This is a genomic window from Burkholderia metallica, from assembly GCF_902832845.1.
In the GTDB taxonomy this organism is placed as follows: domain Bacteria; phylum Pseudomonadota; class Gammaproteobacteria; order Burkholderiales; family Burkholderiaceae; genus Burkholderia; species Burkholderia metallica.
This window is the reverse complement of record NZ_CADFDB010000004.1, coordinates 341703-560347: the sequence shown is the minus strand read 5'-3', so window position 1 is coordinate 560347 and position 218645 is coordinate 341703. Positions and strand designations below refer to the sequence as shown.

Genomic DNA, 218645 nt, shown 5'->3' with positions numbered 1-218645 from the left:
CCGACTGAGTTACTCGCTCGGCACGTCAGGCAACAAACCGATTGACGTTCACAATGTGGAATGACGGAATTTTCTGGGGTTCCGGCGTAGAACCCCATAGTACTGGTCGTAATCGCGCCGGGTCAGCCCGACCGTCGCATAGGTGACGTTACCGTCGCGCTGGATCGCGGGCTCGGCGTCCTGCGCGCCGACGATCTCGCCGTTCCAGCCGAACCAGACGCCGCCCGTCTCCTTCAGCGCGTCCATCACGCCGACGGCCAGGCCGCCCGCGCTCGGGCGCGTGTCCTCGCCGGCGGCGACACGGTTCGATACCACGATCAATCTGCTCATGCGGCGTTTCCTCCTCGATTCGATTGGCTGGCGCGCGGCGCGCGCCAAGGCGGGCACGGCTGCCCGAAGGCGGCCGTGCGGCGATTCAGACGTGAGCGATGCAGGTGTGAAAGGCAGCGGCGCAATACGGCGGCAACGGCATCAGGCGTCCTGCTCCTGGCCGAGATCCCGCTGATAGTCGAGCCCTTCCGGGCGGGCGCCGCCCTGGTTGTGATCGCCGTCGGACGGTGTTTCGCCGGGCGCATCGGCGAGCGGGGATGCGGGCGCGTCGGGCTGCGGACGCGTGCGGTCGGCCCCGGCGTCAGCCGGGCGAGGCGAAATCCGTTTCGAACGGCGCATGGCAGGGTGTCTCATGTGCGGCGCGGCCCGGGGCCGTCGTAGAAACATTCCATAGCTAAGGAGTCTAGGTCGCTTCCTTGCACGCCGAGGTAACAATTACCTTCAATTTGTAACGTTTCGACCCTTCTCCGTTCATCTATTCGACAATAACGCCGCGCGCACGCGCGGCATCCCGTCCGGCGATTTGTCAAAGCTTTGCATTTTTCCCCTGACAATTGCGAAACAATGACGCGACATGACGGCGTGCATGCGACGCCGCTCACCCAGACAGGACTTGCACTCAGGGATGAACATTCGTTTCGAATCGCCGCGCCGGGCCACGCCGGTGCGCATCGTGCTGGCCGTGATCGCCACGACCGCACTGCTGTCGGGCTGTAACTCGCTGTACAGCGAAGGCGCGACGGCCGGCGCCGGTATCGCGGGCGCTGCGATCGCCTCCAAGGTCACTAACAACGCCGCCGTCGCGACGGGCATCGGCCTCGGCGCCGTCGCCGGCGCGCGGGCAGGCGTCCAATACACGCAGCGCGTCGCCCACCGCTACACGCAGGAACAGATCGCGAAAGCCGCCGGCCCGCTCGACGTGGGCGGCGTCGCCCCGTGGTCGACGCACCACTCGTTCCCGATCGAGGACGACGAGCAGGGCCGCGTGACGGTCAGCCGGATGATCAGCGTCGGCCCGCTCGACTGCAAGGAAATCGTGTTCGCGGTCGATACGCCCGCGAAAAACGACAAGGCCGCGCAATCGGCGTTCTACGTCGCCACGATCTGCCGCGACGGCCCCGTGTGGAAATGGGCATCGGCCGAACCGGCGACCGAACGCTGGGGCGCGCTGCAATGAGCGTCGTGATCCGTATCGCGGCCGTCGGCGCGCTCTGCGCGGCGGCTGCGACGCTGTCGGGCTGCGGATCGGTCGGCGCGGCGAGCGGCGCCCTCGCCGGTGCGGCGACGGGCCTCGTCACCGCGAATCCGGCGGTCGGCGTCGGCGTCGGCATTGCCGTCCAGGCGGCGACCGACGAAGCCGTCAACCGCACGATGAAGCAGCTTCACCAGAACCAGCAGGACGCGATCGCGAAGACGGCCGGCAGCCTCGCCGTCGGCGAAGTGAAGCCGTGGAAGGTGAAGAACACGCTGCCGCTGGAAAACGGCGAAGGCGAAGTGCGCGTCACGCGCGCGTATTCGTCGGCGCTCGCGCTGTGCAAGGAATTCGCGTTCTCGGTGAAAGACGGCGACAAGGCCGACTGGTTTTTCGCGAATGCGTGCCAGCAAGGCACGCACTGGAAGTGGGCATCGGCGGAACCGGCGGTCGACCGGTGGGGGAATCTGCAGTAAGGGGGCGGTAGGCATCACGTTGCCCCGGACTTTTTTGCGTTCGCTTCGCCGACGCACCCGGCACCCGTTGCCGACGCCACGGATGCGCCGCGATCACATCGACTAGATGCGGTCGCATGAAACCGCGGATCGGACATTCGGGCCTTCCGCGCCCGAATGCCCTGCCGGCATCAGGACTCGACGTCCTCGAGACTGAAAATCTCGGTCTGGTCGTTGTACGAGAAGATCTCGCCGTAACGGCCCCAGTCGATCACCGCGTCGAGCGTCTCCTCGGCGGCACCGTCCGACAGGAAATCCTCCAGCTCCTGCTCGAAGCGCACGCGCGGCGCGCGATGGCCCGGCCGCTCGTTCAGCACCTTCTTGATCCGCGCGGCAAGCGGCACGTGCTTCAGCAGGTGATCCGCGAACATCAGCTTGCGCTCCTGCGTGCCGAATTCCGCGAATACGCGCCCCGGCGGCGTGAGGAACACGTCCCCTTCCCGCACGTCCGCGAACCCGAGGTACTGCAGCACTTCGGCGATCGGGAACAGATCGTCGACCTCCAGATGCAGCGTACGCGCGATTTCCGGCATGTCGGCGCGGCCGTGATACGGCGCCATCGCGAGCGTCTCGATCAGGCCGGCCATCAGGTTGGTCGACACCTGCGGCAGCCAGCTGCCGAGTTCGAGCCCCTTCTTCGTCGCCTCGTTGGTCTGGCGCGCGGTCATCTTCGCGTAGATGTCGTCGACGAGCTTGCGAAACGCCGGGTCGAGCCGGTTGCGCGGATGCTTGAACGGCACCTTGATCTCGGCGATCACGCGGCCCGGATTCGACGACAGCACGAGAATCCGGTCGCACATGAAAACCGCTTCCTCGATGTTGTGCGTGACGATCAGCACCGACTTGATCGGCATCCGGCCCTGCGTCCACAGATCGAGCAAGTCGGTACGCAGCGTCTCGGCCGTCAGCACGTCGAGCGCGGAGAACGGCTCGTCCATCAGCAGGATCGTCGGGTCGACGACGAGCGCGCGCGCAAAGCCCACGCGCTGGCGCATCCCGCCCGACAGCTCGCGCGGGTACGCGTTCTCGAAGCCGTCGAGACCGATCAGGTCGATCGCGGCCAGCGCGCGCTCGCGCCGCTCGCGCGCGCCGACGCCGAGCGCCTCGAGGCCGGCTTCCACGTTCTGCAGCACGGTGAGCCACGGGAACAGCGCGAAGGTCTGGAACACCATCGCGACGCCTTCGGCCGGGCCGCGCAGCGGCTTGCCGAGGTAAGTCACTTCGCCGCCGGTCGGCTCGATCAGCCCGGCGATGATCCGCAGCAGCGTCGATTTGCCCGAGCCGGACCGGCCGAGCAGCCCGACGATCTCGCCTTCGCGCAGCGACAGGTTCGCATCGTCGAGCACGAGCAGTTCGCCCTGCGTCTTGTTGAAGCCGCGACAGACGTGATCGACGCGCAGGATTTCTTCACCGAGGCGCGGCGGCTGGTTCGTCTGAACGGGGGCGTTTACAGCATTCGGATTGTGCATCGCGTTTCGCTCTCAATCAGTCTCAGTCGAGTCGCAGCTTCGCTTCGGCGAAGGCGTACAGCGGGCGCCACAACAGGCGGTTGAACAGGGTGACGAACAGGGACATCACGGCGATGCCCAGGATGATCTTCGGAAAATCGCCGGCGGCGGTGGTCTGCGCGATATACGCGCCGAGGCCGTGCGCCTCGATCCGCGTATTGCCCCACTGCACCGCTTCCGACACGATGCTCGCGTTCCACGCGCCGCCCGACGCGGTGATCGCGCCGGTCACGTAGTACGGGAAGATGCCCGGCAGGATCGCCTGGCGCCACCACTGCCAGCCGCGGATGCGGAAATTCGTCGCCGCTTCGCGATAGTCGTTCGGGTAGGACGTCGCGCCGGCGATCACGTTGAACAGGATATACCACTGCGTGCCGAGCACGATCAGCGGCGACAGCCAGATGTCCGGGTTCAGGTGGAAGCGCGCGATCACGATCACGAACACCGGGAACAGCAGGTTCGCAGGGAACGCGGCGAGGAACTGCGCGAGCGGCTGCAGTTTCTCGGCGAGCTTCGGGCGCAGCCCGACCCACACGCCGATCGGCACCCAGATCACCGATGCGATCGTGATCAGCACGACCACGCGCAGCAGCGTGATGAGCCCGAGCACGAGCACGTGGCCGACCTCGGCCATCGTCACGCCGGTCGCGACGAAGCTGACGACACGCCACACGATATAGGCCGTGCCGAGCAGCACGAGCACCGCCCATGTGATGTCGACCGTGCGCGACGCCTTCTTCTCGACCTTCGGCAGCGTGAAGCGCATCGCGCCCGACAGCGGCAGGCGCAGCGGAATCCGCGCGGCCTTCGCGAAAAACCATCCGGCCGGCACGAGCAACTGATGAATCAGGCGCGTGCGGCGCACGAGGTCGAGCAGCCACGATTGCGGCGCGTCGCCCGACGCGGTGTTTTCCATCCGGAACTTGTCGGCCCACGCGATGAGCGGGCGGAACAGGAACTGGTCATATGCGAGGATCACGACGGTCATCGTGAGGATCACCCAGCCGATCGCACCGAAGTTCTGGTCCGAGATCGCCTGCGCGAGATACGCGCCGATGCCCGGCAGCGTGATGGTGTGGTTGCCGACGGTAATGGCTTCCGACGCGACGACGAAGAACCAGCCGCCCGACATCGACATCATCATGTTCCAGATCAGCCCCGGCATCGAGAACGGCACCTCGAGCTTCCAGAAGCGCTGCCACGACGTCAGGTGGAAGCCGCGCGACACTTCGTCCAGATCGCGCGGCACCGTGCGCAGCGACTGGTAGAAGCTGAATGTCATATTCCACGCCTGGCTCGTGAAGATCGCGAAGATCGCCGCGAGCTCGGCGCCGAGCACGCGGCTCGGGAACAGCGCGAGGAAGAACGTGACGGTGAACGAAATGAAGCCGAGCACCGGCACCGACTGCAGGATGTCGAGGATCGGGATCAGCACCATGCCCGCGCGGCGGCTTTTCGCGGCGAGCGTGCCGTAGATCAGCGTGAACGCAAGCGACGCGACCATCGCGGCGAGCATCCGCAGCGTGGTGCGCAGCGCGTATTCGGGCAGGTTCGACGGATCGAGCGAGATCTTCTGCGTCTGCAGCGTGCCGATCGGCGCCATCGTTTCGTGGAAACCGACGACCGCCATCGCGATCAGGCAGATGATCAGCGGAAACGCGATGAAATCCCACCGATTCGGCAGGACGCGCCACGCGGACGCGTTGGCGGTCCGGTTCGGATTGAAGAATCCGACGTCCATCAGGCGCCCTCCCCGGTAAGGCCGAACGAAGCCGGCAGTCGATGTTGATTCATGGCAAAGCGCACGGGTGCGGTAATTCGATTGACTGACGATCGCGCGCGAGCGCGATGCGCCGTGCGTGCATGCGCTGCCGCGCCCCGGACGAGCCGGCCTGCGACGGCACGACACTACACCAACCTGTATTTCAGGTACAACCGTCCGGGACCGGCGCCGGCGGCGCACGGATCGTGCCTGGCGCGCAAGCGGGCGTCGGAGGCGTGGGTCGAGCAACCCGGCCGCGGTCCTTCGGCCGGCAGCAGGCCCGAATTATGCCGTGATCCGGCCCGGCCGGGAACCCGCCAGCCGCAAGCGCGCGCAAACCCTGTCGGACGTCACCAGCCGGATACGACTAAGCGGGTATGATCAGGGCTGGCCCCTGGGGCCTGTTGCGCGCGTTCCGATGGCAACGGGCCCTCGGGATCGATCGACGAGCGGGAGGAAAGGGAATGGCAGGAAACTTGGTGATCGTCTGCCGCGATCAGGATGCCGACGCGTTCTACGAATTGATGCAGGAGTACGGGTCGTTCCAGACGCGGCTGTCGTCGACGGCATGGTACCTGAATATGAACGTCGTGCCGGAATCGCTGCAGGAGGAAATCCTGGAGCGCCTCGGCCGGTATACGACCGTCTACATCTTCGAGGCCACCACCGTGACCTACAACACCATCGACAGCAACGCGGCCGAGACGCTCGGCACGCTGTTCGGCGAATGATGCCGTGCGGCGCCGGCCCGGCCGGGCCGGCGCCGCATCCGCTCATGCAGCCTGGGCGTGGGGCTCGTCCTTCGGCACGACCTCGAACGGGAACGTCATCGCGACGCGCAGGCCGCCTTCGGGACGGTTGCCGATGTCGCACGTACCGCCCAGCCTGAGGACGAGCCGTTCGACGATCGCGAGCCCGAGCCCGCTGTGGCCGTTGCCGCCGCGCGCGGGATCGAGCCGCACGAACGGCCGCGTCGCAGCCGCGAGGTCGCGCGGCGCAATCCCGCCGCCGCTGTCGCTGACCGACAGCACGTAGCCGGTCGGCGTACGCGACGTCTCGACGAGCACGGGCGGCGCACCGTACGCATGCGCGTTGTCCAGCAGGTTCGACAGGATCCGGTCGAGCGTGGCCGTCGGCAGGCGGAAGCCCGGATCGGCGTCGAGCCGGGTCTGGACGGTCGGCGCATTCGGCGCGACCGCGCGATAGCTGCGGGCGATCCGCTCGCATGCCTGGTCGACCGGCACCGGCTCGCTGCGGTCGGACCCGCCGTGCGCAAACGCCAGAAACTGGTCGACGATGTGCGACATCGAATCGACGTCGCGCACGACGCCGTCGCGCAACCGGACGTCGTCCATCATTTCCGCCCGCAGCCGCATCCGCGCAAGCGGCGTGCGCAGGTCGTGCGCGACGCCCGCCAGCATCACCGCCCGGTCGCTCTCGGCCTGCGATACCTGCTCGACCATCTGGTTGAAGCCGTGCGTGAGCTGGCGCAGCTCGCGCGGGCCGCGCTCGCGCAGCGGCGGCACCGGCTGGCCGCGGCCGAAGCGCGCAACCGCGCGCGCGAGCGAACGCAGCGGCTGCTGCAGCTGCCAGGCCGCGAACAACGCGGCGATCACGCCGGCCGAGAAGATCGTGCCGAGCCACAGCAGCATCCGGTCGAGCGAGCGCGGCGGCCGCAGCGGCTGCACGGGCACCACGATCCAGTTGCGATCGGTCGGCTCCTTCACCCACAGCACCGGCGGCCGGCCGGGCGCGCCGATCTCGACGCGCGTGCCGGGCGGCATCCGCTCGCTCACGTCGTCGCGGAACCGCTTGAGCGGCGCCGGCAGGTTCGACGGATCGCCGTTCGGCACGTCGGCGCTGTCCGGCGCCACGAGCCTCACCCGCGACGGCAGCGGCTGGTCGGGCGTGCGCTCGACGTGCTGGCGCACCGCGTCGACCAGGAACGCGGCCTCTTCGACCGCGTAGCGCGTCTGCATCTGGCTGCGCTCGAGCCGCATCGCGAAGAACCACGCGAAGTGCGACAGGAGCAGGACACCGATGACGAGCAGCGCGAGCCGCCCGAACAGTGAATCAATGGGTTTGCGCATGGGCCTCGCCGTCGGGCACGAACACGTAGCCGCGCCCGCGGACCGTCTGGATGAAGCGCGGCGTCGACGGATCCGTTTCGAGAATGCGGCGCAGGCGCCACACCTGGACGTCGATGCCGCGATCGGTGCCGTCGTACTCGGGGCCGTGCAGCAGCTCGAGCAGCCGCTCGCGCGTGAGCGTGCGCAGCGCATGGTTCACGAAGATCTTCAGCAGCGCGAACTCGCTGCTCGACAGCGTGGCCGGCTTGCCGTCGACGGACAGCGTACGCGCCTGGAAGTCGAGCACGAAGCGGCCGAACGCGAACGGCTCGCGCTGTTCGGGCGCCGCCGCCGACGGCGTCGCCCGACGCCGGCGCAGCACGGCCTGCACGCGCGCGAGCAGTTCGCGCGGGTTGAACGGCTTGCCGAGGTAATCGTCCGCGCCGAGTTCGAGGCCGACGATGCGGTCGACGTCGTCCGCGCGCGCGGTCAGCATGATCACGGGGATGTCGTCGCCGGCCGCGCGCAACTGACGCAGCGCGGTGAGGCCGTCGACGCCCGGCATCATCAGGTCCAGCACGATCAGGTCGGGCCGCTCGCGCTCGAGGCGCTTCTCGAGCGTCGCCGCGTCGTGCAGCACGGACACTTCCATCCCCTGGCGCACGAGATAGTCGCGCAGCAGGTCTCGGAGTTCTTGGTCGTCGTCGACGATGAGGATCTGGGTAGTCATGGCTCGAAGTTTACCGCGCGAGGGCGGAGTCGAAGAACGCAACAAAGGGACGAAAGGGTTACTGCGGGTTACCGCGCAAGGGAACTGTAATGCACGGTAACCCAGCCACCGCCCCGCGTAACACCGGCCGGAGCCTGCATCGCTAACCTGCGTCTTACCGGATGCGGTACACGGCTTTCCCGGCACCGCATCGCCGGACCCTTTGGATACAAGGAGTTTCTGAAATGTATAAGAAGACTTCCCGCGTGGCCATCGCGGCCGCCACTGTGCTCGCTCTCGCATTCGGCACCGCGCATGCCGCGCAGCCCAACGACATGCCGCCGCCGGGCGGCCCCGGCATGCACGAGATGCACGGGCACGATGGCGGCCCGTTCGGCGCGATCATGAAACTGCACGACCAGCTGAAGCTCAACGCGTCGCAGGAACAGCAATGGCAGACGGCCGTCAACACGATGAAGCAGAACCGTGATGCGATGCGCAAGAACCACGAGCAGATGCGCGACCAGCTCAAGGCGCAGCAGAACCAGCCGATCCTCGACCTGAACGCGCTGCACTCGGCCCGCCAGCAGGCCGAAGCGCAGAACGCGCAGCTGCGCGAGCAGACGTCCGCCGCATGGCTCACGTTCTACAACGGGCTGAACGACCAGCAGAAGACCACGGTCAGCACGGCGCTCAAGCAGCAGTTCGCGAAGATGGAGCAGCGCCACGAGAAGATGAAGGCGCGCTGGGAGCAGCACCGCGCGGCCGCCAAGGGCGCGTCGGCACCGGCGCAGTAAGCCGGCAGGCCGCTCCCGGAGCGGCGTCGAAGGGGACGCGGGCATCGGCTCGCGTCCCCTTTTTCGTGTCAGGCGACGTCGAGCAGCAGCACCTCGGCCGCCCGGCCGCGCGCGAACGCCACCGCGTCCACGCCGCCGATCCGTACGCCGTCGCCCGCGGCCAGCGCGCGGCCGTTCACCTCGACGTCGCCGCGTACCACGTGCACGTACGCGCGGCGCCCGGCCGGCAGGTCGAACGCCGTCGCTTCGTCGCCGTCGATCAGCCCCGCGAAGATGCGTGCGTCCGCACGCACCGGCAATGCACCGTCGCCGCCGTCCGGCGCCGCGACGAGCCGCAGCCGCCCGCGCTTCTCGTGGTCGGCGAAGCGCGTCTGCGCGTAGCCGGGCCGGCCGCCCGCCCCGGCCGGCGCGAGCCAGATCCGCAGCAGGCGCAACGGCGCGTCATGCGACGCGTTGGTTTCGCTCAGCATGACGCCGGTGCCCGCGCTCATGCGCTGCACGCCGCCCGCGCGGACGATCGCGCCGTTGCCGAGGCTGTCGCGATGTCCCAGCGCACCGTCGAGCACGTAGGTGACGATTTCCGCGTCGCGGTACGGCCGCATCCCGTAGCCGCGGGTCGGCGCGATGCATTCCTCGTTCAGTTCGCGCAACGCGCCGAACGCCGACGGCCCGCTCCGGCCGGACCCCAAGGGAAAGCTGTGAAGGAATTCGTGCCAGCCGTGGCTGCGCTGGTCGCGATCGGCGGCGCGGCGGATCTGGAACATGGGACGGACACTCCGTGACGTGCGTTGTTCTGGTCTGCCGTCACTGTATGGGTGTGCCAATCGCGCCACAATCCGCCGTCTGCGCACCGCATCGTTGCACGTGTGCATGCAATCCATGCAATGTCCATTGCGAATACACCGATTATCGCAACGGCCGGGTCAATACGTCGAAGAATCCATCGGTCGGCCCGGATTGCCGGTTTCCGGGTATCGCGTTCGGGTAAAATACCGCCCTTTTGGCGTTCGCCGTTCCGGCGGCCGCCATCGCCAGAGCGCCGTTCGGCGATTTTTGGCCGTCTAGAATACGCCGCGGCGCCCGGTCCGACCGGCCGCGAGCGCTCCCGGAAAGTCAGCAACAGAAGGATGGAAATGAAGAAGGCCGCCCTGTGCGCCGCCCTCGCCCTCGTGGCGGGCAGCGCCTTCGCGAAGGAGTGGAAGACCGTGCGGATCGGCGTCGACGCCAGCTACCCGCCGTTCGAGTCGACCGCGCCGAGCGGCGAGATCGTCGGTTTCGACGTCGATCTCACGAAGGAAATCTGCAAGCGGATCAACGTGAAATGCGTATGGGTCGCGCAGGATCTCGACGGCATCATCCCGGCGCTGAAGGCGAAGAAGTACGACATCATCGTGTCGTCGCTGACCGTCACCGACAAGCGCCGCGAGCAGATCGACTTCTCCGACAAGGTCTACGACGCACCGGCACGGATGATCGCAAAGGCCGGCTCGCCGCTGCTGCCGACGGTCGCGTCGCTGAAGGGCAAGCGCGTGGGCGTCGAGCAGGGCTCGACGCAGGAAACCTACGCGAAGGCGTACTGGGAGCCGCAGGGCGTGACGGTCATTCCTTACCAGAACCAGGACCAGGTCTATACCGATCTCGGCTCGGGCCGCCTCGACGCGACGCTGCAGGACGAACTGCAGGCCGACTACGGCTTCCTGCGCACGCCGCGCGGCAAGGGCTTCGCGTTCGCCGGGCCGGAAGTGAAGGATCCGAAGACGATCGGCGACGGCACCGCGATCGGGCTGCGCAAGGACGATACGGACCTGAAGCTCAAGATCAACAAGGCACTGGCCGACATGCACAAGGACGGCACGTACGACCGGCTGTCGCACAAGTACTTCTCGTTCAGCGTCTATTCGGCTTCGGCCCGGTAAGCGCCGAAACGAAGCAGCAACGGACGCGGGGGCGGCCCCGTGTCCGCGCAGTACAGGCAGTCGACCACGCGCCGCCCGCCTCCTTGCCCGCCGTTCGCGCGGCGGGCTCGCCCGGCACCGATGCCGGGGCGGACGGTCATGATACGCACGGGGCGTTCCGCGCAGCTTGGCGGGCGCGACTTTCGCGGCGCACCGCGTGCGCCCCAAGGGACCACACCAGGGACCACATATGTTTCTACAAGGCTACGGCCCGCTGATCCTCGCTGGCACCTGGCAAACCGTCAAACTGGCGGTGCTTTCGCTTGCGCTGTCGTTCCTGCTGGGCCTGCTCGGTGCGGGCGCGAAGCTGTCGCGCAACCGCTTCACGAACGGCGTCGGCACCGTCTATACGACGCTGATCCGCGGCGTGCCCGATCTCGTGCTGATGCTGCTGCTGTTCTACAGCCTGCAGATCTGGCTGAACATGGCGACCGACGCGCTCGGCTGGGACCAGATCGACATCGACCCGTTCCTCGCCGGCGTGCTCGTGCTCGGCTTCATCTACGGCGCATACTTCACCGAGACGTTCCGCGGCGCGTTCCTGTCGGTGCCGCGCGGCCAGCTCGAGGCCGGCAGCGCGTACGGGATGACGAACTGGCAGGTGTTCACGCGGATCATGTTCCCGCAGATGATGCGCTTCGCGCTGCCCGGCATCGGCAACAACTGGCAGGTGCTCGTGAAGTCGACCGCGCTCGTGTCGATCATCGGCCTCGCCGACGTCGTGAAGGCATCGCAGGACGCCGGCAAGGGCACGCTGCGGTTCTTCTTCTTCACGCTGATCGCGGGCGCCGTCTACCTCGCGATCACGACGATCTCGAACTTCGTGCTGATGTGGCTCGAAAAGCGCTACTCGACCGGCGTCCGCAAGGCTGACCTATGATCGAACTCATCCAAGAATACTGGCGCAACTATCTGTACACCGACGGCTATCGCATCACCGGCGTGGCGATCACGCTGTGGCTGCTGGTGGTGTCGATCGGCCTCGGCTTCTGCCTGTCGGTGCCGCTTGCGGTCGCGCGCGTGTCGAAGAAGAAGTGGCTGTCGGGCGCCGTGTGGCTCTACACGTACGTGTTTCGCGGCACGCCGCTCTACGTGCAGTTGCTGCTCTGCTACACGGGCCTCTACAGCCTGCAGGCCGTGCGCGGCACGCCGATGCTCGACGCGTTCTTCCGCGACGGGATGCACTGCACGCTGCTCGCGTTCACGCTGAACACCTGCGCGTACACCACCGAGATCTTCGCGGGCGCGATCAAGGCGACGTCATACGGCGAGATCGAAGCCGCGCGCGCGTACGGGATGTCCACGTTCACGATGTATCGCCGCGTGATCCTGCCGTCGGCGCTGCGCCGCGCGCTGCCGCTGTACAGCAACGAAGTGATCCTGATGCTGCACGCGACCACCGTCGCGTTCACCGCGACCGTGCCGGACATCCTGAAGATCGCCCGCGACGTGAACTCGGCAACCTACATGTCGTTCCATGCGTTCGGCATCGCCGCCCTGCTCTATCTGGTGATCTCGTTCACGCTCGTGTGGCTGTTCCGCCAGGCCGAGCGCCGCTGGCTCGCGTATCTGCGCCCGCAAGGCAAGTAAGTTTTCGCAGGACTATTGATGAATTCCCAGACTCAGAAGCTTTTCGTCGACGATCTGCACAAGCGGTACGGCGACAACGAGGTGCTCAAGGGCGTATCGCTGAAGGCGAACTCGGGCGACGTGATCAGCGTGATCGGCTCGTCCGGCTCCGGCAAGAGCACGATGCTCCGCTGCATCAACTTCCTCGAGCAGCCGAATGCGGGCCGCATCTTCGTCGACCGCGAGGAAGTGCGCACCGCGCTCGACAAGACCGGCGCGCTGCGCGCGGCCGATACGAAGCAGCTGCAGCGCGTACGCACCAAGCTGTCGATGGTGTTCCAGCACTTCAATCTCTGGTCGCACATGAACGTGATCGAGAACGTGATGGAAGCGCCCGTGAACGTGCTCGGCATTCCGAAGAAGGAAGCCGAGGAGCGCGCGCGCCAATACCTGGAGAAAGTCGGCCTCGCGCCGCGCGTCGAGAAGCAGTATCCGTCGCACCTGTCGGGCGGCCAGCAGCAGCGCGTGGCGATTGCGCGCGCGCTGGCGATGCACCCGGACGTGATGCTGTTCGACGAGCCGACGTCGGCGCTCGACCCGGAGCTGGTGGGCGAAGTGCTGAAGGTGATGCAGAAGCTGGCCGAGGAAGGCCGCACGATGATCGTCGTCACGCACGAGATGGGTTTCGCGCGCAACGTGTCGAACCACGTGATGTTCCTGCACCAGGGCCGCGTCGAGGAAGAAGGCGTGCCGTCCGAGGTGTTCGCCCATCCGAAGAGCGAACGCCTGCGCGGGTTCCTGTCGGGCAGCCTCAAGTAACGCACGCCGCACGGACGGGCGCCCGCGGTTCGCCGCGCGGCGCCCGTCTTGCGTTTACGCGGCGCTCACCGGCGCGCTGTCGGCGAACGCGCGCAACTCGTCGCCCGCGAGCCGGTAACGCACCCATTCGCTCTGCAGCGCCGCGCCAACGCGCTCGTAGAAACTGATCGCCGGCTCGTTCCAGTCGAGCACGCTCCACTCGAAACGCCCGCAGCCCGACTCGACCGCGATCCGCGCGAGCGACTTCAACAGCCGCAGCCCGGCGCCCGCGCCCCGAAAGCGCGGCGACACGTACAGATCCTCGAGATACAGCCCCTGCCGGGCGAGCCACGTCGAATACGAGAAGAAATACACGGCGAAGCCGGCCGGCTCGCCGTCGACCTCGCACATCAGCGCGCGCGCCGGCGAGCCGTCGCCGAACAGGCTGCGCTCGAGCGACGCGGGCGTCGCAATCACTTCGTGTTCCGCCTTCTCGTAGATGGCCAGCTCGGTAATGAAACGCAGGATCTGCGGCACGTCGGCGACGGTGGCGGAACGAATGTCGATTTGCACGGTGTGAGCCCTCCTCCGGCCCGGACTTGAAACGGAACACGGCGCCGCGCGGTCGTGCTGGCGCCCATCAGATCGTCATGCTACGTTCATGCCGCACCTGCAGGAAGTGCAGTTTCTTCATCCGGACCTGAACATGATGCATCCCGATCTGCGCCGACTCGACCTGAACCTGCTGCTCGTGTTCGACGCGCTGTACCGCCACCGGTCCGTCGCCGCGGCCGCGCACGAGCTCGCACTGAGCCCGTCCGCGCTGAGCCACGCGCTCGCGCGGCTGCGCGACGCGATCGGCGACGCGCTGTTCGTGCGCCTCGGCAACGAGATGCAGCCGACCGTGCGCGCCGACGACATCGCCACCTGGGCGGGCGACGCGCTCGATGCGATGTCGAAGGGGCTCGCCCGCGCGCGCCGCTTCGATCCCGCGCAAAGCGACCGCACGTTCGTCTTCGCGGCGACCGACTACACGGCATTCGCGGTGCTGCCGGCGTTTCTCGCGCGCATCCAGCACGTCGCGCCGCAATTGCGGATTCGCGTCGTGCATTCCGACCGGAAGATCTCCGTCGACGAACTCGCGGCCGGCCGCATCGATTTCGCGCTCGGCTACCACGAGGAATCGGCGGCCGACACGCCCGGCATCGAAGACTTCGACTGGTTCTCCGACGACTACGTCGTGATCGCGAGCACCGCGCATCCGGACATCCGCCGGCAACTGACGCTCGACCGGTACCTGGCGGCACGCCACGTGGTCGTCACGCCGTGGAACGAGTCGCGCGGCGTGGTCGACCACGTGCTCGACCGCCTCGGCCTCGCGCGGCAGGTCGCCGTGCAGTTGCCGAGCGTGCTGGCCGCGCCGTTCGTGATCGCGGAATCCGCGCTGCTGATGACCGTGCCGAACCGCGCCGCGCAGGTGCTGCGGCACGCGGCGCCGATCCGCATCTTTCCCGCGCCGTTCGAGATTCCGCGCTATACCGTGAAGGTCTACTCGCACGCGAAGCATGCGCGCACCGATGCGCATCGCTGGATTCGCGCGCAGTTGCTCGACGCGAGGCCCCGGCCAGCCTGACCGACGGCCGCCCGCGCGCCGCATCGCGTGCGTCGGCGGCAGGCGCGACAGGCCCCGGCGCACACCCGCCGGCAACCGCTAAATCATTACGAATTACTTACCAATTTCACCCGTCTCGCGCTTACGCCGGCGCCCCGGCAACGTCAATAGTGGCAATCCTTGACCCCCGTTTGAGAAATTCGTGTCTTCCTTGCGGGACAAGGGTTTTCCGTTAATTGCAAACCCTCGGCGCACCGGTTGTGCACCGTGTTGCATGGCAATTTGGCGACAGGTGTTAGTCAAACAACGATTTCCATCGCCACAAAATTGTATTTTTGCTAAATTAGTAACCAAAGTAGCAAAACGAAGTTCGTGAAATGTAGTTTAGCTTCACGACACTACAAGGAGACCCCGCAGGCCGACCCGGCTGCGCGGGACCGCTCAACGGTTTTCCGTCCGCTTGCCCGCGTGCTGCGCTTACCGGCCCTGCACGAGGTCTCCCTGGTTATCCCGCTTTTGCCCGGCGCTCGCGCTCCGGGCATCTCGTGCAGTCTGGGTTGACTTTTTGACAGGGTATGGAGGAGATGATGAAGAAAGCTTTGGTCGCGGCCGCGCTGATGGCTGCTGGGGTGGTGACGGCGCACGCGCAGAGCAGCGTCACGCTGTATGGCCGCCTGGATGCCGGCATCGAGTACATGAACGGCCTGCAAAACGGCCACCAAGTGCGCGCGGAAAGCGGCGACTGGGGCACGAGCCTCTGGGGCTTGAAAGGCACCGAGGACATCGGCGGCGGCAACAAGATCCTGTTCCACCTCGAAGGCGCGTTCAACACGATGACGGGCGGCTTCAGCGGCTCGATCTGGGATCGTTACGCGACCGTCGGTATCTCGAACGATCGCTACGGTACGCTGCTGCTGGGTCGTGAACTCGCGATCGCCAACGGCGTGTGGGACTTCGACCCGTTCGGCCAGTCGGCCTGGTCGACGGCCTCGCTCGTGCGCGGCCGCAACTGGAACAAGACCAGCAACAACGTGTCGTACCAGTCGCCGCAGTTCTACGGCCTCGACTTCTACGGCCAGTTCTCGTTCTCGAACTCGACCAGCTTCAACGGCAACACGACGGCCGGCCAACCGGGCCGTGCAGCCGGCGCACAGATCACCTATACGAATTCGCTGTTCCAGTTGCGCGGCATCTACGACGAAACGCGCGACAGCAACGGCCGCTTCTCGGACGTGTTCAACTACTCGCGTGAATATTTCGCGGGCGTGAACGTGTTCCTCGGCCAGTTCAAGGTTCAGGCGGCCTATCAGGCATCGCGTGCGGACGGCAGCGGCGGCCCGGCAGTCAACGCCGGCGTCACGGGCACGCAGCAGGTCTGGGGCGGCGTGACGTGGCAAGCGACGCCGGCAGCGGCGCTGATCGCAGCCGCGTATCACGTGAACGCGAACCACGGCGGCGGCAACGCGAACATCTACACGGTCGGCGGCTCGTACAACATCTCGAAGCGCACGCTGTTCGACCTGCAGGTCGCGACGGTGCGCAACAGCAAGACCGCGAACTTCGGCCTGAACGCGAACGGTGCCGGCACGGCCGTGTCGACGGGCAACCCGAATCCGGGCGGCAGCCAGACCGGCGTCTACGCCGGCATCCAGCACCTGTTCTGATCAGGCGCTCCGTCCAAAGAACGATTCGACAACACTTTCCACGCTGCTGCGAGAGGCGCGTATCGGTGCGGTACCCAACCGGGTATCCGCACCGTTTTTTCTTGGCGGGCCGGCTTTGCGCGACCCGTTGGCGAATGCGGCGCTCAGACGGCCGCTTCGTTCTCTTCGCCGGTGCGGATACGGATCACGCGCTCGACGTCCGACACGAAGATCTTGCCGTCGCCGATCTTGCCGGTGCGCGCCGCGCCGATCACCGCGTCGATCACCTGGTCGACCTGCGCTTCCGCGACGACCACCTCGATCTTCATCTTCGGCAGGAAGTCGACGACATATTCGGCGCCGCGATACAGCTCGGTATGCCCCTTCTGGCGGCCGAAGCCCTTCACTTCCGTCACGGTCAGGCCCGTGAGACCCACTTCGGCGAGCGCTTCGCGGACTTCGTCCAGCTTGAACGGCTTGATGATGGCGGTGATGCGTTTCATGGTGGTTGTCCCCCAATGCTCGTTTGGATGAAAAATCGCGACCCCGATTGTAAGCCTGCGCGCCGCATGCGGCCCAGCACCGCTCAATCGAGCCGTTCGGTGAAACGTGACGTGATCGGGTAGCGCCAGTCGCGCCCGAATGCGCGATGCGTGACGCGGATGCCGATCGGCGCCTGGCGGCGCTTGTATTCGTTGATCTTGATGAGCCGCGTCACGCGTTCGACGTCGGCGCCCGCATAGCCGGCCGCGACGATCTCGGCGAGCGGCCGGTCTTCTTCCATGTACATCCGCATGATCGCGTCGAGCACGTCGTACGGCGGCAGGCTGTCCTGGTCGGTCTGATTCTCGCGCAGCTCGGCCGACGGCGCGCGGGTGAGGATCCGCTCGGGGATCACGTCGCGCAGCCCGTAGTCGGCCGTTTCGTTGCGATAGCGGCAGAGCCGGTACACGAGCGTCTTCGCGATGTCCTTGATCACCGCGAACCCGCCGGCCATGTCCCCGTACAGCGTGCAGTAGCCGACCGCCATCTCGCTCTTGTTGCCGGTCGTCAGCACGATCGAGCCGAACTTGTTCGACAGCGCCATCAGCAGCGTGCCGCGAATGCGCGCCTGGATGTTCTCCTCCGTCGCGTCTTCCGCGCGGCCCGCGAACTCGTCGGCAAGCGACGCGCGGAACGCGTCGAACATCGGCGCGATCGCGATCTCGTCGTAGCGTACGCCGACGCGTCGCGCCATTTCCGCCGCGTCGGTGGTCGAGATGTCGGCCGTGAAACGCGACGGCATCATCACCGCGCGCACGCGCGCGGGCCCGAGCGCATCGCACGCGACGGCCAGCACCAGCGCCGAATCGACGCCGCCCGACAGCCCGATCAGCGCGCCCGGAAAGCCGTTCTTGCCGATGTAGTCGCGCACGCCGGTCACGAGCGCGCGGTACACCTGCGCCTCCGTCGACAGCTCGGGCGCGATCGCGCCCGGCAGCGGCCGCGCGCCGTCGAATTCGACGATCGCGTGCCCTTCGTCGAACTGCGGCATCTTCGCGACGAGCGCGCCCTGCGCGTCGAGCACGAACGACCCACCGTCGAACACGAGTTCGTCCTGGCCGCCGACGAGGTTCACGTACACCATCGGCAGCCCGGTTTCACGAATGCGTGCACGCAGGATGTCGATGCGCACCGCTTCCTTGTTCATGTGGTACGGCGAACCGTTCGGAATCAGCAGCACCTGCGCGCCGGCCGCCTTCGCGATCTGCGCGGCCGACGCATGCCACGCGTCCTCGCAGACGATCACGCCGTATTTGACGCCGTTCAGCTCGAACACGAGCGGCTCGGCATCCGTCGCGAAGTAGCGCTTCTCGTCGAACACCTCGGCGTTCGGCAGGTCCTGCTTGCGGTAGGTGCCGACGATCTCGCCGCCGACGATCAGCGACACCGCGTTGTAGGTATCGGTGGGCGGCACGCCGCGCTCGATCGGGCGGTTTGCATTACCATCGACGGCTGGCGCGTGCGCGCCCGCGCCGCGTAGCGGATGGCCGACCAGCACCGCGAGCCCGTCGAACGCCTTCAATGCCTCGGCGAGCGTGTCGAGTGCGGCGGCGGCCGCGGCGTAGAACGCGGGCCGCAGCAGCAGGTCTTCCGGCGGATAGCCGGACAGCGCGAGTTCGGGCGCGACCATCAGCTGCGCACCATCGTTGTGCGCGGCGCGGGCGGCCGCGACGATCCGCGCGACGTTACCGGCGAAGTCGCCGACGGTGACGTTGATCTGGGCAAGAGCGAGTCGGGTCTTCATGGCGGGATCGGCGCAGCCCGGCGGCGCGCCCTGAACGGCTGACGAAATCGTCCCGGTGCGGCCGCGCAGGCTCGCGCATCCGGCGACACAGAACGGTACGGATTCACGCTTGAAACACGAACGCATCGATTATCGCACGGGCATCCTGTCGTCCCCCGCGGAAGTGCCGGCCGACGAATGGAACGCGCTGCTGGCGCGCGACGCGCAGCCGACGCCGTTCCTGCGCCACGAATTCCTCGACGCGCTGCACGTCGCGCGCTGCGCGGTCGACGATACCGGCTGGTCGCCGCACTTCGTCACGCTGACCGACCCGCGCACCGGCCGCCTCGCGGCCGCCGCGCCCGTCTATGCGAAGCAGCATTCGTACGGCGAATACGTGTTCGACTGGGCGTGGGCCGACGCGTACCAGCGCAACGACCTGCCGTACTACCCGAAGCTGCTGTGCGCGGTGCCGTTCACGCCCGTGCAGGGCACGCGCCTGCTCGCGGCCGACGACGACGCGCGCCGGCGGCTCGCGGCCACGCTGCTCGCGTTCGCCGAGCAAAGCGACGTGTCGTCGCTGCACGTGCTGTTCCCGACCGGCGACGAGGCGCGGCTGCTCGAATCGATGGGGATGATGCTGCGCGAAGGCGTGCAGTTCCATTGGATCAACGACGGCTACCGCCACTTCGACGACTTCCTCGGCACGCTCGAGCAGAAGAAGCGCAAGAACATCCGCGCGGAGCGGCGCAAGGTGCACGACGCGGGCGTGACGTTCCGGCGGCTGACCGGCGACCGGATTACCGACGCCGACTGGCGCTTCTTCTCGCGCTGCTACCGGCAGACCTATCGCGAACACTTTTCGAGCCCGTACCTAAACCTCGACTTCTTCCGCGCGATCGGCGCGACGATGCCCGAGAACCTGCTGCTCGTGATCGCGGAAGCGAACGGCCAGCCGATCGCGAGCGCGCTCGCCGTCTACCGGCGCGGCGAGCACGGCGGCGGCACGCTGTACGGCCGCTACTGGGGCGCGCTCGAGCACGTGCCCTGCCTGCATTTCGAAACGGCCTACTACCAGTTGCTCGAATTCTGCATCGAGGCCGGGCTCGACACGTTCGAAGGCGGCGCGCAGGGCGAACACAAGCTCGCGCGCGGTTTCCTGCCGACCGTCACGCACTCCGCGCACTGGCTCGCGCATCCGGCATTTTCCGATGCGGTCGCGCGCTTCCTCGAACGCGAGACCGAGCACATCCACGCGTACGTCGACGAATTGCGCGAACACGATCCGTTCCGGCGCGGCACCGAATAACGACGCCGGAACGGCGAAGTTTTCGTTGATCCTCCCGAATCGATCTGTTGTACTTGTTACCCTCCAGCGTCCCAGTCCAAAAATCGACCGGTCACCACGCCTGACCGGCAGAAGCAACACTTGACCTCTCGCAGCGGGTGCAAACCCGAAGGTCATGGAGACAGACATGGAGTTACGACAGAAATCGGTATCCGTCCGGATCTACCGGCAGGTACTCGACGACATGCGCCGCAACGGCGTCGACGTCGCGCCGCTGTATGCGACGCTCGGCATCGGCGCGGCCGATCTCGCCGACGACGCGCGCCGCATCCCCGGCGACCGGCACGTCGCCGCGATGCGGCTGGCGAGCCATTGGCCGATGTCCTGGCACCGGCCGCCGCCGCAGGTCGCGTCGTGGCTCGCGCCGTTCCCGGAGCTCGCCGGCATCACCTGCAACGCCGCGACGCTGCGCGACGCGCTGCAAGGCTACCTGCGCTACCGCGAGCTGATCGGCAACGTCGACTGGGTGTTCGCGCAGGAAACCGGCGACGCGATCGCGCTCGAGTACGTGAACGAGGGCGACGGCCGGCCCGCCAGCAGCGCGTTCGCGAATTTCGCGATCCTCGCCGCGCTCGCGCGCCTGTACGATCCACACGTGCAGGTCGACGAAGCCGCGTTCGCCGGCCGCGCGTTCGCACCGAGCGCCGCACTGCGCGACCTCCTCGGCGTGGCAGTATCGTTCGATGCCGCACACAACCGCATCGTGCTGCGCTCCACGCGCCTCGACACGCCGTTCGAGCGCTACAACGCGCCGCTCGCGGACATCCAGCGCCATGCGGCCGACGCCGCGCGCGAGCGCGTGCGCGCCCGCTCGTCGTTCGGTTCGTCGGTCGAGCAATGCGTGCGCGACTGGCTGCGCCACGCCGACGACGCCGACGTGCCGTCCGACACGCTGATGGAGCACGTGTGCACGCACTTCGCGATGTCGCGCTGGACGCTGCGCCGGCGGCTGCATCGCGAGGCGGTCGGGTTTCATGCGCTCGTCGCCCAGGCACGGCTCGGCGAAGCGCGCGACCTGCTGCTGAACACGCAGTTGCCGATCGGCGAGATCGGCGTGCGGGTCGGCTTCCGTTCGACGAGCGCGTTTACGCGCTTCTTCACGCGCGAACTCGGCGCGGCGCCGAGCCGCTTTCGCGACGGGCACGGCGAGCGGTGGCGTTGACGGGCGCTTTTTCTGAGACACTGGCGGCTTCGCATCCCGCCGCCCTGCCATGTCCTGGTTTCTGTATCTGATCGAATGCGCCGACGACAGCGTCTACACGGGCATCACGACCGACGTTGCCGCGCGCTTCGACGAGCACGCATCCGGCAAGGGCGCGCGCTACACGCGCTCGCGCAAGCCGCGTGCGGTGCTCGCGTCGTTTCCGCTGCCCGACCGGTCGAGCGCATCGCGCGCCGAATACTGGGTGAAACGGCTCACGCCTGCACAAAAGCGTGAACTGGCGGCCGGGTTGCGCACGCTCGAATCGGTGCTGCCGGTGGTGCCGATCGTCGTCGAGAGCGAAGATGCGGTCGAACCGAAGGCCGGTGCGCGCGGGCGGAAGAACGCGAAAAACGACAATGTCGACGGCGCGGTGAAAGCCGTTGAGACCCGCAAACGCACGCAGAAGGCCGGGCAAGCCGAGAAGGTCGGCAAGTCCGCAAAGGGCGCCACGCCGCCCGGCGCGACAAAAGCGGCGCCGGCCGCGAAGCGCACAAAGGCCGTCGGCGATGCGGCCGCAACCCCAACTTCTTCGCGCGATACGCCGGCAAGGAAGACCAAGCCGGCCGCACCCGCTTCGTCGAAAAGAAAAGCGCCGGTAGCCGGCGGCAAACCCGTCCCGAACAAACGCGAAGCCGCGGCGCCCGCAACCCGCCGACGCCCGCCTGCCGCTCGAGCCGCCGACGCCACCGCGCCCGCCGTCGCCCCGCCGCGTCGCGCGAAGCGCTCGAAGGACGCGCCGCATACCGCCGCACCGCCCGCATCGGTATCGGCACCGGTGCCCGCGCGCGCCGCCGCGCGTAAACAAACGCCGCGCACAAAACAAAACCGCGCGGCCTCCTGACGAGACACGCGCGGTTTGCGTTTCGCACGAACCGGCCGTCGGCCGGCGTGGCGCTTACTTCTTGTAGTTCGCTGCGCCGTCGGCGATTTCCTTGTGCGCGGCTTCGATGCCGGCCCAGCCTTCGACCTTCACCCACTTGCCCTTCTCGAGCGCCTTGTATTGCTCGAAGAAGTGCTTGATCTGGTCCTTCAGGTACTCGGGCACGTCGTCGATCGACTTCAGGTTCGCCGTCATCGGGCAGACCTTGTCGTGCGGCACCGCAACCAGCTTCGCGTCGACGCCCGACTCGTCGGTCATCTGCAGCATGCCGAGCACGCGCGAACGCACGATCGAGCCGGCCAGCAGCGGGAACGGCGTGATCACCAGCACGTCGACCGGATCGCCGTCGCCCGACAGCGTCTGCGGGATGTAGCCGTAGTTCACCGGATAGCGCATGCCCGTGCCGATGAAGCGGTCGACGACGAGAAGGCCCAGTTCCTTGTCCGCCTCGTACTTCACCGGATCGCTTTGCGCGGGAATCTCGATGATCACGTTGAAATCTTGCGGCAGGTCCTTGCCGGCCGGAACATGATTGAAGCTCATGAGCACTCTCTGTAGGTCGATGGGAATTCGGGACAGGGCGCCGCGGCCGATACATCGCCGCACGCATCCCCCAAAGGAATGCGCCATTATAGCCAATCGACCGGTGGCGTCCGGATGACGATCGGCGCGATAATCGTTCCGGATGTCCGGCCACCGAACACGACGCAGCGTTCCCCCGCATCGGCGCGCCAGCGCGATGCCGCGTGACGCGAAGACAGGAGCAGGCATGGAAGAGGCGAAGCACTTCATCGCGGGCGAATGGACGTTGCCCGCGCAACTGGAAACCATCGCGGTCGTCGATCCATCCGACGGCCAGCCGTTCGCGTCGATCGCCCGCGGCACGGCGCCCGACATCGAGCGCGCGGTCGCCGCGGCCCGCGACGCCTTCGCGGGCCCGTGGGGCGCCGCGAGCGCCGCCGAGCGCGGCCGCGTGCTGATGCGGCTGTCGGCGCGCGTGGCCGACTCGATCGACGCCCTCGCCGAGATCGAGGCGCGCGACACCGGCAAGCCGCTGAAGCAGGCACGCGCCGACGCCGCCGCGCTCGCGCGCTACTTCGAGTTCTACGCGGGCGCCGCCGACAAACTTCACGGCGAAACCCTCCCCTATCAGGCCGGCTACACGGTGCTGACGGTGCGCGAGCCGCACGGCGTCACCGGCCACATCGTGCCGTGGAACTACCCGATGCAGATCTTCGGGCGCAGCGTGGGCGCCGCGCTCGCGGCCGGCAACGCATGCGTCGTCAAGCCGGCCGAGGATGCGTGCCTGTCGCTGCTGCGCGTCGCCGAGCTGGCCGCGCAGGCCGGGCTGCCGGCCGGCGCGCTCAACATCGTCACCGGCTACGGCCATGAAGCCGGGGCCGCGCTCGCACGCCATCCCGGCATCGACCACATCTCGTTTACCGGTTCGCCGGCCACCGGCAAGCTGGTCACGCAGATGGCGGCCGAGAACCACGTGCCCGTCACGCTCGAACTCGGCGGCAAGTCGCCGCAGATCGTGTTCGCCGACGCCGATCTCGACGCGGCGCTGCCCGTGCTCGTCGCGGCGATCGTGCAGAACGGCGGCCAGACCTGCTCGGCCGGCAGCCGCGTGCTGATCGAGCGCGCGGTGTACGAGCCGCTCGTCGAGCGGCTCGCCACCGCGTTCAACGGGCTGCGGGTCGGCCCGAGCCGCGCCGATCTCGACTGCGGCCCGCTGATCAACGCGAAGCAGCAGCAGCGCGTGTGGGATTTCCTGTCGGACGCGCAGCACGACGGCATTCCGATGGCCGCGCACGGGCAGGTCGTCGCCGACGCGCCCGAAAGCGGCTTCTACCAGGCGCCCGCGCTGCTGCGCGACGTGCCGCCGTCGCACCGGCTCGCGCAGGAGGAAGTGTTCGGCCCCGTGCTCGCCGCGATGCGCTTCGTCGACGAGGACGAAGCGGTTGCGCTGGCCAACGGCACGCCGTACGGCCTCGTCGCGGGCATCTGGACGCGCGACGGCGCCCGCCAGATGCGTGTCGCACGGCGCCTGCGGGCCGGCCAGGTATTCATCAACAACTATGGCGCGGGCGGCGGCGTCGAGCTGCCGTTCGGCGGCGTCGGCCACTCGGGGCATGGCCGCGAGAAAGGCTTCGAGGCACTGTACGGCTTCACCGCGCTGAAGACAATCGCGATCCGGCACGGCTGACCGCGCGGCCGGCAACACGCGGCCGGCAGCGCCCGGCCGTGTATGCCGAACCACGACGACATTCCTATCCAGTCCAGCACAGGAGACACACCATGCGGTTGAGCGGCAAGACGGCGATCGTCACGGGCGGCGGCTCGGGGTTCGGCGAAGGCATCGCGAAGACGTATGCGCGCGAAGGCGCGAACGTCGTCGTCAACGACCTGAACGGCGCGGCAGCCGAGCGGGTCGCGAGCGAGATCGCGCTCGCGGGCGGCAAGGCGATCGCGGTGGCCGGCGACGTGTCGAAAGAGCACGACTGGCATGCGCTGCTGCAGGCCGCGCTCGACGATTTCCACGCGGTGCAGATCGTCGTGAACAACGCGGGCACCACGCACCGCAACAAGCCGGTGCTCGACGTGACGGAGGCCGAATTCGACCGTGTGTACGCGGTCAACATGAAGAGCCTGTTCTGGTGCGTGCAGACCTTCGTGCCGTACTTCCGCGCGCAGGGCGGCGGCGTGTTCGTGAACGTCGCGTCGACGGCTGGCGTGCGCCCGCGCCCGGGCCTCGTCTGGTACAACAGCACGAAGGGCGCGATGATCACCGCGAGCAAGTCGCTCGCGGCCGAGCTCGGCGCCGACCGCATCCGCGTGAACTGCATCAACCCCGTGCTCGGCGAAACGGCGTTGATGACCGAATTCATGGGCTGCGAGGATACCCCCGAGAACCGCCGCCGCTTCCTGGCGACGATCCCGCTCGGCCGTTTCTCCACACCACAGGACATCGCGAACGCGGCGCTTTACCTCGCGTCCGACGAGGCCGAATTCATCACCGGCGTGTGTCTCGAAGTCGACGGCGGGCGCTGCATCTAGTCGCATCGGGCAGGCACGACCACCACGCATTGCTTCGCACGAAACCGGACCGGGGGGCCGCTGCCTCCGGTCCGGCCTACAACAAGGTCAGCGGCGCACGAGATCCAGGTAACCGCTAACGCGCCCACTTCGATCGACAGGAGACAACATGGCAACATCGACGCAGTCGCTGCCGGGCTCGTCCGGCGCATTCGAGGAAGCAACCTACCGCAAGGTGTCGTGGCGGCTCGTGCCGCTCCTGCTGCTGTGCTACGTGGTCGCGTATCTCGACCGCGTCAACGTCGGATTCGCGAAGCTGCAGATGGCGAGCGACCTGAACCTCAGCGACACCGTCTACGGGCTCGGCGCCGGGATCTTCTTCTTCGGCTATTTTCTCTTCGAAGTGCCGAGCAACATCATCCTGCACAAAGTCGGCGCGCGCGTGTGGATCGCGCGCATCATGGCCACCTGGGGCGTGATCTCGATCCTGACGATGTTCGTCACGACGCCCGCGATGTTCTACGTGATGCGCTTTCTGCTCGGCGTCGCCGAAGCGGGCTTCTTCCCCGGCGTGATCCTCTACCTCACCTACTGGTATCCCGCCCACCGGCGCGGCCGGATGACGACGTTCTTCATGACGGCCGTCGCGCTGTCCGGCGTGATCGGCGGGCCGATCTCGGGCTTCATCCTGAAGGCGTTCGACGGCGTGAGCGGCTGGCACGGCTGGCAATGGCTGTTCCTGCTCGAAGGCATCCCGTCGGTGCTGGTCGGGGTGGTCGTGTTCCTCAAGCTGGACGAGCGGATCGCGAAGGCGAACTGGCTGACCGACGACGAAAAGGCGCTGCTCTCGCGCAACGTCGAGGCCGAGGAAGCAACGAAGGAAGACCCGCCGCTCGGCGCCGTGATGGCGAGCCCGCGCGTGTGGCTGATGGCGCTGATCTACTTCTCGTTCGTGATGGGGCTCTACGGCGTCGGCTTCTGGCTGCCGACGATCATCAAGGCAACGGGCGTGACCGACACGTTCACGATCGGCCTGCTGTCGGCGATTCCGTATGCGGCCGCGGTGGTCGCGATGATCCTGATCGCACGCAGCGCGGACAAGCACCGCGAACGCCGCTGGCACGTCGCGATTCCGGCCGCGATCGGCGCGATCGGGCTCGTGCTGTCGGTGATCTGGGCGCACCAGACCGCGCTCGCGATGCTCGGCCTCACGCTCGCGACGATCGGCATCCTGACCACCCTGCCGCTGTTCTGGAGCCTGCCGACCGCGTTCCTCGGCGGCACCGCGGCCGCGGCCGGCATCGCGATGATCAACTCGATCGGCAACCTCGCCGGCTTCCTGAGCCCGTACATGATGGGCTGGCTCAAGCAAGCGACGGGCGCCAACGATTCGGGCATGTACATGCTCGCCGGGTTCCTCCTGCTCGGCGGGCTGCTCGCACTGTCGGTGCCGAAGCGGCTGGTCGACAAGTAAGGCGGGGCGCATAGCGCCCCCGTCGACGCCGACCGCGCGCGACGCCTTCGCGTGAATGCGCGCCGTGGATCGCGGGGTTCGGCCGCACGTCGAAGCGATTCCCGTGTTCGACGACGGCATGCCGCACAAGCTCGGCACGCAGCGCACCGTGCGGTGCGGCGGCTCGCAGCGAACAAAAAAATGCCCCGAAGGCCGATTGGCGTTCGGGGCAGCTTGCGCGGCGCCGCGGCGGACGCCGCTACCGGCGGCGTCGAACCGCGTCAGACCACCGTAATCGCGAGCGCGCTTTCGCGGTAATGCTTCGCAGCCTTGTCGGTTTCGCCGAGATGCTCGAACAGGCGCGCAAGCGCGCGATGCGCACGCACCTTCAGCGCGTCGTTGTCGGCCAGCTTCAGTGCCGATTCGAGGAACGACTGCGCCTTGCCCCACAGCTGCTGCTGCTGGCACAGGCGGCCGAGCGCGAACAGCAGGTCGGCATCCTCCGGGTGATCCTTCTTCCACCCTTCGGCCTTCTGGATCAGCGGCAGCGCATCGGCGCCGGCCGTATCCGGGTAACGGCGCAGCAGGCGCGCATCCCAGTTGTGCGCGAGCGCGTCCTCGACGATGCGGCGCGCTTCGTTGCGGCGCTCGAGCGGCACGAGCAGCTCGGCCGCGAGATCGGCGAGACGCGGCGACTGACGCTCGACCGGCGACAGCGACTGCCACACCTCGAGCAGCGCGTCCGGGTCGTGCCGGCGTTCGCGCAGCAGGTTTTCCGCCGCCTGCTGGCGCAGCCGCACGGCCGCCGCCGGATGCAGCGCCTCGCGCTTTTCGAGCGCCTTCGCGAGCTTCAGCACCTCGGCCCAGTTCTTCAGCTGCTGCTGCGCACGCAGCGCGACCTGCTGCGCATGGATGCGCTTGCCGCCCGCCTGCAGGTCGGCCAGCGCGGCGAGCGCGCCGTCGGCGTCGCGCGCGTCCGCGCGCATGTCGGCCGCGGCGAGCAGCCGTGCATCCTGCCATTCGGGCGCATCGACCTTCGACAGCCAGTCGTCGCGACGCGTGTACTCGTGCATCCGGTGCGCGGCGGTGGCCGCGACGAGGCTCGCCGCGCCCTGGTTCGCATCGACCGCCAGCGCTTCACGCGCAGCCTTCTCCGCACGCGAGAAGCGGCCCGCGTACAGGTTCGCGATCGCGTCGCGCAGCGACGCCTGCGCCTTCTCGTTGCGCGAACGCGCCCGGTACGCGGCGACCCGCTGCGGCATGCGCCAGATGTTGCGCACGATGCGCAGCAGCGCATACAGGACGATGAACAGCACGACGATGGCGATCACGAACAGGTTCAGCGACACGTCGACCCGGTACGGCGGATAGACGAGCAACACCTGCCCCGCGTCGAAGCGGCCGACGGTGGCGAGCGCAGCGGCGATCGCGAACAGGACCGCGAGCCAGATGATTCCTCGAAGCGTCATCGTTACCCCCGGCTCTTGAACTGCTGAACCGCGTTCAGGCTCGTGTTCAGGTTCGGCACCGCGACCGTCAGCGATGCACCGTCAACCTGCTTGAGCAGATCCTCGACGGTCTGCGTGTCCTTCGAAGCCTGGTCGAAATACTTGCCGAGCGACGCCTGCGCGGCGTGCAGGTCGGCCTTCATCGCGCCGTCGTTGCGCGCGAGCAGCGACAGGCGTGCGCTCAGCAGGCGCAGCTTCACGTTCTCGCGCACGAAGTAGCCCTGGTCGGGCGACGCGAGCATCGCATCCGCGTTGTCGATCCGGCGCACCTGCACGAGCCCCTTCAACTGCTGGCCGAGGCCGGCCGAGAAGTCGTGCCACCACACCTTCCAGCGCGGCTCGCCGCCCACGGCCGACGACGCGGCATCGGCCGGCGCGGCCTTCGGCGCCGCGTGCGGAACGATCGCCTCGCCGGACAGCGGCAGCGCGTCGATCTTGCCGATCGCGTCGTCGAGCTTGATCGCAAGCCCCGTGAGGTCGGCCGCCGGCGCGGCCTTCAGCTTCTCGATGTCCTGCGCGAGCGCCTTGCGCACCGTGACGGCCTGCGCGCTCTGCGACGTCGCGAGGCGTGCGTCCGCGTTCTGCAGCGCGATCAGCGCGAGCTGCGTGTTGCCGGTCAGTTGAAGCTGCTGGCTCGCGCTCGACAGCATCTGGTCGACTTCCTCGAGCATCCACGCATCGCGGTTGCGCGACAGGTCCTGGTATTGCTGCTGCAGCGCCTGCTGCGCGCTCTGCGCGTCGGCGAGCTTGCCGTCGAGCTGCGCGAGCTGCGTGTCGACCTGATGCGTGCTTGCGAGCGCCTGCTCGGTCTTCATGCGCGTTTCGGCCGTTTGCGCATCGAGCGCCTTCTGGCGCGCGACGAACGTGCCGTCGAGCCGGTCGATCTTGCGGTTCAGCGCATAGCCGCCGACGCCCGCCGCGCAGCCGAGCACGACGACGACGAACCACAGCACCGCGCTGCCGCCGCGGCGCGCGGGCGGTTCGGCGCCCATGTAGGCGGGACGGGACGGCGGCGCGGATGCAGCGGCCGGCTGGGAAGCGACGCTTTTGGAATCGTTGGTATCTGTCATGCGTTTAGTCACCGGTGCGGCTGTCGCCGGTTGGACGGCCTCGTCGGCCATCGTTCGAAACGCGCGGACGATGCGCTCATCGCCCGCGCCGGTCAGCGTAATCCTATCAAAACCCAATGCACGCGCGGTCTGCTCGATCCGCGGATGCGGTGTGACGAGCCGCGCGTGCTTCAACGCGTCGATCTCGATATCGTTCAGGTGGGTCCGCGCGAGCTCGTGCAGGTTGCGCACGCCCTCCGAGCTCGTGACGAGCCATGCGTGCGGCGCGCCGGCGAGCAGCGCATGGACGCGCTCCCATGCGCCGACGCGCGGCTCCGGCACGACGCGCCGGTACGCGGCCACGAGCGTGACCTCCGCGCCGGCTTCGCGCAGCCGCTCCGCGAGCCATTCACGGCCGCCGTCGCCGCGCACGATCAGCACGCGCTTGCCCGCGAGCGCCTGCGCGCCGCCGAACGCGGCCTCGATGCACGCGAGGAGGCTTTCCGAATCGTAATGGGGGACGCCGCCGTCGGCCGGCGCCTGCGGCGCGATCACGCGATGCGCGGGCGCCGCGATACCGTGACGCGCGAGCGCCGCGACGCTGCCGGGCCCGACCACGCCGACCGGCAGCGCATTCGGCCAGATCGCGCCGTACTGCGCGAGCGCGCGGTCGATCGCGTTCGGCGACACGAAAATCACCAGCGCGTAGTCGGCGAGCGCCGCGAACGCCGCATCGAGCGGCGCCGGATCGTCGACCGGCGCAATGTCGATCAGCGGGAATTCGAGCACGTCGCAGCCGGCCTGGGCCAGTTGCGACGCGAGTGCGCCGGACTGGCCGTCCGGGCGCGTCAGGACAGCGGTGAACGCGCGCGCGCCGCCCGCCATCAGGCGTCGCCCTTGCCGGCGGCCGACGAGCCGGCGAGCAGCGCGTGGACGATGTCGAGCGCGCCTTGCGCTTCGAGCTCGTCGGACACCGCGCGGCCGAGCGCGAGCGCATCGGCGACGGTCATGACGGCTGCGCACGCTTCGGCCGTCAGCACGCGCTTGCCGTCGGTCGTCGACACGCGGCCCGTCAGGTACAGTTCGCCCGCACGCCACACCGCATGCGCGGCGAGCGGCACCTCGCAGCTGCCGCCGAGCGCGCGCGACACCATCCGCTCGGCCTCGACCGCGAGCGCGGTCTGCGAATCGTGCAACGGCGCGAGCCACGCGGCGACGTCGCTGCGGTGCGATGCGACCTCGATGCCGAGCGCGCCCTGCCCCGCCGCAGGCGGGCTCGCCTCGACGTCGAGCAGCGCGCGGATGCGCGTTTCGAGGCCGAGGCGCTTCAGGCCGGCGGCCGCGAGGATGATCGCCGCGTAGTCGCCGCGATCGAGCTTCGACAGGCGCGTATCGAGGTTGCCGCGCAGCGGCAATACTTCCAGATGCGGATAGCGCGAGCGCAGCATCGCTTCACGGCGCAGGCTCGACGTGCCGACCACGGCGCCGGCCGGCAGCGCGTCGAGCGACGCGTAGTCGTTCGACACGAAGGCATCGCGCGGGTCCTCGCGCTCCATGATCGCGGCGAGCGAGAAGCCGTCGGGCAGCGCCATCGGCACGTCCTTCAGCGAATGCACGGCGAGATCGGCGCGGCCGTCGGCCAGCGCGGCCTCCAGTTCCTTCACGAACAGGCCCTTGCCGCCGACCTTCGACAGCGTGCGATCGAGAATCTGGTCGCCGCGCGTCGTCATCCCGAGGATTTTCACGTCACAAGCTGGATATAATTTGCGCAGCGCATCACGCACATGTTCGGCTTGCCACATCGCCAGGCGGCTCTCGCGCGAAGCAATCGTCAACGTCGCGGGCAGCCGTGCCTGTTGCGGCCCGGCCGCAGGGGTCTCGGAATTCATTGCTGGAACATCGAAGGACGGGATTGAAGATCGAACAATGGTAGCACGCACGCCCCTGCCCGCCCGGGCCCGGAGCCTGCGCCCGGCCTGCCGCCGAGCGGGTCGCGGCGCCGATGTGCGGATGTGCCGCACGTAGCTGGTTGCTTGACCGCAGTTTCGCAGTTTCCGCAGTTCCTTTTGACTCGAGCTTTCCCAAGGAAACCCATCGTGAAGTCTTCCGGATCGGCGCGTACGGCGCGCCGCAATGCTGCCCTGTCCTCCTCCGACGCCTCGACGGACACCGTCGCCACCGCCGCGAACGGCCGTGCGAAAACGGCAACGAAACCGAAAGACCCGATACGTCAGACAAAACGCGCGACGAAAACCGCCGGCCCGGCAGCCCGCACCGCGAAGCCCGGCACGCGCACGCGTGAAGACAAGGACGGCCCGCTGTTCGAGGACATCCGCTTCCTCGGCCGCCTGCTCGGCGACGTCGTGCGCGAGCAGGAAGGCGATACGGTATTCGACGTCGTCGAGACGATCCGCCAGACCGCGGTCAAGTTCCGCCGCGAAGACGACAACGAAGCCGCGCAGACGCTCGAGAAGAAGCTGCGCAAGCTGACGCCCGAACAGACGGTGAGCGTCGTGCGCGCGTTCAGCTATTTCTCGCATCTCGCGAACATCGCGGAAGACCGCCATCACAACCGCCGCCGCCGCATCCACGCGCTGGCCGGCTCCGCGTCGCAGCCCGGCACGGTCGCGTACGCGCTCGAACAGTTGAAGACGACCGGAAACGCGTCCAAGCGCCTGCTGCAACGCTTCTTCGACGATGCGCTGATCGTGCCGGTGCTGACCGCGCACCCGACCGAAGTGCAGCGCAAGAGCATTCTCGACGCGCAGCACGACATCGCGCGCCTGCTCGCCGAGCGCGACCAGGAGCTGACGAGCCGCGAGCGCCAGTACAACGAAGCGATGCTGCGCGCGCGCGTGACCGCGCTGTGGCAGACGCGCATGCTGCGCGACGCGCGCCTGACGGTCGGCGACGAGATCGAGAACGCGCTGTCGTACTACCGCGCGACGTTCCTCGACGAGCTGCCCGCGCTGTACGGCGACATCGAGGCCGCGCTTGCCGAGCACGGCCTGTCCGCACGCGTACCCGCGTTCTTCCAGATGGGCAGCTGGATCGGCGGCGACCGCGACGGCAACCCGAACGTGACCGCGACGACGCTCGACGAGGCGATCAACCGCCAGGCCGCGGTGATCCTCGAGCACTATCTGGAACAGGTGCACAAGCTCGGCGCCGAGCTGTCGGTGTCGAACCTGCTCGTCGGCGCGAGCGATGCCGTGAAGGCGCTCGCGGCAGCGTCCCCCGACCAGTCGCCGCACCGCGTCGACGAGCCGTATCGCCGCGCGCTGATCGGCATCTACACGCGGCTCGCCGCCAGCGCGCGCGTGCGTCTCGGCGAAGGCACGGTGCCGGTGCGCAGCGCGGGCCGCGGCGCGCCGCCCGTGCGCGCGGTCCCGTATGCGGATTCCGAAGCGTTCGTCGCCGATCTGAAAGTGCTGACCGCGTCGCTCGACGAGCACCACGGCACGTCGCTCGCCGCGCCGCGCCTCGCGCCGCTTGTGCGCGCGGCCGAAGTGTTCGGCTTCCATCTCGCGAGCATCGACCTGCGCCAGAGCTCCGACATCCACGAAGCGGTGGTCGCCGAGCTGTTCTCGCGCGCGGGTGTCGAAGCCGACTACGCGGCGCTCGCCGAGGAAGACAAGCTGCGCGTGCTGCTCGCCGCGCTCGCCGACCCGCGCCCGCTGCGCTCGCCGTACATCGAATACTCGGCGCTCGCGCAGAGCGAGCTCGGCGTGTTCGAGAAGGCACGTGAAGTGCGCGCGCAATTCGGCGCACGCGCGGTACGCAACTACATCATTTCGCATACGGAAACCGTCAGCGACCTCGTCGAAGTGCTGCTGCTGCAGAAGGAGACGGGCCTGCTCGAAGGCGCGCTCGGCGTGCCGGGCGGCGATGCGAAGAACAGCCTGATGGTGATCCCGCTGTTCGAGACGATTCCCGACCTGCGCGACGCCGCGCGCATCATGCGCGAATACTTCGCACTGCCGGGCATCGACGCGCTGATCGCGCACCAGGGCGCCGAGCAGGAAGTGATGCTCGGCTACTCGGACAGCAACAAGGACGGCGGCTTCCTCACGTCGAACTGGGAGCTGTATCGCGCGGAGCTCGCACTGGTCGACCTGTTCCGCGACCGCAAGATCACGCTGCGGCTGTTCCATGGCCGCGGCGGCACGGTCGGCCGCGGCGGCGGCCCGACCTACCAGGCGATCCTGTCGCAGCCGCCGGGCACCGTGAACGGCCAGATCCGCCTGACCGAACAGGGCGAGGTGATCGCGAGCAAGTTCGCGAACCCGGAAATCGGCCGCCGCAACCTCGAGACGGTCGTCGCCGCGACGCTCGAGGCGACGCTGCTGCCGCAGAACAACGCACCCGCGCAGCTGCCGGCGTTCGAGGCCGCGATGCAGACGCTGTCCGATTCGGCGATGGCCGCGTACCGCGCGCTCGTCTATGAAACCCCGGGCTTCACCGACTACTTCTTCTCGTCGACGCCGATCACCGAGATCGCCGAGCTGAACATCGGCAGCCGCCCCGCGTCGCGCAAGCTGCAGGACCCGAAGCAACGCAGGATCGAAGACCTGCGCGCGATTCCGTGGGGCTTCTCGTGGGGGCAGTGCCGGCTGCTGCTCACGGGCTGGTACGGCTTCGGCAGCGCGGTGAGTGCGTATCTCGACGGCGCGCAGGACGACGCCGAACGCACGAAGCGCGTCGCGCTGCTGAGGAAGATGAACAAGACCTGGCCGTTCTTCTCGAACCTGATGTCGAACATGGACATGGTGCTCGCGAAGACCGATCTCGCGGTCGCGTCGCGCTATGCGCAGCTCGTGTCCGACCGCAAGCTGCGCAAGCACGTGTTCGAGCGGATCGTCGCGGAATGGGAGCGCACGTCGCAGGCGCTCGCGGAAATCACCGGGCACGAAGGCCGCCTCGCGACCAACCCGCTGCTCGCGCGCTCGATCAAGAACCGCTTCCCGTATCTCGATCCGCTGAACCACCTGCAGGTCGAGCTGATCAAGCGCCACCGCGCGGGCGACACGAACGCGCGGCTGCGCCGCGGGATTCACCTGACGATCAACGGGATCGCGGCCGGCCTGCGCAACACGGGCTGATCCGCGGGCGGCGCGGTGCGATACCGCGTCCCGCCGCATCGTGAAAGCCGCGATACGCCACCGTTCCCATGGTGTGTATCGCGGCTTTTTTCATGCGCGGGCGACACCGTGCCCGCGCATTGCGCACTCAGTGCGCGTCGATCAGCAACGCGTCGTGTTCGAACGAACCGTCGGGCTGCACCGCGTAGTAGCCGCGCACCTCGTCGGGCGCATGCGCCCACAGCGCGCGAATGCCGGTCACGCTGTCGGCCGGCGTGCGGATGCGCGCGACCCACGTGTCGAAATCGATCGGCAGGCGCCAGCGGCTGTGCACGTGCGCGTCGAAACCGGCTGCGCGGAACATCGCGAGCCATTCGTCCGCGCGGTAGTCGCGCACGTGCGATGCGTCGCGCAGCACTTCGGCGGCCTGCAGGTAGGTATCGAGGAGCGGATGGTCGTTCCCGGCGATGTCGATCATCAGCACGCGGCCGCCCGGTTTCAGCACGCGGCGCACCTCGGCGAGCGCCGCGCGCATGTCGTGCCAGTGGTGCGCGCTCATCCGGCTCACGACCCAGTCGAAGGTCGCCGTGTCGAACGGCAGATGCTCGGCCGGGCCTTGCTGCGTACGGATGTTGGCGAGCCCGCGCTCGCGCGCGGCGGCGTCGACGGTCGCGAGCATCTGCCCGGCGAGATCGTAGGCGACCACGTCGCGCACGTGCGGCGCGACCGCGAAGCTCGCATGGCCGGCGCCGCAGCCGAGATCCAGCACCGCGGCATCGGGCGTCGCGCGCACCGCGTCGGCGAGCGTCTGCAGATCGGCGCCCGTCGCGTGGACCGTGCTCGTCAGATAGGCGGCGGCCGTCGTGCCGAATGCGTCGGCGACCTGGTCGTGGTGTTTCATCGTTCGCTCCTTTCGTGGCTGCAGCGGGCCGAAGTGGGCCGGTGTGGGCACCTCGGCGCGCGTTCCGGCCCGCTGCAACGCGTTTTGTGGGACGCCCGCTGCCCCTGCCAGCGCGCGAGACGCTACAATAGGCCCGCACCTGTACCAGTACAAGTTAAGCAGTTATTCTGGTATTCGATACACCTGTCTGACCGTTGCCGCGTCCCCGCTTCCCTTTCGCCGTTTCCGCATGAACCAGCCGTCCTCCGCCCCCGTCCCGCCGCTCGACGCCACGCCCGCCCGGGCGCTCGGCGACTTCATCCGCGCCCACCGCGAGCGGCTGTCGCCGCAGGCCGTCGGCCTGCCGCCCGGCCCGCGCCGCCGCACGCCGGGGCTGCGGCGCGAGGAAGTCGCGCAACTGTGCGGCGTCAGCCCGACCTGGTACACGTGGATCGAACAGGGCCGCCCCGTGTCGGCATCCGCCGACGCGCTCGCGCGGATCGCCGTCGCGCTGCAACTGTCGAAGGCCGAGCGCGCGTACCTGTTCGAGCTGGCCGCGCAGCGCGACCCGGCCGAACCCGACGTCGCGGGCGGCGACCTACCGCCGACGCTCGCCGCGACCGTCGCGGCCATCGCGACGCCGGCCTACGTGCTCGACCGGCAATGGAACGCGCTCGCATGGAACGCACCGGCCGCCGCACTCTTTTCCGGCTGGCTCGACGGCGAGCACGACCGCAACCTGCTGCGCTTCACGTTCATGTCGCCAGCCGCGCGCACGCTGATCGTCGACTGGGAAACCCGCGCGCGGCGGCTCGCGGCCGAATTTCGCGCCGATTCGATCCGCCACCTGGGCGATGCGCCCACGCGTGCGCTGATCGACGCGCTGAGCGCCGGCAGCGACGCGTTCGCGCAGTACTGGGCGTCGCAGGACGTGTTCGAGCGCGAAGGCGGCCTGCGCGAATTCGACCATCCGGCCGACGGCCGCCTCGTGTACCAGCAGATCACGCTGAAGCCCGCGCACCGCGAAGACCTGAAGCTGGTCGTGCTCGTACGCGACTGAGCGGGCCGGCGGGCCGCCGCGAACGGCCGCGCGCCGCGGCGGGCAGGCCCGCGAATGTTAGAATCGCGGGATTCCCTCGGCGGCGCACGCCGCCCAACATCCCCCTTCGAAGAATCGCCATGACGTCCCAACTGCACAAAAAGGGCGAGGCCTGGTCGGCCCGCTTCTCGGAACCGATGTCGGAGCTGGTCAAGCGCTACACGTCGTCGGTGTTTTTCGACAAGCGTCTCGCGCTCGTCGACATCGCCGGCTCGCTCGCGCACGCGAACATGCTCGCTGCGCAGAAGATCATCAGCGCCGACGACCTGGCCGCGATCGAACGCGGGATGGCGCAGATCAAGGGTGAAATCGAGCGCGGCGAATTCGAATGGCAGCTCGACCTCGAAGACGTCCACCTGAACATCGAGGCGCGCCTGACCGCGCTGATCGGCGACGCCGGCAAGCGCCTGCACACGGGCCGCTCGCGCAACGACCAGGTCGCGACCGACATCCGCCTGTGGCTGCGCGGCGAGATCGACCGCATCGGCGGTCTGCTGAACGACCTGCGCGGCGCACTACTCGACCTCGCGGAGCAGAACGCCGACACGATCATGCCGGGCTTCACGCACCTGCAGGTCGCGCAACCCGTCACGTTCGGCCACCACCTGCTCGCGTACGTCGAGATGTTCTCGCGCGACGCCGAGCGCATGCGCGACTGCCGCACCCGCGTGAACCGCCTGCCGCTCGGCGCGGCCGCGCTCGCGGGCACGAGCTACCCGATCGACCGTCACGCGGTCGCGAAGACGCTCGGCTTCGACGGCATCTGCGCGAACTCGCTCGATGCGGTGTCGGATCGCGACTTCGCGATCGAATTCACCGCGGCGTCCGCGCTCGTGATGACGCACGTGTCGCGCTTCTCCGAAGAACTCGTGCTGTGGATGAGCCCGCGCGTCGGCTTCATCGACATCGCCGACCGCTTCTGCACCGGCAGCTCGATCATGCCGCAGAAGAAGAACCCCGACGTGCCCGAGCTCGCGCGCGGCAAGACGGGCCGCGTGAACGGCCACCTGATGGCGTTGCTGACGCTGATGAAGGGCCAGCCGCTCGCGTACAACAAGGACAACCAGGAAGACAAGGAACCGCTGTTCGACACGGTCGACACCGTCGCCGACACGCTGCGGATCTTCGCCGAGATGGTTGCCGGCATCACCGTGAAGCCGGTCGCGATGCGCGCGGCCGCACTGCAGGGCTTCTCGACCGCCACCGACCTCGCCGACTACCTGGTGAAGCGCGGGCTGCCGTTCCGCGATGCGCACGAAGCCGTCGCGCACGCCGTGAAGATCTGCGACGACCGCGGCATCGATCTGGCCGACCTGACGCTCGACGAAATGAAGCAGGAGCTGCCGAACGTCGCGCACCTGATCGGCGAAGACGTGTTCGGCTACCTGACGCTCGAGGGTTCGGTCGCAAGCCGCAACCATCCGGGCGGCACCGCGCCCGACCAGGTGCGTGCGGCCGTCAACGCGGCCCGCGCCGCGCTCGGCCAGTAAGCCCGCTGTCCCGGACGGACGCCTTCGGCGTCCGTTTTTCATTCGGGCGGCCATCGTGCCGCCCGTCGCCTGCCCCGCTTCCCGCATGCCGCCGATGACCTTTTCCGCCGCGCTCTTCGACATGGACGGCCTGCTCGTCGATTCCGAGCGGACCATCATGAACACGTGGATCGACGTGTCGAACGCGCACGGCATCACGCTGACCGTCGCCGACTACCTGCAGATCGTCGGGCGCTCGTTCGCCGAAGGCCAGGTCATCCTGGCGCGGCTGATCGGCCACCCCGACACGTTCGACGCGGTGCGCACCCGCGTGCGCGAGCAACTCGCGTCGCCCGAACCGCATCCGAAGTTTCCGCTGAAGCCCGGCGCGTTCGCGCTGCTCGACGCGCTCGCGCAGGCCGGGATTCCGTGCGCGGTCGCCTCGTCGTCCGCGTGCGACGTGATTCGCGCACGGCTCGACGCGGTCGGCGTGCTGCCGTTCTTCCGCGCGATCGCGGGCGGCGACGAAGTCGCGCGCGGCAAGCCCGATCCGGCCGTCTACCGGCTCGCGGCCGAACGCCTCGGCGTGCCGGCCCGCGCATGCGTCGCGTTCGAAGATAGCGACTTCGGCGCGCTGTCGGCCGCGGGGGCCGGCGCATCGGTCGTCACCGTGCCCGACCTGAAGGCGCCGACGCCCGAAATCGTCGCGCTGAGCCTGCACGTGCTCGCGTCGCTCGACGATGCGGTTGCGCTCGTGCCGTCGTGGTTCGGCCGCCTCGATACGCAGCAGCCCGCGTAAGCGCGTCGCGCCGCTCCCGAATGCAAACGGGCACCCGACAGGGTGCCCGTTTTGCGTGACGCCGTGATCGCGACCGTCGCGGCCCGGCGCTTACTTGTTGCCGGCCGTCTCCGACAGCCGTTTCATCGTCGCGATGCGCGCGCCGATCAGGTCGACGCGGCCGTCCTCGCCGACGAGCGGCGCCGTCGCATCGCGGAACCCGATCCACGCACGCTGCGCGCGCACGAGCGTCGCAGCCGAATGCGCCGGCATCTTGCGGCGCAGCTTCTGGTAATAGCGGTTCAGGTCGAACAGCGCGTGCTCGCACGCGGCGTCCTGTTCGCACGGCCGCACGCGATGCACGGCCGGATCGCGCGGCGCCGGCTTGCCGGTCGGCAGGGTCGCGCCCCGGGCCGCGCCCGGGCCGCCCTGCGCGCCGCTCGTGGCCGCGACCGGCACGGCGGCAGGCGGCGGCGCATAGCGATCCGCTGCACTGCGCAGCGCCAGCGCGCGATCGCGCACCGGCTGCAACTGCAGATCGGCACTCGACATCGCGTACGCGGTGCCGCGCGTCGTGTCGTACACCGCCTTCAGCAACTGCACTTCGTCCTTGCGCCACGTCAGCCAGCGGCGCTGGCTGTCCTGCCAGCCGCGCTTCGCGTCGGCCGGCGCATCTTTCAGCAGGCGCTGGTACGCGCCGTCCATCACGGCCTGCCACTGCTGCTGCGCTTCGCCCATGCACTGGATCTGGCCGGCCGGCGACGACCGGTCGCGCCGCGCGAGGCATTGCCGCATCGCGACGTCGATCGGGTCGGCCGCGGCGACTTCCGCGTGCGCGGCCCCTGCGCCCGCCAGCCCCGCCGCCCCTGCCGCCCAGACGACGAGCGCGGCCAGCGCCGCGCGCATCGCCCGGATTCGTCCATGCGCCGCCATCAGTCGCGCACGCAGTCGACGAAGTACTCGACGCGGCCGTTCACGTCTTCCGCGACGAGGCCGTGGATGTCGGTGTGGAAGCCCGGGAAGCGTTCGTTGAAGTCGCGCGCGAACCGCAGGTAGTTCACGATCGTCTTGTTGAAGCGCTCGCCCGGAATCAGCAGCGGAATGCCCGGCGGGTACGGCGTGAGCAGGATGCTCGTCACGCGGCCTTCGAGCTCGTCGAGCGGCACGCGGTCGATCTTGCGGTGCGCGAGCTTCGCGAACGCGTCCGACGGCTTCATCGCCGGCTCCATGTCCGACAGGTACATCTCCGTCGTCAGGCGCGCGATGTCGTTCGCGCGGTACACGTCGTGGATCTGCGTGCACAGGTCGCGCAGGCCGACGCGCTCGTAGCGCGGATGCTGCGCGACGAATTCCGGCAGCACGCGCCACAGCGGCTGGTTGTTGTCGTAGTCGTCCTTGAACTGCTGCAGCTCGGTCACCATCGAGTTCCAGCGGCCCTTCGTGATGCCGATCGTGAACATGATGAAGAACGAGTACAGGCCGGTCTTCTCGACGATGATCCCGTGCTCGGCCAGGTACTTCGTGACGATCGCGGCCGGAATGCCGGTCTCGCCGAATTCGCCGTCGACGTCGAGCCCCGGCGTGATGATCGTCGCCTTGATCGGGTCGAGCATGTTGAAGCCTTCCGCCAGCGGGCCGAAGCCGTGCCAGTGGTCGTTCGGCTTCAGCATCCAGTCCTCGCGCGAGCCGATGCCTTCCGCGGACAGGTTGTCCGGGCCCCACACGCTGAAGAACCAGTCGTCGCCGTACTCGGCGTCGACCTTGCGCATCGCGCGGCGGAAATCGATCGCCTCGGCGATCGATTCCTCGACGAGCGCGGTGCCGCCCGGCGGCTCCATCATCGCGGCCGCGACGTCGCACGACGCGATGATCGCGTACTGCGGGCTCGTCGACGTGTGCATCAGGTACGCCTCGTTGAAGCGGTGCTTGTCGAACGTGCGGTTCTCCGAATCCTGCACGACGATCTGCGACGCCTGCGAGATGCCCGCGAGCAGCTTGTGCGTCGAGTGCGTCGCGAACACGAGCGCCCCCGTGCGCGGCCGGCCGTCGCCGATCGCGTGCATGTCGCGGTAGAACGGGTGGAACGTCGCGTGCGGCAGCCACGCTTCGTCGAAGTGCAGCGTGTCGAGCAGGTCGCCGAGCAGGTCCTTGATCATCTCGACGTTGTAGACGACACCGTCGTACGTGCTCTGCGTGATCGTCAGGATGCGCGGCTTCATGTCCGGGTTCGCGCGCAGCGCCTCGCGCGCGAACGGGTTCGCCTCGATCTTCCTGCGGATGTTCTCCGGCTTGAATTCGTCGCGCGGGATCGGCCCGATGATGCCGAAGTGATTGCGCGTCGGCGTGAGGAACACGGGGATCGCGCCCGTCATCGTGATCGCGTGCAGGATCGACTTGTGGCAGTTGCGGTCGACCAGCACGATGTCGCCCGGTGCGACCGTCGCATGCCAGACGATCTTGTTCGACGTCGACGTGCCGTTGGTCACGAAGAACAGGTGGTCCGCGCTGAAGATGCGCGCCGCGTTGCGCTCGGACGCCGCGACCGGGCCCGTGTGGTCGAGCAGCTGGCCGAGTTCGTCCACCGCGTTGCAGACGTCCGCGCGCAGCATGTTCTCGCCGAAGAACTGGTGGAACATCTGGCCGAGCGGGTTCTTCAGGAACGCGACGCCGCCCGAGTGGCCCGGGCAGTGCCACGAGTACGAGCCTTCGTCCGCGTACTTCACGAGTTCCTTGAAGAACGGCGGCGCGAGCGAGTCGAGATAGACCTTCGCTTCGCGGATGATGTGGCGCGCGACGAACTCCGGCGTGTCCTCGAACATGTGGATGAAGCCGTGCAGTTCGCGCAGGATGTCGTTCGGCAAATGGCGCGACGTGCGCGTCTCGCCGTACAGGAAGATCGGGATGTCCGCGTTGCGGCGGCGCACTTCGGTGACGAACGCGCGCAGCTCGATGATCGCGGTCGCGAGCTCGGGCAGTTCGCCGTCCGGGCCGGTTTCGCCGAGCATGAGTTCGTCGTCGTCGATCGACAGGATGAAGCACGACGCGCGGCTCGACTGCTGCGCGAACGACGTCAGATCGCCGTAGCTCGTGAGGCCGAGGACTTCGACGCCCTCCTTCTCGATCGCTTCGGCCAACGCCCGGATGCCGGAGCCCGAGATGTTCTCGGAGCGGAAATCTTCGTCGATGATGACGACGGGGAAACGAAACTTCATGGGCGATTCTCCAAAAAGAACGACCGCGGCGCGTCACGCGCAGCGGTCACCCGGAAACTGGTGAGACGTTATGCAACCAGATCAGGTTTTCGGCAGCGTGACACCGCGCTGCCCCTGATACTTGCCGCCGCGATCCGCGTACGACACGTCGCACACTTCGTCGCTTTCGAAGAAGAGCACCTGCGCGACGCCTTCGTTCGCATAGATCTTCGCGGGCAGCGGCGTGGTGTTCGAGAATTCCAGCGTGACGTAGCCTTCCCACTCGGGTTCGAACGGCGTCACGTTGACGATGATCCCGCAGCGCGCATAGGTCGACTTGCCGAGGCAGACGGTCAGCACGGTGCGCGGGATGCGGAAATATTCGACGGTGCGGGCCAGCGCGAACGAGTTCGGCGGGATGATGCACACGTCGCCCTTGAAATCGACAAACGAACCCTCGTCGAAGTTCTTCGGATCGACGATCGTCGAGTTGATGTTCGTGAAGATCTTGAATTCGTCCGCGCAGCGGATATCGTAGCCGTAGCTCGACGTGCCGTAGCTGACGATCCGGCGGCCGTCCTCGGACGCGCGAACCTGATCGGGCACGAACGGCTCGATCATCTTGTGTTCTTCGGCCATGCGCCGAATCCATTTGTCGGACTTGATGCTCATGCGAGCCTCCGCCGGGCCGTCCCAAGGAAGCTGGCCGTCCCTTCGGGGGACAGCGAACGAAGTGAGCGTTGGGGTCGTTGCATATTCGGGGCGCCAGGAAACGCTGCGTGACAGTCGGGAAGGGCCGCTCGCGCGAGGCAGCGGCCGGGAAAGGCGCACATTTTACGCGATCATCGGGCTCCGCACGCGGCGGCCGTCAACGGATCACGCCGCAGGCCAGCGCCGGCCCCGCGCCGTGCTGCGCAAACGCGGGGTCGCTCGCGTCGCGGTGCACCAGCACCGCGCGGTTCATCGCCGAGCGCACGCCATCGAGGGCCAGATCGGGCGCGACGATGAAGCCGGCCGCGACGCCGTTCGCGTCCGCATGGATGTTGCCGAGATCGCCGGCGACGCGCGCACCGGCGCGCAGCCGGTCGGCGGCCGGCGCGAACACCTGGCCGGCGCTCGAGCCGTCGCCCGCGTTGCAGTCGCCGCGTTCGTGCACCTGCAACGCGTGATCGGTGTTCGGCGGCAGGCCGGCCAGGTTGTAGGTGACCTGCACGCCGTCCGGACGCTCGACGAACGTGACCGCGCCGCGCGCCTGCGAGCCGACCGTCGGCTGCAGTTGCGCGTCGGCCCGTTTTTCGTGCGACGAGGAAAAGGAGGTGCAGCCGGCCAGCAGGCCCAGCGCGGCGGCGGCCAGCAGCGCGTACCGCACGCGGCCGGCGCGCACGCCGTGATGTCGTTGTTTCATTCGATCCTCATGCCGGCTGACGGCCGTTTGACACGGCGGCCGCGCCGGGCAGGTAAAGGGACCCGGGAAAAGTCGCCATGATACCGCGCCTCGCGGCGCCGTAAACAGCGTTGAGGCCCCGCCCCGCAAGGGTTTTACGTATTTTGAACAACGATCGACGGGAACTTCGACGTCATGTCGCGCGCGCGCTCGGCAATCGCGAGCGCCACGCCGCGCGCGATGTCGCGGTAGCGGCGCGCCAGCGCGCCCCCGGCATCGGCCACGACCGTCGGCGTGCCGCTGTCGGCGCGCTCGCGGATCGCGATGTCGAGCGGCAGGCTGCCGAGCACGTTCACGCCGTAGTCCTTCGCCATCCGCTCGGCCCCGCCGGCGCCGAAGATGTGCTCCTCGTGGCCGCAGTTCGAGCAGACGTGGATGCTCATGTTCTCGACGATGCCGAGGATCGGAATCCCGACCTTCTCGAACATCTTCAGGCCCTTTTTCGCATCGAGCAGCGCGATGTCCTGCGGCGTCGTGACGATCACCGCGCCGGTGACGGGCACGCGCTGCGCGAGCGTGAGCTGGATGTCGCCGGTGCCGGGCGGCATGTCGACGATCAGGTAGTCGAGCTCGCGCCAGTTGGTCTGACGCAGCAGCTGCTCGAGCGCGGAGGTCGCCATCGGGCCGCGCCACACCATCGGATTGTCTTCGTCGATCAGGAAGCCGATCGAGTTCGCCTGCAGCCCGTGTCCGACGAGCGGGTTCATCGACTGGTTGTCGGGCGACTCCGGCCGCTGGCCGTGGATGCCGAGCATCGTCGGCAGCGACGGGCCGTAGATGTCGGCATCGAGAATGCCGACCGACGCGCCTTCCGCGGCCAGCGCCAGCGCGAGGTTGACGGCGGTCGTGCTCTTGCCGACACCGCCCTTGCCCGATGCGACCGCCACGATGTTCTTCACGTTCGGCAGCAGTTTCACGCCCCGCTGCACCGTATGCGCGACGATCTCCTGCGACACGGCGACACGCGCGTCGCGCACGCCGGCCACGGCCTGCAGCGCGGCGGTGACGCGTGCGCGCACGTCGTCGTGCTGGCTGCGCGCGGGATAGCCGAGCACCACGTCGAGCGTGACGACGTCGCCGTCGATCGCGACGTTGCGCACGCCCTTGTTCGCCGCATACGGACGGCCCGTATTAGGGTCGACGACAGCCGCCAATGCGGCGTCGACTTGTGCCCGGTCAATGCTCATCGAAACTCCGTGAAAACGTTTTTCTCCCACGCAAACGTCAAAAAATATCAAATTACGCTGCGAAAATCGGGAAAAGTGAAAGAATCTGTTGCACGCCATTGCGCGAACGCGCGACCCGGCGCACTCTTCGCGTGCGGCATGCTATGGGGCCAAATCGGCCGCTAACCGCCTATATTGTAGAGGCTGACGCGTCGCACTGTCCCAACAGCCACGCTGACGGACAGGACATGCGGCCGCCTCGGCGGCTGCCGCGCATGCGGGCCCACCCTCCTTTTTCGGGTGGCCCGCGCCGGAAGCCGTAACTGTTGTTGTCGTCGTTGTCGACTCGTTCAACCAAGAGAGGAATCCAAGATGAACATGAAAATCGCGACTCGCCTTTCCGTCTTTGCACTGGCCGGCGCCCTGCTGGCAGGTTGCGCCACGCAGCAAGGCTCGAACACGGCCGTCGGTACCGGCACGGGCGCGGCGCTGGGCGCAGGCATCGGCGCACTGGCGGGCGGCGGCAAGGGCGCGGCGATCGGCGCAGGCGTCGGCGCGCTGGTCGGCGGCGTGACGGGTTACAACTGGCAGGCGATCAAGAACAAGCTCGCGCCGTCGGCAGCGCAGACGGGTACGCAAGTGACCGAGCAGCCGGACGGCTCGCTGAAGCTGAACGTCCCGAGCTCGGTGACGTTCGCGACGAACCAGTACGCGATCACGCCGGCCTTCACGCCGCTGCTGAACGACCTGGCGACGACGCTGAACCAGAACCCGCAGGTGACGGCATCGATCGTCGGCTACACGGACAGCACGGGCTCGGCGCAGCTGAACCAGACGCTGTCGCAGAACCGCGCGCAAAGCGTCGTGAACGCACTCGCGCAGCGCGGCGTGAACGGCGCCCGCCTGTCGGCGCAAGGCATGGGTGCATCGAATCCGATCGCGGACAACGCGACCGAAGCCGGCCGCGCACAGAACCGCCGCGTCGAAATCTACCTGCGCGCCGCGCAGGCGCAGTAAGCGCACGACGAGGGGAAGGCGCGGGTCTCGTGCCCGCGCAGCCCCGCCGGGCAAGGCTTTCGGCGGGGCCGGTAACAAATCGAAAAAATTTTCGAACTTCTGTCGCAGGCCGTGGTCAGTATTTACGGTACGCGGCTGGTGTTGCCGGCGCGTCACCATTCTCCTCTTGTCGTTGTTGCTCCGGGGCCGTATCCGCCCCGGTTTTTTTTGCCCGCAATTCTCGTGCTGCATCGCAGCACATCGCCGCCGGGCATGCCCTCCGTGCGGCCCCGTCCCTTCCGGCGTCCGGTCCGCGGCGCCCGCCCGCCGCGCCGGCACGCGCCCCTGCTAGAATCGCAGTTTCCCGTCGTTTTTCCGCCGTTCCTCTACAGACCCTATGTCCGCATCCGACTTCACTTCCGTGCAGGCTGCGGCGCCGCAAGGCGGCCGCCAGATCCTCGTTACGTCCGCACTGCCCTATGCCAACGGGCAGATCCACATCGGCCACCTGGTCGAGTACATCCAGACCGACATCTGGGTGCGGACGCTGCGAATGCACGGCCACGAGGTCTATTACATCGGCGCCGACGATACGCACGGCACGCCGATCATGCTGCGCGCGGAGAAGGAAGGCCTGACCCCGAAGCAGCTGATCGAGCGCGTGTGGACCGAACACAAGCGCGACTTCGACAGCTTCGGCGTGTCGTTCGACAACTTCTACTCGACCGATTCGGACGAGAACCGCGTGCTGAGCGAGAAGATCTACGTCGCGCTGCGGGAAGCCGGCTTCATCGCCGAACGCGAGATCGAGCAGGCGTACGATCCCGTCAAGGAAATGTTCCTGCCGGACCGCTTCATCAAGGGCGAGTGCCCGAAGTGCCACGCGAAGGATCAATACGGCGACAACTGCGAAGTGTGCGGCTCGACCTACCTGCCGACCGAACTGCTGAATCCGTATTCGGTCGTGTCGGGCGCGACGCCGGTGCGCAAGACGTCGAAGCACTACTTCTTCCGCCTGTCCGATCCGCGCTGCGAAGCGTTCCTGCGCGAATGGGTGAGCGGCCTCGCGCAGCCCGAAGCGACCAACAAGATGCGCGAATGGCTCGGCGACGCCGGCGAAGCCAAGCTCGCCGACTGGGACATCTCGCGTGACGCGCCGTACTTCGGCTTCGAGATCCCGGGCGCGCCCGGCAAGTATTTCTACGTGTGGCTCGACGCGCCGGTCGGCTACTACGCGAGCTTCAAGAACCTGTGCGACCGCAACGGCATCGATTTCGACGCGTGGGTCCGCCCGGGTTCGAACACCGAGCAGTATCACTTCATCGGCAAGGACATCCTGTACTTCCACACGCTGTTCTGGCCCGCGATGCTCGAGTTCTCGGGCCACCGCACGCCGACCAACGTGTTCGCGCACGGCTTTCTGACCGTCGACGGCGCGAAGATGTCGAAGTCGCGCGGGACATTCATCACCGCGCAGAGCTACATCGACACGGGCCTGAACCCGGAATGGCTGCGCTACTACTTCGCCGCGAAGCTGAACGCGACGATGGAAGACATCGACCTGAACCTCGACGACTTCCAGGCACGCGTGAACAGCGATCTCGTCGGCAAGTACGTGAACATCGCGAGCCGCGCGGCGGGCTTCCTGATCAAGCGCTTCGACGGCCGCGTACAAGATAGCGCGATGAACCATCCGCTCGTCGCGAAGCTGCGCGATGCGATTCCGCAGATCGCCGCGCACTACGAAGCGCGCGAGTACGGCCGCGCGCTGCGCCATACGATGGAGCTCGCGGACGAAGTGAACGCGTACGTCGACGGCGCGAAGCCGTGGGATCTCGCGAAGGATCCGGCCAACGCGGTCGCGCTGCACGAAACCTGCAGCGTGAGCCTCGAGTCGTTCCGCCTGCTGTCGCTCGCGCTGAAGCCGGTGATGCCGCGCGTGGCCGAAGCGGTCGAGGCGTTCTTCGGGATCGCGCCGCTCGCGTGGGCCGATGCCGCGAAGCCGCTGTCGTCGGCGCAGCCGATCAAGGCGTACCAGCACCTGATGACCCGCGTCGATGCGAAGCAGATCGACGCGCTGCTCGCCGCGAACCGCGATTCGCTGCAGGCCGAGGCCACCGGTGCGGCCGCCGCGAGCGCGAATGCCGCGAAGGATGCGAAGAACAAAGCCAAGGCGAACGCGAAGCCGGCCGCCGTGAACGGCGCCGACGACGCCCCCATCTCGATCGACGATTTCGCGAAGATCGACCTGCGCATCGCGAAGATCGTCGCGTGCCAGGCGGTCGAAGGGTCGGACAAGCTGCTGCAGCTCACGCTCGACGTCGGCGAGGAAAAGACCCGCAACGTGTTCTCGGGCATCAAGTCCGCGTACCAGCCCGAGCAGCTCGTCGGCAAGCTGACCGTGATGGTCGCGAACCTCGCGCCGCGCAAGATGAAGTTCGGCCTGTCCGAAGGGATGGTGCTGGCCGCGTCGGCTACCGACGAGAAGGCCGAGCCGGGCCTCTACATCCTCGAGCCGCACAGCGGCGCGAAGCCCGGGATGCGCGTGAAGTAAGCCGAACGCGCGACCGCCTGCACGAAAAAAATCCCCGCACGTTTCGTGCGGGGATTTTTTATGGCTGCTCGGCGCGCCGCCCGCGCGCGCCGTCGCTGCCGAACCAGCGATCGAAGCGCCGCGTGTAGTTCAGATCGACGCCCTGGAACGTGCCGCCGTATGCGGACACCGACCAGAAACGCGTGAGGTTGATCGTCGCCTTGAACGCGTTGCTCGCCGACTGCAGGCCCTGCTCGAAGCCGAGCACGAACCGCTCGTTGATCGCCTTCGACACGAGCACGACCTGCGGATCGGTCAGGCCGACTTCGCTGCGGCCGACCGACACCTCGTCGAGACCGAACGTCTGCGCGACGCGCTTGCCGGTCACGCTGCCGAGCAGCCCGAGCGCGGCCGTCATCGCCCCCTGCTGGCCGACGTTGTTGCCCTGGTCGGTGCCGTGCCCGAACAGCAGCCACGACAGCTTTTCGTTGTCCGTGACGTTCGGCTCCGACACGAGCTTGACCGTCAGCGACTGGATCGTGCCCGTCACCTGCACGCCAGCCTCGACCTCCTGGTTGCGCCGCATCGCGAGAATGTTGACGCCCGGGTTCGACACGGGGCCGTTGAACGTGAAGAAGCCGTTCTCGATCGCGAGCTTGCGGCCGAACGACGTGTACGTCGAGCCTTCGGTCACGCGCACGTTGCCGACCGCGCGCAGCGGCACGCCCGGCGCGCTCATCACGGTGATCGTGCCGCGCAGCCCGAGATCCGCGCCGTGGCCCTTGAAGCGGAAGTTGTTGCCGAGGCCGATGTCGATGTTCGCGCGCGGCGCGAGCGACGAAGCCGGCTTGTCCGCGACCGGCTTCGGCTTCGCGGCCGCGGTGCCGGTCGGCGTGTCGCCGCGCACCGTGCCGCCCGGCTGCATGATCACCACGTCGTCCGACAGGTGCGGCGCCGACTCCTCCGGCAAGTCGAACAGCGCACGGTCGACGACGAACTTGCCGTCGATCGACAGCGCGCCGCGCGGCCCGTCGTTCGCGACGGTCGCCTTGCCCGACAGCGACAGCTTGCGATCCGGCGCCGCGAACAGTTCGAGCTTGTCCGCGACGATGCTCGCGGTCAGGTCGGGCGCTTCGCCGTCGAGGCGCACGCGGCCGAGCGCGCGCAGCGTACCGTCGCCGCCGTGGAATTCGACCTGCTGGAATTCGACGAGGTTGTCCGACAGCTTCACGCGCACGATGCCGTCCTTCAACTGCACACCCTGGTCGATCAGCGTCGCGGACAAATCGTCGCCGGTCAGCATCCCCGACAGGTTCGGCTTCACCGGCGTACCCGCGACCGTCAGCTTGAGCGCCGCGCGCCCGCCGAGCAGGTAGCTCGGCCCGAACAGGTTGCCGGTCGTCTTCAGCGCCGGGATGTCGGCGTCGATGCGGCCCGACAGCGGGCCGTCGTCGACCACGCCGAACACGCCGTCGCGCAGCGCGAACGGCACCGTGACGTTCGCGTCCAGGGTGCCGATCCGGCTCGCCTTCGCGAGCGCCGTCACGTTGAGCCGGTTGCCGGGCGTGAAGTTCGCGCGCGCGGTGAGGTCGGTCAGCCCGAGCGACGCGATGCCGCGCCCGCTCTCGATCGTCACGTCGCCGCCGCGGCGCTTCACCTGCACGTAGCCCGTCGCGTTCGCACCGAGCGAGAAATCCCAGTCCGCATCGAGCACGACGTCGGTCCGCACCGGCGGCCGCTGACCGGTCAGCTCCTGTCGAACTTCGAAGAATCGCGCGACCGACGCGCCGCTGACGGAACCCGCCGAGCGCATCTGACCGTGATCGAATACGAACGACTTCAGGTCGATCGCCGCGCCTTCGAGCGTGAGCCGCGTCGCGCCGAGCGTCACGCGACCGGCGCCGGCCGACACGGTCAGCGGCGACTGCAGCGCGACGGCCGGCGTGCCGCGGTTCGCCAAGCGCGTCACCGTGCCGTCCCAGCGCATCCCGTCGCGGTTCTCGACCACGCCGCCGTTCGCCGCGAGCGTCAGGTCGACCACGCGGCCGCCCGCGATCCCGAGCGCCGACGCGTCGAGCGTGTGCTTCGCGCGCGTGCCGTCGAGGTTCGCGCGCAGCGATTTCAGCTGCAGCGAACCGAGCGCGATGTCGGACGCATCGGCCGTGAACACGAGCGCGCCGTGTGCGCCGTCGCGGATGTCCGCGCGACCCTGTGCGGCGCCGATCCGGTTCGAGCCGACGACCACGTGCTCGGCCTTGTAGGTGGCCGTCACGTTCGGATGCGCGAAGCTGCCGGTCAGGTCGCCCTGCGCCTGCACGAGCCCTTGTACGCCGAAGCCGAGCCGGTCGAGCTGCGGCGCGTCGACGACGAAGCGCAGCCGGTCGCCGGGCGCGCCGAAGCTGCCGCGCAGGTCGACATGATTGCCCGCGATCGACAGGTTCGCGTTGCTCGGCAGGATGCGCGAGCCGGCGAGCTGCACGACGCCGGCGCCGGTCAGCGGCACGCCGTCGTACAGGCTGTCCCCGAGCTTGAAGGTCGCCTTCGTCGACACCTGCGGCGCGAACGCGCCCGATGCCGTCAGCGTGCCCGACACGCGCGTCTCGCCGCGTCTGGCCGGCGCCTTGGCACCCTTGACCGCATTGGCGGCCGCCTTGCCGCCGCTCGCCTGCGGCGCATTCATCGCGGCGAGCAACAACGGATCGAACGCCGTCAGCGTCGCCTTCGCGTCGTAGCTCGAATGCGCATCGTGACGGAACACGCCCGTCAGGTCGATGCGGCCCTTGCCCGCTGTCACGCGCGCGTCGCTCAGCACGGTCTGCTGCGGCGTCAGCGCAACCTTCGCGCGTGCGCCGAGCGCGAGCTTCGGATCGTTCAGGTTGAAATCGACGGTCGTCACGTCGCCCGCGAGCGTCACGCCGAGCGGGCCGGCGAGACGCATCGGCCGCAGCTCGGCGACGAACGCGTTCAGGTCGAGATTCGCGACCTTCAGGTCGAAGCGGCCCTTGCCGCCCGCCAGCGTGCCGTTGCCCGTCACGCTGCCGTCGCGGATCAGCTTCAGCGCCAGATCGTCGATCCGCTGCGCGTGCGCGTCGAGATGCACGTTCGCGTGCGCATCGATCACCGGCAGCAGGTGCTCGCCGAGCGTGCCGGGCTTCGCATTGACGATCGACACCGGGCCCGTCACCGCGAAACCCGTCGCGGGCGCGGCGCCGGCCGGCGCGCTCACCGGTGCGAGTTCCGCGCGCACCGCGAGGTCGGCGGCCGGCGCACCGGGCGCGAGCGCCTGCGGGTTCACGTGATCGAACGCGAGCGACGCGCGCGTGAGCGGCACCGCGCCGAACGGCGCGGCCTCGACGTGCGCGCGCCCGTTCAGCTTCATCCCGCTCGCGTCGACTTCGGCGACGAGCGCTTCGAGCGAGCCCGACACGCGCGCCCGCGCATCGACCGGCTCGTCGGACAGCTTGCCCGCATAAGTGGCTTCGCCCGTCAGCGCGAACGGCTTCACGCCGTCGAGCTTCGCGCGCGCGGTCAGCGCACCGTACGGCGTGTCGACACCGTCGAGCACGAGCTCGTGGTGGCGGCCGTCGCTGCGCCCGTTCAGTGCGATGTGGTCGAGCTGCGTCGTCGAGCCGCCGTCGTGGATCGCGAGACGATCGACGCGCAGGTCGTCGATCCGCAACTGCAGCGGCAGGCTCAGGTCCTGCGGCGTCGTAGCCGATGTCGACGGCCCCGGCGCGATCCGCACATCGATCGTGCCGGCGCGAAGATACACGATGGACAGACGCCACGGCGCGCGGGTCAGCGCCCAGCGGCCGTCGAGCCGGTCGATGCGGACTTCGGTGCCGGTGCCGTCGAGGCTCGTCCACGCAAACCCGCGCAACCGCACGCCGGTCGCAAGCGATCCGCCTTCGAGCGTGCCCGCGAGCCGCGCGCCGAGCACGCGCTCGGCCGACTGCCATGCGAGCCGCGTGCCGCGCTCGGTCGTCGCCGCGCCCAGCACGAGCGCGGCCGCCACCACGACGAGCAGCACGACCGTCGCGAACGTCCACGCGACGAAGCGCCCGATGCGCGCGACCGGCCCGCGGCGCGGCGCACGCGGCGGCGCGTCGGGCGCGCCGTCGGGCAAGTCCGGATCGGGAGACGGCGGCGTGTCGTTCGGGTCCTTCGTCATGCGGTTCGTCGTCGGTGAAGCGGTACGGTCAGAAAGCGATGCCGAGCGTCAGGTACGGGCGCACGCTATGGTTGCGCAGCCCGTACGCGACGTCGACGTTGATCGGGCCGACGGGGCTGCGCCAGCGCGCGCCGACGCCGACACCCGGGTAGAACACGCGTTCGCCCCACGCATCGGTGGCGGTGCCGATGTCGAAGAACGTCGCGGCGCCCCAGTCGCGGTTGAACCAGTGCTGGTATTCGGCGGTGCCCGTCATCAGGTACTTGGTCGGCAGCACGGAGCCGTCGACGCTGTTGCCGATGCTCTGGTAGCCGTAGCCGCGCACAGAGTTCGAGCCGCCCGCGCGGAACAGCAGCGACGCCGGCACGCCGGTCGAGCTGCCGCCCGTGAATACGCCGCCGAGCTCCGCGCGGAACACGAACAGGTCGCGCTTGCCGACCGGCAGGTACTGCTGGCCGCGCGCATAGCCGCGGATGAAGCTCTGGTCGGTCAGCACGCCCTTGACCGCGAAGCCGGCCTCGGCGTGGATCAGGTTGCCCGAGCGCGGGAACAGCGGATCGTCGACGTTGCGGCGCGTCCATGCCCATTGCGGCACCAGCGCACGGCTCGTGGTCGGCCCCGCGCCGTTCTGGTCGAGCCGGTCCTGGTAGTACATCAGCGAATACGAATAGTCGATGAACTGCCCGGTGCGCGTGCGCTGCACGCCGACCCGCGCGCTGTAGATGCGCGTGTCCGACACGTTGGTGTTCGTGTACGACGCGAGCACGCTGTTGGTCCAGCCCTTCTCGCCCGGCGGCATTGACAGCTGGACCTGCCCGTATTGCTGGATCTGGTCGAGCCGGCCCGATACGGTGAGCGGCCACGCGGCGCCGAACGTGTCGAGATACGTATAGGAGCCCTGCACGTGCGGGCCGGTATCGGTGGCGAAGCCCACGCCGCCGCGGATGTTGTTGTACGGGAACTCGCTGACCTTCACGTGCACGGGCGTGAGCTCGGGCTTCGACGTATCGTCGCCGACGTCGATCGCGACGCTCGCGTAGTAAGGCGTGTTCTGCAACTGGCGCTGCAATTCGGTGATCCGCTGCACGTCGTAGATCTCGCCTTCCGACAGCGGATTGACGTTCGTGACGATCTTCTCCGGATAGCGCCGCACGCCGTCGACATCGACCTTGCCGATCGTAAACGTCGGGCCGCTGTCGAACGTGACCGCGAGCATCGCACGCTGCGTGCCCGGGTCGATGCGCGCCTCCGACGACGCGATCTTCGCGCCGAGATAGCGGCGCGCCTGCAGTTGCCTGAGCGCGGCGCTCTTCGCGTCGTCCCAGTCGGACTGGGTGAACGGATCGCCCGGCTTCAGCGAAAACGCGAAGCGGGTCGCGGCTTCCTGTTTCGGATCCTCGGTGTCGACGGGCCCCTTGAAGGTCAGGTCGACCGTCGACACGACGGTCTGCTTGCCCGGATCGACCGCGATGCGCACGTCGCGCTTGCCGTCGCGCGTGCGCACGTCGGTGCGCACCACCGGCGAGAAATAGCCGGCCGTCGCGGTCAGGTCGCGCACCTGCTGCGGCGTGGCGGTGACGAGAAAGTCGAACTGGTCGTCGCTGATGTCGTCGCGCTTCGCGAAGCGCGCGATATCGAGATGGGCCTTGAGCAGCTTGCGAATCGCGCGCGGCGCGTCGATGTCGACGTCGTATTTCGCATGGGCCGGCAGCGCGAAGCACGCGGCAAGGCAACCCGCGAGGGCCGCGCGCGCGGCGCGCGCCGCGGCGGCGCGATGGCGTTCCACGCGCGGACCCGCGTCATGTGCCGTGCGTGCTTGCTGATTCGACTGCCCCGCCAAATATGACCTCGCCCTCGGTTGTCACGGTTTCGTGGAAAACCCTGTATTTGACCACAGGGTGCCGGCGTCAAAGCTTAATGTTTGTAAACCGCCGCACCGGTGCTGCACCGGCCCGCGGATTCGACGCGCGATTGACGCCGGCCGTTCCCGCGATGCGGTAAAATCCCGCCATCGTGAATCCGGCGCATCGTGCGCCGCCCGAAACGGAAAATCCAGCCATGCCGTACCAGTCCGATGTCACGCAGTTCCTGAACCAGCTCAAGCAGCAGAAGCCGACGCTCGAGGAAGAGCAGCGCAAAGGCCGTTCCCTGCTGTGGGACAAGCAGCCGATCGACCTCGAAGAGCGCGCCGAGCAGCAGGAATCGCGCGTGAAGCAAACGTCGTACGTCTACTACCAGAACTTCTGACGACGTGAGCGCCGCCGACGAGGCCAGCGCCGCCCGGCAGGACGACGCGATCGCCGCGCCCGCGGGCGCCGATTCGACGCCCGACACGGTCGACGGTGTCGCGGCGTTCGCGCGCCTGTACGGCGAGCCGCTCTTCAAGCTGCCGCAGGATCTCTACATCCCGCCCGATGCGCTCGAGGTGTTCCTCGAGACCTTCGAAGGCCCGCTCGACCTGCTGCTCTACCTGATCCGCAAGCAGAACTTCAACGTGCTCGACATCCCGATGGCGCAGGTCACCGCGCAGTATCTGGGCTACGTCGACCAGATCCGCACGACGAATCTGGAGCTTGCGGCCGAGTACCTGCTGATGGCCGCGATGCTGATCGAGATCAAGTCGCGGATGCTGCTGCCGGTGAAGAAGGCCGACACCGGCGAGGAAGCCGAGGATCCGCGCGCCGAACTCGTGCGCCGCCTGCTCGAATACGAGCAGATGAAGCTCGCCGCTCAGCGGCTCGACCAGTTGCCGCAACTCGGCCGCGACTTCCTGCGCGCCGAGGTCTACATCGAGCAGAGCGTCACGCCGCGCTTCCCCGACGTGAATTCCGACGACCTGCGCGCCGCATGGGCCGACGTGCTCAAGCGCGCGAAGCTCGTCCAGCATCACAAGATCTCCCGCGAGGAGCTGTCGGTGCGCGAGCACATGAGCCTGATCCTGCGCCGGCTGCAGAACGCGCGCTTCATGGAGTTCGCCGAGCTGTTCGACACGTCGCGCGGCGTGCCGGTCGTCGTCGTGAACTTCATCGCGATGCTCGAACTCGCGCGCGAATCGCTCCTCGAGATCACGCAGGCCGAGCCGTTCGCGCCGATCTACGTGCGTCTCGCGTACCTGCCCGCGTAACGGCCGCATAACGCCCACAGAACGCCCACGCCTGTCCTTCCCGCTCTCCCGATTCATTCCGGCATACCCGTCGCTTCACCACGGCCCCGCGCGGCCGCGCGGGCCGTCGCCGGCACGCCCGGCTAAAAAGTGAACGATCGTTCTCTTTTCGATGCGTTTGGCGGCCAAATCCTCTACAATCCGCCGACGCCCGATGCGCCGCCCGCGCGCCGGCGTTCTCCGCTTCGACCCCGACGCCGCTGCTGCGGCGCCAACGCGCGCATGCGCGAGGAAACCGCTACCCGATCATGAAAGTCATCAGCTCGATCCAGGAACTGCGCGACCAGTTGCGTGGACAGAACCGCACGGCGTTCGTGCCGACGATGGGCAACCTGCACGAAGGGCACCTGTCGCTGATGCGCCTCGCGCGCCAGCACGGCGACCCGGTCGTGGCGAGCATCTTCGTCAACCGGCTTCAGTTCGGCCCGAACGAGGATTTCGACAAGTATCCGCGCACCCTCCAGGACGATATCGAGAAGCTGCAGAAGGAAAACGTGTACGTGCTGTTCGCGCCGACCGAGCGCGACATGTACCCGGAACCGCAGGAGTACCGCGTGCAGCCGCCGGACGATCTGGGCGGGATCCTCGAAGGTGAATTCCGGCCGGGCTTCTTCACCGGCGTGTGCACGGTCGTCACGAAGCTGATGGCCTGCGTGCAGCCGCGCGTCGCCGTGTTCGGCAAGAAGGACTATCAGCAGCTGATGATCGTGCGCCGCATGTGCCAGCAGCTCGCGCTGCCGGTCGACATCATCGCCGCCGAAACCGTGCGCGACGGGGACGGCCTCGCGCTGTCGTCGCGCAATCGCTACCTGTCGGCCGACGAGCGCAGCGAAGCGCCGGAACTCGCGAAGACGCTGCAGCGCATCCGCGAAAGCGTGCTCGGCGGCGAGCGCGACCTCGGCAAGCTCGAGGACATGGCCCGCACGCATCTGTCCGGCCGTGGCTGGGCGCCCGACTACATCTCGATCCGCCGCCGCGCGAACCTGATCGCGCCGAACGCGGCCCAGCTCGAAGCAGGCGAACCGCTCGTCGTCGTCGCGGCCGCGAAGCTCGGCGCGACGCGCCTCATCGACAACCTGGAAATCTGACGGGCTGCCCGCCCGCGCCTCTCACGACGCATCACGGAGACACCATGCAGCGCCACATGCTCAAATCGAAGATCCACCGCGCGGCCGTCACGCACTGCGAGCTGCACTACGAAGGCTCGTGCGCGATCGACGAAGACCTGCTCGAAGCCTCGGGCATCATCGAGAACGAACGGATCGACATCTGGAACATCAACAACGGCGAGCGCTTCTCGACGTACGCGATCAAGGGCGAGCGCGGCAGCGGGATGATCTCGCTGAACGGCTCGGCCGCGCGTCGCGCGCAGCTCGGCGACCTCGTGATCATCGCGGCGTTCGCGATGGTCGACGAAGCCGAACTGCAGGCCGGCTGGAAACCGAGGCTCGTGTTCATCGACGACGGCAACAAGATCAAGGGCCATCGCGATCACGTGCCGACGCAGAACTGGACCTGACCTGAGCGCCCGCCCGCGCCCCGGTGCGCGCGCGGCAGTGCCGCCGACGGTCGAAGGGCCGGATTCCGCGCGACGGGATCCGGCCCTTTCTCGTTTCATCCTGCGCAGGCCCGGCGGCCGCGCGATCACGGCGCCTTGGCGGCCCGCTCCGTCTTCTCGGGCTTCGGCGCCCGGCGTTCGGCCCATTCCACGATCGGCCGCCACTGTTCGAGATCCTTCTCGACCCGGCTCTTCGCGACGTCCCACAGCGTGAGGCCGTGCGCGGCGATCTGCACGTAGTTCTGCGTGTCGCGCACGTAGCCGAGCACCGGCAGGCCGAGCCCTTCGACGAACCGGTGCAGCTGGTCCGACGAGCGCGTGCGCGCATCGACCCGCATCCCGACGATCCCGACCTCGACGCTGCCCTTGCGCACGGCCTTCTCGCCGGCGAGGCGCTCCAGAAACTGCTGCGTGGCGAGAATATCGAACATCGACGGCTGCAGCGGCACGATCACCTTGTCGGCCAGTTGTAGCGCGACGTTGAGCCGGTTGCCGTGCAAACCGGCAGGCGTATCGATCACCGCGTATTCGAGGCCGCGCGGCGGCTTCGTCGGCGCGTCCGGATCGAGCGCCCATGCCTCGATCGCCGGCAACCCGTGCGGCCGCAGGTCGAGCCACGCATGCGCGGACTGCTGCCGGTCCAGGTCGGCGAGCGCGACCCACGCGCCCTGCGCCGCGAAATAGCCGGCAAGATTGGTGGACAGCGTGCTCTTCCCCACGCCGCCCTTCGGATTCGCCACCACGATCACCGTCATGAATTCCCCCGAAAAAGCCGCGCGGCGCCCGCCGCATGGCAGGCGCCGCTCGATTGCGGATACAGGGAGCGATGATATCGGCAAACGGGGGGTCACCGGAACGGGTTGCGCCGTGCCGACGCGCTCGACGGTTGGTCAGGCACGCCGAACCGCCGCCTCCCGTGCGCCGAGCGCGAACGCCCCGCCGCCCAGCAGCGCCTGCACCGCGAGCGTGACGGCCCAGAACGCCGGATATTCCCAACCGCCGTGCGGCGACGCGAAGCTCCAGCCGTTCGGCAGATGCGTGGCGGTCGCGCCAAGCATGAACGGCAGCAGCACGAGCGCGGCGACGCGCACCCGGAAGCCCGCGAGCAGCGCCAGCCCGCCGGCCAGCTCGACGAACGTCGTCAGGTACGCGAGCCAGCCCGGCAGGCCGATCGACGCGAAGAACTGCGCGGTGCCGGGCAGCGTGAAGACGAACACCTTCTGCGCGACGTGCGCGAGGTACAGCACGCCGAGTGCGACGCGCAGCAGCGTGGCGGCGAAATCATTGTAGCGATTGGGGTTCATGGCGAATTCCTTCGAATGAGTGGATTGAATGGACTGCACTCTATTCGAATCGATTCGGCCGATAAACGCGTCGATTCGCTTTCACTGATTCCTGAAAGGAATGAATTGGAGCGTAAAAAAGGGGCATGACCGATCATGCCCCTCGATCGTCAGTAGCCGCTCTTGCCTTGCGCGGCGTCGCCCGAACCGGACTGGCCGCCGCCGGGCGCGTACGAATCGCACGCGTGCGCGATCGCCGACGCGCCCAGCAGCGCCGCGAGCAGCACGCTCCACCACCATCGAGCCTTCATCGTCGTACTCCTCCGGACGGACCTCCGCCCTCCTGTGTTGTACGCGATTCGGCGGAAAAAGCGAGGACGGCCCGGCAACCGGTCAACGAAACTCGGCGGACAGCGCGTCGAGGTCGAGATGGCTCGCGAACGTGTCGGCCAGCCGTTCGAGCGATGCCTCGCGCAGTGCCGGGTAGTCGATGCGTTGTGCGCCGTCGAGGCCGGCCCATGCGAGCAGTGCGGTGCACGCGTCGGGCGCGTCGAACAGCCCATGCACGTAGGTCGCGAGGATCTGGTCATCGGCAGACACCGCGCCGTCGGGGCGGGTGCCGCCCTGCGCGGCATCGGCGGCCAACGTCAGCGCGGGCGACGCGAGCGCGGGCCCGCGCGTGTCGCCCATGTGGATCTCGTAGCCGCGCACCGCGGCCCCGCCCGGCAGCGCGAGCTGCCCGGTCACGTTCTTCAGCGTCTTGTCGGGCTGCAGCGTCGTGTCGAAATCGAGCAGGCCGAGCGCCGGCACGCTGCCGGGCGCCCCTTCGAGGCCGAGCGGGTCGTCGAGCGTGCGGCCGAGCATCTGCATCCCGCCGCAGATGCCGATCACCTTGCCGCCGTAGCGCAGATGGCGACGGATCAGCGTGTCCCAGCCCGCGTCGCGCAGCCATGCGAGGTCGCGCTGCACGCTCTTCGAGCCGGGCAGGATCAGCAGGTCGGCATCCGGCACCGGGCCGCTCTTCCAGTACGTGAATTCGACCTGCGGATGCGCGCGCAGCGGATCGAAATCGGTGTGGTTGCTGATGCGCGGTAGCGCCGGCACGACGACGCGCAGCACGCCGGCGTCGCCGCGTGCGGCCGCGCTGCGCGCCTGCGCGGGCAGCATGTCCTCGGCGTCGAGCAGCAGGCCGTGCAGGTACGGCAGCACGCCGAACACCGGCTTGCCCGTCTGCGCGCGCAGCCAGTCGAGCCCCGGTTCGAGCAGCCTAATGTCGCCGCGGAAGCGGTTGATCACGAAGCCGCGCACGCGCGCGCGCTCGCTGTCCGACAGGCACGCGAGCGTGCCGACCAGGTGCGCGAACACGCCGCCGCGGTCGATGTCGGCCACCAGCACGACCGGGCAGTCGACGCGCTCGGCAAAACCCATGTTCGCGATATCGCCGTCGCGCAGGTTGATTTCGGCCGGGCTGCCGGCGCCCTCGACGATCACCGTGTCGTAACCGGCGCGCAGGCGCGCGTACGACTCGAGCACCGCGTCGAACGCGACCGGCTTGTAGTCGTGATATGCGCGCGCGTCGAGATTCATGCGCGCCTTGCCGTGAATGATCACCTGCGCGCCGCGATCGCTCGTCGGCTTCAGCAGCACGGGGTTGAAATCCGTATGCGGCGCGACGCCCGCTGCGAGCGCCTGCAGTGCCTGCGCGCGGCCGATCTCGCCGCCGTCTGCCGTCACCGCGCTGTTGAGCGCCATGTTCTGCGGCTTGAACGGCGCAACGCGCGCGCCGGCGCGGCGCGCGAGCCGGCACAGGCCCGCGACCAGCGTGCTCTTGCCCGCATCGGACGTCGTGCCCTGGATCATCAGCGTGCCGCGAAGCCGCGGGTCGGGTGCATTCATCGTGTCAGGATCGTCGCCAAGCAAAGGCCGCATTATCCCCCGCGCCGCGATGCCCGCGCCGTTACAATCACGCGATGATTCCGCACGACCTCACCTTCGTCCTCGGCGGCGCGCGCTCGGGCAAGAGCGCGCACGCCGAGCGGCTCGCCGCCGACAGCGGCCGCCCCGTCACCTACATCGCAACCGCGACCGCCGCCGACGACGAATTCGCGCGACGCATCGCGCACCATCGCGCGCGCCGGCCGGCCGACTGGGGGTTCGCCGACGCCCCCGTCGACCTCGCCGGCACGCTCGCACGGCTCGACGATCCGCAGGCGTGCCTGCTCGTCGACTGCCTGACGCTGTGGCTCACGAACCTGCTGTGCCCGGCCGACGGCGAACCGCTCGACGACGCGCAATACGCCGCACAGGCCGACCGGCTCGAACACGCGTTGCGCGGCGCGCGCGCGAAGGTCATCGTCGTCAGCAACGAGATCGGGCTCGGCGTCGTGCCGCTCGGGTCGGCCACCCGCCGCTACGTCGACGAACTCGGGCGCCTGAACCAGCGCGTCGCCGCGCTCGCGACGCACGTGACGCTGCTCGTCGCCGGGCTGCCGCTCGACCTGAAGCCGGGAGCGCCGTCATGCTGATGCTGTCGCTGCCCGTCGTCGCGATGTTCGCGGTCGCGGCCGCGATCGTCGACCGCGCGATCGGCGAACCTGCCGGCTGGCATCCGCTCGTCGCGTTCGGCCGCATGGCCGCACGCATCGAAGGCGCACTGAACACCGGCCGGCGCGGCCGCGTGGTCGGCGTCGCCGCGTGGATCGCGGCGGTCGTGCCGCCGGTCGGCGTCGCCGCATGGCTCGCGGCCGCGCTGCCGTGGCCGCTCGCGGCCGCGCTGCACATCGCGCTGCTGTGGTTCGCGCTCGGCGCGAAAAGCCTCGCCGACCACGTCGCGCCGATCGCGGCCGCGTTGCTGCGGCATGATCTCGGCGCCGCCCGCGCGCTGACCGCGCGGATCGTGTCGCGCGACACGAGCGATGCGGACGAAGGCGCGCTGTCGCGCGCGGCTGTCGAATCGGCACTCGAGAACGGCAACGACGCGATCTTCGGCGCGCTGTTCTGGTTCGTCATCGCGGGCGGCCCCGGCGCGCTGCTGTTCCGGCTCGCGAACACGCTCGACGCGATGTGGGGCTACCGCACGCCGCGCTTCCTGACCTTCGGCTGGGCCGCCGCGCGCCTCGACGACGCGCTGAACTGGATTCCCGCGCGCCTCACGGCCGCGAGCTACGCGCTGCTCGGCGACACGGCCGCCGCATGGCGCTGCTGGCGCACGCAGGCACGCCACTGGGACAGCCCGAACGCAGGCCCGGTGATGGCTGCCGGCGCCGGCAGCCTGAACGTGCAGCTCGGCGGCCCGGCCGTCTATCACGGCGAAATCGAGGATCGACCGGCGCTCGGCACCGGCGCGGCGGCAAGCGCCGTCCACATCGTCGCCGCGCTGTCGCTCGTCACGCGCACGCTGGCCCTGTGGCTCGCGCTGCTGGTCGCGAGCGGCGCACTCGTCATGGCCACCCATCATGTCTGATACCCGCATCGCGCACGGCGGCAACCTGCACGAAGCCGCCCGCCGCCACGGCATTCCGTACGACGCGTGGCTCGACCTGTCGACCGGCATCAATCCGGTCGGCTACCCGGTCCCGCCCGTCCCGGCCGACGCATGGCGCCGCCTGCCCGACGACGGCGACGGCCTCGCAGCCGGCGCCGCGCAGTACTACCAGGCACCCGACCCCGCGCACGTGCTGCCGGTGGCCGGCAGCCAGGCCGCGATCCGCGCGTTGCCCGCGTTGCTGCCGCCCGGCGACGCCGGCGTCGCCGCGCTCGCGTACGGCGAATACGCGCCGGCCTTCGCGCGCCACGGCCATCGCGTCGTCGCGCTCGACATCGGCATGGATACGCTGCCTACCGCGTTGCGCCACGTCATCGTCGGGAATCCGAACAATCCGACCGCCGAGTGCGTACCGACCGGGCGCCTGCTCGGCTGGCATGCGCAACTGGCGGCGCGCGGCGGCACGCTGATCGTCGACGAGGCGTTCGCCGATACGGGCGCGACGCCATCGCTCGCACCGCGGGTCGACCTCCCCGGCCTCGTCGTGCTGCGTTCGGTCGGCAAGTTCTTCGGGCTCGCCGGCATCCGCGCCGGCTTCGTGCTCGCCTGCCCCGACCCGATCGTCGCGCTGCGCGACATGCTCGGTGCGTGGACGGTCGGCGGCCCCGCCCGCCACGCGGTCGCCGCCGCATTCGCGGATCGCGCATGGCAGGCCGCCGCGCGCGAACGGCTCGCGGCCGACGGCGAACGGCTGGCCGCGCTGCTGCGCGCGCACGGCTTCGCGGTTCGCGCGACACCGCTCTTCAGCTGGACCGACGATCCGCGCGCCGCGGCGCTGCATGCGGCGCTCGCGGCACGCGGCATCTGGACGCGGCACTTCCCGACGCCGTCGAGCATCCGTGTCGGCCTGCCGGGCAGCGAAGCCGAATGGCAGCGCCTGGGCGACGCGCTCGCACACTGCGTGCCGCTGCTGCGACGGGAATCCGCATGACTGCGCGCATGATTCGCCGGCTCGCGCCGGTCGCGATGCTGACCGCTCTCGCTCACGCACCGCTCGCCCACGCCGATGTCGCGGCGCGCGACGACACCGGCAATACCGTCACGCTGGCGGCGCCCGCGCAACGCGTGATCAGCCTCGCGCCACACGCGACCGAACTGGTCTACGCGGCCGGCGGCGGCGCGAAGCTCGTCGGCACCGTCACGTACAGCGACTATCCGCCCGCCGCGCAGGCCATACCGCGCGTCGGCGACAACAAGGCGCTCGACCTCGAGCGGATCGCCGCGCTGAAGCCCGACCTGATCGTCGTCTGGCGGCACGGCAACGCCGAGCGGCAGACCGACGCGCTGCGCGCGCTGCACATTCCACTGTTCTTCAGCGAGCCGAAGCATCTCGACGACGTGTCGTCGTCGCTGCGCCGGCTGGGCACGCTGCTCGGCACGCAAGCGGCTGCCGATGCGGCCGCGGCCGCCTATGCGCGCGACATCGCGGCGCTGCGCACGCGTTACGCGGCGAAAGCGCCCGTGACGATGTTCTTCCAGGTATGGGACCGGCCGTTGATGACGCTCAATGGCGCGCACCTGATCAACGAGGTGATCGAGCTGTGCGGCGGCCGCAACGTCTTCGCGTCGCTCAAGCCGCTCGTGCCGACCGTCACCGACGAGGCCGTGCTAGCGGCGAATCCGGAAGCGATCGTGACGACGAGCGCCGGTGCGACCCGTTCGAACGAACCGCTGCCGAGCCTCGCGCGCTGGCGCGCTTGGCCCGCGCTGACGGCCGTCGCGCGCAACAACCTGTTCGCGATCGACGGCGATCTGCTGACGCGGCCGTCGCCGCGGATCGCACAGGGCGCGGCCGCGCTGTGCGAAGACCTCGATACCGCACGGACCCGGCGGCAGGCGCGCTGATGTCCGGCTGCTTGCGCGTTCGTCGCGCGCCGGTGCATGCTGCGCCCAGTGCACGACGCGAGAGCTGCTACACGCAGCGTCGTTCGCATGCTCGCGCCGTTGCGCCTATTCGTCCCAGTGCACGACGTCCCACGTTCGCGTGTCGCCATCCGCGCGCAGCCAGACGATACCGCCGGTCGGCACGGGCCGCGACAACAGCGTATCGAGCGGCACGCGCAGGACATGCGATGCAAACGCGCGGATCACGCCCGCGTGCGTGACCGCCCATTGCGGGCGGCCGAACCGCGCCACCGCATCGGCCTGCCGCGCGATCCGCGCGGCGAACCGCGCCACGCTTTCGCCGCCATGCGCGCACGCATGCATCAGGTCGGCCGCCCACGCGTCGAGCGCCGCGCGGCCGATATCGTCCCAGCGTTGCAGTTCCCACGCGCCGAAATCCATTTCCTGCCAGCCCGCATCGCACCGCAGCGGCACGTCGCATGCGTGCGCGAGCCGTTCGGCCACCGACGCGCAGCGTGTCAGCGGGCTCGTCCAGACCTGTTCGGGCAGCGGTGCGCGGCAGGCCGACAGGCGCTCGCGCACGGCCTGCGCGCCGGCGCCGGCCGAGGCGGCGAGCGGCACGTCGCTGCGTCCATAGCAGATGCCCGGCTCGACGCCGACGGCCGGATGACGGATCAGGACGACGTCCATCCGAGCACCACGAGATAAATCGCCAGTTCGCACAGTTGCTGCGCGAAGCCGAGACAATCGCCCGTATAACCGCCGATCCGCTTCACGAAATAGCGGGCGGCCCACGCGCGCACGAGCACGAGCGCGACACATGCGACGACACCCATGCGCCAGTCGGGCCAGAACAGCCACGGCAAGCCGAAGAGCGCCGCGACGCACGCCGCGCGTGCGCCCAGTCGCTGCGCGACCGGTTTCGCCTTGCCTTCCGGCCGCACGTAGTCGAGCGTCATCAGCAGGCTCACCGCCGCCGCGCGGCTCGCCGCGTGCGCGGCGATCATCGTCCATGCGGCGCGCAGCGGCAGCATCGACGCAAGCGCCTGCCACTTCAGTCCAAGCGAGATCACGAGCGCGACCGCGCCGAACGTGCCGATCCGCGAGTCGTGCATGATGCGCAGCACGTCGTCGCGCGTATAGCCGCCGCCGAACGCATCGCAACTGTCGGCCAGGCCGTCCTCGTGAAAGGCGCCCGTTGCGAGCAGCGTGGCGGCCATCGACAAGCCGACCGCGATCGACGGCGGCAACGCGCGCAGCGCGACGAGATAGACGAGCGCGCCCCATGCGCCGACCCATGCGCCGACGAGCGGGAAATAGCGTGCGGCCTGGTCGAGATCGCCTGCCGCATAGCCGATCGAGCGCGGCACGGGCACGCGCGTGAAGTAGCCGAGCGCGACGAAGAAGTAGCGCAGTTCGGCCTTCACACCGCGCGCGCGATCAGGCGTCACGATTGTCGACGCCGGCGGATTCGAAGCTCGCCATTTCCGTGAGGAACGCGGCCGCCGCGCGCACGAGAGGCAGCGCGAGTGCCGCGCCGGTGCCTTCGCCGAGCCGCAGGTCGAGCGCGAGCAGCGGCTTCGCGCCGAAATGTTCGAGCATGCGCCGGTGGCCGGCCTCGTGCGACGTATGCGAGAACACGCAGTAATCGCGCACGCCGGGCGCGATGCGCTCGGCGACGAGCAGCGCGGCGGTCGCGATGAAGCCGTCGACGAGGATCGTCATCCGCGCGCTCGCGGCCGCGAGATACGCGCCCGTCATCATCGCGATCTCGAAGCCGCCGAACGTCGCGAGCACGTCGAGCGGCGCGATCGCGTGCGAGTGCTTGACGAGCGCGCGGCCGAGCACCGCGCGCTTGTGCGCGAGGCCCTGATCGTCGAGGCCCGTGCCGCGCCCGACGCAGGCGTCGATCGGCACGCTCAGCAGGCGGCTCATCAGGCACGCGGCCGACGACGTGTTCGCGATCCCCATCTCGCCGAAGCCGATCACGTTCGTGCCGAGCGACGCATGCAGGCGCACGCGCGCCGCGCCGGCGGCGAGCGCCGTCATCGCGTTGTCGCGCGTCATCGCCGGCTCCATCGCGAAGTTGCGCGTGCCGCGCGCGACCGGCAGCGACACCAGCCGGTCGGACAGCGGCAACGGCGACGCAACGCCCGCATCGACGATCTCGAGCGTGCACTGCGCGACACCCGAGAACGCGTTGATCGCCGCGCCGCCCGCGAGGAAGTTCGCGACCATCTGCGCGGTCACCGCTTGCGGATAGGGACTCACGCCCTCGGCGGCAATCCCGTGATCGCCCGCGAACACGATCATCACCGGACGCTGCACGACCGGCCGCTCGGTGTGCTGGATCAGGCCGATCTGCAGCGCGATCGCCTCGAGATGGCCGAGGCTGCCGGGGGGCTTGGTCTTGTGGTCGATCACGTGCTGCAGGCGCTTGCGCAACGCGTCGTCGAGCGGCGCGATCGCGGGCGGGAAAGGGGTCGGGGTCGTCATCGAGAAGCCGGGTCGTTGGCGCGGCAGGCGCCGCGCATCGAAAAAGGAAACGTCATTGTCGCTCGGGCCACGCCGGCAGCAGCGCATCGCGGCCGTTCTCGCGGATCAGCACGAGCGGATAGCCGAACGCATCGCTCGCGCGCTCGGGCGTCAGCACGTCGTGCACCGGGCCGGCCCACGCGTGGCCGCGGCCGTCGAGCAACAACGCATGCGTCGCGAAGCGCCGCGCGAGATTCAGATCATGGCATGAGAACAGCACCGCGCGCGGGCCCGTGTCGAGCCACGCGGCCAGCGCGGTCAGGCAACCGATCTGGTGATGCAGGTCGAGATGCGCGAGCGGCTCGTCGAGCAGCATCAACGGCGCGTCCTGGCACAGCGTCGCAGCCAGCGCGACGCGCTGCCGCTCGCCGCCGGACAGCGACAGCACGTCGCGCGACGCGAGCGCGCTCAGGTCGAACGCCGCCAGCGCGTCGCGGGCGGCCGCGCGGTCGCCGTCGCGCTCCCAGCCCCAGCCGCCGAGATACGGAAAGCGGTTGAGCAGCACCGTGTCGAACACGGTCGCGCTGAAGGCGTCGTGCAGTTGCTGCGGCATCAGCGCGCGGCGCTGCGCAAGCTGCGCGGGCGGCCATGCGGCCAGCGGCCGGCCGTCGATCTCGACCTGTCCGCCGGCCGGCGGCTGCAGCCCCGCCAGGGTCGCAAGCAGCGTCGTCTTGCCCGCGCCGTTCGGCCCCGCGACGCACCAGATCTCGCCGGGACGAAACGCCCCGTTGAAGCCGTCGAGCAGCGTGCGCGCGCCGGCCTTCAGCGTCAGGTCGACGGCCGCGTAACTCGTCGGGCCGCCGGCAGCGGCAGGCAGTGCGGCGCGCGTCATCGCATCGGTCTCCTCAACAACATCCACAGGAACACCGGCACGCCGATCAACGCGGTCATCACGCCGACCGGCAGTTGCGCGGGCGCGATCGCGGTGCGGGCGAGCAGGTCGGCCGCCATCACGCCGCCGCCGCCCGCGAGCATCGCAGCCGGCAGCAGCATCCGCTGGTCGTTGCCGAACGCGAGCCGCAGCGCGTGCGGCACGACGAGGCCGACGAAGCCGATCGTGCCGGCCGTCGTCACCGCGGCCGCGGCGGCCAGCGACGCGACGAGATAGATCCGCACGCGCAGCCGCGCAACGGGCACGCCGAGCGCGAGCGCGGTCGCGTCGCCGCGCAGCAGCACGTTCAGTTGCGGCGCGGCCGGCAGCGCGACGCAAGCGGCCAGCAACAGCGCGCCCCACGCGAACCACGGCGCGCTCACGCCGTTCAGGTCGCCCGTCAGCCAGAAGATGATTCCGCGCAGCCGTGCATCGGGCGCGAGCGACAGCAGCAGCGTGACGAGCGCGCCCCACCCTGCCGCGATCACGACGCCCGTGAGCAGCAGCCGCGGCGATGCGTCGCGCGCGTCGCCGCGCCCCAGCTCGCGGCGCGCGAGGCCGAGCACGAGCGCGACCGACACGAGCGAGCCGGCGAACGCCGATGCGTCGACGAGCCACCATGCGCCGCCCGCGATCATCGCGACGAGCGCGAAGCCCGCCGCGCCGCCCGACACGCCGAGCACGTACGGCTCCGCGAGCGGATTGCGCAACAGCACCTGCAGCAGCGCGCCGGCCAGCGCGAGCAACGCGCCGCATGCAAAGCCCGCGAGCGCGCGCGGCAGGCGCAGCGTGCGGACGATGTCGGCGAACAGCGCGTCGCCGCCATGCGGCACGAGCGACGCGAGCGCCTGCCACGGCGACATCGGTACGCTGCCGATCGACAGCGACGCGACGAACAGCAGCGCGACCGCGGCGGCCAGCGCGGCCCAGATCGCGGCGGCGCGTGCGGCGCTCATGCCGCGCACGCCGCCGCCCACGACGTGCGGCGCGCGCGCTTGCGGCGGCCGGCCGGTCGTGACGTGAACGTCGCGCGGACGATTGGGGTCAGCATCGAAGAAGATTCCGTGAAGCGTGGCGCGCCCCGCCTCCCCGCGGGCCGCGCGTCATGAAGCCCGTGCGGGCTCCCCGTCTCGGCCGGTATCCGGGCTGGCGGCGGTCCGGCTCGCCTTCCCGCGCGATGACGCGCAGTGGCCCGCGTCGCGCGCACGACACCTGTACGCGAAACGCGCCCGAGCCGGCCTGCGTCACCGGACGCGGCCGCTTACCGTTGCGGGGGCAGCGCAGGTTGGCGGGCGTCCGGCGCCCACACCCTGCTTCCCGTTTAACCGCGCGTTGCACGCGCGAGCACCGAGGCGGCGCCAGTTTAGGAGCGGGTCGCGCGAGCGTCAAGGAAGCGTCCGGACACGCACGGCAAGCGCCGATTCGCGGCAAGAAGCCGGGGTGTTACGACTGGAAACGTTACAGATGTCGGATTGCGCGTTATTCCGCGCTAAAATGCTGGGTCTTTAGAGGACGCAGCAAATGCTCAACGAACTCGAAACCCTATCTCAAAATATTGGCCGTCTGATTTCGCTGAACAAGCGCTATCACTCGGAACGGCTCGCGCTCGAGGAGCAGGTCGCGCAAATGCGCGCGGAAGCGGACGCCGTCCGCGCGGAACTCGAGCAACTGCGCGACGAGCGCAATGCGCTCGCGGCCGAGCGCGACACGCTGTCGGCGAAGATCGACGACGCCCAGGTGAAACTGAACGCGATCCTCGAAAAACTGCCGCGCTCGAAAAGCGCGGAGCAGGCCGACAACCAGCTCGACCTGCTGGATGCGCAGGCGGGTGCGGATGGCGATGACGCGGCCAGCCACGGAGAACATGCATGAGCACCAAGCAGATCGAAGTCTCGATTCTCGGTCAGGCCTATCGGCTCGCCTGCTCGGCCGAGACCGAAGCGGCGCTGCTCGAAGCGGTCGCGCGTGTCGACGCCGAAATGTCGAAAATCCGCTCGAACAGCTCGGTGCGCGGCACCGATCGCATCGCCGTGATGGCGGCGCTGTCGCTCGCGTCCGAATTGCTGCGCCTGCAAACGAGCGTGCGGCACGGTGAAGCATTTCCGGCGGAGGAAATCCGTCGTACAATGCACCAGATGAACGAACAGCTCGGCGCGGTGCTCGCACAGCACGAAACCCAGTAACGTTTCAGTCGATGCGTCGATTCCCCTTGATCTCGGCGATCAACGGTGGTCAAATTGGCGCATCGAATCACAGTTCAGTCAGCTTCCCTGCCTGGTTCGCCAAGGTCATATATTCCTTGAACCAATGCCATGTGCACGGTTGCGGAAATTTGTAGCACGGGCGCGCGCGTCACTCTGTCTGATGTACCCGAAGTGCTGCTAACTGCGACCAATTCTGAACCTCAGGTTCAGGATGCCGGCCTAGCGGCCAAGGCGGGGGCCTATCCAACGGCATCGGGCGGAGCCCGGTGCCGTTTTCTTTTGTAGCAGCCTCTTTCTGCGTCGATCACGATCCATGCAATACTGGCTGATGAAGTCCGAACCGGACGAAGCAAGCATCGATGATCTCGCCAACGCACCGCAGCGCTCGCTGCCGTGGACCGGCGTGCGCAACTATCAGGCGCGCAATTTCATGCGCGACACGATGAAGATCGGCGACGGCGTGCTGTTCTATCACTCGAGTTGCCCCGAGCCGGGCATCGCGGGCCTCGCCGAAGTGTCGTCGACGCCCTACCCCGATCCCACGCAGTTCGATCCGAAAAGCCCCTATTACGATCCGAAGTCGACCCGCGAAGCGCCGCGCTGGCTGCTCGTCGACGTGCGCTACGTGAAAAAATCGCCGCTCGTGCCGCTCGCCGCGCTGCGCGAACACGACGAGCTCGCCGACATGCGCGTGCTCGCACGCGGCAACCGGCTGTCGATCACGCCGGTCACGCGCGCCGAATGGCGATTCATCACCGAAAAGCTGATGAAGTAGGCGCGCCCCAAAGGTCAAATCTGGTCAGTACGCCCCATCGCCGTGGAACTCGCGGCCCATTCGCGCGGCCTAAGCAACCGCTGTCGGCCGATCGGGCCGGCTGTCGTTCTTTTCGTCGCGCGGGTCGCCCGCGTCGTGTACGCGCGATCCGCGTGCACGCCCTCGCACAAGGAGTCCAACAATGACCAAGAAATCCGCACTCGCGCTGTCGCTCGCCCTTGCCGCCGCCGTGCCCGTCGCGCTGACGCTCGCGTCGCCCGCCGCGCACGCGCAGGCCGCGAATCCGCACTTTCCGGAGCCGGCGGGCGTGCTGTCGCTGTCGTCGCAAGCCAGCGCCGACGTGCCGCAGGACATCATCCACATCACGCTGTTCTACGAACAGCAAGCCAAGGATCCGGGCAGCCTCACCGCACAGCTGAACCAGCGCGCCGATGCCGCGCTGTCGCAGGCGAAGGGCGTATCGGGCGTCACCGCGCACACGGGCGCGTTCTCCGTCTATCCGAGCACCGATCGCGACGGCAAGATCTCCGCATGGCGCGGCCGCACCGAGGTTGCGCTCGAATCGCGCGATTTCGCCGCGGCGTCGAAGCTCGCAGGCCAGCTGTCGAATCTGATGCAGGTCGCGAACGTCGAGTTCTCGCTGTCGCCCGAAGCCCAGCGTGCGGCCGAACAAAAGCTCACGACCGAAGCGATCAAGTCGTTCCGCGCCCGCGCCGACGAAGCCGCGAAGGCATTCGGTTACAGCAGCTACACGATCCGCGACGTGAACGTCGGCAGCGGCCGCAACGTGCAGCCGTACACGCGCATGATGGCGATGGCCGCGGCGCCGATGGACAGCGCCAAGATGAGCGCACCGATCGCGGTCGAAGGCGGCAAGGCCACCGTGTCGGTCACCGTCAACGGCTCCGTGCAGATGAAGTAACGCACGTCCCGCAGCAGTCCGAAATGAAAACGCCGGCCCGAGGGCCGGCGTTTTTTTATCGACTGCAGGTTGCCGATGCACGCGCCGATCGCGCGTGCATCGGCATCGCATCATGCAGCGGCGTTCGCCGTGCGGCGGCGATACGCCCAGACCATCAGCGCGACACCCGCGAGGATCATCGGCAGCGACAGCCACTGCCCCATCGACAGACCGAGCGCGAGCAGGCCGAGGAAGTCGTCGGGCTCGCGTGCGAATTCGACCGTGAAGCGCGCGAGACCGTAGCCGATCAGGAACAGCGCGGACACGGCGCCCATCGGCCGTGACTTGCGCGCGAAGAAGAACAGCGCGAAGAACAGCACGATGCCCTCGAGCGCGATTTCATAGAGCTGCGAAGGATGGCGCGGCAGCATCTGGTATTGCATGAACACGTCGGCGAGATGCCACTTCTCGACGAGTTCCGGATGCTTCGGCAGCCACGCCGCATCGTCGCGCATCGCGCCCGGGAACAGCATCGCCCACGGTGCCGTCGGGTCCGTCACGCGGCCCCACAGCTCGCCGTTGATGAAGTTGCCGAGTCGGCCGGCTGCGAGGCCCGTCGGCACCATCGGTGCGACGAAATCGGTGACCTGCAGCCAGTGGCGCTTGCGCTGCCATGCGAACAGCACCATCGCGAGCGTCACGCCGAGAAAGCCGCCGTGGAACGACATGCCGCCTTCCCACACCTTGAACACGTCGAGCGGATGCGAGAAGTAGAAATCGGCCTTGTAGAACAGCACGTAGCCGAGCCGGCCGCCGAGCACGGTGCCGAGCACGCCGTAGAACATCATGTCGTCGATGTCCTTCGCGGTCCAGCCCTGCGCGGCCACATGCGGCAGCTTCAGGCGGATCCGGCCGACGACGATCGCCGCGATGAAGCCGACGAGATACATGAGCCCGTACCAGCGCACGGCCAGCGGCCCGAGATGGATCGCAACGGGGTCGAAATTCGGGTGAATGATCATGGGTTAGCGAAGAAGTTTTCGAATGCGGTACGGCCGTCGCACACGCGCCGCACCGCGCGTTGGACGGCACCGGCGCGGCATCGTTCACGTCACGTGCCGAGCGCCTGCTCGCGCACGATGTCGATGAAGCCGGCCAGCACGGGGCTCACGTCGCCGGTGCGCCACACGAGGCCCGTCTCGACGACCGGCGCATGACCCGCGAGCGGCCGGTAGACCACGCCGGTGCGCCGCAGGTTACGCAGCGATTGCGGCACCAGTGCGACGCCCATGCCGGCCGACACGAGGCTGACGATCGTCTGCATCTGGATCGCCTCCTGGCCGATGCGCGGAGTTTCCCCCGCCGCGCCGTAGCAGCCCGTAATGATGTCATAAAAGCCGGGCGCCAAACGACGCGGAAAAATCACGAGCGGCAACGCGGCGACCTCGGCGAGATGAACGGGCTCGTCGTCGGGCGCGTCGCTCGCCGCCGCCGGCATCGCCACCACCAGCGGTTCGCGCACGACGGGCAGGTACGACAGCGCGGCCGCGTGGCGCGGCGGCACCGGCGGAATGACGAGCCCCGCGTCGCTGCGGCCGGCGACGATATCGTCGATCTGCACGTCGCTCGTCGCCTCGGTGAGCCGCAGCCGCACCTGCGGATAGCGCGCGCCGAACGCCCGCAGCAGCGCAGGCAGCAGCCCGTAATCGGCGGTCGACACGAACGACAGCGACAGCGAGCCGGCCTCGCCGCGCGCGAGCCGTCCCGCGAGCGGCGGCAACGCATCGGCCAGCTCGAGCAGCCGGCGCACGTCGGGCAACAGCGCCGCGCCGACCGCCGTCAGCGCCACCGAACGCTTGGTGCGCACGAACAGCGCGACGCCGAGCGTGTCCTCGAGCGCGCGGATCGCCTGCGACAGCGGCGGCTGCGTCATCGACAGGCGCTCGGCCGCGCGGCCGAAATGGCGCTCGTCTGCGACGGTCGTGAAATAGCGCCATTGGCGCAGGTCGGGCGTCGGATCGGCCATGCAGTTCTCATTCGGAAAACGACTTAATAAGCGACAAATAATATATTGGACATCCCAATCCGGAAACGCCATTCTTGAACGATCCGAACCGGCGCGCCGTTCCCGGCGTCGCCCAGACAACGATGGAGTCCCCCATGGCTTACAACCGCCGCTCGCAGCACATCACGCAAGGCGTGGCCCGTTCGCCGAACCGCTCGATGTATTACGCACTGGGCTACCGGAAGGACGATTTCGACAATCCGATGATCGGCATCGCGAACGGCCATTCGACGATCACGCCGTGCAATTCCGGCCTGCAGCGCCTGTCCGACGCGGCGGTGGCGGCCGTGAAGGCGGCCGGTGCGAACCCGCAGATCTTCGGCACGCCGACGATTTCGGACGGCATGTCGATGGGCACGGAAGGGATGAAGTATTCGCTGGTGTCGCGCGAAGTGATCGCCGACTGCATCGAGACCTGCGTGCAGGGGCAGTGGATGGACGGCGTGGTGGTGGTCGGCGGCTGCGACAAGAACATGCCCGGCGGCATGATCGCGCTCGCGCGCCTGAACGTGCCGGGCATCTACGTGTACGGCGGCACGATCCGCCCCGGCAACTGGAAAGGCCGGGATCTGACGATCGTGTCGTCGTTCGAGGCGGTCGGCGAATTCACCGCGGGGCGGATGTCGCAGGAGGATTTCGAAGGGATCGAGCAGAACGCCTGCCCGACGTCGGGCTCGTGCGGCGGGATGTATACCGCGAACACGATGAGTTCGTCGTTCGAGGCGCTCGGCATGTCGCTGCTGTATTCGTCGACGATGGCGAACCCCGACCAGGAGAAGGTCGATTCGGCCGCCGAATCGGCGCGCGTGCTGGTCGAAGCCGTGAAACGCGACCTGAAGCCGCGCGACATCATCACGAAGGAATCGATCGAGAACGCGGTGTCGGTGATCATGGCGACCGGCGGCTCCACGAACGCGGTGCTGCACTATCTCGCGATCGCGCACGCGGCCGAGGTCGACTGGACGATCGACGATTTCGAGCGCATCCGCCGGCGTGTGCCGGTGATCTGCGACCTGAAGCCGTCGGGGAAGTACGTCGCGACCGACCTGCATCGGGCCGGCGGGATTCCGCAGGTGATGAAGATCCTGCTCGACGCCGGGCTGCTGCACGGCGACTGCATGACGATCACCGGCCGCAAGATCGCCGACGAGCTGAAGGACGTGCCGGGTGTGCCGCGCGCGGACCAGGACGTGATCTTCCCGATCGACCGCGCGCTGTACAAGGAGGGCCACCTGGCCATTCTGAAGGGCAATCTCGCGGAAGACGGCGCGGTCGCGAAGATCACCGGCCTGAAGAACCCGGTGATCACGGGCCCCGCACGCGTGTTCGACGACGAGCAGAGCGCGATGGACGCGATTCTCGGCGACCGGATCCGCGCAGGCGACATCCTCGTGCTGCGCTATCTCGGCCCGAAGGGCGGCCCCGGCATGCCGGAAATGCTCGCGCCGACGTCCGCGATCATCGGCAAGGGACTCGGCGAATCGGTCGGCTTCATCACGGACGGCCGCTTCTCGGGCGGCACCTGGGGCATGGTGGTCGGCCACGTCGCGCCCGAAGCGTTCGTCGGCGGCACGATCGCACTCGTGCAGGAAGGCGACTCGATCACGATCGACGCGCACCGGCTGCTGCTGCAGTTGAACGTCGACGACGCGGAACTCGCGCGCCGTCGCGCCGCCTGGCAACCGCCGGCGCCGCGCTACACGCGCGGCGTGCTCGCGAAATTCGCGGCGCTCGCGCGGCCCGCGAACCAGGGCGCCGTCACGGGTTGACGCGGGCGCGCCGAATCATGCGCCACCGGCAAACATGGCCGCCGGGGGAACGCGCAAAACGTGCGTTCCCTTTGCTTTTATAATGCGCGGACCATGAAGCCGGCCGTCCCCGCCGGCGGAGAACCGCATGAAACACACGATATTGCGCGTCCTGCTCGCCGCGCTGCTGATCGGCAGCGCGGCGGCGGCGCGCGCCGACCACGCCGACGGGCTCGCGCTCGCGCAGCGCAAGAACTGCATGGCCTGCCACGCGATCGGCAAGCCGCTGATGGGCCCGTCGTTCCACGACATCGCCGGCAAGTATGCGGCGCGCGTCGACGCCGTCGACTACCTTGCCCAATCGATCGTGAAAGGCAGCGTCGGCGTATGGGGCAGCGTGCCGATGCCCGCCAATACGCAATTGACGAACGCCGAAGCGCACACGCTCGCGCAATGGGTGCTGTCGGTACGCTGAGGCGAGTGCCCCCGGGCGGACGGAAAGAGTCGCTACCGCCGTGCCGGTTTCCGCCGACAGGCAACCTTGACCCTGGCCAACCGGCACTTCGCCGGTCCTTGTTAGAACCGCGCCCCGTTTTTCATCGGAACGACCGCACGCTCAACCGGAATGACCGGCTCGGCGGCGTGCAATCTCTTCGTCGACCGCGTCGCGAACCCAATCCATGACCTCGGTTTCGAGCGCCAGCGCCACCTCACGCGTGATCTGGCCGACCAGCCAGGCCGAATGTTCGTGCAGCGCGTCGCGGCAGCGAGCCTCGATCGCGTCGCGCCCTTCCCCGGTCAGATAATTCGTCAGTCGATTGCGCAGACGCTCGGCGACGTGCTGCGCATCTTCCGGCGTCAGCCCGGCTGCCGCCGGTGCGTCCGGCTGCGGCGGCACGGCTGCCGGAACGAGGGCCGCCGACACGTGCGCTTCATGCGGATGCGCGGCCGCCTCGTGCGCGATCTCGGCGAACGCGTGCTGCCGCCCATCGTCGCCGGCCAGCGACGAGCGCAGCGGCGCACGCATCGCCGCCGAATCTTCGGCGACCACATGCTCCGCTGCACCCGGTTCTGCCGGCGCATCGGTCTCGCCCGTCGACGCCGCGGCAGCCGTTGCGACGTCGCCCGGCACTTCGACGGCCGGCACGTACGGCGTCGGCACGGGCTCGACCACGACGGAATCGGGTTCGAACCCGCTTTGCATCGAATCGCCCGGCGCCGCGGTCGCGGCATGCGGCGGTGCGATCACGTCGGTGAGCACTGGAATCGCCGCGCCGGCCGGCGACTGCGGCGTGTGGGGCGCAGGCGCGCGCGCCGGCACCGGCTTGCCCGGCACCAGCACGTCGGTCAGTGTCGGGATCGAGGATGAATCGGCTTCTGTCACGGGAACACTCCACTGCGCCGGCGGTTGCGGCTAGCTGCCCTGCTTGTAGTTGTTCAGCGCGTAGCCGCGGTCGCGGTAGAACCGGTAGCGGTCGCGGCCCGCGGCCAACTCGTCCGGCGCATTGCCGACCACTTCGAGCAGGCGCTCGAAGCGGGCGAACTGCGCGGGCACGGCCGCGCCGAGGTTCAGCAGCACATGATGATGCGGTGCACGATCGAGATCCGCGGCCAGCACGATCGGCGTGTCGGCGGCATGCTCGCTGTCGACACCGCAATGCGGGATGAAATCGAGCGGCGAGAACGTCCAGAGCCGCTCGTCGAGCGCGCGCAGGCGCGCGGGCTCGGCGAGCACGACGACGGGCTGCCCGGCCTGGTAGGCCTTGCGCAGCAGCCGGCACGCGTACGCGAGCGAATCGCCGACGTTCGAGTGGAAATCGATCCGCGTCATTGCCCGCGCACCCGCAGCGTCGTCGACACCGCCATCACTGGCCGGCGCGGTCGATCAGGAACTGCGCGAGCAGCGGCACCGGACGGCCCGTCGCGCCCTTCGCGGCACCACCCTTCCATGCGGTGCCCGCGATGTCGAGGTGGGCCCACGGATAGCTGTCGGTGAAGCGCGACAGGAAGCACGCGGCCGTCACGGCGCCGGCCGGGCGCCCGCCGATGTTCGCGAGATCCGCGAAATTCGACTTCAACTGATCCTGGTACTCGTCGTCGAGCGGCATGCGCCAGGCCGGGTCGTTCGCCTCGCGCGACGCGTCGAGCAGTTCGCCCGCGAGCGCGTCGTTCGTCGAGAACAGGCCGCTGTTGTGGCCGCCCAGCGCGATCACGCACGCGCCCGTCAGCGTCGCCACGTCGATCACCGCGGCCGGCTTGAAGCGCTCGGCGTACGTGAGCGCGTCGCACAGGATCAGACGGCCTTCGGCGTCGGTGTTCAGCACCTCGATCGTCAGGCCCTTCATGCTGGTAACGATGTCGCCCGGCTTCGTCGCATTGCCGCCCGGCATGTTCTCGCAGGTCGGCACGATCGCGACGACGTTGATCTTCAGGCCCATTTCGGCGACCGCCCGGATCGTGCCGAGCACGGAACCGGCGCCGCACATGTCGTACTTCATCTCGTCCATGCCTTCGCCCGGCTTCAGCGAGATGCCGCCGGTGTCGAACGTAATGCCCTTGCCGACCAGCACGACCGGCGCGGCCTTCGCGGCGGCGCCCTGGTAGTGCAGCACGATGAACTGCGGCGGCTCGACCGACGCGCGCGCGACCGACAGGAACGAGCCCATCTTCAGCGCCTGGATCTGCTTGAGCCCGAGCACTTCCGCCTTCAGGCCCCAATCCTTCGCGATCTTCTTCGCGGTGTTGCCGAGGTAGGTCGGCGTGCAGACGTTGCCCGGCAGGTTGCCGAGGTCGCGGGTGAGATCCATCCCGTTCGCGAGCGCGACGGCCTGCTTGACCGCGACCTTCGCGGCCTTGTCGTCGGACGGATCGACGCTGAACACGACGCGCTTGAGCGTGTGCGACGCCGGTTCCGGCTTGCTCTTCATCTGCGTGAAGCGGTAGGTCTCGTTGCGGAGCGCGAGAATCGCCGCGCGCACGCCCCAGTCGGAGCTGCGCTCGTCGACCGGCAGCTGCGCGAGCGTGAACGTGACCTGGACGACCTTGGTCGCCAGCAGCGCGCGCCAGGCGGCCGTCACCGCATCGTTGTAGGCTTTCTGATTGAAAGCATCCTGCTTGCCGAGGCCGACGAGCAGCACGCGCGACGCGCCGATGCCCGATACTTCGTGCAGGAACAGCGTCTTGCCGCGCTTGCCGTCCATGTCGCCGGCCTTCACCACGCGCGAAATCAGCCCCTTGGTGGCCGTGTCGATGTCGAGCGCCGCGCCCGAGAGGGTTTGCGCCTCGAAAATGCCGAGCACGATGCAGTCGGACTTCCCGGTCAGGAACCCCTTGGCCTCGCCTTTGCTCCAATCACAGCCTTTTATGCTAAAGTCCATCGCGCTTGTCCTCGGATAAAATCTGGGCTAAGGATGAAAGCCGCAATTATCCGCTATTTTTCCCGTGGCGGCGCGAGCGCTCCACCACGCGTGCGCCGCCTCCCGCCCTCTTCTCATCAAGAATGATCTTCGAACGCTCCCTCCAGCGCGAGCTTGCGTATACGGCTGGCGCCGTGTTCATGGTGCTGCTCACGATCATGCTCACGACGATGATGATCCGCATCGTCGGCTATGCCGCGTCCGGTGAAATCGATCCGCGGGACGTCCTCGTGCTGATCGGCCTCACCGTGATCGGCTACCTCGCCGTGATGCTCGTCGTCACGCTGTTCGTGTCGATCCTGTTCGTGCTGACCCGGTGGTACCGGGATTCCGAAATGGTCGTGTGGCTCGCGTCGGGCGTGAGCCTCACGCGCCTCATCAAGCCGATCGGCGTGTTCGCCACGCCGATCGTGCTGCTGATCGCGTTCTTCGCGTTCGTCGGCTGGCCGTGGTCGAACCAGCAAAGCAAGATGATCAAGGCACGCTTCCAGCAGCGCGACGAAATCTCGCTGCTCGCGCCGGGCCAGTTCCGCGAGTCGGCGTCGAACCACCGCGTGTTCTTCATCGAGAAGATGACGCCGGACCAGAGCAAGGTGCAGAACGTGTTCGTGACCTCGACCGAGAACGGCAAGGTCAACGTGGTCGTGTCGCAGACGGGGCACACCGAAACGCGCGACGGCAGCCGCTTTGTCGTGCTCGAAGACGGCCGCCGCTACGACGGCACGCCCGGCCAGCCGAACTTCAAGATCATGGAGTTCGAGCGCTACGGCGTGAAGATCACGAGCACGCCGGTCACCAACGTGCAGACCACCAACAGCACGCCGACACCCGACCTGCTGCGCAACCCGACGAAGGACAACCTCGCGGAATTCGCGTGGCGCGCGGGGCTGCCGCTGATCGCGATCAACCTGATGGTGCTCGGCATTCCGCTGTCGTACCAGAACCCGCGCCGCAGCCGCACGATCAACCTCGTGATGGCCGTGCTGATCTACCTCACGTACTCGAACCTGCTGAACGTCGTGCAGTCGCAGATCGAGCAGGGCAAGATGTCGTTCGGCGTCGGGCTCGTGGGCCTGCACCTGATCGTCGCGGCGATCGTCGCGTTCATCTTCTGGTTGCGCGTGCGCAATCGTCCGCTGTTTACACGCGCGCTGTTCGGCCGCTCGGGAGCATGATCGATGCGGCTCTATGAAAAATACTTCGCGCGGCAGATCTACGTCACGTTCGTCTTCATCCTGTTCGCGTTCTCGGGCCTGTTCTTCTTCTTCGACCTGATCAGCGAACTGAACTCGGTCGGGCACGGCAACTACAAGTTCGGCTATGCGGTACTGCGCGTGGCGCTGCAGACGCCGTCGCGCTTCTACGAAATCATCCCGGTCGCCGCGCTGATCAGCGCGATCTACGTGTTCGCGCAAATGGCCGCGAACTCGGAATTCACGATCTTTCGCGTATCGGGCCTCGCGACCAACCAGGCGCTGCGCTCGCTGCTGAAGATCGGCGTGCCGCTCGTGATCGTCACCTATCTGATCGGCGAATTTGTCGGCCCGTACGCCGACCAGCTGTCCGAACGCGTGCGGCTGCAGGCGCTCGGCGCGTCGGTGTCGTCGAACTTCCAGTCGGGCGTGTGGGTGAAGGACACGCTCGCGGCGCGCGAAAACGGCGAGCAGGTCACGCGTTTCGTGAACGTCGGCAGCCTGTCGCCCGACTCGACGATCAGCAACGTGCGCATCTACGAATTCGATTCGAAATTCCAGCTGCGCAACGTGCGCATCGCGCAGACGGGCCGCTACGAGCCGCCCGGCCACTGGCTGCTGAAGGGCGTCACCGAGACCGAACTGACGCCGATCAAGCCGATCAGCGGCCAGCCGGCCGACGCGCTGAACCCCGTCTACCGGTCGCAGCAGGTGTCGCTGCCCGAATACCGGCTGCGTTCGGACCTGACGCCGCAGATCCTGTCGGTGCTGCTCGTGTCGCCGGAACGCATGTCGATCATCAACCTGTTCCGCTACATCCAGCACTTGCGCGAGAACCAGCAGGACACGCAGCGCTACGACATCGCGCTGTGGCGCAAGCTGCTGTATCCGTTCGCGGTGTTCGTGATGCTCGTGCTGTCGCTGCCGTTCGCGTACCTGCATACGCGTGCGGGCGTGGTCGGCGTGAAGGTGTTCGGCGGCATCATGCTCGGCATGAGCTTCCAGCTCCTCAATACGCTGTTCTCGCACATCGGTACGCTGAACACGTGGCCCGCGCCGCTCACCGCGGCGACCCCGGGCCTGATCTATCTCGCGCTCGGCCTGTTTGCACTCAAGTGGGTCGACCGGCACTGAGCGCCGCGTCACGACGGAGGCTTCGACATGCATTCGCACGGCATCGTCCTGTTCGGCCACGGCGCCCGTGACCCGCGCTGGGCCGAGCCGTTCGAGCGGCTCGCCTCGCGGCTGCGCGGCGCCGGCTCCCCTGCGGCCCACGTGTCGCTCGCGTTCCTCGAACTGATGACGCCGTCGCTCGCTGACGCCGTCGCAGCGCAGGTCGCGGCCGGCTGCGCGCGCATCACCGTGGTGCCCGTGTTCTTCGGCCAGGGCGGCCATGTCCGCCGCGACCTGCCGCAACTCGTCGACGCATGCCGCGCCGCGCATCCGGGCGTCGAGATCCGCTGCGCGACGGCCGTCGGCGAAGACGACGGCGTGCTCGACGCGATTGCACGCTACTGCATCGACCAGCTCGGCGACGACGCGTAAGCCACGCGATCGCGGCCCACAAAGAAAAAGCGCCGGCTTCCGCCAGCGCTTTTTTCGTTTCGGACGCCGGCAGGCGCCCGCTCAGGCCGCATTCCGCAGCGTATCGCCCGCTTTCGCCTGCCCGGCGCGCTCGGCGAACGCGTCGCCGATCATCAGCAGGCTCGGCTCCGCGGGATCGAGCCACGCCTGTGCGTCGCCTGCCGCCATCTGCGCGAGCGTCAGCGTCAGCGTGCGCTCGCGCGCGGTGCTGCACGCCTCGACGATCGCCACGGCGGTGGCCGGCGCGCGGCCTGCGTCGATCAGTTCCTGCGCGATGCCGGGCGCGCTGTCGCGGCCCATGTAGTAGACGATCGAGTCGGCGCGCGCGGCCTCGCGGATCTCGTCGCTGCCGGGTGCGCGGCTGTGCGTCGCGAACGCGACGCTGCGCGACACGCCGCGCAACGTCAGCGAACGCTTCAGCGTCGCGGCGCCGGCCAGCGCCGCGGTGATGCCCGGCACGACCTCGTAGTCGATGCCGGCCGCTTCGAGCACGCGCATTTCCTCTTCGGCGCGACCGAACAGCATCGGGTCGCCGCCCTTCAACCGCACCACGCACGCGTACTCGCGCGCCGCATCGACGATCTGCTTGTTGATGAAGTGCTGCGCGGTCGAGCGCTGCCCGCAGCGCTTGCCGACCGCGATCCGGCGCGCATTCGGCGCGTAGTCGAGCATCGCGGGCTCGACGAGCGCGTCGTGCAGCACGACGTCCGCCTGCTCGAGCAGCCGCGCGCCGCGCACCGTGATGAGGTCGGCCGCGCCCGGCCCTGCTCCGATCAGATACACCTTGCCCATGTTTGTCGCTTCGCCTTCCAGCGGGCGTCGGCTCCGGCCCGCGCCGCCGCGAAGCGGCGCGGTTGCCCGGTTACGCCGAGAACGCCCGGATCATCCCTGCGGCGACCGTATGATGCGTCGCCTCGTCGATCAGCACGAACGCACCGGTACCCGGGTGCGCGTCGTACGTGTCGCACACGATCGGCTTCTGCAGCGTCAGCGCGACGCGGCCGATGTCGTTCATCTTCAGTTCCTGGCGGTCGGTCGCGTGCGACAGCGTGTGCACGTCGAGCACCTGCTTCACGCCGCCGATCTTCGCGAACACCGTGCTCGTGGTCTGCTTCAGCAAGTACTTGCGCTGCGGCGACAGCGGCGTCTCGTCGAACCAGCACAGATCGGCTTCGAGCTTCTTCGCCGGCTCGACCGGCTCGCCGGACGTGACGAACATGTCGCCGCGCGACACGTCGACGTCTTCCGCGAGGCGGACCGTCACGGTCTGGCCCGCGAACGCGTGCTCGACCGACGCGGTGCCGCCCGGCACCGGCGCGATGATCTCGGCGACCGTCGCCGTGCGGTTCGACGGCAGCACGACGATTGCGTCGCCGACCTTCACTTCGCCCGACTCGATCCGGCCCATGTAGCCGCGGAAATCGTCGGCCGAGCTGCCGTCCTGGCGCGCGACCCACTGCACCGGGAAGCGCAGCGCGTCGTGCGCCTGCGTCTCGACCGGCAGCGATTCGAGCACGTCGAGCAGCGGCTCGCCCGCATACCACGGCATGCGCTCGCTCGCGCCGACGATGTTGTCGCCCTTCAGCGCCGACACCGGCACGAAGCGCACGTCGGTCAGGCCGAGCTGCTTCGCGAGCGTGACGTACGCATCGCGGATCTCGTTGAAGCGCGCTTCGCTGTAGTCGACGAGGTCCATCTTGTTGATCGCGACGATCACGTGCTGCAGCGCGAGCAGCTTGACGATCGCGCTGTGGCGCTTGGTCTGCGGCAGCAGGTCGGCAACGCCGTTCTCGACCGTCACGCGCGTCGCGTCGATCAGGATGATCGCCGCGTGCGCGGTCGATGCGCCCGTCACCATGTTGCGCGTGTACTGCTCGTGGCCCGGCGTATCGGCGATGATGAACTTGCGCTTCGCGGTCGCGAAGTAGCGGTACGCGACGTCGATCGTGATGCCCTGCTCGCGCTCGGCTTCGAGGCCGTCGGTCAGCAGCGCGAGGTCGAGCTCGTCGCCGACCGTGCGCTTGTTCTTCGCGCGCGACAGCGCGGACAGCTGGTCGGACAGCACGGCCTTGCTGTCGTACAGCAGGCGGCCGATCAGCGTGCTCTTGCCGTCGTCGACGCTGCCCGCGGTGATGAAGCGCAACACGCCGAGGTCTTCGGTGTTCTCGATGATGCTCATGATGTGAATGTCCTCGTGTGCTTCAGAAATAACCTTGCTTCTTGCGCTGTTCCATCGCGGCTTCGGATGCCTGGTCGTCCATCCGGGTCGCGCCGCGCTCGGTGATCTCGGTCACCGCCGTCTCGGCGATGATCTTCTCGACGTCGTCCGCGTCGCTTTCGACCGGGCACGTGCAGGAAATGTCGCCGACCGTGCGGAAGCGTACCTGTGCAAGTTCGCTCGTCTCGCCGTCACGCATCGGCGTGAGCGGCGTGACGGGCACCAGCAGCCCGTTGCGGCGCACGATCTCGCGCTGGTGCGCGTAGTAGATCGACGGCAGTTCGAGGTTCTCGCGCGCGATGTACTGCCACACGTCGAGTTCGGTCCAGTTCGAGATCGGGAACACGCGCAGGTGCTCGCCCTTGTGCAGGCGCGCGTTGTACAGGCTCCACAGTTCCGGGCGCTGCGCCTTCGGGTCCCACTGGCCGAATTCGTCGCGGAACGAGAAGATCCGCTCCTTCGCACGCGCCTTCTCTTCGTCGCGGCGCGCGCCGCCGATCAACGCCGTGTAGCCGTGCTGCTCGATCGTCTCGAGCAGCGTGACGGCCTGCGCGGCATTGCGCGAATCGGTTTCGCGGCGCAGCACGACCGTGCCGCGCTTGATCGAATCCTCGACGTGGCCGACCACCAGCTCGGCGCCGAGTTCTTTCGCACGGCGATCGCGGAAGTCGATCACTTCTTCGTAGTTGTGGCCCGTGTCGATGTGCACGAGCGGGAACGGCAGCGTCGTCTTGCGGTTCGCGCCGAGGCCGAACGCCTTCAGCGCCAGATGCAGCACGACGACCGAATCCTTGCCGCCCGAGAACAACAGCGCCGGCTTGCTGCATTCGGCGACCAGTTCACGCAGGATGTGGATCGACTCGGCTTCGAGCCAGTCGAGGTGGCCCATGCGGCTGTCGGCGCCGGTGGGCGGGGCAAAGGCGGATTGCTCGAGCGTCGTGCTCATGATTTCAGTCCTTCTCTTCTGGGTTCGTGCCGCCCGCTGTCGCAGGCGGCGCAATATTCAGTTTCTTGTCGGCTTTCAGTGCGCGGCGCCGGCTTCGGCATTCGCGGGAATCGGCGTGATCGTCGTGATGTGCAGCCCGCATTCCTTCGTGTCGCGCGACTCCCACCACCAGCGGCCCGCGCGGCTGTCCTCGCCGGGGCGGATCGCTCGCGTGCACGGCTCGCAGCCGATGCTCGGGTAGCCGCGCGCATGCAGCGGATTCACCGGCACGTCAAACGCGTTAAGGTACGCCCACACGTCGCTTTCCGTCCAGTCGGCGAGCGGGTTGTACTTCGCGATCCCGCGCGCTTCGTCCTGCTCTTCCTCGTGCAGCTCGGCACGCGTGACCGACTGCTCGCGGCGCTGGCCCGTGACCCACGCGCCGACGTCGGCGAGCGCGCGGTTCAGCGGCTCGACCTTGCGGATGTGGCAGCACGACTTGCGCAGCTCGACGCTCTCGTAGAACGCGTTCAGGCCGTGCTCGGCGACGTACCGGTCGACCGCGTCCTGCTGCGGATGAAACTGCTCGATCTCGTAGCCGTAGCGTTCGCGCACGCGGTCGATCATGCCGAGCGTTTCCGCGTGCAGGCGGCCCGTGTTCAGCGAGAAGATGCCGATCCGCACGCCCTTCGACAGAATCGCGTGCGTCAGCAGCATGTCTTCGGCCGCGAGGCTGCTTGCGAACTTCACCTTGTCGTGACGGGCGCCGATCTGCGCGAGCAGCGCGTCGAGGCGCTCGACCTTCGCGGCGAGCTCCGGCGTCAGCGTGGTGGCGGTCGCGGTGCTCATGCGCCCACCTTTGCTTCGGACGTCGCTACGTCGGCCGACGCGGCACGGCGGCGGAACAGCGGTTCCGGCTGGTCGAACGCGCCCTGATAACGCTGCGTGAATTCCGTGAACGCGTTCAGCGCGTCGTGGATGTCCTTGTCGGCGCGCACCGCGAACGCGTCGAAACCGCAACGCGACATGTACAGCAACTGGTCGCGCAGCACGTCGCCGATCGCGCGCAGCTCGCCCGTCCAGCCGTGGCGCTCGCGCAGCAGGCGCGCGATGCTGTAGCCGCGGCCGTCCGCGAAGCGCGGGAAGTCGACCGCGATCAGCGCGATCGCGCCGAAGTCGGCCACGAGATCGGCCGGTTCGCTGTCCGGCGCGAGCCACACGCCGAGCTCGTCCTTCGTCTTCGCGGCGACGAGCGCCGCGCGCTCGGCCTGCCACAACGCGAACGGCACCAGCACCTTGCCGGCCGGCAACGCGTCGACCGCGGGCAGCGCACCGTCTTCCGCCGCGCGCACGACCTGCCATGCATCGTCGATCACTGCACGGTTCTTGATAATCGAAGCCATCTGCTAGTTCCTTCTACCCGGTTGGTTACGCGTTCACCGTCTGGCGCGCCGCATACACGCGCTCCTTGAACGGCGCGATGCCGATGCGATCGTACGTGTCGACGAAGCGCTCGCCGTCGACGCGCGATTCGACGAACGTGTCGATCAGCTTCGCGATCACGTCGGGCACCTCTTCCGCCGAGAACGACGGCCCGATCACGCGGCCGAGGCGCGCGCCGTTGCGGCCCGTGCCCTGCTCGCCGCCGAGCGACACCTGGTACCACTCGGCGCCGTCCTTGTCGACGCCGAGGATGCCGATGTTGCCGACGTGGTGGTGACCGCACGAGTTCATGCAACCGGAAATGTTCAGCGACAGGTCGCCGAGATCGTACACATAGTCGAGATCGTCGAAACGCTGCTGGATCGCCAGCGCGATCGGGATCGACTTCGCGTTCGCGAGCGAGCAGAAGTCGCCGCCCGGGCACGCGATGATGTCGGTCAGCAGGCCGATGTTCGGCGTCGCGAAACCGGCCGCCTTCGCCTTTTCCCACAACGCGTACAGGTCGCGCTTCTTCACGTTCGCGAGAATCAGGTTCTGCTCGTGCGACACGCGCAGCTCGCCGAACGAATACGCGTCGGCCCAGTCGGCCACCAGGTCCATCTGCTGGTCGGTCGCGTCACCCGGGGCGACGCGGTGATCCTTCAGCGACAGCGTGACGGCCGCGTAGCCGGCCACCTTGTGAGGCGCGACGTTGCGCTCGACCCAGCGCGCGAACGCCTTGTTCTCGAGCAGGTGCTGTTCGAACGATGCGTCGGTGTCGGCCAGCTTTTCGTAGACGGGCGGCTGGAAGTACTGCGACACGCGATCGACTTCCGCCTGCGTGAGCGTCGACGGGCCGTCCTTCAGGTGCTGCCACTCTTCCTCGACCTGCTGCGCGAACTTCGCGGGCGACAGCGCCTTCACGAGAATCTTGATGCGCGCCTTGTACAGGTTGTCGCGGCGGCCGTACCGGTTGTACACGCGCAGCACGGCTTCGCAGTAGGTGAGCAGGTGCTGCCACGGCAGGTCTTCCTTGATCACCGCGCCGATGATCGGCGTACGGCCGAGGCCGCCGCCCGCGAGGATGCTCGCGACCACCTCGCCCTGCGCGTTCTTCTTCAGGTACACGCCGAGGTCGTGGATCTGCACGGCCGCACGGTCGTCCTTCGAGCCCGACACCGCGATCTTGAACTTGCGCGGCAGCCATGCGAATTCGGGATGGAACGTCGACCACTGGCGCAGGATTTCCGACCACGGACGCGGATCGATCTCTTCGTCCTGGGCCACGCCGGCGAACTGGTCGGCCGTGATGTTGCGGATGCAGTTGCCCGACGTCTGGATGCCGTGCATCTGCACCGACGCGAGCTTCGCGAGGATCTCGGGCGTCTCTTCGAGCTTGATCCAGTTGAACTGGATGTTCGAGCGGGTCGAGAAGTGGCCGTAGCCGCGGTCGTGTTCGCGGGCGATGCGCGCCAGCATCCGGAGCTGGTCGCTGCGCAGGTTGCCGTACGGAATCGCGATGCGGTGCATGTACGCGTGGCGCTGCATGTACAGGCCGTTCTGCAGGCGCAGCGGGCGGAACTCGTCTTCGCTCAACTCGCCCGACAGCCGGCGGCGCACCTGATCGCGGTACTGCGCGACACGCTCGTCGACGATCGTCTGGTCGTATTGGTCGTACTGATACATTCGGGGACCCCAGGGTTTTCGTGGTGACCGCGCGACGTCCTAGCCACGTCGCGCCCGAATCTCCGTTCCGCCGCGTCACACCCGCCATCCGCGGCCGGGTGGATTGCTAATGACGAAAACAGATATCCATATTTGAAAAACTCCGGTGAATCGTAATAAACTCGCCTTATATTTCAAACGACTAAAAAATTCTGTTGATATGCGGAAGGGTTATAAATGAACCTGCACCAATTTCGCTTCGTGCGCGAGGCCGTCCGGCAGAATTTCAATCTCACCGAAGCCGCCAAGGCGCTCTACACGTCGCAACCGGGGGTGTCGAAGGCGATCATCGAGCTCGAGGACGAGCTGGGCGTCGAGATCTTCACGCGGCACGGCAAGCGCGTGCGCTCGCTCACCGAGCCGGGCAGGATCATCCTCGCGTCGGTCGAGCGGATTCTTCAGGAGGTTGAAAGCCTTAAAAGGGTCGGAAAAGATTACGCGGCGCAGGATCAGGGCAACCTGACCATCGCGGCGACCCACACCCAGGCCCGCTACTCGCTGCCCGCCGCGATCGCCGAATTCAAGAAGCGCTTCCCGAAGGTGCATCTGTCGATCCTGCAGGGCAGCCCGACGCAGGTGGCCGAGATGGTGATCCACGACCAGGCCGATCTCGCGATCGCGACCGAGGCGATCTCCGACTACAAGGAACTCGTGTCGCTGCCCTGCTTCCAGTGGCACCACGCAGCCGTCGTGCCGGCCGATCACCCGCTGCTCGAACGCAAGCCGGTCACGCTCGACGATCTCGCGCAGTACCCGCTGATCACGTACGACGACGCGTTCGCGGGCCGCAAGAAGATCAACCACGCGTTCGCGCTGCGCGGGCTGTCGCCGGACATCGTGCTCGAGGCGATCGACGCCGACGTGATCAAGACCTACGTCGAACTCGGCCTCGGCGTCGGGATCATGGCCGACATCGCGTTCAATCCGGAGCGCGACCGCAACCTGCGGCTGATCCCGGTCGGCCACCTGTTCGGCAGCAACGTGACGCGGGTCGCGCTCAAGCAGGGCGCCTATCTGCGCAGCTATGTGTATACGCTGGTCGAACTGCTGTCGCCGACGCTGAACCGCAAGCTGATCGAACAGGCGCTCAAGGGCGAATCCGAATCGTACGAGCTTTGACCTGCAGGTATAAACACAGGGGCGCATATCGCGCCCCTTTTTGCTGCCCGACGGAGATTCCCGCATGACGCTTCCCGCCCTGTTGCGCCGCGCCGCCGGCGCCGCCCTCGTGCTGGCCTGCGCGGCCGCGCACGCCGACCTGAAAGTCGGCGTCGACCTGTCGTCGACCGGCCCCGCCGCCGCGATCGGCATCACGAGCAAGAACGCGATCCTGATGTGGCCGAAGACGATCGCCGGGCAGCCCGTGCAGGTGACGGTGCTCGACGATGCGTCCGACCCGGGCACCGCGGTGCGCAACATCCGCAAGCTGGTGGACGAGGATCACGTCGACGTCGTGGTCGGGCCGAACATCACGCCGGCCGCGCTCGCGGCGCTCGACGCGGTGGCCGCCGGGCAAACGCCGATGATCACGCTGGTCGGCTCCGGCGCGATCGTCGAGCCGCAGGAAGGCGCGCGGACCTGGGCGTTCAAGATGGCGCAGAGCGACCGCGCGATGGCCGACGTGATGACGCGCTACATGGCCAACCACGGCGTGAAGACGGTCGGCTTCATCGGTTTCGCGGACAGCTACGGCGACAGCTGGCTGAACGAGTTCACGCGCTTCGCGGAGCTGCGCAAGATCCGCGTCGTCGCGACCGAGCGCTTCAACCGCACCGATGCGAGCGTCACGGGCCAGGCGCTGAAGCTGATCGCCGCGAAACCCGACGCGATCCTGATTGCCGGCTCGGGCACGCCGGCCGTGCTGCCGCAGCGCACGCTGATCGAACGCGGCTACAAGGGCCCGGTCTACCAGACGCACGGGATCGCGACGCCGGAATTCATCAAGCTCGGCGGCAAGGACGTCGACGGGACGCTGTTCCCGACGCAGCCGGTGGTCGTGGCGCGCACGCTGCCGGCCGACCATCCGGCCCGCAAGGCGGCGCTCGCGTTCGTCGACGCGTACGAGGCGAAGTACGGCGCCGGCACGGTCACGCAGTTCGCGGGCGATGCGGCGGGCGTCTACCCGCGCCTCGCCGACGCGGTCGGCCGTGCGCTGAAGACCGCGCAGCCCGGCACGCCGGCGTTCCGTGCGGCGCTGCGCCGCGAGCTCGAACGCGCGCACGAACTCGTCGTGCCGAACGGCGTCGTCAATACGAGCGACAAGGATCACGTCGGGCTCGACCAGCGCGCGAGCGTAATGGGGGTCGTCAAGCAGGGCCGGTTCGCCTACCTGAGCCAGTAACGCGCGCGGCCGGCATCCGGGCAGCTTGCCCAGCGCCGCGATTTCGGACATAATCCGCGTTTCGCCGCGCACGACCGCATGCGCGGCCACGAACAAGCCCAGGTGGTGAAATTGGTAGACGCAGGGGACTCAAAATCCCCCGCCGCAAGGCGTGCCGGTTCGATTCCGGCCCTGGGCACCAGCATGCTCGCAGCGTAAAGCGCTGCGCCTTCCGAAACCCGCGCAAGCTCGCCGCTTCGCGGGTTTTTGTTTTTCCGCCCGCACTGCAACGCGTGCCCTGGCGCAGCAGTCCAACCGTCATGAGAAGGCACGGCTCGGAGGCACGCCATGTCCATCCGCATGCGTTCATTCCGGCTCTGGCGCCGCGGACTCGCCGTGGCGCTGGCGCTGCTCTTGCTGGGCGGATGCGACGTCCTGACCGCGCCGCCCGTCCCCGACTGGCCGGGCCCGCACGCACCCTATCCGTTCCCGGACAACATCCCGCATCGCACCGAGTGAATCGCCGACACGGCCGGCCGCCCCGGCTCAGCCCGTCAGCTCCCGCACGAAATCGAGAAACACGCGCACCTTCGCGGAAACAAGTTGGGACGCGTGGTGATACGCGTAGAGCGGAAACGTCTCGTCCGTCCATTCCGGCAACAGCAGCACCAGCCGCCCGTCGGCGAGGATGTCGCGCGCATAGAGTTCCAGCAGCTGCGCGATCCCCGCGCCGGCAACGCACGCACCGAGCAGCATGCCCGTATCGTTGACCATCAGCCGGCCGGCGGCGTCGAACGGCACCACCTCGTTGCCGCGATGGAATTCCCATTCGAACGGGCGCCCCGTCACCGGGTCGCGGATCAGCACGCAGCGATGCCCGTCCGCGAGATCCCGCGGATGCCTCGGCTCGCCGTGACGCGCGACATAGGCCGCCGACGCGCAGGTGAGCACGCGCGTTTGCAGCAGCAGCCGCGCACGATACGACGACGGTTCCGGAACGCCGAACCGCACGGCCACGTCGAAGCCGTCGGCGACGAGGTCGCCCATCCGGTCGCGCACGCTCACCTCGACGGACAGCTCGGGAAAGCGGTCGAGAAACTCCGCCAGCCTCGGCGCCAGCACGTAGTGGCCGAAGGTCGCGTCGACGTTGACGCGCAGCCGCCCTCTGACACGCGCCTTCGACTGGCCGGCATCGATCGCCGCGTCCTCGATGCCGGCCAGCAGCGGCGCGACCGCTTCATAGAAGCGCCGGCCTTCATCGGTCAGCGTGATCGCGCGCGCCGTCCGGTTGAAGATCCGGATGCCGACGCGCTCCTCCAGCCGGGCGACGGCCCGACTCACCGCCGGCTGCGTCAACCCCATCGCCTCGCCGGCACGCGCGAAGGTGCCCGCCTCGATCACCGCGGAGAGCACGCCGATACCGCTCAAAAGCCTGCTGTCGAATGCCATGAGACATACTTTTCGTCATTCTTGATCTGATCATTATTCATTATTTTTATTGATCGAGACAGCCTACATTTGTCCTGTCGCCGGATCGCCCGGCACTCACGAATCAAGGAGCAGGACATGAGCACATCGGAACGGGTCGCCGTCGTCACGGGTTCGTCGCGCGGCATCGGCGCGGAAATCGCCCGCCGTCTGGCGCGCGACGGATTCAAGGTCGTCGTGAACTATGCCGGCGGCGCCGGCCCGGCGAAGGCCGTGGTCGACGCGATCGCCGCCGACGGCGGCACGGCCGTCGCGATCCAGGCGGACGTCGCCGAGCCGGCGGCCGTGGCCGCCCTGTTCGATGCGGCCGAGCAGGCGTTCGGCCGTATCGACGTGGTCGTCAACAGCGCGGGCGTGATGAAGCTCGCGCCCCTCGCCGAATTCGACGACGCCGCCTTCGACCAGACCGTCGCGATCAACCTGAAGGGCGCCTTCAACGTCAGCCGCGAGGCGGCGAAGCGCGTGCGCGACGGCGGCCGCATCGTCAACCTGACATCGAGCGTTATCGGCATGCGGCTACCGACCTACGGCGTGTACATCGCGACCAAGGCCGCGGTCGAGGGCATGACGCAGGTGCTCGCGCAGGAAATGCGCGGCCGCGGCATCAGCGTGAACGCGGTCGCACCGGGGCCGGTGGCCACCGAGCTGTTCCTGCAGGGCAAGAGCGCCGAACTCGTCGACCGGATGGCGAAGCTGAACCCGCTCGAGCGCCTCGGCCAGCCCGCGGACATCGCCAGCGTCGTCGCGTTCCTCGCCGGCCCCGACGGTGCATGGGTCAACGGCCAGATCCTGCGCGCCAACGGCGGCATGTGCTGAGCCACCGCCTGCGACGCCCCCTCTTCCGCCGCGAGATGGGCAGGAGCATCGGCCTCGCCGACCTGCTCGCGGCCCGCGTCGGCGGCCGATCCGCGATGCGCCGGCCGCTCCGACGCGCATCAGCCGTGCTCGCAAAACCCGAGGATCGCGTCGGCGACCGCCGCCGGCGCCTCGCGCTGCGGAAAGTGACCGACGCCGTCCAGCACCTGCCGTTCGTAGCGCCCCGCAAAGAACCGCTCGCGCCTGGCCGAACCGTCCGGATGATTGCAGGTGTCCGCGCCACCGTGCAGCACGAGCGTCGGCAGCGCGAGCACCGGCGCGGGATTCAGCCGCGCATCGTCGTCGGCGTAGGCCGGCGCGCCCGGTGCGAATCCCCACCGATGCCGGTACGAATGCAGCACGACGTCGATCCAGTCGGGCCCGTCGAATGCCGCGGCGGCCGCGTCGAAATCGCCGTCGCGATACCAGCCCGGCGGCGACCACGTATCCCACATCAGACGGGCGAACGCGCGGCGATCGTCACGCAACGCCTGCTCGCCGCGCGGCGTCGCCGTGAACCAGTGATACCAGTAGTTGCGCGCCTGCAGCAGCGACAGCGGCTGCCCGGGATCGTTGGTGCCGTACCCGACCGACAGCATCACGAGATGCGACGCGGCGCCGTCGCTCAACCCGCACGCGTTCGCGGCCGCCCGCGCGCCCCAGTCGTGCCCGACCAGCACGGGCCGCTCGATGCCGAGCGCGGCGACGAAGTCGAGCAGGTCGCGTCCGAGCGCCGCAAGCTGACCGCTGCGCGGGATCGATGCGTCGCGAAAGCGGGTCGGCGCAAAGCCGCGCAGCGCGGGCGCCAGCACGCGGTAGCCGCGCGCGGCGAGCGCCGCCGCCACCGCGCTCCAGCCAATCGGGCTGTCCGGCCAGCCGTGCAGCAGCACGGCCACGCGCTCGCCGCGCGGGTTCCATTCGAGATAGGCAATGTCGAGCGACGCAGTCGTCGCATGCGCATAGGTCGTCATCGTGCACTCCGTCGGGTCGTCCGAGTGCACGATGGTAGGCCGACATATCATCACGATTCACGGAGTATTATGGTTCATTCTTCGAGTATTGCGTTGAATTGATCCATGGAACCGCTGACCGATCCCGCGTCGACCGCGCTCGACATCACGCTGCTGCGCACCTTTCTCGAAGTCGTCGACAGCCACGGGTTCGCGCCGGCCGCGGAACGGCTCGCACTGACGCCGTCCGCCGTCAGCGGCCACATCAAGCGGCTCGAACAGGCGGCCGGCGCGGTGCTGCTCGCGCGCACGACACGCCGCCTCGCGCTGACGCCGGCCGGCGACACGCTGTACGCATACGCACGCAACATCGTCGACATGGAGCGCGAAGTGCGCGCGAAGCTGCGCGGCGCGCCGGCGCACGGGCCGCTGCGGGTCGGCGCATCCGAGGATTTCGCCGGCGCGTGGCTGCCGCACGTGCTGCGCACGTTTCGCGATCGCCACCCGCGCACGTCGATCGAGCTGAAGGTCGGGATCACCGCGTCGCTGCTGCGCGAGCAGACGCTCGGCCGGCTCGACGTCGTGTTCGGCAAGCAGTGCCGGCAGGTCGATACGCCGGGCGAACTGCTGTGGGAAGAGCCGCTCGTGTGGGCATTCGCATCGGACCGCACGCTCGATGCGGGCGGCGACGTGCCGCTCGCGCTGTTTCCGCAGCCGTGCGTCTATCGCGAAGCCGCCGTCGCGGCCCTCGCCGCCGCGCTGCAGCCGTTTCGCGTGCTGTTCGAGAGCGGCAGCATGGCCGGCTGCGTGTCGGCCGCGCTCGCGGGCTTCGCGGTCACCGCGCTGGCGCGCAGCCAGCTGCGCGACGGCCTGCGCGAATGCGGGCCGCAGGACGGTCTGCCGGCGCTGCCGGCCGCGCGCTTCTATGCATTCGCGGCAAAGCCGGACGGCGCCGGCGCGGCATTGATCGACGCGGTGCGGGAAACCGGGCGCAGCCGGCGGTTCGGCGCGCTGCCCGGCTGAACCTTGCGCGACGACACGCGGCGCAAACCGGCCGCGCCGGTCAGGCGCCCTCGCCGCCCTTCGTCAACGCGCTCGCCATCAGCTCCCCGAACCACTCGACGAACGCATTGAGCCGGCGCGAACGATGGCGCCGGTGCGGATACACGGCCGACACGTCCATCGGCGCGGCGCGGTGGCCGGGCATCACGTCGACGAGTACGCCGCTGTCGAGCAGATGCGCGACGTCGAAGCGCGGAATCTGGATCAGCCCCATCCCGGCGATACAGGCGGCGATATAGGTTTCGGCGTTGTTGACGATCACGCGGCTCGGCAGCGCGAGCGTCTGCCGCTGGCCGTCCGTGCAGTATTCCCAGTCGAGTTCGCGCCCCGTCGTCGGCGACGCATAGCCGATCGCCCAGTGTCCGTGCGCGAGCGCATCCGGATGGTCGGGCACGCCGCATTCGCGCAGGTAGTCGGGGCTCGCGCAGTTGATCAGCGTGAACTGCCCGAGCGGCCGCACGACGAGGCTGCTGTCCGCGAGCCGCCCGACGCGGATCGCGCAGTCGACGCCCTCCTGCACCAGATCGATCGAACGGTCGGTCGAGCCGAGCGACAGTTGCAGCTTCGGGTAGCGGCGAAACAGCGACGGCAGCGCGGGCGCCACCACGCGGCGTGCAATCCGGCTCGGCACGTCGACGTTCAGCCGGCCGATCACGTCGCGCTCGCGGCGGCGGAACAGGCGATCGAGGTCGTCGGCTTCCGCGAGCAGACGCCGGCCGCGTTCGACCAGCAGCGCGCCGTCGGCGGTGAGTTGCACCTGGCGAGTCGTGCGATGCAGGAGTCGCGTGCTAAGCGCCGTCTCGAGCTGCTGGACGGCCGCCGACACGGTTGCGCGCGGCACGTCGAGCGCGTGCGCGGCCTTGATGAAGCTGCCCATCTCGGCAACCTGCAGGAAGATTCTGACCTGATCCAGCTTGTCCATCGGCGGGGAGCGGGGGTTCGGACGATCGTCGTCGCCGCCGGCCGTCGCGCGTCGCGGCGGTGCCTGACGGCACAGGAAAAACGGGCGCGCAGCCGCGAGGCCGGGCGCCCGTCCATTGTCCACGCAAACGCGCCATTACGGTACGCCGCGCGGCCCGTTGCGTGGCGGTTACTTGGTCGTGTAGCCGCCGTTGATCAGGATCGTCTGGCCGGTGATCCACCAGCCGTCGGTGACGAGATGGCGGATGAACGGCACGACGTCCTCGATGTCGGTCAGGCCCGTCTTGCTGAACGGCGACAGCGCGGCGGCCGTCTTGTGATACGCGACCGCATCGGCGCCTTCGGCCGGATAGAAGAACGGCGTGTCCATCGGGCCCGGGCCGACGGCCGTCACCGAGATCCCGCGCGCGCCGTATTCCTTCGACGCCGCGCGCGTGAAATGCTCGACCGGCGCCTTCGATCCTTCGTAGGCCGCATAGAACGGCGTGAACGCGCCGAGCAGCGACGTCACGAGCGTGACGAGCTTGCCGTGATCCTCGAGGTGCCGCCCCGCTTCCTTGATGAAGAAGAACGCCGACTTGCTGTTGACCGCGAACATCTCGTCGTACTCGGCCTCGCTGATCTCGGTGAACGGCTTCTTCAGCACCTTGCCGACCGTGTTGATCGCGATGTCGATCTTGCCGAAGCGCTGCTTCGCATCGTCGAACAGCTTTTCGACCGCGGCGGCCGTCGTCAGGTCGCCCTGGAACGTCGCGGCTTCCGCGCCGGCCGCGCGCACCGCGGCGGCCGTCTCCTCGGCCTGCGCGTGCGATGCGGCGCTGTTGTAGTGGATCGCCACCGCCTTCGCGCCGTGGCTCGCCAGGTCCCGGGCGATCAGGCCGCCGAGATTCTTTGCGCCGCCTGCGATCAGGACGACCTTGTCTGCCAGCGTATGAGTGGCCACGGTTGACTCCTTTTTTCGTTGAACGAAGCTAGGAGTGTAGGCACGCGCGACGCACCGGTCAGCCAGTCGCGGCTGGATGGATTATCCAGAAAAACGATCCAATCGAAGCCGCGCAAAGTAGCGTGCCGCACCGACAACCGCGCCCGAATCTGCGACCAGTCGCCTGCGCGAATGCCGGCCGGCTCAGCGTGCGTACAGCACTGCGTCGATCTTGCCGAGCAGCCACTGCATGCCGGCCAGATGCTGCTGGTCGTGGCTGCACAGGTAGTGAAGGAGCCCGCGCACGGTCAGCGAACCGTAGCCGTCGAACCTGCCGGTGCGCGCGAGCTGTTCGGGCGTGAGGCGCGACACGAGATCCAGCGTCTCGCGCCGCGCGTCGCGGATCGCCGCGAGTACGTCGGACGCATACGCGTCGTTGTAGCGGCGCTCGATCGCGAGCGCGTCGCCGTCGATCGACACGAGCAGCGGATCGTCTTCGTCGAGCATCCGCCGCAGCCGCACGTGATAGCCGTCGATCTCGATGTCGCGCACGTGGCACAACTGCCCGAGCGGCGAGAAGTGTTCGCTCGGGATCCCGGCCCAGTCGTCGGGCGTCCAGCGCGCGTAGCCGTCGGGGACGGCCGCGAAATGGGCTTCGAGCTGACGGGGGAAATCGGCGAGTGCGTCGAGCGTCGTCGGATTCATGCGGGACTCCCTGTCGGATAGGGGCGGCGGCAGCCCTGGCACGGGCCCGCCTGCGCCGTTGCGTCACTTCACGGTGAAGCCGTACGCGCCCTGCGTGCGATGCCCGTCGGTCGCGACGGCCACCCATTTCACCGTGTAGGCGCCCGCGCCGAGCGCGGTGAGCGGCACCGTCATCCGCTTGCGGTTCGACGCGTCGATGCATGCGCGGCCGTCGGACACCGTCTTGCCGCCGCCGTCGACGACGACGATCGAGCTGAACGCCGGCTCCAGCGGCTCGGTGAAGTCGATCGTGACGGCGGCCGGTGCGGCGGCGGCCACCGCGCCCGCGGCCGGGTCGCTCTTCGCGAGGTGCGCGTGTGCGAACGCGGCCGACGAGACGGTCGCGGCGGCGATGACGGCGGCGGCCTGGCGGCCGAACGGGAACGAAGCGAAAGGCATGGACTTTCCGTGAAAAATGAACGGGCGCCGCGCCCCCGCGCGGCGTACCGGCAGCTTACCAGTGCAGGCGGGTTCATGCCGCCCCACCGCCGCCGCTTGATAGAATGCGCGCGCTATGGATCTCGAAAGCATTCTCTACACCCAGGGCTTCGGCTCGCGCCGCCAGTGCCGCGGCCTGATCGAAGCGGGCCGCGTCGCCGTGGCGGGCGCCGGCGCGACCGACCCCGACGCCGCGTTCGACACCGACGGCCTCGTGTTCTCGGTCGACGATACCGCGTGGCCGTTCCACGCGCGCGCGTATCTCGCGCTCAACAAGCCGGCCGGTTACGAGTGTTCGCGCGATCCGCAACACCACGCGAGCGTGTTCAGCCTGCTGCCCGCGCCGCTCGTCGCGCGCGGCGTGCAGTGCGTCGGCCGGCTCGACCAGGACACCACGGGCCTGCTGCTGCTGTCCGACGACGGCCAGTTCGTGCACGCGTACACGTCGCCGAAGCGCAAGGTGCCGAAGACCTACGTCGCGACCGTGCGCCACCCGCTCGACGACACGCAGCTCGCCGCGCTGCGCACCGGCGTGCAGCTCCACGGCGAGCCGAAACCGATCGCGGCGCTCGCCGCCGACGCGCGCGACACGCACACGCTCGCGCTGACCGTTCTCGAAGGCAAGTACCACCAGGTCAAGCGCATGGTCGCGGCGGCGAGCAACCGCGTCGAAGCGCTGCATCGCGAAAGTATCGGCGGCTTCGCGCTGCCTGACGACCTCGCACCCGGCGCCTGGCGGTGGCTCGACGACGCCGACCTTGCTGCCCTGCGCAAGTAAGGGAAAATCCGCACGACCGTTCGAGGTTCGACCGCATCTCGACCGCAGGTTCCCCCGCTATACTGAAATCACAAGCTGTACAAGCAGCGATGCAGGGGAGACATCATGAACGCCAACCATACTTTCGAGCTGTCGTCGGTGATGATCGCGTTCGCGGTCATCGGTGTGATCGTGATCGGCGGGCTGCTGGCCGCGATGCACATGAAGCACAAATATCATCCGAACCTGATTGGCGCGCTGATCGGTGCGCTGCTGTGCTTCCTGCTGATCGAGGCGTTACCGGCGCTCACCTGACGCGCTGCCCGGCGCGAGCGTTTGAAGGAAATCGTCTACGGTCGGATAGCGCAACGTCACGCACAATTCGGCCTTGAGCCGTGTGTTGGACAGGCGTCGCGACTCGCGCATGAACGACAGCAGCGTCGGTTCGAGCTGGCGCTCGGCGTCCGTACGGCTGATGCGCGGCGGCTTCGGCAGGCCGAGCGCCTGCGCGACCCGGTCGAAATACTCCCCCATCCGCAGTTCGCTGTCGTCCGACGCGTGCACGGCACGCGCCGGCCTGCCGCGTTCGGCCGCACGGCGCAGGATCGCCGCGAGATCGTCCGCGTGGATGTGGTTCGTGTAGACGTCGTCGGCCGGCTCGAGCGCCGGCGTGCCGCGCTCGAGCCGCGCGACCGGCAGACGGTTCGCCGCGTAGATGCCCGGAATGCGCACGATGCGCGCGGACAGCACGCCGCGCACCGTCGCCGCCCGCAGTTGCCGCTCGGCCGACACGCGCCGGAACGCACGCGGATTCGCGGGGCGCAGCGGGTGCGTTTCGTCGATGCGGGCCCCGCCGCAATCGCCGTATACGCCCGTCGTACTGGCGTAGACGAGCGTCGGCGCGCGAAGGCCGTCGGGTACAATACGCGCTCCCCGAACGGGCGCACCGGCCTGTCGGGTCGCGAAGCGCAGCGTTCGAAGCCGGCCGATCGCCGGCGCCGGCGGTGCCGCCGGCCGTCGCGCGGGCATGCACGTTGCGGCGATCAGCGCACGCGTCCGGCGATCGTCGCGCCCGTCGGCCTGCGGCGGCGCGAGATGCAGGATCGTGCGGGCGAGGCCCGCGACGCGGTCGAGCGTCGCCCGGCGATCGAGGTCGCCGACGATCGGTGTCGCGCCCGCGGCGCGCAGTTCGTCGCGGCGGGCCGGGTGGCTCGTCAGCGCGAAGATCCGCAGGTTGCGGCGCGTGTCGCGCCATTGCGCGACGCAGCGCATGCCGACGTCGCCGCAGCCGACGATCAGTGCGCGCGGCCGGCGCAGGATTCGAGTCGCGATCATGTTGGTTGCGAAATCAGTAGCCGCCGTTGCGCGACGCGCAACGGGCTTGCATTGTAGCTGCCGTGCTCGACATGCACGGTCCCCCACATCTTGTTCTAGTTTGGTTCTATGGCATTCAACGTCACTCTCAAGCAAAGCGGCCGGCAATTCCAGGTCGAGTCGGACGAAACCGTGCTGGCCGCCGCGCTGCGCCAGAACGTCCACTTGCCGTACGGCTGCAAGAACGGCGCGTGCGGCTCCTGCAAGGGCCAGATCGTGTCGGGCCAGATCGAACAGGGTCCGCACGCCGCATCGGCGCTGTCCAACGACGAGCGCACGCGCGGCCTCGCGCTGCTGTGCTGCTCGAAGGCGCAATGCGACCTCGAGATCGACGTGCGTGAAATCGCCGGCGTCGACGGCGTGCAGGTCAAGAAACTGCCGTGCCGGATCGCCGCGCTCGAGCGCAAGGCCGGCGACGTGATGGTCGTGCGGCTGCAACTGCCCGCCAACGAACGCCTGCAGTATCTCGCGGGCCAGTACGTCGAGTTCATCCTGAAGGACGGCTCGCGCCGCAGCTACTCGATGGCGAACGCGCCGCACGAGGAAGGCCCGATCGAGCTGCACATCCGCCACATGCCGGGCGGCAAGTTCACCGACCACGTGTTCGGCGCGATGAAGGAGCGCGACATCCTGCGCTTCGAAGGCCCGCTCGGCACATTTTTCCTGCGCGAAGATTCCGACAAGCCGATCGTGCTGCTCGCGTCGGGCACGGGCTTCGCGCCGATCAAGGCGATCATCGAGCACGTGAAGCACATGGGCATCACGCGCCCGATGACGCTCTACTGGGGCGCGCGCCGCAAGAAGGACATCTACCTCGGCGAGCTGGCCGAGCAGTGGGCGCGCGAAATCCCGAACTTCAAGTACGTGCCGGTGCTCTCCGAGCCGGACGCCGGCGACCAGTGGACGGGCCGCACGGGCTTCGTCCATCGCGCGGTGATCGAGGATCTGCCCGACCTGTCGGGCCACCAGGTGTATGCGTGCGGCGCGCCGGTGATGGTCGAGTCCGCGCAGCGCGACTTCACGCAGCACCACGCGCTGCCGGCCGACGAGTTCTACGCGGACTCGTTCACGAGCGCCGCCGATCTCGCGCATCCGGTCTGAGCGCCGGGCGCGAGCGCGCCCCGCTGCGCGCCGCCGTGTCACATCCGTGGCATCGCGGCGGTTTACAGTGGGGCGCGGGATGCCTTATGCTTGCGCACATGAACTGCTTCCTGTCCGCCCTTCGACGTCGCCGCTCGCCGCTCCGCCCGGATGCCGCAGGCTCGTCACGGACTCGCGCGTAACCTCCACACTGCTTCACCGGTTACGCACAAGCTGTTCGAACCCATCAGCCACGGCCTTCCGTGGCTTTTTTATTGCCCGTTTCCCTTTCAACGTCCGCTGGAGTCTGCTGCCATGCCCCTGAACGATTATCCGATCGACTCGCTGATGTACATCACGAACCGCCCCGACATCGTGTTTACGCACGGCAAGGGCTCGTGGCTCTACGATCACACCGGCAAGCGCTATCTGGACTTCATCCAGGGCTGGGCCGTCAACAGCCTCGGCCACTGCAACGACGGCATCGTCGAAGCGCTGAAGACGCAGGCGGAAAAGCTGCTGAACCCGTCGCCGGCGTTCTACAACGAGCCGATGGCGAAGCTCGCGGGCCTGCTCACGCAGCACAGCGTGTTCGACAAGGTGTTCTTCACGAACAGCGGCGCGGAGGCGAACGAAGGCGCGATCAAGCTCGCGCGCAAGTGGGGCCGCAAGTTCAAGAACGGCGCGTACGAGATCATCACGTTCGACCATAGCTTCCACGGCCGCACGCTCGCGACGATGTCGGCGAGCGGCAAGCCGGGCTGGGACACGATCTACGCGCCGCAGGTGCCGGGCTTCCCGAAGGCCGAGCTGAACGACATCAACTCGGTCGAGAAGCTGATCACCGACAAGACCGTCGCGGTGATGCTCGAGCCGATCCAGGGCGAAGGCGGCGTGATTCCGGCCACGCGTGAATTCATGCAGGCGCTGCGCGCGCTGACGAAGCAGCACAACCTGCTGCTGATCGTCGACGAAGTGCAAAGCGGCTGCGGCCGCGCGGGCACGCTGTTCGCGTACGAGCTGTCCGGCATCGAGCCGGACGTGATGACGCTCGCGAAAGGCATCGGCGGCGGCGCCCCGCTCGGCGCGCTGCTGTCGAAGGCCGACGTCGCGGTGTTCGAGGCCGGCGACCAGGGCGGCACGTACAACGGCAACCCGCTGATGACGGCGGTCGGTTATTCGGTGATCTCGCAGCTCGTCGCACCCGGGTTCCTCGAAAGCGTGCGCGAGCGCAGCGAATACCTGAAGCGCAAGCTGCTCGAGCTGTCGGAGGAGCGCGGCTTCGAAGGCGAACGCGGCGAGGGCCTGCTGCGCGCGCTGCTGCTCGGCAAGGACATCGGCCCGCAGATCGTCGAGAAGGCGCGCGACATGCAGCCCGACGGCCTGCTGCTGAACGCCGCGCGGCCGAACCTGCTGCGCTTCATGCCCGCACTGAACGTGACGACCGAAGAAATCGACCAGATGATGGCGATGCTGCGGTCGATTCTCGATACGCTCTAAGGAGACCCCGCCGATGGATACCGCCGCCGATGCCGCCGATGCCGTCGCAATCCGCCCGTTCGAGCGCGCCGACACCGAGGCCGTGCTCGCGGTCTGGCGCGACGCGTTCCCGCAGTACGAAGACGCGGACGCGCCGCCGCACCGCGATCCGCTGCGATCGATCGAGCTGAAGCTCGCGACGCAGCCGGAACTGTTCTTCGTCGCGACCAGCGGCGCACGCGTGGTCGGCACGCTGATGGCAGGTTTCGACGGGCATCGCGGCTGGCTCTACTCGTTCGGCGTATCGAACGACGCGCGTCGGCTCGGCATCGGCCGCGCGCTGATCGCGCATGCGGAACGCGCGCTCGCCGCGCGCGGCTGCCTGAAGATCAACCTGCAGGTGCTGCCCGGCAACGACGATGCGTGCCGCTTCTACGCGGCGCTCGGCTACCGCGTCGAGGAACGCATCTCGTTCGGCAAGACGCTGCCGGCCGCTTGAAGCAAAGGCCGGCAGCCGCACACCTCAGCGCGTGATCGGCCCCGCGCCGGGCAGCGGATTGCCGAGCGCGTCGGTCGGCACGGCCTGCTGCTCGAATGCGGCGAAATACGCGGCCCACTGCGTGTCGCTCACGCGTACGATCAACGCGCCGTCCTGCCAGATGTCGTTGTGATCGTTGTGGTCGTCGCCCGCGCGGTGCAGGTAGTTGGGGCCGGTCGACCCCTGGTTCATGTGCGTATCGTGGATGCCGTTGCCTTCCGCATACGAGCGGCCGAACACGACGACGTCGAGCCCCTGCGACTGCGCATCGTTCACGAGCCGCAGCAGCGACGGGATCGGCTCCGCATGCTCGGTGCCGTCCATCACGGCGCTCGCGCGCCACGCGCCGGTTTCGTTCAGGATGTCGCTGCGCAGGTAATCGAGCGCGGGCAATGCAGTCTGCCCCGTCAGGTCCGTATAGCCTTCGGCCGCGGCCGCGAGCGTCTGCGTGATCGGGTGGTGGAAATCGTAGACGAGCTTGTAGTTCAGCAGGTCGTCCGCGTCGTTGGTGCCGACGTTGATCGCGACGTCCCAGTCGCCGCCCGGCAACGCGAGCGTCAGGTGGACGTGATACTGGGTCTCGCTGCCGTGCTGCGAGCCCTTCAGCTTCGCCACCGATGTCACCTTCGCCTTCACGAAACCGTAGTCCAGACTCATGCGTGCTCTCCGTGTGCCGATCGGCCGTCGATGCTACACGGCCCGTGTGTCGGTTTGCGGGGGACGGGCGTCGGGCGACCGCCTCCGGCATTCCCGCGCTGCGTACGCGCCGCAACAGTCCAGTGGAGTCGCATCCACCCGAACAAGTTCGCACCGAATCGCACGGCACGAAAAAAAAGCTGTCACGGCATCCCGTGACAGCTTTTCGAAAGCCCGGGTGCGACGCGCGCGGCACATGCCGCCACGCGTCACCGGGCCTGATCGTTCACCCGATTACTCGCCCAGATACGCGGCACGCACCTTCGGATCGTCGAGCATCTGCTTCGCATCGCCTTCCATCGTGACCATGCCCGAATCCATCACGTAGCCGCGGTCGGCCGCCTGCAGCGCGAGGCGCGCGTTCTGCTCGACGAGCAGCACCGTGATGCCCTCCTTCGAGATTTCACGCACCACTTCGAAGATCTTCTCGACCATGATCGGCGACAGGCCCATCGACGGCTCGTCGAGCAGCAGCAGCTTCGGCTTCGACAGGATCGCGCGCGACATCGCGAGCATCTGCTGCTCGCCGCCCGACAGCGTGCCCGCGAGCTGCGTCGCCCGCTCCTTCAGGCGCGGGAAGAAGCCGAACATGCGATCGACGTCCTTCTTGATCTGCTCTTTGTCGTTGCGCAGGTACGCGCCCATCTGCATGTTCTCGACGATCGACATCCGCGCGAAGATCCCGCGGCCTTCCGGCACCATCGCGAGGCCGCGCTTGAGCAGCTCGTGCGACGGCACGCCCTTGATCGACTTGCCGTCGTACTCGATGTCGCCCGCCGAATAAGCCTTGAGACCCGTGATCGCCTTCATCGTCGTGGTCTTGCCTGCGCCGTTCGCGCCGATCAGCGTCACGAGCTCGCCCTGACGGACTTCCATGTCAACGCCCTTGACGGCCTGGATGCCGCCGTAGTTGACCTGCAAGCCCTTGATTTTCAACATTGCCGCTGCCATCAGTGCACCCCTGCGCCGAGATATGCCTCAATCACCTTCGGATTCTTCTGCACGTCCTGCGGCAGACCCTCGGCGATCACCTTGCCGTAATCGAGCACCGTCATCCGGTTGCACAGCCCCATCACGAGCTTCACGTCGTGCTCGATCAGGAGAATCGTGCGGCCGTCCGAGCGGATCTTGTCGAGCAGGCGCGTGAGTTCGACCTTCTCGGTCGCGTTCATCCCGGCCGCCGGCTCGTCGAGCGCGAGCAGCTTCGGGTCGGTCGCGAGGGCCCGCGCGATTTCCAGCCGGCGCTGGTGGCCGTACGACAGGTTGCGCGACGTGTAATCGGCGTACTGCAACACGCCGACGTACTCGAGCAGCTCGATCGCGCGTTCCTTGATCTCGCGCTCTTCCTGGCGTTCGGCCGGCGTCTGGAACACCGCGCCGAGCAGCCCGTGCTTGGTGCGCACGTGGCGGCCCACCATCACGTTCTCGAGCGCCGTCATCCCGCCGAACAGGCGGATGTTCTGGAACGTGCGCGCGATGCCGGCCTTGGCCACCTGGTGCACGGCCGTCGGCGTGTAGTTCTCGCCGTCCAGCTTGAAGTCGCCGGAGTCCGGCGTGTAGAGGCCCGTGATCACGTTGAAGAACGTCGTCTTGCCGGCGCCGTTCGGGCCGATCAGCCCGTAGATCTCGCCTTCGCGGATCTGCAGACCAACGTCGGACAGTGCCTGCAGCCCGCCGAAGCGCTTGTTCACGCCCTGCACGGACAGTCGGATTTGCTTGTCGCTCATGTGTATATCCCCTTGTCCGTCGGTTAGGCGCGCACCGGCTTCTTGCTGTTGCGCTTCGCCAGCTTCGCGATCCTGTCCTCATGCTTCGGCGCGGGCCACAGGCCTTCCGAGCGGTACAGCATGATGACCACCATCGCGAGGCCGTACAGCGCCTGACGGATCACTTCCGTATCGACGACGTCATGACCGAACAGCGCGTGCTGCAGCGGGCTCATCGTCGAGCGCAGGAATTCCGGGAAGACCGCGAGCAGCACCGCGCCCAGGATCACGCCCGGGATGTGGCCCATCCCGCCGAGCACCACGCACGCGAGCACGACGATCGATTCCCAGAACGTGAACGACTCGGGCGACACGAAGCCCTGGAACGCACCGAACATCGCGCCCGACAGGCCGCCGAACGACGCGCCCATCGCGAATGCGAGCAGCTTCACGTTACGGGTATTGATGCCCATCGCCTTCGCCGCGATTTCGTCTTCGCGAATCGCCGCCCATGCGCGACCGATACGCGAGTGCTGCAGGCGTGTACACACCCAGATCACCAGCAGCGCGCACAGCACGAACAGGTAGTAGTACATGTAGACCGACGGCAGCTGGAAGCCGAAGATCGAATGCGTCAGCGACAGGTTGAAGCCGCCGACGTGCACCGGATCGATGCCCGTGATCCCCTTCGGGCCGTTGGTGATGTTCACCGGACGGTCGAGGTTGTTCATGAAGATCCGGACGATTTCACCGAAGCCGAGCGTCACGATCGCCAGGTAGTCGCCGCGCAGGCGCAGCGTCGGCGCGCCGAGCAGGATCCCGAAGGTCGCCGCCAGCGCCATCGCGATCGGCACGATGATCAGGAACGGGATGTGCAGCCCGTTCGGCGCGAGCGCCGCGATCCACTCGAACTGCGACGTCAGGTGCGGCGAGCTCAGCAATGCCGCCGTGTAGGCGCCCACCGCGTAGAACGCGATATAGCCGAGGTCGAGCAGGCCGGCGAAGCCGACCACCACGTTCAGGCCCAGCGCGAGCATCACGTACAGCATCGCGAAGTCGAGCACGCGGACCCAGTAGTTGCCGCCGGCCGAGCCGATGATGATCGGCGCGGCGATCACGAAGGCGGCGGTCAGGATGCCGATGATGACGGTCTTGGCGGTATTGCGCTCTTCGACGAGCGACGTCGAGGATTCGATCGGTTGAATGGATGTCATGTTGTTTGCTCCCTTCCGTTACGCGCGATCCGCGACACGTTCGCCCAGCAGGCCGGACGGACGGAACACCAGCACGATGATCAGCACGATGAAGGCGAACACGTCCTGATAGTTGCTGCCGAATACGCCGCCCGTGAGGTTGCCGATGTAGCCGGCCCCGAGCTGCTCGATCAGGCCGAGCAGCACGCCGCCGACCATCGCACCGCCGAGGTTGCCGATCCCGCCCAGCACCGCGGCCGTGAATGCCTTCATGCCGGGGATGAAGCCCATGTAGAAGTGCACGTTGCCGTATTCGGATGCGATCATCACGCCGGCCAGCGCGGCGAGCGCGGAGCCGATCATGAACGTCGCCGAGATCACGAAGTTCGGGTTCACGCCCATCAGGCTCGCGGTGTTCGGGCTTTCCGCGATCGCGCGCATCGCACGGCCGAGCTTGGTCTTGTGCACGAGCAGGAGCAGGCCGCCCATCACGATGAACGCCACCGCGATGATCACGATTTCAGTGACCGAGATCACGGCGCCGGGCGTCGTGTCGGTCGCCTTGATCACGTTGATCGGATCGGTCGGCAGCAGTTGCGGGAACGGCAGCGGGTTGCGCGACCAGATGATCATCGCAGCGGTCTGCAGCAGGATGGACACGCCGATCGCGGTGATCAGCGGCGCGAGGCGCGGAGCGCGACGCAGCGGCCGGTACGCGACCCGTTCGATCGTGAAGCCGACGAACGCGCAGACGACCGCGGCGATGCCCAGGCCGATCGTCAGCGTTGCGACGTTGCCGAGTCCGGGGAAATGGTTCTGCAGCACGGTGATGGCCGACAGCGCGACCATCGCGCCGATCATCAGCACGTCGCCGTGCGCGAAGTTGATGATGCCGAGAATGCCGTACACCATCGTGTAGCCCAACGCGATGATGGCGTAGACACTGCCGAGCACCAGCCCGTTGAGAACCTGCTGGACGAAAATATCCATTTAAAGCTCCTTGGCCCGTGCTGCCGGAGGACGTTGCGCCCCGCGGGTAAGCGAGGAATCGCGCCTTCTCGGCGACACTGCGGGTACTAGTCGATACCGGTAAGGGTGGATCGTCCCGGCGCGCGCCGCCCGGCCTGTACGGCCGGACCTGCCGCCGGAGCGGATACAAAAACGGCACCGCACTGTTCCGGTGCCGTCATGAGTCCCGTCGCTAAATCGTCACGACATCGAGGACGGTGTTCGTGGCCTCCTTGAAGTCGTGAAGCAGCATGCCGAGACGGCCATCGTCCGGTTGCCCGGCATCCGTGCCTTGTCCCGTCCGGTGCGAGGCAAGCCCCGCACCCGAACGGATCGGATTCCGTGCCGCGCTGCGTGGCGACGCACGGCGAACGCAACGCCCGACATTCGTCAGGACTGCGTCGGAATCCATCGTACGAACCAGGCTGCGCGCCGCGGCACGATTGCCCGCGGCGACGCGCTGTTTCGTCGAATCGAAATGAAAGAGGGGCGACGACATCGGCACGCTGCGCGCATCGCCGGGCGCCATGGCCGGCATGCGTCGATCGGCACGCCCGCTCGCCGTCACGCCGCGACCGGCGGCTTGCGGTATTGCAACCTGCGTACTCGCTGCCTGATCGTTCGCCAGGCCCAGCGCGTGGATTTCCTCGATCGCCAAACGTGCCCCGTTTTCCTTGTCCTTGCCCCATTGCGCGATGCGGCCCGCGAACGATGCCGCACGTCCGGTTCCGGCGACGCGCACGCCGCTGGCCGACGGTGCCGCGAACACCGCAGCCTCCCTGGCCGCCCGGTCGTCGCTGTTTTTGCTGCAGCCGGCAAGCATTGCAACCGGTGCGGCGACGGACACGGCGTAAGCCAACTTCACATGCATCGAATGGTCTCCCGCGCCTTGCCAAAACCCGATTTCAAAGCCATTCCGGCCTGAAAACGGGCGCATTGTAACTCCATTTATAGAACGCCAATAAACCTGATTCGATGGGGTTTTCCTGCATTGCAACCAATTTTGAGAAACGCTTCCGAACAGCCAGAGCAACCGGGTTGCACCTTGAGTACGAATAATGGTTGCGATTGCAATTCCGACAGACAAAAAAAAGCGCGCCGGGAGGCGCGCTTCGGTGTTCCGTGGGTGCGATGCGTCAATCAGGCGGCGGGCGGCAGGTTCAACCCGCGCGGCAGCGGAAACGACACGTTTTCCTCGATGCCGTCGAGCGCACGGACGTTGCGCACGCCCAGCTCGCGCAGCCGCGCGATCACGGCCTGGGCGAGCACTTCGGGCGCCGACGCGCCGGCCGTCACGCCGATGCGGCGCTTGCCCGCGACCCATGCCGGATCGATCTGGTCGGGCGCATCGACCATGTACGCGTCCACGCCGCGCTTCTCGGCCACTTCGCGCAGGCGGCTCGAATTCGAGCTGTTCGGGCTGCCGACGACGATCACGACATCGCACTGCGGCGCCATGAACTTCACCGCATCCTGGCGGTTCTGCGTCGCGTAGCAGATGTCCTGCTTCTTCGGCTCGCGGATCTTCGGATACTTGGCCTTCAGCGCCCCGATGATCTCGGCGGCGTCGTCGACGGACAGCGTCGTCTGCGTGACGAGCGCGATGCGCTCGGGATCGGCGAGCTCGAGCTTCTGCACGTCCTCGACGCTCTCGACGAGATGCATGCCGCGCTCGACCTGCCCCATCGTGCCTTCGACTTCCGGATGGCCCTTGTGCCCGATCATGACGATGTCGACGCCGTCCTGACGCATCTTCGCCACCTCGACGTGCACCTTCGTGACGAGCGGGCAGGTTGCGTCGTAAATGCGCAACCCGCGCACGTCGGCCTCGTCGCGCACGGCCTTCGACACGCCGTGCGCGCTGAAGATCACGGTATTGCCGGCCGGCACTTCCTCGAGTTCCTCGACGAAGATCGCGCCTTTCTTCTTCAGATCCTCGACCACGTACTTGTTGTGGACGATCTCGTGACGAACGTAGATCGGCGCGCCGTGCATCGCGATCGCGCGCTCGACGATCTCGATCGCGCGATCGACGCCTGCGCAGAAACCGCGCGGCTGGGCCAGCAGGATTTCGGCATCGGCTGCGACGGTCTGGCCGGACAGTGTATCGGTGGTGCTCATGATTACAGGATTCCGATGATTTTCACTTCGAACGTGAGCGCTTGGCCCGCGAGCGGATGATTGAAGTCGAACAGCGCCGAGGTTTCGCCGACTTCCTTCAGCACCCCGGCATATCGGCCGCCGTCCGGCGCGTTGAACTCGATCAGCTCGCCCGGCGTGAAATCGTCGCCGACCATCCCGTTCTCGCGCAGCGTCGACAGCGTCACGCGCTGGAGCATGTCGGGATTGCGGGGACCGAACCCCTGCTCGGGCGATAGCCGAAAAGTCGAGTGGTCACCGACCCTGAGCCCGAGCAGAATCTGTTCCAGCGACGGCGCCAGCTGCCCCGCGCCGAGCAGCAGCGTGGCCGGCTTGTCGGCGAAGGTGTTGACGATGTCGGCGCCGTCGGCCAGTGCCAGCCGGTAATGCAACGTGACGTGGGAACCGGGCTTCACTTCGGATAGATCGATGAGGCTCATGAATTACTCGTTCGGTCGGCGCCCGATACGGCCGATAGGCCCGGCGCAAAGCCAATATTGTAAGTCACCTGAGCGCGCAAGGCGGAAAGTGCGACGACGTCGCGCACACTGCCCGCCGCCAATGGAGTTTCGAGCATGCTGTCATCCTGCCTTGCTGTCCCCCTGCCGCCCGTCGAATGTCGCGACGCCGCCGATCCGCCCGCCGCGCCGTCCGGCCGCGTCATCCCGATCCGCCGAAGCAAGCGCCGTCCGGGCAACTGGCGGCCCGAGCGGCCGCGCGAACGATTGCTGGAGCGCGGGCCGGACGCCCTGACCGACGACGAACTGATCGCGCTGCTGCTCGGCACCGGCAAGCCCGGGCACGACGTATTCGTCACCGCCCGCGCGCTGGTCGCGCAGTTCAAGACGCTGCGCGGGCTGCTGGAGGCAACCGCCGACGATTTCGAGGCGCACCCCGGCATCGGGCCGGCGCGCTCCGCCCGACTGGTTGCGGTCATCGAGATCGCGCGGCGCGTGCTGAAGGAGAAAGCGCGCGAGAAGAAGCAGATCGATTCGCCCGGCGCGGTCGAGGACTATCTGCGGCTGAAGATCGGCGCGCGCCCGCACGAAGTCTTCGCCGCCGTCTACCTCGATGCGCGCCACTGCGTGATCGACATGGAAGAAATCACGCGCGGCTCGCTCACGCGCATGGCGGTCTACCCGCGCGAAATCGTGCGCCGCGCGATGGTGCACAACGCCGCGGCGCTGATCGTCGCCCACAACCATCCGTCGGGCGCGGTGCAGCCGAGCGCGGAAGACCGGCGCCTGACCCGCGTGCTGCACGACGCGCTCGCGCTCGTCGACGTGCGGCTGCTCGATCACGTCGTCATCGGCACCTGCGATACTTTTTCGTTCGCACGGGCCGGTTGGCTGTAGACTGTGCGGTTGCGGCCCGTCCGACGGCGCCGCAACGGCGAAGCGAAATTAGGTTTGATTTTTCTGAACTTTTTCTGCTAGAATCGCCGTCTGTCTTTTTTCCAACCAGTTCTAGCCATCGAAGGGCCTTGTCTGTATGGGCTTCGGCGTTCTGAGTGCAGCCATGGATCACGTGGCGGTGCGATGGAACCTTCATCGGCGATCGAACCCCGAATTTAGCGTATTAGGAGTGCTCTCATGGCACGCGTATGCCAAGTAACTGGGAAAGCGCCGATGAGCGGCAACAACGTTTCCCACGCCAACAACAAGACGAAGCGCCGCTTCCTGCCGAACCTGCAAAACCGCCGGTTCTGGGTAGAGAGCGAAAACCGCTGGGTGCGCCTGCGCGTCTCGAACGCCGGCCTGCGCCTGATCGACAAGAACGGCATCGATTCCGTGCTCGCTGACCTGCGCGCACGCGGCGAAGCCTAAGCCCAAGGAGCACAATCATGGCAAAAGGCGCACGCGACAAGATCAAGCTCGAGTCGACCGCTGGTACGGGTCACTTCTACACGACCACGAAGAACAAGCGCAACATGCCGGAAAAGATGGCGATCAAGAAGTTCGATCCCGTCGTCCGCAAGCATGTGGAATACAAAGAAACCAAGATCAAGTAATCTCCGGTTTCTGCCAGCCTGACGGCGACCGAAAAGCCCCGCACATGCGGGGCTTTTTGTTTTGCGCGCACGCTCCGGCGCGACGCGGTATGCTCTCCCCTTTCCGCGGCCACGGCCGCCGGAATGCACAAGACAAAAGCGTAACGATGGAGATGCAGCATGAAATTCGACGTGGCGATCGTCGGCAGCGGCCTGGCAGGGCTGTCGGTCGCACTCAATCTGGCCAGCACGCGACGCGTCGCGCTGATCGCGAAACGGTCGATGATGGAGGGGGCGAGCGATAACGCGCAGGGCGGCATCGCGGCCGTTCTCGATTCGGCCGACAGCATCGAGAACCACGTCGACGACACGCTGGTCGCCGGTGGCGGCCTGTGCGACGAAGGCGCGACGCGCTACATCGTCGAGCACGGCCGCGAAGCGATCGAATGGCTGATCTCGCAGGGCGTACCGTTCACGAAGGACGATGCCGCCGAACTCGGCTTCCACCTCACGCGCGAAGGCGGCCACAGTCACCGCCGGATCATCCATGCGGCCGACGCGACCGGCCATGCGGTGCTCGCGACGCTGTCGGCGCGTGCGCGCCAGCATCCGAACATCACGTTCTTCGAGAACCACCACGCGATCGACCTGATCACGTCGGACCGGCTCGGCCTGCCCGGCCGCCGCTGTCACGGCCTGTACGCGCTCGACGTCGACAACGACCGCACGATCACGATCGAAGCGCCGCATACGGTGCTCGCCACCGGCGGCGCGGGCAAGGTCTACCTGTACACGACGAATCCCGATACCGCGACCGGCGACGGCATCGCGATGGCGTGGCGCGCGGGGTGCCGCGTGTCGAACATGGAATTCATCCAGTTCCACCCGACCTGCCTGTTCCATCCGTACGCGAAATCGTTCCTGATCTCGGAAGCCGTCCGCGGCGAAGGCGGCCTGCTGAAGCTGCCCGACGGCACGCGCTTCATGCCCGCGCACGATCCGCGCGCCGAGCTTGCGCCGCGCGACATCGTCGCGCGCGCGATCGACTTCGAGATCAAGAAGCGCGGGATCGACTGCGTGTATCTCGACATCAGCCACCAGCCGGAAGCGTTCCTGCGCGAACACTTCCCGATGATCCACGCACGTTGCCTCGAATTCGGCATCGACATCGCGAAAGAGCCGATTCCCGTCGTACCGGCCGCGCACTACACGTGCGGCGGCGTCGTCACCGACCTCGCCGGGCGCACCGATCTCGCGGGCCTGTATGCGGTCGGCGAAACGTCGTACACCGGGCTCCACGGCGCGAACCGGCTCGCGAGCAACTCGCTGCTCGAATGTCTGGTGATCGGCCGCGCGGCGGCCGAGGCGATCGAGGCTGCCGGTTTCGATGCCGAAACGCCCGCCGCGCTGCCCGCGTGGGACGAAAGCCGCGTGTCGGATGCCGACGAGGAAGTCGTCGTCGCCCACAACTGGGACGAGCTGCGCCGCCTGATGTGGAACTACGTCGGCATCGTGCGCACCGACAAGCGTCTCGAACGTGCGAAGCACCGTCTGTCCCTGCTGCGCGACGAGATCCACGAGTATTACGCGAACTTCCGCGTGACGCGCGACCTGCTGGAGCTGCGCAACCTCGTCGACGTGGCGACGCTGATCGTGAAGAGCGCACACTCGCGCCGCGAAAGCCGCGGGCTGCACTACAGCCGCGACTGGCCGAACTCGCTGCCGAAGGCCCTGCCGAGCGTGCTCACGCCACGTACGCGTCGCTGAGCCGCACGCCCTTCCCGGCTGCGGCCGCACAGGAAAAAAGCCGTTGGCGTTTGCACGCCAACGGCTTTTTCGTCTGATCGACGGGGCGCGGTCAGTCGACGATTCGCATCGAGTAATCCGTCGCGCGCACGTCCTTCGTCAGCGCGCCGATCGAGATGCGATCGACCCCCGTTTCCGCGAACGCACGCACCGTATCGAAATTGACGCCGCCCGACACTTCGAGCACCGCCCGGCCGTCTGCCACGCGCACCGCTTCACGCATCATGTCGAGCGTGAAATTGTCGAGCAGCACCGACTGCGCGCGATGCGCGAGTGCGGTTTCGAGTTGCGCGAGCGTCTCGACTTCGATCTGCACCGGCACGCCGGACGCCAGCGCGAACGCCGCGTCGAGCGCCTCGCCGACACCGCCGGCCGCTGCGATATGGTTTTCCTTGATCAGGATGCCGTCATACAGCGCGAGACGCTGGTTCTCGCCGCCGCCGACGCGCACTGCGTACTTCTGCGCGAGCCGCAGACCCGGCAGCGTCTTGCGCGTATCGAGGATCTTCGCGCGCGTGCCTTCGACGCGATCGACGTAACGGCGCGTCGCGGTCGCGACACCCGACAGCAACTGCAGGAAATTCAGCCCGTTGCGCTCGGCGGTCAGCAGCGCGCGCGCCGGCCCTTCGAGTTCGCAGACGGTCGAATCGGACGTCATCCGGTCGCCTTCGCGGTAGCGCCATTGCACGACGATCGCCGGATCGATCCGGGCGATCACGGCCTCGAACCACGGCACGCCGCACAGCACGGCCTCCTCGCGCACGATGATGCGTGCGCGACGGCGTTCTCCGGCCGGGACGAGCCGCCCGGTCTGATCGCCGGTGCCGACATCTTCCGCGATCGCATCGGCCACGTTGCGCGCGATGGCGTCGTCGAATGCCGCGCCGTATTGCTTGCGAACGACGTCGAACAGCGGGGAGACGGCGTTGCTCATGCAGCCCCCACGTTCGCAAACAGTTGCTGGTCGCGCTGCAGATCGCCGCTCGCCTGCACGCGCTTCTTGTGCGCGGCCGCGAAGTCGAGCATGCGGTCGATCGGCAGGCGCGCGCGCTCGCCGATCGCGGGATCGACGAAGATCTCGTTGTGACCGCGCTCGAGCACGTCGGCGAGGTTCGCGAGGCCGTTCATGGCCATCCACGGGCAGTGTGCGCAGCTCTTGCAGGTGGCGCTGTTGCCGGCCGTCGGCGCGGCGATGAAGGTCTTGCCGGGTGCCGCGAGCTGCATCTTGTGCAGGATGCCGAGATCGGTCGCGACGATGAAGCGCTTCGCGTCGAACTTGACGGCCGCATCGATCAGTTGCGTGGTCGAGCCGACCACATCGGCCTGCGCGACGACGTTTTCCGGCGATTCGGGGTGGACGAGCACCTTCGCGTCCGGGTACTCGGCGCGCAGCAGATCGAGTTCGATGCCCTTGAACTCGTCGTGCACGAGGCACGAGCCTTGCCAGAGCAGCATGTCCGCTCCGGTTTTCTTCTGGATGTAGCTGCCGAGATGGCGATCCGGTGCCCAGATGATCTTCTCGCCGCGCGCGTGCAGGTCGGCCACGATTTCGAGGCCGATCGACGACGTGACCATCCAGTCCGCGCGCGCCTTCACGGCGGCGCTGGTATTCGCGTAGACGACGACGGTGCGGTCGGGATGCGCATCGCAGAACGCCGAGAATTCGTCGACCGGGCAGCCGAGGTCGAGCGAGCAGGTCGCGTCGAGGTCGGGCATCAGGATCCGCTTGTTCGGGCTCAGGATCTTCGCGGTTTCGCCCATGAACCGCACGCCGGCGACGACGAGCGTCTGCGCGTCGTGATCGCGGCCGAAGCGGGCCATTTCGAGCGAATCTGCAACACAGCCGCCAGTTTCGTCGGCCAGTTCCTGCAATTCGGCGTCGACGTAGTAGTGTGCGACCAGTACGGCCCTTTCACGCACGAGCAATGCCTTGATGCGCGCCTTCAGCGCGGCACGCTCTTCGGCGGACGGTGCGTCGGGCACCTTGGCCCATGCCTGCCCCACGCCGCATACGGTCCCTGCTGCGACGGGCCGGTCATACTCGACGGGTTTGATCGTCGATTGCATCTCCATATCTCCTGTCGGCCTGAGTTAGTGCTTTAGCACTTACTCAGGCCCCATGCTTCGCGGTCGACCCGAGTTAGCGCTTCAGCGCTTACTCCGGTCCCATCCCCTGAACACACACCGGAACAACACTGCCGCATTGCCCCAATGCGTCATACGAATCCGGCCCTGCCGATTACCCTTCAAAAAACCGGCGGACCCAATAAAAAAACCCCGCCAACGCGGGGTTTTTGACGTCCTTAGATTCTAATCGATTTCGAATCAGGCGTAGCGGCGCAGGCGCGTCGCGAATTCCTGCAGCGCCTTGATGCCGCTTTGTTCTGCGCGATGGCACCAATCCTGCAATTGCGCGAGAAGCTGTTCGCGCGAGGCGGTCGAACGATCCCAGATCGCGGCGAGATCCTGGCGCAGCTGGAAATACGTATGCAGCTTCTGGCTGTTCGCGAAGATTTCCGGCAGCAGCTTCTTCTGCGGCTCGTCGAGGCCGTCGGCATCCTTGTGGAACCACTTGCGCGCGCCGCGCATCAGCTGGTACTTCTCGCCGCCGATTTCCTTCAGGTGAGCGAGCTCCTGACGGTACGCACGCTTCACGGCCTTGCCGTAGCTCGCCATCACTTCATAGCGGTTCGACAGCACGGCCTGCAGCGTTTCCTGGTCGAGCACCGTCTTCGGCTTGTTCAGGCGAGGCGTGGGCGCGACCTTCTTCACCTTCGCGAGACCGAACGCCGACATGATGCGGATGTACATCCAGCCGATGTCGAACTCGTACCACTTGTTGGACAGCTTCGCCGACGTCGCGAACGTGTGGTGGTTGTTGTGCAGCTCTTCGCCGCCGATCACGATGCCCCACGGGAACAGGTTCGTGCTCGCGTCGGCCGAGTTGAAGTTGCGATAACCCCAGAAGTGACCGAAGCCGTTGACGACGCCGGCCGCCCAGAACGGAATCCAGACCATCTGCACGGCCCACACGGTGAGACCGAGCACGCCGAACAGCGCGACGTCGATCACCATCATCAGGCTCACGCCGAGGATCGGGTACTTCGAATAGACGTTGCGTTCGAGCCAGTCGTTCGGCGTGCCGTGACTGAACTTGCGCATCGTCTCTTCGTTCTTCGCTTCCGCGCGATACAGCTCGGCGCCTTCGAGGAACACCTTCCAGATGCCGCGCGTCTGCGGGCTGTGCGGATCTTCCTCGGTCTCGCACTTCGCGTGGTGCTTGCGGTGAATCGCGGCCCACTGGCCGGTCAGCATGCCGGTCGTCATCCACAGCCAGAGGCGGAAGAAGTGGCTCGCGATCGGATGCAGTTCGAGCGCGCGGTGCGCCTGGCAGCGATGCAGATAGACCGTCACGCCGATGATCGTGACGTGCGTGACGGCCAGCGCGAACAGCGCGACCTGCCACCACGAAAAATGCAGGAGCCCGTGGGAAAGAAAATCGAGCAGGGAATTCAACAAGGCAGTTACCTGTGATGAGAGCGACGCCGGCCCGCGCCAAGCGTCATAAAAATGAAAGCATACCGCGTGTAGACCGGAATTTTACTTCAACCGTTCCAAGTCTTTGTAAAAAATGAACATTTTCTTGCCCTGACGCAACCGGAACAGTCCACGGGCGGACTCGAAAAGGCCCGCGATCCGGTTCCGGTCGCGGGGTCGAACCATTTGACGGTCGATACGCATTACGCAGCGGGCGCACGTCCGTCCAGCGCACCGTTGCCGGCCGGCGCCGGGTCGCGCGGTTCCGCCGCGTTCGCGGCTGGAAAACCGTCCGGCAACCCGACCACGCGCACTTCGCGCTGCGGAAACGGAATCGAGATCCGGTGCTCGCTGAACAGCCGCCAGATGTTGCGGTTCACGCTCGAACGCACGCCCGACGTGCCTTTCGCCGCATCCTCGATCCAGAAGCCGAGCTCCAGGTCGATCCCGTCCGCGCCGAAACTCGCCAGATACGCGGTGGGCGCAGGCTCGGCCAGCACGCGCGGCACATCCTTCGCGGCATCGGCGAGCAGCGCGAGCGCATGTTCGACGTCGCTCGTGTACGCCACCTGTACCGCGACCTTCGCATAGCCGCGCGTCAGGTACGACGACTGGTTCTGCACGACGTCGGTGATCAGCTTCTCGTTCGGGATCAGCGTCTCGTTGCCGTCGAGGCCGCGCACAACCGTGTAGCGCGTGCGAATCTGCGTGACGACGCCCTGCAGTCCGCCGACGCTGATCGCGTCGCCGAGCCGCAGCGAACGGTCGAGCAGGATGATGAAGCCCGACACGTAGTTGCTCGCGATCTTCTGCAACCCGAACCCGAGGCCGACACCCACCGCGCCGCCGAACACGCCGAGCACCGTCACGTCGATACCGACGAGCGACAGCCCGATCAGGATCGCCGCGAACACGAGCAGCGCGCGGCCGACCCGCGACAGTACGACCTTCAGGTTCGCGTCGAGCGTGCTCGCGCGCGTGAGGCGATCTTCAAGTACCGAGCCGAGCCACATCGCGACCATCAGCGTCACGCACACCCACAACGCGCCGGAAATCACCGACAGCAGCGTGAGGTGCGCATTGGCGACACGGAACTGCACGCTGTCGAGCCAGCCGAGCACGTCGCGCTGGATGCCGAGCACGGTCAGCACCATCGCGGCCCACACGACGGTCGACACGATCTTCTCGACGATCGACAGCCACGCATGCGTGTGGCCGTCGCGCGCGAACACGCGCCGCGCGAAGAAGAACAGCACGTAGATCAGCCCGATGCCGAACAGCGGCACGAGCGCGAGCGACAGCAGCGACGTCGACATGAACGGGTCGAACGCGAGCTGCGCGACGCCCACGAACACGCCGCCGAACAACGGGAACAATGCGCGCTTCAGGCTTTGCGCACCCGCGCCTGGCGCGCGCCCGGCCGCCCGGCGGCGGGCATCGATCCGGCCGTGCACGAAGCGCGCGGCCACCCATGCGAAGCCCAGCGCGCCGACCAGAATCGCCGCCTGCCAGATCATCACCGGCTGGTGGAAGTCGCGGATGACCAAGGCCAGCCGGTGCGACAGCAGGCGACTCTGCAGATTCTCCATCGTCCGTGCGGCCCGTCGTTACTGCGCGGCGCGCCGTTCGAGCACCGCGGCGAAGAAGCCGTCGGTCGCGTGCCGGTGCGGCCACAGCGACAGGTAGTCGCCAGTTTCGAGCGCGATGCGCTGGTCGTCCAGCACCTTCTGCGCCGGCACCAGCACGAACTCCGGATGGTCGGCCAGGAACTGCTCGACGATGCGTTCGTTCTCCGCGTCGAGCACGCTGCAGGTCGCGTAGACGAGCCGGCCGCCCTTCTTCACCAGGCGTGCGGCGCTCGCGAGGATCGACGCCTGCTTCGGCGTCAGCTCGTCGATCGCCGTGCGCGTCTGGCGCCACTTCAGGTCCGGGTTGCGGCGCAGCGTGCCGAGGCCGCTGCACGGCGCGTCGACCAGCACGCGGTCGATCTTGCCGGCGAGCCGCTTGATCTTCGCGTCGTGCTCGCTGTCGATCAGCACCGGGTTCACGTTCGACAGCCCGCTGCGCGCGAGCCGCGGCTTCAGCTTCGCGAGGCGCTTTTCCGACACGTCGAACGCATAGAGGCGCCCGGTCGAGCGCATCATCGCGCCCAGCGCGAGCGTCTTGCCGCCCGCCCCCGCGCAGAAATCGACGACCATCTCGCCGCGACGCGGCGCGACCAGCGAGCACAGCAGCTGACTGCCTTCGTCCTGCACCTCGATCGCGCCTTCCTCGAACAGCTTCAGGCGCGTGAGCGCCGGCTTGCCGACCACGCGCACGCCGAACGGCGCGAACGGCGTCGCGCCCGCCTCGATGCCGCTCACGCGCAGCGCTTCGATCACCTGGTCGCGGGTCGCCTTCTGCGCGTTGGCGCGCAGGTCGAGCGGCGCCGGATAGTTCAGCGCGGCGGCGAGCTGCGCGAGCTCGTCGGCATCGAAACGGGCCGACAGCGCCTGGTGAATCCAGTCGGGCAGGTTCGTGCGAATGCGCACGGGCAGGCTCGCCGGATCGATCTTCGACACGTGCTCGAGCCATGCCGACTCGGTGTCGGACAGGAACGGCTTCAGCGCATTGCGGCCGACCGTCTGCATCAGGCCGAGCAGCGTGAGGCGTCGCGCCGGCGTACCCGTGCCGCTCTCGGCCAGGTGCGAAAACTCCATCTTCCGGCGCAGCACCGCGAACACGGCCTCGGCGATCACGCCGCGCTCGGCATGCCCGAGCTTCGGGTGCGCGCGGAAGAAGCGGCTCGTCGTCGCGTCGGCGGGGCCGGCGAACTTCAGCACTTCGGCCAGCAAAGTCTCGGTCTGGCCGATCAGGAATCCGTGCAGCTTCATACGCCCTCACTCGTTTCGGTATGCGGTTGATCCGCGAAAATCCAGCGCGCCTCTTCCGGCGCGACCACAGCACGGCCGTTCTCGAGGCGCAGACGCCCGTCGACGAACCAGCGGACCGCACGCGGATACAGCACATGCTCGACGCTCAGCACGCGCTGCGCGAGCGCCGCCGCGTCGTCGCCCGCGCGCACGGGCACCGCGCCCTGCGCGACGATCGCCCCGCTGTCGAGCTCGGGCGTGACGAAATGCACGCTCGCGCCATGCAGCGCGACGCCCGCATCGAGCGCCTGCTGGTGCGTGTGGATGCCCTTGAAGCTCGGCAGCAGCGACGGGTGAATGTTCAGCAGCCGGCCTTCGTATCGTCTGACGAATGCGGGCGTGAGGATGCGCATGAAGCCGGCGAGCACGACGAGATCGGGCGCGAAGCGGTCGATCTCGTCGGCGAGCGCCGCGTCGAAGCTGTCGCGGCCGTCGAACGACCGGTGGTCGACCACCGCCGTCGCCACCCCGTGCGACGCGGCAAAAGCCAGCCCGGCCGCATCGGGCCGGTTGGCGATCACGGCGGCAATCTCGGCCGGCCAGCGTTCGTGCGCGCACGCGCGGACGATGGCCTCCATGTTGCTGCCGCGACCGGAAATCAGGATCACGAGTTTTTTCATCCGCGAATTTTACCATTCGCCCCCGCGTTTCCCGCCTTCTCGGCCGCCGGCCCGCCCGAACGTTTATAATCTTCTGCTTTGCGGCATCCCACCGCCCATTCCCCGACGCTGCATCCGCTATCGTGAAAGTCTTCCGCGGCCTGCCCAACGCCGAGAGCCGCGCCCCGTGCGCGCTGACGATCGGCAACTTCGACGGTGTCCATCGCGGCCACCAGGCCCTGCTCGCGCGCGTACGCGCGGCAGCGGACGCGCGCGGCCTGCCCGTGTGCGTGATGACGTTCGAGCCGCACCCGCGCGAATTCTTCAACCCGGCCGGCGCGCCGCCGCGCATCGCGATGCTGCGCGACAAGCTCGAGGCGCTGCGCGATCACGGTGTCGACCGCGTGGTCGTCGAGCACTTCAACCACACGTTCGCGAGCCAGTCGCCGCAGGCGTTCGTCGAACGCACGCTGGTGAACGGGCTGCACACGCGCTGGATGATGGTCGGCGACGATTTCTGCTACGGCGCGAAACGCGCGGGCACCTTCGACACGCTGAAGGCGGCCGGCGAGCAATACGGCTTCGAGGTCGAGCAGATGGGCACGGTGGCCGGCAGCGACGGCACGCGCATTTCCAGCTCGGGCGTGCGGGCCGCGCTCGCGGCCGGCGATCTCGATGCGGCCGCGCAGGCGCTCGGCCACGGCTATGCGATCAGCGGCCACGTCGCGCACGGGCTGAAGCTCGGCCGCGACCTCGGCTTCCCGACGCTGAACCTGCCGATCGCGCACAAGCGGCCGGCGCTCGCGGGCATCTTCGTCGTGCAGGTGCACGGCCTCGGCCCTGCCCCGCTGCCGGGCGTCGCGAGCCTCGGGCTGCGCCCGACCGTCGACGATTCGGGCCGCGTGCTGCTCGAAGTCCACCTGCTCGACTGGCACGGCGATGCGTACGGCAAGCTCATCCGCGTCGAATTCCTGCAGAAGCTGCGCGACGAGGCGAAATTCGACGATCTCGAAGCGCTGTCGCGCGCGATCGCGCTGGACGTCGCGAATGCGCGCGCTTACTTCATCGAGCGCGCCCGCGCGCCGGGCAGCCGCGCGACGGGCTTCTCGACGTCGGCCACCGACCGAATTAGCTGATCCGGACAGCGGCGCCCGGCGCCGCACGCTCGCGCCGCTCACCGGCGCGCATCCCCGATTCACGACGCTCGCGCGTCCCCCCGATTTAGATAGCGATCCCATCATGAGCAACAAGAAAGCCGATTCGAAACCGCAGGCCAAGTATCCGGTCAACCTGCTCGACACGCCGTTCCCGATGCGCGGCGACCTGCCCAAGCGCGAGCCGCAGTGGGTCAAGGAATGGGAAGAGCGCGGCATCTACGACAAGATCCGCGCGGCCAGCGCAGGCCGCCCGAAGTTCATCCTGCACGACGGCCCGCCGTATGCGAACGGCGACATCCACCTCGGCCACGCGGTCAACAAGATCCTGAAGGACATCGTCGTCAAGTCGCGCAACATGGCCGGCTTCGACGCGCCGTACGTGCCCGGCTGGGACTGTCACGGGATGCCGATCGAGATCCAGATCGAGAAGCAGTTCGGCAAGTCGCTGCCGGCCGCCGAAGTGATGAGCAAGGCGCGCGCGTACGCGACCGAGCAGATCGAGAAGCAGAAGGTCGGCTTCAAGCGCCTGGGCGTGCTCGGCGACTGGGCGAACCCGTACAAGACGATGAACTTCGTCAACGAGGCGGAAGAGATCCGCGCGCTCGGCAAGATCATCGAGAAGGGCTACGTGTATCGCGGGCTGAAGCCGGTGAACTGGTGCTTCGACTGCGGCTCGGCGCTCGCTGAAGCGGAAGTCGAGTACAAGGACCGCACCGACCCGACGATCGACGTGATGTTCGCGTTCGCCGAACCGGAAAAGACCGCGCACGCATTCGGCCTGCCGGCGCTGCCGCGCGCCGAGGGCGGCATCGTGATCTGGACCACCACGCCGTGGACGATTCCCGCGAACCAGGCGCTGAACCTCCATCCGGAAATCGTCTACGCGCTGGTCGATACCGAGCGCGGGCTGCTGATCATCGCCGAAGAGCGCGTCGAAGCCTGCATGACCGACTTCAAGCTGACCGGCCGCGTCGTCGCAACCGCGCCGGGCGTGAAGCTCGCGAACCTGCGCTTCCACCACCCGCTCGCGTCGGCCCACCCCGGCTACAAGCGCACCGCGCCCGTCTACCTCGGCGACTACGTGACGACCGACACGGGTACCGGCGTCGTGCACTCGTCGCCTGCGTACGGTATCGAAGACTTCATGTCGTGCAAGGCGCACGGGATGACCGATTCGGACTTCATCAACCCGGTGATGGGCGACGGCCGCTATATCGAATCGCTGCCGCTGTTCGGCGGCCTGTCGATCTGGGATGCGAACCCGAAGATCGTCGACGCGCTGAACGCGGCCGGCTCGCTGCTGCGCAGCGAGAAGTACACGCACAGCTACATGCACTGCTGGCGCCACAAGACGCCGATCATCTACCGCGCGACGTCGCAGTGGTTCGCCGGCATGGACGTGACGCCGCGCGACGGCGGCAAGACGCTGCGCGAAACGGCGCTCGAAGGCGTCGACGCGACCGCGTTCTACCCGTCGTGGGGCAAGCAGCGCCTGTTCAGCATGATCGCGAACCGTCCCGACTGGACGCTGTCGCGCCAGCGCCAGTGGGGCGTGCCGATGGCGTTCTTCGTGCACAAGGAAACCGGCGAACTGCATCCGCGCACGCTCGAGCTGCTCGAGGAAGTCGCGAAGCGCGTCGAGCAGTCGGGCATCGAGGCGTGGCAGTCGCTTGACCCGCGCGAGCTGATCGGCGACGACGCGAACCTGTACGAAAAGAACCGCGACACGCTCGACGTGTGGTTCGACTCGGGCACGACGCACTGGCACGTGCTGCGCGGCTCGCACAAGGATCAGCTGCAGTTCCCGGCCGACCTGTACCTCGAAGGCTCGGACCAGCATCGCGGCTGGTTCCACTCGTCGCTGCTCACGGCGTCGATGATCGACGGCCGCGCGCCGTACAAGGGCCTGCTCACGCACGGCTTCACGGTCGACGGCGAAGGCCGCAAGATGAGCAAGTCGCTCGGCAACGGCATCGACCCGCATGAAGTCGCGAACCGGCTCGGCGCGGAAATCATCCGCCTGTGGATCGCGTCGACCGACTACTCGGGCGAGCTCGCGATCTCCGAGGAGATCCTGAAGCGCGTGACCGAAGGCTATCGCCGCATCCGCAACACGCTGCGCTTCCTGCTCGCGAACCTGTCGGACTTCGACTTCGCGCAGCACGCGGTGCCGGTCGACGAATGGCTCGAGATCGACCGCTATGCGGTCGCGTTCTCGCAGCAACTGCAGATGGAGCTGCTCGGTCACTACGAGAAGTACGAATTCCACCCGGTCGTCGCGAAGCTGCAGACGTACTGCTCGGAAGACCTCGGCGGCTTCTACCTCGACGTGCTGAAGGACCGCCTGTACACGAGCGCGGCCGATTCGCGCGCGCGCCGTTCCGCGCAGACCGCGCTGTACCACCTCACGCACGCGCTGCTGCGCGTGCTCGCGCCGTTCCTGTCGTTCACGGCGGAAGAAGCGTGGAAGGTGTTCCAGCCGGCCAGCGACACGATCTTCACGGAAACCTACTACGCGTATCCGGAAGTCGACGGCGCAGCCGCGTTGATCGACAAGTGGGCGCTGCTGCGCGACGTGCGCGGCAACGTGACGAAGGCGCTCGAGGAAGCGCGTACCGCGAACCGCATCGGTTCGTCGCTGCAGGCCGAAGTCGCCGTGCATGCGAGCGGCGCGCGCTACGATGCGCTCACGAGCCTCGGCGACGACCTGAAGTTCGTGCTGATCACGTCAGCGGCGACGGTCGTGAAGGTCGACGACGAAGCGCAGGAAAGCGTCGACGTGGCCGCGTCGACGTACCAGAAGTGCGAGCGCTGCTGGCACTACCGCGCAGATGTCGGCGCGCACGCCGATCATCCGACGCTGTGCGGCCGCTGCTTCTCCAACCTGTTCGAAAACGGCGAAACCCGGAGCGCTGCCTGACCATGGCGAAAACCCTGTCGAAACCCGCCAGCGGCGCACTCGCGCCCTGGCTCGGTATTTCGCTGATCGTGATCCTGTTCGACCAGTTGTCGAAGATCGCGATCCTAAAGACGTTCGCGTACGGCGCGCAGCATGCGCTGACGTCGTTCTTCAATCTCGTGCTGGTGTACAACCGCGGCGCCGCGTTCGGCTTCCTGTCGACCGCGAGCGGCTGGCAGCGCTGGGCGTTCACCGCGCTCGGCATCGGCGCGACGCTCGTGATCTGCTTCCTGCTGCGCCGCCACGGCCAGCAGCGGCTGTTCAGCCTGTCGCTCGCGCTGATCCTCGGCGGTGCGCTCGGCAACGTGATCGACCGGCTCGTCTACGGCCACGTGATCGACTTCCTCGATTTCCACGTCGGCGCGTGGCATTTCCCGGCGTTCAACCTCGCCGATTCCGCGATCACGGTCGGTGCGGTGCTGCTGATCTACGACGAGCTGCGTCGCGTGCGCGGCTCGCGCTAAGCGCGCATACTCGGCGTCGACGGCCGGCTTCGCGCCGGCCGTTCCGTTTGACCCTTGGAGGCCTGAGTTGGCACACGCAGAACTCGCAGGAAAACACCTCGTTCTCGGCCTGACGGGCGGCATCGCCTGCTACAAGATCGCCGAGCTCACGCGGCTGCTCACGAAGGCCGGCGCGACCGTCCAGGTCGCGATGACCGAAGCCGCCACCCAGTTCATCACGCCCGTCACGATGCAGGCGCTGTCGGGCCGGCCCGTCTACACGAGCCAGTGGGACGCGCGCATCGACAACAACATGGCGCACATCGACCTGTCGCGCGAAGCCGACGCGATCGTGATCGCGCCCGCATCCACCGATTTCCTCGCGAAGCTCGCGCACGGGTTCGCGGACGATTTGCTGTCGACGCTGTGCGTCGCGCGCGATTGCCCGTTGCTCGTCGTCCCCGCCATGAATCGCCAGATGTGGCAGAACCCGGCCACGCAGCGCAACGCCGCGCAACTGCGCGCGGACGGCGTGTCGGTGCTCGGCCCGGATTCGGGCGCGCAGGCGTGCGGCGAAGTCGGCGACGGCCGCATGCTCGAGCCCGAGGCGATCTATGAAGCGATCGTTGCGCACTTCGCGCCGAAGGTGCTCGCGCATCGGCGCGTGCTGATCACGGCCGGGCCGACGTTCGAGCCGCTCGACCCGGTGCGCGGCCTCACGAACCGCTCGAGCGGCAAGATGGGCTTCGCGCTCGCGCGCGCCGCGCAGCAGGCCGGCGCCGACGTGCATCTCGTCGCCGGGCCGGTCGCGCTCGACACGCCGTGGGGCGTGTACCGCCAGGACGTGCAGACGGCCCGCCAGATGTACGACGCGGTCATGCATGCGGTCAACGACGCCGACATCTTCATCGCGGTGGCCGCGGTGGCCGACTGGCGCGTCGAGCAGCCCGCCGAGCACAAGATCAAGAAGACGGCCGATCGCAAGATGCCCACGCTCGCATTCGTCGAAAACCCCGACATCCTCGCGTCGGTCGCCGCGCTGCCCGATCCGCCGTTCTGCGTCGGGTTCGCGGCCGAAAGCGGCGACCTCGACGTGCACGGCGACGAGAAGCGCAAGCGCAAGAACGTGCCGCTGCTCGTCGGCAACCTCGGCCCGCTGACGTTCGGCCGCGACGACAACGAAGTCGTGCTGTTCGAGGCCGCCGGCCTCACCCGCCTGCCGCGCGCCCCGAAGGACGCACTCGCGCACACGCTCGTCGCGGAAATCGCGAAGCGCCTGCCCGACAATCGCCTGATCTGATCACCCGTGCGGCGGCGCTTGCCGCCGCCCCTTTCCCGACCGATTCGACGATCGCATGAAACTCGACCTGAAGATTCTCGACGCGCGTATGCGCGACTACCTGCCCGCCTACGCGACCACCGGCAGCGCGGGCCTCGACCTGCGAGCGTGTCTCGACGCGCCGGTCACGCTGCAGCCGGGCGAAACGACGCTCGTGCCGACGGGCCTCGCGATCCACCTCGCCGACCCCGGCTATGCGGCGCTGATCCTGCCGCGCTCGGGCCTCGGCCACAAGCACGGGATCGTGCTCGGCAACCTGGTCGGCCTGATCGACTCCGACTACCAGGGCCAGTTGATGGTGTCGACGTGGAACCGCGGCCAGACCGAGTTCGTGCTGAACCCGTTCGAGCGCCTCGCGCAGCTCGTGATCGTGCCGGTCGTGCAGGCGCAGTTCAACATCGTCGACGATTTCGCCGAGAGCGATCGCGGCGAAGGCGGCTTCGGCAGCACCGGCCGTCACTGAACGGCACAACGCAAAAAGGGGCCTCGCGGTCCCTTTTTGCGTTCGCGTCATTCGCCGGCTGCACGCGCGATCCGCGTCGGCACCGGTTCGCCGCGCCGCGCGTGCGCGATGCTCGCGTAGATCACCATCGCGACCAGCACGCCGAGCAGCACGGCCGACGAACCGATCGTGCCGAGCGCCAGGCCGCCCTTCGCAACCGGTTTCGTCAGCAGATCACCGACCGTCGCGCCGAACGGGCGCGTGAGCACGAACGCCGCCCAGAACAGCAGCACGCCCGAGATCCGCGTGACATAGTGCGCCAGCACGATCGCCGCGAGCAGCCCGCCGATCAGCAGCGCACCACCGCCGAAGCCGAGCCCCGAGCTGTCCGCGAGGAAGTCGCCGAGCGCGGTGCCGAGCGTATTCGAGAAGAGAATCGCGATCCAGTACAGCAGCTCGACCTTGCGCGTGCGGATCAGGTCGACCGACAGCGATTCGCCGCTCAGGCGCCACACCGCGAAGATTGCCAGCAGGATCGCGACGAGGATCGACGAGCCGGCTGCATAGCCGAGGCCGAGCGTGCGGTCCATGAAGTCGGACATCGTCGTGCCGGCGGTGCTCGTCGCGACGATCACCGCCCAGTAGATCGCCGGGCGATAGCGTGTCGTCCTGAGCTGGGCACCCAGCGTCGCGAGGAAGAAACCGAACAGCAGGATCGAGCTCACCGCGTAGCCGACGTTCAGCGTCATCGACAGCAGGTCGCCGCCGGTTTCGCCGAGCGTCGTCGCGCAGATCTTCATGATCCAGAACGCGAGCGTGATTTCGGGAAGTTTGTTCATTCAGACCCCTTGCAGGAAAGCGGCCGGCCGGCGAGTGCCGGCCCGCCTTGCAGACGGGATCGAATGTAGTCGCTGCGTGCTTAACGGAACCTTAGCGGTCGGGAAGCGCCGCCGCGGGCGGGCACGCCGCCACGGTCAACGGGCATGTTCGTGCCGGTAATGCAGCGCATACGCGAGCGTGAGCAGCACCACGAACACGACGCCGACCACCATCGTCATCCGGAATTCGCGCGTGAACGCGGTCGTGAACAGGATCGCCGCGACGAGCGTCGCACCGAGCAGGCTGCCGAACGGGTGGCCCCACATCCGGAACGCGAGCGCCGGGCCGCGGTACTGCGAACGGAAGCGCAGATGCGTGACGAAGATCATCAGCCACGTGAACAGCGCGCCGAACATCGCGATCGCCATCATCACGGTGAACGCGGTGTCGGGCGCCAGCGCGACCAGCACGGCCGCGACCGCGACGCCGCTCGTCGAGATCCACAGCGCCGCGCGCGGCACGCCGTTCGTGCCGAGCCGGCCGAACACCGCGGGCGCGAGCCGTGCGCGCGACAGGCTGAACATCATCCGCGTCGTCACGTAAAGCTGGCTGTTCATCGCCGACAACGCCGCGATCAGCAGCACGAAGTTGATCACGCCCGCCGCGTACGGCACGTGCGTCGCGGCCATCACCTTCACGAACGGGCTTTCGTCGGTGCCGGCCTGCGTCCACGGCACGATCGCCAGCATCAGCGCGAGCGTCAGCAAGTAGAACAGCACGAGCCGGAACACGGTCGAGCGGAACGCACGCGTGACCGCATGCTGCGGATCGCGCGCCTCGCCGGCCGCGATCGCGACGGCTTCGATGCTCATGTAGCTGAAGATCGCGACGATCACCGCGACCCAGGTGCCCCACGGCCCCTTCGGCATGAAGCCGCCGTGCGCGGTGTAGTTCGCGAAGCCGATGCCCGATGCGGCCGGCGCCGACCACACGAGATAGGCGCCGAGCACGATGAACACGACGATCGCCGCGATCTTCAGCAGCGAGAACGCATACTCGACCGTGCCGTACAGCGTGACGCTCGCGAGGTTCACCGCGATCAGCAGCGCGGAGAAGCCGATCACCCAGTACCAGCCGGGCACGGCCGGGAACCAGTACTTCATGAACACGGCGATCGCACTGATCTCGGTGCCGATCGCGAACACGACCGCGAACCAGTACGCATAACGTACCAGGAAGCCCGCAAGCGGGCCCACGTAGTGCTCGGCATACGCGCCGAACGAGCCGGCCGTCGGATGCGCGACCGTCATTTCCGCGAGCGCGCCCATCAGCAGCAGCGCGATCAGTGCGCCGATCGCATAGGAAACGAGCACGCTCGGGCCGGCGAGCCCGATCGCGAACCCGCTGCCGAGGAACAGCCCCGTGCCGATCGCGCCGCCGATCGCGATCATCGCCATCTGCCCCGACGTCAGCGCGTGGCGCAATCCTTGTTCGCGCGCGACGATATCGTCGAACGACCGTTGTTGTTGTGTCACCGCGTTACCACTCCCCTGCACCACCATCGCGCCACCGGCGCCGGATAAAACGAAACGGCGCGGAGAACTTCCCGCGCCGTTCGCATGAACAACGAATTATCGCTTACTCGACTTCGACCGTCTCTTCGTTCGGCTTGTGCGGCGGATTCGCCAGCTTGTCGAACGACAACTGCACCTTGTCGTTTTCGTCGACGTCGACCGTCACGTGACCGCCGGTGAGGAGCTTGCCGAACAGCAGCTCGTCGGCCAGCGCGCGACGGATCGTGTCCTGGATCAGCCGCTGCATCGGCCGCGCGCCCATCAGCGGGTCGAAGCCGTGCTTCGCGAGATGCTTGCGCAACGCGTCGGTGAAGAGCGCGTCGACCTTCTTCTCGTGCAGCTGTTCCTCCAGCTGGATCAGGAACTTGTCGACCACGCGCATGATGATTTCCTCATCGAGCGAGCGGAAGCTGATGATCGAATCCAGGCGGTTGCGGAACTCCGGCGTGAACAGGCGCTTGATGTCGGTCATCTCGTCGCCCGTCTCGCGGCGCGTCGTGAAGCCGATCGTCGCCTTCTGCATCGACTCGGCGCCCGCGTTCGTCGTCATGATGATGATGACGTTGCGGAAATCCGCCTTGCGGCCGTTGTTGTCCGTCAGCGTGCCGTGGTCCATCACCTGCAGCAGCACGTTGAAGATGTCCGGATGCGCCTTCTCGATTTCGTCGAGCAGCAACACGCAGTGCGGCTTCTTCGTGACGGCTTCGGTCAGCAGGCCGCCCTGGTCGAACCCGACGTAGCCCGGCGGCGCGCCGATCAGACGGCTCACCGCGTGACGCTCCATGTATTCCGACATGTCGAAGCGGATCAGCTCGATGCCGAGCGTGAACGCGAGCTGGCGCGCCACTTCGGTCTTGCCGACGCCCGTCGGGCCGGAGAACAGGAACGCGCCGATCGGCTTGTCCATCTTGCCGAGGCCCGCGCGCGCCATCTTGATCGACGCGGCGAGCGCGTCGATCGCCGGATCCTGGCCGAACACGACGCTCTTCAGGTCGCGGTCGAGCGTCTGCAGCTTGCTGCGATCGTCCTGCGACACGCTCTGCGCCGGCACGCGCGCGATCTTCGAGATGATTTCCTCGATCTCGCTCTTGCCGATCGTCTTCTTCTGCTTCGACTTCGGCAGGATGCGCTGGGCCGCGCCCGCTTCGTCGATCACGTCGATCGCCTTGTCCGGCAGATGACGGTCGGTGATGAAGCGCGCCGACAGTTCGGCCGCGGCCGACAGCGCACCCGACGAATACTTGACGCCGTGGTGCTCCTCGAAGCGCGACTTCAGCCCGCGCAGGATCGCGACCGTCTGCTCGACGGTCGGCTCCGTCACGTCGACCTTCTGGAAGCGCCGCGACAGCGCCGCATCCTTCTCGAAGATGCCGCGATATTCGGTGAACGTGGTCGCGCCGATGCACTTGAGCGTGCCCGACGACAGCGCCGGCTTCAACAGGTTCGACGCGTCGAGCGTGCCGCCCGATGCGGCGCCCGCGCCGATCAGCGTGTGAATTTCGTCGATGAACAGGATCGCGTGCGGACGCTCCTTCAGCTCTTTCAGCACCGTCTTCAGACGCTGCTCGAAATCGCCGCGATACTTGGTGCCCGCGAGCAGCGCGCCCATGTCGAGCGAATAGACCTGCGCATTCGCGAGGATGTCCGGCACTTCGCCGCGCGTGATGCGATACGCGAGCCCTTCGGCGATCGCGGTCTTGCCGACCCCGGCCTCGCCGACGAGCAGCGGATTGTTCTTGCGGCGACGGCACAGCACCTGGACCACGCGCTCGACCTCGGGCTCGCGACCGATCAGCGGATCGATGCGGCCGTCCTTCGCCATCTGGTTCAGGTTCTGCGTGAACTGCGCGAGCGGCGTTTCCTTCTGCGCATTCGCGTCTTCGCTTTCCGCGTTCGCGTCGGACGACTTCGCGGCTTCGCCGCTGTTCGTCTTCGCGATGCCGTGCGAAATGAAGTTCACCACGTCGAGACGCGTGACGCCCTGCTGCTGCAGGTAGTACACGGCATGCGAATCCTTCTCGCCGAAGATCGCGACCAGCACGTTCGCGCCGGTGACTTCCTTCTTGCCGTTCGACGTCGACTGGACGTGCATGATCGCGCGCTGGATCACGCGCTGGAAACCCAGCGTCGGCTGGGTATCGACATCGTCGGTACCCGGGACGGTAGGTGTGTTGTCGTGGATGAAATTGCGCAGGTTCTGACGCAGGTCCTCGATGTTTGCCGCGCACGCGCGCAACACCTCGGCCGCCGTCGGATTATCCAGCAGGGCCAGCAACAGATGCTCGACCGTAATGAACTCATGGCGCGCCTGACGTGCTTCCATGAACGCCATGTGCAGGCTGACTTCCAATTCCTGGGCAATCATGCTTCCTCCATCACGCACTGCAGCGGATGCCCGGCCTGCCGCGCATGGGTAACGACTTGCTCAACCTTGGTCGACGCGATGTCCCGCGTATAGACCCCACATACCCCTCGCCCTTCACGATGGACCTTCAGCATGATCTGCGTGGCCGTCTCGCGATCCTTCTTGAAATACTCCTGGACCACCATCACGACGAATTCCATCGGCGTGAAGTCGTCGTTCAGCAGCACCACCTTGTACATCGAAGGCGGCTTGAGCTTCTGCTGCTTGCGTTCCAGGACGGTACTGTCCTGCTTGTCCGGGATAATCGCCATACACCCATTCTAAACAACTCGGACAGGCCCGCAATCCTGCCATTACCCGACCGACCGGCCGGCGCCCTCCCCGGAAACCCGGAACACGCGATCTTCTTCGTGCCATACGAAAGCCGGCTGCGGTGCCGGCTTTCACGCGTGGCGCGGAACACGAACCGTCAGGGGAACCGCACCGGAACGTCGTATCCGCATCCAGTATCCCACAAGCCGGGACGACTCGAACGCGTGTCACTCGAGCCTGGTATATGAGCCGATTATGCGGCTTTTCAAGCCCTCGCGCTTGGCCGCGTGCTGCGAAGCAAAGCCGGAAAAACCCTGAAAATGGGTTCTTTACAACGGCCCTCTAAACGTCTAAAAATTCCACTTGACACTCCAATAAAGAGCGCCAACAATCAAGCTGGCACTTTTTTCAATTTGCCGGTTGGCGAAATGAAAGAGGCCGAGGTGAGCTTGTGAGGGGGGAACGGCTGCATTTCCGGTCGTTTAGCTTTTCGAGCGTGCTCGTGGTAAGTAGCAGCGACTGTGTGACAGGGGAAGTAGGAAATGGCAACTGGTATCGTTAAGTGGTTCAACGACGCGAAGGGCTTCGGTTTCATCACTCCCGACGAGGGCGGTGAGGATCTGTTTGCGCACTTTTCGGCTATCACCATGAATGGCTTCAAGACGCTGAAGGAAGGCCAGAAGGTGAGCTTTGACGTCGTCCAAGGGCCGAAGGGCAAGCAAGCGTCGAACATCCAGGCCGTATAAGGCACCGGATATCAGACGAAGAAACCCGGCGCATTGCGCCGGGTTTCTTTTTTTCGAGGCCGGCCAATCGATTATCGATTGGCCGGCCTTTTCGTTCAATCCCGATAATTGAACACGTATTGTCTCGTCGCACGCGCAGATCGCATACTCGTCCGGTACGTGAAACATAATCACCACTTCGTTACACGACTTTCAGCGTGCCCATCATGCCGAGATCCTCGTGTTCGAGAATGTGGCAATGAAACATGCGCTCGCCGGGCATGTCCTGCGTGACGAGAATCGACACGGTTTCACCGCTGCGCACGTTCACGGTATCGCGCCATGCGCGGAACGGTTCGCTCGTGCGCGAACCGTCCGCTGCGCGCTCGATCACCTGGAACTGCGTGCCGTGCAGGTGGAACGGGTGATCCATGTCGGTGCCGTTGCGGATCGTCCAGCGCTCGACGTCGCCGCGGCGGCTCGTTAGCGTCGCGCGGTGCGCCGCGTAGGTCTCGCCGTTGATCGTGAAGCGCATGCCCGCCGGGCGCCCGTGCGCGCCGCCCTTCATCATCGCGTCCATGTCCATCTCTTCGCCGAACGCGACCTCCTTGTGCGCGACCGGCTCGCCCAGCGGCGGCACCGCGCGCAGGGTGGCCGGCAGCACGCGGGGGGCGGCCGGCGCGAACGCGACGTCCGCCAGGGCCAGCGCCGGATCGGGCGGCAGGCTGCCGTGCCCGTCGTCGTGCGACATCGACATCTTGCGGCGGTCGTATTCGGCCGCCTGCAGCACCGCGTGCGACGCATGATCGCCGGCGCGCACCAGCAGCTCCGCACGTTCGCCCGGCGCGATCAGCAGCGACGTGACGCGGCGCGGCGCGGCGAACAGCCCGCCGTCGGTGCCCACATGCTCGAACGCGCGGCCGTCGTCGAACGCGACGCGCAGGTAGCGCGCGCTGCACGCGTTCCACACGCGCCAGCGCTCGTCGCCGGCGACGTCGATCCGCGGCCGGCGCGCGCCGTTGACGAGCACGAACTGACCTTCGCGGCCGTTCATCCAGTCCATCATGTCGTTCGGGGCGATCGTGCCGTCGCGCGCAAGCTTCAGGTCCGACACGAACAGGTTGCGCTCGGGCCAGCCCGCCAGCGGATCGTCCGCGGCGCGCACGACGAACGGGCCGGCCAGCCCGCGGAACACCTGCTCGGCCGTCATCATGTGCGGATGCGGGTGGTACCAGTAGGTGCCGGCGCTCCCCTTCGGCAGCGTGAAGCGGTACACGCGCGACGCGCCGGGCGCGACGGGATCGGACGGGTTGCCGTCCTGGTCGGGCGGCACGGGCAGGCCGTGCCAGTGGATCGTCGACGGCTGCCGCAGCTTGTTCACGAACCTGATCTCGACCGTGTCGCCCTCGCGCACGTCGATCAGCGGACCGACGACCGGGCCCTGCGTGCCCGCGCCGAACTGCCAGAACGTGGTCGGCCGGGCGCCGAGCAGCATCGGGCGCGCCACCGGCTGCGCCACCAGCGTGGCCCGGAACGTGCCGGGCTCGCGGCTTTCGTTCGCGAGCGTGCGCAGCGCCGCGAGCGGCGCGCCGGCCGGCAACGCATCGGCGGCCGCGAGCGCGGCCGGCGCGGCCTTGCCGTGCGACCCGTGAGCCGCCATCCCCGACATGCCCGGCATGTCGTCCATCGAGTCCATGCCGGCGTGACCGGCATGCTGCGCCCACGCGGTGCGCGCGAACAGCGACGCGGCTGCGACACCGATGGCGCGCGACAGGAAGGTTCTCCGTATCATCTATCGTTCCTCGTTATCCATGCTGCGTCGCGCGGCCGATGCGACGCCAATGCCCGCGTCATCATAACCGCCGGCCCCTGGCGGGAAGCACCACCGCCGACCGAGCGGCGAAATGCCGCAGGACCCGCCCTTGCCGGCGCATCGAATTCGGCACGTCTCGACCGGCGGCGTCGATCCGCGAAGCACCCACTCACCCGCAACCGTAGCCGTCGTTCGACCCTGCCGCGTGCCCCCGCCGGCCGGTCGTCCGCCGCTTGCCGTTCAGCCCTCACCCTGCACCGGTCGCGTCCCCCGATCGCAAACCCGCCAATATTTCACGATGCGGAACAAATCACTACGTTATAAAAATTTGTGGTGCAGAGCACAAAATTCCCGTTTCGCGATGCCGAAAAACGTTCCGCAATACAAAACGAATGAAATAATTCTTTGTTTTTAAACGAGAATTTTTGTTTAGTGAAGCCGTTCTACACGCACCATCCGAGCGGGTCGCGGACGTAGACTTTGTCCCATGCACTGACGCTTCGCCACGACGTTCGATACGGAACCCGGCGCAAGCAGCCAGTCGGGCCGCTGCCGGTCGAACCGGCAAACGGCACAACAGAATCGCTTGTGATCAGAAAGGGAGAACGGAAATGAAGGGATTTCGCTTTGGTTCAGCGCTCGGGTCGTTCTACATCCTGCCGGGTAACGGCGGCTGGGAAGCGACGTTCGGCAACGCCCTGCTCGGCGCATTCTCGTGCCCCGAAGTGGCAGCCGACCACATCTCCCGCGGCGACTGCGAGCAACTGTCCGAACTGGATACCGCGACGCTCGAAGTGCCGCACGAAATCGCCGAATGGGAAATCGTTCACGTCTGAATGACAAGCCGGAAACGAAAAACGCCCCGGACATCCGGGGCGTTTGTCTTTTGTAGCGGGCGGCAGGCAGCAATACCCGCCGCGCCGACACACGCATCGGCTCGCGCGATGGCGCGGCCCGCGTCAGGCGAGCGCGTCGACGATGCCGTTCAGCGTCGCGCTCGGACGCATTGCCTGGCTCGTCAGCTCGACGTTCGGGCGGTAGTAGCCGCCGATGGCCTGCGCGCTGCCCTGCGCGGCCGCCAGTTCTTCCAGAATGCGCGCTTCGTTGTCGGACAGCGCCTTCGCGACGCCTTCGAACTGCGCCTTCAGCACGGCGTCCTCGGTCTGCTCGGCCAGCGCCTGCGCCCAGTACAGGCACAGGTAGAAGTGGCTGCCGCGGTTGTCGAGGCCGCCGACCTTGCGCGCCGGCGACTTGTTCTCGTCCAGGAACTTGCCGGTGGCCTGGTCGAGCGTCTTCGCGAGCACGAGCGCCTTCGGGTTCTGATACGCGTTGCCCAGGTGCTCGAGCGACGCGGCCAGCGCAAGGAATTCGCCGAGCGAATCCCAGCGCAGGAAGCCTTCCTCGACGAACTGCTGCACGTGCTTCGGCGCCGAACCGCCCGCACCCGTCTCGAACATCCCGCCGCCGGCCATCAGCGGCACGATCGACAGCATCTTCGCGCTGGTGCCGAGCTCCATGATCGGGAACAGGTCGGTCAGGTAATCGCGCAGCACGTTGCCGGTGACCGAGATCGTGTCCTTGCCCGCCCGGATGCGCTCGAGCGAGAAACGCGTCGCGTCGACCGGCGTCATCACGCGGATGTCCAGGCCGGTCGTGTCGTGATCCTTCAGGTAGCGTTCGACCTTCGCGATGATCTGCGCGTCGTGCGCACGTGCCGGGTCGAGCCAGAACACGGCCGGCGCGCCGGTCGCGCGTGCGCGATTCACCGCGAGCTTCACCCAGTCCTGCACCGGTGCGTCCTTCGTCTGGCACATGCGCCAGATGTCGCCCGATTCCACCGCATGCTCGAGGAGCACGTTGCCCGCTTCGTCGGTGACGCGCACGACGCCGTCCGCCGGAATCTGGAACGTCTTGTCGTGCGAACCGTATTCTTCAGCCGCCTGCGCCATCAGGCCGACGTTCGGCACGCTGCCCATCGTGACCGGATCGAACGCGCCGTGCTGCTTGCAGTCCTCGATCACCGCCTGGTACACGCCGGCGTAGCAACGGTCCGGAATCACGGCCTTCGCGTCGTACAGCTGACCGTCCGGGCCCCACATGCCGCCCGAATCGCGGATCATCGCCGGCATCGATGCGTCGACGATCACGTCGCTCGGCACGTGCAGGTTCGTGATGCCCTTGTCCGAGTTGACCATCGCGAGGCGCGGGCGCACCGCGTATTCGGCCTTGACGTCGGCTTCGATCGCTTCGCGCGTGTCGGCCGGCAGGTCCTTCAGGCGTGCGTACAGGTCGCCGATCCCGTTGTTCGGGTTGAAGCCGACCTTCGCCAGCAGGTCTGCGTGCTTCGCGAGCGCGTCGCGGTAGAACACCGACACGAACTGGCCGAACAGGATCGGGTCCGAGACCTTCATCATGGTCGCCTTCAGGTGCACCGAGAACAGCACGTCCTGCGCCTTCGCGTCGGCGATCTGCGCTTCGATGAAGCTGCGCAGCGCCTTGCGGCTCATCACCGACGCGTCGATCACTTCACCGGCCTTCACGGCCGTCTTTTCCTTCAGCACCTTCTTCACGCCGTCGGTGGTCGTGAGTTCGATCTTCACGCTGCCGGCGTCGCCGATCAACGCCGACTTCTCGCTGCCGTAGAAGTCGCCTTCGCTCATGTGCGCGACGTGCGCCTTCGACGTGGACTTCCACGCGCCCATCTTGTGCGGATGCTTGCGTGCGTAGTTCTTGACCGACAGCGGCGCGCGGCGGTCGGAGTTGCCTTCGCGCAGCACCGGGTTCACCGCGCTGCCCTTGATCTTGTCGTAGCGGGCCTTGATCGCCTTCTCTTCGTCGGTCGACGCTTCGTCCGGATAGGCCGGCAGCGGGTAGCCCTGCGCCTGCAGTTCGGCGATCGCGGCCTTCAGCTGCGGCACCGATGCGCTGATGTTCGGCAGCTTGATGATGTTCGCTTCCGGCTTCAGCGTGAGCTGGCCCAGCTCGGCCAGATCGTCGGAACCCTTCTGCTCGGGCGGCAGGATGTCTGCGAATGCCGCGATGATGCGGCCGGCGAGCGAGATGTCGCGCGTTTCGACGGCGACGCCGGACGAGCGCGTGAAGGCCTTGACGATCGGCAGCAGCGAATAGGTCGCGAGCGCGGGCGCTTCGTCGGTGAGGGTGTAGATGATCTTGGGCGAAGTGGACATGGTCGATGCGTTGCTACGTGAAAATTGTGACTGGGGTGCGCCGGCGGTAACCGGCGGGGAGCGACCGGGTCGGTCGCGAAAGGGGCGCGCCGGCTCAGCCGGGCGAGGGTGTTGCGAGGGCCGTCATGTTCTACCTTGCAGGGCCGCGTGGCCGCCCCGCCAACAAACCTGCCATCCACGAAACGCTCCGGCGCCGGCAGTCAGCGCCGGGGCGGCCGGCAACCTGCCGGCCCACCCCGGAAGGGGTCTTACATGTTCTCGATCAGCACTTCACCGAAGCCCGAGCACGACACCTGCGTCGCACCTTCCATCAGGCGCGCGAAGTCGTACGTGACGCGCTTCTGCAGGATCGACTTCTCCATCGCGGCGATGATCGTATCGGCTGCTTCCGTCCAGCCGAGGTGGCGCAGCATCATTTCCGCCGACAGGATCTCGGAACCCGGGTTCACGTAATCCTTGCCCGCGTACTTCGGCGCGGTGCCGTGCGTCGCTTCGAACATCGCGACCGAATCCGAAAGGTTCGCGCCCGGCGCGATCCCGATGCCGCCGACCTGCGCAGCGAGCGCGTCGGAAATGTAGTCGCCGTTCAGGTTCAGCGTGGCGATCACGTCGTATTCGGCCGGGCGCAGCAGGATCTGCTGCAGGAACGCATCGGCGATCGAATCCTTGATCACGATCTCGTTGCCCGTCTTCGGGTTCTTCACGCGCATCCACGGGCCGCCGTCGATCAGCTCGCCGCCGAATTCCTTCTGCGCGAGCGCGTAGCCGGCGTCACGGAACAGGCCTTCCGTGAACTTCATGATGTTGCCCTTGTGCACCAGCGTGACCGACTTGCGATCGTTGTCGATCGCATACTGGATCGCCTTGCGCACCAGACGCTCGGTGCCTTCGGTCGACACGGGCTTGACGCCGATCCCCGAGGTTTCCGGGAAGCGGATCTTCTTCACGCCCATCTCGTCCTGCAGGAACTTGATGACCTTCTTCGCCTGCTCGGAGCCCGCGGCCCATTCGATGCCCGCGTAGATGTCTTCCGAGTTCTCGCGGAAGATCACCATGTCGATCTTTTGCGGCTCGCGCACCGGCGACGGCACGCCCTTGAAGTACTGCACGGGGCGCAGGCACACGTACAGGTCGAGTTCCTGGCGCAGCGCGACGTTCAGCGAACGGATGCCGCCGCCGACCGGCGTCGTGAGCGGCCCCTTGATCGACACCACGTATTCCTTCAGCACCTGCAGCGTTTCGTCCGGGAGCCACACGTCCGGACCGTACACCTTCGTCGCCTTCTCGCCCGCGAAGATCTCCATCCAGTGGATCTTGCGCTTGCCCTTGTACGCATGCGCGACCGCCGCGTCGACGACCTTGATCATGACCGGCGTGATATCGAAGCCCGTACCGTCGCCTTCGATATAGGGAATGATCGGCTGATCGGAAACGTTGAGCGAGAAGTCCTTGTTGACGGTGATCTTGTCACCGCCTTCCGGAACCTTGATGTGCTGATACGGCATGATCGACTCCAGTGACGTGGCTGAGCAGGTGATGCTGGTCGAAGCTGCGCGCGCGGCGGGGGCGCGACATGGCCACCCCGTGACGGCAACAGCGAGCCGCTATTCTAGCGCCCCAACCGGGCACTTCGGCACGAAGCGCGGCACTGCGTATCAAGACCCCACTTATGTCTTATATAAGACAGAGGACTTGCCGTTCCGTATTATGCATTAAGATTCCGCCATTTGCCATAGACCGCCCGCCCCCGCTTCCCGCGGCACGCCGGACGGCCGCTCCGCCATGAACCTGATCGCCCTCAACAAGCCGTTCGGCACGATTTGCCAGTTTTCCGCGCACGAGACGCGCCCGTCGCTCGGCGACTGGGTAAAAACGCCCGGCGTGTACGCGGCCGGGCGGCTCGACGCGGACAGCGAAGGGTTGCTGCTGCTCACCGACGACGGCGCGCTGCAGGCGCGCATCGCCGAGCCGCGCCACAAGCTCGTCAAGCGCTACTGGGCGCAGGTCGAGGGCGCGCCCGGCCCCGCCGACCTGAAGGCGCTCGCCCGCGGCGTCGATCTCGGCGACTACGTGACGCGTCCGTGCCGCGCCGAATTCATCGAGCCGCCCGACACGCTGTGGGCACGCACCCCGCCGATCCGCTACCGTGCCGCGATCCCGACCACCTGGATCGAACTCGCGATCACCGAAGGCAAGAACCGGCAGGTGCGCCGGATGACGGCGGCCATGGGCTTCCCGACGTTGCGCCTGGTGCGCGTCGGCATCGGCGCACTGGACATATTCGCGCTCGGCATTGCACCGGGCGAAACGATCGCGCTACCGCCGCGCGCGCCGTGGGACGGTTTCGCGGCCGCCGGATGACGCAGGCGAGACACGCGAATTTTTCGTCATCTTTTTCGTCAACCGCCCGCGAAGATCGCGCGTTAAACCACGCAGATGCCAACCTTAGCTATCCGGCATTGGCAGCCGAACCCGTGTTTGCGTCACGAAAGCGACGTTTTTCTCGAATACGATTCGGCGCCCGCAGCGCAATGAGAAATTTCTCGAAGCGTCTGTCAACCGAAAGGTGGATGGCACCGTTAGACGACATGACTCCTATTGCCGGGTCATTTGGTTAATTAACTAAAGCTGAGGAACACAACATGAACAAACTGATCGCCGCTCTGGTCGCTGGCCTCTTCGCAACGGCTGCTTTCGCACAAGCATCGGCTCCGGAAGCTGCTCCGGCTGCTGCTGAAGCTGCTTCGGCACCGGCTAAGCACGCTGCCAAGAAGCACCACGCAGCCAAGAAGCACCACAAGGCATCGAAGAAGGCTGCAGCAAGCGACGCAGCAGCACCGGCAGCTGCTTCGAACTAAGTAAGCTTGCTGTAATAACGCAGTCAAGAACACGCAGTTCTGCCGTTCTTACGGCGTTGAAAGGCAGATCACCGCAAGGCGATCTGCCTTTTTCTTTTTTGTGCCTGCCGGCACGCATCGCGTACCATGCGGGTCTTGCTTTCCAGACAGGAGCCCAGCTGTGTCATTCTCCCTTCGCTCGTCGCTCGGCCGCCTCGCGCGCGCCGCTGTGTTCCCCGCCGCGCTCGCCGTCCTCGCGCTCGGCATGCAGGCCGCCGGCGCGCAGGTGCCGCCCGGCGCGAAGCAGCCGAGCGAATTCCCGCGCGTGAAGCTGCGCGCCGGCATGTACGTGATCGACGCGGCCGTCGCCGCGAACGACCCCGATCGCGAACAGGGGCTGATGTACCGTTCGCAGCTCGCGCCGAACGAAGGCATGCTGTTCGTGTTCAACGAGAACGCGGTGCACTGCTTCTGGATGAAGAACACGCTGATTCCGCTGTCGATCGCGTTCATTCGCGCGGACGGCACGATCACCGACATCGACGAGATGAAGGCCGAAACGACCGACAACCACTGCCCGCGCAACAACGGCGTCTATGCGCTCGAAATGAGCAAGGGCTGGTTCGCGGCGAAGGGCATCAAGCCCGGCATGAAGCTCGAAGGTCTGCCGCAGGCCCAATAACGGCCCTCGCCGCGGCGTCGCGCCGCGTATCGACCTAAGCCGGCTGCCCGTTGGGCGCCGGCTTTTTTGTCGCCCGTCGTCGGCTGCGCCCGGCTTGAATCCACCGTTGTCGGCCGCATCTGCAAAAGCCACGCGCAAGCGCTATGCTTGAAGTCTCGCTTGTTCCAGTCCGGGCCGGCCCAGCCGGCCCGCTTACGATCCGAACCTAAGGAGGTTCACGTGCCCCGCAAAACCCCCATCGAGCGCTATCGCAATATCGGGATCAGCGCTCACATCGATGCCGGCAAGACCACGACGACCGAGCGCATCCTGTTTTACACCGGCGTGAGCCACAAGATCGGCGAAGTGCACGACGGCGCGGCCACGATGGACTGGATGGAACAGGAGCAGGAACGCGGCATCACGATCACGTCGGCGGCGACCACGGCCTTCTGGAAGGGCATGGCCGGCAACTATCCGGAGCACCGGATCAACATCATCGACACCCCCGGGCACGTCGACTTCACGATCGAGGTCGAGCGCTCGATGCGCGTGCTCGACGGTGCGTGCATGGTCTACGACTCGGTCGGCGGCGTGCAGCCGCAATCCGAAACCGTGTGGCGCCAGGCGAACAAGTACAAGGTGCCGCGCATCGCGTTCGTCAACAAGATGGACCGCGTCGGCGCGGACTTCTTCCGCGTGCAGCGGCAGATCGGCGAGCGCCTGAAAGGCGTCGCCGTGCCGATCCAGATTCCGATCGGCGCGGAAGATCATTTCCAGGGCGTCGTCGATCTCGTGAAGATGAAGGCGATCGTGTGGGACGACGAAAGCCAGGGCGTGAAGTTCACGTACGAGGAGATCCCCGCGAACCTCGTCGAACTCGCACACGAGTGGCGCGAGAAGATGGTCGAGGCTGCCGCCGAAGCGAGCGAGGAACTGCTCGAGAAGTACCTGCACGACCACGAATCGCTGACCGAGGACGAGATCAAGGCCGCGCTGCGCAAGCGCACGATCGCGAACGAGATCGTGCCGATGCTGTGCGGCAGCGCGTTCAAGAACAAGGGCGTGCAGGCGATGCTCGACGCGGTGATCGACTACCTGCCGTCGCCCGTCGACGTGCCGGCAATCCTCGGCCACGACTTCGCCGATCCGGAAAAGCCGGCGGAACGTCATCCGAGCGACGACGAGCCGTTCTCGTCGCTCGCGTTCAAGATCATGACCGACCCGTTCGTCGGCCAGCTGATCTTCTTCCGCGTGTATTCAGGCGTCGTCGAATCGGGCGACACGGTGCTCAACGCGACCAAGGACAAGAAGGAACGGCTCGGCCGGATCCTGCAGATGCACGCGAACGAGCGCAAGGAAATCAAGGAAGTGCGCGCGGGCGACATCGCGGCGGCCGTCGGCCTGAAGGAGGCGACAACCGGCGACACGCTGTGCGATCCGGCCAAGCCGATCATCCTCGAGAAGATGGAATTCCCGGAACCGGTGATCTCGCAGGCCGTCGAGCCGAAGACGAAGGCCGACCAGGAAAAGATGGGCCTCGCGCTGAACCGCCTGGCACAGGAAGATCCGTCGTTCCGCGTGCAGACTGACGAGGAATCCGGCCAGACGATCATTTCTGGGATGGGCGAGCTCCACCTCGAAATCCTGGTCGACCGGATGAAGCGTGAATTCGGCGTCGAGGCGACGGTCGGCAAGCCGCAGGTCGCGTATCGCGAAACGGTGCGCACGACGGCGTCCGACGTCGAAGGCAAGTTCGTCAAGCAGTCGGGCGGTCGCGGTCAGTACGGCCATGCGGTGATCACGCTCGAACCGAACCCGGGCAAGGGCTACGAGTTCCTCGACGAGATCAAGGGCGGCGTGATTCCGCGCGAATTCATCCCGGCCGTCGACAAGGGCATCACCGAAACGCTGAAGAGCGGCGTGCTCGCGGGCTATCCGGTCGTCGACGTGAAGGTGCACCTGACGTTCGGCTCGTACCACGACGTCGACTCGAACGAAAACGCGTTCCGCATGGCCGGTTCGATGGCGTTCAAGGAAGCGATGCGCCGCGCTAAGCCGGTGCTGCTCGAGCCGATGATGGCGGTCGAGGTCGAAACGCCCGAGGACTTCATGGGCAACGTGATGGGCGACCTGTCGAGCCGGCGCGGCATCGTGCAGGGGATGGAGGACATTGCGGGCGGCGGCGGCAAGCTGGTGCGCGCCGAAGTGCCGCTCGCGGAGATGTTCGGCTATTCGACGTCGCTGCGTTCGGCCACGCAGGGCCGCGCGACCTACACGATGGAGTTCAAGCACTACGCGGAAACGCCGGCCAACGTGTCGGAAGCCGTGATCAACGCGAAAGTGAAGTAAGCAGCGGCGCGCTCGCAAGCAAGGCCCGTCCGGTTCCGGACGGGCCTTTTTCGTTGGCGCGCGCTCCGCGCTTCGTCCACGCGCCAATTTTTGATCGGCATGCCCGGCTTTTTTTCGCGTGCCACAATACGTCGCGATTCGCCAGATGGAACCCTCCCGATGCCGCCCACCCCTGCCCTGCGCCGCCTGCTGATCCTCTATGCCGGCCTGATTGCCGCGAACGCCGCCGTCTGGCTATGGGCGCTCGCCGTGTTGCGCGATCATCCGCTGCTGCTCGGCACCGCGGCGATCGCATACGGGCTCGGGCTGCGTCACGCGGTCGACGCCGATCACATCGCCGCGATCGACGTCGCGACGCGCAAACTGATGCAGGAAGGCCAGCGCCCGGTGAGCGTCGGGCTGTTCTTTTCGCTCGGCCATTCGACGATCGTGATCGCCGCGACGCTCGGCATCGCGCTGACCGCGTTCGCGCTGCGCGACCGGTTCGATGCCTTCCGCGAGATCGGCGGCACGATCGGCACGGCGGTGTCGGCCACCTTCCTGCTCGTGCTCGCGTGCGTGAACCTGATGATCCTGCGCGACGTGTGGCGCCGCTATCGCGGCACGCGCGGACACGGACACGGGCACGATCGCGCGCATGTGCACCGGCCTGCCGGGCTCGTCTCCCGGCTGCTGCGTCCGCTGTTCCGGTTCGTGTCGAAGAGCTGGCACATGTATCCGGTCGGCGTGCTGTTCGGGCTCGGCTTCGATACCGCGACCGAAATCGGCCTGCTCGCGATCGCCGCCGCGCAGGCGAGCCAGGGGCTGCCGGTCTATACGGTCATGCTGTTTCCCGCGCTGTTCACCGCCGGCATGACGCTGATCGACTCGACCGACAATGTGCTGATGATTCACGCGTACGGCTGGGCGATGGACGATCCGCAGCGCAAGCTGCTCTACAACGCGAGCATCACGTTCGTGTCGGCGGCCGTCGCGCTCGCGATCGGCGGCATCGAGGCCGCCGGCCTGCTGGCCGACAAGCTGTCGCTGACGGGGCCCGTGCGCGACGCGCTCGATGCGCTCGGCGAACGCTTCGGCTCGATCGGCTACGGCATCGTCGCGCTGTTCCTCGTCTGCTGGATCGCGTCAATCCTGTTCCATCGCTGGCAGCGCGCGGCCGACGCGCCCGCGCGCTGAGCACGCGCCGCGCGCTTCCCGCGGCGCGGCACCCTTCGGCGCATTCAGAGCATTTCGAGCGCGCGCTTGCTGCGCGGCGGGCGGAAATACGCGTCGAGCTGCGCGTGCTCGTCGTCGGTCAGCACCAGGTCGAGCGCCGCGCGATTGTCGCGCACGTGTTCGAGCCGCGACGCCTTCGGGATCGCGAACACCCCGGGCCGGGCCAGCACCCACGCAAGCGCGACGCGCATCACCGACACGCCGCGCTGCCGGGCGATCTCGTCGAGCGGCGAATGCTTCGGCAGCCGCCCGTGATCGACCGGGCTGTAGGCCATCGCCGGCATCCGGTGATCGGCCAGCCACGGCAGCAAGTCGAATTCCGGGCCGCGTCGCGCGATGTTGTACAGGATCTGGTTGGTCGCGCACGCGCCGCCGCCGGCTTCGTCGACGAGCTCGGCCATGTCGGCCGTATCGAAGTTGCTGACGCCCCAGTGGCGAATCTTGCCCGCGCGCTGCAACGCCTCGAAACCCTCCACCGTTTCGGCGAGCGGCACCGAGCCGCGCCAGTGCAGCAGGTACAGGTCGACGCGATCGGTGCGCAGGCGCTTGAGGCTCGCTTCGCACGCCGCGACGACGCCGCGCCGGCTCGCATGGTGCGGATAGACCTTGCTGACGAGGAACACGTCGTCGCGCAGGCCCGCGAGCGCGTCGCCGACCAGTTCTTCTGTCGCGCCGTCGCCGTACATCTCGGCCGTATCGACGAGCGTCATCCCGAGCGAGATACCTTCGCGCAGCGCGGCGATCTCGTCCGCGCGCCGGGCCGGGCGCTCGCCCATTTCCCACGTGCCGAGCCCCAGCTTCGGAATCGTCTCGCCGTCCGGCAGGACGACCGTGGCGATCGTGTCTGTCATGCGTTCCTCGTTGCGGATTCGTGGCCGCGCACCGCGGCCCTGGCAGGGAATACGACGCATCAGTGTAGTCAATCGGCACGCGATTCACCTATTGCACGGCAAAAACCGGCTATAACGGCGCGACGCGATGACTTAGAATGGCCGCAACCTGATCGATACCCATTCCATGAAGGCATCCACGGACGACCGCTGGCAGGACCTGCGCCCCGACCCCGACAACGACACGCCGCTCTACCTGCAGCTCGCCCGCAAGCTCGGCGACGCGATCCACGACAACCGCTGGACGGCCGGCGAAGCGTTGCCGTCCGAGCGCGTGCTGTCCGACGCGCTCGGCGTATCGCGCATCACCGCGCGCAAGGCGATCGCGCTGCTCGTCGAACAGGGGCTGATTCGCCGCACGCAGGGCGCCGGCAACTTCATCCAGCCGCGCTACGAGGATCCGCTGTCGCGGCTGTCGAGCTTCAGCGAAATGCTCGAGCGGCGCGGCTTCAAGCCGAGCTCGCAATGGCTCGCGCGCGAGATCCAGCCGGCGAACCGAGACGAAGTGATCCAGCTCGGGCTGTCGCCGGCCGCGTCGGTCACGCGCCTGAAACGCCTGCGCCTCGCCGACGGCATCGTGATGGCCGTCGAGAACTCGACGTTCCCCGCGACGCTGATTCCCGATCCGCAGGCGATCGCCGGCTCGCTGTACAGCTATCTCGAAGCGCGCGGCACGCCGATCGTGCGCGCGCTGCAGCATTTCCGCGCGGTCAACGCGACCGACGAGATCGCCGAACAGATGGGCATCGCCCCGCACGACGCGCTGCTGCTGATCACGCGGATCGGCTATACGTCGGACCAGCGGGCCATCGAACTGACCGATACCTACTGCCGCAACGACTACTACGACTTCGTCGTCGAACTGCGCAAGTAACTGTGCCGCACCGGCGGCGCTCACAGCCAGCGCGCGTCGTCGGTGCCGGGCGGCACGGGCGCTCGCGCAAGCGACGGCGGAGTCGCCGACAGCCGCTCGGCCGGCAGCACCGCGTCGAGTGTGCCGAACGGCGACGCGATGCGCTCCATGCGGTCGCGCACGTCCGCGAGCGCGAAATCGGGCGCCCGCAGGCCGTCCGGCAGGATGCCGAACGACTGCAGCCAGCGCCCCGTCTGCGCGAGCGACACGCGCACGTGCCAGCTTCCCCCTTCGCGCGAGCGCCGCGCGAGTGCGATCATCGCGCCGAACGCCGCCAGATAACCCGTTGCATGATCGAGCGCCTGGCACGGCAGGTGGCCCGGCGCATGCGCATGCGCGGCCTGCTGTTCCTGCCACGCGATCCCGCTCGCCGACTGCATGAGGCTGTCGAAGCCGCGCCGCTGCGCCCACGGCCCCGCATGCCCGTAGGCCGAGATCGACACGTACACGATGCCTGGCCTGAGCGCCGCCAGGTCTTGCGGCCCGAAGCCGCGCGCCGCGAGCGCGCCGGGGCGATACGACTGCACGAACACGTCCGCATCGCGTACGAGTGCGTGCAGCGTATCGACGCCGGCCGCATCGCGCAGGTCGATCCAGGTCGAACGCTTGCCGCGCCCGTTGTCGATCACGAGCGGCGCAATGTTCGGCAGGTGCGGGGCATTGACGAGCAGCGTATGCGCGCCGTACGACGCCAGCGTGCGGCCCGCGACCGGCCCCGCGATGATGCGCGTGAGATCGAGCACGCGCACACCGGCGAGCGCGTGGCCGGCTTCGCCGCGGCCGATCGGCTCGCGCGGCGCAGCGCCGATCCGCTCGACCTCGAACAGCGGCAGCGCCGCGATCGCGCGCGCCTGCTCGTGCGCCGCCCACTCGTCAGGTGTTCTGATCAATGCGGCGCACAGCCCGGCGTCGGCCAGCGCGGTCTCGAGCGCCGCGCCGTCCCGCGTACGGATCGCCGAGGCGACGTCGTCGCGCTGCGCATCGCAGCCGAGTACGTCGAGGATCCCGTGCAGGTGATGCGGGAAGTTCGCGTGCAACTGGATCCAGCGGCCGTCGCGCGTGTCGTAGAAGCCCGTCACCGAATGACGCAGCGCCGGCGGCGGGCCGTCGTTCACACGCAGGTAGCGTTCGCTGCGGAACGCGACGAGCGCGTCGCGCACCGAGACGTCGACCGATTGCGCGACACCCGTGCGAAGCCGGTGGCATTCGGCCGCCGCGAGCCCGGCCGCCGCGATCGTCGCCGCGGCGAGCGTGCCGACCCGGAAGGTCGACGGCAACGTCGGGTCGTGCCCCGTCACGGTCGCGCGGGCCAGCGCGCCGGGGTCGCCGCGTGCGAGCTTCCACAGATGCGTCAACGCGAGTTCGGGTGTCATGGCGAAACGGGCGGTGGGGAGACTAGATCGAGTCTAGGAGTCGCGACCGTCGCGAGCAATCGTGAATGTGCGGGTCGACCGGGCGTTCGCTCGACCCGCACGCGACGAAGCCGCGCGCGAATCATGTCGATCGCGCGAATCGCCGAAAGCCGCATGCCGGATCGCACCTGCGTTCGAACGATCCGCGAACGAACGGAAAGCCGATCCGGCCCCGATCACTACGTCGGCAGCGATGCGGGCGCGTGACGCCGGCCGTCGCGCCACGCGACGAGCGGCCGCCACCATGCGTGCGCGGCACGCGTGGCCGGCACCTCGAGCGGACCGAACGTGAACGTCGCGCCCTGCGCCACGGCGCTGACCCAGACGCGCATGCCGGGCGCAAGCGTCAGCGAATCCCCGGCGCCGAGCCAGTGATCGTCGGGCCGGCCCTCGATCGTCACCCACACCTCGCCGTCGGCCACCTCCAGCGCGGTGCGATCGACGATCCGCCACCGACCGGCCGGCTCGTCGCCGTCGATCACGTAAATTCGCAGTTCGCGCATCGCAGCCTCCTGTCGCACGGGTCCGATGGCACCAGTATTCCGGACAGCGGCAGCACACGGACAGATACGGTTGCAGACACTTTCGACCGAACTGTACTGGTCATTCGACGAGGACGGGCGCCGGCCTGCCGGGCTTCGCGCCGAACCGGCACGATGCGATGGCTTTCCCTACAATGTCGGCTGTCCCGCGCCACCGCCCCCGCCCTCATGTTCCAGCGCCCGCCTGCCGCCGCCCCCGGCGAAAAAAACCTCACCGTGATGCTCTGGCTCGTCGCAACGGGCTTCTTCATGCAGACGCTCGACTCGACGATCGTCAACACCGCGCTGCCGTCGATGGCCGCGAGCCTCGGCGAATCGCCGCTGCGGATGCAGTCGGTCGTGATCGCGTACTCGCTGACGATGGCGGTAATGATCCCCGTATCGGGCTGGCTCGCCGATACGTTCGGCACGCGGCGCGTGTTCTTCAGCGCGATCCTGGTGTTCTCGCTCGGCTCGCTGCTGTGCGCGAACGCGCATACGCTGACGCAGCTCGTCGCGTTCCGCGTCGTGCAGGGCGTCGGCGGCGCGATGCTGCTGCCGGTCGGACGGCTCGCGGTGTTGCGCACGTTCCCGGCCGAACGCTACCTGCCCGCGCTGTCGTTCGTCGCGATCCCCGGCCTGATCGGCCCGCTGATCGGGCCGACGCTCGGCGGCTGGCTCGTGAAGATCGCGTCGTGGCACTGGATTTTCCTGATCAACGTGCCGGTCGGCGTCGCCGGCTGCATCGCGACCTTCTATTCGATGCCCGATGCGCGCAACCCGGCCGTCGGCCGCTTCGACCTGAAGGGCTATCTGCTGCTGACGATCGGCATGGTCGCGATCTCGCTGTCGCTCGACGGGCTCGCCGATCTCGGCATGCAGCACGCGGCCGTGCTCGTGCTGCTGATCCTGAGCCTCGCGTGCTTCGTCGCGTACGGGCTGTACGCGGTGCGCGCGCCGCAGCCGATCTTCTCGCTCGAACTGTTCAGGATCCACACGTTCAGCGTCGGGCTGCTCGGCAACCTGTTCGCGCGGATCGGCAGCGGCGCGATGCCGTACCTGATCCCGCTGCTGCTGCAGGTGAGCCTCGGCTACTCGGCGTTCGAGGCCGGGCTGATGATGCTGCCGGTGGCGGCGGCCGGGATGTTCTCGAAGCGGATTATCACGCGCCTGATCACGCGGCACGGCTATCGCAAGGTGCTGCTCGCGAACACGATCATGGTCGGCGTGATGATGGCGAGCTTCGCGCTGATGCGCGACACGGTGCCCGTCTGGGTGAAGGTCGTGCATCTCGCGCTGTTCGGCGGCTTCAACTCGATGCAGTTCACCGCGATGAACACGCTGACGCTGAAGGATCTCGGCACGGGCGGCGCGAGCAGCGGCAACAGCCTGTTCTCGCTCGTGCAGATGCTGTCGATGAGCCTCGGCGTCACGGTCGCGGGCGCGCTGCTCGCGACGTTCACGGGCATGCTGCGCACCGTGACGCCGAGCAACACGCTGCCGGCGTTCCATGCGACGTTCCTCTGCGTCGGGATCATCACGGCGGCTTCCGCGTGGATCTTCGCGCAGCTCGCGCCCGAGATCCGGAGCACCGCGCGCAAGACCGACCCGTCCGAGCGTACGTGATGCGGCACGCGCGCCGAACCGGGTCGGCGCGCACCATTGCGGTGCAGTGCGCCCCGCGATGCGGCCGCGGTATCGGCTGCCGCACCGGTCGCGGCGCCGGCGGCCCGAGCGCGACGCGCCGCCGCACGGCGTACGATGCCGTGCACGCTTCTTGCTGACCTATTCTCTAGGTAAACTGGCAGTCTTCCTTCGGCCGACATCATGAGCATGATCGACATCGATCCCCCCGGCTTTCAGCCGCCCCGCCCCGTCGCCGGCGACGACGGGAACCGGCGCACCGTGCTGTACGGCGGCTACACCGTCTTCAGCGTGTTCCAGCCCGTTTTCTCGGTGTCGCACCGCCGGGCGATCGGCTATCACGCGTCGCTGCGTGCGCACGACGAGGAAAGCCGCCAGGTGGCGTCGCACGAGGTGTTCACGCAGGCGGCGCGGCGCGGCGACCTGCTCGAGCTCGGCCGGCTCGCCGAATCGCTGCATCTCGGCAACTTCCATGCGTTCGACAGCCATGACGAATGGCTCTTCCTGAGCCTGCATCCGGCCGCGCTGATGGACACCGTCTACAGCGACGCGCTGCTCGCGAACCTGAAGGCGCTCGGGCTGCCGCCGCACCGCGTGGTGCTCGAAGTGCCCGAGCAGGCGGGCGGCGAGACGCCGCGCTACGCGGCGATCGTCGACGGGCTGCGCAAGGCCGGCTTCCTGATCGCGCTGGTCGGGTTCGGCGCGAAGCATTCGAACATCGACCGCGTGTGGCACCTGCATCCCGACATCGTCACGCTCGACCGCGGCATTCTCGCGCAGGCGAGCGAGCACTCGCATCTCGAACGCGTGCTGCCGGGGCTCGTGTCGCTGCTGCACGAATCCGGCCAGCTCGTCCTGATGGGCGGGCTCGCGACCGAGCGCGACGCGCTGATCGCGCTGGAATGCGACGTCGATTTCGTGCAGGGCCAGTATTTCGCGGGGCCGAGCGTCGACCCGGTGCAGCCGCAGGCTGCCGCGGGCTGCATGGATACGCTGTCGGCCGCGTTGCGGCTGCGCGTCGCGAAGCGCGAGCGCACGCAGGCGCTGCGGCTGGCGCCGTACGTCGCGGCGCTCGAGGAAGCGAGCCGGAAACTCGGTGCGGGCGAACCGCTCACCGATGCAGCGGCCGTCGTACTCGGGCTGCCCGAGACCGCGCGCTGCTTCCTGCTCGACGCGTCGGGGCGCCAGATCGGCGACAACGTGCTCGCGCGCGGCAGCGTCTCGCAGCGCGCCAAGCGCTTCCGGCCGCTGCTGCACTCCGAAGGCGCGAGCTGGGAACGGCGCCCGTACTTCATCGACGCGATGCGCGCGCCGGGCCGCGTGCACCTGACGCCGCCCTACCTGTCGATCAACGAGGCGCACCTGTGCGTGACCGCGTCGATCGCCGCGCCGGTCGCCACCGGCATGCAGGTGCTCTGCGTCGACATCAACTGGGAAGCGGCGCTCAACCGCGAGTGAGCGCGCCGCCGCGCCGCCGTCATGCGGCGGCGGCCTTGCGTACGATCAGCCGGTGGACGTGCTTGCCGGACGACGCGCTGACGACCTCGTGCTCGTCGATCACCTGCACGCCGGCGCCGAGCGCCGCGCGCATCCGCGCCGCATCCAGCGGCGTGTAAAGGCGGCCGCGCTCGTCGCGCAACGCGCCGTTTCCGGCTACCCGCCAGCTCAGGTACAACGTGCCGCCCGGCATCAGCAGTTCGACCAGCCGCGCGGCGGCCGCCGCCGCGTCGGCCTGTTCGAGATGCATGACGACCGTTTCGCACAGCACGTTGCGAAACGCGCCGGACGGCACGCCGGCCAGCGCGGGCAGCACGGCCAGCTCGAAAGTGAGGTCGGGATGGCAGCGCCGCGCCTCGTCGAGCAGCGTGGCGCTCGCGTCGTAGCCGCGCACGTCGAAGCCGCGCGACGCGAGCCAGGCCGTATCGCGCCCGGCTCCGCAGCCGATATCCGCGGTCGGCCCCGGCGAGAAGTGCTGCTCCAGCAGCGCGTACATGCCGTCGGGCGCGGCCTGCGCGTCGTAGGCATCGAAAGTCGGGCGATCCACCATGATGACGGCTCCGCATAGGCGTCGTATGACGCACTCCGCATCTTAGCCGCTGCTCGCCCCGTGCGGGTTCGCGCACGCTCCGCGCGACGGGCTGCGCCGCCCGCTATGCGGCCCGCACGTCGCCCGCGGGCGCCTGCGCGGTCAGTTCGGCCCACAGCCCATCGCCGCGCCAGGCCGGGCGCGCCGCCGCGCGTTCCGCGTCGTGCACGAGCGCGCACAGCCGCGCATTGACGGGTGCCTGCGCGCCGAAGCGCGCGGCCAGCCGCACGACCTCGCCGTTGATCCATTCGACTTCCGTCGCTCGCCGCGCCGCGAGATCGTCGGACATCGACGAACGCGCGAGCGGATCGATCGCGAGCATCCGGCCGCCGAGCACGCGAAACGCGGGATCGGGCAGATCGAGCACGGCCGGAATCCACGCGGCCGGCAACGGCGTCAGCCGCGCCGGCCGGATGGCAGCGCGCGTCAGCCAGTGCAGCGCCTCACGCTGCGCAAGCGCGACGCAGCGCCGGTACGCACGTTGCGCGAGTTCGTCGCGCAGCGGCAGGTTCGCGAGCGCGTTCACCGCATTGTTCAGGTTGAGCAGCAGCTTCGCCCACTGGACGGCCCGCATGTCGCGGTGCAACGCGAGCGGCAGCCCGGCACGCGCGAAGGCACCGGCGAACGGCTGCAGCGCCGGTGACGCGTCGGCCGCCAGCATGCCGGCCGAGCCCTGGTGAAACGCGCCGGGCGCGCGCTCGATCACGTTGAACGGCACCATGCCGGCCAGCACGGTGGCCTGCGGCAGCGCTTCACGCAGCGCGTCGGCGTTGTGCAGGCCGTTCTGGAAGCTGATCACGACCGTGCCCGGCCGCAGCACGCCGGCAAGCTGCGCGGCGGCCTCGCGCGTCGCGGCCGATTTCGCCGTCACGAGCACGAGCCGCGCGGTGGCCGCGGCCGCCGGATCGGTGGCAAACACGACGCCGGCCGGCGCGAGCGTCGCGCGATAACCGCGCTGGTCGGTCAGCGTCAACCCGTGCCGGCCGATCGCGTCGCCGATTCGCGCACGGCCGACGAGCGTCACGCCCGTGCCGGCCGCCGCGAGCCGGCCGCCGAGATAGCAGCCGACGGCGCCCGCGCCGAACACGCAGACCGGCGCATCAGACATGCGAATGCGCGCCGCCGTGCACGGGGCCGGCCCGCCGCTCGACTTCGCGGCGCACGTCGCCGCGCAGCCCCGCGAAGAACGCGACCTCGGCGACGACGAACAACGGCCCGACCATCAGGCCGATCAGATCGTCGACGAAAGCGGGCTTGCGTCCTTCGAACCAGTGGCCGACGAACTGCACGATCCAGCCGACGACGAACGCGCCGATGCCGGTCGCGAGCCATTGGGCGGTCGGCAGCAACGCGATCGTTTGCGCGGCCCACAGGCCGAGCGCGAACAGTACGGTCATCACGATCCCGAACCGCAGGTCCAGACGCAGGTAGAACACCGCGAACGCGACGGCCAGCAGCAGCGCCGGCGACAGCGCGACGCCGGCCGGCGTCCCGAGCGCCGGCCGCGACAGCAGCACCTGGACCGCAAAAACGATCATCGGAATGCCGACCAGATGCGTCGCGATGTTGCGCGCGTCGCGGTGGTAGGCCGCATACTGGGAAAGATGGTCTTCGAGCGTTTTCATCGTGTCTCCTGGCCGGTTATTGAGCGCTATGATGCGCGTCACGCCCGAGAACCTCTGTCAGCTACCCGACATCGCGTGTCCATGCCCTCTTCGCTCGCCCCGTACCTGCCGCAGATCGAAGCGAACCCGTGGTTCGCCGCGCTGCCGCCCGCGTTGCGCGCGGACCTGCTCGCCCGCGCGGCGCTGCGCCGGCTGCCGGCCGGCCATGCGCTGTTTCGGCGCGGCGACCCGCCGTGCGGGCTGTACGCGGTACTGGCCGGTTCACTCACGATAGGTGCGGTCGACCCGCAGGGCAAGGAAGCGCTGCTGACGGTGGCCGAGCCCGTAACCTGGTTCGGCGAAATCGCGCTGTTCGACGGCCAGCCGCGCACGCACGATGCGATCGCGCTCGACGACACGCTACTGCTGCACGTCCCGCAGGCCGCCCTGCTCGCGATCCTCGACGCGACACCGCAATACTGGCGGCACTTCGCGCTGCTGATGGCGCAGAAGCTGCGCCTGAGCTTCCTGACCGTCGAATCGATGAGCGTGATGCCGGCCGCGCAGCGGCTTGCCGCCCGCCTGCTGATGATCGCCGACGGCTATGGCGGGATCAGCGCCGGCCGCACCCGCATCCGGCTGTCGCAGGAAAAGCTCGCGGCGATGCTGTCGCTGACGCGGCAGACCACCAACCAGTTGCTGAAGGCGCTGCAGGCCGACGGCGTCGTGCGGCTGCACGTCGGCGAGATCGAGCTCGTCGACGTCGATGCGCTGCGGCGCGCGAGCGGGTTGCCCGACGGCATGCGCTGAACGCCGGGCCGCGAGTGCGGCGACGCCCATCGCGCGGCCGCCCCGCCGTCGCCGCGTTGCGCTATCGTGGCGGCTCGTCCGTTCCTCCGCCTTCACCGCCTTGAGCACGTCGACCGCTTCCTCCCGCCATCCGTGGCCGGTATTCATCGCGTTCCTGCGGCTCGGCCTCACGTCGTTCGGCGGCCCGGTCGCGCATCTCGGCTACTTCCGCGCCGAGTTCGTCACGCGGCGCGGCTGGCTCACCGAGCGCACGTACGCGGATCTCGTCGGGTTGTGCCAGTTCCTGCCGGGGCCCGCGAGCAGCCAGGTCGGGATGGCGATCGGCCTCGCGCGCGCCGGCTACGCGGGCATGTTCGCCGCGTGGCTCGGCTTCACGCTGCCGTCGGCGTTGCTGATGATGCTGTTCGCGATCGGCGTGCATGCGAGCGGTGCGCCGATCGAAGCCGGTGCGCTGCACGGGCTGCGCATCGTGTCGGTCGCGGTGATTGCGCACGCCGTGTGGGGCATGGCGCGCACGCTGTGCCCGGATGCGCGCCGCGTCACGCTGATGGCCGCGGCCGCCTGCGTCACGCTGCTCGCACCGGCCGCGTGGACGCAGGTTGTCGTGATCGTCGCGGCCGGACTGGCGGGCCTCGTGCTGCTGCCGCAACCGGCGCGCGACGCGCACGATCCGTTGCCGCTGCACGTGTCGCCGCGCGCGGGTGTGCTGTGGCTCGCGTTGTTCGCAGCGCTCCTCGTCGTGCTGCCGTTCGCGGCCCGCGCGCTGCGCTCCGATACGCTGGCCGTCGTCGATGCGTTCTTCCGCACGGGGGCGCTCGTGTTCGGCGGCGGGCACGTGGTGCTGCCGCTGCTGCAGGCGGCCGTGGTCGCGCCCGGCTGGGTCGGCGATGCGGCGTTCCTGGCCGGATACGGCGTCGCACAGGCCGTGCCGGGGCCGCTATTCACGTTCTCCGCGTTCCTCGGTGCGTCGCTGCGCAACCCGCCGAACGGCTGGCTCGGCGGCACGATCGCGCTGGTGTCGATCTTCGCGCCGTCGTTCCTGCTGGTGGCCGGCACCGCGCCGTTCTGGGCGCGCCTGCGCCGCAGCACGCGGATGCAGGCCGCGCTCGCGGGCGTGAATGCGGCCGTCGTCGGGCTGCTGCTCGCGGCGTTCTATCACCCGGTCTGGACCGACACGATCGCGGCGCCGCGCGATCTGGCCGCCGCGCTCGTCGCATTCGTCGCACTAGTGTTCTGGCGCGTGCCGCCGTGGGCCGTCGTGATCGCGAGCGCGGCGCTCGGCTGGGGGCTCGGCGTTGCGGCCTGATCCGGCGCTCGCAGCGCATATCCCGGTGACAAAAATAAAAAAGCCCTCGTTTCGAGGGCTTTTCTGCTAGTGCCGCGCGCCGTGGCGACGCGCATGCGCCGGACTTACGCGAAGTTCTTCGCTGCGAAGTCCCAGTTCACGATGTTCCAGAACGCTTCGACGAACTTCGGACGTGCGTTGCGGTAGTCGATGTAGTACGCGTGTTCCCACACGTCGATCGTCAGCAGTGCCTTGTCGGCGGTCGTCAGCGGCGTCGCAGCGTTGCTCGTCGACACGATGTCGAGCGAACCATCCGCCTTCTTCACGAGCCATGCCCAGCCCGAACCGAACGTGCCGACTGCAGCCTTCGTGAACGCTTCCTTGAATGCGTCGTACGAACCCCACTTCGCGTTGATCGCGTCGCCCAGCGCGCCCGTCGGTGCGCCGCCGCCGTTCGGCGACAGGCTGTTCCAGAAGAACGTGTGGTTCCAGATTTGCGCGGCGTTGTTGAAGATGCCGCCCGACGATTTCTTCACGATCTCTTCCAGCGGCAGGTTTTCGAATTCCGTGCCCGGGATCAGATTGTTCAGGTTCGTCACATAAGCCTGATGATGCTTGCCGTAGTGGTACTCGATCGTCTCTTTCGAGATCGTCGGCGCGAGTGCGTCTTCAGCGTACGGGAGCGGCGGGAGCGTATGAGCCATGGCGATTCCTTCGTTGAGTATGTAGGGGGGCTTGTGTTGAATGCTGCCGAGCGTCCGATTGTAGGCGAGGACGAATAACCCCGCAAACTCACGGGCCATTTATCCGCGGTATGCGGAAAAGCGATGTTGGCGCAACGTCCGGCAGGACGAGCCGGACGATGCGCAGTATCCGTTCCTGTGCGCGACGGGTCCGTTGCGACAACCCGCATGTCGCGTTACACCGCTTGCACCGCTTGCACCGCTTGCACCGCTTGCACCGCTTGCATCAGATCGTATCGGACAACCGCGGCTGCACGTCGGCCAGCGACACGTCGGCCGAGCCTTCGGCGAGATGCACGGTCAGGCGGCGCTGCGGCTTCAGCGCGTTCGGCGTGCGCACCGCGCGGCCCGTCTGCGCATCGATCAGCGCCGCATAGCCGCGCTCGAGCGTGCGCTGCGGGCTCAGCACCTCGAGCCTCGCCGCACAGGCCGACACGCGGGCCGTGTCGCGTTCGTGACGGCGCTGCAAGGCCAGCGCGAGACGTTGAGACAGCCCCGCCAGCGCCTGGCGCGCCTGCGACGGATCGGGCCGCGCACGCTGCCAGCGCAGTTGCGCGAGCGCGAAACGCGCGCGCGCGTCGCGCACCGGCCGCGACGCCGCCGACGCCAGCCGCACCGCGAGCTGCTCGACGTGCGTGCGCTGCCGCTGCAGCCGCTCGGCCGGGCTCACGAGCCGGCGCGCAAGCCAGTCGAGCTGCTGCGCACGCTGCTCCAGCCGGCGCGCGATGCCGCGCGCGAGCGCACGCTGGCGCTCTTCCACCTCGCGCAGCAGCAGCGCGCGCTGCGGGCTCGCGAGCTCGGCCGCGCCGGTCGGTGTCGGCGCGCGCAGGTCGGCCGCGAAGTCGGCGATCGTGAAATCGGTTTCGTGCCCGACGCCGCTGACCACCGGCAACGCGCTCGCCGCGATCGCGCGCGCGAGCGCCTCGTCGTTGAACGACCACAGATCCTCGATCGAGCCGCCGCCGCGACAGACCAGCAGCACGTCGACCTCGCGGCGCGCATTCGCGGTCTCGACGGCCGCGACGAGCTTTTCGGCGGAACCGGCTCCCTGCACGGGCGCCGGATACACGATCACCGGAATGTGCGGCGCGCGGCGCGCGAGCGTGGTCAGCACGTCGCGCAGCGCGGCCGCCTGCAGCGACGTGACGATGCCGATCGCGCGCGGATGCGCCGGCAGCGGCCGCTTGCGCTCGGGCGCGAACAGCCCTTCGCCCTCGAGCTGCGCCTTCAGCCGCAGGAACGCTTCGTACAAGCGCCCCTGCCCGGTGCGCCGCACGGCCTCGACGTTGAGCTGCACTTCGCCGCGCGGCTCGTACATCGTGACGACCGCGCGCACCTCGATCCGGTCGCCTTCGCGCGGCGTGAATTCCGCGTATTGCGCGCGTCCGCGGAACATCACACAGCGCATCTGCGCCTGCTGGTCCTTGATCGAGAAGTACCAGTGACCGCTCGCGGCGCGCGTGAAATTGGACACTTCGCCCGAAATCCACAGCAGCGGAAACGTACGCTCGAGCATCGTCGAAATCGAACGATTGAGCGCCGAAACGGGAATCACTTCGTCGCCGCCGCGGGTGGCGCCCGGTGCGGCAAATGGGGAGTCGGAAGGCATGGACGGTCGGATGAATGCTGGCGGCGACACGATAGTCCGACATGCGCGCGGCGTCCAGCGGCGCACCGCGTGCGCGCCGATGCGCGAAAAGTGTCCACACTTTGGCAATCGTCGGCGTAAAACGCGGGAAAACCGCGTAAAAACCCAGACGATTTGTTGTAACGCATTGATTTTTATATATTTTTAAACCTTTCGGAATGATTCTCATCCGATTCGAGGCCCACCCGGCGGGCGTTTGACGCAATCGAACGGGGAGTTCTTCACAGAGTTATCCACAAGCCGTCATGATCCGTCCCCGCGGGCTGCGGCGGCCGGTCGCGCTTGCCGCGCCCGCCCGCGGCGCGCTAGAGTGCCGCCTTCCGCAGACCCCGCGGCATGCGCCGCCCAACGGAGAATCCGCCTTGACGAATCCGTCCCACGCCGCGGCGCACGACCTGCCGCGCCCGGCCCGATGAGCGCGCCCGACGGCCCGCTCGCGCGGCTCGAAGCGCGCCTGACGCGCGAATGGCAGCGCCGCGGCGCGCTCGCGTGGGCGCTCACGCCGTTCGCGTGCGTGTTCGGCCTGTGCGCGGCGCTGCGGCGCACCGCCTACGCGCAAGGCTGGAAGAAGCCGGTCGACGTCGGCGTGCCCGTCGTCGTGGTCGGCAACGTGACCGTCGGCGGCACCGGCAAGACACCGACCGTGATCGCACTCGTCGACGCGTTGCGGGCGGCCGGTTTCACGCCCGGCATCGTGTCGCGCGGCTACGGCGCGACGGTGAAGGCGCCGACCGCCGTCACGCCCGCGTCGCGCGCCGCCACAGGCGGCGACGAGCCGCTGCTGATCGCCCGCCGCACCGGCGCGCCCGTCTGGGTGTGCCCCGATCGCGTCGCGGCCGCTCAGGCGCTGCGCGCCGCGCATCCGGACGTCGATGTCATCGTCAGCGACGACGGCCTGCAGCACTACCGCCTCGCGCGCACGGTCGAACTCGTCGTGTTCGACCACCGGCTCGGCGGCAACGGCTTCCTGCTGCCGGCCGGGCCGTTGCGCGAGCCGCTGTCGCGGCACCGCGACGCGACGCTCGTCAACGATCCGTACAGCGGCGCGCTGCCGCCGTGGCCCGACACCTATTCGCTCGCGCTCACGCCGGGCGCCGCATGGCACCTCGACCAGCCCGCGCTGCGCCGCCCGCTGTCGCAGTTCGCGCACGAGCGCGTGCTCGCCGCGGCCGGCATCGGCGCGCCGGAACGCTTCTTCGCGACGCTGCGCGCGGCCGGCCTCGCCCCCGCGACGCGCGCGCTGCCCGACCACTACGCGTTCGCCGACAATCCGTTCGTCGACGACGCCGTCGATGCGATCCTGATCACCGAGAAGGATGCAGTAAAATTGGGCGCTTCCTGGCGCGATGCCCGACTGTGGGTCGTCCCCGTCGAAGCCGCGCTCGACCCTCGCCTCATTGCCCTCGTTGTGGAGAAACTCCGTGGACGCTCGCCTGCTTGAAATCCTTGTGTGCCCTATCTGCAAAGGCCCGCTCCACTATGACCGTGCCGCGCAGGAGCTGATCTGCAATGCGGACAAGCTCGCATACCCGATCCGCGACGGCATCCCCGTGATGCTGGTCGACGAAGCGCGCCAGACCGTCGAAGGCACGCCGGTCGACCCGGCCGGCCGCTAAGCCGCTCACCCCGATCCCGGCCCGAGCCGCGGCCCGTCCGCGGCCCGCGCGCCGAACCCCGCCGGGCGGCCGCACCAGACGCACCGCCCGCTTCGTTCTTCTCACCGCGCCGCCCCGATGACTCACCCGCAACCCTTCATCGCCGTCATTCCCGCCCGGCTCGCGTCGACGCGGCTCCCGAACAAGCCGCTCGCCGATCTCGGCGGCAAGCCGATGGTCGTGCGCGTCGCCGAGCGCGCGCGCGAAGCGGGCGCGCAGCAGGTGCTGGTCGCGTCCGACGCGCAGAGCGTGCTCGATGCGGCGCGCGATCACGGCTTCGAAGCGGTGCTGACGCGCGCCGACCATCCGTCCGGCACCGACCGGCTCGCGGAAGTCGCGGCGACGTTCGGCTGGAGCGACGACACCGTCGTCGTCAACGTGCAGGGTGACGAGCCGCTGATCGACCCCGTCCTCGTGCGCGACGTAGCGTCGCACCTCGCCGCGCATCCGGCGTGCGCGATCGCGACGGCCGCCCACCCGATCCACGACGCGGCCGACGTGTTCAACCCGAACGTCGTGAAGGTCGCGCTCGACGCGCAGAGCGTCGCGCTGTACTTCTCGCGCGCGCCGATTCCGTGGAGCCGGGACGCGTACCAGCCGCACTGGCCCGACGTCGCGGCCATGCCTGCGCCGGCTTTGCCGGTCTACCGGCATATCGGCCTCTACGCGTATCGCGCGCGTTTCCTGCGCACCTATCCGACGCTCGCGCAGGCGCCGATCGAACAGGCCGAGCAGCTCGAACAGCTGCGCGCGCTCTGGCACGGCGAGCGCATCGCAGTGCTGATCACCGAGTCCGCGCCGGAAGCCGGCATCGACACGCCGGCCGATCTCACGCGCGTGCAGGCCCTTTTTCGGCCGGCTTCAAAATAACCCGTGGCATAATCAGGCGATTGTGCGAGCCGCCCGCGACCAGCGCGTCCTCGCTTGACCCCGCCCGCGGCCCTGCCGGCAGCCGCGCGTCGCCCTAGCCGACGCGCCGCATCAGACCGGTCCGCCACGCGCCAGGCAAGCCCCGCGCCCGTCGTCGCCGGCGTTTTTTGCGTCTCGCCAGACGAATCTACATACTTGGAGATATCACCATGCGTTTGATCCTGTTGGGCGCGCCCGGCGCGGGAAAGGGCACCCAGGCAAACTTCATCAAGGAAAAATTCGGCATCCCGCAAATCTCGACGGGCGACATGCTGCGCGCGGCCGTGAAGGCCGGCACGCCGCTCGGCATCGAAGCGAAGCGCTTCATGGATGAGGGCAAGCTCGTGACGGACGACCTGATCATCGGCCTCGTCAAGGAACGCCTGAAGGAATCCGATTGCGCGAACGGCTATCTGTTCGACGGCTTCCCGCGCACGATCGCGCAGGCCGACGCGATGAAGGACGCCGGCGTCGCGATCGACTACGTGCTCGAAATCGACGTGCCGTTCTCGGAAATCATCGAGCGCATGAGCGGCCGCCGCACGCACCCGGCATCGGGCCGCACGTACCACGTGAAGTTCAACCCGCCGAAGGTCGAAGGCCACGACGACGTGACGGGCGAACCGCTGATCCAGCGCGACGACGACAAGGAAGAAACCGTCAAGAAACGTCTCGAAGTGTATGAATCGCAGACCAAGCCGCTGATCAAGTACTACGGCGACTGGGCGCAGCGCGGCGAGGAAAACGGCCTGAAGGCGCCGCAGTATCGCAAGATCTCGGGCCTCGGCAGCGTCGAGGAAATCCGCGAGCGCGCGTTTGACGCACTGAAGTAAGCAGCGCGTCGCGCTCCCGCAAGCCGCCCTTTCCGGGCGGCTTTTTTTACGTTTGGAGAATGCGCACGGCCGTTCCGGTGTCGCCGCCGCGCGACGGTGCCCCGTACAATCGGTCGGGTGCGGGTGCCGCCGCGACCGGTGTGCCGACATTTCAACCGGTCGCGCGGCATCGGACCGGACAGCGGCTTTGCGTGGATGCGCAACCTGCGTTGAAGCGTGAGCGAAAGCCAAGCGCGTCGGCATGGGAGCACCCCGCGCTGACGCGCCAGGAGCGATCGACAAAGGAGACGGACATGGAAATTCGCGGCAACGTGTTTCTGATCACGGGCGGTGCGTCGGGCCTCGGCGCCGGCACCGCGCGGATGCTCGCGCAGGCAGGCGGCACGGTCGTGCTCGCCGACCTGAACGACGCGGCGGGCACGGCGCTCGCGGCCGAGCTGGGCGGCCGCTTCGTGCACTGCGACGTGTCGCGCGAGGCCGACGCGCAGGCGGCCGTCGACGCCGCGACGCGCGCGGGCACGCTGCGCGGCCTCGTGAACTGCGCGGGCATCGCGCCCGCCGCGAAGACCGTCGGCAAGGACGGCCCGCATTCGCTCGACGTATTCGCGAAGACGATCAACGTGAACCTCGTCGGCACGTTCAACATGATCCGGCTCGCGGCCGCCGCGATGGCCGCCACCGCGCCCAACGCGGAAGGCGAGCGCGGCGTGATCGTCAGCACCGCGTCGGTCGCCGCGTTCGACGGCCAGATCGGCCAGGCCGCGTACGCGGCGTCGAAGGCCGGCGTCGCGGGAATGACGCTGCCGATCGCGCGCGACCTGTCGCGCAGCGGCATCCGCGTGATGACAATCGCGCCCGGCCTGTTCGAGACGCCGATGCTGCTCGGCATGCCGCAGGACGTGCAGGACGCGCTCGGCGCGATGGTGCCGTTCCCGCCGCGGCTCGGCAAACCGGCCGAATATGCGCTGCTGGTGCGCCAGATCGTCGAGAATCCGATGCTCAACGGCGAAGTGATCCGCCTCGACGGCGCGATCCGGATGCAGCCGAAATAAGCGCAAAAAAAACGCCCGCATCGCGGGCGTTTCTACGTTCGGGCTTCCCGTGGCCGAGCGGCGGCGGCTCAGTCCTCGCCGTCGCGCTGCATCCGCTGCCGCAATTCGGACACCTGCGACTCGACGACGGTGGCGTCATCCGCGTCCGGCCGCTCGCCGAGATACTGCTCGAGATCCTCGAGCGCGGGGCGCAGGTAATCGAGCCGCGCATACGCGAAACCGCGGTCGCGGATTTCGTCGAGCTGCTCGGGCAACAGGATCACGAGCCGCTGCTGCACCGCGAGCAGCCGCTGCCAGCGCTCCGTCTGAAGATAGATCGTCTTCAGGTTGCGCAGCATCCGCGCGATGATCTCGCGGCTCGTCGCCGGCTGCAGCAGCGCGCGCAACGCGCTGTCGACCGCGCCGGCCGCACGCGCGACGTACGGCTCGAGCATCTCGACCATCTCCGCCTCGGACAGCGAATGGCCGTTGGCCGGATCGATGATCAGGTCGCCGTCCGGCAGCGTGACGCGCAGCAGGAAATGGCCGGGGAACGATACGCCGCGCGCCGGCACGCCGATCTGCTCGGCAAGCTCCAGATACAGCACCGACAGCGAGATCGGAATCCCGCGGCGCCGTTTCAGCACGGCGTTCAGGTGGCTGTTATCGGGGTCGTAGTAATCGTTGTGATTGCACGCGAAGCCGAGCTCGCGGAAGAAGAAGTCGTTCAGCGCGGCGACGCGGCCTTTCAGGTCCGTATCGTCGGCGAGCCGCCGGCTCAGCCGCGCCGCCAGCATGTCGAGTTCGGCCAGCGTGCCCTGCAGGTCGAGGTCGGGATACGCGTCCTGCGCCAGCGACAGCGCCGCTTCCGTGACGGGCAGACTGTCGTCGTCCGCCACGAGCGTGCTGAAGTAGTCGAGGACGCGGGTCATTGCGGTCGTCACTTGGCGCGCCTTCTGAAGTAAGCGTATTTGAAGCCCATCACCCACAACATACCGAAATATAGTGCAGCGAACAGCACGAGGCACGCGGCCATCAGCGCGATGCGATCGAGCGGCTGCGCGCGCATCCCGGTCCAGTCGAAGCTGATCGACAGCCAGTGCATCAGGCCGGCGAGCACGAGCGTCGCGCCGAACAACTGTACGAAAAAGCGCAGCCAGCCCGGCGACGGCTGGTAGATGCCGCGCTTGCGCAGCCCGAGGAACAGCAGCAGCGAATTCAGGCACGCGCCGACGCCGATGCTCAGCGTCAGGCCCGCATGGCCGATCAGCGGCACGAACACGTAGTTCGAGATCTGCGTGACGATCAGCACGCCGATCGCGATCTTCACCGGTGTCTTGATGTCCTGCTTCGCATAAAAGCCCGGCGCGAGGATCTTGATCAGGATGATGCCGACGAGGCCGATCCCGTAGGTCGCGAGCGCGCGCGCGACCATCGTGACGGTATGCGCGTCGAACTTGCCGTAGTTGAACAGGGTCGCGGTGAGCGGCGTCGCGAAGAAGAACAGCGCAAGCGCACTCGGCGCCGCCAGCAGGAACGTGACGCGCAGCCCCCAGTCGAGCAGCGCCGAATATTCGTGCGAATCGGCATCGACGTGCGCTTTCGACAGGCTCGGCAGCAGGATCGTGCCGAGCGCGACGCCGAGCAGCGCCGTCGGGAATTCCATCAGGCGGTCGGCGTAGTTGATCCACGACACGGCGCCCTGCCCGAGCCGCGACGCGATGTTGGTGTTGATGATCAGCGACAGTTGCGCGACCGACACCGCGAACGTCGCGGGCACCATCTTCGCGAGCACGCGCTTCACGCCGGGGTGGCGCAGCGCGCGCAGCGGGTTCAGGCCGATCAGCGGCACCATGTCGATCTTCTTCAGGCCCGGCAGCTGCACGAGGAACTGCAGCACGCCGCCGACGATCACCGCCCACGCGAGCGCGAACACCGGCACCTTCAGGTGCGGCGCGACGAACACGGCCGCGGCGATGAACGCGACGTTCAGCAGCACCGGCGCGAACGCGGGCAGCGAGAAGCTCTTGTACGTGTTCAGCACGCCGGACGCGAGCGTCGTCAGCGAAATGAACACGATGTACGGGAACATGATGCGGGTCATCGTGACCGCGAGCGGGAATGCCTGCCCGTCGCTGTGCAGGCCGGACGCGACCGCGAACACGACCCACGACGCGCCGGCGATCCCGACGACCGACAGCACGGCAAGCGCCCACGCAAGCACCGTGGACATCGCGTCGACGAGCGCCTTGGTCGCATCGTGCCCCTGCTGGTTCTTGAACTCGGCGAGGATCGGCACGAACGCCTGCGAGAACGCGCCTTCGGCGGACAGGCGGCGCAGCAGGTTCGGGATACGGAAGGCGACGTAGAACGCGTCGGTGTATTGACTGGCGCCGAACGCACGGGCGATCAGCGTCTCGCGGGCCAGACCGGTCACGCGCGACAGCAGCGTGAAGCCGCTGACCGTCAGCAGGGCTCGGAATAGATTCATGGGGCGCTTATTATACGGACGTTGCGTGGCCCGGCCAGCGGCCGATGCCGAAAAGCGCGCCCGCCGCCGACGCCCCGCCTGCCCGGTGTCACTTGAAACTTGTCACTCGATTGATTTTGTTGCTATAATCGCCGGTTTCTGGGCTCGTACATGCACGGCAACTGCCGTTTTCATGTCCCGGCCTCGGTTAAAATCACCGTTTTTTTATGCGCCCCTGGGCAATCGTTCTCAGGGGACGGATCGAAAAGCAGCGCTTGGCCGTCAGGCTCCAAGCTCTGGAAACAGGACAGGATAAGGAACCGTCATGGCTAACTCCGCACAAGCACGCAAGCGCGCCCGCCAGGCCGCGAAGGCAAACTCGCACAACTCGGCGCTGCGCTCGAAATTCCGTACCGCGATCAAGTCGGTTCGCAAGGCTGTTGAAGCCGGCGACCAGGCAAAGGCTGCCGAGCTGTTCAAGGCTGCCGTGAAGACGATCGACACGATCGCCGACAAGAAGATCGTTCACAAGAACAAGGCCGCTCGCAGCAAGAGCCGCCTCGCCGCAGCCGTCAAGGGTCTGCAGGCAGCAGCGTAAATCCGGTGCGCCCGCTCACGCGGGCGTTCCTGTTTCCTGCGATCGCAAAAAAGCCCGCCTAGGCGGGCTTTTTTGTTGCCTGTCGCCCGCGCATCCTGCGGGCCGGCATCACTTCTTCGCGTCGTAGTCGGGCAGTTCGCACGCCTCGGTGACGACGAGGTTGTTGTCCTTCGCGAAATTCAGCACGAAATCGAACGCCATCGGCTCGATGTCGCGCAGCCGGGAATCGAGGATCACGCATTTCAGGTCGCCGAGCATCGTCGGACGCACGTACAGCGAATACTTGAGACGTGCGTTCGGCCCGCTGGCCCCCGGCCCGAAGCAGGCCATCACACCGGCCAGACGTTCCGACCAGTCGCTCGGGCGAAACTTTTTCCCGTCTTTCGTGATGCCCTGGATGAAGAATTCGGTCGGAGGGGTTTCAGCCATGTGGTTACCCAAGTGACGGCCCGGCGATGTCCAGGCAACGGCGCCTGGATACGCGAACACAAAGCGGAAACGGACGGCGGCACGGGCATTCCGATATCCCGAAAACAGGACGTCGGCGCGCGCCGCCGGCGGACTGCACCGGATTTGTGCAGCGCACGGCTTGTGTCCGGCAGAGCGCGAAGCGGCTTGCCTGCCGGGCTGGAGAAAACTTTCGAATTATACCGCAGCGCGCCATTGCGCGTCGCCCCGACGGCCCTTCTCCCGCGCCGTGCGCCGCGCGCGGCGATCGTGCCCCGCTTCGCTCCCCGGCTCGTCAAAGCACAGAAAATCCTTTATGCTGCTTTGAGTTATCCACACCCGACGGCGGCGCCGTCCGGCTTCGCTGCCGGGTGAGACCCGCCGTATTTCGTTTCATGACCGCCAAAACCATTCGTCACTACCTGCAGTTCAAGGATTTCTCGCTGGAAGACTACGAGTACGTGCTCGAACGCACGGGTATCCTGAAGCGCAAGTTCAAGAACTACGAGACCTATCACCCGCTGCACGACCGCACGCTCGCGATGATCTTCGAGAAGAGCTCGACGCGCACGCGCCTGTCGTTCGAGGCCGGGATCTTCCAGCTCGGCGGTCACGCCGTCTTCATGAGCACGCGCGACACGCAGCTCGGCCGCGGCGAACCCGTCGAGGATTCCGCGCAGGTCATCTCGCGCATGGTCGACATCATCATGATCCGCACGTTCGAGCAGGAGGTCATCACGCGTTTCGCGGAGAACTCCCGCGTGCCGGTGATCAACGGGCTGACGAACGAATACCACCCGTGCCAGGTGCTCGCCGACATCTTCACGTACTACGAGCACCGCGGCCCGATCGCCGGCAAGACGGTTGCGTGGGTCGGCGATGCGAACAACATGCTGTACACGTGGATCGAAGCCGCGCAGATCCTCGGCTTCAAGCTGCGCCTGTCCACGCCGCCCGGCTACGCGCTCGACATGAAGCTCGTATCGCCCGGCAGCGCGCCGTTCTACGAGGTGTTCGACGACCCGAACGAAGCATGCAAGGGCGCCGATCTCGTCACCACCGACGTGTGGACCAGCATGGGCTTCGAGGCCGAGAACGAGGCGCGCAAGCAGGCGTTCGCCGACTGGTGCGTCGACGAGGAAATGATGGGCCACGCGAACCCCGACGCCCTTTTCATGCACTGCCTGCCCGCGCACCGCGGCGAGGAAGTGACGGCCGGCGTGATCGACGGCCCGCAGAGCGTCGTGTGGGACGAAGCGGAAAACCGCCTGCACGTGCAGAAGGCGCTGATGGAGTTCCTGCTGCTCGGCCGCCTCAAGCACTGACGCGCCGGAACGCATCCGCATAAAAAAGCGCCGATCGTCGTCGATCGGCGCTTTCTGTTTGGGCGCGAGGAAAGCGACGCGAAGGCGCCCGCGTTACAGGCAGACCGGTTCGGGCTCGAGCTCGACGCCGAATTTCGCGAACACGTCGTGCTGGATCGCCCGCGCCAGCGCCAGCACGTCGGCGCCCGTCGCGCCGCCGCGATTGACGAGCACGAGCGCCTGGCGGTCGTGCACGGCCGCCGCGCCCAGCGCGCGCCCCTTCCAGCCGCAGCGGTCGATCAGCCAGCCGGCCGCGAGCTTGACCTGCCCGTCCGGCTGCGGATACGACACGACCTCGGGCGCGCGGGCGCGCAGCGCATCGAACTGCTCGGCATCGATCACCGGATTCTTGAAGAAACTGCCCGCGTTGCCGAGCACGAGCGGGTCGGGCAGCTTCGCGCGGCGGATCGCGACGACCGCGTCGAACACGTCGCGCGGCGCGGCCGCGTCGGGCGCGATGCCGCGCGCGTCGAGCTCGCGCGTGACGTCCGCGTAGCCGAGCCGCGGCGTCCATTGCTTCGGTAGCCGGAACGTCACCGCCACGATCGCGAACCGGCCGCGCCCTTCGCGCTTGAAGAAGCTGTCGCGGTAGCCGAACGCGCAGCGCGCGGCGTCGAAGCGCTCGCTGCGCCCCGTCGCCAGTTCCACCGCGACCAGCGAGTCGAAATACGCCTTCATCTCGAGGCCGTATGCGCCGATGTTCTGGATCGGCGCGGCACCGACCGTGCCCGGGATCAGCGCGAGGTTCTCGAGGCCCGCCATCCCGTGCTCGAGCGTCCATGCGACGAATGCGTGCCAGTTCTCGCCGCCGCCGGCCTCGACGTACCACGCGTCGTCGTCTTCGCGCACGACGCGGCGGCCCGCGATCTCGTCGAGCAGCACGATGCCGTCGAAATCGCGCGTGAACACGACGTTGCTGCCGCCGCCGAGCACGAGCGACGGCAGGTTCGCGACGCGCGGATCGCGGTGGAGCGCCTCGAACTGCGACGCATGCGTGATGCGCGCGGCCAAGCGCGCGGTCGCGGCGATGCCGAACGTGTTGTGCGCGGCGAGCGGATGGTCGGGGAGCAGCGACAGGGCGGAATCGTCAGGGGGCATCGGCATTCGCGGTCACGTCCACCCGGGCGGCGCATGGCCGGCCTTGGGCAAACGGAGGGGCATCGGTAAAATGGCAAACAGTCCGCAATTATAGCGAGTGCCCGCGCGCGAGCCGGGTGCCCGCATCTCAAGGGAGGAATGCCATGCCATCGTTCGACGTCGTTTCCGAAGCGAACATGATCGAAGTGAAGAATGCCATCGAGCAGTCGAACAAGGAAATTTCGACGCGCTTCGACTTCAAGGGCTCCGACGCGCGCGTCGAGCAGAAGGAGCGCGAGCTGACGCTGTTCGCCGACGACGATTTCAAGCTCGGCCAGGTCAAGGACGTGCTGATCGGCAAGCTGGCCAAGCGCAACGTCGACGTGCGCTTCCTCGACTACGGCAAGGTCGAGAAGATCGGCGGCGACAAGGTCAAGCAGATCGTCACCGTGAAGAAAGGCGTGACGGGCGACCTCGCGAAGAAGATCGTGCGGCTCGTGAAGGACAGCAAGATCAAGGTGCAGGCAAGCATCCAGGGCGACGCGGTGCGCGTGGCCGGCACGAAGCGCGACGACCTGCAGAGCGTGATCGCGATGCTGCGCAAGGACGTGACCGACACGCCGCTCGACTTCAACAACTTCCGCGACTGATCGCCGCACGATCCGTCACGTCATGCCGCCGGGCCCCGCACATGCGGCGCGCCCGGTACGCGGCAAGCGCCGCGCTTTCTCAGGCTTTCCCGCCGTCCTGCGCGCCGCCGTCAGCGGCCGCCTTCTTCTTGTCGCCGATCCGGCTTTCCTGCCCCGCCAGCAGCTTCGAAATGTTGCCGCGGTGACGCCACACGAGCAGCACGCTCATCGCGAGCACGGCCCACGCGACCGGGTTGTGGCCCGTGCCGAACAGGAACACGTCGAACACCGGCGCGAACACGGCTGCCACCAGCGCCGCGAGCGACGAATAGCGGAAGAAGAACGCGACGATCAGCCAGGTCAGTGCGGTCGCGAGCCCGAGCACCGGATGCACGGCGAGCAGCACGCCGGCCGCGGTCGCGACGCCCTTGCCGCCCTGGAAGCGGAAGAACACCGGATACAGGTGGCCGAGGAACACGGCGATCGCGACCCACGCGACCGCGACGTCGGGCAGCCCGAAGTGCCGGGCAAGCCAGACGGCGATCCAGCCCTTGAACGCGTCGCCGACGAGCGTGAGGATCGCGGCCTTCTTGTTGCCGCTGCGCAGCACGTTGGTCGCGCCGGGATTCTTCGACCCGTACGAACGCGGGTCGGCCAGGCCCATCGCACCGCTGACGACGACGGCGAACGACACCGAACCGATCAGATAGGCAACGAGGGCGGCGAGCAGGATCTGCATGCGGAGGACTCTTCTTTCAACGTATCGGTAAAGGGACGGCTGCGCGCGGCACGCCGAAACGGCGCCCATTCTACCGAACGCGCGCGGCCTGCCACGAAGGTGAAACCCTCAGTCGACGCTCGCGCACTGTACGGCCTGTGCGCCGAGCAGCGACGTGAGCACCGCCGGCGCGAGGCTGACGAGGTAGCCGCGACGGCCGCCGTTCAGGTAGATCGTCGGCAGTTCGAGGATCGTCGCCTCGACGTAGACGGGCATCGTCTTGCGCGTGCCGAACGGCGACGTGCCGCCGACGAGATAGCCCGAATGGCGGTTCGCGACCTCGGGCTTGCACGGCTCGACGCGCTTCGCGCCGATCTGCCGCGCGAGGTTCTTCGTCGATACGGTGCGATCGCCGTGCATCAGCACGATCAGCGGCTTCGCGTGCTCGTCTTCCATCACGAGCGTCTTCACGACGCTGTGCTCGTCGACGCCGAGCTGGCGCGCCGACTCGCCGGTGCCGCCGTGCTCGACGTAATCGTACGGGTGCTCGCCGAACGCGACACCGTGGCGGCGCAGCAGCTGGGTCGCGGGGGTTTCGGACACATGCCTGGATTTGCTCATGGCGGCATTTTAAGGGCGAACGACCGGCAAGCGGGCGACGACGCGCGCGCCTGCGCCGACGGTATACTCGCGGCCCGTTTTCCGCGGGGCGGCCCTCCGCCGGGCGCCCTGCTGCGTCGCCGCAACGATGCCGTCCATCATCATTGCGGACATCGCGAAGCGCTATTGCCCGAATGGCCGATTGTGGGCCACGCGCCGTCATGGCACGATCGTTCGCCAATCTCGTCAGCCGCCCGCCCCTTTTCTGGAGACGCCATGTCCTCGTCCGTCCGTTCCTCCGAGCCGCTCGACGTCGGTGCGCTGCTCGCCGCGCTGCCGCACCGCATCGCCGACGTGCCCGCGCGCCGGGCCGCGCAGGCGCCCGCGCATCCGGCGCTGATCGAGGACGCGCGCCGCCTGTCGTACGGCGAGCTGGCGCAGGCCGTCGATGCGGCGGCCGCGACGCTCGCGAGCCTCGGCGTGCAAGGCGGCGACCGCGTGATGATCGTCGCCGAAAATTGCGTCGCGCAGATCGTGCTGCTGTTCGCGGCGGCCCGCGTCGACGCGTGGGCGCTCGTGTCGAACGCGCGGCTGTCGGCCGGCGAGCTCGACGCGATCGCCGCGCACGCGCGTCCGAAGCTGATCGCGTTCACCACGGATGCGTCGCCCGACGCGCGCGCGCACGCCGCGCGGCTCGGCGCCACGCCCACCGGCGCGCTGGCGGTCGACATCGGCGCATGGTCGTATCGCGTCGACGCGAGCGCCCCCGCCGAACCGGTCGCCGCCGACGGCGCCGAACAATGCGCGGCGCTGATCTACACGACCGGCACCACCGGCACGCCGAAAGGCGTGATGCTGTCGCACCGCAACCTGCTATTCATCGCGGCGACGTCGAGCACGCTGCGCCGCGTGTCGCCCGACGACGTCGTCTACACGGTGCTGCCCGTGTCGCACGTGTACGGGCTCGCGTCGGTTTGCCTCGGCAGCCTCTACGCGGGCGCGACGCTGCGGCTCGCGCCGCGTTTCTCGCCGGAAGCCGTGCGCGTCGCGCTCGCCGACGAAGGCGTGACGATCTTCCAGGGCGTGCCCGCGATGCACGCGAAGCTGCTCGAACACCTGCATACGCAGGGCCATGCATGGCGCGCCCCGCGCCTGCGCTTCGCGTATTCGGGCGGCTCGCCGCTCGACGCGAACCTGAAGGCGCGCGTCGAGCGCCTGTACGGCGTGCCGCTGCACAACGGTTACGGGATGACCGAAAGCAGCCCGACGATCACGCAGACGCCGCTCGACGCGCCGCGCACCGACAGCTCGGTCGGCGTGCCGATTCCCGGTGTGGAGATGCGGATCGTCGCGCCGGACGGCACCGACGTGCCGCCGGGCGAAGTCGGCGAGATCCGCGTGCGCGGCCCGAACGTGATGCTCGGCTACTACCGCAACGCGGACGCCACGCACGCGGCCGTGTCGCCGGACGGCTGGCTGAGCACCGGCGATCTCGCGCGGCAGGACGCGGACGGCGCCGTGACGATCGCGGGCCGCAGCAAGGAGCTGATCATCCGGTCGGGCTTCAACGTCTATCCGGTCGAAGTCGAACAGGTGCTGAACGCGCATCCGGACGTCGTGCAGTCGGCCGTCATCGGCCGCGCGGTCGAAGGCAACGAGGAAGTGCTCGCGTTCGTCGAGCGGGTGCCCGGCGCGAGCGCCGACGAAGCGGCCTTGCATGCGTGGTGCGCGCAACGGCTCGCGCCTTACAAACGCCCCGCGCACATCCGCGTGCTCGACGCGCTGCCCGCCGCGTCGACGGGCAAGGTGCTGAAGCACAAGCTGCGCGAGCTGGTCTGACGTCGGCCGGCCGCATGCGTCGGGCATGGCGCACGCATTGAAGCAGGTGCCGTGCCGCGCGAATGCATGCGCGCCGCGCGCTAACCGCGCGGATGGTGCTGCGCGTGCAGTGTCTTCAACCGCTCGCGCGCGACGTGCGTATAGATCTGCGTGGTCGAAATGTCGCTGTGGCCGAGCAGCAGCTGCACGACGCGCAGGTCGGCGCCGTGGTTCAGCAGGTGCGTCGCGAACGCGTGCCGCAGCGTATGCGGCGACAGGTGTGCGCGCACGTCCGCGTGCTGCGCATGGCGCTTGATGATGTTCCAGAACTGCTGGCGCGTCATCCCGTCGCCGCGCGCGGTCACGAACAGCGCGTCGGCCGCGCGCGCGCCGAGCAGCGCGGGCCGCGCATCGCGCAGGTAGCGTTCGATCCAGCCGTGCGCGACTTCGCCGAACGGCACGAGCCGCTCCTTCGAGCCCTTGCCCATCACGCGCACGACGCCTTCATTCAGGCCGACTTCAACCGTCTTCAGCGTCACGAGCTCGCTCACGCGCAGCCCGCTCGCGTACATCAGCTCGAGCATCGTGCGATCGCGCAGGCCGAGCGGCGTGCCGATGTCGGGCGCGCCGAGCAGCGCCTCGACCTGTGCCTCCGACAGCGTCGACGGAAACCGGGCGGCCTGTTTCGCGGACGTGATGCGCAGCGTCGGATCGGCGCTCGCGCGATGCTCGCGCACGGCCCAGCCGTAATAGCGCCGGAACACGGACAGCCGCCGGTTCGACGACGTCGCCTTGCCGTCGCTGCGCGCGGCGATGTAGCCCGTCACCATCGCCTCGTCGGCCGAGTCGAGCGACGCCTCGTGCGTCGCCGCCAGCCACTGCGAAAACAGCACCAGATCGCGCCGGTACGCGTCGAGCGTGTTGCGTGCGAGCCCGTGCTCGAGCCACAGCGCATCGCAAAACACGTCGATCGATGCGCGGCTCGCAAGCAGCGCGGGGGACGCCACTGCGGCATCGCCGCAGGCGTCAGCGGAAATCATCGATTCACTCATCAGTACGGCACGCCTTCGTGCGCCAGCAGCCAGCGCTTCACTTTCTGGTAATACCCGTTGTCGTCGTGGTTCGCGAAGCCGCCGAGGCCGCCCGCCGCGACGACGCGATGGCACGGGATCACGAGCGGGAAGTAGTTCGCACCGCACGCCTGGCCGACCGCGCGCGGCGCGCTGCCGATCCGCTTCGCGACCTGCCCGTAGGGCAGCACCGTGCCGGGCGGAATATCGCTGATCACGTCCCACACGCGATGCTGGAACGCGCTGCCGACGTCGGCGAGCGGCAGGTCGAAGCGCGCCGACGCACGCGCGAAATAACGTTCGATCTGCTCGACCGCGCGCTTCGCGAGCGGCGAGTCCGGATCGACCGACCTGATCGACTCGGGCAGATAGACGATCTCGCGCACCACCGCGGCATCGGTCCGGATGCCGACCTTGCCGAACGGTGCGTCGATGACTGCATTGAACATGGCCCTCTCCTGACCGATGGATGCGCGCGGCACCGCCGCGCCGACGACACTGTACGCCGCCTTCATGCGGCACGCAGCGCCCATTCGACATGCTCGCGCACGACCGGCGACGGATCGTCGGCCCGCGCGCGCAACGCGGCGACGATCGCGTCGCGCGCCTGCGGCGCGAGCCGGTCGGGCCCCGCGCGCAGCGCATTGCCGAGCCCGACCGCGAGATTGCGCAGCCAGCTTTCGTAGCCGATGCGGCGGATCGCACTGCCCTGCATCCGCGTATCGAATGCGTGCGCATCCCACGCGAACAGCTCGACGAGCGTCGCGCGATCGAGGCCGTGGCGCACGTCGAAATCGGCGACGGGCGCGGCCTGCGCGAACTTGTTCCACGGGCACACGAGCTGGCAGTCGTCGCAGCCGTACACGCGATTGCCGATCATCGGCCGCAGCGGCTCGGGGATGCTGCCTTTCAGTTCGATCGTCAGGTACGAGATGCAGCGGCGCGCGTCGACGCGGTACGGTTCGACGATCGCGCCGGTCGGGCATGCGTCGATGCAGCGCGTGCAGCTGCCGCAGTGCGCGCCGGGCGTCTCGGGCGCGGTGTCGGGCGACGTGTGCGCATCGGTCGGCAGCGGCACGTCGACGTAGATCTCGCCGAGGAAGAACAGCGAACCCGCGTCGCGCTGCAGCAGCAGCGTGTGCTTGCCGCGCCAGCCGACGCCGGCCTTTTGCGCGAGCTCGACCTCGAGCACCGGCGCCGAATCGGTGAACACGCGATAGCCGAACGCGCCGATCTCCTGCTCGATGCGCTCGGCGAGCGTCTGCAGCCGGTTGCGCAGCACCTTGTGATAGTCGCGGCCGCGTGCGTAGATCGACACGACGGCCGCCTGCGGATCGTCGAGCCGGGCCCGTTCGCGCGCGCGCCAGTCGTGCGGCGCGAGCGCACCGGGCGCGCCGCCGCGCGCGTCGGCAGCGAGCGTTTCGGCCGGCAGATAGGCGAGCCGCGCTGAGATCACGCGTCGCGTACCGGCCACAAGTTCGGCCGGCCGCGCGCGTTTCATCCCATGTTTGGCCATATAATCCATTTCGCCGTGGTATCCGGCTTCCAGCCAGGCGGCGAGGCCTGCTTCGGCATCCGAGAGATCGGTATCGCTGATGCCGATCGCCCCGAAACCCAATTCATGCCCCCACGCCCTGATGCGTGCGGCGAGCGCAGTCAACGCCGCATCGTCGAGCGCACACGGTGCCGCGCCTTCGGCACGAGTCGAAGGCCTGTCGGATGCGGCGAGTTCCGGTAATCGGTTCATCGCACTATTTTACGAGAATGCCAGCCACGTCCAGCCAACCGCCTCACGCCGCCACGTTGCCCGCCCCGCTCGAGCAGCGCGTGATCGCGCTCGCGGACGAAGCGGCGACCGAGGCCTTCGGCACCCGCTTCGCGCACGCGCTCGACGAGGCGCGCATCGCGCTCACCCGCGCGCACGCGTTCGACGGGCTGCAGATCCAGCTGGTCGGCGATCTCGGCGCGGGCAAGACGTCCGTCGTCCGGGCGATCCTGCGCGGCCTCGGCCACACGGGGCGCGTGCGCAGTCCGACCTACACGCTCGTCGAGCCGTACGCGCTCGAGCGCGACGATGGGGAACTCGAGGTCTATCACTTCGATCTGTATCGTTTCAACGATCCGGCCGAATGGTCCGACGCAGGCTTTCGCGAATATTTCAATTCCAGCGCGATCTGTCTCGTCGAATGGCCGCAACAGGCGGGCATGCTGCTCGGCGTACCCGATCTGGTTTTCTCGCTCGACGTGGATGGCGACGGCCGCGCCCTCACCGTCCGGGCGTACAGCGCTTCAGGAAAGGCATGTCTCGAAAGATGTTGATCAAACCGTTCCGCTCGATCGAATCGGCGGCCACCGCGACGCACAACTGGCGGCGCCGCCAGATCCTGTGCGCGGGCGCGTCGACGCTGGTGCTCGGCCTCGTCGCGCCGCGGCTCGCGCACGCATCGTCGGTGCTCGGCGTGCGCGTGTGGCCCGCCCGCGATTACACGCGCGTCACGATCGAATCCGACCAGCCGCTGCAGAATAGCCAACAGCTGCTGCAGGGTCCCGACCGTCTCGTCGTCGACCTGAGCGGCCTCGATCTCGACCAGGCGCTGCGCGACCTCGTGTCGAAGATCGCGCCGAACGATCCGCAGATCCAGTCGGTGCGCGTCGGCCAGTATCAGCCGCACGTCGTGCGGATGGTGTTCGACCTGAAAGGCTCGGTGAAGCCGCAGGTGTTCACGCTGCCGCCGGTCGGCACCTACAAGTACCGGCTCGTGTTCGACCTGTATCCGGCCGTCGCGCCCGATCCGCTGTCCGACCTGATCGCGCAGACGGAGCGCAAGGAGCAGGCGCTCAACGACAGCGCGCGCGCGCAGCAGATGCAGCCGCCGTCGACGCTGGCCGGCCCCGGCACGCCGCCGCCCGCCGCGAACGACAACAGCGACGCGTTCTTCCAGCGCTTCGCGCAGAACACCCCGGCCACGCCGCACACGCCGCCGTCCGGCGGCACGCCGTCGACGCCCGCGAAGCCGGCCGTCAAGCCGCCGCCCGTCATCGCGCGCCGCGACGACAGCGACGACGACGAAGGCGACACCTACAAGTTCACCGCCCCGAAATCCGGCAAGGGCGGCACGGTCCGCCTGCTGACGGTGGCGATCGATCCGGGCCACGGCGGCGAGGATCCGGGCGCGATCGGCGGCGGCGGCACCTACGAGAAGCACATCGCGCTCGACATCGCGAAGAAGCTGCGCGCGAAGATCGACGGCGCGCCGAACATGCGCGCGATGATGACGCGCGACGCCGACTTCTTCGTGCCGCTGAACGTGCGCGTGCAGAAGGCGCGCCGCGTGGGCGCCGATCTGTTCGTGTCGATCCACGCAGACGCGTTCACGACGCCGTCCGCACGCGGCTCGTCGGTGTTCGCGCTGTCCGATCACGGCGCGTCGAGCGCCGCCGCGCGCTGGCTCGCGAACAAGGAGAATTCGTCGGACCTGATCGGCGGCATCAACATCAAGACGCAGGACGCGGCCGTGAGCCGCGCGCTGTTCGACATGTCGACGACCGCGCAGATCCGCGATTCGCTGCGCTACGGCAACTACGTGCTGAAGGAAGTGGGCGGCATCAACAAGCTGCACAAGGGCTCGGTCGAGCAGGCCGGGTTCGCGGTGCTGAAGGCGCCGGACATTCCGTCGATCCTCGTCGAGACGGCCTTCATCAGCAACCCGGACGAAGAAAGACGGCTGAACGACGACAGCTATCGCGACCAGATGGCCGACGCGATCTTTCGCGGCATCAAGCGCTATTTCGCCGCGAATCCGCCGCTCGCGAAGAACCGGATGGCCTGACGGCCGTACCCGGGCGCCCCGCCGCCGGCACGCAGCGCGTGCCGGCGCGTCACGATGCCGCGAAGCGGCTCAGCAGTTTCCCGCCGAACACGTTCACCGCGAGCCCGCCCATCACGAGCGCGGTGCCGATCAATTGCAGGTGCGTCAGGTGCTCGTCGAGCAGCAACGCCGACGATGCGAGGCCGACGATCGGCACCAGCAGCGAGAACTGAGCGACCTGCGCGGCCGGATAGCGCGACAGCAGGCGGCTCCACAGCCCGTAGCCGACGAGCGTCGCGACGAACGCGAGATAGACGACCGCGAAGATCGACGCGCCGTTCAATCCCGCGAGCGCGGTCGCGATCCGCTGCGGCCCTTCGAACCACAACGACAGCAGGAAGAACGGCACCGGCGGCACGAGGCTCGCCCACACGACGAGCGACACGAGGTTCGCCTTGCCGACCTTCTTCGTGACGATGTTGCCGAACGCCCACATCGCGGCCGAGCAGATCGTCAGCAGGAAGCCCGCGAGCGTCATCGCGCGGCCGCCCTGCGCGGCGATCACGACGAGCCCGCCCGCGGCGATCGCGAGCCCGAGCAGGTTCTGCACGCGCAGCCGCTCGCCGAGGAACAGCATCGCGAACACGAGCGTGAAGAACGCCTGCGACTGCAGCACGAGCGACGCGAGACCGGCCGGCATCCCGACGTACATGCCGGTGAACAGGAACGCGAACTGGCCGAGCTGGATCGTCGCGCCGTACAGCACCAGCAGGCGCCACGGAATCTGCGGCCGGCGCACGAAGAACACCGCGGGCACGGCGGCAACCGTGAAGCGCAGCGCACCGAGCAGCATCGGCGGCATGCCGTGCAGGCCGACCTTGATCACGACGAAGTTCACGCCCCACGCCAGGATCACGACCAGCGCCAGCAGCAAGTCCTTCGGGGCCATCATCGGCGTCTCCTCGATTGTCGAATCGTTGTGCAAGATGCGCTCGCGCGCTGTCGCGTCGCGCCGGGCTCCCCGAGGCGGCCCTCCCCGACGGGGCGGCCTTCGGCTTCGGGACGCAAAACCCGCGCCAGCCCGGCGGCGTCCAGCGAAGCCCGTCAGTCTACCGGGTTTCGGCACCCGGCCCGATACCCGCGCGGCGCGCATGGAATCGGCGGCCGGCCAGTACAATGACCGGCATCCCCCGCCGCCTACAGGTTCCGCCATGACCGATTCGATCAAAGCCCTGCTGAAGCCGCACGTACGCGACATCGGCAACCTGCAGGTGCGCCGCACGCTGCCGGCGCTCGCCGCCCGCCTCGTCGGCCCGTTCATCTTCTTCGATCACATGGGGCCCGCCACGCTGCCGCCCGGCACGGGGCTCGACGTGCGCCCGCATCCGCATATCGGCCTCGCCACGGTCACCTACCTGTTCGACGGCGCGATCCTGCACCGCGACAGCCTCGGCTCGCGGCAGGAGATCGTGCCGGGCGACGTGAACTGGATGACGGCCGGCCGCGGGATCGTCCATTCCGAACGCACGCCCGACGCGCAGCGCGAGAACGGCCACACCGTGCACGGCATCCAGACCTGGGTCGCGCTGCCGCGCGCGCACGAGACGACCGAGCCGTCGTTCGAGCACCATGCGGCCGATACGCTGCCCAAGCGCACGGACGACGGCGTGTCGCTGACGGTGATCGCCGGCGATGCGTTCGGGCTGCGCTCGCCGGTCACGACGTTCTCGCGCACGCTGTACGTCGCGGCCGAATTCGCGGCCGGCGGCCGTCTCGAACTCGACGCGTCGCACGAGGAACGCGCGGTCTACGTGGTCGACGGCGCGCTCGCGATCGACGGCACGCCGGTGCCGGCCGAACAGATGGCCGTGCTCGCGCCCGGCGCGGCCGTCACGCTGACGAGCGGCAGCGGCGCGCGCGCGATGCTGCTCGGCGGCGACAGGATCGATGGCGAGCGCTTCATCGAGTGGAATTTCGTCGCCAGCAGCCGCGACGCGATCGAGCGCGCGAAAGCAGCATGGACGCGCCAGGAAATGGGCAAGGTACCGGGCGAGACCGAGTGGATTCCGCTGCCGGAATCGAAGCCGCGTTGAAAAAGAGGCGCGCCGCCCCCATCCTGACGACATTCGAACCGAAGAGAACGACATGGACACCACGCTTGCCACATTCGAGAAAGACGTGATCGAGGCGTCGCTGGACGCTCCCGTGCTGGTCGACTTCTGGGCGCCGTGGTGCGGCCCCTGCAAGACGCTCGGCCCGCTGCTGGAAAAGCTCGAAGCCGACTACGCAGGCCGCTGGAAGCTCGTGAAGGTCAACGTCGACGAGAACCAGGAACTCGCCGCGCATTTCCAGACGCGCAGCATCCCGCACGTGATCGCGTTCGCCGACGGGCGCCCCGTCGACCAGTTCGTCGGCGTGCTGCCCGAAGGCCAGTTGCGCGCGTTCCTCGACCGGCTGCTGCCGGCGCCCGAGGAAGCCGAGCGGCGTGCCGCGCAAGTCGCGATGGCCGAGCAGCGCTTCGACGACGCGCTCACGCATCTCGAGGCGGCACTCGCGCTGAACCCCGGCTTCGACGACGCCCGCCTCGACCTGATCGAACTGCTGCTCGCGAGCAACCAGGTCGACGCCGCACGCGCGGAGACCGAACGCCTGTCGCCGCAAACCGTGCAGAGCGGTGACCCGCGCTACCAGGCGATCAAGACCCGTTTCGACGCACTCGAAGCCACGGCCGACCTGCCGCCGACCGATGCGCTCGAAGCACGCATCGCGGCCAACCCGGCCGATCTCGACGCGCGTTTCGATCTGGCGCAGAGCCTGATCGCGCGGCGTGCATATGAAGGGGCGCTGGAGCAGTTGCTGGAAATCGTCACGCGCGATCGCGCGTACGGCGACGATCTCGGCCGTCGCACGATGCTCTCGGTGTTCGAGCTGGCCGGCGATCGACCGGACCTCGTCGCCGGATGGCGACGCAAGCTGAGCATGGCGCTCAACTGAACTGACGCGGGGCCGGCCGGGCCGCAATGGCCCGGCTGCGGGATCGCCCGGCATGCGATACGGCGGCGCGCGTCACGCGCCGCGGCATCGGGCAACGCTCGTGCGTACCGCGCTCAGCCCGCGGCCTGCGCGGCGATCGCGCGCAGCGCATGGGCGGCGGCCGCGAAGCCGAAGCTCGCGGTCACGCACACGCTCGAACCGAAGCCCGCGCAGTTGAGCCCGGCGACGTGCGCGGCCGCGGACGGCTCGGCGCCGTCCTCGATATCGCACGCGGCGGCTTCCGGATAGATCAACGGCTCGTCCGAATACACGGCGCTGACCTTGAAACGCGCCTTCGGCCCGCGTGGAAAACCGTGCTGCTTGCGCAGCTGCGCGCGCACCTTCGACAGCAGCGGGTCCTGGATCGTCAGCGCGAGATCGTCGATGCGGATCCGCGTCGGGTCGAGCTGGCCGCCCGCGCCGCCGACCACGACGAGCGGCTGGCGCTTCGCGACGCACCACGCGATCAGCGCGACCTTCGTGCGCACGCTGTCGATCGCATCGATCACGTAGTCGAAACCGCCGCCGAGCAGCGCGTCGAAGTTGTCGGGCTCGACGAAATCCTCGACCCGGTTCACGCGGCACGCGGGATCGATCAGCGCGATCCGCTCGGCCATCGCATCGACCTTCGGCTTGCCGAAATTGCCGTCGAGCGCGTGGATCTGCCGGTTCGTATTGCTTTCCGCAACGTTGTCGAGATCGATCAGCGTCAGCGTGCCGACTGCGTTGCGCGCGAGCGCCTCGGCCACCCACGACCCGACGCCGCCGATCCCGATCACCGCAATGTGCGCGCGCTCGAACGCGGCGGCGGCCGGCGCGCCGTACAGCCGCGCGACGCCGCCGAAACGCCGCGCGCGATCCACGTCAAGCCGGATTTCCGGGGTCGGGGTAAGATCAGAGGAACTGAGTGGGGCGGTGTCGGCAGCGGCCATGGCAGCAAGGAAAACGTAAGTCGTGCAGCCCTCTATTCTGCCTGAACTCCCCGCTCGCACGCGCCACTGTGCACGCACGTTTCTCGCGCGTTCGCTACAATGGTTCCCGATTGAAGCGTTTGCATAACATGACGACTCTCGCCGATCTCCGCATCAATTACTCACGTGCTTCGCTCGACGAAGCCGATGCCGCCCCCGACCCGTTCGTCCAGTTCGACCGCTGGTTCAAGGAGGCGCTCGCCGCCAAGCTGCCCGAGCCGAACACGATGACGCTCGCGACCGTCGGCGCCGACGGCCGGCCGTCGGCACGCATCGTGCTCGTCAAGGGCGTCGACGAACGCGGGTTCGTCTTCTTCACCAATTACGAAAGCCGCAAGGGGCGCGATCTTGCCGCGCACCCGCAGGCCGCGTTGCTGTTCTACTGGATCGAGCTCGAGCGCCAGGTGCGCATCGAAGGCCGGATCGAGAAAACCAGCGCCGAGGAAAGCGACCGCTATTTCGCGTCGCGCCCGCTCGGCTCGCGCATCGGCGCATGGGCGTCCGAGCAGAGCGCCGTGATCGACAGCCGCGCCACGCTCGAAGCGCAGGAAAAGGCCGTCAGCGAACGCTACGGCGACGACCCGCCGCGCCCGCCGCACTGGGGCGGCTACCGCGTCGTGCCCGATTCGATCGAGTTCTGGCAGGGCCGCCCGTCGCGGCTGCACGACCGCCTGCTCTACACGCGTGACGCCGCGGCGGCGTCGGGCTGGTCGATCTCGCGCCTGTCGCCGTAAGCGCGGCGCCGGCGCACGCCGGTCGTGTCTCGTGTTGCATCCGGGCGCCCGCTTCGCAAGCGGCGGGCGCCGGTCAAGATACTTGGCTGTATTCGATTCAACGAACAAACGGAGAATCCAAATGTTCTGGGAAAAGAAGCTGGCACAGTGGGCGGACGAGGTACGGGCCAAAGCGAACATACCGGCGCGCCTCGTGCTGTGGAACGGCGACCAACTCGATTTCGGCACCTTCAGCGCGCCGCAGGTCACGCTGAAAGTGAACAGCGCGTCCGCGTTGCCGCTGCTGCTCGAACCGAGCCTCGACAATCTCGGCGAGGCGTACGTGAAGGGCAAGATCGACATCGAAGGCAAACTGTCGGACATCATCAACATCGGCTACTCGCTCGCGCGCAGCACGGTCACGAGCGCGAGCAAGCTGGCGCGCGTGAAACGCTACTTCAATCACACGAAGAGCACCGACAAGAAGGCGATCCAGTATCACTACGACGTCTCGAACGAGTTCTACCAGCTGTGGCTCGACGAGAACATGGTGTACTCGTGCGCGTATTTCGAGAACGGCGACGAGGATCTCGCCACCGCGCAGATCAAGAAGATCGACCACATCCTGACGAAGATCCGGCTCGAGCCCGGCCAGCGCCTGCTCGACATCGGCTGCGGCTGGGGCGCGCTCGTGCTGCGCGCCGCGCAGAAGTTCGGCGCGCAGTGCCTGGGCGTCACGCTGTCGCAGAACCAGTTCGACCTCGCGACCGCGCGCGTGAAAGCCGCCGGGCTCGAGGACCGGATCGAGATCCGGCTGCAGGACTATCGCGAGATCGACGGCCAGTTCGACCGCATCACGAGCGTCGGGATGTTCGAGCACGTCGGGCGCAAGAACCTGCCGCTCTATTTCTCGCGCATCCACGACCTCCTCACCGACGACGGCATCGCGATGAACCACGGGATCACTTCGACCGATGCGGAAAGCGGCGAGACGGCGCTCGGCGGCGGCGAGTTCATCGACCGCTACGTGTTCCCGGACGGCGAGCTGCCGCACATCAGCCTCGCGCTGGAAGCCGCGCAGCGCGGCGGACTCGAAGCGATTGACGTCGAAAGCCTGCGGCGGCACTATGCGCGCACGCTCGACATCTGGACGGAAAACTTCGAAGCGAAGGCCGACGCCGCGCGACAACTCGTCGACGATGAAAAATTCCGCATCTGGCGCGTGTATCTCGCCGGCTGCGCGTATGCGTTCGAGCACGACGACGTGTCGATCTTCCAGATCGTGTGCCGCAAGGCCGGGCAGAGCGCGAAATCGCTGCCGTGGTCGCGGCGCTATATGTACGAACACACGCTGCCGCGCTAGGCAGCGCTTCACGCTGGGCATGCATGGGTGACGGCAGCACGCGGCGCAAGGCGCCGCCGGAACGACAGCACGACGACGACGCGCCGCACGCCGACGGGCAATTCGACCTGTTCGGCGTGCCGGCCGATGCCGCACGCACGTCGCCCGACGACGGCCCGCCTGCCGATAGCGGCGACGCGGTGATACCGGATACGCGCGACGGCGCGCCACCGGCACCGCGCGCCCGCTCGCGTTCTTCCGACGAAACACCGGCCGCCGCGTCCGGGCTGCTGTGGGACGAACCGCCGCCGCCCGCCGAGCCGCCGAAGAAAGGCCGGCGCCGGCGCGGCGTGCTGCCCGCACCGATCGCGCCCGACGTGGCCGATGCAGCGGCCGCACTGCCGCCGAACGTCCGGCTCGGCACGTCGTCGTGGTATTTCCCCGGCTGGGACGGCATCGTCTACGACGGCGACTTCGCGCAGACGAAACTCTCGCGCGAAGGGCTCGAAGCGTATGGCGCGCATCCGCTGCTGAAGAGCGTGAGCCTCGACCGGTCGTTCTACGGCCCGCTGTCGGTGGCCGACTACCTGCGCTACGCGCAGCAGGTCCCCGACGATTTCCGCTTCGTCGTGAAGGCGCCGGCCGCCGTGACCGACGCGGTCATCCGCGGCCGGCGCGGCGAACCGTCGGGGCCGAATCCGACCTTCCTCGACGCGGATCTCGCCACCCGCGAATTCGTGCAGCCGTGCGTCGAAGGGCTCGGCCGGAAAGCCGGCGTGCTCGTGTTCCAGTTCTCGCCGCTGCCCGATCAACTGCTCGCGCAACCGGCCGCACTGATCGACCGGCTCGCCGCGTTCTTCGCGGCGCTGCCGCCGTTGCCGCCGGAAGCCGACGGCCCCCGCTATGCGATCGAGATTCGCGACGCGAGCCTGCTCACGCCGCGCTTCATCCGCGCGCTCGCCGCACTCGGCGTGCGCTACTGCGTCGGCCTGCATGCGCGGATGCCCGACCCGCTGCGCCAGGCCGCCGCGCTCGCGCTGCTCGACGGCGACGCGCCGGGCCCGCTGATCGTGCGCTGGAGCCTGCACGGCGGGTTCAAGTATGAGCAGGCGAAAGCGAAATACGAGCCGTTCGACAAGCTCGTCGACGAGGATCCCGCCACGCGCTCGGCGCTCGCCGAACTGGCCGCGCGCTATGCGCTGGCCGGGCAGCCGGTGATCATCACGATCAACAACAAGGCGGAAGGCTCCGCGCCGCTGTCGTGCATCGCGCTCGCGCGCGAAATCGCCGCCGTGTGCGCGCAGTGGCGCAACGAGGCGGCGTAACGCGCGGTGCGGCCGGTCAGGCGCTCACGCGCCGCGCAGCGACTTCAGCCGGTGCGAGAACTTCTGGCGGAATTTCGCGAGCTTCGGCCCGATCACGACCGAGCAATAGCCCTGCCCCGGGTTGCGCGCGTAATAGTTCTGATGATAGTCCTCGGCCGGCCAGTAGTTGTCGTCGAGCGGCACGACCTGCGTGACGATCGGCTGCCCGAACACCTGCTCGCGCTCCAGCTCGCGGATCACGTCGAGCGCCGTGTCGCGCTGCGCGTCCGAGTGCGTGAACACGACCGAACGGTATTGCGTGCCGACGTCGTTGCCCTGCCGGTTCAACTGGGTCGGATCGTGCGTCGCGAAGAAGATCTCGAGGATCTCGCGATAGCCGATGCGCGCCGGATCGAACGTCACGTTGACGACTTCCGCGTGACCCGTGTCGCCTTCGCAGATGTCGCGATAGCCGGGATTGCGCATATGGCCGCCCGCGTAGCCCGACTGGACGGCCGTCACGCCGTCGACGTCGAGAAACACCGCCTCCGTGCACCAGAAACACCCGCCTCCCAACGTCGCGGTTTCAAGCATCTCGTTCACCATGAATTCAGTCCCTCGTTGATGTCGACTGCCGGCACGCATGCGCCGGCGCCACCCTTGCGTCTCGCCGCGGGCGACCCCGGAACGGGCCGCAACGGCACGTCGGCAAGTATCTCACTCGCGCGCGAACCTGACAGCTTGTACAGGCGCCGCGCGCGACCGGCCGCCGCTTTCTCGTCTACACTTAGGCACGCATGAGCACGGCGGTGAACCCGCCGTCTCGCGCAACGCGCCCGCTGCATGCCCGCCCCTGAAGCAAGCACTCTCTGCCGGAGCATCGATATGCACGCCTTAACATACTGCATCCGCCTGACCCGCGCTGCAGCCGCTGCATCGCGGGCCGCCGCTTCGATCGCGCCACCTCGCCGCCGTGCATCCGTCGCCCCCCGCGCGACGATCCGGCGCATCGCGTTCAACCGTTTTCACGATCCGATGCACGGCGCCGCACGCGTTGCCGACGCGTGCGTCCGCGTGCCGATCGCACCCGCCGGCGTACAGTGCGCCGCGCGGCAACCACGGACGGTACGCCCGCACCGAGCGGCCGTGCGACCCCGATCCGACACCATCGAGAGGGCATCACCATGAGCATGCGGCCTGACCCGACGTTTCACGCTTCGCCCGAGCTTGCGATGCAGGCGCCGGCGGAGGAATTTGCCTATACGTTGTTGCTGAGCCCCGATTTTTCCAGACCCGACGCGCTCGCCGTGATCGACGTGAAGCCCGGCTCGCCGACCTACGGAAAAATCGTGCATACGGTGACGATGCCGAACGCCGGCGACGAGTTTCATCACTTCGGCTGGAATGCGTGCTCGTCGTCGCTGTCGCCGCTGACCGGCCATGCGTTCCTCGAACGCCGCTTCCTCATCATTCCCGGCCTGCGCTCGTCGCGCATCTACGTGATCGACACGAAGCCGCATCCGACGCAGGCACGCATCCACAAGATCGTCGAGCCCGACGAGATCTTCGCGAAGACCGGCTATTCGCGGCCGCACACCGTGCATTGCGGGCCCGAGGGCATCTACGTGAGCACGCTCGGCGGCGCGGGCAAGGACGGCACCGACGGCGCGCCCGGCATCTTCATCATGGATTGCGAGACCTTCGACGTGCTCGGCCGCTGGGAGATCGACCGCGGCCCGCAGGACAAGCATTACGACTTCTGGTGGAACCTGCCGCGCGACTACATGGTGTCGAGCGAATGGGCGCTGCCGCCGCAATTCGAGAACGGCATCGTGCCCGAGGACCTGCTCGCGAACAAATACGGGCACCGGCTGCATTTCTGGGATTTGCGCGCGCGGCGCAACGTGCAGACGATCGACCTCGGCGCGCAGCACCAGATGGCGCTCGAAGTGCGCCCCGCGCACGATCCGGTGCGCGAATACGGGTTCGTCGGCGTCGTGGTCGATACGACCAATCTCGAAGGCTCGATCTGGACCTGGTGGCGCGAAGACGGCCGGTTCCATGTGAAGAAAACCGCGACGATCCCGGCCGAGCCGGCCACGGCCGACGAGCTGCCGCCGCTGCTCCAGGGATTCGGCGCGGTACCGCCGCTCGTGACCGACATCGACCTGTCGCTCGACGACCGCTTCCTGTACGTGTCGTGCTGGGGCACGGGCGAAATGCGCCAGTACGACGTGTCCGACCCGCACAACCCGGTACTCGCGGGATCGGTGCGCATCGGCGGCATCGCGCGCCGGACGCCGCACTCGAACGGCCGCCCGTTCGCAGGCGGCCCGCAGATGGTCGAGATCAGCCGCGACGGCAAGCGCGTGTACTGGACCAACTCGCTGTATTCCACGTGGGACGACCAGTTCTATCCGGACGGCGTGCCGGCCGCGCAGGTGCTCGCGCACGTGGGGCCGGAGGGCGGGCTGACGCTCGCCGACGATTACTGGGTCGAGTTTCCCGACGGCTATCGCGCGCACCAGATCCGGCTCGAAGGCGGCGACTGCTCGACCGACTCGTTCTGCTATCCGTCGGTCAAGCGGTGAACACCGGCCTTCATGCCCAGGTCGCGCTGTGGGCGGCCGTACTCGCGAGCGGCGTGTATCACGGGCTCAACCCCGCGATGGGCTGGCCGCTCGCGGTGTCGAACGCATTGATGACGCGCCGCGGCGGCGCGCTCGTCGCGGCGCTCGGCTATCTCGCGCTCGGCCATGCGCTCGCGGTGTTCACGGTGATGCTGCCGTTCGGGCTGCTCGCCGCGCTGCTCGCGTGGCAGACGGCGATCCGGATCGGCGCGAGCGCGCTCGTGATCGGCTTCGGCGCCGTGCTGCTGATCCGGCGCCGGCATCCGCGTGCGCTCGCGCGCATTCCGCCCGCGCGGCTCGGCCTGTGGTCGTTCGCGGTCGCGATCGCGCATGGCGCGGGGCTGATGCTGGTGCCGATCTACCTGGGGCTCTGCGGGCTCGACCGTGATGCCGGCCATCGCGCGGCGGCTGCGCTCGTCGATACGCACCTCGGGATGGCGCTCGTCGTCGCGGCCGTGCATGCGGTTGCGATGATTGGCGCCGGCGGCGGGCTCGCGTGGCTCGTCTATCGCTATCTCGGGCTGAAGTTCGTCGCGCGGAGCTGGTTCAATCTCGACGCGGTGTGGGCATCGAGCCTGATCGTGACGGGTGCGCTGTCGCTCGGACTGGCGGCGGCGCGATAGCGCGGGGGATCGTCGGCAGATGCGGCGCGGCGGCGCCGGACGAAGCGGCGGCGGCGCACGAAATGGGTGGCGGACGCGTGGCGGAACGGCCCTGCCGGCGGCGTCTACGCGACGCACCCGGCCCCGCGCGACAGTGTTCGCTACCTCACCTTGCCCCCGCGATGCGCCGTCCGGCCGGGCCCGGCGGCGCCGATTCCGCTAAAATCGGGCCATGCGCATCCCTTCTCCTTCGACCGCCTTGTCGCCTTTCGTCCGCCGTGCCCGCTCCACCCGCGTCGCGCCGCGTCCGCCCGTCTCGTTCCGGATGGCCGCGCGATGATGAGCCACGCCAATCCGCCGGATTTCGACTCGGCCGCCTTCCGGCAGGCGCTCGGCCAGTTCGCGACGGGCGTGACGGTGATCACGACGCGCGCGCCGTCCGGCCAGCTGATCGGCATCACGGCCAGCTCGTTCAACTCGGTTTCGCTCGATCCGCCGCTCGTGCTGTGGAGCCTCGCGCACAAATCGGCGTCGACGCCGGTGTTCCGCGGCAACAGCCATTACGTGGTGAACGTGCTCGCGGCATCGCAGCTCGACCTGTGCAAGCGCTTCTCGACCTACAAGGGCGACCGCTTCGAGGGGATCGCGCATGCGGCCGGCAACTCGGGGATGCCCGTGCTCGACGGCGCGCTCGCGTGGTTCGAATGCCACAACCGCAGCCGCTACGACGAGGGCGACCACGTGATCTTCGTCGGTGAAGTGGAGCGCTGCGGCGTGCGCGCGGTATCGGACACGACACCGCCGCTCGTGTTCCACGGCGGCGGCTTCCACGGCCTCACACCGCTTTGATCGCCCCCGTGCGCGCCAGCCCGACCGGCGCGCCGGCTTCGTCCTTCAGCGTCTGCAGCACGATGTTCGAACGGATGTCCATCACGCCCGGCGCCTTGTAGAGCCGGTTCAGCACGAAATCCGAATAGTGCTTGAGGTTGTGCGCGAGCACGCGCAGCAGATAGTGGCTCTCGCCCGTCACGACGAACGCGCCGACCACCTCCGGCCATTCGCGCAGCGCTTCCGCGAAACGCTCGTGCCATTGATTCTCTTCGTTGCGCATCGATACCTGCACGAACGCCTCGAGCTCGAAACCGAGCTTCTCGCGGCTCAGGCACGCGCGATAGTGCTCGATCACGCCCTGCTCTTCGAGCAGGCGCATGCGGCGCAGGCAGGCGGATGGCGAAAGCGAAATGCGTTCCGCCAGGTCGAGATTGCTGATTCTGCCCTCTTCCTGCAGGACCGCCAGAATCCGGCAGTCGGTGGCATCGAGCGTGATCGCGTGCATTTTTGGTCCCCGTTTTCCCTCTGAGTCGAATTATCTGCCAATCCGGCGGATTGTCCATGTTTATTTCGCAAGCACTTTCTGCGAGCGTCCACCTATCATTCGAAGGATCGAGTCACCGAATCGTCATGCCATGGACACCCTCTGGGACATCTCGCCGCCCGTGAGCCCTGCCACCCCCGTGTGGCCGGGCGATACGCCGGTTTCCGTCGAACGCGTGTGGCGGATGGAGGCCGGCTCGCCGGTCAACGTCGCGCGCCTGACGCTGTCGCCGCACACGGGCGCGCACTGCGACGCGCCGCTGCACTACGACGCCGACGGCGCGCCGATCGGCGCCGTGCCGCTCGACACCTATCTCGGCCCGTGCCGCGTGATCCATTGCATCGGCGCGTCGCCGGTCGTGCAGCCGGCCGATGTCGCGCACGCACTCGACGGCGTGCCGCCGCGCGTGCTGCTGCGCACCTGTGCGCGCGCCAGCGTCGAGCAGTGGGACAGCAATTTCTGCGCGGTCGCGCCCGAAACGGTCGACCTGCTCGCCGCGCACGGCGTGACGCTGATCGGCATCGATACGCCGTCGCTCGACCCGCAGGAATCGAAGACGATGGATGCGCATCACCGCGTGCGCGCCCACCGGATGGCGATCCTCGAAGGCATCGTGCTCGACGACGTGCCGCCCGGCGACTACGAACTGATCGCACTGCCGCTGAAGTTCGCGACGCTCGACGCGAGCCCCGTGCGCGCCGTGCTGCGCGCGCTGCCCGCGCGTGCCGCCTGATTACCCCGACCGACGACCCAACATCATGATCAAGACCCGTGAAGACGCGCTCGCGCTAGACCGCGACGACCCGCTCGCCCCGCTGCGCAACCAGTTCTCGCTGCCCGACGGCGTGATCTACCTCGACGGCAACTCGCTCGGCGCGCAGCCGCGCGCATCGGCCGCCCGCGCGCAGCAGGTGATCGGCGCCGAATGGGGCAACGGCCTGATCCGCAGCTGGAACACGGCCGGCTGGTTCGCGCTGCCGCGCCGTCTCGGCGACAAGCTCGCGACGCTGATCGGCGGCGCCCCCGGCGAAACGGTCGTGACCGACACCATCTCGATCAACCTGTTCAAGCTGCTGTCGGCGATGGTGCGCCACCAGGCCGGGCGCGCGCCCGAGCGCCGCGTGATCGTGTCGGAACGCTCGAACTTCCCGACCGACCTGTACATCGCGCAGGGGCTGATCGAACAGCTCGGCGGCGACTACGAACTGCGGCTGATCGACGACCCAGCGGACCTACCCGGCGCGCTGGGCGCGGACACGGCCGTCGCGATGATCACGCACGTGAACTACCGCACCGGCTACATGCACGACATGGCGGCCGTCACGCAGCTCGTGCACGACGCGGGCGCGCTGATGCTGTGGGATCTCGCGCACTCGGCCGGCGCGGTGCCGGTCGACCTGAACGGCGCGCGCGCGGACGGCGCGGTCGGCTGCACGTACAAGTACCTGAACGGCGGCCCCGGTTCGCCGGCCTTCGTGTGGGTGCCGCAGCGTCATCACGCGCAGTTCTCGCAGCCGCTGTCCGGCTGGTGGGGCCACCGCGCACCGTTCGCGATGGAGCCGGGCTTCGCGCCCGACCCCGGCATCGCGCGCTTCCTGTGCGGCACGCAGCCGATCGTGTCGATGTCGATGGTCGAATGCGGGCTCGACGCGTTCCTGCAGACCGACATGCACGCGATCCGCCGCAAGTCGCTCGCGCTGACCGACGCGTTCGTCGCGCTCGTCGAAGCGCGCTGCGCGGGCCAGTCGCTGAAGCTCGTCACGCCGCGCGCGCATCACCAGCGCGGTTCGCAGGCGAGCTTCGAACATCCGCACGGCTACGAGGTGATGCAGGCGCTGATCGCGCGCGGCGTGATCGGCGACTACCGCGAGCCGTACGTGCTGCGCTTCGGCTTCACGCCGCTCTACACGCGCTTCGTCGACGTGTGGGATGCCGTCGAGACGCTGCGCGACATCCTCGCCACCGACGCGTGGAAGGCGCCCGAGTTCGCCGAACGCGGCGCGGTGACCTGATCCGCTTCGCGCGGCGCCTGCAGCGCGCGCGCCGCGCCCCCGTCATTCCAATCTGGAGAGCATCGTGAATTCTGGTCATATGCAGCCACCCGGCGGCGACGCGCCGGCGGGCTGCCCGTTCTCGGGCGCACGCGCCGCACAGCCGGCGCAAGCGGCACACGCGACGCACGAAGCGACGCACGTGCCCGGCGACGCCGGCTGGCACGACGCGCAGCTCGATTTCTCGAAGTCGATGAGCTACGGCGACTACCTGTCGCTGAATTCGATCCTCGACGCGCAGCATCCGCTGTCGCCCGATCACAACGAGATGCTGTTCATCATCCAGCATCAGACGAGCGAGCTGTGGATGAAGCTCGCGCTGTTCGAGCTGCGCGGCGCACTCGACGCAGTGCGCACCGACGCGCTGCCGAGCGCGTTCAAGATGCTCGCGCGCGTGTCGCGGATCCTCGAACAGCTGGTGCAGGCGTGGAACGTGCTGTCGACGATGACGCCGTCCGAGTATTCGGCGATGCGCCCGTATCTCGGCCAGTCGTCGGGCTTCCAGTCGTACCAGTATCGCCAGCTCGAATTCCTGCTCGGCAACAAGAACGTGCAGATGCTGCAGCCGCATGCGCACCGCCCCGACATTCTCGAACAGGTGCGCGCGACGCTCGAGGCGCCGTCGTTCTACGACGAAGTCGTGCGCCTGCTCGCGCGGCGCGGCTTTGCGATCGCGCCGGAGCGGCTCGAACGCGACTGGACGCAGCCGATGCGGCACGACGAGACGGTCGAGGCCGCGTGGCTCGAGGTGTACCGTCACCCGCAGCAGCACTGGGAGCTGTACGAGATGGCCGAGGAACTCGTCGATCTCGAGGACGCGTTCCGCCAGTGGCGCTTCCGTCACGTGACGACGGTCGAGCGCATCATCGGCTTCAAGCAGGGCACCGGCGGCACCAGCGGCGCGCCGTACCTTCGCAAGATGCTCGACGTCGTGCTGTTCCCCGAACTCTGGCACGTGCGCACCACGCTGTAACGCGCGCCGCGCCCCCGGCGCCCGCCCGCCGTCACGACGACGTGCGGGCCAGTTCCTCCCCTTCGCGCGGCTGCACGGCCGCGCGCGACAGTCGCGGGATATGCCGTCGCACGACGAGCAGCGCGACGCAGACGATCCCCATCGCCGCCGCCAGCATCGTCAGGTAGGCCGTGGCGCCGCCCGCGGTGATCACGAGCGCGCCCGCGAACGCGCTGAGGATCGCGCCGAGCCGGCCGAACGCGAGCGCGCTTGCGGTGCCCGTCGCGCGCACGGCGGTCGGATAGATGTACGCACAGAGCGCATACATCGTCGATTGCACCGCGTTCACGAACAGCCCGTGCAGGCCGAGTCCGACGATCAGCCAGCCCGTATGGCGGCCGGCATCGACACCCATCAGCCACACCGCGCTCGCCGCGCCGCCGATGCTGCACAGCGCGAGCGGCCAGCGCGACCCCGCGTGCGCGATCGCCCACGCGCACAGCAGTGCGCCGATCACGCCGCCGAGGTTGTACGCGGTGAGCCCCGAGCCCGCGACCGACACGCTCAACCCGCTCGCCGCGAGCATCGTCGGCAGCCAGCTGAACGCCGCATATACGGCGAGCAGGCACATGAAGAACGCGCACCACAGCGCGATCGTGTCGCGCGCGTGGCCGCTCGCGAACAGCGCGCCGAAGCCGCCGCGGCCGCCGGCCGCGCGGGCGTCCGTCATGTCGGTGAAGGCGGTGCCCGGCGCGACGGGCCGCCCCATGCGCGCGAGCAGCGCGCCGAGTTCCGGCCAGCGCGCGGGGCGACGCGCGAGATAGCGCGGCGATTCGGGCAGCGCGCGCACCAGCACGAAGCCGAGCACGAGCGGCAACGCGCCGCCCGCGAAGAACAGCCCGCGCCAGCCGTAGCGCGGCAGCACCTCGTGCGCGAACAGGCCGGCCAGCATCCCGCCGAGCGGCACGCAGACGATCGTCGCGGTCACCATCATCGTGCGGCGCCGCGCGGGCGTGTATTCGGCCGTCATCGTCGTGGCCGTCGGCAATGCGCCGCCGATCCCGAGCCCCGCGCAGAAGCGCAGCAGCGCGATCGCGGTGACGTCGGGTGCGAAGCCGATCGCGCAGGTCGCGATGCCGAACAGGAACACGCTGCCGATCACGGCGTGGCGGCGGCCGAAGCGGTCCGCGACGATCCCCGCGCACGCGCTGCCGATGCCCATCCCGATCAGCCCGGCCGCCACCGCCGGCGCGAACGCGCCGCGCGTGATGCCCCATTCGCGGATCAGCACCGGAATCGCGAAGCCGATCAACTGGCCGTCGAAGCCGTCGAGCACGATCGCGAGCGCGGCGAGCAGCACCACGCAGCGCTGCATCGTCGTGAACGGCCCGTCGTCGAGCGTCGCGCCGATGTCGACCGGCGGCGGCTGCAATCCGTCGCGCGTACTCATGCCCCCTCCCGTGCGCCGCACGCCGGCGGCAACGTGCGCGAACGGCGCGCGGCAAGACAACGGCATTCGATGGTTTTCATGGTGTCTCCGGTGGTCCGGGCTGGCGCGCTCGCGCATGCCCCGATCTCGTACTGCGCAGTCGGCCGGCGTCGACGCAACGGCGCCGGCTCCGGTGTCTCGTCCAACCTGTTTCGATCCAGTGCGCCGTCGCCTGCGCGCGACGCGCCCGTCCCGTCGTGCCGCGCACGCCGCGCCGCCGGCCCGATGCTCAGTCGAGCCGCGCGTCGATCAGCCGGACGAGCGCGAGCAGCGTCTCGGCATGCGGCACCGCGACGCCCGCTTCGCGCGCGGCCGCGACGACCTTGCCGTTGATCGCGTCGATTTCCGTGCGGCGGCCCGCGAGCACGTCCTGCAGCATCGACGGGCGATGGCCGCGATGCTCGCAAATCGCGTGCTCGACGTTGCGCGCGATCCTTTCGCCGTCGACCGCGATGCCCTTCGCGCGCGCGACGGCGGCCACCTCGGCCGCGATAGCGAGCGCGAGCCGCGGCCCGTCGTGATGGTTGCCGAGCTGGTCGACCGTACAGCCGGTCGCCGCGCACAGCGTGTTGAGCGCCGCGTTGAACGCGACCTTCTCCCAGATCGCGGCCCACACGTCGGCATCGAGCGTGCACGCGAGCCCCGCATGCGACAACGTATCGGCCACCGTCGCCGCAAACGGCCGCGCCGCGCCGTCAGCCGTCATCATGCGGATCGTGCCGGCGCCGTGCGAGCGCACGTGCGCGGGCCCCGCGGCGTCGGCCGGCCACGTCGTCACGCCGACCAGGATGCGTTCGAGCGGCACGAACGCATTCAGCGCCTCGACGTTGCCGAGCCCGTTCTGCAGCGTCAGTACGTGCGTGTCCGGCGTCAGCAGCGCGCGCACGCCGTCGAGCGCGGCACGCGTATGCAGCGATTTCGTGAAAACGATCAGCAGGTCGAACGATGTGCCTGCCTCCGCCTGCGCGGCTTCCGGCCGCACGGCCCGCAGCGTACGAACGCGCCGCTCGCCGCGAGCGTCGTCGATGCGCAACCCGTCGCGACGGATCGCATCGAGATGCGCGTCGTTCACGTCGATCAGCGTGACGGCTTCGCCGCTTTCGGCGAGCCGCCCGCCGAACAGCGAGCCCATCGCACCCGCGCCCAGAATCGCGATTCTCATCGTCGGCGCCCTCGTCAGAACGGATAGTGGCGCGGCGCGGTCTGCACAGTGATCCAGCGCAGGTCCGTGAACGCGGCGATGCCGGCCTTGCCGCCGAAGTGGCCGAAACCGCTGTCCTTCACGCCGCCGAACGGCATCTGCGCCTCGTCGTGCACGGTCGGGCCGTTCACGTGGCAGATGCCCGATTCGATGCGTGCGGCGACGCGCATCGCGCGCGCGACATCGCGGCTGAACACGGCCGACGACAGCCCGAACGCGTTGTCGTTCGCGCAGCGGATCGCGGCGTCCTCGCCGTCGACGCGCACGATGCCCTTCACCGGGCCGAACGACTCCTCCGCATAGAGGCGCATCGCCGGCGTGACACGGTCGAGCAGCGTGGCCGGATACAGCGTGTTGTCGGCCTTGCCGCCGCACACGAGCGTTGCGCCGTGCGCGAGCGCATCGTCGATCAGCGCGTTGCAGCGCTCGACGGCCTTCATGTCGATCAGCGAACCGAGCACGACGGGCCCGTTGCGAGGATCGCCGAGCGGCAGCGACGCGGCCTTGTCGGCGAGCTTCGCGACGAACGCATCGGCGACGCTCGAATCGACCACGATGCGCTCGGTCGACATGCAGATCTGCCCGGAATTCGCGAACGCGCCGAACGCGGCCGCCGCGACCGCCGCGTCGAGATCGGCATCGTCGAGCACGACGAACGGCGCCTTGCCGCCGAGTTCCAGCACCGACGGCTTCAGGTGGCGCGCGCACGCTTCGGCGACGATCCGGCCGACACGCGTCGAGCCCGTGAAATTCACGCGGCGCACGGCCGGATGCGCGATCAACGCATCGACGATGGCGCCCGCATCCTCGGGCGCGTTCGTCACGAAGTTCACGACGCCCGGCGGCAAGCCGGCTTCCTGAAGCGCCTCGACGATCAGCCCGTGCGTGACGGGGCACAGCTCCGAGCCCTTCAGCACGACCGTATTGCCGCACGCGAGCGGCAGCGCGAGCGCGCGCGTCGCGAGGATCACCGGCGCATTCCACGGCGCGATGCCGAGCACGACGCCGGCCGGCTGGCGCACGCCCATCGCGAGCGAACCGGGCACGTCGGACGGAATCAGCTCGCCGCCGACCTGCGTGGTCAGCGACGCGGCCTCGACGAGCCCGCTCGCGGCGAGCTGCACGTTGAAGCCGGCCCACAGTGCGGATGCGCCCGTCTCGGCCGCCATCGCCGCGACGAACTGCGCGTGCTTCGCTTCGAGTGCGGCGGCCGCTTTCAGCAGCAGCGCGCGGCGCGCGCCGGGGCCGAGCGCGGCCCAGTCGGGAAACGCACGGGCGGCTGCGTCGGCCGCCGCGCGCGCATCGTCGACGGTGGCCGCCGGCGCTTCGGACGCGATTTCGCCGTCGAGCGGGTTGCGGCGCACGAAGGTCGCGCCGCTGGACGAATGACGGCGTTCGCCGCCGATCAGCATCGATACGGTTTGCATGAACTCTCCGGAAAGACGCGCACCGCGCGTCAGGCAATCTCGACTTCGACCACGACCGGCGTCGCCGCACGCAGCGCGTCGGTCAGCGTCTCGCGGAGTTGCGCGGCCGCGCTCACGCGCACGCCTCGGCAGCCCATGCCCTGCGCGAGCGCGACGAAATCCAGGTTCGGCAGATCGGTGCCCTGCACGGGGTCGCCGGGGCCGAAGCCGAACACCGGCGCGAAATCCTGCAGCGCCGCGTAACGCCGATTGTTCAGGATCACGAACGTGATCGGCAACTTCAGCTGCGCGGCACTCCACAGCGCCTGGATCGAATACAGGCTCGAGCCGTCGCCGATCAGCCCGATCACGCGCCGCCCCGGCCGCGCGAGCGCGACCCCGACGGCGGCCGGCATCCCGTAGCCGAGCCCGCCGCTGTCCATCGTGTAGAACGTGCCGCTGTGCGTGAACGGCAGATGCGCCTGCATCACCGGCCGCGCGCTCGGCGCTTCCTCGACGACGATGTCGCGTGCGTCGCGCACGTCGGCGAGCGTCTGCAGCGCGAACGCGACCGACATGCGCTCGCCGTCGGCCGGCGGTTCGACGCGCACGTGCGGCGGCCGCGGCGCGGGCATCGGCCGCTCGGGCGGTGCCGGGCGTTCGAGCAGGTCGCGGGCGGCAAGCCGCAGGTTGCCGACGACCGCATCGCCCGACGGCGTCCACGCGGCGATGCCCGGATCGTCGACGAGCTGCACGAGCGTCGCACCCGGCGGCACGTGCGGGCCGAAGCCCTCGATGTGATAGGTGAACGCGGGCGCCCCGAGCGCGAACACGAGGTCGTGCCCGTCGAGCCGCGCGACGATCTTCTCGCGAATCGCGGGCAGGAAGCCGGCGAACAGCGGATGGTCCTCGGGAAAGCTGCAGCGCCCCGACATCGGCGCGACGTACACGCGTGCACGATGCCGCTCGGCGAGCCGCACGACCTCGTCCCACGCACCGGCGCGATCGACGGCCGCGCCGACCACGAAGGCGGGACGCCGCGCGGCGTCGAGCGCGTCGCCGAGCCGCGCGAGCGCGTCCGGGTCGGGCCGCACGACGCTGCTGACGGCGCGGCGCGGCAGCAGTTCGGCCGGCTGGTCCCAGTCGTCGACCGGGATCGACACGAACACGGGGCCGCGCGGCTCCTGCATCGCGATGCGGTACGCGCGCGCGATCGCGGCCGGCACGTCCTGCGCGCGCGCCGGCTCGATGCTCCATTTCACGTACGGCTTCGGCAGCTCGGCGGCCTGCGTCGCACCGAGGAACGGGTCGAACGGCAGGATCGCCCGCGCCTGCTGGCCCGCGGTGACGATCAGCGGCGTGCGGTTCTTGAACGCGGTGAAGAGATTGCCCATCGCGTTGCCGACGCCCGCCGCCGAATGCAGGTTGACGACCGCCGCATTGCCGGTGGCCTGCGCATGGCCGTCGGCCATCCCGACCACGACGGCTTCATGCAGGCCGAGCACGTAGCGGAAATCGTCCGGGAAATCGCGGAACATCGGCAGCTCGGTCGAACCGGGATTGCCGAACACGCGGTCGATGCCGAACTGGCGGAGCAGATCGACGACCGCATCGCGAACGGTGATCGATGCGGCGGAAAGGGGCGGATGGCCGGACATGCTCGGGGGTCTCCTAGATCGCTTGGCGGTTTCCACAGTATCGAAGCGCAAGCCATTCTCGGATACTGTATTTTCTGCAAAAAGCCATACCGCTCCGACATGACTTTCGATCTCCGACAATTGCGCGCCTTCACGACGATCGTTGCGTGCGGCAGCCTCGGCCGCGCGGCCGACGCGCTGCATGTCACGCAGCCCGCGCTGAGCCGGATCCTGAAGCGGCTCGAAGACCAGGTCGGCGCGCCGCTGTTCGAGCGCCACTCGAAGGGCATGCAGCTGACCGCGTTCGGCGACGCGTTGCTGCCGCATGCGACGCTGCTGCAGCACGAGGCCGAGCATGCGCGCGAGGAGCTCGACGCGATGCGCGGCTTCGCGAAGGGCACGATCAAGGTCGGCACGGTGGGCAGCATTGCGAGCCTCGTGCTGCCGGTCGCGGTGGGTCGCGTGCTCGACCGCTGGCCGAACCTGCGCGTCGAGATCCTCGAAGGCGTGTGGGACCGGCTCGCGGAAGGGCTGAACAAGCACGAGATCGATCTCGCGCTGTCCGCGCACGGGCCCGACACCGACGAGATCGTCGCGATTCCCGAATGCCGCTGGGAGGATCGCAGCCACATCGTTGCGGCGCCGCAGCATCCGCTGCGCGCGCTCGGCCGCGCGCCGACGCTCGCCGATACGCTGCACGCGCGCTGGGCGATTCCGCCGCGCGGCACCGCGCCGTTCGACCACATGCGCGCGACCTTCGACGCGCAAGGGCTTCCGCTGCCCGACATCGCGGTCGAAACACGCTCGGTGACGACGCTGAAAAGCCTCGTCGCGCATGCCGGCTTCCTGAGCTGGATGGCCGAGCCGATGTACGGCGCCGAGCAGCGCGCCGGCACGATCGACACGCTGCCGGTGCGCGAAGTCGTCGCGGTGCGCACGCTCACCGCGTTCCGGCGCCGCCACGGCATCCTGCCGGGGCCGGCCGGCAAGCTGCTCGACGAACTCGTCGCGTTGACGCGCGAAGGACGCTGACCGCGCGTCGACCACCGGCCGCCCGTTCGTTCGCCCGCCCTCCCTCCCGCCCGCTCCCTTCCCGCCCGCACGCACGCACGCACGCCGCAGCGCACCATCGAAAGGCCGTTTTCCCGCCTTGACTTTCGCGCGCCCGAATACGATCATTCGCTCACACAAAGAGCAAATGATCGTATTCGACAGAACAGTCTGGCACGAACAGGAGACACCGGATGAGCGCTTCGCCCTCCGCCCGCACGCCCGTGCTGCTGCACATCGGCGCGGGCTCGTTTCACCGCGCGCACCAGGCGTGGTATCTGCATCGCGTGAACGCGGCCGTGCCGGCCGACGAGCGCTGGTCGCTCGCCGTCGGCAACATCCGCGACGACATGCGCGCGACGATGGACGCGCTCGCCGCGCAGCACGGCGCCTACACGCTCGAAACCGTCACGCCGCAAGGCGAACGCGCATACGAGACGATCCGCGCGATCACGCGCGTGCTGCCGTGGTCGATCGACCTCGCGGCGCTGATCGACGCCGGCGCCGATCCGGCCTGCCGGATCGTGTCGTTTACCGTCACCGAAGGCGGCTACTACCTCGACGAACACAACCGGCTCGACATCGCGAACGCCGATCTCGCCGCCGACCTGCAGGGCGCGCGCACGACGCTGTACGGCGCGCTCGCGGCGCTGCTCGCCGAACGCGTGCGGCGCGGCGCGGGCCCGCTCACGCTGCAAAGCTGCGACAACCTGCGCAACAACGGCGCGCGCTTTCGCGCGGGCATGCGCGAATTCCTCGAACGGCGCGGGCAGGCAGACCTGCTCGCGTGGTTCGATGCGCACGTCGCGACGCCGAGCGCGATGGTCGACCGCATCACGCCGCGCCCGACCGCCGACGTGCGCGAGCGCGTGCTCGCGGCGACCGGCTTCGACGATGCATGCCCGGTGATGGGCGAATCGTTCATCCAGTGGGTGATCGAGGACCGTTTCGCGGCCGGCCGGCCGCGCTGGGAGCTGGCCGGCGCCGAACTGGTGGACGACGTGCACCCGTACGAGGAAGCGAAGATCCGCATCCTCAACGCGACGCACAGCTGCATCGCGTGGGCCGGCACGCTCGCGGGCCACACGTACATCCACGAAGGCACGCACGACGCGGCGATCCGCCGCTTCGCGCACGACTACGTGACACAGGACGTGATCCCGTGCCTCACGCCGAGCCCGCTCGATCTCGCGCGCTACCGCGACGTCGTGCTCGAACGCTTCGGCAACCCGTACGTGCTCGACACGAACCAGCGCGTCGCGGCCGACGGCTTCTCGAAGATTCCCGGCTTCATCGCGCCGACGCTCGTCGAATCGTTCGCACGCGGCGCGGCGCCGGTCGCGACCGCGGTGCTGCCCGCGCTGTTCCTGCGCTTTCTCGAACGCTGGGCGCGCGGCGCGTTGCCGTACGCGTACCAGGACGGCGTGATGGACGACGGCGCCGCGCGCGCGATCGTCGCCGCCGACGATCCGGTCGTCGCGCTGTGCGCGAGCCGCGCGCTGTGGGGCTCGCTCGCCGGCAACGCGGCGCTCGTCGACGCGCTACGCGCCGGGCTCGCGCGCGTCGATGCGTGGCTCGCGGCGCACTGACGCGCATCCGGGCGAACCTGCCTTGGCACGTGTGCGGCCGCGCGGCTAAAGTAGCGACTCCCCACTGACGGAACGGATCGCTCATGTACCTCGGCATCGACCTCGGCACCTCGGAAGTGAAGGTGCTGCTGCTCGCCCCGGACGGCACGGTCGTCGGCACGGCCGGCTCGCCGTTCACCGTGTCGCGGCCGCATCCGCGCTGGGCCGAACAGCATCCGGACGACTGGTGGCAAGGCACGCTCGCCGCGCTCGCGGCGCTGCGCGAACGGCACCGCGACGCGTTCGCGGCCGTGCGCGGTATCGGCCTCTCGGGCCAGATGCACGGCGCGGTGCTGCTCGGCCGCGACGATCGCGTGCTGCGCCCCGCGATCCTGTGGAACGACATGCGCAGCGCCGACGAATGCGCGCTGCTCACCGAACGCGCGCCCGATCTCCACGCACTGGCGGGCAACCTCGCGATGCCCGGCTTCACCGCGCCGAAACTGCTGTGGGTCGCGAAGCACGAGCCGGAAGTCTTCGCCGCAACCGCGTGCGTGCTGATGCCGAAGGACTACCTGCGGTTCCGGCTGACCGGCGCGAAAGTATCCGATCCGTCCGACGCGGCCGGCACGCTGTGGCTCGACGTCGCGCGCCGCGACTGGTCCGACGCGCTGCTCGCCGCGTGCGGGATGACGCGCGACCAGATGCCGCGCATCGTCGAAGGCAACGCGCCGTCCGGCACGCTGCGCGCGGACATCGCGCGCCAGCTCGGGCTGTCGGAGGCCGTCGTGGTGGCCGGCGGCGGCGGCGACAACGCGACGAGCGCGCTCGGCATCGGCGCGACCCATGCGGGCGACGGCTTCGTGTCGCTGGGCACGTCCGGCGTGCTCAGCGTGGTCGGCGACCGCTTCATGCCGAATCCCGCGTCGGCCGTGCACGCGTTCTGCCACGCGATTCCCGATCGCTGGCAACTGATGAGCGTCGTGCTGTCGGCCGCGAGCTGCCTGCGCTGGGTCTGCAAGCTGACCGGCACCGACGAACCCGCGCTGCTCGCCGAAGTCGAGGCGCTCGACGCCGACGCGCTCGCGACCGCGCCGCTGTTCCTGCCCTACCTGTCCGGCGAACGCACGCCGCACAACGATCCGTATGCGCAAGGGGCGTTCTTCGGAATGACGCACGCGACCGAACGCGCGCATCTCGGCTACGCGGTGCTCGAAGGCGTGACGCTCGGCCTCGCCGACGGTCTCGACGCGCTGCATGCGGCCGGCGTCGAAACCGACCAGTTGTCGCTGATCGGCGGCGGCGCACGCAGCGCGTACTGGGCGCAACTGATCGCCGATGCGCTGAACGTGCGCACGCGCCAGCACGGCGGCGGCGAAACGGGCGCGGCGCTCGGCGCGGCGCGGCTCGGCTGGCTGGCCGTCGGCGGCGATCCGCATGCGGTGCTGACGAAGCCGCCGGTGCGCGCCGAATACGCGCCGGATGCCGGCCGCCACGCGCGGCTGCGCGAACGCCTCGACGCGTACCGCGCGCTGTACCGCCACGTGCGGCCGCTGTACGAACCGTCGCGCGCGCGGCTCGCGTAGGCGCCGCCCGCCGCGCGCACCGGCGCCTGGCCGCGCGCGCGACATGCGGTACAGTGGATGCCGTCATGCGGGCCGCCGGCCGGCCCGCGGGGCGGCCCCCCCCCAGCTCCAAACCGAATCGCTATCGTGTCCAAGTCCTCAGAAAAACTCGATCTCGCCACGCGTGCCGCGTGGCTCTACTACGTCGCGGGCGACACGCAGAACGAAATCGCGGAAAAGCTGCAGGTCTCGCGCCCGGTCGCGCAGCGCCTCGTCGCGTTCGCGGTCGAGAAGAACCTGATCCGCGTCCGTGTCGACCACCAGCTCGCCGACTGTCTCGATCTCGGCGCGCAGCTGTCGAAGCGTTACGGCCTCGCGATGTGCGAAGTCGTGCCCGTCGATGCCGATGCGCCCGATGCGATCGACCGCAAGCTCGCGGTCGCGGGCGCGCAGGTGATGGAGCGCTACCTGAACGAAACGCGGCCGATGGTGATCGCGGTCAGCAGCGGCCGGACGCTGAAGGCCGCGGTCGCGCAGATCGCGCAGATCGATCGCCCGCAGCACCGGCTCGTGTCGATGGTCGGCGCGATCGCGGCCGACGGGTCGTCGAACCGCTACGACGTCGCGCAGTACATCTCCGAGAAAACCGGCAGCAAGCACTTCCTGCTGCCCGCGCCGCTGTTCGCCGACAGCGACGCCGAGCGCGCGCAGTGGTGCAATCACCGGCTGTACCGGATCGTCGAGGCGCTGTCGGGCCAGGCCGACGTCGCGTTCGTCGGGATCGGCAACATCGGCCCGCACTGCCCGCTCTACGAAGACGGCTTCATCACCGAACAGGAGCGCGACGAGATGACCGCGCTCGGCGCGGTGGCCGAGCTGCTCGGCGTGCCGATCGACGCGCAGGGCACGCGGATCGCCGTGTCGACGAGTGCGCGCGTGACGAGCGTCTCGCTCGCCACGCCGCCGAAGCGCCCGACGATCGCGTTCGCCGGCGGCCCGAAGAAACGCGACGCGGTGATCGCCGCATTGCGCGGCGGCTGGCTGTCGGGGCTCGTCACCGACGAAACCTGCGCGCGCGCCGCGCTCGACGCGAAAGCGGCCTGACGCCGAAGCCGCGCACGGCGCACCGCGCGCGGCAGTCGAACGCTCAAGCCCCGTGCGGCACCGGAAACGCATGGCGGCGCGCACGCCACGCGCCGACCCACGCAGCCGCCAGCAGCGCGACGAGCACCCACGGAATCGCGCCCGCGCCGGTCGCGCCGAGCAGCATCCCGCCCGCGATGCCGCCGCCGGCGATCGCGAGATTCCACACCGTCACGAGCATCGATTGCGCGACGTCGGCCGACTCCCCTGCCGCATTCGCGGCAGCGGTCTGGAACAGCGTCGGCGCGCCGCCGAACGCGAGCCCCCACAACGCGACGCCCACGTAGACGATCACCATTCCGGAACCGGCGCCGAGCATCGCCGCCGCGACCGCGAACAGCGCGATGCTGGCGAGCGTCAGGCGTCGCTGCGCGGCGCCGATCCAGGCGCCCGTCAGCGCAATGCCGGCGAGCGACGCGATACCGAACACCAGCAGCACCGCATCGATCTGCGCGCCCATCCGCACGCCGGCGAGAAACGGCGCAACGTATGTGTACAGCATGTTGTGCGCAAGCACGTACGCGAACATCACGGTCAGCACCGGCCGCACGCCGGGCAGCGTCATCACGCCGAGCACCGGCTCGCGTGCGCCGGCCTGCTGCCCCGGGTAATCGGGTACGCGCAAGCGGATCCAGCCGATCAGCGCGAGCGCCGCGACCGTGATGGCCGCGAACGCGACGCGCCAGCCGAACGTCGCGCCGACAGCGGTGCCGGCCGGAATGCCGATCGACATTGCTGCCGGTATGCCGAGCATCGCGACCGCGATCGCCCGGCCGCGCAGCGACGGGTCGACCAGCCGGCTCGCGTAGCCCGCCAGCAGCGCCCACAGCAGCCCGGCCGACATCCCGGCGACGAAGCGCGCGGCCAGCGTGAGCGCGTAGTACGGCGACGCGGCCGTCACCGCATTCGACACGACGAACCCGGCGAGCGCCGCGAGCAGCAGGCCGCGCCGGCGCATCGCGCGCGTCGCGGCGACGAGCGGAATCGCCGCGACGATCGAGCCGAGCGCATACACGGTCACGAGCTGGCCGATCAGCGCCTCGGTCACGCGCAGGTCGACGCTCATCAGCGGCAGCAGGCCGGCCGGCAGCGCTTCGGTGAGCACCGTGATGAAGCCGGCGGTGGCAAGCGCGAGCAGGTTCGCGACGGGCAGGCGCGCGCGGCCCGGTGCAGACGAGCCGGCTGCAGAATCGGCAGCCCGGTCGGCCCCCGACACGGAAACGGACGGGGAAGCGGATACGCATTCGCTCATGCCGCGCTCCGGTCGTCGACGCCATACACCGCATCGCGCACGTCGGTGACGATGCGCCCGTGCATCCCTTCGTACAACGTATTGGTCAGCGCGACGACCGTCAGCCCGGCCGCACGGTCGACGAACCACGCATGCCCGTATGCGCCGCCCCAGCGCCAGGTGCCGACCGACTCCGGCGACTGCGCGGCCGCCGGATCGCGCAGCACCGAAAAGCCGAGCCCGAAACCGAATCCCGGCGCATCCGGCAAGTCGTGCGCGCCCGGCTGCACCCGCGCCATCTCGTCGATCCAGCGCGGTGCGAGCCAGCCGTCGAGGCCCGTGCGCAGCGTATCGAGCAGCGTCAGGCAGTCGTGTGCGGTGCCGACCATGCCCGCGCCGCCTGATGGCCACGCGGTGGCATCGAACGCGCGCGCCGGCTCGAAGCGGATGCCGACCGTGCCGTCGAACACCGGCACGAGATCGTCGTCGGCCATCCGGCGCGGCGCGCCTGGCGTGCTCACGTAAGGCGTCGCGACGTGCGCGGCGTCGGGCGCGACGAATCCGGTATCGGTCATCCCGAGCGGCGTCGTGACGAGCGCGGCCACCGCCTGCGCGAGCGGGCGGCCGTCGACCGCTTCGATCAACGCACCCACCACTTCGGTCGCGAGCGAGTAGCCCCACGACGTGCCGGGCGCGAACTGCAGCGGCACACCGGCGATGCGCCGCACGTTCTCGGCGAGCGACTGGCTCGCGCGATCCATCCCGTCGGATACGCCTGCACGCGCATACGGGCCGTCGCCGTCCGCTTCGAAGAAGCGATAGCCGAGGCCGGCCGTATGCGACAGCAGATGCCGCAACGTGATGTTCACCGGCGTGCCGTCCGCGAGCGTCGGCGTGAACGCGGGCAACCAGCGCGCGACCGGCTCGTCGAGCCCGATGCGGCCTGCCGCGACCAGCCGCATCGCGGCGGCCGTCACGATCGGCTTCGACACCGACGCGAGCCGGAACACCGTGCCCTCGCGCATCGGCGTGCCGGCTTCGCGATCGGCCAGCCCGGCCGCGCGTGCATAACGCAATTCGCCGTCGCGGGCGACCAGCACGACCGCGCCGACCACGCGCGCGTCGGCCAGCGCGCGATCGAGCACGGCGTCGAGCCGCGCGCGCAGCGCGGCGTCCGGTTCTCCGCGGTGGGTGGTGACAGGCAGGGATGACATGGCGTGACCTCGAACGATGAAAGAACGCCCATCGTAGGGAGCCGACGCGTGAAGAAAAACCGGGGTAGAGTTCCGGACACTCCGGACATCGATGTCCACAATCGGGAACCTGCATGGAAAATCTGGGCGGTTTCGTCGTATTCGTTCAGGTCGCGGAAACACGCAGCTTCGTCGCGGCCGGCCGCGCGCTCGGGCTGTCGGCCTCGGCGATCGGCAAGCGCATCGCGCGCCTGGAAGCGCGCCTCAACGTGCGACTGTTTCACCGCAGCACGCGCAGCATCACGCTGACGGCCGAAGGCGCGCGCTTTCTCGAACGGTGCCGGCGCGTGATCGCGGAGATCGACGCGGCCGAGCAGGAACTGACGCACAGCGCCGAAGCGCCGCGCGGGCGGCTGCGCGTGAGCCTGCCGACGATCGGCACGCTGCTGCTGCCGGTGCTCGCCGATTTCATGGCTGCGTATCCGGAGATCGAGCTCGACATCGATTTCAGCGACCGGCTCGTCGACGTGGTCGACGAAGGGTTCGACGCTGTGCTGCGCACCGGCCAACCGTCGGATTCGCGGCTGTCGTCGCGGCTGCTCGGCCATTTCCGCCAGCACCTCGTCGCGTCGCCCGACTACCTCGAGCGGCACGGCACGCCACTCACGCCAGCCGATCTCGCGCGGCACCGCTGCCTGCACTACCGCTTCCCCAGCAGCGGCCGGCTCGAGATCTGGCCGTTGCGCGCGTCGCGCGCCGGCACACCGCCGGAGGTGCCGGTATCGATGGTCAGCAACAACGCGGAAACACGGCTGTGCTTCGCGCTGCGCGGGCTCGGCATCGCATGCCTGCCCGAGTTTTTCGTACATGACGCGCTGGCCGACGGCACGCTGCGCACGGTGCTCGACGAACACGTCGAGAGCCGCACGCCGTTCTACGTACTGTGGCCGTCAGGCCGCCATCCGACGCCGAAGCTGCGCGCGTTCGTCGACTACGTGGCCGGGCACCTGCGCCTCTAAGCACCGCAGGCGCACGTGCCGACGCATCACGCTGCCTTCGCGTGCACGCTCAGCCGCCGGAACGCCTGCCCGTTTTCGTCGAACAGATGGCAGTGCTCGGCCTGCGCGTGCACGCGCAGCGCCTCGCCGGTGCGGTACGTGTCGAGCGGCGGAATCCGCGCGATCAACCCGTCCGGCGCGACCGCCGACTCCGCATACAGATACGCGGCATCGCCGAGCGACTCGACGGCCATCGTCTTCGCGGCCACGCCGGTAGCCGCCGTTTCGACTTTGAGGTGCTCGGGCCGCACGCCGACCGTCACCGCCGCGCCGCGCTGCAGCGCCGCCGCGTCCACCGCGACGCGCTGTGTCTCGCCGCTGTCGAAACGCACGAGCACGCCGCCCGCATCGACCGATTCGACCGTGCCTTTCAGGAAGTTCATCTTCGGCGAACCGATGAAGCCCGCGACGAACAGGTTCGCCGGCGCGTGATACAGCGCGTTCGGCGTGCCGACCTGCTGCACCGCGCCGCCCGACAGCACGACGATCTTGTCCGCGAGCGTCATCGCCTCGACCTGGTCGTGCGTCACGTAGATCATCGTCGTCTTCAGCTCGTCGTGCAGCCGCGCGAACTCCAGCCGCATCTTCACGCGCAGCGCGGCGTCGAGGTTCGACAGCGGCTCGTCGAACAGGAACACCTTCGGCTTGCGCGTGATCGCGCGGCCGATCGCGACGCGCTGCCGCTGGCCGCCCGACAGCTGCTTCGGCTTGCGGTCGAGCAGGTGGTCGATGTGCAGGATCTTCGCGGCCTGCTTCACGGCCTGGTCGATTTCCGGCTTCTTCGCGCCGGCGAGCTTCAGGCCGAACGCCATGTTGTCGTACAGCGTCATGTGCGGATACAGCGCATACGACTGGAACACCATCGCGATGCCGCGCTTCGCGCTCGGCACGTCGTTGACCTTCGCGCCGTCGATCAGCAGCTCGCCGCTGGAAATATCCTCGAGGCCCGCGATCATCCGCATCAGCGTGGATTTGCCGCAGCCGCTCGGGCCGACGAACACGACGAATTCGCCGTCGGCGATGTCGAGGTTCACGTTGCGCAGCACTTCGGTCTCGTCGTAGCGCTTTGCGATGTTGCGCAGGAGCACGCTTGCCATGATCTGTCTCCGTTCGTTCGTGATGCGCCGCGTCGAACGCGGCGCGCAATCATTCGGGGTGGCTAGTTCGGCAGCACCGCGCCGGTCGCCTGCCAGCGCGCGACGTAGCCGGGCAGCTCGTGCATGTCGTCGAATACGTGACGCGCGCCGATCCCGCGCAGCGCGTCGATCTGCGCGGCCGACGCATGCCCGCCGCCGACGAAGCCGAGCACGGTCATGCCGGCCGCGGCGGCCGCTGTGATACCGGTCGCGCTGTCCTCGACCACGAGGCACTGCGCAGGCGCGACGCCGAGCGTGCGCGCGGCCGCGAGATACACGTCCGGCGCCGGCTTCGGCCGCGCGACGGCGTCCGCGCAGAACAGCCGGTCGCCGAAGAAGCGCGCGAGGCCGGTGCGCGCGAGCGCCGCGTCGACGTACGCGCGGTAGCTGTTGCTCGCGCACGCCTTCGTCAGTTCGATCGCCGCCAGCGCCGCATCGATGCCGTCGACCATCGGCGCATTGACGGCCGCGTCCTCCACCGCCGCGCGGATGTCGGCGACGTCGTCGTTCGACAGCGTGCGGCCCAGCGCTTCGCCCGCGCCGGCCAGCACGCGCTCGATGCGCAGCCCGAGCAGCGGCATCACGGCCGGCCGCGCGTCGATGCCCGGCCAGCGCGCATTGAGCTCGCGCACGAGCACGTCGGCCGCCACCGCCTCGCTGTCGATCAATACGCCGTCGCAATCGCAGATCAGGACGTTCGTCGTCATTTGACCGCTCCGAACGTGAGCCCGCGCACGAGCTGCTTCTGCGACAGCCAGCCGACGATCAGGATCGGCGCGACCGCGAGCAGCGAAGCGGCGGACAGCTTGGCCCAGAACAGCCCTTCAGGGCTCGAGTACGACGCGATGAACACGGTCAGCGGCGCCGCGTTCGAGCTCGACAGGTTGATGCTCCAGAACGCCTCGTTCCACGACAGGATCACCAGCAGCAGCGCGGTGGACGCGAGCCCCGGCAGCGCCATCGGCATCAGCAGGTAGACGATCTCCTGCCACGTCGACGCGCCGTCGATGCGTCCGGCTTCCAGGATGTCCTTCGGAATCTCGTTGAAGTACGTGAAGGTCATCCACACCGCGATCGGCAGGTTGATCAGCGTGTAGACGATCACGAGGCCCGATACGGTATCGAGCAGCCCGGCGTTCTTCCACAGCAGGTAGATCGGCACGAGCACGCCGACCGACGGCATCATCTTCGTCGACAGCATCCACAGCAGCACCTTCTGCGTGCGGTGGTTCGGGAAGAACGCCATCGCGTACGCGGCCGGCACCGCGAACAGCAGCGAGATCACCGTGACGCCCGCCGAGATCAGCACCGAATTCCACGCGAACGAGAAGTAGTTGCTGCGCGCGAACACCTCGCGGAAGCTGTCGAGCGTCGGCATGAAGAACAGCGTCGACGCATACGCCTGCTGCTCGGTCTTGAACGCGGTGATCGCCATCCAGAAGATCGGGAAGAACAGCAGCAGCGCGATCAGCCACGCGAGCGTGCCGGGCAGCGCGCGCCGCACGAGGTCGAACACGGCCGGCGTGCGCCGGCCTTCCAGGGTCAGGTCGCTCATTTCTCGTACTCCCCCTTCAGGTTGCGCGCGAGCATCCGCACGAGGAAGAACGACACGACGTTCGCGACCACGACGGCAATGATGCCGCCGGCGGACGCGAGGCCGACGTCGAACTGCTGCAGGCCGAGCGCGTAGATCAGATATGACAGGTTGGTCGTCGCGTCGCCGGGGCCGCCGCCGGTCGTCGTGTAGATTTCCGCGAAGATCGACAGCAGGAAGATCGTCTCCATCATCACGACCACCGCGATCGCGCGCTTCAGGTGCGGCAGCGTGATGTAGAAGAACATCGCGATCGGGCCCGCGCCGTCGATGCGCGCGGCTTCCTTCTGCTCCTGGTCGAGCGACTGGATCGCGGTGAACAGGATCAGGAACGCGAACGGCAGCCACTGCCACGCGACGATGATGATCACCGCGGTGAGCGGGTAATCGGCGAACCAGTCGATCGGCGTCATCCCGAGCGCGCGCATCGCGGTCGCGACGAGCCCGTACACCGGGTGCAGGATCATGTTCTTCCAGATCAGCGCGGACACCGTCGGCATCACGAAGAACGGCGCGATCGCGAGCAGGCGCGCGACGCCCTGCCCGTAGAACTTGCGGTCGAACAGCACGGACATCAGCACGCCGCCGATCACCGTGATCGCGAGCACCGCGCCGATCAGCACGAGCGTGTGCCAGATCGCGGGCAGGAACGACGGATCGGTCGCGAGGAAGCGGTAGTTGTCGAACCCGGCGAAGCCCTTCACGTCCGGGTTCAGCAGGTTGTAGCGCGAGAACGAATACCAGATCGTCATCGCGAGCGGAATCGACATCCACAGCAGCAGCACCGCGACGGACGGCGAGACGAGCCAGCTCGCGCCGCCGCGCGCGCGACGCGGCGCGCCCGGCGGCGACGACGCGTCGCCGACCGACGGGGCGTGAGCATGGCTCAGGGGAAGACGCAGGTGACGCATGATCGGAGTCCCTCCGGTTGATGCGCGGGCGCGAAAGCCTGCCCGCCTGTCAGCTTCGACGACGCGCACCGTGCGCCATCGCGCACGGTGCGGGCCGCGTTACTTCTTGTAGCCGGCCTGGCGCACCGCGCGATCGGCGGCGGCCTGCCCGGCGGCGAGCGCCTGATCGACCGTCATCTGGCCGGCCACCGCACCCGCGATCGACTGGCCGACCACCGTGCCGAACGACTGGAATTCAGGAATCCCGACGTACTGCACGCCCGTGTACGGCACCTTCTTCAGCGACGGATCGTTCGGGTCGGCCGTCTCGATCGCCTTCAGCACGAAGTCCGAGAACGGCGCGGCGGCCTTGTACTCGGCACGCTGATAGGTCGACGTGCGCGTGCCAGGCGGCACCGACGCCCAGCCTTCGTCCTTGCCGACCATCTCGATGTACTGCTTCGACGTCGCCCACGCGATGAACTTGCGCGCGGCGTCCTGCTGCTTCGACGTCTTCGGCACGGCCAGCGCCCACGCCCACAGCCAGTGCGAGCCCTTCGGCGTGACGGCGACCGGCGCGGCCGCGAAGCCGATCTTGTCCGCCACCTGCGACTGCTGCTTGTTGTAGAGCATGCCGGCCGCGACCGTCGCGTCGATCCACATCGCGCACTTGCCGGAGGCCGTCAGCGTCAGGTTCTCGTTGAAGCCGTTCGAGCTCGCTCCCGGCGGGCCGTTCTTCTTCAGCAGGTTCACGTAGAACGTGATCGCCTTCTTCCACTCGGGCGACGTGAGCTGCGCATTCCAGTTCTCGTCGAACCAGCGCCCGCCGAACGTGTTCACGACCGTCGACACGTACGCCATGTTCTCGCCCCAGCCGGCCTTGCCGCGCAGGCAGATCCCGTAGGTGCCCTTCGCCTTGTCGGTGAGCTTGTCCGCGAATTCGGCGATCTGGTCGTAGGTCGGCTGGTCGGGCATCTTCAGCCCCTTCGCCGCGAACAGGTCCTTGCGGTAGAACGTCATCGAGCTCTCGACGTAGAACGGCAGCGCATACAGCTGGCCGTTGTACGACAGGCTGTCGCGCGCGGTCTTCACGATGTCGTTCAGGTCGTAGTCGGCAGGCAGGCCCGTGATCGGCGCGAGCCAGCCGCGCTTGCCCCACTGCGGCGCCTCGTAGGTGCCGATCGCCATCACGTCGAACTGGCCGCTGCCGGTCGTGATGTCGGTGGTCGCGCGCTGACGCAGCACGTTCTCCTCGAGGATCACCCAGTTCAGCTTGATGTCCGGGTTCGCCTTCTCGAACGCCGGCGACAGCTTCTTCAACTCGATCATGTCCGGGTTGTTCAGCGTCGCGATCGTCACCGTGCCGGCGGACGCGGCGCAGGCCGCCGTCGCGAGCGCGGCTCCGGCGAAACAGCGTGCGGCGGCATCGAGCATCTTTCGTTGCATGGCATGTCTCCTGTGTTTGTTCGAAGTGTCGTCGGTACTGCGTTTCGTTCGCGGCCCGTCATGCCGGCCGCTGCATTCCGCACGCGCGCGCGTAGTGCGCGATCACGTCGCGTATCCGGTGGCGCACCCACGCGCGCGGCTCCCTGGCGAGCCCGCCCGCGCGGCATGCCGCATACACGTCCGGCAGCCACTGCGCGACGAGCGTCTCCGGCACCGCCTGCCGCGCAAGGTTGTCGAACAGCTGCTCGACCGCGGCCGCGACGGCCGGCTGCAGCCAGTAGTAGCGGATCCGGTCGCTGTAGCTGAACTGGCGCGCGAGCCGCTGCTCGGTCTCGTCGCCGCGGTAGTACGGCGCCCAGTGCTCGGGCTGCGCGCGCATCGCGGCGTCGACCACGTCGCGCAACCGCGAGCGCTGCGCGGGCTCACCGATCAACGCATCCTCGATGAAGGTCAGCGCGAACAGCGCCTCGCGCAACGCGAACGTCAGCGCGGGCCCGACCTTCAGCACCGCGAAGTGGTCGCGCACCAGCGCGGCGAGCGCGCCCTCGGTCTGGTAGTCGGTCGAATGCGCTTCGAACACGAGGCGCGGTGTCTGCAGGATACTCGCGCCGAGCGACGCGGCCTTCGCGCTGTCGTAGTCGAGCACGTGGCGATCGTCGAAGTCGACGCCCGGCTGCGCGACGATCGCGACGACGCGCGCCCACGCCGCGTCGAGCCCGGCCGCGGCGAACGCACGGCGGTGCGCGTCGAGCGTCGCCGCGATGCTGTCGGCGCGCGTGACCGCGATCCGCGCGATCGCCGCATCGCCGTCGCTGCCGCCGAGTTCGCCGCCCGGCGTCGGCACTTCGGTGCCGATCACGTAGACGGGCGCGATGCCGGCGCGCGCAGCCGCCTCTTCCGCCGCACGGCACAGCTCGGCCGCGCGCGCGGCGATCGTGCGATCGTCGAGCCGCGCGGGATCGTCCGCGCACGCCATGCTCGCATCGAGATGGATCTTTTCGAAGCCGGCCTCGACGTACGCGGCGACCATCGCGCCGGCTTCGCGCATCGCGTCGGCCGCGCGGCGATGCCGCCACGGATTCGGGCCGAGATGATCGCCGCCGAGCACGAGCGCCGACGGCGCCAGCCCGCAACGCGCGGCGATCGCGTCGACGTCGCGGCGGAAATCGACGGGCGTCATGCCCGTATAGCCGCCGAGATGGTTCACCTGATTGCAGGTCGCCTCGATCAGCAGCGGCGAACCGTCCGCGCGCGCGGCTTCGCACGCGGCTTCCAGCACGAGCCGGTGCGCGCTGCAGATCGAATAGATGCCGCGCTGCGCATCCGCGCGGTTCGCATCGAAGATCATCCGCAGCACGGCGTCCGCATGGGCGGTGCGCGGGCGTTCGGCGAAGGTCGTCAGGCCGGACATGCGACACCTCGTTCGGTCAGGAAACGGTCGATCTCGGCCGCGCTGCTGTTGCCTTCCATCGGCCCGCGCCGTGTGACCGCGATCGCGCCTGCCGCGTTCGCGCGGCGCAGCGCGACGTCGATCGGCACGCCTGCGACGAGGCTCGCGACCAGCGTGCCGCCGAAGCAGTCGCCGGCGCCGGTCGGGTCGATTTCGTCGACCGCGAACGCCGGCGCTTCGGCGCGATTCGCGCGGTCGAACGCGACGCTGCCTTGCGCGCCGCGTTTCAGCACGACGCGCTCGAGCAGCGGATGGGTCGCGAGCAGGCCCGCGATCGCGCGCTCGGCCGGCTGCGGTCCGCAGAAGAACGGCAGGTCGGCTTCGCTCGGCAGGAACAGGTGGCAGGCCGCGAGCATCTCGTCGAGCGCCGCGCGCATCGGCCGGAAGCTCAGCATCTCGGGGCGCACGTTCGGATCGAACGACACCTTCGCGCCGGCGCGCGCGGCCTCGATCACGCCGCGCTGCACCGCCGCGATCGCGGATTCGCTCGTCAGCGACGAGCCCATCACGTGGAAGTAGCGGCAGCCGTCGAACATCGCGGTATCGACGTCGGATGCATCGACGCACGCGGCCGCGCTGGTGGACAGGCTGAAGACGAAGCTGCGCGAGCCGTCGTCGCGATACGCGACGAATGCGGTGCCGGTCGGACGTGCGACGCGGCGGATGCGCGCGACGTCGACGCCGTCGCGTTCGAGCCGCGCGACGATCGCGTCGCCGAACGCGTCGCGGCCGACGCAGCCCGCATACGCGACGCGTGCGCCGAGCCGTGCGGCCTGGTCGGCGAAGATCGCCGGTGCGCCGCTCGGAAACGGTCCCGCGAACTGACCCGGCGTATCGAAACCCTGGCCGCGCTCGGCGGCGACGAATTCCGCCAGCAGTTCGCCGGCGACGACGATCTCGGCCATCAGGCGACCCCTCCTCGAGCAACGGCGGCAGCCGCGGCGTGCGGCGCTGCCGCTGCGTCACGCGCCGGCCGGCGGTTGGTGCGGGCGAGCGGCGCCATGTCAGCTCATCCAGTTGCCGCCGTCGACGTTCAGCGTCTGGGCGGTGATGTAGTCGGCATCGGACGACGCGAGAAACAGCGCGGCGCCCGTCAGGTCGCCCGGCACGCCCATACGGCCGAGCGGCACGGCTTCGCCGACGAGCCGCTTCTTCTCGCCGAGCGGCCGGTTCTCGTAGCGCGCGAACAGCGCGTCGACCTGCTCCCACATCGGGGTATCGACGACGCCCGGCGCGATGCCGTTCACGTTGATCCGGTGCGGCGCGAGCGCGAGCGCGGCCGACTGCGTGTAGCTGATCACCGCCGCCTTGGTCGCGCAATAGTGCGAAACGAGCGCCTCGCCGCGCCGTCCGGCCTGCGACGACATGTTGACGATCTTGCCGCCACGCCCCTGCTCGACCATGCGCTGCGCGACCGCCTGCATCAGAAAGAACAGCCCCTTCACGTTGACCGCGAACAGCCGGTCGAACACGTCCCACGATTCGTCGAGGAGCGGGCGCATGTCGAACAGCGCCGCATTGTTGAACAGGATGTCGACGCCGCCGAAGCGCTCGATCGCCGTGGCGACGATGCGCTCGATGTCGTGGCGGCGCGTAACGTCCGCGGTGACGGCCACCGCGCGGCCGGGATTCGCCTCGATGAGCCGCGCGAGCGACCCGTCCGCCGGCTTCACGTCGACCAGCACGCAGCGCGCGCCCTCGTCCAGATAGCGTTGCGCGACCGCTTCGCCGATGCCGCTTGCGGCGCCCGTCAGGATCGCGACCTTGTCTTCCAGTCTCACTGGCTGTCTCCGGTTCGTTCTGCTTGACGACGGCTGGCGAGGTGAGCGAACGCTCGCTAGCCGATCAATTGCTCTGTTAGTGATCGAATGATCGGATACGCGATTCGCGCTGTCAAGGCGGCGTGACGGCTTTCTATGATGCGCCGCCGCACAACGACGCACGGCAACGGGCCGCCGCGCGCGCCCGGCAAGGCGCAGCCCGCACGGTGCGGCGCGGTCGAATCGGTGATGAAGGGAACGGAGCGAGGGCGGAAAGGGAATTCGCGCTGCACGGCGCGGCGATACGTTATATCATCGCCGTACTTTGTTTCATCGCGCTGCTTCACGCCATGGCTACCTCATCGTCCAATGACGCCCGGCTGTCCCGGGCCGACGCATTCGCCGCCGAGCACGGGCTCGCGTGGACGCCGTTGCGCCGTCAGGTCTACGAACGCGTGCTGGCCGCGCAGCGCCCGATCGGCGCGTACGACCTGCTCGCCGAACTCGAACCGCAGCGCGGCCGCGTGCCGCCCACGACCGTCTATCGCGCGCTGGATTTCCTCGTCGAGCACGGCTTCATCCACCGGATCGAATCGAAGAACGCGTTCTTCGCATGCTGCGAGATCGGCGTGCCGCACGAAGGCCAGTTCCTGATCTGCGATTCGTGCGGCGACACCGTCGAGATTCCCGGCGGCGACCTCGCGAAGCAGTTGTCCGCGAGCGAGCCCGCGCACGGTTTCGAAGTCCACCATCAGGTCGTCGAGCTGAGCGGCCTGTGCGGGCACTGCAAGCAAAAGCCCGCGCAGCGCTGACGCGTATCGCACGGCACCCGTACCGCCCCTTCCAACGAGGAGTTCCATGTCCATTGCCCTGAAGCGCGCGCCGCGGCGCGCCCTGTCGCCTGTCCGCTGGCTCGCCGCCGCCGTTGCCGCGCTGTCGCTCGCGGCGCCCGCGTTCGCGCAGGCCGCGACCGTCAACGTCGTCGCCGCCGAGAATTTCTACGGCGACGTCGCGTCGCAGATCGGCGGCAGCCACGTCGCGGTGACGAGCATCCTCAGCAATCCGGACCAGGACCCGCACCTGTTCGAAGCGAGCCCGAAGACGGCCCGCGCACTCCAGCATGCGCAGGTCGTGATCTACAACGGCGCCAACTACGATCCGTGGATGGGCAAGCTGCTCGGCGCGTCGAAGCAGGCGAAGCGCGCGACGATCGTCGTCGCCGATCTGGTCGGCAAGAAAGCCGGCGACAACCCGCACCTGTGGTACGACCCGGCGACGATGCCGGCCGCCGCGCGCGCGATTGCGGCAGCGCTCGGCCGTGCCGATCCGGCGAACAAGACCGAATACGACGCGAACCTGCAGAAGTTCGTCGCATCGCTGAAGCCCGTCGACGACAAGGTCGCCGCGCTGCGCGCGCAGTACAAGGGGCTGCCGGTCACGGCCACCGAGCCCGTGTTCGGCTACATGTCCGACGCGATCGGCCTCGACATGCGCAACCTGCGCTTCCAGCTCGCGACGATGAACGACACCGAAGCGAGCGCGCAGGACGTCGCCGCGTTCGAGAACGACCTGCGCAAGAAGCAGGTGCGCGTGCTGATCTACAACAGCCAGGCTGAAGAGCCGATGACCAAGCGCATGCTGAAGATCGCGCACGACGGCGGCGTGCCGACCGTCAGCGTCACCGAGACGCAGCCGGCGGGCAAGACCTTCCAGCAATGGATGGCCGCCCAGCTCGACGCGCTCTCGGCCGCGCTCGCTGCCGGCAAGCAATAAACGACCGTCACGACATGACCGCAACCCCTCACGCCCTCGCCGTCGATCGCGTCACGCTCGAACTGGGCGGACGCGCGATCCTGCGCGACGTCAGCTTCTCGATCGAGCCCGGCGAATTCGTCGGCGTGCTCGGGCCGAACGGCGCGGGCAAGACCACGCTGATGCGCGCCGTGCTCGGGCTCGTGCCCGTATCGGCCGGCACGCTGTCGGTGGGCGGCGTGCCGGTCGCGCGCGGCAACGCGTCGATCGGCTACATGCCGCAGATCCGCAGCGGCCTCGCGAGCCGCCGGATGCGCGGCTACGACTTCGTCGCGATGGCCGCCGACGGCCACCGCTGGGGGCTGCCGCACACGAATGCCGCGACGCGCCGCGACGTCGATCGCGTGCTCGACCTCGTCGGCGGCCAAACGCTCGCGCGCCGGCCGCTGTCGGAACTGTCGGGCGGCGAGCGGCAGCGCCTGCTGCTCGCGCAATGCCTGCTCGGCAACCCGAAGCTGCTGCTGCTCGACGAGCCGCTGATCAGCCTCGATCCGAACCACCAGCGCGGCGTGGTCGAACTCGTGCGCAATGTGCAGCGCGAGCTCGGCATCACCGTGCTGTTCTCCGCGCACGAACTGAATCCGCTGCTGAACGCGCTCGACCGCGTGCTGTATCTCGGCAACGGCGTCGCGGCGCTCGGCACCGTCGACGAGGTGATCACGAAGCCGGTGCTGTCGCGGCTCTACGGTTCACCGATCGACGTGATGCGCGTGAACGGCAGGATCTTCGTGATGTCGGGCGACGTCGAGATCGAGAAGCACGACCACGAACACGAGGACGACGACGGCCACTCGCACGGCGGTGGCGGCGGCCACGGCCATCATCACCACGGACACGCTCATCCCGGGCATTCGCACGATGTTTGAATACGATTTCATGATCAACGCCTTCGCGGCGGCGGGGATCGTCGCGGTGCTCGCGGGCATCGTCGGCTATTTCCTGGTGCTGCGCGGGCAGACGTTCGCCGGCCATGCGCTGTCGCACGTCGGCTTCACCGGTGCGACGGGCGCGGTGCTGCTCGGCATCTCGCCGATCTGGGGGATGGTCGGCTTCACGCTCGCGGCGGGCGTCGGGATGGGCGCCCTCGGCGAAAGGCTCGCGGGCCGCGACGTCGCGATCGGCGTGATCCTGTCGGGTGCGCTCGGCTTCGGGCTGCTGTTCCTGCATTTCTATACGTCGTTCGCGACGCAGGTCACCGCGCTGCTGTTCGGCAACGTGCTCGCGGTGAGCCGCGACACGCTCGCGGTGCTCGCCGGCATCGGCGCGGTGAGCCTCGCCGCGCTCGCGCTGATCGCGCGGCCGTTGCTGTTCGCGTCGCTGCAGCCCGAGCTGGCCGAAGCCAAGGGCGTGTCGCTGCGCGCGGTGTCGATGCTGTTCCTCGCGGTGTGCGCGCTCGCGGTGGCCGCGGCGACGCAGATCGTCGGCGTGCTGTTGGTGTTCACGCTACTGGTCGGGCCGGCGGCGGCTGCGCAGAACGTGTCGACGCGGCTGTCGACCGGCGTGCTGCTTGCCGCGCTGTTCGCGTTGTTCGAAGCGTGGGCCGGCATCGTGCTCGCGTATCACACCGACTGGCCGACGAGCTTCTGGATCACCGCGCTGTCGGCGCTCGTGTACGGCGCGAGCTTGTTGCGGCGTCACTGATCGCCGCCTGGCAGATCATCGCCCGACGAAGTGAAAAACGCCGGCGTGCCCGAGGGCAGCGCCGGCGTTTTCTCATGCGCCCGCCATCGCGTGTGGCGAGGCTTGCGTCACCTGCTTCCCGTTTCTCTCACCGCACAAGCACGCTCGCGTGATGCGCGAGGTGATCGGCGATGAACGTCGAGATGAAGTAGTAGCCGTGATCGTAGCCCGGATGGCGGCGCAGCGTCAGCGGCTGGCCGGCCTTCGCGCAGGCGGCTTCGAACACGTCCGGATTCAGCTGGTTCGCGAGGAACTGATCGGCGAGCCCCTGATCGACGAGGATGCCTTCCGCGAACTTCGGCGCGTCCGCACGCGCGACCAGCTCGCTTGCGTCGTGCGCCTTCCACGCTTCGCGATCGGCGCCGAGGTAGCCCGAGAACGCCTTTTCGCCCCACGGGCAGCGCGTCGGCGCGGCGATCGGCGCGAACGCCGACACCGACCGGTACAGGCCCGGATGGCGCAACGCGAGCGTCAGCGCACCGTGCCCGCCCATCGAGTGGCCGAAGATCCCGACCCGCGCGCCGTCGATCGGCAGCTCGGCCGCAACGAGTTCGCGCAGCTCGCCCGTCACGTACGACTCCATCCGGTAATGCGTCGACCACGGCGCTTCGGTCGCATCGACGTAGAAGCCCGCGCCGACGCCGAAGTCCCACGCATCGGTCTCGCCCGGCACGCCCGCGCCGCGCGGGCTCGTGTCGGGCATCACGAGCGCGATCCCGTGCTGCGCCGCGTATTGCTGCGCGCCGGCCTTGATCGGGAAAGTCTCGTCGGTGCACGTGAGCCCCGCGAGATAGAACAGCGCCGGCACGCGCCCCTGCGCGGCCTGCGGCGGCAGGTACACCGAGAACTTCATCGGCAGGCCGATGGCCGCCGACGCGTGACGGTAGAAACGCTGCTCGCCGCCGTGGCACGCATGCGAGGAAACGAGTTCGAGCATCGCGGTGCGCTCCCGGTCAGTACAGCACGACAGAACGGATCGACTCGCCGGCCTTCATCAGATCGAAGCCTTCGTTGATCCGCTCGAGCGGCAGCGTGTGCGTGATCAGGTCGTCGATGTTGATCTTGCCTTCCATGT

At 68.2% G+C, this 218645-nt stretch carries 208 protein-coding genes, 1 tRNA gene, 1 other RNA gene, 1 pseudogene and 1 riboswitch (1 of these 212 only partly in view); of the genes and pseudogenes, 103 read left to right on the top strand and 108 right to left on the bottom strand.

Annotated elements, in window-relative coordinates; translation table 11 throughout:
- Positions 1-51 precede the first annotated feature (51 nt).
- Together HWX08_RS15425 and HWX08_RS15420 are read right to left on the bottom strand one after the other, a co-directional pair.
- Positions 52-330 (bottom strand): annotated as a pseudogene (locus HWX08_RS15425) (alpha,alpha-trehalose-phosphate synthase); the annotation flags it as partial.
- Positions 331-471: 141 nt separating this feature from the next.
- On the bottom strand, positions 472-669 hold the full coding sequence (locus HWX08_RS15420; protein ID WP_107312279.1) for a hypothetical protein: 198 nt from the start codon (positions 667-669) through the stop codon (positions 472-474).
- Positions 670-955: 286 nt separating this feature from the next.
- Here HWX08_RS15420 and HWX08_RS15415 point away from each other — a divergent pair, with 286 nt between their 5' ends.
- The gene (locus tag HWX08_RS15415) at positions 956-1507 is read left to right on the top strand and encodes a hypothetical protein (RefSeq protein ID WP_069257295.1); all 552 of its coding nucleotides are present in this window, start codon (positions 956-958) and stop codon (positions 1505-1507) included.
- The gene (locus tag HWX08_RS15410; RefSeq protein ID WP_069258045.1) at positions 1504-1998 is read left to right on the top strand and encodes a hypothetical protein; all 495 of its coding nucleotides are present in this window, start codon (positions 1504-1506) and stop codon (positions 1996-1998) included. Before HWX08_RS15415 ends, HWX08_RS15410 begins: the two co-directional genes overlap by 4 nt.
- Positions 1999-2168: 170 nt before the next feature.
- On the opposite strand, the gene HWX08_RS15405 is transcribed toward HWX08_RS15410, so the two are convergent.
- Both HWX08_RS15405 and HWX08_RS15400 read right to left on the bottom strand, forming a co-directional pair.
- The gene (locus HWX08_RS15405; RefSeq protein WP_069257296.1) at positions 2169-3506 is read right to left on the bottom strand and encodes an ABC transporter ATP-binding protein; all 1338 of its coding nucleotides are present in this window, start codon (positions 3504-3506) and stop codon (positions 2169-2171) included.
- Positions 3507-3528: 22 nt separating this feature from the next.
- Entirely contained in the window at positions 3529-5286 is a 1758-nt protein-coding gene (locus HWX08_RS15400; protein ID WP_069257297.1) for an ABC transporter permease, read from the bottom strand.
- A gap of 485 nt (positions 5287-5771) precedes the next feature.
- Between HWX08_RS15400 and HWX08_RS15395 the strand changes: the two genes are divergently transcribed.
- Positions 5772-6038 (top strand): double-stranded DNA-specific endonuclease, encoded by a 267-nt coding sequence (locus tag HWX08_RS15395; RefSeq protein WP_011545926.1) that lies wholly within the window; start codon positions 5772-5774, stop codon positions 6036-6038.
- A gap of 42 nt (positions 6039-6080) precedes the next feature.
- Here the strand turns inward: HWX08_RS15395 and HWX08_RS15390 are convergent, their stop codons facing one another.
- Together HWX08_RS15390 and HWX08_RS15385 are read right to left on the bottom strand one after the other, a co-directional pair.
- On the bottom strand, positions 6081-7397 hold the full coding sequence (locus HWX08_RS15390; RefSeq protein ID WP_069257298.1) for an ATP-binding protein: 1317 nt from the start codon (positions 7395-7397) through the stop codon (positions 6081-6083).
- A complete protein-coding gene (locus HWX08_RS15385) occupies positions 7381-8106 on the bottom strand; it encodes a response regulator (RefSeq protein WP_009693256.1) in 726 nt (241 codons plus the stop codon). Before HWX08_RS15385 ends, HWX08_RS15390 begins: the two co-directional genes overlap by 17 nt.
- Positions 8107-8330: 224 nt before the next feature.
- Here HWX08_RS15385 and HWX08_RS15380 point away from each other — a divergent pair, with 224 nt between their 5' ends.
- Entirely contained in the window at positions 8331-8882 is a 552-nt protein-coding gene (locus tag HWX08_RS15380) for a Spy/CpxP family protein refolding chaperone (protein ID WP_174920550.1), read from the top strand.
- 68 nt (positions 8883-8950) lie between these two features.
- On the opposite strand, the gene HWX08_RS15375 is transcribed toward HWX08_RS15380, so the two are convergent.
- Positions 8951-9646, bottom strand: coding sequence for a pirin family protein (locus HWX08_RS15375; protein WP_069257300.1), 696 nt, complete (start codon positions 9644-9646; stop codon positions 8951-8953).
- Positions 9647-10015: 369 nt separating this feature from the next.
- On the opposite strand from HWX08_RS15375, the gene HWX08_RS15370 reads away from it, so the two are divergent.
- The 4 genes from HWX08_RS15370 (at position 10016) to HWX08_RS15355 (ending at position 13225) form a co-directional block, all read left to right on the top strand.
- Complete coding sequence (locus HWX08_RS15370) at positions 10016-10798, top strand: ABC transporter substrate-binding protein (RefSeq protein ID WP_174920551.1); 783 nt, start codon at positions 10016-10018, stop codon at positions 10796-10798.
- A 229-nt stretch (positions 10799-11027) separates the two neighbouring features.
- Positions 11028-11717 carry an ABC transporter permease gene (locus HWX08_RS15365; RefSeq protein ID WP_021158491.1) on the top strand — a complete coding sequence of 230 codons (690 nt, stop codon included), beginning with the start codon at positions 11028-11030 and terminating at the stop codon, positions 11715-11717.
- Positions 11714-12427, top strand: coding sequence for an ABC transporter permease (locus HWX08_RS15360; protein WP_069257301.1), 714 nt, complete (start codon positions 11714-11716; stop codon positions 12425-12427). The genes HWX08_RS15365 and HWX08_RS15360 overlap by 4 nt, the downstream gene beginning before the upstream one ends.
- Positions 12428-12445: 18 nt before the next feature.
- Positions 12446-13225, top strand: a complete 780-nt coding sequence (locus HWX08_RS15355) for an ABC transporter ATP-binding protein (protein WP_069257302.1) — start codon at positions 12446-12448, stop codon at positions 13223-13225.
- 54 nt (positions 13226-13279) lie between these two features.
- Here the strand turns inward: HWX08_RS15355 and HWX08_RS15350 are convergent, their stop codons facing one another.
- Complete coding sequence (locus HWX08_RS15350; protein ID WP_174920552.1) at positions 13280-13777, bottom strand: GNAT family N-acetyltransferase; 498 nt, start codon at positions 13775-13777, stop codon at positions 13280-13282.
- A 133-nt stretch (positions 13778-13910) separates the two neighbouring features.
- Between HWX08_RS15350 and HWX08_RS15345 the strand changes: the two genes are divergently transcribed.
- Entirely contained in the window at positions 13911-14837 is a 927-nt protein-coding gene (locus HWX08_RS15345) for a LysR family transcriptional regulator (RefSeq protein WP_174920625.1), read from the top strand.
- 563 nt (positions 14838-15400) lie between these two features.
- Positions 15401-16480 carry a porin gene (locus tag HWX08_RS15340; protein WP_069258048.1) on the top strand — a complete coding sequence of 360 codons (1080 nt, stop codon included), beginning with the start codon at positions 15401-15403 and terminating at the stop codon, positions 16478-16480.
- 143 nt (positions 16481-16623) lie between these two features.
- Here the strand turns inward: HWX08_RS15340 and HWX08_RS15335 are convergent, their stop codons facing one another.
- Positions 16624-16962 (bottom strand): P-II family nitrogen regulator, encoded by a 339-nt coding sequence (locus HWX08_RS15335; protein ID WP_006398637.1) that lies wholly within the window; start codon positions 16960-16962, stop codon positions 16624-16626.
- An 83-nt stretch (positions 16963-17045) separates the two neighbouring features.
- Positions 17046-18746 carry an NAD+ synthase gene (locus HWX08_RS15330; RefSeq protein ID WP_069257304.1) on the bottom strand — a complete coding sequence of 567 codons (1701 nt, stop codon included), beginning with the start codon at positions 18744-18746 and terminating at the stop codon, positions 17046-17048.
- Between the two features lie 109 nt (positions 18747-18855).
- Between HWX08_RS15330 and HWX08_RS15325 the strand changes: the two genes are divergently transcribed.
- The 3 genes from HWX08_RS15325 to HWX08_RS15315 all read left to right on the top strand — a co-directional run bounded on the left by HWX08_RS15325 (position 18856) and on the right by HWX08_RS15315 (position 22118).
- A complete protein-coding gene (locus HWX08_RS15325) occupies positions 18856-20034 on the top strand; it encodes a GNAT family N-acetyltransferase (RefSeq protein WP_069257305.1) in 1179 nt (392 codons plus the stop codon).
- Positions 20035-20200: 166 nt separating this feature from the next.
- Positions 20201-21235 carry a helix-turn-helix transcriptional regulator gene (locus HWX08_RS15320; protein WP_174920553.1) on the top strand — a complete coding sequence of 345 codons (1035 nt, stop codon included), beginning with the start codon at positions 20201-20203 and terminating at the stop codon, positions 21233-21235.
- A gap of 49 nt (positions 21236-21284) precedes the next feature.
- The gene (locus HWX08_RS15315) at positions 21285-22118 is read left to right on the top strand and encodes a GIY-YIG nuclease family protein (protein ID WP_174920554.1); all 834 of its coding nucleotides are present in this window, start codon (positions 21285-21287) and stop codon (positions 22116-22118) included.
- Between the two features lie 54 nt (positions 22119-22172).
- Here HWX08_RS15315 and ppa read toward each other — a convergent pair whose 3' ends face one another.
- A complete protein-coding gene (gene ppa / locus HWX08_RS15310) occupies positions 22173-22700 on the bottom strand; it encodes an inorganic diphosphatase (RefSeq protein ID WP_027786751.1) in 528 nt (175 codons plus the stop codon).
- Between the two features lie 226 nt (positions 22701-22926).
- Here ppa and HWX08_RS15305 point away from each other — a divergent pair, with 226 nt between their 5' ends.
- The 3 genes from HWX08_RS15305 (at position 22927) to HWX08_RS15295 (ending at position 26670) form a co-directional block, all read left to right on the top strand.
- Complete coding sequence (locus tag HWX08_RS15305) at positions 22927-24366, top strand: aldehyde dehydrogenase family protein (protein ID WP_069257308.1); 1440 nt, start codon at positions 22927-22929, stop codon at positions 24364-24366.
- 92 nt (positions 24367-24458) lie between these two features.
- Complete coding sequence (locus HWX08_RS15300) at positions 24459-25217, top strand: SDR family oxidoreductase (protein ID WP_069257309.1); 759 nt, start codon at positions 24459-24461, stop codon at positions 25215-25217.
- 148 nt (positions 25218-25365) lie between these two features.
- The gene (locus tag HWX08_RS15295; RefSeq protein WP_069257310.1) at positions 25366-26670 is read left to right on the top strand and encodes an MFS transporter; all 1305 of its coding nucleotides are present in this window, start codon (positions 25366-25368) and stop codon (positions 26668-26670) included.
- A 260-nt stretch (positions 26671-26930) separates the two neighbouring features.
- On the opposite strand, the gene HWX08_RS15290 is transcribed toward HWX08_RS15295, so the two are convergent.
- Genes HWX08_RS15290 through hemC form a run of 3 tightly spaced genes read right to left on the bottom strand, consistent with a single transcriptional unit; the run spans position 26931 to position 31095 of the window.
- Complete coding sequence (locus tag HWX08_RS15290) at positions 26931-28118, bottom strand: heme biosynthesis protein HemY (RefSeq protein WP_069257311.1); 1188 nt, start codon at positions 28116-28118, stop codon at positions 26931-26933.
- Positions 28119-28120: 2 nt separating this feature from the next.
- Positions 28121-30091, bottom strand: a complete 1971-nt coding sequence (gene hemDX / locus HWX08_RS15285; protein ID WP_174920555.1) for a fused uroporphyrinogen-III synthase HemD/membrane protein HemX — start codon at positions 30089-30091, stop codon at positions 28121-28123.
- Positions 30091-31095, bottom strand: a complete 1005-nt coding sequence (gene hemC, locus HWX08_RS15280) for a hydroxymethylbilane synthase (RefSeq protein WP_069257313.1) — start codon at positions 31093-31095, stop codon at positions 30091-30093. Before hemC ends, hemDX begins: the two co-directional genes overlap by 1 nt.
- Positions 31096-31302: 207 nt before the next feature.
- Here hemC and ppc point away from each other — a divergent pair, with 207 nt between their 5' ends.
- Positions 31303-34308 (top strand): phosphoenolpyruvate carboxylase, encoded by a 3006-nt coding sequence (gene ppc, locus HWX08_RS15275; RefSeq protein ID WP_174920556.1) that lies wholly within the window; start codon positions 31303-31305, stop codon positions 34306-34308.
- Between the two features lie 127 nt (positions 34309-34435).
- Here ppc and HWX08_RS15270 read toward each other — a convergent pair whose 3' ends face one another.
- Positions 34436-35188, bottom strand: a complete 753-nt coding sequence (locus tag HWX08_RS15270) for a class I SAM-dependent methyltransferase (protein WP_174920557.1) — start codon at positions 35186-35188, stop codon at positions 34436-34438.
- A 229-nt stretch (positions 35189-35417) separates the two neighbouring features.
- Here HWX08_RS15270 and HWX08_RS15265 point away from each other — a divergent pair, with 229 nt between their 5' ends.
- From HWX08_RS15265 to HWX08_RS15255, 3 genes are all read left to right on the top strand, one after another.
- Entirely contained in the window at positions 35418-36227 is an 810-nt protein-coding gene (locus HWX08_RS15265) for a helix-turn-helix transcriptional regulator (protein ID WP_069257316.1), read from the top strand.
- Positions 36228-36346: 119 nt separating this feature from the next.
- Positions 36347-37756: an argininosuccinate lyase gene (argH, locus tag HWX08_RS15260; protein WP_174920558.1), complete on the top strand. Its 1410-nt coding sequence runs from the start codon at positions 36347-36349 to the stop codon at positions 37754-37756.
- Between the two features lie 94 nt (positions 37757-37850).
- Positions 37851-38534, top strand: a complete 684-nt coding sequence (locus tag HWX08_RS15255) for an HAD family hydrolase (RefSeq protein ID WP_174920559.1) — start codon at positions 37851-37853, stop codon at positions 38532-38534.
- Between the two features lie 90 nt (positions 38535-38624).
- On the opposite strand, the gene HWX08_RS15250 is transcribed toward HWX08_RS15255, so the two are convergent.
- From HWX08_RS15250 to apbC, 5 genes are all read right to left on the bottom strand, one after another.
- On the bottom strand, positions 38625-39446 hold the full coding sequence (locus HWX08_RS15250; protein WP_174920560.1) for a lysozyme inhibitor LprI family protein: 822 nt from the start codon (positions 39444-39446) through the stop codon (positions 38625-38627).
- Positions 39446-41725: an arginine/lysine/ornithine decarboxylase gene (locus HWX08_RS15245; protein ID WP_069257319.1), complete on the bottom strand. Its 2280-nt coding sequence runs from the start codon at positions 41723-41725 to the stop codon at positions 39446-39448. The genes HWX08_RS15250 and HWX08_RS15245 overlap by 1 nt, the downstream gene beginning before the upstream one ends.
- Before the next feature lie 81 nt (positions 41726-41806).
- On the bottom strand, positions 41807-42376 hold the full coding sequence (gene dcd, locus HWX08_RS15240; RefSeq protein ID WP_006398615.1) for a dCTP deaminase: 570 nt from the start codon (positions 42374-42376) through the stop codon (positions 41807-41809).
- A 196-nt stretch (positions 42377-42572) separates the two neighbouring features.
- Positions 42573-43109 carry a superoxide dismutase [Cu-Zn] gene (gene sodC, locus HWX08_RS15235; RefSeq protein ID WP_069257320.1) on the bottom strand — a complete coding sequence of 179 codons (537 nt, stop codon included), beginning with the start codon at positions 43107-43109 and terminating at the stop codon, positions 42573-42575.
- A 134-nt stretch (positions 43110-43243) separates the two neighbouring features.
- Positions 43244-44335: an iron-sulfur cluster carrier protein ApbC gene (gene apbC / locus HWX08_RS15230; protein WP_069257321.1), complete on the bottom strand. Its 1092-nt coding sequence runs from the start codon at positions 44333-44335 to the stop codon at positions 43244-43246.
- Between the two features lie 351 nt (positions 44336-44686).
- Here apbC and HWX08_RS15225 point away from each other — a divergent pair, with 351 nt between their 5' ends.
- On the top strand, positions 44687-45331 hold the full coding sequence (locus HWX08_RS15225) for a YiaD family glycine zipper/OmpA-like lipoprotein (RefSeq protein WP_069257322.1): 645 nt from the start codon (positions 44687-44689) through the stop codon (positions 45329-45331).
- A 376-nt stretch (positions 45332-45707) separates the two neighbouring features.
- Positions 45708-47864, top strand: a complete 2157-nt coding sequence (metG, locus tag HWX08_RS15220; protein WP_174920561.1) for a methionine--tRNA ligase — start codon at positions 45708-45710, stop codon at positions 47862-47864.
- Positions 47865-47922: 58 nt separating this feature from the next.
- On the opposite strand, the gene HWX08_RS15215 is transcribed toward metG, so the two are convergent.
- Together HWX08_RS15215 and HWX08_RS15210 are read right to left on the bottom strand one after the other, a co-directional pair.
- The gene (locus HWX08_RS15215) at positions 47923-52014 is read right to left on the bottom strand and encodes a translocation/assembly module TamB domain-containing protein (RefSeq protein ID WP_174920562.1); all 4092 of its coding nucleotides are present in this window, start codon (positions 52012-52014) and stop codon (positions 47923-47925) included.
- A 28-nt stretch (positions 52015-52042) separates the two neighbouring features.
- Positions 52043-53854, bottom strand: coding sequence for an autotransporter assembly complex protein TamA (locus HWX08_RS15210; protein WP_174920563.1), 1812 nt, complete (start codon positions 53852-53854; stop codon positions 52043-52045).
- Positions 53855-54072: 218 nt separating this feature from the next.
- Between HWX08_RS15210 and HWX08_RS15205 the strand changes: the two genes are divergently transcribed.
- The 4 genes from HWX08_RS15205 (at position 54073) to panD (ending at position 56696) form a co-directional block, all read left to right on the top strand.
- A complete protein-coding gene (locus tag HWX08_RS15205) occupies positions 54073-54261 on the top strand; it encodes a DUF3460 family protein (protein WP_006478107.1) in 189 nt (62 codons plus the stop codon).
- Positions 54262-54265: 4 nt separating this feature from the next.
- On the top strand, positions 54266-55138 hold the full coding sequence (locus HWX08_RS15200) for a segregation and condensation protein A (RefSeq protein ID WP_069257326.1): 873 nt from the start codon (positions 54266-54268) through the stop codon (positions 55136-55138).
- A 287-nt stretch (positions 55139-55425) separates the two neighbouring features.
- On the top strand, positions 55426-56265 hold the full coding sequence (gene panC, locus HWX08_RS15195) for a pantoate--beta-alanine ligase (protein WP_069257327.1): 840 nt from the start codon (positions 55426-55428) through the stop codon (positions 56263-56265).
- Between the two features lie 44 nt (positions 56266-56309).
- Entirely contained in the window at positions 56310-56696 is a 387-nt protein-coding gene (panD, locus tag HWX08_RS15190) for an aspartate 1-decarboxylase (RefSeq protein ID WP_069257328.1), read from the top strand.
- Between the two features lie 125 nt (positions 56697-56821).
- On the opposite strand, the gene HWX08_RS15185 is transcribed toward panD, so the two are convergent.
- The 4 genes from HWX08_RS15185 to HWX08_RS15170 all read right to left on the bottom strand — a co-directional run bounded on the left by HWX08_RS15185 (position 56822) and on the right by HWX08_RS15170 (position 59914).
- The gene (locus HWX08_RS15185) at positions 56822-57490 is read right to left on the bottom strand and encodes a ParA family protein (RefSeq protein WP_069257329.1); all 669 of its coding nucleotides are present in this window, start codon (positions 57488-57490) and stop codon (positions 56822-56824) included.
- 135 nt (positions 57491-57625) lie between these two features.
- Positions 57626-58039: a DoxX family protein gene (locus tag HWX08_RS15180; protein ID WP_174920564.1), complete on the bottom strand. Its 414-nt coding sequence runs from the start codon at positions 58037-58039 to the stop codon at positions 57626-57628.
- Positions 58040-58188: 149 nt separating this feature from the next.
- On the bottom strand, positions 58189-58329 hold the full coding sequence (locus HWX08_RS15175) for a hypothetical protein (RefSeq protein ID WP_174920565.1): 141 nt from the start codon (positions 58327-58329) through the stop codon (positions 58189-58191).
- 82 nt (positions 58330-58411) lie between these two features.
- Entirely contained in the window at positions 58412-59914 is a 1503-nt protein-coding gene (locus HWX08_RS15170) for a cobyric acid synthase (RefSeq protein WP_174920566.1), read from the bottom strand.
- Between the two features lie 74 nt (positions 59915-59988).
- On the opposite strand from HWX08_RS15170, the gene cobU reads away from it, so the two are divergent.
- From cobU to HWX08_RS15150, 4 genes are read left to right on the top strand one after another with little or no spacing between them, the layout of a single operon-like run.
- Complete coding sequence (cobU, locus tag HWX08_RS15165; RefSeq protein WP_174920567.1) at positions 59989-60543, top strand: bifunctional adenosylcobinamide kinase/adenosylcobinamide-phosphate guanylyltransferase; 555 nt, start codon at positions 59989-59991, stop codon at positions 60541-60543.
- The gene (gene cbiB, locus HWX08_RS15160; RefSeq protein WP_174920568.1) at positions 60537-61481 is read left to right on the top strand and encodes an adenosylcobinamide-phosphate synthase CbiB; all 945 of its coding nucleotides are present in this window, start codon (positions 60537-60539) and stop codon (positions 61479-61481) included. Before cobU ends, cbiB begins: the two co-directional genes overlap by 7 nt.
- Positions 61474-62493 carry a threonine-phosphate decarboxylase CobD gene (gene cobD, locus HWX08_RS15155; protein WP_174920569.1) on the top strand — a complete coding sequence of 340 codons (1020 nt, stop codon included), beginning with the start codon at positions 61474-61476 and terminating at the stop codon, positions 62491-62493. The genes cbiB and cobD overlap by 8 nt, the downstream gene beginning before the upstream one ends.
- A complete protein-coding gene (locus HWX08_RS15150) occupies positions 62490-63407 on the top strand; it encodes a cobalamin-binding protein (protein ID WP_174920570.1) in 918 nt (305 codons plus the stop codon). The genes cobD and HWX08_RS15150 overlap by 4 nt, the downstream gene beginning before the upstream one ends.
- Before the next feature lie 105 nt (positions 63408-63512).
- On the opposite strand, the gene cobC is transcribed toward HWX08_RS15150, so the two are convergent.
- The 5 genes from cobC to HWX08_RS15125 are packed head-to-tail and all read right to left on the bottom strand — an operon-like array spanning position 63513 to position 67769.
- Positions 63513-64097, bottom strand: a complete 585-nt coding sequence (gene cobC, locus HWX08_RS15145; RefSeq protein ID WP_069257336.1) for an alpha-ribazole phosphatase — start codon at positions 64095-64097, stop codon at positions 63513-63515.
- Positions 64082-64858, bottom strand: coding sequence for an adenosylcobinamide-GDP ribazoletransferase (locus HWX08_RS15140; RefSeq protein WP_174920571.1), 777 nt, complete (start codon positions 64856-64858; stop codon positions 64082-64084). Before HWX08_RS15140 ends, cobC begins: the two co-directional genes overlap by 16 nt.
- Complete coding sequence (cobT, locus tag HWX08_RS15135) at positions 64848-65903, bottom strand: nicotinate-nucleotide--dimethylbenzimidazole phosphoribosyltransferase (RefSeq protein ID WP_174920572.1); 1056 nt, start codon at positions 65901-65903, stop codon at positions 64848-64850. The genes HWX08_RS15140 and cobT overlap by 11 nt, the downstream gene beginning before the upstream one ends.
- 52 nt (positions 65904-65955) lie before the next feature.
- Positions 65956-66774 carry an ABC transporter ATP-binding protein gene (locus tag HWX08_RS15130; protein ID WP_174920573.1) on the bottom strand — a complete coding sequence of 273 codons (819 nt, stop codon included), beginning with the start codon at positions 66772-66774 and terminating at the stop codon, positions 65956-65958.
- Complete coding sequence (locus tag HWX08_RS15125; protein WP_174920574.1) at positions 66771-67769, bottom strand: FecCD family ABC transporter permease; 999 nt, start codon at positions 67767-67769, stop codon at positions 66771-66773. The genes HWX08_RS15130 and HWX08_RS15125 overlap by 4 nt, the downstream gene beginning before the upstream one ends.
- Before the next feature lie 159 nt (positions 67770-67928).
- Positions 67929-68180, bottom strand: a riboswitch (cobalamin riboswitch).
- Between the two features lie 154 nt (positions 68181-68334).
- On the opposite strand from HWX08_RS15125, the gene HWX08_RS15120 reads away from it, so the two are divergent.
- The 5 genes from HWX08_RS15120 to HWX08_RS15100 all read left to right on the top strand — a co-directional run bounded on the left by HWX08_RS15120 (position 68335) and on the right by HWX08_RS15100 (position 70714).
- On the top strand, positions 68335-68685 hold the full coding sequence (locus HWX08_RS15120; protein ID WP_069257339.1) for an ATPase: 351 nt from the start codon (positions 68335-68337) through the stop codon (positions 68683-68685).
- Positions 68682-68996 (top strand): cell division protein ZapA, encoded by a 315-nt coding sequence (locus tag HWX08_RS15115; RefSeq protein ID WP_011352906.1) that lies wholly within the window; start codon positions 68682-68684, stop codon positions 68994-68996. The genes HWX08_RS15120 and HWX08_RS15115 overlap by 4 nt, the downstream gene beginning before the upstream one ends.
- 81 nt (positions 68997-69077) lie before the next feature.
- Positions 69078-69259, top strand: a non-coding RNA gene (gene ssrS / locus HWX08_RS15110) — 6S RNA.
- A gap of 71 nt (positions 69260-69330) precedes the next feature.
- Entirely contained in the window at positions 69331-69792 is a 462-nt protein-coding gene (locus HWX08_RS15105) for an EVE domain-containing protein (protein ID WP_021160795.1), read from the top strand.
- 181 nt (positions 69793-69973) lie between these two features.
- Positions 69974-70714, top strand: a complete 741-nt coding sequence (locus tag HWX08_RS15100; protein ID WP_069257341.1) for an SIMPL domain-containing protein — start codon at positions 69974-69976, stop codon at positions 70712-70714.
- Positions 70715-70824: 110 nt separating this feature from the next.
- On the opposite strand, the gene lgt is transcribed toward HWX08_RS15100, so the two are convergent.
- Positions 70825-71715, bottom strand: coding sequence for a prolipoprotein diacylglyceryl transferase (gene lgt, locus HWX08_RS15095; protein ID WP_069257342.1), 891 nt, complete (start codon positions 71713-71715; stop codon positions 70825-70827).
- 89 nt (positions 71716-71804) lie between these two features.
- Entirely contained in the window at positions 71805-72719 is a 915-nt protein-coding gene (locus HWX08_RS15090) for a LysR family transcriptional regulator (protein WP_069257343.1), read from the bottom strand.
- A 134-nt stretch (positions 72720-72853) separates the two neighbouring features.
- Between HWX08_RS15090 and ilvD the strand changes: the two genes are divergently transcribed.
- Both ilvD and HWX08_RS15080 read left to right on the top strand, forming a co-directional pair.
- Positions 72854-74527, top strand: a complete 1674-nt coding sequence (gene ilvD / locus HWX08_RS15085; RefSeq protein ID WP_069257344.1) for a dihydroxy-acid dehydratase — start codon at positions 72854-72856, stop codon at positions 74525-74527.
- A gap of 127 nt (positions 74528-74654) precedes the next feature.
- The gene (locus HWX08_RS15080) at positions 74655-74981 is read left to right on the top strand and encodes a c-type cytochrome (protein ID WP_174920575.1); all 327 of its coding nucleotides are present in this window, start codon (positions 74655-74657) and stop codon (positions 74979-74981) included.
- A 141-nt stretch (positions 74982-75122) separates the two neighbouring features.
- Here the strand turns inward: HWX08_RS15080 and HWX08_RS15075 are convergent, their stop codons facing one another.
- Genes HWX08_RS15075 through HWX08_RS15065 form a run of 3 tightly spaced genes read right to left on the bottom strand, consistent with a single transcriptional unit; the run spans position 75123 to position 77883 of the window.
- A complete protein-coding gene (locus tag HWX08_RS15075; RefSeq protein ID WP_069257346.1) occupies positions 75123-75890 on the bottom strand; it encodes a DUF2486 family protein in 768 nt (255 codons plus the stop codon).
- 30 nt (positions 75891-75920) lie between these two features.
- Positions 75921-76337 carry a DNA polymerase III subunit chi gene (locus HWX08_RS15070; protein ID WP_069257347.1) on the bottom strand — a complete coding sequence of 139 codons (417 nt, stop codon included), beginning with the start codon at positions 76335-76337 and terminating at the stop codon, positions 75921-75923.
- Positions 76338-76371: 34 nt separating this feature from the next.
- Entirely contained in the window at positions 76372-77883 is a 1512-nt protein-coding gene (locus HWX08_RS15065) for a leucyl aminopeptidase (RefSeq protein WP_069257348.1), read from the bottom strand.
- A 122-nt stretch (positions 77884-78005) separates the two neighbouring features.
- Here HWX08_RS15065 and lptF point away from each other — a divergent pair, with 122 nt between their 5' ends.
- The 3 genes from lptF to HWX08_RS15050 are packed head-to-tail and all read left to right on the top strand — an operon-like array spanning position 78006 to position 80660.
- Positions 78006-79097 (top strand): LPS export ABC transporter permease LptF, encoded by a 1092-nt coding sequence (gene lptF / locus HWX08_RS15060; RefSeq protein ID WP_069257349.1) that lies wholly within the window; start codon positions 78006-78008, stop codon positions 79095-79097.
- Between the two features lie 3 nt (positions 79098-79100).
- A complete protein-coding gene (lptG, locus tag HWX08_RS15055; RefSeq protein ID WP_069257350.1) occupies positions 79101-80249 on the top strand; it encodes an LPS export ABC transporter permease LptG in 1149 nt (382 codons plus the stop codon).
- A 27-nt stretch (positions 80250-80276) separates the two neighbouring features.
- Complete coding sequence (locus tag HWX08_RS15050; RefSeq protein WP_174920576.1) at positions 80277-80660, top strand: sirohydrochlorin chelatase; 384 nt, start codon at positions 80277-80279, stop codon at positions 80658-80660.
- A gap of 81 nt (positions 80661-80741) precedes the next feature.
- Here HWX08_RS15050 and cobA read toward each other — a convergent pair whose 3' ends face one another.
- From cobA to HWX08_RS15020, 6 genes are all read right to left on the bottom strand, one after another.
- Entirely contained in the window at positions 80742-81491 is a 750-nt protein-coding gene (cobA, locus tag HWX08_RS15045) for a uroporphyrinogen-III C-methyltransferase (RefSeq protein WP_174920577.1), read from the bottom strand.
- Between the two features lie 70 nt (positions 81492-81561).
- Positions 81562-82878, bottom strand: a complete 1317-nt coding sequence (locus HWX08_RS15040; protein ID WP_107313237.1) for a sulfate adenylyltransferase subunit 1 — start codon at positions 82876-82878, stop codon at positions 81562-81564.
- 22 nt (positions 82879-82900) lie between these two features.
- Positions 82901-83863 carry a sulfate adenylyltransferase subunit CysD gene (cysD, locus tag HWX08_RS15035; protein ID WP_069257354.1) on the bottom strand — a complete coding sequence of 321 codons (963 nt, stop codon included), beginning with the start codon at positions 83861-83863 and terminating at the stop codon, positions 82901-82903.
- Between the two features lie 75 nt (positions 83864-83938).
- Positions 83939-84691: a phosphoadenylyl-sulfate reductase gene (locus tag HWX08_RS15030; RefSeq protein WP_174920578.1), complete on the bottom strand. Its 753-nt coding sequence runs from the start codon at positions 84689-84691 to the stop codon at positions 83939-83941.
- Positions 84688-85245, bottom strand: coding sequence for a DUF934 domain-containing protein (locus HWX08_RS15025; RefSeq protein WP_069257356.1), 558 nt, complete (start codon positions 85243-85245; stop codon positions 84688-84690). Before HWX08_RS15025 ends, HWX08_RS15030 begins: the two co-directional genes overlap by 4 nt.
- Before the next feature lie 25 nt (positions 85246-85270).
- Positions 85271-86950 (bottom strand): nitrite/sulfite reductase, encoded by a 1680-nt coding sequence (locus HWX08_RS15020; RefSeq protein WP_069257357.1) that lies wholly within the window; start codon positions 86948-86950, stop codon positions 85271-85273.
- 216 nt (positions 86951-87166) lie between these two features.
- Between HWX08_RS15020 and HWX08_RS15015 the strand changes: the two genes are divergently transcribed.
- The 4 genes from HWX08_RS15015 (at position 87167) to HWX08_RS15000 (ending at position 89828) form a co-directional block, all read left to right on the top strand.
- On the top strand, positions 87167-88108 hold the full coding sequence (locus tag HWX08_RS15015; protein WP_014896306.1) for a CysB family HTH-type transcriptional regulator: 942 nt from the start codon (positions 87167-87169) through the stop codon (positions 88106-88108).
- 64 nt (positions 88109-88172) lie between these two features.
- The gene (locus HWX08_RS15010; RefSeq protein ID WP_174920579.1) at positions 88173-89330 is read left to right on the top strand and encodes an ABC transporter substrate-binding protein; all 1158 of its coding nucleotides are present in this window, start codon (positions 88173-88175) and stop codon (positions 89328-89330) included.
- Between the two features lie 96 nt (positions 89331-89426).
- Positions 89427-89511, top strand: a tRNA-Leu gene (locus HWX08_RS15005).
- A gap of 146 nt (positions 89512-89657) precedes the next feature.
- Positions 89658-89828 (top strand): hypothetical protein, encoded by a 171-nt coding sequence (locus HWX08_RS15000; protein ID WP_167375371.1) that lies wholly within the window; start codon positions 89658-89660, stop codon positions 89826-89828.
- Positions 89829-89855: 27 nt separating this feature from the next.
- On the opposite strand, the gene HWX08_RS14995 is transcribed toward HWX08_RS15000, so the two are convergent.
- A complete protein-coding gene (locus tag HWX08_RS14995; protein ID WP_174920580.1) occupies positions 89856-90758 on the bottom strand; it encodes a LysR family transcriptional regulator in 903 nt (300 codons plus the stop codon).
- A 117-nt stretch (positions 90759-90875) separates the two neighbouring features.
- On the opposite strand from HWX08_RS14995, the gene HWX08_RS14990 reads away from it, so the two are divergent.
- The gene (locus HWX08_RS14990) at positions 90876-91613 is read left to right on the top strand and encodes an SDR family oxidoreductase (RefSeq protein WP_174920581.1); all 738 of its coding nucleotides are present in this window, start codon (positions 90876-90878) and stop codon (positions 91611-91613) included.
- Between the two features lie 119 nt (positions 91614-91732).
- Here HWX08_RS14990 and HWX08_RS14985 read toward each other — a convergent pair whose 3' ends face one another.
- Entirely contained in the window at positions 91733-92623 is an 891-nt protein-coding gene (locus tag HWX08_RS14985) for an alpha/beta fold hydrolase (RefSeq protein WP_174920582.1), read from the bottom strand.
- 105 nt (positions 92624-92728) lie between these two features.
- Here HWX08_RS14985 and HWX08_RS14980 point away from each other — a divergent pair, with 105 nt between their 5' ends.
- Positions 92729-93625, top strand: coding sequence for a LysR family transcriptional regulator (locus HWX08_RS14980; RefSeq protein WP_174920583.1), 897 nt, complete (start codon positions 92729-92731; stop codon positions 93623-93625).
- 40 nt (positions 93626-93665) lie between these two features.
- Here HWX08_RS14980 and HWX08_RS14975 read toward each other — a convergent pair whose 3' ends face one another.
- The 4 genes from HWX08_RS14975 to copC form a co-directional block, all read right to left on the bottom strand.
- Positions 93666-94586 carry a LysR family transcriptional regulator gene (locus HWX08_RS14975; RefSeq protein WP_174920584.1) on the bottom strand — a complete coding sequence of 307 codons (921 nt, stop codon included), beginning with the start codon at positions 94584-94586 and terminating at the stop codon, positions 93666-93668.
- A 168-nt stretch (positions 94587-94754) separates the two neighbouring features.
- Positions 94755-95528, bottom strand: coding sequence for an SDR family oxidoreductase (locus HWX08_RS14970; protein WP_069257363.1), 774 nt, complete (start codon positions 95526-95528; stop codon positions 94755-94757).
- A 183-nt stretch (positions 95529-95711) separates the two neighbouring features.
- Positions 95712-96212, bottom strand: a complete 501-nt coding sequence (locus HWX08_RS14965) for a DinB family protein (protein WP_174920585.1) — start codon at positions 96210-96212, stop codon at positions 95712-95714.
- A 63-nt stretch (positions 96213-96275) separates the two neighbouring features.
- Entirely contained in the window at positions 96276-96650 is a 375-nt protein-coding gene (copC, locus tag HWX08_RS14960) for a copper homeostasis periplasmic binding protein CopC (protein WP_174920586.1), read from the bottom strand.
- Between the two features lie 115 nt (positions 96651-96765).
- On the opposite strand from copC, the gene HWX08_RS14955 reads away from it, so the two are divergent.
- Together HWX08_RS14955 and HWX08_RS14950 are read left to right on the top strand one after the other, a co-directional pair.
- On the top strand, positions 96766-97467 hold the full coding sequence (locus HWX08_RS14955) for a pseudouridine synthase (RefSeq protein WP_069257366.1): 702 nt from the start codon (positions 96766-96768) through the stop codon (positions 97465-97467).
- A 105-nt stretch (positions 97468-97572) separates the two neighbouring features.
- Positions 97573-97761: a hypothetical protein gene (locus HWX08_RS14950; protein WP_069257367.1), complete on the top strand. Its 189-nt coding sequence runs from the start codon at positions 97573-97575 to the stop codon at positions 97759-97761.
- Here the strand turns inward: HWX08_RS14950 and HWX08_RS14945 are convergent.
- The gene (locus HWX08_RS14945) at positions 97744-98781 is read right to left on the bottom strand and encodes an NAD-dependent epimerase/dehydratase family protein (protein ID WP_174920587.1); all 1038 of its coding nucleotides are present in this window, start codon (positions 98779-98781) and stop codon (positions 97744-97746) included. The two genes, HWX08_RS14950 and HWX08_RS14945, sit on opposite strands and share 18 nt — an antisense overlap.
- A 108-nt stretch (positions 98782-98889) precedes the next feature.
- Here HWX08_RS14945 and HWX08_RS14940 point away from each other — a divergent pair, with 108 nt between their 5' ends.
- From HWX08_RS14940 to HWX08_RS14930, 3 genes are all read left to right on the top strand, one after another.
- Positions 98890-99921: a CDP-6-deoxy-delta-3,4-glucoseen reductase gene (locus HWX08_RS14940; RefSeq protein WP_174920588.1), complete on the top strand. Its 1032-nt coding sequence runs from the start codon at positions 98890-98892 to the stop codon at positions 99919-99921.
- A gap of 294 nt (positions 99922-100215) precedes the next feature.
- A complete protein-coding gene (locus HWX08_RS14935) occupies positions 100216-101400 on the top strand; it encodes an acetylornithine transaminase (RefSeq protein ID WP_069257370.1) in 1185 nt (394 codons plus the stop codon).
- 13 nt (positions 101401-101413) lie between these two features.
- The gene (locus HWX08_RS14930) at positions 101414-101878 is read left to right on the top strand and encodes a GNAT family acetyltransferase (RefSeq protein ID WP_174920589.1); all 465 of its coding nucleotides are present in this window, start codon (positions 101414-101416) and stop codon (positions 101876-101878) included.
- A 24-nt stretch (positions 101879-101902) separates the two neighbouring features.
- On the opposite strand, the gene HWX08_RS14925 is transcribed toward HWX08_RS14930, so the two are convergent.
- The 8 genes from HWX08_RS14925 to HWX08_RS14890 form a co-directional block, all read right to left on the bottom strand.
- Complete coding sequence (locus HWX08_RS14925; RefSeq protein ID WP_107313222.1) at positions 101903-102574, bottom strand: DUF2278 family protein; 672 nt, start codon at positions 102572-102574, stop codon at positions 101903-101905.
- A gap of 273 nt (positions 102575-102847) precedes the next feature.
- Positions 102848-103564: an ABC transporter ATP-binding protein gene (locus HWX08_RS14920; protein WP_069257373.1), complete on the bottom strand. Its 717-nt coding sequence runs from the start codon at positions 103562-103564 to the stop codon at positions 102848-102850.
- On the bottom strand, positions 103564-104340 hold the full coding sequence (locus HWX08_RS14915) for an ABC transporter ATP-binding protein (RefSeq protein WP_069257374.1): 777 nt from the start codon (positions 104338-104340) through the stop codon (positions 103564-103566). Before HWX08_RS14915 ends, HWX08_RS14920 begins: the two co-directional genes overlap by 1 nt.
- A gap of 23 nt (positions 104341-104363) precedes the next feature.
- Positions 104364-105533 carry an ABC transporter permease subunit gene (locus HWX08_RS14910; protein WP_174920590.1) on the bottom strand — a complete coding sequence of 390 codons (1170 nt, stop codon included), beginning with the start codon at positions 105531-105533 and terminating at the stop codon, positions 104364-104366.
- 18 nt (positions 105534-105551) lie between these two features.
- A complete protein-coding gene (locus tag HWX08_RS14905) occupies positions 105552-106502 on the bottom strand; it encodes a branched-chain amino acid ABC transporter permease (protein WP_006488946.1) in 951 nt (316 codons plus the stop codon).
- A 211-nt stretch (positions 106503-106713) separates the two neighbouring features.
- Positions 106714-107457, bottom strand: a complete 744-nt coding sequence (locus HWX08_RS14900; RefSeq protein WP_174920591.1) for an amino acid-binding protein — start codon at positions 107455-107457, stop codon at positions 106714-106716.
- A gap of 203 nt (positions 107458-107660) precedes the next feature.
- Entirely contained in the window at positions 107661-108641 is a 981-nt protein-coding gene (gene ispH / locus HWX08_RS14895; protein ID WP_011352949.1) for a 4-hydroxy-3-methylbut-2-enyl diphosphate reductase, read from the bottom strand.
- Positions 108642-108643: 2 nt separating this feature from the next.
- Positions 108644-109099, bottom strand: a complete 456-nt coding sequence (locus HWX08_RS14890; RefSeq protein ID WP_069257377.1) for an FKBP-type peptidyl-prolyl cis-trans isomerase — start codon at positions 109097-109099, stop codon at positions 108644-108646.
- A 135-nt stretch (positions 109100-109234) separates the two neighbouring features.
- Here HWX08_RS14890 and radC point away from each other — a divergent pair, with 135 nt between their 5' ends.
- The 4 genes from radC to nadB all read left to right on the top strand — a co-directional run bounded on the left by radC (position 109235) and on the right by nadB (position 112416).
- Complete coding sequence (gene radC / locus HWX08_RS14885) at positions 109235-110014, top strand: RadC family protein (RefSeq protein ID WP_174920592.1); 780 nt, start codon at positions 109235-109237, stop codon at positions 110012-110014.
- A gap of 237 nt (positions 110015-110251) precedes the next feature.
- The gene (gene rpmB, locus HWX08_RS14880; RefSeq protein WP_004186391.1) at positions 110252-110485 is read left to right on the top strand and encodes a 50S ribosomal protein L28; all 234 of its coding nucleotides are present in this window, start codon (positions 110252-110254) and stop codon (positions 110483-110485) included.
- A 17-nt stretch (positions 110486-110502) separates the two neighbouring features.
- Positions 110503-110670 carry a 50S ribosomal protein L33 gene (rpmG, locus tag HWX08_RS14875; RefSeq protein ID WP_006478046.1) on the top strand — a complete coding sequence of 56 codons (168 nt, stop codon included), beginning with the start codon at positions 110503-110505 and terminating at the stop codon, positions 110668-110670.
- A gap of 159 nt (positions 110671-110829) precedes the next feature.
- Complete coding sequence (gene nadB, locus HWX08_RS14870; RefSeq protein WP_069257379.1) at positions 110830-112416, top strand: L-aspartate oxidase; 1587 nt, start codon at positions 110830-110832, stop codon at positions 112414-112416.
- 91 nt (positions 112417-112507) lie between these two features.
- Here the strand turns inward: nadB and nadC are convergent, their stop codons facing one another.
- The 6 genes from nadC to purN all read right to left on the bottom strand — a co-directional run bounded on the left by nadC (position 112508) and on the right by purN (position 119524).
- Entirely contained in the window at positions 112508-113389 is an 882-nt protein-coding gene (gene nadC, locus HWX08_RS14865; RefSeq protein WP_069257380.1) for a carboxylating nicotinate-nucleotide diphosphorylase, read from the bottom strand.
- On the bottom strand, positions 113386-114522 hold the full coding sequence (gene nadA, locus HWX08_RS14860; protein WP_069258053.1) for a quinolinate synthase NadA: 1137 nt from the start codon (positions 114520-114522) through the stop codon (positions 113386-113388). Before nadA ends, nadC begins: the two co-directional genes overlap by 4 nt.
- Before the next feature lie 258 nt (positions 114523-114780).
- Complete coding sequence (locus tag HWX08_RS14855; protein ID WP_069257381.1) at positions 114781-115974, bottom strand: DesA family fatty acid desaturase; 1194 nt, start codon at positions 115972-115974, stop codon at positions 114781-114783.
- 221 nt (positions 115975-116195) lie between these two features.
- On the bottom strand, positions 116196-117581 hold the full coding sequence (locus HWX08_RS14850) for a mechanosensitive ion channel family protein (protein WP_174920593.1): 1386 nt from the start codon (positions 117579-117581) through the stop codon (positions 116196-116198).
- 18 nt (positions 117582-117599) lie between these two features.
- Positions 117600-118865, bottom strand: coding sequence for an RsmB/NOP family class I SAM-dependent RNA methyltransferase (locus HWX08_RS14845; protein WP_107313217.1), 1266 nt, complete (start codon positions 118863-118865; stop codon positions 117600-117602).
- Positions 118862-119524, bottom strand: coding sequence for a phosphoribosylglycinamide formyltransferase (purN, locus tag HWX08_RS14840; protein WP_174920594.1), 663 nt, complete (start codon positions 119522-119524; stop codon positions 118862-118864). Before purN ends, HWX08_RS14845 begins: the two co-directional genes overlap by 4 nt.
- A gap of 122 nt (positions 119525-119646) precedes the next feature.
- On the opposite strand from purN, the gene HWX08_RS14835 reads away from it, so the two are divergent.
- From HWX08_RS14835 to dut, 5 genes are all read left to right on the top strand, one after another.
- The gene (locus tag HWX08_RS14835; RefSeq protein WP_174920595.1) at positions 119647-120639 is read left to right on the top strand and encodes a bifunctional riboflavin kinase/FAD synthetase; all 993 of its coding nucleotides are present in this window, start codon (positions 119647-119649) and stop codon (positions 120637-120639) included.
- Positions 120640-120742: 103 nt separating this feature from the next.
- A complete protein-coding gene (gene ileS, locus HWX08_RS14830; RefSeq protein WP_174920596.1) occupies positions 120743-123580 on the top strand; it encodes an isoleucine--tRNA ligase in 2838 nt (945 codons plus the stop codon).
- A 2-nt stretch (positions 123581-123582) separates the two neighbouring features.
- The gene (gene lspA / locus HWX08_RS14825) at positions 123583-124083 is read left to right on the top strand and encodes a signal peptidase II (RefSeq protein WP_069257387.1); all 501 of its coding nucleotides are present in this window, start codon (positions 123583-123585) and stop codon (positions 124081-124083) included.
- Positions 124084-124150: 67 nt separating this feature from the next.
- A complete protein-coding gene (coaBC, locus tag HWX08_RS14820; protein ID WP_069257388.1) occupies positions 124151-125362 on the top strand; it encodes a bifunctional phosphopantothenoylcysteine decarboxylase/phosphopantothenate--cysteine ligase CoaBC in 1212 nt (403 codons plus the stop codon).
- A 55-nt stretch (positions 125363-125417) separates the two neighbouring features.
- A complete protein-coding gene (gene dut, locus HWX08_RS14815; RefSeq protein ID WP_021160741.1) occupies positions 125418-125864 on the top strand; it encodes a dUTP diphosphatase in 447 nt (148 codons plus the stop codon).
- 47 nt (positions 125865-125911) lie between these two features.
- Here dut and HWX08_RS14810 read toward each other — a convergent pair whose 3' ends face one another.
- The 4 genes from HWX08_RS14810 to clpS all read right to left on the bottom strand — a co-directional run bounded on the left by HWX08_RS14810 (position 125912) and on the right by clpS (position 130912).
- The gene (locus HWX08_RS14810; protein ID WP_069257390.1) at positions 125912-126682 is read right to left on the bottom strand and encodes a COG4705 family protein; all 771 of its coding nucleotides are present in this window, start codon (positions 126680-126682) and stop codon (positions 125912-125914) included.
- Positions 126683-126817: 135 nt separating this feature from the next.
- Positions 126818-128197: an amino acid permease gene (locus HWX08_RS14805; protein ID WP_174920597.1), complete on the bottom strand. Its 1380-nt coding sequence runs from the start codon at positions 128195-128197 to the stop codon at positions 126818-126820.
- A 103-nt stretch (positions 128198-128300) separates the two neighbouring features.
- Complete coding sequence (gene clpA, locus HWX08_RS14800) at positions 128301-130601, bottom strand: ATP-dependent Clp protease ATP-binding subunit ClpA (protein WP_107313211.1); 2301 nt, start codon at positions 130599-130601, stop codon at positions 128301-128303.
- The gene (clpS, locus tag HWX08_RS14795; protein WP_006398529.1) at positions 130598-130912 is read right to left on the bottom strand and encodes an ATP-dependent Clp protease adapter ClpS; all 315 of its coding nucleotides are present in this window, start codon (positions 130910-130912) and stop codon (positions 130598-130600) included. The genes clpA and clpS overlap by 4 nt, the downstream gene beginning before the upstream one ends.
- A gap of 543 nt (positions 130913-131455) precedes the next feature.
- On the opposite strand from clpS, the gene HWX08_RS14790 reads away from it, so the two are divergent.
- The gene (locus HWX08_RS14790; RefSeq protein WP_006488945.1) at positions 131456-131659 is read left to right on the top strand and encodes a cold-shock protein; all 204 of its coding nucleotides are present in this window, start codon (positions 131456-131458) and stop codon (positions 131657-131659) included.
- A 181-nt stretch (positions 131660-131840) separates the two neighbouring features.
- Here the strand turns inward: HWX08_RS14790 and HWX08_RS14785 are convergent, their stop codons facing one another.
- Positions 131841-133430 (bottom strand): multicopper oxidase family protein, encoded by a 1590-nt coding sequence (locus HWX08_RS14785; RefSeq protein WP_174920598.1) that lies wholly within the window; start codon positions 133428-133430, stop codon positions 131841-131843.
- Between the two features lie 632 nt (positions 133431-134062).
- Between HWX08_RS14785 and HWX08_RS14780 the strand changes: the two genes are divergently transcribed.
- Positions 134063-134287: a hypothetical protein gene (locus HWX08_RS14780; protein ID WP_006490888.1), complete on the top strand. Its 225-nt coding sequence runs from the start codon at positions 134063-134065 to the stop codon at positions 134285-134287.
- Between the two features lie 123 nt (positions 134288-134410).
- On the opposite strand, the gene HWX08_RS14775 is transcribed toward HWX08_RS14780, so the two are convergent.
- Complete coding sequence (locus tag HWX08_RS14775; RefSeq protein WP_174920599.1) at positions 134411-136639, bottom strand: NADP-dependent isocitrate dehydrogenase; 2229 nt, start codon at positions 136637-136639, stop codon at positions 134411-134413.
- Between the two features lie 248 nt (positions 136640-136887).
- Entirely contained in the window at positions 136888-138144 is a 1257-nt protein-coding gene (gene icd, locus HWX08_RS14770) for an NADP-dependent isocitrate dehydrogenase (protein ID WP_006478026.1), read from the bottom strand.
- Between the two features lie 277 nt (positions 138145-138421).
- Between icd and HWX08_RS14765 the strand changes: the two genes are divergently transcribed.
- The 5 genes from HWX08_RS14765 (at position 138422) to HWX08_RS14745 (ending at position 143665) form a co-directional block, all read left to right on the top strand.
- Positions 138422-139000, top strand: coding sequence for a pseudouridine synthase (locus HWX08_RS14765; protein WP_174920600.1), 579 nt, complete (start codon positions 138422-138424; stop codon positions 138998-139000).
- Positions 139001-139281: 281 nt separating this feature from the next.
- Positions 139282-139497, top strand: a complete 216-nt coding sequence (locus HWX08_RS14760) for a hypothetical protein (RefSeq protein ID WP_011352970.1) — start codon at positions 139282-139284, stop codon at positions 139495-139497.
- Positions 139498-139657: 160 nt separating this feature from the next.
- Positions 139658-140158 (top strand): DUF192 domain-containing protein, encoded by a 501-nt coding sequence (locus HWX08_RS14755; RefSeq protein WP_069257396.1) that lies wholly within the window; start codon positions 139658-139660, stop codon positions 140156-140158.
- A 219-nt stretch (positions 140159-140377) separates the two neighbouring features.
- On the top strand, positions 140378-142489 hold the full coding sequence (gene fusA / locus HWX08_RS14750; RefSeq protein ID WP_069257397.1) for an elongation factor G: 2112 nt from the start codon (positions 140378-140380) through the stop codon (positions 142487-142489).
- A 159-nt stretch (positions 142490-142648) separates the two neighbouring features.
- Positions 142649-143665 (top strand): HoxN/HupN/NixA family nickel/cobalt transporter, encoded by a 1017-nt coding sequence (locus HWX08_RS14745; RefSeq protein ID WP_174920601.1) that lies wholly within the window; start codon positions 142649-142651, stop codon positions 143663-143665.
- Positions 143666-143709: 44 nt separating this feature from the next.
- On the opposite strand, the gene HWX08_RS14740 is transcribed toward HWX08_RS14745, so the two are convergent.
- Positions 143710-144555: an aldo/keto reductase gene (locus HWX08_RS14740; RefSeq protein WP_069257399.1), complete on the bottom strand. Its 846-nt coding sequence runs from the start codon at positions 144553-144555 to the stop codon at positions 143710-143712.
- A 166-nt stretch (positions 144556-144721) separates the two neighbouring features.
- On the opposite strand from HWX08_RS14740, the gene HWX08_RS14735 reads away from it, so the two are divergent.
- A complete protein-coding gene (locus HWX08_RS14735; protein WP_069257400.1) occupies positions 144722-145468 on the top strand; it encodes a GntR family transcriptional regulator in 747 nt (248 codons plus the stop codon).
- Between the two features lie 20 nt (positions 145469-145488).
- Here the strand turns inward: HWX08_RS14735 and HWX08_RS14730 are convergent, their stop codons facing one another.
- Together HWX08_RS14730 and HWX08_RS14725 are read right to left on the bottom strand one after the other, a co-directional pair.
- Positions 145489-146880, bottom strand: a complete 1392-nt coding sequence (locus tag HWX08_RS14730) for a CoA transferase (RefSeq protein WP_174920602.1) — start codon at positions 146878-146880, stop codon at positions 145489-145491.
- Between the two features lie 218 nt (positions 146881-147098).
- A complete protein-coding gene (locus tag HWX08_RS14725) occupies positions 147099-147422 on the bottom strand; it encodes a DUF2917 domain-containing protein (RefSeq protein WP_174920603.1) in 324 nt (107 codons plus the stop codon).
- Between the two features lie 207 nt (positions 147423-147629).
- On the opposite strand from HWX08_RS14725, the gene mdtD reads away from it, so the two are divergent.
- Together mdtD and HWX08_RS14715 are read left to right on the top strand one after the other, a co-directional pair.
- Positions 147630-149066 carry a multidrug transporter subunit MdtD gene (mdtD, locus tag HWX08_RS14720; RefSeq protein WP_069257403.1) on the top strand — a complete coding sequence of 479 codons (1437 nt, stop codon included), beginning with the start codon at positions 147630-147632 and terminating at the stop codon, positions 149064-149066.
- 201 nt (positions 149067-149267) lie between these two features.
- Positions 149268-150542, top strand: coding sequence for an EAL domain-containing protein (locus HWX08_RS14715; protein WP_174920604.1), 1275 nt, complete (start codon positions 149268-149270; stop codon positions 150540-150542).
- Between the two features lie 19 nt (positions 150543-150561).
- On the opposite strand, the gene HWX08_RS14710 is transcribed toward HWX08_RS14715, so the two are convergent.
- From HWX08_RS14710 to HWX08_RS14700, 3 genes are all read right to left on the bottom strand, one after another.
- Positions 150562-151131 (bottom strand): class I SAM-dependent methyltransferase, encoded by a 570-nt coding sequence (locus HWX08_RS14710; protein ID WP_069257405.1) that lies wholly within the window; start codon positions 151129-151131, stop codon positions 150562-150564.
- Between the two features lie 103 nt (positions 151132-151234).
- Positions 151235-152278 carry a 2-dehydropantoate 2-reductase gene (locus HWX08_RS14705; protein WP_174920605.1) on the bottom strand — a complete coding sequence of 348 codons (1044 nt, stop codon included), beginning with the start codon at positions 152276-152278 and terminating at the stop codon, positions 151235-151237.
- Positions 152271-152795, bottom strand: a complete 525-nt coding sequence (locus tag HWX08_RS14700; protein ID WP_069257407.1) for an Mpo1 family 2-hydroxy fatty acid dioxygenase — start codon at positions 152793-152795, stop codon at positions 152271-152273. The genes HWX08_RS14705 and HWX08_RS14700 overlap by 8 nt, the downstream gene beginning before the upstream one ends.
- An 81-nt stretch (positions 152796-152876) precedes the next feature.
- Here HWX08_RS14700 and HWX08_RS14695 point away from each other — a divergent pair, with 81 nt between their 5' ends.
- Together HWX08_RS14695 and chrA are read left to right on the top strand one after the other, a co-directional pair.
- Positions 152877-153584 (top strand): Crp/Fnr family transcriptional regulator, encoded by a 708-nt coding sequence (locus HWX08_RS14695; protein WP_107313199.1) that lies wholly within the window; start codon positions 152877-152879, stop codon positions 153582-153584.
- Positions 153585-153684: 100 nt separating this feature from the next.
- Positions 153685-154890, top strand: coding sequence for a chromate efflux transporter (chrA, locus tag HWX08_RS14690; protein ID WP_174920606.1), 1206 nt, complete (start codon positions 153685-153687; stop codon positions 154888-154890).
- Between the two features lie 104 nt (positions 154891-154994).
- Here chrA and sodB read toward each other — a convergent pair whose 3' ends face one another.
- Complete coding sequence (gene sodB / locus HWX08_RS14685) at positions 154995-155573, bottom strand: superoxide dismutase [Fe] (protein ID WP_006489396.1); 579 nt, start codon at positions 155571-155573, stop codon at positions 154995-154997.
- A 265-nt stretch (positions 155574-155838) separates the two neighbouring features.
- Complete coding sequence (gene xseA / locus HWX08_RS14680) at positions 155839-157221, bottom strand: exodeoxyribonuclease VII large subunit (RefSeq protein WP_174920607.1); 1383 nt, start codon at positions 157219-157221, stop codon at positions 155839-155841.
- Positions 157222-157672: 451 nt separating this feature from the next.
- On the opposite strand from xseA, the gene lpxK reads away from it, so the two are divergent.
- From lpxK to HWX08_RS14655, 5 genes are all read left to right on the top strand, one after another.
- Positions 157673-158701 carry a tetraacyldisaccharide 4'-kinase gene (gene lpxK / locus HWX08_RS14675; protein WP_174920608.1) on the top strand — a complete coding sequence of 343 codons (1029 nt, stop codon included), beginning with the start codon at positions 157673-157675 and terminating at the stop codon, positions 158699-158701.
- On the top strand, positions 158682-158876 hold the full coding sequence (locus HWX08_RS14670; protein WP_010090898.1) for a Trm112 family protein: 195 nt from the start codon (positions 158682-158684) through the stop codon (positions 158874-158876). The genes lpxK and HWX08_RS14670 overlap by 20 nt, the downstream gene beginning before the upstream one ends.
- 117 nt (positions 158877-158993) lie before the next feature.
- Positions 158994-159785, top strand: a complete 792-nt coding sequence (gene kdsB, locus HWX08_RS14665; RefSeq protein WP_174920609.1) for a 3-deoxy-manno-octulosonate cytidylyltransferase — start codon at positions 158994-158996, stop codon at positions 159783-159785.
- Positions 159786-159994: 209 nt separating this feature from the next.
- Positions 159995-160657: an adenylate kinase gene (gene adk / locus HWX08_RS14660; RefSeq protein WP_069257413.1), complete on the top strand. Its 663-nt coding sequence runs from the start codon at positions 159995-159997 to the stop codon at positions 160655-160657.
- A 293-nt stretch (positions 160658-160950) separates the two neighbouring features.
- Positions 160951-161709 (top strand): SDR family NAD(P)-dependent oxidoreductase, encoded by a 759-nt coding sequence (locus HWX08_RS14655; RefSeq protein ID WP_174920610.1) that lies wholly within the window; start codon positions 160951-160953, stop codon positions 161707-161709.
- Between the two features lie 68 nt (positions 161710-161777).
- On the opposite strand, the gene HWX08_RS14650 is transcribed toward HWX08_RS14655, so the two are convergent.
- Both HWX08_RS14650 and murJ read right to left on the bottom strand, forming a co-directional pair.
- Positions 161778-162620 (bottom strand): SirB1 family protein, encoded by an 843-nt coding sequence (locus HWX08_RS14650; RefSeq protein WP_069258055.1) that lies wholly within the window; start codon positions 162618-162620, stop codon positions 161778-161780.
- A gap of 8 nt (positions 162621-162628) precedes the next feature.
- Positions 162629-164179, bottom strand: coding sequence for a murein biosynthesis integral membrane protein MurJ (gene murJ / locus HWX08_RS14645; protein WP_174920611.1), 1551 nt, complete (start codon positions 164177-164179; stop codon positions 162629-162631).
- Positions 164180-164483: 304 nt separating this feature from the next.
- Here murJ and rpsT point away from each other — a divergent pair, with 304 nt between their 5' ends.
- The gene (rpsT, locus tag HWX08_RS14640; RefSeq protein WP_006482211.1) at positions 164484-164756 is read left to right on the top strand and encodes a 30S ribosomal protein S20; all 273 of its coding nucleotides are present in this window, start codon (positions 164484-164486) and stop codon (positions 164754-164756) included.
- Positions 164757-164864: 108 nt separating this feature from the next.
- On the opposite strand, the gene HWX08_RS14635 is transcribed toward rpsT, so the two are convergent.
- On the bottom strand, positions 164865-165185 hold the full coding sequence (locus HWX08_RS14635) for a DUF3579 domain-containing protein (RefSeq protein ID WP_069257416.1): 321 nt from the start codon (positions 165183-165185) through the stop codon (positions 164865-164867).
- Between the two features lie 413 nt (positions 165186-165598).
- On the opposite strand from HWX08_RS14635, the gene argF reads away from it, so the two are divergent.
- Positions 165599-166528 (top strand): ornithine carbamoyltransferase, encoded by a 930-nt coding sequence (gene argF, locus HWX08_RS14630; protein ID WP_069257417.1) that lies wholly within the window; start codon positions 165599-165601, stop codon positions 166526-166528.
- 93 nt (positions 166529-166621) lie between these two features.
- Here argF and murB read toward each other — a convergent pair whose 3' ends face one another.
- Positions 166622-167671 carry a UDP-N-acetylmuramate dehydrogenase gene (murB, locus tag HWX08_RS14625; protein WP_174920612.1) on the bottom strand — a complete coding sequence of 350 codons (1050 nt, stop codon included), beginning with the start codon at positions 167669-167671 and terminating at the stop codon, positions 166622-166624.
- Positions 167672-167808: 137 nt separating this feature from the next.
- Here murB and HWX08_RS14620 point away from each other — a divergent pair, with 137 nt between their 5' ends.
- Positions 167809-168294, top strand: a complete 486-nt coding sequence (locus HWX08_RS14620) for a YajQ family cyclic di-GMP-binding protein (protein ID WP_011885818.1) — start codon at positions 167809-167811, stop codon at positions 168292-168294.
- A 79-nt stretch (positions 168295-168373) separates the two neighbouring features.
- Here HWX08_RS14620 and plsY read toward each other — a convergent pair whose 3' ends face one another.
- Together plsY and ybaK are read right to left on the bottom strand one after the other, a co-directional pair.
- Entirely contained in the window at positions 168374-169012 is a 639-nt protein-coding gene (gene plsY / locus HWX08_RS14615) for a glycerol-3-phosphate 1-O-acyltransferase PlsY (protein WP_059484351.1), read from the bottom strand.
- Between the two features lie 108 nt (positions 169013-169120).
- The gene (ybaK, locus tag HWX08_RS14610; protein WP_069257419.1) at positions 169121-169612 is read right to left on the bottom strand and encodes a Cys-tRNA(Pro) deacylase; all 492 of its coding nucleotides are present in this window, start codon (positions 169610-169612) and stop codon (positions 169121-169123) included.
- Positions 169613-169867: 255 nt separating this feature from the next.
- Between ybaK and HWX08_RS14605 the strand changes: the two genes are divergently transcribed.
- Positions 169868-171430, top strand: coding sequence for a class I adenylate-forming enzyme family protein (locus tag HWX08_RS14605; protein ID WP_174920613.1), 1563 nt, complete (start codon positions 169868-169870; stop codon positions 171428-171430).
- Positions 171431-171510: 80 nt separating this feature from the next.
- Here HWX08_RS14605 and xerD read toward each other — a convergent pair whose 3' ends face one another.
- From xerD to queG, 3 genes are all read right to left on the bottom strand, one after another.
- On the bottom strand, positions 171511-172461 hold the full coding sequence (xerD, locus tag HWX08_RS14600) for a site-specific tyrosine recombinase XerD (protein WP_069257421.1): 951 nt from the start codon (positions 172459-172461) through the stop codon (positions 171511-171513).
- A complete protein-coding gene (locus HWX08_RS14595) occupies positions 172461-172928 on the bottom strand; it encodes a methylated-DNA--[protein]-cysteine S-methyltransferase (protein ID WP_174920614.1) in 468 nt (155 codons plus the stop codon). The genes xerD and HWX08_RS14595 overlap by 1 nt, the downstream gene beginning before the upstream one ends.
- A gap of 62 nt (positions 172929-172990) precedes the next feature.
- Entirely contained in the window at positions 172991-174226 is a 1236-nt protein-coding gene (gene queG / locus HWX08_RS14590; RefSeq protein WP_174920615.1) for a tRNA epoxyqueuosine(34) reductase QueG, read from the bottom strand.
- A 17-nt stretch (positions 174227-174243) separates the two neighbouring features.
- Here queG and tsaE point away from each other — a divergent pair, with 17 nt between their 5' ends.
- Positions 174244-174798, top strand: a complete 555-nt coding sequence (gene tsaE, locus HWX08_RS14585; protein WP_069257423.1) for a tRNA (adenosine(37)-N6)-threonylcarbamoyltransferase complex ATPase subunit type 1 TsaE — start codon at positions 174244-174246, stop codon at positions 174796-174798.
- Positions 174780-176309, top strand: coding sequence for an N-acetylmuramoyl-L-alanine amidase (locus tag HWX08_RS14580; protein WP_069257424.1), 1530 nt, complete (start codon positions 174780-174782; stop codon positions 176307-176309). The genes tsaE and HWX08_RS14580 overlap by 19 nt, the downstream gene beginning before the upstream one ends.
- Positions 176310-176358: 49 nt before the next feature.
- Here the strand turns inward: HWX08_RS14580 and HWX08_RS14575 are convergent, their stop codons facing one another.
- Positions 176359-177237 carry an EamA family transporter gene (locus HWX08_RS14575; RefSeq protein ID WP_174920626.1) on the bottom strand — a complete coding sequence of 293 codons (879 nt, stop codon included), beginning with the start codon at positions 177235-177237 and terminating at the stop codon, positions 176359-176361.
- Positions 177238-177499: 262 nt separating this feature from the next.
- Between HWX08_RS14575 and HWX08_RS14570 the strand changes: the two genes are divergently transcribed.
- Positions 177500-178381 carry a pirin family protein gene (locus HWX08_RS14570; protein ID WP_069257425.1) on the top strand — a complete coding sequence of 294 codons (882 nt, stop codon included), beginning with the start codon at positions 177500-177502 and terminating at the stop codon, positions 178379-178381.
- A gap of 52 nt (positions 178382-178433) precedes the next feature.
- A complete protein-coding gene (trxA, locus tag HWX08_RS14565; protein ID WP_069257426.1) occupies positions 178434-179282 on the top strand; it encodes a thioredoxin in 849 nt (282 codons plus the stop codon).
- Between the two features lie 113 nt (positions 179283-179395).
- Here trxA and tcdA read toward each other — a convergent pair whose 3' ends face one another.
- Positions 179396-180253, bottom strand: a complete 858-nt coding sequence (tcdA, locus tag HWX08_RS14560; protein WP_069257427.1) for a tRNA cyclic N6-threonylcarbamoyladenosine(37) synthase TcdA — start codon at positions 180251-180253, stop codon at positions 179396-179398.
- A 128-nt stretch (positions 180254-180381) separates the two neighbouring features.
- Here tcdA and pdxH point away from each other — a divergent pair, with 128 nt between their 5' ends.
- The 3 genes from pdxH (at position 180382) to HWX08_RS14545 (ending at position 183672) form a co-directional block, all read left to right on the top strand.
- Positions 180382-181026, top strand: a complete 645-nt coding sequence (gene pdxH, locus HWX08_RS14555) for a pyridoxamine 5'-phosphate oxidase (protein WP_107314185.1) — start codon at positions 180382-180384, stop codon at positions 181024-181026.
- Positions 181027-181147: 121 nt separating this feature from the next.
- Positions 181148-182368 carry an SAM-dependent methyltransferase gene (locus HWX08_RS14550; protein ID WP_069257429.1) on the top strand — a complete coding sequence of 407 codons (1221 nt, stop codon included), beginning with the start codon at positions 181148-181150 and terminating at the stop codon, positions 182366-182368.
- 23 nt (positions 182369-182391) lie between these two features.
- Positions 182392-183672, top strand: coding sequence for a DUF72 domain-containing protein (locus HWX08_RS14545; RefSeq protein ID WP_174920616.1), 1281 nt, complete (start codon positions 182392-182394; stop codon positions 183670-183672).
- A 24-nt stretch (positions 183673-183696) separates the two neighbouring features.
- On the opposite strand, the gene msrA is transcribed toward HWX08_RS14545, so the two are convergent.
- Entirely contained in the window at positions 183697-184257 is a 561-nt protein-coding gene (msrA, locus tag HWX08_RS14540; RefSeq protein WP_069257431.1) for a peptide-methionine (S)-S-oxide reductase MsrA, read from the bottom strand.
- Positions 184258-184835: 578 nt separating this feature from the next.
- On the opposite strand from msrA, the gene HWX08_RS14535 reads away from it, so the two are divergent.
- From HWX08_RS14535 to HWX08_RS14525, 3 genes are all read left to right on the top strand, one after another.
- Positions 184836-186242 (top strand): selenium-binding family protein, encoded by a 1407-nt coding sequence (locus tag HWX08_RS14535; protein ID WP_174920617.1) that lies wholly within the window; start codon positions 184836-184838, stop codon positions 186240-186242.
- Positions 186239-186904: a hypothetical protein gene (locus tag HWX08_RS14530; RefSeq protein WP_107314188.1), complete on the top strand. Its 666-nt coding sequence runs from the start codon at positions 186239-186241 to the stop codon at positions 186902-186904. Before HWX08_RS14535 ends, HWX08_RS14530 begins: the two co-directional genes overlap by 4 nt.
- 318 nt (positions 186905-187222) lie before the next feature.
- Complete coding sequence (locus HWX08_RS14525) at positions 187223-187732, top strand: flavin reductase family protein (RefSeq protein ID WP_069258058.1); 510 nt, start codon at positions 187223-187225, stop codon at positions 187730-187732.
- On the opposite strand, the gene HWX08_RS14520 is transcribed toward HWX08_RS14525, so the two are convergent.
- Positions 187719-188219, bottom strand: coding sequence for an Lrp/AsnC family transcriptional regulator (locus tag HWX08_RS14520; RefSeq protein ID WP_006477992.1), 501 nt, complete (start codon positions 188217-188219; stop codon positions 187719-187721). The two genes, HWX08_RS14525 and HWX08_RS14520, sit on opposite strands and share 14 nt — an antisense overlap.
- Positions 188220-188349: 130 nt before the next feature.
- On the opposite strand from HWX08_RS14520, the gene kynB reads away from it, so the two are divergent.
- The 3 genes from kynB (at position 188350) to kynA (ending at position 191282) form a co-directional block, all read left to right on the top strand.
- The gene (gene kynB / locus HWX08_RS14515; protein ID WP_069257434.1) at positions 188350-188991 is read left to right on the top strand and encodes an arylformamidase; all 642 of its coding nucleotides are present in this window, start codon (positions 188350-188352) and stop codon (positions 188989-188991) included.
- Between the two features lie 25 nt (positions 188992-189016).
- The gene (gene kynU, locus HWX08_RS14510; RefSeq protein WP_425128464.1) at positions 189017-190270 is read left to right on the top strand and encodes a kynureninase; all 1254 of its coding nucleotides are present in this window, start codon (positions 189017-189019) and stop codon (positions 190268-190270) included.
- Positions 190271-190349: 79 nt separating this feature from the next.
- Complete coding sequence (gene kynA / locus HWX08_RS14505) at positions 190350-191282, top strand: tryptophan 2,3-dioxygenase (protein ID WP_069257436.1); 933 nt, start codon at positions 190350-190352, stop codon at positions 191280-191282.
- 31 nt (positions 191283-191313) lie between these two features.
- On the opposite strand, the gene HWX08_RS14500 is transcribed toward kynA, so the two are convergent.
- From HWX08_RS14500 to mdlC, 4 genes are all read right to left on the bottom strand, one after another.
- Entirely contained in the window at positions 191314-192828 is a 1515-nt protein-coding gene (locus tag HWX08_RS14500; protein WP_404822514.1) for an MFS transporter, read from the bottom strand.
- A 151-nt stretch (positions 192829-192979) separates the two neighbouring features.
- Positions 192980-193912: a ketopantoate reductase family protein gene (locus HWX08_RS14495; RefSeq protein WP_174920619.1), complete on the bottom strand. Its 933-nt coding sequence runs from the start codon at positions 193910-193912 to the stop codon at positions 192980-192982.
- Positions 193913-193926: 14 nt separating this feature from the next.
- Entirely contained in the window at positions 193927-195378 is a 1452-nt protein-coding gene (locus tag HWX08_RS14490) for an aldehyde dehydrogenase (RefSeq protein ID WP_174920620.1), read from the bottom strand.
- A gap of 29 nt (positions 195379-195407) precedes the next feature.
- On the bottom strand, positions 195408-197015 hold the full coding sequence (mdlC, locus tag HWX08_RS14485; protein ID WP_174920621.1) for a benzoylformate decarboxylase: 1608 nt from the start codon (positions 197013-197015) through the stop codon (positions 195408-195410).
- A gap of 99 nt (positions 197016-197114) precedes the next feature.
- Here mdlC and HWX08_RS14480 point away from each other — a divergent pair, with 99 nt between their 5' ends.
- The 4 genes from HWX08_RS14480 to HWX08_RS14465 all read left to right on the top strand — a co-directional run bounded on the left by HWX08_RS14480 (position 197115) and on the right by HWX08_RS14465 (position 202281).
- A complete protein-coding gene (locus tag HWX08_RS14480; protein ID WP_174920622.1) occupies positions 197115-198026 on the top strand; it encodes a LysR family transcriptional regulator in 912 nt (303 codons plus the stop codon).
- 212 nt (positions 198027-198238) lie between these two features.
- Positions 198239-199633, top strand: coding sequence for a D-arabinitol 4-dehydrogenase (gene dalD / locus HWX08_RS14475; RefSeq protein WP_174920623.1), 1395 nt, complete (start codon positions 198239-198241; stop codon positions 199631-199633).
- A gap of 83 nt (positions 199634-199716) precedes the next feature.
- Positions 199717-201198: a xylulokinase gene (gene xylB / locus HWX08_RS14470; RefSeq protein ID WP_069257442.1), complete on the top strand. Its 1482-nt coding sequence runs from the start codon at positions 199717-199719 to the stop codon at positions 201196-201198.
- Between the two features lie 126 nt (positions 201199-201324).
- Positions 201325-202281 (top strand): sugar-binding transcriptional regulator, encoded by a 957-nt coding sequence (locus HWX08_RS14465; RefSeq protein WP_069257443.1) that lies wholly within the window; start codon positions 201325-201327, stop codon positions 202279-202281.
- Positions 202282-202324: 43 nt separating this feature from the next.
- On the opposite strand, the gene HWX08_RS14460 is transcribed toward HWX08_RS14465, so the two are convergent.
- Both HWX08_RS14460 and HWX08_RS14455 read right to left on the bottom strand, forming a co-directional pair.
- Positions 202325-203572 (bottom strand): MFS transporter, encoded by a 1248-nt coding sequence (locus HWX08_RS14460; RefSeq protein WP_244122751.1) that lies wholly within the window; start codon positions 203570-203572, stop codon positions 202325-202327.
- Entirely contained in the window at positions 203569-204765 is a 1197-nt protein-coding gene (locus HWX08_RS14455) for a serine hydrolase domain-containing protein (RefSeq protein ID WP_174923133.1), read from the bottom strand. The genes HWX08_RS14460 and HWX08_RS14455 overlap by 4 nt, the downstream gene beginning before the upstream one ends.
- Before the next feature lie 113 nt (positions 204766-204878).
- Here HWX08_RS14455 and HWX08_RS14450 point away from each other — a divergent pair, with 113 nt between their 5' ends.
- Positions 204879-205763, top strand: coding sequence for a LysR family transcriptional regulator (locus HWX08_RS14450; protein ID WP_069257446.1), 885 nt, complete (start codon positions 204879-204881; stop codon positions 205761-205763).
- Positions 205764-205789: 26 nt separating this feature from the next.
- On the opposite strand, the gene HWX08_RS14445 is transcribed toward HWX08_RS14450, so the two are convergent.
- The 9 genes from HWX08_RS14445 to HWX08_RS14405 all read right to left on the bottom strand — a co-directional run bounded on the left by HWX08_RS14445 (position 205790) and on the right by HWX08_RS14405 (position 214425).
- On the bottom strand, positions 205790-206899 hold the full coding sequence (locus HWX08_RS14445; protein ID WP_174923135.1) for an ABC transporter ATP-binding protein: 1110 nt from the start codon (positions 206897-206899) through the stop codon (positions 205790-205792).
- A 62-nt stretch (positions 206900-206961) separates the two neighbouring features.
- A complete protein-coding gene (locus HWX08_RS14440) occupies positions 206962-207645 on the bottom strand; it encodes an HAD family hydrolase (protein ID WP_174923137.1) in 684 nt (227 codons plus the stop codon).
- Positions 207642-208493: a carbohydrate ABC transporter permease gene (locus tag HWX08_RS14435; protein ID WP_174923139.1), complete on the bottom strand. Its 852-nt coding sequence runs from the start codon at positions 208491-208493 to the stop codon at positions 207642-207644. The genes HWX08_RS14440 and HWX08_RS14435 overlap by 4 nt, the downstream gene beginning before the upstream one ends.
- On the bottom strand, positions 208490-209443 hold the full coding sequence (locus tag HWX08_RS14430) for a carbohydrate ABC transporter permease (RefSeq protein ID WP_174923140.1): 954 nt from the start codon (positions 209441-209443) through the stop codon (positions 208490-208492). Before HWX08_RS14430 ends, HWX08_RS14435 begins: the two co-directional genes overlap by 4 nt.
- 99 nt (positions 209444-209542) lie before the next feature.
- The gene (locus HWX08_RS14425) at positions 209543-210868 is read right to left on the bottom strand and encodes an ABC transporter substrate-binding protein (protein WP_174923142.1); all 1326 of its coding nucleotides are present in this window, start codon (positions 210866-210868) and stop codon (positions 209543-209545) included.
- A gap of 58 nt (positions 210869-210926) precedes the next feature.
- Entirely contained in the window at positions 210927-212279 is a 1353-nt protein-coding gene (locus HWX08_RS14420) for a D-tagatose-bisphosphate aldolase, class II, non-catalytic subunit (protein WP_174923144.1), read from the bottom strand.
- The gene (locus tag HWX08_RS14415) at positions 212267-213223 is read right to left on the bottom strand and encodes a sugar kinase (protein WP_174923146.1); all 957 of its coding nucleotides are present in this window, start codon (positions 213221-213223) and stop codon (positions 212267-212269) included. Before HWX08_RS14415 ends, HWX08_RS14420 begins: the two co-directional genes overlap by 13 nt.
- Positions 213224-213322: 99 nt before the next feature.
- Complete coding sequence (locus HWX08_RS14410; RefSeq protein ID WP_174923148.1) at positions 213323-214099, bottom strand: L-iditol 2-dehydrogenase; 777 nt, start codon at positions 214097-214099, stop codon at positions 213323-213325.
- 56 nt (positions 214100-214155) lie between these two features.
- Positions 214156-214425: a hypothetical protein gene (locus tag HWX08_RS14405; protein WP_175807072.1), complete on the bottom strand. Its 270-nt coding sequence runs from the start codon at positions 214423-214425 to the stop codon at positions 214156-214158.
- 3 nt (positions 214426-214428) lie between these two features.
- Between HWX08_RS14405 and HWX08_RS14400 the strand changes: the two genes are divergently transcribed.
- Genes HWX08_RS14400 through HWX08_RS14385 form a run of 4 tightly spaced genes read left to right on the top strand, consistent with a single transcriptional unit; the run spans position 214429 to position 217531 of the window.
- Positions 214429-214890: a Fur family transcriptional regulator gene (locus HWX08_RS14400; protein WP_174923160.1), complete on the top strand. Its 462-nt coding sequence runs from the start codon at positions 214429-214431 to the stop codon at positions 214888-214890.
- 46 nt (positions 214891-214936) lie between these two features.
- The gene (locus HWX08_RS14395; RefSeq protein WP_174923154.1) at positions 214937-215851 is read left to right on the top strand and encodes a metal ABC transporter solute-binding protein, Zn/Mn family; all 915 of its coding nucleotides are present in this window, start codon (positions 214937-214939) and stop codon (positions 215849-215851) included.
- A 14-nt stretch (positions 215852-215865) separates the two neighbouring features.
- Positions 215866-216756: an ABC transporter ATP-binding protein gene (locus HWX08_RS14390; RefSeq protein ID WP_069257457.1), complete on the top strand. Its 891-nt coding sequence runs from the start codon at positions 215866-215868 to the stop codon at positions 216754-216756.
- A complete protein-coding gene (locus HWX08_RS14385) occupies positions 216749-217531 on the top strand; it encodes a metal ABC transporter permease (protein ID WP_069257458.1) in 783 nt (260 codons plus the stop codon). Before HWX08_RS14390 ends, HWX08_RS14385 begins: the two co-directional genes overlap by 8 nt.
- 127 nt (positions 217532-217658) lie before the next feature.
- Here HWX08_RS14385 and fghA read toward each other — a convergent pair whose 3' ends face one another.
- Complete coding sequence (gene fghA, locus HWX08_RS14380; protein WP_174923156.1) at positions 217659-218507, bottom strand: S-formylglutathione hydrolase; 849 nt, start codon at positions 218505-218507, stop codon at positions 217659-217661.
- Positions 218508-218523: 16 nt separating this feature from the next.
- Positions 218524-218645 carry the final stretch of an S-(hydroxymethyl)glutathione dehydrogenase/class III alcohol dehydrogenase gene (locus HWX08_RS14375; protein WP_006483756.1) on the bottom strand. Its footprint extends 985 nt past the window's final position, so 122 of the gene's 1107 nt are visible here — the last part of the coding sequence; its start codon lies off the right edge, out of view — the gene reads right to left on this strand; it ends in the stop codon at positions 218524-218526.

Bases quoted from the DNA above. Each gene is read 5' to 3' on its own strand.
- sodB (WP_006489396.1), bottom strand. From the start codon at position 155,573: ATGGCTCATACGCTCCCGCCGCTCCCGTACGCTGAAGACGCACTCGCG.
- lptF (WP_069257349.1), top strand. From the start codon at position 78,006: ATGATCTTCGAACGCTCCCTCCAGCGCGAGCTTGCGTATACGGCTGGC.
- rpmG (WP_006478046.1), top strand. From the start codon at position 110,503: ATGGCAAAAGGCGCACGCGACAAGATCAAGCTCGAGTCGACCGCTGGT.
- HWX08_RS14400 (WP_174923160.1), top strand. From the start codon at position 214,429: ATGGCTACCTCATCGTCCAATGACGCCCGGCTGTCCCGGGCCGACGCA.
- nadB (WP_069257379.1), top strand. From the start codon at position 110,830: ATGAAATTCGACGTGGCGATCGTCGGCAGCGGCCTGGCAGGGCTGTCG.
- lspA (WP_069257387.1), top strand. From the start codon at position 123,583: ATGGCGAAAACCCTGTCGAAACCCGCCAGCGGCGCACTCGCGCCCTGG.
- lpxK (WP_174920608.1), top strand. From the start codon at position 157,673: ATGAGCGCGCCCGACGGCCCGCTCGCGCGGCTCGAAGCGCGCCTGACG.
- HWX08_RS14635 (WP_069257416.1), bottom strand. From the start codon at position 165,185: ATGGCTGAAACCCCTCCGACCGAATTCTTCATCCAGGGCATCACGAAA.
- HWX08_RS15000 (WP_167375371.1), top strand. From the start codon at position 89,658: ATGTCCATCCGCATGCGTTCATTCCGGCTCTGGCGCCGCGGACTCGCC.
- HWX08_RS14500 (WP_404822514.1), bottom strand. From the start codon at position 192,828: ATGCGCGAGCGCGCCAGCCCGGACCACCGGAGACACCATGAAAACCAT.
- HWX08_RS14975 (WP_174920584.1), bottom strand. From the start codon at position 94,586: ATGGACAAGCTGGATCAGGTCAGAATCTTCCTGCAGGTTGCCGAGATG.
- ispH (WP_011352949.1), bottom strand. From the start codon at position 108,641: ATGAGCACCACCGATACACTGTCCGGCCAGACCGTCGCAGCCGATGCC.
- HWX08_RS15180 (WP_174920564.1), bottom strand. From the start codon at position 58,039: ATGAACCCCAATCGCTACAATGATTTCGCCGCCACGCTGCTGCGCGTC.
- queG (WP_174920615.1), bottom strand. From the start codon at position 174,226: ATGAACCGATTACCGGAACTCGCCGCATCCGACAGGCCTTCGACTCGT.
- icd (WP_006478026.1), bottom strand. From the start codon at position 138,144: ATGCCGTATCAGCACATCAAGGTTCCGGAAGGCGGTGACAAGATCACC.
- HWX08_RS14450 (WP_069257446.1), top strand. From the start codon at position 204,879: ATGGAAAATCTGGGCGGTTTCGTCGTATTCGTTCAGGTCGCGGAAACA.
- HWX08_RS15360 (WP_069257301.1), top strand. From the start codon at position 11,714: ATGATCGAACTCATCCAAGAATACTGGCGCAACTATCTGTACACCGAC.
- HWX08_RS15255 (WP_174920559.1), top strand. From the start codon at position 37,851: ATGACCTTTTCCGCCGCGCTCTTCGACATGGACGGCCTGCTCGTCGAT.
- HWX08_RS14525 (WP_069258058.1), top strand. From the start codon at position 187,223: ATGAGCCACGCCAATCCGCCGGATTTCGACTCGGCCGCCTTCCGGCAG.
- argH (WP_174920558.1), top strand. From the start codon at position 36,347: ATGACGTCCCAACTGCACAAAAAGGGCGAGGCCTGGTCGGCCCGCTTC.
- HWX08_RS15415 (WP_069257295.1), top strand. From the start codon at position 956: ATGAACATTCGTTTCGAATCGCCGCGCCGGGCCACGCCGGTGCGCATC.
- HWX08_RS14780 (WP_006490888.1), top strand. From the start codon at position 134,063: ATGAAGGGATTTCGCTTTGGTTCAGCGCTCGGGTCGTTCTACATCCTG.
- kynA (WP_069257436.1), top strand. From the start codon at position 190,350: ATGCAGCCACCCGGCGGCGACGCGCCGGCGGGCTGCCCGTTCTCGGGC.
- HWX08_RS14705 (WP_174920605.1), bottom strand. From the start codon at position 152,278: ATGTCTGATGCGCCGGTCTGCGTGTTCGGCGCGGGCGCCGTCGGCTGC.
- HWX08_RS14570 (WP_069257425.1), top strand. From the start codon at position 177,500: ATGACCGATTCGATCAAAGCCCTGCTGAAGCCGCACGTACGCGACATC.
- HWX08_RS14935 (WP_069257370.1), top strand. From the start codon at position 100,216: ATGCCCCTGAACGATTATCCGATCGACTCGCTGATGTACATCACGAAC.
- pdxH (WP_107314185.1), top strand. From the start codon at position 180,382: ATGACGACTCTCGCCGATCTCCGCATCAATTACTCACGTGCTTCGCTC.
- HWX08_RS14710 (WP_069257405.1), bottom strand. From the start codon at position 151,131: ATGGTGGATCGCCCGACTTTCGATGCCTACGACGCGCAGGCCGCGCCC.
- HWX08_RS15330 (WP_069257304.1), bottom strand. From the start codon at position 18,746: ATGAAGACCCGACTCGCTCTTGCCCAGATCAACGTCACCGTCGGCGAC.
- HWX08_RS15300 (WP_069257309.1), top strand. From the start codon at position 24,459: ATGCGGTTGAGCGGCAAGACGGCGATCGTCACGGGCGGCGGCTCGGGG.
- mdtD (WP_069257403.1), top strand. From the start codon at position 147,630: ATGTTCCAGCGCCCGCCTGCCGCCGCCCCCGGCGAAAAAAACCTCACC.
- HWX08_RS14700 (WP_069257407.1), bottom strand. From the start codon at position 152,795: ATGAAAACGCTCGAAGACCATCTTTCCCAGTATGCGGCCTACCACCGC.
- HWX08_RS15010 (WP_174920579.1), top strand. From the start codon at position 88,173: ATGACGCTTCCCGCCCTGTTGCGCCGCGCCGCCGGCGCCGCCCTCGTG.
- HWX08_RS15040 (WP_107313237.1), bottom strand. From the start codon at position 82,878: ATGAGCATCATCGAGAACACCGAAGACCTCGGCGTGTTGCGCTTCATC.
- HWX08_RS15115 (WP_011352906.1), top strand. From the start codon at position 68,682: ATGAGCACCAAGCAGATCGAAGTCTCGATTCTCGGTCAGGCCTATCGG.
- clpA (WP_107313211.1), bottom strand. From the start codon at position 130,601: ATGATTGCCCAGGAATTGGAAGTCAGCCTGCACATGGCGTTCATGGAA.
- HWX08_RS14890 (WP_069257377.1), bottom strand. From the start codon at position 109,099: ATGAGCCTCATCGATCTATCCGAAGTGAAGCCCGGTTCCCACGTCACG.
- fghA (WP_174923156.1), bottom strand. From the start codon at position 218,507: ATGCTCGAACTCGTTTCCTCGCATGCGTGCCACGGCGGCGAGCAGCGT.
- HWX08_RS14995 (WP_174920580.1), bottom strand. From the start codon at position 90,758: ATGGCATTCGACAGCAGGCTTTTGAGCGGTATCGGCGTGCTCTCCGCG.
- HWX08_RS15365 (WP_021158491.1), top strand. From the start codon at position 11,028: ATGTTTCTACAAGGCTACGGCCCGCTGATCCTCGCTGGCACCTGGCAA.
- xerD (WP_069257421.1), bottom strand. From the start codon at position 172,461: ATGAGTGAATCGATGATTTCCGCTGACGCCTGCGGCGATGCCGCAGTG.
- xylB (WP_069257442.1), top strand. From the start codon at position 199,717: ATGTACCTCGGCATCGACCTCGGCACCTCGGAAGTGAAGGTGCTGCTG.
- HWX08_RS14985 (WP_174920582.1), bottom strand. From the start codon at position 92,623: ATGACGACCTATGCGCATGCGACGACTGCGTCGCTCGACATTGCCTAT.
- HWX08_RS15225 (WP_069257322.1), top strand. From the start codon at position 44,687: ATGAACATGAAAATCGCGACTCGCCTTTCCGTCTTTGCACTGGCCGGC.
- HWX08_RS15170 (WP_174920566.1), bottom strand. From the start codon at position 59,914: ATGAATGCACCCGACCCGCGGCTTCGCGGCACGCTGATGATCCAGGGC.
- HWX08_RS15020 (WP_069257357.1), bottom strand. From the start codon at position 86,950: ATGTATCAGTACGACCAATACGACCAGACGATCGTCGACGAGCGTGTC.
- HWX08_RS15175 (WP_174920565.1), bottom strand. From the start codon at position 58,329: ATGAAGGCTCGATGGTGGTGGAGCGTGCTGCTCGCGGCGCTGCTGGGC.
- HWX08_RS15265 (WP_069257316.1), top strand. From the start codon at position 35,418: ATGAACCAGCCGTCCTCCGCCCCCGTCCCGCCGCTCGACGCCACGCCC.
- HWX08_RS15050 (WP_174920576.1), top strand. From the start codon at position 80,277: ATGCATTCGCACGGCATCGTCCTGTTCGGCCACGGCGCCCGTGACCCG.
- HWX08_RS14520 (WP_006477992.1), bottom strand. From the start codon at position 188,219: ATGCACGCGATCACGCTCGATGCCACCGACTGCCGGATTCTGGCGGTC.
- HWX08_RS14920 (WP_069257373.1), bottom strand. From the start codon at position 103,564: ATGGCAGCGGCAATGTTGAAAATCAAGGGCTTGCAGGTCAACTACGGC.
- HWX08_RS15100 (WP_069257341.1), top strand. From the start codon at position 69,974: ATGACCAAGAAATCCGCACTCGCGCTGTCGCTCGCCCTTGCCGCCGCC.
- HWX08_RS14580 (WP_069257424.1), top strand. From the start codon at position 174,780: ATGTCTCGAAAGATGTTGATCAAACCGTTCCGCTCGATCGAATCGGCG.
- HWX08_RS14535 (WP_174920617.1), top strand. From the start codon at position 184,836: ATGAGCATGCGGCCTGACCCGACGTTTCACGCTTCGCCCGAGCTTGCG.
- cobD (WP_174920569.1), top strand. From the start codon at position 61,474: ATGTCTGATACCCGCATCGCGCACGGCGGCAACCTGCACGAAGCCGCC.
- HWX08_RS15405 (WP_069257296.1), bottom strand. From the start codon at position 3,506: ATGCACAATCCGAATGCTGTAAACGCCCCCGTTCAGACGAACCAGCCG.
- HWX08_RS14460 (WP_244122751.1), bottom strand. From the start codon at position 203,572: ATGAGCGAATGCGTATCCGCTTCCCCGTCCGTTTCCGTGTCGGGGGCC.
- ilvD (WP_069257344.1), top strand. From the start codon at position 72,854: ATGGCTTACAACCGCCGCTCGCAGCACATCACGCAAGGCGTGGCCCGT.
- HWX08_RS14845 (WP_107313217.1), bottom strand. From the start codon at position 118,865: ATGAAGCTGCACGGATTCCTGATCGGCCAGACCGAGACTTTGCTGGCC.
- xseA (WP_174920607.1), bottom strand. From the start codon at position 157,221: ATGCCTTCCGACTCCCCATTTGCCGCACCGGGCGCCACCCGCGGCGGC.
- HWX08_RS14905 (WP_006488946.1), bottom strand. From the start codon at position 106,502: ATGGATATTTTCGTCCAGCAGGTTCTCAACGGGCTGGTGCTCGGCAGT.
- HWX08_RS14575 (WP_174920626.1), bottom strand. From the start codon at position 177,237: ATGGCCCCGAAGGACTTGCTGCTGGCGCTGGTCGTGATCCTGGCGTGG.
- hemDX (WP_174920555.1), bottom strand. From the start codon at position 30,091: ATGGCGGGCGGCGCGCGCGCGTTCACCGCTGTCCTGACGCGCCCGGAC.
- HWX08_RS14725 (WP_174920603.1), bottom strand. From the start codon at position 147,422: ATGCGCGAACTGCGAATTTACGTGATCGACGGCGACGAGCCGGCCGGT.
- radC (WP_174920592.1), top strand. From the start codon at position 109,235: ATGCTGTCATCCTGCCTTGCTGTCCCCCTGCCGCCCGTCGAATGTCGC.
- HWX08_RS15375 (WP_069257300.1), bottom strand. From the start codon at position 9,646: ATGTTCCAGATCCGCCGCGCCGCCGATCGCGACCAGCGCAGCCACGGC.
- cobC (WP_069257336.1), bottom strand. From the start codon at position 64,097: ATGGACGTCGTCCTGATCCGTCATCCGGCCGTCGGCGTCGAGCCGGGC.
- trxA (WP_069257426.1), top strand. From the start codon at position 178,434: ATGGACACCACGCTTGCCACATTCGAGAAAGACGTGATCGAGGCGTCG.
- HWX08_RS14740 (WP_069257399.1), bottom strand. From the start codon at position 144,555: ATGACAGACACGATCGCCACGGTCGTCCTGCCGGACGGCGAGACGATT.
- nadC (WP_069257380.1), bottom strand. From the start codon at position 113,389: ATGAGCAACGCCGTCTCCCCGCTGTTCGACGTCGTTCGCAAGCAATAC.
- HWX08_RS14595 (WP_174920614.1), bottom strand. From the start codon at position 172,928: ATGTTCAATGCAGTCATCGACGCACCGTTCGGCAAGGTCGGCATCCGG.
- HWX08_RS15370 (WP_174920551.1), top strand. From the start codon at position 10,016: ATGAAGAAGGCCGCCCTGTGCGCCGCCCTCGCCCTCGTGGCGGGCAGC.
- HWX08_RS15130 (WP_174920573.1), bottom strand. From the start codon at position 66,774: ATGACGCGCGCCGCACTGCCTGCCGCTGCCGGCGGCCCGACGAGTTAC.
- HWX08_RS14415 (WP_174923146.1), bottom strand. From the start codon at position 213,223: ATGGCCGAGATCGTCGTCGCCGGCGAACTGCTGGCGGAATTCGTCGCC.
- HWX08_RS14385 (WP_069257458.1), top strand. From the start codon at position 216,749: ATGTTTGAATACGATTTCATGATCAACGCCTTCGCGGCGGCGGGGATC.
- dalD (WP_174920623.1), top strand. From the start codon at position 198,239: ATGAGCGCTTCGCCCTCCGCCCGCACGCCCGTGCTGCTGCACATCGGC.
- HWX08_RS14435 (WP_174923139.1), bottom strand. From the start codon at position 208,493: ATGAGCGACCTGACCCTGGAAGGCCGGCGCACGCCGGCCGTGTTCGAC.
- HWX08_RS15320 (WP_174920553.1), top strand. From the start codon at position 20,201: ATGGAGTTACGACAGAAATCGGTATCCGTCCGGATCTACCGGCAGGTA.
- kynB (WP_069257434.1), top strand. From the start codon at position 188,350: ATGGACACCCTCTGGGACATCTCGCCGCCCGTGAGCCCTGCCACCCCC.
- HWX08_RS14930 (WP_174920589.1), top strand. From the start codon at position 101,414: ATGGATACCGCCGCCGATGCCGCCGATGCCGTCGCAATCCGCCCGTTC.
- HWX08_RS15340 (WP_069258048.1), top strand. From the start codon at position 15,401: ATGATGAAGAAAGCTTTGGTCGCGGCCGCGCTGATGGCTGCTGGGGTG.
- cobT (WP_174920572.1), bottom strand. From the start codon at position 65,903: ATGACGACCCCGACCCCTTTCCCGCCCGCGATCGCGCCGCTCGACGAC.
- HWX08_RS14605 (WP_174920613.1), top strand. From the start codon at position 169,868: ATGTCCTCGTCCGTCCGTTCCTCCGAGCCGCTCGACGTCGGTGCGCTG.
- cysD (WP_069257354.1), bottom strand. From the start codon at position 83,863: ATGAGCACGACGCTCGAGCAATCCGCCTTTGCCCCGCCCACCGGCGCC.
- msrA (WP_069257431.1), bottom strand. From the start codon at position 184,257: ATGGTGAACGAGATGCTTGAAACCGCGACGTTGGGAGGCGGGTGTTTC.
- HWX08_RS15205 (WP_006478107.1), top strand. From the start codon at position 54,073: ATGCCGTACCAGTCCGATGTCACGCAGTTCCTGAACCAGCTCAAGCAG.
- HWX08_RS15400 (WP_069257297.1), bottom strand. From the start codon at position 5,286: ATGGACGTCGGATTCTTCAATCCGAACCGGACCGCCAACGCGTCCGCG.
- HWX08_RS15290 (WP_069257311.1), bottom strand. From the start codon at position 28,118: ATGACGCTTCGAGGAATCATCTGGCTCGCGGTCCTGTTCGCGATCGCC.
- HWX08_RS14765 (WP_174920600.1), top strand. From the start codon at position 138,422: ATGAACCTGATCGCCCTCAACAAGCCGTTCGGCACGATTTGCCAGTTT.
- kdsB (WP_174920609.1), top strand. From the start codon at position 158,994: ATGACTCACCCGCAACCCTTCATCGCCGTCATTCCCGCCCGGCTCGCG.
- HWX08_RS15410 (WP_069258045.1), top strand. From the start codon at position 1,504: ATGAGCGTCGTGATCCGTATCGCGGCCGTCGGCGCGCTCTGCGCGGCG.
- HWX08_RS14955 (WP_069257366.1), top strand. From the start codon at position 96,766: ATGGATCTCGAAAGCATTCTCTACACCCAGGGCTTCGGCTCGCGCCGC.
- cobU (WP_174920567.1), top strand. From the start codon at position 59,989: ATGATTCCGCACGACCTCACCTTCGTCCTCGGCGGCGCGCGCTCGGGC.
- HWX08_RS14390 (WP_069257457.1), top strand. From the start codon at position 215,866: ATGACCGCAACCCCTCACGCCCTCGCCGTCGATCGCGTCACGCTCGAA.
- HWX08_RS14650 (WP_069258055.1), bottom strand. From the start codon at position 162,620: ATGACCCGCGTCCTCGACTACTTCAGCACGCTCGTGGCGGACGACGAC.
- rpmB (WP_004186391.1), top strand. From the start codon at position 110,252: ATGGCACGCGTATGCCAAGTAACTGGGAAAGCGCCGATGAGCGGCAAC.
- HWX08_RS14775 (WP_174920599.1), bottom strand. From the start codon at position 136,639: ATGTCCACTTCGCCCAAGATCATCTACACCCTCACCGACGAAGCGCCC.
- adk (WP_069257413.1), top strand. From the start codon at position 159,995: ATGCGTTTGATCCTGTTGGGCGCGCCCGGCGCGGGAAAGGGCACCCAG.
- HWX08_RS14440 (WP_174923137.1), bottom strand. From the start codon at position 207,645: ATGACGACGAACGTCCTGATCTGCGATTGCGACGGCGTATTGATCGAC.
- hemC (WP_069257313.1), bottom strand. From the start codon at position 31,095: ATGAATTCCGAGACCCCTGCGGCCGGGCCGCAACAGGCACGGCTGCCC.
- HWX08_RS14735 (WP_069257400.1), top strand. From the start codon at position 144,722: ATGAAGGCATCCACGGACGACCGCTGGCAGGACCTGCGCCCCGACCCC.
- HWX08_RS15305 (WP_069257308.1), top strand. From the start codon at position 22,927: ATGGAAGAGGCGAAGCACTTCATCGCGGGCGAATGGACGTTGCCCGCG.
- HWX08_RS15390 (WP_069257298.1), bottom strand. From the start codon at position 7,397: ATGCGCAAACCCATTGATTCACTGTTCGGGCGGCTCGCGCTGCTCGTC.
- HWX08_RS15065 (WP_069257348.1), bottom strand. From the start codon at position 77,883: ATGGACTTTAGCATAAAAGGCTGTGATTGGAGCAAAGGCGAGGCCAAG.
- HWX08_RS15125 (WP_174920574.1), bottom strand. From the start codon at position 67,769: ATGAGCGCCGCACGCGCCGCCGCGATCTGGGCCGCGCTGGCCGCCGCG.
- HWX08_RS14745 (WP_174920601.1), top strand. From the start codon at position 142,649: ATGCCGCCCACCCCTGCCCTGCGCCGCCTGCTGATCCTCTATGCCGGC.
- HWX08_RS14425 (WP_174923142.1), bottom strand. From the start codon at position 210,868: ATGCAACGAAAGATGCTCGATGCCGCCGCACGCTGTTTCGCCGGAGCC.
- ppa (WP_027786751.1), bottom strand. From the start codon at position 22,700: ATGAGCTTCAATCATGTTCCGGCCGGCAAGGACCTGCCGCAAGATTTC.
- HWX08_RS14730 (WP_174920602.1), bottom strand. From the start codon at position 146,880: ATGACACCCGAACTCGCGTTGACGCATCTGTGGAAGCTCGCACGCGGC.
- cbiB (WP_174920568.1), top strand. From the start codon at position 60,537: ATGCTGATGCTGTCGCTGCCCGTCGTCGCGATGTTCGCGGTCGCGGCC.
- HWX08_RS14395 (WP_174923154.1), top strand. From the start codon at position 214,937: ATGTCCATTGCCCTGAAGCGCGCGCCGCGGCGCGCCCTGTCGCCTGTC.
- HWX08_RS14950 (WP_069257367.1), top strand. From the start codon at position 97,573: ATGAACGCCAACCATACTTTCGAGCTGTCGTCGGTGATGATCGCGTTC.
- HWX08_RS14915 (WP_069257374.1), bottom strand. From the start codon at position 104,340: ATGAGCGACAAGCAAATCCGACTGTCCGTGCAGGGCGTGAACAAGCGC.
- HWX08_RS15270 (WP_174920557.1), bottom strand. From the start codon at position 35,188: ATGAAACACCACGACCAGGTCGCCGACGCATTCGGCACGACGGCCGCC.
- HWX08_RS14695 (WP_107313199.1), top strand. From the start codon at position 152,877: ATGCCCTCTTCGCTCGCCCCGTACCTGCCGCAGATCGAAGCGAACCCG.
- cobA (WP_174920577.1), bottom strand. From the start codon at position 81,491: ATGGGCAAGGTGTATCTGATCGGAGCAGGGCCGGGCGCGGCCGACCTC.
- HWX08_RS15090 (WP_069257343.1), bottom strand. From the start codon at position 72,719: ATGGCCGATCCGACGCCCGACCTGCGCCAATGGCGCTATTTCACGACC.
- apbC (WP_069257321.1), bottom strand. From the start codon at position 44,335: ATGAGCATTGACCGGGCACAAGTCGACGCCGCATTGGCGGCTGTCGTC.
- HWX08_RS14495 (WP_174920619.1), bottom strand. From the start codon at position 193,912: ATGAGAATCGCGATTCTGGGCGCGGGTGCGATGGGCTCGCTGTTCGGC.
- lptG (WP_069257350.1), top strand. From the start codon at position 79,101: ATGCGGCTCTATGAAAAATACTTCGCGCGGCAGATCTACGTCACGTTC.
- HWX08_RS14910 (WP_174920590.1), bottom strand. From the start codon at position 105,533: ATGACATCCATTCAACCGATCGAATCCTCGACGTCGCTCGTCGAAGAG.
- purN (WP_174920594.1), bottom strand. From the start codon at position 119,524: ATGAAAAAACTCGTGATCCTGATTTCCGGTCGCGGCAGCAACATGGAG.
- clpS (WP_006398529.1), bottom strand. From the start codon at position 130,912: ATGGCGATTATCCCGGACAAGCAGGACAGTACCGTCCTGGAACGCAAG.
- metG (WP_174920561.1), top strand. From the start codon at position 45,708: ATGTCCGCATCCGACTTCACTTCCGTGCAGGCTGCGGCGCCGCAAGGC.
- HWX08_RS14430 (WP_174923140.1), bottom strand. From the start codon at position 209,443: ATGCGTCACCTGCGTCTTCCCCTGAGCCATGCTCACGCCCCGTCGGTC.
- HWX08_RS14545 (WP_174920616.1), top strand. From the start codon at position 182,392: ATGGGTGACGGCAGCACGCGGCGCAAGGCGCCGCCGGAACGACAGCAC.
- HWX08_RS14620 (WP_011885818.1), top strand. From the start codon at position 167,809: ATGCCATCGTTCGACGTCGTTTCCGAAGCGAACATGATCGAAGTGAAG.
- HWX08_RS14810 (WP_069257390.1), bottom strand. From the start codon at position 126,682: ATGAACAAACTTCCCGAAATCACGCTCGCGTTCTGGATCATGAAGATC.
- ileS (WP_174920596.1), top strand. From the start codon at position 120,743: ATGAGCAACAAGAAAGCCGATTCGAAACCGCAGGCCAAGTATCCGGTC.
- HWX08_RS15105 (WP_021160795.1), top strand. From the start codon at position 69,331: ATGCAATACTGGCTGATGAAGTCCGAACCGGACGAAGCAAGCATCGAT.
- HWX08_RS15150 (WP_174920570.1), top strand. From the start codon at position 62,490: ATGACTGCGCGCATGATTCGCCGGCTCGCGCCGGTCGCGATGCTGACC.
- HWX08_RS14480 (WP_174920622.1), top strand. From the start codon at position 197,115: ATGACTTTCGATCTCCGACAATTGCGCGCCTTCACGACGATCGTTGCG.
- HWX08_RS15335 (WP_006398637.1), bottom strand. From the start codon at position 16,962: ATGAAACGCATCACCGCCATCATCAAGCCGTTCAAGCTGGACGAAGTC.
- HWX08_RS15025 (WP_069257356.1), bottom strand. From the start codon at position 85,245: ATGGCTTCGATTATCAAGAACCGTGCAGTGATCGACGATGCATGGCAG.
- HWX08_RS15015 (WP_014896306.1), top strand. From the start codon at position 87,167: ATGAACCTGCACCAATTTCGCTTCGTGCGCGAGGCCGTCCGGCAGAAT.
- HWX08_RS14945 (WP_174920587.1), bottom strand. From the start codon at position 98,781: ATGATCGCGACTCGAATCCTGCGCCGGCCGCGCGCACTGATCGTCGGC.
- rpsT (WP_006482211.1), top strand. From the start codon at position 164,484: ATGGCTAACTCCGCACAAGCACGCAAGCGCGCCCGCCAGGCCGCGAAG.
- HWX08_RS14900 (WP_174920591.1), bottom strand. From the start codon at position 107,457: ATGCGCCCGTTTTCAGGCCGGAATGGCTTTGAAATCGGGTTTTGGCAA.
- mdlC (WP_174920621.1), bottom strand. From the start codon at position 197,015: ATGTCCGGCCATCCGCCCCTTTCCGCCGCATCGATCACCGTTCGCGAT.
- HWX08_RS15185 (WP_069257329.1), bottom strand. From the start codon at position 57,490: ATGACGGTGATCGTGGTGGCGAATCCGAAGGGCGGCGTGGGGAAGAGC.
- HWX08_RS15395 (WP_011545926.1), top strand. From the start codon at position 5,772: ATGGCAGGAAACTTGGTGATCGTCTGCCGCGATCAGGATGCCGACGCG.
- HWX08_RS14420 (WP_174923144.1), bottom strand. From the start codon at position 212,279: ATGTCCGGCCTGACGACCTTCGCCGAACGCCCGCGCACCGCCCATGCG.
- HWX08_RS14990 (WP_174920581.1), top strand. From the start codon at position 90,876: ATGAGCACATCGGAACGGGTCGCCGTCGTCACGGGTTCGTCGCGCGGC.
- HWX08_RS15070 (WP_069257347.1), bottom strand. From the start codon at position 76,337: ATGACGCGGATCGATTTCCACTCGAACGTCGGCGATTCGCTCGCGTAC.
- sodC (WP_069257320.1), bottom strand. From the start codon at position 43,109: ATGAAACAACGACATCACGGCGTGCGCGCCGGCCGCGTGCGGTACGCG.
- HWX08_RS15030 (WP_174920578.1), bottom strand. From the start codon at position 84,691: ATGAGCACCGCGACCGCCACCACGCTGACGCCGGAGCTCGCCGCGAAG.
- HWX08_RS15345 (WP_174920625.1), top strand. From the start codon at position 13,911: ATGATGCATCCCGATCTGCGCCGACTCGACCTGAACCTGCTGCTCGTG.
- HWX08_RS15215 (WP_174920562.1), bottom strand. From the start codon at position 52,014: ATGACGAAGGACCCGAACGACACGCCGCCGTCTCCCGATCCGGACTTG.
- argF (WP_069257417.1), top strand. From the start codon at position 165,599: ATGACCGCCAAAACCATTCGTCACTACCTGCAGTTCAAGGATTTCTCG.
- dcd (WP_006398615.1), bottom strand. From the start codon at position 42,376: ATGAGCATCAAGTCCGACAAATGGATTCGGCGCATGGCCGAAGAACAC.
- nadA (WP_069258053.1), bottom strand. From the start codon at position 114,522: ATGCAATCGACGATCAAACCCGTCGAGTATGACCGGCCCGTCGCAGCA.
- HWX08_RS15080 (WP_174920575.1), top strand. From the start codon at position 74,655: ATGAAACACACGATATTGCGCGTCCTGCTCGCCGCGCTGCTGATCGGC.
- HWX08_RS14790 (WP_006488945.1), top strand. From the start codon at position 131,456: ATGGCAACTGGTATCGTTAAGTGGTTCAACGACGCGAAGGGCTTCGGT.
- murJ (WP_174920611.1), bottom strand. From the start codon at position 164,179: ATGAATCTATTCCGAGCCCTGCTGACGGTCAGCGGCTTCACGCTGCTG.
- ybaK (WP_069257419.1), bottom strand. From the start codon at position 169,612: ATGAGCAAATCCAGGCATGTGTCCGAAACCCCCGCGACCCAGCTGCTG.
- HWX08_RS14980 (WP_174920583.1), top strand. From the start codon at position 92,729: ATGGAACCGCTGACCGATCCCGCGTCGACCGCGCTCGACATCACGCTG.
- HWX08_RS14850 (WP_174920593.1), bottom strand. From the start codon at position 117,581: ATGGAGAATCTGCAGAGTCGCCTGCTGTCGCACCGGCTGGCCTTGGTC.
- dut (WP_021160741.1), top strand. From the start codon at position 125,418: ATGAAACTCGACCTGAAGATTCTCGACGCGCGTATGCGCGACTACCTG.
- plsY (WP_059484351.1), bottom strand. From the start codon at position 169,012: ATGCAGATCCTGCTCGCCGCCCTCGTTGCCTATCTGATCGGTTCGGTG.
- panD (WP_069257328.1), top strand. From the start codon at position 56,310: ATGCAGCGCCACATGCTCAAATCGAAGATCCACCGCGCGGCCGTCACG.
- tcdA (WP_069257427.1), bottom strand. From the start codon at position 180,253: ATGGCCGCTGCCGACACCGCCCCACTCAGTTCCTCTGATCTTACCCCG.
- HWX08_RS14965 (WP_174920585.1), bottom strand. From the start codon at position 96,212: ATGAATCCGACGACGCTCGACGCACTCGCCGATTTCCCCCGTCAGCTC.
- HWX08_RS15355 (WP_069257302.1), top strand. From the start codon at position 12,446: ATGAATTCCCAGACTCAGAAGCTTTTCGTCGACGATCTGCACAAGCGG.
- HWX08_RS15295 (WP_069257310.1), top strand. From the start codon at position 25,366: ATGGCAACATCGACGCAGTCGCTGCCGGGCTCGTCCGGCGCATTCGAG.
- HWX08_RS15420 (WP_107312279.1), bottom strand. From the start codon at position 669: ATGCGCCGTTCGAAACGGATTTCGCCTCGCCCGGCTGACGCCGGGGCC.
- panC (WP_069257327.1), top strand. From the start codon at position 55,426: ATGAAAGTCATCAGCTCGATCCAGGAACTGCGCGACCAGTTGCGTGGA.
- kynU (WP_425128464.1), top strand. From the start codon at position 189,017: ATGATCAAGACCCGTGAAGACGCGCTCGCGCTAGACCGCGACGACCCG.
- HWX08_RS14655 (WP_174920610.1), top strand. From the start codon at position 160,951: ATGGAAATTCGCGGCAACGTGTTTCTGATCACGGGCGGTGCGTCGGGC.
- HWX08_RS15385 (WP_009693256.1), bottom strand. From the start codon at position 8,106: ATGACTACCCAGATCCTCATCGTCGACGACGACCAAGAACTCCGAGAC.
- tsaE (WP_069257423.1), top strand. From the start codon at position 174,244: ATGCCAGCCACGTCCAGCCAACCGCCTCACGCCGCCACGTTGCCCGCC.
- murB (WP_174920612.1), bottom strand. From the start codon at position 167,671: ATGCCGATGCCCCCTGACGATTCCGCCCTGTCGCTGCTCCCCGACCAT.
- HWX08_RS15120 (WP_069257339.1), top strand. From the start codon at position 68,335: ATGCTCAACGAACTCGAAACCCTATCTCAAAATATTGGCCGTCTGATT.
- lgt (WP_069257342.1), bottom strand. From the start codon at position 71,715: ATGATCATTCACCCGAATTTCGACCCCGTTGCGATCCATCTCGGGCCG.
- HWX08_RS14550 (WP_069257429.1), top strand. From the start codon at position 181,148: ATGTTCTGGGAAAAGAAGCTGGCACAGTGGGCGGACGAGGTACGGGCC.
- HWX08_RS15250 (WP_174920560.1), bottom strand. From the start codon at position 39,446: ATGGCGGCGCATGGACGAATCCGGGCGATGCGCGCGGCGCTGGCCGCG.
- copC (WP_174920586.1), bottom strand. From the start codon at position 96,650: ATGCCTTTCGCTTCGTTCCCGTTCGGCCGCCAGGCCGCCGCCGTCATC.
- HWX08_RS14785 (WP_174920598.1), bottom strand. From the start codon at position 133,430: ATGATACGGAGAACCTTCCTGTCGCGCGCCATCGGTGTCGCAGCCGCG.
- HWX08_RS14445 (WP_174923135.1), bottom strand. From the start codon at position 206,899: ATGGCAAGCGTGCTCCTGCGCAACATCGCAAAGCGCTACGACGAGACC.
- HWX08_RS14760 (WP_011352970.1), top strand. From the start codon at position 139,282: ATGAACAAACTGATCGCCGCTCTGGTCGCTGGCCTCTTCGCAACGGCT.
- HWX08_RS15315 (WP_174920554.1), top strand. From the start codon at position 21,285: ATGTCCTGGTTTCTGTATCTGATCGAATGCGCCGACGACAGCGTCTAC.
- HWX08_RS14940 (WP_174920588.1), top strand. From the start codon at position 98,890: ATGGCATTCAACGTCACTCTCAAGCAAAGCGGCCGGCAATTCCAGGTC.
- HWX08_RS15380 (WP_174920550.1), top strand. From the start codon at position 8,331: ATGTATAAGAAGACTTCCCGCGTGGCCATCGCGGCCGCCACTGTGCTC.
- HWX08_RS14925 (WP_107313222.1), bottom strand. From the start codon at position 102,574: ATGAGTCTGGACTACGGTTTCGTGAAGGCGAAGGTGACATCGGTGGCG.
- HWX08_RS14715 (WP_174920604.1), top strand. From the start codon at position 149,268: ATGAGCATGATCGACATCGATCCCCCCGGCTTTCAGCCGCCCCGCCCC.
- HWX08_RS14455 (WP_174923133.1), bottom strand. From the start codon at position 204,765: ATGTCATCCCTGCCTGTCACCACCCACCGCGGAGAACCGGACGCCGCG.
- HWX08_RS14490 (WP_174920620.1), bottom strand. From the start codon at position 195,378: ATGCAAACCGTATCGATGCTGATCGGCGGCGAACGCCGTCATTCGTCC.
- HWX08_RS15245 (WP_069257319.1), bottom strand. From the start codon at position 41,725: ATGAAGTTTCGTTTCCCCGTCGTCATCATCGACGAAGATTTCCGCTCC.